We start from the raw sequence: 229639 nt of genomic DNA, 5'->3' as shown, positions 1-229639 counted from the left end.
GGCACTCCGGCCTCACCGGCGACCGCGCGGGCCAGCAAGGTCTTACCCGTACCGGGCGGTCCATAGAGCAGCACACCGCGCGGGATCTTCGCGCCGAGCGCCTGATACCGGGACGGGTTCTGCAGGAAATCCTTGATTTCGTAGAGCTCTTCGACGGCCTCGTCCACACCTGCAACATCCGCGAAGGTGGTCTTGGGCATGTCCTTGGTGAGCTGCTTGGCGCGCGATTTACCGAAGCCGAAGCCCATGCCCCGGCCACCGGACTGCATGCGGCTGAACGCGAAGAACAGCACCACCAGCAGGAGGACAGGCAACAGGTACAGCAGTAGCGAGCCCAGGATGCTGCCCTGGTTCACCGTGGTGTTGACGGTCGCACCCTTGCCGTTCAGCTTCTCCAGCAGCGGCACTCCGTACCCGGTGGGGTACTTAGTGATGACCTTGTCTTTACCTTCGGTATCGCCGTTCGCAGACTTGAGGTCCAGCCGCAGCTGCTGCTCGCGGTCGTCGATGCGGGCGCTCTTGACGTTGTCGGTGTCGATCTGCTTGATCGCGACCGTGGTGTCCACGGGCTTGTAACCGCGGGTGTCGTCGCCGAAGTAGAAGAACGACCACCCCAACAGCAGCACCACAACGATGACGCCCAGGGTGCGAAACACGTTTGTCCGGTTCATACAGCGTCGGCCGCTGTCAGCGGCCCGTTCCTTCCGTAGTCATGGGGGAAGTTATAGAGGTACACGATGAACCCTCAGGCTACCTCACCTGCGTTTTCACTTGCCCAGCCCGCATTGCGCGCTCGGCGAAACCGCGGGTGTCGCCGGCGCTAGGTGTTGAAAAGAACAATATGCAGGTAGACCTCGTCGGGTGACCTGAATGTCCTGGGTGATCGCGACGTTATTGCACCGGGCATCGGCGGTCCGGCGATGAATGCCATCGCCGACGGATCCCTCACCTTCTGGAAGCGCGCCGTGAACCTCGAATTCCGCAGAATCGTCTCGACGTCTCTCTCGGTTCAATTCGAAGGACCGAAAGCTAGGGAACACCCAGCTAACAACCCACACAGCACCAACCCCACCAGCGATCGCATAATCCCCTCGATGACCGTCAATTGCCTGGTCAGGCATGCAAGTCGTGATCTTGTTCACGGTACTATCGCCCGAGCCTCACGAACGCGGGCACCAGGTCTGCGTGCGGCCCAGAACGAAGAGGTCCAGTCATGTCTGGTCGCCACAGTGAACGCAATCGCAAGAGACAACGCTCGGGTAGATCGAGTCTGCCGAAGTGGATTGCGCTGGCGGTGATCGCCATCCTGCTGAGCGGGCTCGGGGTATTCGCCTATAAGACGCTGTCCGACCGGTGCGGCGATATCAATACCTTCACCGTCACCGCTGACCCTGCCATCGCACCCGTCATATCGACAGTGGTTGACGACGCGAGCGCGAAGGAACTCGGCTGCGCAAAACTCATCGTGGACGCGAAGGCCTCAGCAGCGACGGCCGCGACGATCGGCAAGCCCAGCGGTGCGCCGGCATTGTGGCTCCCCGATTCGTCGATCTGGCTCGTGAAGCAGCTGCGGACCACCGGGTCCCCACTGGATTCGGCAAGCCAATCAGTGGCCAGAACCCCTGTCGTGGTGGCGGCCAAGCAAGGAGAGGCCCCGACGTTTGATTCGTGGCTGAGCGTGCTGAAACAGCCCGGCCTCCGGGTCGGCAATCCGCTCGATGACACCGTCGCGGCCGGTCCCGTGCTGGGCGCCCTCGCCGAGGCCGAACAGGGAAAGAGCGATCCCAACGCGATCACCGCGGCGCTCGTTCCCATCGCGCAGGCGCAGCTGACCAACACCAGACAGAGCAGCGCCGAGGAACGTCTGGGAGAGGTCGCCAAGGCCGGCGGCCTGGCGGTGTCGACCGAGCAACAGCTGGTCGACTACAACGCCAAACACCCGGACGCGAAACTCGTCGCCGTCGTACCCGCGACCGGCACCCCAACCCTGAACTATCCAATTGCGGTCACCGAATCCGCTAACGATCAACACGCCAAGGCCAAGCACTCCGGGGAGGCCCTCGCAGAGCGTCTCTCCGGCAGCAACGGTTCAAATGCCTTGGCGGGCGCCGGATTCCGGGGGCCCGACTTCACGCCGCTAGACGGCAAGGGCGTGGGCGCGGTGGAGACGCTCACCGTCAACGACCTGACGGCATTCGACACGGCAATGCGCCGATATGCGGTGCTGGCCTTACCTTCCCGGATGCTTGCCGTACTCGACGTGTCAGGCTCGATGCGGGCGCCCGCAGGGCCGGTGACGCGTGTCGCGCTGTTGAGCCAGGCGATCGACAACGGACTTCCGCTATTCCCCGAGAACGCGCAGATCGGGTTGTGGGTGTTCTCGATCGACAAGGGTGGGCCGGGCCAGGACTGGCGAGAGCTGCAGCCCATCCGACCTCTCAGCGAGAAGGTGGGCGACAGGCCCCAACGCCAGCTCCTCCTCGATGACGGCCGGGGTCTGGATTCCCTCGTGGGTGGTGGAACCGGTTTGTATGACACCACTCTCGCGGCATTCCGGAAGGTCCAGTCCACGTACAACCCCCACGCCATCAACAGCGTCGTGATCATCACCGACGGCACGAATGAGGATCCGAACGGTATCTCGCTGGATCGGCTGCTCGCCACATTGAAGAAGGAACAGGACCCGGCACGGCCCGTCGTGCTCATCACGCTCGGTATCACCGAGGACGCGGATGCCGATGTCCTCAAACAGATTTCGGAAGCCACCCCCGGTGGTGCCAGCCGAGTGGCACGCAGCGCCGACGAGATCCCCAATATCGTTACCGACCTCATCAGGGCTCGGACCGCCGCACGCTAAACGAAGACGGCCTCGGGCTCAGGCGGGTTCGCGAGCAGGGTTGGCAGCACGAAAACCCTGACATAGCGCCGAACCTGCTCGGGGTTATCGGTACCCGGGATCAATCCAAGTAACAACGACAGCGCGACGGACAGCACATAGCGCGCCGCGTCCTCGGGTCGCACGCCCTGACGCACCTCCGACATGCGAGTGCTGAAAACCCCCGCATACATCGACGTCAACAGGTCAATGAGGTTCGGGGCGTTGACAATCAGCGATGCGACAGTGCCGCGATCGTCGCGGTCCGCGAGCACCCGCAGCAGAGGGTTGGCGCCAACTTCTACCGAAACGATCACCATTGACTCGGGGATGATCTCGGCGAGGTCATTCAAGACGATGAGCCGGCCGATCATCTTGGCGATCTCATTCATGGTCGCTCGCACCACAAGCGCATCCATGAGTTCGTCACGATTTCGGAAGTGTCGGTAGATGACAGCCCGGCTATATCCCGCGTCCCGCGCGATGGCGTCCATCGTGGATGCGCCGTACCCACGCTCGATGAACAGCCGCTCTGCGGCATCAAGAAGCTGAGCTTGCGCCTGCTGTGCGGTGTTTCCGCCACCTGGAGGCCTACCGCGGCCCCGGGGAGCCTTGCTCTCGCCTGCACTCGTGCGAGCCATCGACCGCAGCCTCCTGACACCATATATTGACACTTCTCGCTAGATGCCTATTATCAAGACTGCGACGATCTCGACCCGGCATCAACCGGAAAGGCCCGAGTCTATATGCCCAACAACCCCGCAGACCTCGATGAATACTCAAATCCGAGTGGATCCGTACCGGATCAAGTGACGTGGACGCCCTGGCTCAAAGCCTGGCGCATGCTGTTCAGCTCGAAGTACCACGGCGATATCTACGAGGCATTTCTCGGGATGGAAGCCCCGGTCCTCGCGCGTGCGTACTACCAGGTACGGTCGCACCCGAACGGCCGCGCGTTGTTCCAGAAGAAGCCCGATCTACTTGCGGTGCTTGGCGACGAGAAATACCTCGCCTCGCTACCGTTCGGCAGTCTCGGGCACGCCTACCTGTCGTTTTTGCATACCAACAAGCTCGACGCAGGAGTGTTCGGTGAGGCCGACATCATCAGACCGATCGCCGAGAAGAACAACTGGGACGACGACTTTTACTACATGATCATTCGGGGCACAGCCCTGCACGACCTGTTTCACACCATCGGCGGCTACGGTCCCGATATCGCAGGCGAGATGGCCAACATCGGATTCCATTGCGGACAAATGGAACCCGCTGGCCCGCTGGAGAAGCTAGGGATGTTCGGAGCACTCACCCTGCCCGGCGGATCGGTGTCATTCAAGCTTCGCTACTACCGCCAAGCGGTGGAACGCGGCCGTCGCGCCGACCTGCTGATGGCAGCCCCCTGGGAAGCGCTACTCGACAAGCCGTACCGCGAAGTCCAGGAGATACTCGGCGTGAGCTCGGTCGAGGTGGCTCATCCACAAGGCAGATGGACCACCGAGTGGACACCACCGAGCATCACACCGCCGACTCCGTGGAACTACGAGCAGATTCTGGCCGCCGGGCCCGTGGCTGCCTGAACATTCATCGACTCAACACAATTCGACCGCGAAGGCCGGCGACGGAACCGACGGTGTCCCTGTGTCCAGCAGACCCTCACCACCTGGCCGCGCGACGGTGAACTCCATCGATCCAGTGTGACCGACGATCCTGGTCCCTGGTCGGCGATTGCGCGTTGTGGTTTAGTGGCCCAGAAGCAACAACGCTGTTGGCCACCCCAGAAGGTGAGATGCACCCATGACCGACACCGCCGTCGACATCCGGGAACGTGACATCGCAACGAACGGGGTGCGCCTGCGCACTCTTGAGGCAGGTGAACCCGGGCAGCCGGTAGTCGTTCTGGCCCATGGCTTCCCCGAGCTGGCATACTCCTGGCGTCACCAGATTCCAACGCTCGCCGCCGCCGGATATCACGTCATCGCTCCCGATCAGCGGGGTTACGGCGGGTCGAGTGCGCCCGAGCACATCGATGACTACAACATCGAGGCGCTATCCGATGATCTGCTCGGAATCCTCGATGATGTGGGTGCCAGCAAGGCGACGCTCGTCGGACACGATTGGGGTGCCGTCGTCACCTGGCATACCGCGCTCGCGGTCCCCGAACGCGTCGAGGGTGTCGCGGGTCTGTCGGTCCCCTTCACCCGACGCAGCCAGGTCGCGCCCACCCAGGCATGGAAAAAGCTGTTCGGCGACAACTTCTTCTACATCCTGTACTTCCAGGAACCCGGCGTCGCCGACGCCGAGCTGAATCGTGATCCGGCAGCGACGATGCGATGCATGTTGGCGGGCATGGCCCATATCGACGGCGCCACGATGATTGCCCCCGGCCCGGCCGGATTCATCGAGCGCATGACAGCACCAGAGCAGCTTCCCGGATGGCTCAGCGAAGCTGAATTAGACCACTACACAGCAGAATTCGCCAGCACAGGCTTTACCGGCGGGCTGAACTGGTACCGGAATTTCGATCGCAACTGGGCACTCACCCAGCATCTGGTGGGCGCGGATGTCGTTGTGCCGTCGTTATTCATCGCGGGTACCGCCGATCCCGTACTCGGCTTCACCGACCACGCCGGGAGCCTGAAACACCGCATCGATAACCGGGGCGACATCATGATCGAGGGCGCGGGGCACTGGATTCAGCAGGAGCGGCCGCAGGAAGTCAATGCCGCACTGCTGGAGTTCCTGCGGCAGGTGGCGCAATGACCCCCCTTCGTTTTGGCGCCTTCATCACACCGTTTCACCCTGTGGGCCAGAATCCCACCACCGCATTGGAATACGACCTGGACCGGGTGGTAGCGCTGGACCGGCTCGGTTACCACGAAGCCTGGTTCGGTGAACACCACTCCGGCGGATACGAATTGATCTCCTGTCCCGAGGTTTTCATCGCCACCGCCGCCGAGCGCACCAAGCACATCAGGCTGGGCACCGGGGTGGTATCGCTGCCGTACCACCACCCGCTCATGGTGGTGGACCGCTGGATACTGCTCGATCACATCACCAGGGGCCGGGTTATCTTCGGCACCGGGCCGGGGGCATTGCCCACCGACGCCTACATGATGGGTATCGATCCGGTGGATCAGCGACAGATGCAGGAGGAGTCGCTCGAAGCGATCCTGGCATTGTTGCGCGCGTCCCCGGATGAACGCATCAACCGCGAAACCTCGTGGTTCACACTGCGCGACGCGCAACTTCAGCTGCGTCCCTATACCTATCCCCATCCGGAAATCCTTACTGCCGCCATGTTTTCGCCCTCGGGTCCCCGTCTTGCCGGAAAACTGGGCGCTGGCCTGCTATCTCTGTCGGCGTCGATCCCGGGCGGGTTCGCGGCGCTCGAGAATGCCTGGGAGGTGGTGCGTGAGCAGGCCGCAGGCCATGGGCATCCCGAGCCCGATCGGTCCAGCTGGCGGGTGCTCGGCATCATGCATCTCGCCGAGACGCGCGAGCAGGCGATCGAGGACTGCACCTACGGGTTGCCCGATTACGCCCATTATTTCGGCGCTGTCGGTGTGCTCCCCCTCGCGAACGAGGTCGACGGCGCACCACTCGATCCGCGGGAATTCGTCAAGTCCTATGTAGAACAAGGGAACTGTTGCATCGGGACGCCCGATGACGCGATCGAGTACATCCAGGATCTGCTCGACAAATCGGGCGGCTTCGGCACCTTCCTGATGCTCGGCCACGATTGGGCATGCCCGGAGGCGACGTTCAAGTCCTATGAACTGTTTGCCCGCAAGGTAATTCCACATTTCACCGGCCAGCTGACCGCGGCCAAGGTCTCGCACGACTGGGCGCAGGCCAAGCGCGAGAAGCTGCTGGGGCGGGCCAGCGAGGCAGTCGCGAAAGCCATCGGCCAACACATGGCGGAAAGGTCATGATGCGAGCATCGGTACTGCGCAACGGCGCAATGGTCTATCGCGACGATGTCCCCGAACCGGTACCGGGTGAAGGCCAGGTGCTCGTGAAGGTCTCCGCGTGCGGAATCTGCGGATCCGACCTGCATTTCGCCAGACACGGCGCACTGGCCCTCGAACTGTCCAAACAGATGTCGGGCGTGCCCAGCCTGACGGACGGCGTCGACCTGGCGACCGACGTGTTCATGGGGCACGAGTTCGCCGCAGAGGTGATCGAAGCCGGACCGGGGACGGTGGCTCCCGCCCCCGGCACCGCGGTGACCTCGATTCCGATCCTGCTATCCGCCAAGGGTATCGAGCCGATCGTGTACAGCAACAGCACTCTTGGCGGCTACTCCGAGCAGATGCTGCTGAGTGCACCCCTGCTGCTGCCCATCCCCAACGGGCTCGATCCCAGGCACGCGGCCTTGACCGAACCGATGGCGGTCGGTCTGCACGCCGTCAACAAATCGGGTATCCAGCCGGGTACCGGAGCGATCGTCATCGGATGCGGCCCCATCGGAGCGGCGGTGATAGCCGCCCTCAACAACCTCGGTATCGAGCCGATCGTCGCCGCCGACTTCTCCCCTGCCCGACGCGATCTGGCACGGCTCATGGGGGCACACGAGGTCGTCGACCCCGCCGCCGAACCCACCTTCGAGGCCTGGTCCCGGGTTAGCAAGGGCTGGATGTCGCCGACATCGCGGCTCCAGGGCGCACCGGTGATCTTCGAAGCCGTCGGGGTGCCGGGCATCCTCAACGACGTGTTGCGCGACGCACCGCATAGCTCCCGGGTGGTGGTCGTGGGCGTCTGCATGGAGGCCGATGCCATCACCCCCTACTTCGGGATCGCGAAGGAAGTTGCAATCCAATTCGTACTCGCCTACGACCCCTCGGAGTTCTCCGAGACGCTGCGGCGAATCGCTCACGGCGAGATCGATGTTGCGCCACTCGTCACCGGTGAGGTAGGTCTGGAAGATGTCGGATCGGCATTTGCCGATCTCGGCGATCCGGAGCGCCACTGCAAGATTCTGGTGGTGCCCTAAAAGGTCGGGGAGGACAGGAAGTGACATGCAGGTACTGAGACGGAAAGCACTAACTCGAGCGACCGCGGTCGCGGTAACGGCGGCAATGGCCGTGCTGCTCGCAGGCTGCGGCGACGACTCCGACGCAAGCCCAGAGTCCACCCGGAATGTCACCGTCATCGGCAAGGGCGAGGTCAAGGGTGCACCCGATGTGCTGCGCGCCGACGTGGGCGTATCGGTGACCGCCAAGGACGTGTCCGGCGCGCTGTCGCAGGCCAGTGAGAAGGCCCAGGCCGTCATCGACGCCGTCGTAGGGGCCGGAGTGGCCCGCGAGGACGTACAGACCAACGAGCTGTCCATCCAACCCGAACAGACCTATCCGCAAGGCGGTGCACCACGTATCACCGGCTACAACGCCACCAATTCGGTGCGCATAAGCGTCCGCGACCTCAAGAAGGCCTCGGAGGTACTGGACAAGGCGGTGCAGGCCGGTGGTGACTCCGCGCGGCTGTCCGGCGTCACCTTCGATCTTGATAACGATGCCGACCTGGTGAAGGGTGCGCGGGAGCGTGCCTTCAACGATGCCAAGGCCCGCGCCGAGCAGTACGCCGGCCTGTCGGGATCCAAGCTGGGCAAGGTGCTGCGGATCGATGAATCACACGGGTCGGTGCCGCCCCCGGCACCGATGATGGGCAAGCGGGCACCCATGCAGGCGGACGCCTCATTCGCCCCTCCACTGGAACCGGGCCAGCAGACCGTGACGTTTGAAGTAAGCGTCATCTGGGAGCTGAACTAGACCATGGGCGACATCACGGTTGTCGGCCGGGGCGAGGCCAGCGGTAGTCCCGACGTGTTCATGGCCACCGTCGGGGTGTCGGTGCGATCGCGCCGCATCTCGGGGGTGATGGCCGATGTAAAGGCCAAGGCCCGCGCGGTGATCGATGCGGTGCTCGATTCAGGGGTGGCCGCAGAGGATGTCCGAACCGCCTGGATGTCGGTGCACCCGCAGTTCGACGGCAACCGGATAACCGGTTACGCCGCGGACAATTCGGTGCGGATCACCGTCCGTGACCTCTCCAAGGTGTCCGATGTGCTGGACAAGGCCGTCACCGCCGGAGGCGAGGCCGCGCAGCTATCCGGGGTGAGCTTCGACCTGCAGGACAGCACCGATCTCTCCACACAGGCACGGATGCGCGCATTCGCCGATGCTAGGGCGCGGGCCCAGCAGTACGCCACTCTCTCCGGCGGCTCCCTTGGGAAGGTGCTGCGCATCGATGAGACCGGCGGACACTCGGCGTCGCATCCCAGACCTGAATTCATGGCTCTGCGGGCGGGCGGCGGCCCCCCGGTGGAGGCGGGTCAGCAGACCGTCACCGCCGAAATCACCGTGGTGTGGGAGCTGCAATGAGCACCCACGGAAGGGCGTCAGACGCAGTTAGTCCATGTAGACGCGCGGGTGCAGGGTGCCGATGAAGGGCAGGTCGCGGTAACGCTCGCCGTAATCCAGCCCGTAACCGACCACAAACTCGTTAGGGATCTCGAATCCGACGAGGGCAACGTCGACGTCGACCTTCTTGGCCTCGGGCTTCCGCAGCAGCGAGCACACGTTGAGCGAACGCGGGCCGCGTGAGGCCAGGTTGCGCATGAGCCAGCTCAGGGTGAGGCCGGAGTCGATGATGTCCTCGACGATCAGCACGTCCAAATCCTGGATGTCCCGGTCCAGGTCCTTGAGAATGCGCACCACCCCGGAGGACGATGTTGCCGAGCCATAGGAACTGACGGCCATGAACTCCATCTGGGTGGGGATCGAGATAGCCCTGGCCAAATCCGAGACGAACATGACGGCACCCTTGAGCACGGTCACCAGCAGTAGGTCACCCTCGATATCGCGGTACTTCTCGCCAATCGCGGCGCCGAGCTCCTGGGTCCGCGCACGAATCTGCTCCTCGGTGAGGAGCACCGATTTCACATCACCGCTGTATTGCTCGCCGCATGCCTGTTGCTGTTCGCAGCTCACGACCGACAGCGTGCCATGGAGGACGTTGCCTATCCAAGCCGGAGGAGTTGGCTAGTGACTTTGTTTACGAAATAGGCCAATATGGAAACGTGAGCAATGACGCTTACGGGGTAGGCGAAAAGACAGAGTCCCGCGATATCCGCGTGGTCGTAATCGGGGCGGGCATGTCCGGGCTGTGCATGGCCTCCACGCTCCGGCACCGGGGTATCACCAACTTCACCGTGTACGAGAAGGCCGACGAGGTCGGCGGGACCTGGCGGGACAACACGTACCCGGGCCTGCAGTGCGATGTGCCCTCGCGCTACTACTCGTACTCCTTCGCCCCGAACCCCGGTTGGAGTAAAGGATTCTCGCCCGGGTCGGAGATCCATCAGTATTTCGTCAGGTTCGCCGACGAACAGGATGTGCGCAGGAACATTCGTTTCGGCGCCGCCGTCACCCGCGCCGAATGGGTGGATGGGCCCGGCCATCCCCACTGGGAGCTGGAACTTTCCGACGGCGGCCGCGATACCGCCGACGTCGTGGTGAGTGCCACCGGGGTGCTGCATCTGCCGCGCCTGCCGGATATCGAAGGATTGCAGAGCTTTACCGGGCCGTGTTTCCACTCGGCACGCTGGGACCACTCGGTGTCCTACGCCGGAAAACGGGTCGGCCTGATCGGAACGGGATCCTCGGGGGTCCAGATCATCAGCGCGCTCGCCGACGACGTGCAGAGCCTTTCGGTCTTCCAGCGCTCGGCGCAGTGGGTCGCACCCGTACCCAACTTCACGTACTCGACCATGTCGAAGTCCATCTGGTCGCGCGTTCGCATCCTGAACAGACTCTCGTATCGGATGTGGCGCTTCTACTTTGAACGCGGCGTGGGCGGATCAGTGGTGAATCCGGGAGCGCGGCGGCGGCTAATTCAGGGATTTGTGCGGGCCTCACATCGACTGCTCATCCGCGACCCAGAACTGCGCGCGAAGCTACATCCCGATTACGAGCCGCTGTGCCGTCGATTGGTGATGTCGGTGCCGTTCTTCAAGGCGGTCCAGCGGCCGAATGTCTCGGTGCTCACCGACGGTATCGACCGGATCGTTCCGCAGGGTGTGATCACCACGGACGGAGTTCTGCACGAACTCGATATCCTAGTGTGTGCCACTGGTTTTGACGCGCACTCGTACTTGCGCCCCATGGAGATGATCGGGCGCGACGGGCTCAAGCTGAGCGATGTGTGGAGTGACGGACCGCGCGCCTACCGTGCCGTCGGGCTTGCCGGATTTCCGAACTTCTTCCTCTTGATCGGGCCGAACAGCCCGATCGGGAACAACTCACTCATCTCGATCGCCGAAACCCAGGTGAAGTTCGCGATGCACTGGATCGACGAGATCCGTTCCGGCCGAGTTCAATCGGTGGCGCCGACGGCAAAGGCGGCCGAGACCTTCAACGCCGAGGTACGCCGGGCGATGCCCAACACCGTGTGGTCCACCGGATGCGATAGCTGGTACCTCGGCGCCGACGGAGTGCCGGAGCTGTGGCCATGGCCGCCCGTTGAGTACCGCCGTACGCTCGCGTCACCGATACGCGAGGACTTCGCGATCACCTAGCTTCCGATTTCGCGAGCAGACACCTATTGCACAGAAACGTCAGGTGACGCGTGCACTATGCGTCTGCTCGCGGAAGAACGGGGTGGACGGATAGAACCAGTTCGTCGCCTAACCTGGATGCCACCAGTCGCTGGTAGGGCAGGTCGGCACCCACCGCGACTCCACCTTGGCCGCGCCACTGCACCACGAGGGCGTCGACCGCGCGAATCTGGATGTCATTCAGGTCCTGCGCACCACCGGTCAGCAGCCAGAGTCTGATTACCCGTCGACGCACAGCGGGCGCCAGGCTCAGGAGGGCTGAAATCGCCAGAGACTCCGAGCCGGGGAACGCAGCCCGCGCCTGTGCGTCGAGTACATCCCCGTCTTCTTGTAGCGATGCCGCGGTCCGGGAGAGCGCCTCAGCGACACCGCCACCAAGCACCTGCTCCAACAGCGGCAGCACCTCGTGCCGCAGGCGCACCCTGACGAACCGCGCGTCCACGTTGTGTGGGTCTTCCCATGGGGTGAGCCCCAATTCATCACACGCGGCGCGCGTCTCGGTTCGCCGAATGTCGAGAAGGGGACGGCCCCATGGATCGTCCCAGGGACGCATCCCGGCGATCGAACGCCCACCGGATCCTCGTCCGAGTCCCAGCAGCACTGTTTCGGCTTGATCATCGAGAGTATGGGCAAGAAGTACCGGTAGCACACCCCGTGCCTGATCGAGTGCCGTATACCGGGCGGTGCGGGCGGCCGCTTCGAGCCCGCCCGCACCATCGACGGTCACCGAAAGTACCGACGCCTCAAAACATCCCAGAGCCAGCGCCCGGTTCCGCGCTTGGGCTGCCACCTCAGCCGACTCCTGCTGCAGCCCATGGTCGACGATGAGCGCGGTCACCACCCAGCCCTGCGCAACGGCCGCGGCCGCGAGTGCCAACGAATCCGCGCCACCCGAAAGCGCGACAGCCACCTCCGTCACACCCGGAAGATGCTGGGCTCCAAATGCTTTAACCGCTCTGCGGAGCGCTAAAGAACTCGGGTTATCCATTGGTCCGGGTTCTCGATCTCGGCGGGCCTGGGCAAAGTCTCGGAATCTCGCCAGACGGTGTTGAAGCGCTCCATGCCCACCTTCCCCACCACATGGTCGACGAATCTCTTGCCGCGGGTGTACTGGCGCATCTTGGCATCCATGCCGATGAGCGCACGGATGATCCGCTGCAGCGGTGGCTGTTTCCGCGAACGCCGCGCCTCGAAACGGGACCTGATGGATGACACCGAAGGGACGACCGCCGGGCCTACCGCGTCCATGACGTGGTCGGCATGCCCTTCGAGCAGTGTTCCCAAAACCAGCAGACGATCGAGGGCGTCCCTGCCACGTTCGGATTGCATGGCGCGCAACAGATCGACGATCCCGTTCTCGCCCTGACTCTTTGGAGAACGTACAAACCCGGCCAGCCTGCCAAGCATGCCGGCCACATCTTCCTCTTGCTCGTTTGCCAATGTCGCCAAGGTGCCCGACATATAGCCGGCAAGCCACGGGTTAGCCGAGAACTGCACACGGTGCGTCACCTCGTGCAGGCATACCCACATGCGGAAATCGCTTGGCAGCACTCGAAGTTGACGTTCCACTGCGATGATATTCGGGTAGACCAGCAGTAACGCACCTGCCCCATCGGTGGTGAACGGGTCGTACTGCCCGAGAATGCCCGACGAAACGAATGCCAGCACTGCACCGGTCTGCGCGCCGGCGATACGTCCCGACAAAAACCCTGTGTCTCCGCCTTCACCGCCGGCCATTAGGCGCATTGACTCCGCAGCGGCCGCAATCCACCGAGGCCGGTCAATAATCCGCGCTTCGGGCACCGCCAACCCGTCCGCCAGACCGGTGAGCTCACGCACCGGAGTCTCCGCGCGCCGTGCCGCGTCCGACAACTCGGCGATGGCCTGCTCGCGGGTGTACTCGGTGGTGGGTGGTGCGGGTCGCGCCAACTTGGCGCCCACGGTGGCGGCGAACTCCCAGTTGACCATGCGGCCAACCGTCAACTCAGGACGCCCGGTTTCAACTCCGCCCTGCGCGACCTGGCCCGACTCGGCCATCAGCTACATCCGCATGATCGCAGCACCGCCGCGGTGCTATCCACCGCATTGCGTGCCGTCGGGGCAGTGGCTTGGTTCTGCATCAACGCGAAGGTCAACACCCGGCCGCTCTCATCGGTGACCACACCGGCCAACGTGTGCACCCCGGTAAGCGAGCCGGTCTTGGCACGTAGCCACCCGGCCGCATCTTGGTTCTGGATAACAAATCTTTCCGAGAGCGTGCCGCTGCCACCGGCGATAGGCAGCACATCCAACAACGGCCGAAGCTTGGGGTGGTCGGGGCCGGCCGCCGCATTGATGACATCGTCGAGGGTGCGCGCGGTCACCCGATCCTCCGCCGAGAGCCCGCTCGAATCGCGAAGCGTCAAACCAGTGAGATCGATTCCCGCGCTACGTAGTTGGGTCGTGACCGCATCGACGGTGCCGGTGAAGGATTGTGGACGGCGGGACGCCAGCGCCACCTCGCGGCCGATGGTCTCCGCCATGACGTTGTCGGATGCGTTCATCATCTCGCGTAGCCGCTCCATAAGCGGCGCCGACTGAACCGACGCAATGGTTTTCGCCGCCGGCGGGGCCGCATCCAACCGCACCAGGTCGGGGTCCACGCCAAGCGCCGTTGCAAGCGCACGGCCCGCATCAAGTGCCGGTGTGGTGGAACGACGAGAGTCGTAGTCGGTCGGCTGCGTACGTCCGGCATCGACCATCACGGCCTGGATGGGCGCCACATCGCCGCCGTCGATATCGGCCGGATCCCACCCCTGCGCCATCGCGGGGCCACCGAACCGACTGATATCCACCGTGATCGACGTGACGGTGACCCCCGACTTACGCACCTGGTCGGCCAGATCGCTGATGCGCGCGGCGTCCCGGTACCAGGTGTCAGTACCCGGCGGCGCCGCACTGAGGATCGGATCTCCGCCGCCGACCAGAGTCACCAGTCCCCGCTGTCCCGCGGTATCGGCAACCACCGAGGTAGTGAGCTTGGCATCCCGATCAAGGGTGAGCAGTGACGCCGCCGCGGTCAATACCTTGTTCGTGGACGCCGGCACCATCGGCACCGTGGAACCCTGCTGCCACAGTTCCCGGCCGGTCAAGGCGTCGGTGACCCGGCCGGTGAACATGGCCAGGGCCGGATCAGCCAGTGCCTTATCCAGGGCCTGCACCAGTCCCTCCGCCGTCGGAATGGGAGCACTGTCGGAAACCGGCACCACGACGGGTTTGGGGGTGACCAGCGCCGGCTGCGATTCGGCCAACTGCGATTGCCGAGAAGATGAGGCCCCCGTGGTCAGCGACGCCAGGAGAACCAACGCGGCAACCGCCAGCACGACCGCGATGGCAAGCAGGATGTGGGTAGAGCGGCGCCAACGACGCGGATCCCAGGCCGCGCCCCTTCGCGCACGCTGGGGGTCCCTCCCACTTGTGGGGGCCTCATCAGAAGCCCTGGGCGTGACCATGCTGTGCAGGGTATCGCTATCCTGGTGCCCGCCTACTGGCACAGGCGTATCGGCGATGAGCCGCGTGCGCGAAGAGCATCAGATAAGGAGCGGGTGTGGAGTTCGACGTCACCATCGAGATCCCCAAGGGCCAGCGCAACAAGTACGAGGTCGATCACGAGACCGGCCGAGTGCGCCTGGACCGCTACCTCTACACGCCGATGGCCTACCCCGCCGACTACGGGTTCATCGAGAACACACTCGGCGAGGACGGCGATCCGCTGGACGCCTTGGTGCTGTTACCCGAGCCCCTCTTCCCGGGTGTGATCGTCGAGGCGCGCCCCGTCGCCATGTTCAAGATGGTCGACGACGGCGGCGGTGACGACAAGGTGCTGTGTGTACCCGCCGGAGACCCGCGCTGGGACCACATCCAGGACCTCGGCGACGTGTCGAGCTTCGAGCTGGATTCCATTAAGCACTTCTTCGTGCACTACAAGGATCTCGAGCCCGGCAAGTTCGTCGAGGCCGCCGACTGGGTGGGCCGCGCCGAGGCCGAGGCCGAGGTGCTGGCATCGTTCGAGCGCCTCAAGACTCAGGGGCACTGACCACGGTCAGGGCGCAATACATACGGCGCCCATCGGCCCGCTGTTGCTGGCCACCACCACACCGTCGATGGTGATCGAGCAACTGGCCTCACCATTGTTCACGTACATCCGCGGCGAAGCCGCGAAGTTGGTGATGGTCAACGAGACTCCCCACGGGAGTGTGGCGCCGTCCATGACGACCGTCTCGGCGCCGGTCCAATAGCTGACCCTCAAGGGAAAATGTACGGGACCGGGATCGATGCCCGAGCCCCACGCGCTATAGGTGACGCTCTTGCCTCCGGTGCCCGACCCGCCGGGGCCTTGGCCGGTGGTGGGCACCGGCTTCGGCGCCTCGGTGGTGGTGGGAACGGGGGGTGCCTCGGTGGTTGTCGGGGTGGTCTCGACACCGGTGCTGGGGTTTGGCGGGGGTGGCGAGGGCGGGGGTGGCTCCGTCGTCGTTATCGACGGCATCGGGAAGTCATTGGGCCCGGTCCACGTCGTCGACGGAGTGACCGTGACCGTCGTCGGGGCAGCCATCTCGGTTCGGCGGGTGATGACCAAGATCGAGGTAAGGGCTATCGCCAGCACCGCCAGCACACTGACGCCGGCGACTATCCACGGCCATTTCGGGGGCTTCGGATCCTCGGGATAGGGAACCGGCTCGGAGCCGGGCCATGGCTCCTGCGGATACTGCTGCCAGTACGGATCCGTCACTGTCCCCCCACTCCTTCCCCGCCGGGCCAACCCTTCAGGCCCGGCGGCAATGTTACGTCGCGTTAAGCTCCTGCAAAATTGGCGGTCCCCCTCTAGCGAACAGCGGCGACGGCCCGAATCATGGTCCTATGTTGATGCATCAGGGCATCGGCCGCGAGATCTTCAACCAGATGCCCGAGACAAAGGCGGTTCACGCGCTGTACGAGTGTGGTGGCAGCGTGACTTGGGCACGGAAAATCGCCGCGGCACGGCCGTTCGCCGATCACGACCTCTTGTTCCGGTGCGCCGATAACGAGCTGTTCGCGTTGTCGGAGGAGTCGCTGGACGAGGTGCTGATCGCCTATCCCCCACTGGGCAAACGCCCAGGAAGTGCGCGCTCGCATGCGGAGCAGTGCGCGATCCGCGACGAAACTCCGGGGATGATGGCCGCGCTGCGGGCCGCCGCCCATCGATACGAGCACCACTTCGGCCATCGCTTCGTCATGCACTTGTGCGGACAGAACGGCGCCTCGGTGCTGCGAGCCATCTCCGACCGGATGCACCACGACGTGGACACCGAACGCAAGGTGACCCGCAACGAGCTCGCAAAGATCAATCGCACCCGACTGGAGCGCATGCTTGGCCCCGAGGGTGGCTACGACAACTGGTGATCACAGGGCCCACGGTCAGGCCGCCAGCGGCACCCGCTGCGGCAGCAATGCCAGCACCCGGTGTGCCGCGCAACTGATATCCGTCGTCGGCGACGCGGGAATCAGCGTCACCCCGTCGGCCACGCCAGCCAGGTAGATATCGGCGATCAAACCGGCCAGCCCTTCAGGGGTCCCTGCATAGGAGACCGCGGTCGGAACCCTCAGGCCCGCGAAATGCTTACGCGCCGATCGTGAGTCGGACTCGATATGCACGTAGACATCCAGGATGGCTGCGGGTGAGTCCTGCCGCGAGGTACGCAATGAACGCCTGGTCCGCTGCGCATGCTTGAGGTCGGGCGCGTTGACACGCTCGGTGCTGCCGACACCACCGGTCAGCTCATGCCATCCGGCAGCATCCTCGGTGAACACACGAAACGCTTGAGCCTGTGCCGCCACAGATCCGACTGTACCGGCGACCGGCCCATTCACCAGGGTTCAATTCCCGGTGAATGGATCGGACTAAGGCTTCACCTGCTCAACGGGCTGCTGACGAGTGGGCGCCGGAGCGCGCTCGGTCAGATTGTCGACGAGGCGTTGCACCCTGGGCATGAGCGTGTCGATATCCAAGCCAAGCCAGTACGGAATCGGATACATGAAATGCCGATTGAGGCCGGGGAGGAGCCTACTGAGGAAGTAGCCCAACCAAGCTTCCGGGCGGACCGGGGCCACCGCGAAGTTGTAGCGGGCGGCTCGGACTGTCGCTCGGGCCACTTGTGGTGGGCCGATCAGGTTGTCCAGCACGCGCATCGGGGCAGAGGACTGGACGGTCCGCATGATGTTGTTGGCGCGCTCGCGCATGTCGTCACTGACATCCAAACCGGCAACGGTTGCGTTCACGCCGATGTTGGTATTGATGAACCCCGGACATACCGCCGATACACCGATTCCCTTGGGCCCTAATTCCATCCGCATACACTCGCTCAGCATCTTCACCGCAGCCTTGGAGGCCGAGTACGCCGGGAACACCGGCGTCGGGGTGATGGCTCCGGCCGATGCGATATTGACGATCTGCCCGCCGCGCCCACGCTCTGCCATCTGCTTGCCAAAGACCTTGCCGCCGTATGCGACGCCAAACACGTTGACCTTGAACTGCTTTTCCCAGTGTTCCTGCTCGAGGTCGAAGAAGCGCCCACCGACCAAGATGCCCGCGTTGTTCACCAGCACGTCGGCGACACCGTATTCCGCCCGGACCTGATCGGCGAAGCGTTCCCAGGCTGCCGGATCAGTGACATCGAGCTGGAAGCCGACGGCCCGATACCCCTTCTTGTGGATGATCTCCGCAGTCTCCTGAGCGGTGGACAGATCCAGATCGGAGGCGACCACCTCCGCACCACCCTTGGCGAATTGGATCGCGATGGCCCGCCCGATACCGCTGCCGGCACCGGTCACCACGACGAGTTCAGGCTTACGGCCGGGAATCAGCCTCATCCCACTACCTCCTTGTTGCGCTTCCGCGTCGACCTGGACTTCGTTGCCGGAGCGGCAGTCTCGGCGCTGTATCGGTAGTTGTCGAGAGGGAAATACTTGTTGTGGTAGTACATTTCGCCAAAGCCACCGGGACGGAACGGTGAGTCGCCGTGATCGTCGATGTAGTAGGTGTTCGACGTCGCGCAGGCCGGTGACAGCCACAGGTGATTCTTGTTGCGCTCGTGCATCTTGTGGAAGTAGGCGTCGTGCACGTCCTGCTTCACCTCGGCAGTGGTCGTCCCACGCTTCTTGGTCTCGGCGATCACACGCGCCGCGTGCGCGGTGGTTGACTCGATCAGCATGTGGTACGGACCGAACACATATCCGTACGGTCCCGTCACTATGTAGAGGTTGGGATAGTCGGGGATGGAAACGCCCTGGTACGCCTGGTACCGATTCACTTGGAAGAATCCCTGAAGATCCTTCCCGCCACGCCCCGAGACGGGGAAGGCCGGCGTGTGTTCCCAGAGGTGAAATCCCGTGGCGCAGATCAGCACATCGACTTCGTGCTCTACACCATCCGCGGTGAGCAGCCCCTTCTCGGTGATTCGCTGAATCGGCTCGGTGGCCAGGGCGACGTTGGGGCGGTTGAACGTCTTGAGATACGTGTTGGAGAAGGAAGGCCGTTTGCAGCCGAATCCGTAGTACGGCAGTAACTTTTCCCGAGTGACCGGATCATCGACCTGGCTACGCATCCATGCACGAATCCTGTTGGCCACGAACATCGATGCGGATTCGACATACTTGGAGTCGAGGCGCCACAGCGCATCCGGCGTGTATGCGGTACTCAGATTGATGGCGTGACGGATGCCCTTGGCCAGACCGGGGAATCCAAAGAGGGCACGCCAAAAACGGTTGTACTTCAGATCGGGCTTGGGTCCGACGTAAATCGGGGTGCGTTGGAAGACCGTGAGATGGCTGACCTCCTCGGCGATCTCCGGAACCAACTGCAACGAGGTCGCACCGGTTCCGATAACGGCGACCCGCTTGCCTGCGAGCTGAACATCCTTGTCCCACAACGCGGTGTGCATCAGCACACCTTGGTAGGTGTCGAGGCCGTCGATCTCGGGAAGTTTGGGCTGCTCAAGCCCACCGGTCGCAGCGATCACGTGTCGGGCAGTGATCTCACTATCGCCCTCCAGGCTGATGCGCCACATATTGCATGTCTCGTCGAATGCCTGGCGCACAACCCTGGTGTTGAATCGAATCTTGTCTCGCAATCCGTGCTTGTCGACAAGCTCCTGCGCATACTCTTCCAGCTCGTCGCCGGGAGTGAAGAACTTCGACCAGGTGGTCTTCTGGTCATAGGAGAAGCTGTAGATGAAGGTCGGGATGTCGACTGCGACGCCCGGGTACTTGTTGGCGTGCCAGGTGCCACCGGCCGCATCCCACTTCTCCAGGATGACGTAGTCGTCGATGCCCTTTTTGTTCAGCTCGACGCCCGCACCGATACCGCCGAAGCCGGCCCCGATGATGACTACCTCGTGGTCGGGAACGACCTGTTCCCGACCATTGACCTCGCTACTTCCCATACGTGCACTAGTCATATACGACTTCCTTGTCCGTCCGACTGGTTAAGCGTCGAACAGAAAGTACCACGTATTACTAGTTACATATATTTATTGGCTCAGGTGACCTAAGAAATCCGGCCATGGGCGCGGATCGTCGACAGGACCTACCTGCCCATCGTGTTCGATATAGGTCAGGGCGGGACCGTTGCGCACCAGCTGGTCGATGGCTTCGAGAAGCCGGGTGATATCGCTTGCGGTGGTTCCCAATCCGATGCTGGCACGCACCGCTCCCCCCGGCGCGCCCAGCCTGGCCAACAGTGGGTGGGCGCAGAACCTGCCGTCACGCAGGCCTATACCGTGCTCGGCCGAGAGGTAGGCAGCGACGACCGAGGGCGTGTATCCGACGACGGTGAACGACACGATACCCAGGGCCTCACGACCTTCGGCCCAAATACGCAGGGTGTCAACGCCTTCGATCGCGTCCAGGCCGTCGCGTAATTGGGCAGTGAGCACATCCTCGACATCGCTTAGCTCACCAAGAGCGCCCAGCGCCTCGCAGGCCGCGGCCACCGCGGCGACACCAACCACATTGGGGGTGCCCGCCTCATGCCGTTGCGGCCCGGTGAGCCAGTCGGCTCCGTCAATGCCCACATTGCGGACGGCTCCGCCCCCGGCGAGATAGGGCTGCGCGGCGTCGAGCCAGTCACCTTGCCCGACAAGGACTCCGGCACCGAATGGTGCGTACAGTTTATGCCCGGAGAAGGCCAGATAGTCGATTCCAGTCGCCGCCAGATCGATTCGACGGTGCGGCACCAACTGTGCTCCGTCCACCGCTATCCGAGCCCCATGTCGGTGGGCGACGGCCGCAAGTTCGGCCAGCGGCAATACCTCACCTGTGACATTGGAGGCGCCGGTGACAGCCAGCAATGCGGCGGGCCGTCGCGCCAGTTCCTCGTCCAGCGCGGCAATGGTGTCCGCGACGGTGGCACGATGCCGCACCACCCGTGCGCCATATCGCTGCCAGGTCAACAGGTTTGCGTGGTGCTCGATATCCAGCACCACCACCTTTGGATGTCGCCGGCTTTCGGGCTCCGTCCCTGAATGTCGCCGGCTTTCGGGCTCCGCCGCACCCGGCACCGCCGAAGCCAGCAGATTGAGCGAGTCGGTGGTGTTGCGGGTGAAGATCACATGGTGACCGGCTGCGGCTCCAACGAAGCGCGCGACCGTTTCCCGAGCTCCCTCGTAAAGGGTCGTGCACACCCGCGAGGCGTACCCGGCCCCGCGGTGCACGCTGGCGTAATACGGCAGCAGCTCGGTGATGCGGTCCGCGACATCACAAAGCGCGGGCGCACTCGCCGCATAGTCGAAATTGGCGTACCTGATCCAGCCACCTTGGGCCAGAGGAACTTTGGTATCGGCCCCAACAACACGTGCGACCGCTTGTTCGGATACTGACATGTGACATCCTGTCTCACCGGACCCGCCCGGCGAGTCCACGCTTGCCGAGCCCGATTGGACACGACCAGGTCGTCACCTGGAGCACCCCACCGTGGAGGAGGGTTGCCGACCAGCTAGCCAGGGCTTGTCGCTGGTTCTCATGACCTGTCCGCAGTGTGCCCGCCTGCCGCGACCACCGTCAAGCGCATTGCGCACTGTGATTCCAACCCCGTGATTTCAGATCCCCGCATCTTTGAGGCACACTGGCTGGCGGAGGGGAGTATTCCTTCGCTGCGGTGTCGTCATCACGTCGGCCATCATTGGTCCGATCGGTGCCGCGGGCCGGTCATCTGGTCGGCGGAAGAGACCTCCGGCGTTTTTTGGCGACCGGAGGTAATCGTGCAGGTAACTCAGCTCGAATGGATCATCACGCTGGCCGTCACGGTCGCGATCCTGGTATTCGACATCGTCGTGATCGGTCGACGGCCCCACGAACCGACAACCCGAGAAACCGCGACCGCACTGACCATCTACGTCGGACTGGCGGTGGCCTTCGGTCTCTGGGTGTGGTTCTTCCACGGCAGCCAGTTCGGGCTGGAATTCTTCGCGGGCTGGCTCACCGAGTACAGCCTGTCCGTGGACAACCTGTTCATCTTCTTGATCATCATGGCCAGCTTCAAGGTGCCCCGGGTCTATCAGCAAGAGGCGCTGTTGGTCGGCATCATCTTGGCGCTGATCTTCCGTGGCATCTTCATCGCACTGGGCGCGGTGGCCATCAACGAGTTCTCGTGGATCTTCTACCTTTTCGGCGCATTCCTGGTCTACACCGCGATCAATCTTGCGCGCGACACCGAGCATGACGATGACGGTGACAACCCCGTGGTCAAGTTCGCCCGCAAGCACCTACGGACCACCGACAAGTGGGACGGGCTACGGCTGTGGGTCAAGGAGAACGGCACTCGGCTGATGACGCCGATGTTCCTGGTGATCGTCGCGCTGGGCACCACCGACCTGCTGTTCGCGCTCGACTCCATCCCGGCGATCTATGGGCTCACCAAAGAGCCGTACCTGGTGTTCACAGCGAACGTGTTCGCGCTGATGGGTCTGCGGCAGCTGTACTTCCTGCTCGGCGACATGCTCAAGCGGCTGGTGTACCTGTCTCAGGGGCTGGCGTTCATCCTGTTCTTCATCGGCGTCAAGCTGATCCTGCATGCGTTGCATGAGAATGAGCTGCCGTTCATCAACGGCGGCGAGTCGGTTCATGTGCCCGAGATCCCCACGTTGGCAAGCCTTGCGGTGATCGTCGTGACGCTGCTCATCACCACCGTTGCCAGCCTGTACAAGACCAGGCGTACCGCCAAAGAGGCCTAGGGCTGCACGCCGAAGGTCATCGAGACCACCGCGGTGATGTCCTTGTCGACGGTGGACGTGTCGTAGCTGCCGCCGTCCCGCATCTCAGTGGAGTTGGGCTTGGTGATGGTCCCGATCCGCAGGTCTGACGGCTGGGCGTACAGGTATTGCGGCGCGTCGGATCGGATGGCGATTGCCCCGTCTGGGGTACCTGTTTCTCGTCCTTGAGGTACTTCATGACGTGGATGTCCAGCACCCATCGCAGCAAACTCTGCCGGTATGATTTCACCCTTACTGCGCGGCTACTTCCGCGCGGCGGCGAGCCCAGCCGGATCCAGACCGATAGGCTCGCTGCGGTACCCCTCCAGGGCCCATAAAACCGACGCGGAAATTACGAGGAGCAGCGTGACCGGCCCCGACGAGTCACCCACCACCCGCGCGCGCGAAGAGGCACCGGATCCCGTGCCTCAACCCGAGCCTCCCGCTGGCGCGAAGAACCCGATCCCCCCGCAGTACCTCCTCGGTGGGTCCGCGCCTCCGGCGCGCACCCTGATCGACATTCTCTACGCGACGGCCGCGGAGAACCCCGACGCTCCCGCCATCGACGACGGCACGGTGCAACTCACCTACTCCGAACTCATCGTCGACGTCGAGTCGAGCGTCGAATGGCTTGGCGCCAGGGGGATCGGGCGCGGTGATCGGGTCGGCATCCGTATGCCGTCCGGCAGCTACTCGCTCTACGTGGCGATCCTGGCGACTCTGGCCGCCGGAGCCGCATACGTTCCCGTCGACGCCGATGATCCCGAGGAGCGTGCGGCACTGGTGTTCGGTGAGGCGCAGGTGGCAGCCGTCATCACCCCCGACGGGCTCGTTCGCGGCCCCGGGTCGTCGCGGGGCTGGCGCGCCACCAAGCCGACACCACGCGACGACGCGTGGATCATCTTCACGTCGGGTTCCACCGGCACCCCCAAGGGGGTAGCGGTAACGCATCGCAATGCCGCCGCCTTCGTCGACGCCGAAGCACAGATGTTCTTGCAAGACAACCCGATCGGACCGGACGACCGGGTGCTGGCCGGTCTGTCCGTGGCCTTTGACGCCTCCTGCGAAGAGATGTGGCTCGCGTGGCGTTACGGCGCCTGCCTGGTCCCCGCCCCTCGATCCCTGGTGCGCAGTGGCATGGACCTGGGCCCATGGCTGGTATCTCGCGATGTCACCGTGGTGTCCACGGTGCCCACCCTGGCAGCGTTGTGGCCGGCAGAAGCTCTGGAGGCCGTCCGCCTGCTGATCTTCGGCGGCGAGGCCTGCCCGCCGGATCTGGCGGAGCGGCTGGCCTTGGGCGACGGAGGTGAGGACTCGTTCAAGCGCGAGGTGTGGAACACCTATGGCCCCACCGAGGCGACCGTGGTGGCATGCGCGGCGCAGCTCGACGGCGTGAGCCCCGTCAGCATCGGATTGCCGCTACCCGGTTGGGATCTGGCAGTCGTGGATGCTCAGGGCAATCAGGTCGGCTACGGCGCAATCGGTGAGCTGGTGATCGGCGGTATCGGCCTGGCCAAATACCTCGACCCGGAGAAGGACGCCGAAAAGTACGCACCCCTAGACACTTTGGGGTGGTCGCGGGCCTACCGCAGCGGAGACCTGGTACGCCTGGAACCCGACGGGCTGTACTTCCAGGGCCGCGCCGATGACCAGGTGAAGGTCGGCGGCCGCCGCATCGAACTCGGCGAGGTGGATGCGGCGCTGGTCAACCTGCCCGGCGTGAGTGGCGGCGCCGCCGCGGTGCGCAAGACCGCCAGCGGCACCCCGCTGCTGGTCGGCTACATCGCCAGCGCCGACCCCAACTTCGATATCGCAGCGGCCCGCGCAAGCCTGGCCGAATCACTCCCCGCGGCGTTGGTGCCACGCCTGGTCAAGTTGGACGAACTACCCACGCGCACATCGGGGAAGGTCGACCGCAACGCGCTGCCGTGGCCGCCGCCGGGGGCGGGTCCCGATGACGACGCAACCGAGCTCGGCGGCACCATGGGCTGGCTCGCCAGCTTGTGGCGCGACGTCCTGGCGGCACCCATCGACGGGCCCGGGGCCGACTTCTTCGCTCTTGGCGGCGGCTCGCTCTCCGCGGCACAGTTGGTGGCGGCATTGCGGCAGCGCTACCCGCAGGTGACAGTCGCGAACCTGTACGACCAACCACGACTCGGATCGCTGGCCACCTTCCTGGACGAGCTGTCGCCTCCCATCGCGGTCGAACCACGAATCGTCGAGCCGGTGCCGCGCCTGGCAGAGCTGGCGCAGGTTATCGCGACCGTTCCGCTGACCACGCTCACAGGTCTGCAGTGGGCGACGTGGCTTGCCCTGGCCAACAACGTATTTGCGACGTTCAGCGCGGTCCCGTGGTTGGTCACGGTCAACTGGTGGTTGGTGCTGGCGGCCTTCGTGCTGTTCATCACTCCCCTGGGCCGCATGAGTATTACCGTCATCGGGGCACGGCTGCTGTTATCCGGCGTCCAGCCCGGCACGTACCCCCGTGGCGGGAGCGTGCATCTACGTGTGTGGATCGCCGACCGGCTGGCCACCGCCAGTGGCGCCGAGAACCTTTCCGGCGCACCGTGGATGGTGTACTACGCCAGAGCCTTGGGTGCGCGTGTCGGCAACGGCGTTGACCTCCATTCCTCGCCGCCGGTAACCGGATGGCTGACCCTTGGTCACCGCAGTTCCGTCGAGCCCGAAGTCGATCTGTCCGGGCATTGGGTGGATGGCGACAAGTTCCACCTCGGCCCGATCATCATCGGCGATGACGCCACCGTAGGGGCACGCACCACCCTGCTGCCGGGAGCGGTTATCGGTAAGAACGCCGACGTGGCACCGGGTTCCGGTGTCATAGGGCGGGTGAAGAACGGTCAGTACTGGAAGGGTTCGCCGGCCGTCAAATCCGGTAAGGCGCGTCATCCGTGGCCCGATTATCGTCCACCCCGTGCCGCGCAGTGGATTGCGATCTACGGAATAACCTCCATCCTGATCGGTGGACTGCCGCTGTTGGCGTTGGCGGCCGGTTTGGCCGTGGTGGCATTCGGCATCAAGGATGCCGCCACGATTTGTGAAGCCGTTGTGCCCGCACTCATCTGGACTCCCGGCGCGGCGTTGGTCAGTGTGATCGTTTACGCCGGCATCACCGTGGTGCTGGTGCGGTTACTGTCGATCGGCGTGCACGAGGGGTACCACCCGGTCCGCGGGCGACAGGGGTGGCAGCTGTGGGGCACCGAACGCCTGATGGACGCCGCGCGTAACTATCTATTCCCCATCTACGCAAGCCTGCTGACTCCGTGGTGGCTGCGCATACTGGGCGCGAAAATCGGTAAGAACACCGAGATTTCGACGGCACTGCTGATGCCAAAGTTCACCGAAGTGGACGACGGCGCCTTTCTGGCCGATGACACCATGGTCGCCTCCTATGAGTTGGGGGGTGGCTGGATCCACATCGCCAAGGCCCGGATCGGGAAGCGCGCGTTCCTGGGTAACTCGGGGATCACCCAACCCGGCCGCAAGGTTCCCAACGATGCGCTGGTGGCCGTGCTGTCCGCGACCCCCCATAAGGCGAAATCGGGTTCATCGTGGATCGGTAGCCCGCCGAAACGGCTGCGCCGCAAGGCCGATGACGCGGACTCCGCGCGCACATTCGAGCCGCCGTTCCGACTCAAGGTCATGCGCTCGATCGTCGAAACCTGCCGCATCATTCCGATCATCGTCACGTTCGGGATCGGTGTCGGGGTGCTGTTGACCCTGCAGACGATTGCCATCCGGTTCAACTTCTGGGTGGCTGCCGCATTGAGCGGGGTGGTGCTGCTGGCTGCCGGACTGGTGGCGGGCGTGATCAGCGTGGTGGCCAAATGGGTGGTGGTGGGCCGCACAAAGTCCGTCGAGAAGCCGCTGTGGTCGTCGTTTGTCTGGCGCAACGAGGTCGCCGATACATTTGTGGAAACGGTTGCCGCCGTGTGGTTTGCACGCGCCGCATCGGGAACGGTGATGCAGAACTGGTGGCTTCGCGGGCTGGGCGCGAAGATCGGCCGCGGTGTGTGGTGCGAGACCTACTGGCTACCCGAGGCCGATCTGGTGACCCTGGGCAAGGGCGCGACCGTGAACCGCGGCTGTGTGGTGCAGACACACCTGTTCCACGACCGGATCATGCGAATGGACACCGTGACTCTCGGCGAGGGCGCCACCCTGGGACCGCATTGTGTGGCGCTGCCCGCCGCAGAGCTCGGCGCGGGTGCCACCGTTGGTCCCGCCTCCCTCGTGGTCCGCGGTGATGTGGTCCCTCCGTCTACCCGATGGCAGGGAAACCCGATTTCGCCATGGAGCAAACTGGACCCACTGGCACCAAAGAAGCCCAAGGCCGGCAGGGGTCCAAAGGACAAGGACCCAGATGACCAGGGTCCAGCGGCCGCATGACCAAACCAGGCAAGAAGGCGGCCAAAAGACTTCCCCCGAGGCCGCCCGTCATAGACCCCTATCTGCCGCAGAACGGTAACTACGGATACCGGGTGTCACGCTATGAACTGGACCTGGAGTACAAGGTGGCCATCAACCGGCTGACCGGTACCGCGACAATCACCGCCGTCACCCTCGCCACACTCAAGGAGTTCACCCTCGATCTCGCCGATACCCTCAGCGTCTCCAAGGTGACCGTGAACGGCAGACGTCCAACGCATTTCGGACATCGCGCCGGAAAGATCTCCGTCAAGCTGGTCACCGCCATCCCGGCCGGCGCAGCGATGACCGTCGTGATTCGGTACGGCGGATCACCGCGCCCCGTCAACAGCATGTGGGGAGATGTCGGGTTCGAGGAGCTGACCAACGGCGTGCTGGTGGCCGGACAGCCCAACGGTGCGGCGTCCTGGTTCCCCTGTGACGACCACCCCAGCTCCAAGGCAAGCTACCGGTTTGTCATCAGCAGCGACAGCCCATACTGCGTTATCTCCAATGGGGAGCTGGTATCCCGGCGCGTACGGGCGGCGCATACCACCTGGACCTACGAGCAGCCAGAGCCGATGGCCCCATACCTGGCGACATTGCAGATCGGCGATTATCAGACCGTCAAGCTCGCCAAGAATCCGGTACCGATGAGCGCCGCGCTGCCATCGCGTCTACGTGACCGGTTCGCATACGACTTCGGTAGGCAGCCGCAGATGATGAAGCTGTTCATCAAACAGTTCGGTCCTTACCCCTTCGCCGCCGGATACACCGTCGTGGTCGCCGATGACGATCTCGATATTCCTCTTGAAGCACAAGGCATTTCGGTGTTCGGCGCCAACCATTGCGATGGGGAGCGGCACTCCGAGCGGCTCGTCGCGCACGAGCTGGCGCACCAGTGGTTCGGCAATAGCGTCACCGCACGCCGTTGGCGTGACATCTGGCTGCATGAAGGATTCGCCTGTTACGCCGAATGGCTGTGGTCCGAGGAGTCCGGCGGACCGTCGGCCGATGCCCGCGCCCGGCACTATCACCAGAAGCTCAAGGACCTCCCGCAAGACTTACTACTGGCCGACCCGGGCCCGCAACTGATGTTCGACGATCGCGTGTACAAACGTGGGGCGTTGACGCTGCACGCATTGCGGTTGCGGCTGGGCGACGTGAAGTTCTTTGAGCTACTGCAGGACTGGACCACTCGATACCGGCACAGCACCGTCATTACCGATGACTTCACGGGCCTGGCCGCCGGGTACTCCGACGAATCGTTGCGGCCATTGTGGTCCGCGTGGCTATACGAGAAACGCCTCCCACCCTTGGACCGGAAGTGACCGACGCCGGCCCCAGCGCCCGCTCCAGTGTCGCGCGGATCGGTGCCGCCACGGCGATCAGCGCGATCTGTGGCTACATCGTGCTGTATCTCGCGGCCCGGGAGCTGGGTCCCGCGTTGTTCTCTGTGTTCGGAGTCTTCTGGGGCGCTTTCGGTTTGGTCACCGGCGCGGCCAACGGGCTGCTGCAGGAGACCACTCGAGAAGTGCGGCTATCACTGGCGCAGCGGGAGCGGTCACCGCTGGCCACCACACTGCCGATCAGGATCGCCTTCGGATTCGCGATCGCCTCTGCCGTCGGGATCGTCGGCACCGCACCACTGTGGGCATCGCACGTATTCACCGAGTTCCGTTGGCTCAGCGTGGCATTGCTGGCCGGCGGGCTCGCCGGGTTTTGTATGCACGCGACCACGCTGGGCGCGCTGGCCGGCTCGAGTCGCTGGACCCAATACGGCGTTCTCATGGTCACCGATGCGGGAATCCGTTTGGTGGTTGCCGTCGTCACCTTCGTGGCCACCATAGGGCTTGTCGGCTATCTCTGGGCGACGGTGGCGGGATCGATGTCCTGGCTGCTGCTCACGCTCGTGTCCAAACCCACTCGCGAGGCGCTGACGGTGCCCGCACTGGTCGACGTCATGGAATTCCTGCGCGGCGCCCGACATTCGATCGCCGCGGCTGCGGCCAGCGCGGTCCTAGTTATGGGTTTCCCGGTGCTGTTGCAGTCGACGGCGGGTGATCTCGGCACCACCGGCGGTGTGGTGATCCTGGCCGTCACGCTGACCCGCGCGCCCCTGTTGGTGCCGCTAACGGCACTGCAGGGCAACCTCATCGCCCATTTCGTGGATGAACGGGACCGGCGTCTGCACGCGCTGCTGACCCCTGCCGCCATCATCATCGGGGTCGGAGCGGTGGGTATCGCACTCGCGGCGTCCATCGGCCCCTGGCTGCTGCGGACGGCGTTCGATCCCGCGTATCAGGCGGGTGGACCGCTCCTGGGCTGGCTGACGGCGGGAGCGGTGATGATCGCGCTCCTCACCCTGACCGGGGCTGCCACGGTGGCGCATGCCCGTCACCTCGCGTACTCGGCGGGATGGGTTGGTGCCACGGTGGTCTCGGCGCTCTTGCTGCTGTTGCCTCTCGGCCTCGAGGAACGGACGGTGATCGCATTGATCGGCGGGCCCGTCGTCGGGATCGTGGCACATCTTGCTGCGCTTGCGTTCTGGAGCGATGAGCCGGGAACGCTTGATCCCGTCATCGACTGAGCCGGCTGCGGGTAGGCCGTTCAGATCCCCGCGGCGTGCTCCAACTCCACGAGCGCGGCCTCAAGCCCGTCGGCCATCTCGTCGATATCGGCGGCAACCTCGGGCGTGGTGACGAACCCGAAGTCCATGTGCTCCATGTACGAGAAGCAGGTGATATTGAGGGCGACATCCAAGACCGGTGGGCCGAGCGGGATCATCGACTCCAGCTGTGCGCCGGCCATGTAGAGCGGGAACGCCGGCCCCGGGACGTTCGACAGCACCAGGTTGATCGGCGCCAGATTGCGGGACAACCCGCTGGCGGTGTAGGCCCGCGCCGCCAATTGCAGCAGCCCGGGTGGCGTCGTATCGGTCAGCCCCATGATCTGATGTGCCGACATGGCCCGCGCCATTTCCTTGGCGCCCTGCGTTCCCTGGTAGATCGCCTTGATCCGCTCGGCCGGGTCCTCGATATCCGTCGCCAGCGAGACGGTCATCGAGCTGATCTGATTCCCGACCTCACCACCGGTTTCCTCGGTGCGCACCGAGACCGGTATCTGCACGATCAGCGGTTTGTCGGGCAGTTCGTCCCTTTTAGCCAGATAGTCGCGGACGGCGCCGGAGACGATGGCCAACACCACATCGTTGACCTTGACGCCATACGCATCCTTCAACGCCTTCACCCGCGCAAGCTCGAGGCGCGCACCGGAGATCCGTCGGTGTGGTGACACGGACGCATTGAACCGAGTGTGCGGGGCCTCGAAGTATCCGGGTGATTTCCGTTCCATGCCGAAAACCGCCAGCTGCTGCCGCACCGTCTGCTCAACCAGCCTGGCGACCCGGTAGGGCGTCTTCACACCGATATTGACCAGTGCACTCAACAACATTCGTTCCCTGCTGGGAAGCCCCAGCGCGACCAGCGACCCGACGGTATCGGCCGGTGCTGGTCGAGGTTCCGGGGCGATATCGAACAGAATCTCGCCCAGACCCGCTCCCGAGACGCCATCGACGATTGCATGGTGCATCTTGGTCAGCGTGGCGACGCGTCCACCCTCGACCCCCTCGATGACCCACAGCTCCCACAGCGGCCGCGAGCGGTCGAGCTTGTACGACATCAACCGGCCGGCCAGCTCCTCCAGCTCCTTGCGACCGCCGGGCGCGGGAACACCGATACGACGTATATGAAAGTCGGGATCGAGTTCCTCGTCTTCGACGAACCACGGCCGGTCCAACCCCAACGGGACATCGGTGACCCGCCAGCGCAGCTGCGGCATCGACGGAAGCCGCTCGACAATGAGGCTGCGTACCCGCTCGAAGCTATAGTCCGGCGAAGTGGCGGGGTCGTAGATGGACAGTCCCCCGATGTGCATATGCCAACCCGCCGTTTCGGCATGCCAGAACGCCGCATCTACTCCAGACAACCGCCTCATCCCGCCAACTTAACCGCGCCGGGCGGGTGATCCGGTGGAATCGGCCGGATGGGTGTGATGCTCTGTTTCGGTCAGCGCCAACCGATGCCCTCAAACAGATTCCACGACTGGCTGCCCTTCACATAGTGGAGGTAGTAGGCGTAGTTGGCGATGCTCATCTGCAGGACGCCCACACCTACGCCGACACCCGTGACGGCAGCATCCGGGAGAGGCAGGATCGCAAAGATGACCATCAGAACCGCGTTCAGACCCAGCAGCGTGAGCCCCTTCTGCCACATCCCCTTGACGCAGAAGTAGATCGGGCCGAAGAAGAACGCACAGAAGTTCGCCGTCAACCGAAAACGCGCACCGAAGGGCAGCGCCTTGAAGGCCGCCTTCGATTCCGGGGTCGACCCGGGGGTGCCGTACCGGTCGAAGAAGTCGAAACGCATCTGCCAGATCTCCGCCAGATTCTGGCGATCATGTATGTCGGTCACAGCGGGGCAATCTACCGCCGTCACCGGTGCTACGTTGATCCCAGTGAGCATTCCAGGGAGCAACAGCGCCAATGCTGATACCTGGCTGGTCATCCCCGCCTACAACGAGGGACCAGTCATCGCCGACGTCATCGCCGCGGCGCTCGGCACCTTCCCCAATATCGTCTGCGTGGACGACGGCAGTGCCGACCACACCGCTGCCCTTGCGCACGGCGCCGGATCGCATGTGGTCCGGCACCCCGTCAACCTGGGACAGGGCGCAGCCATTCAGACGGGTGTCGAATACGCACGCGCACAGCCCGGCGCCCAGATCTTCGTGACATTCGACGCCGATGGCCAACACCAGGTCAAGGACGTGGTGGCCATGGTGGACAGATTGCGCCTGGAACCTCTCGACATCATCGTCGGCACCCGGTTCGGTGCCGGGGCCGCGCCAAGCCATGTGCCCCTCATCAAGCGCATCGTGCTGAAAACCGTTGTGCTGCTGAGTCCCCGCACCCGCCGCCTCAACCTCACCGATGCCCACAACGGCCTACGCGTATTCAACCGGACCGTTGCCAATGGTCTCAGCATCACCATGAACGGTATGGGCCACGCCAGTGAGTTCATCGCGATGATCGCCGAAAACCACTGGCGGGTGGCAGAACAGCCGGTCGATATCCTGTACACCGAGTATTCGATGGCCAAGGGCCAGTCGCTTATCAACGGGGTCAACATCATGTTCGACACCGCGTTCCGCCGGAGGTTGCCGTGATCACCTGGATACAGCCGCTGCTGATCGTCGCGGTCTTGCTGCTGCTGGTGTACCTGCTACGTTCGCGCAGCACCGCACAGGCGAAGGCATGGGTGAAGCTCGGGTTCGTGGTCTTCGTGATGGCAGGTATCTACGCCATCCTGCGCCCCAATGACACCACCACACTGGCACATTGGCTCGGCCTGGGCCGCGGCACCGACCTGATGCTGTATGCGCTCATCATCGCGTTTGCGTTCACGACGCTCAGCACCTACCTGCGTTTCAAGGATTTGGAGCTGCGCTACTCGCGGCTGGCGCGCGCAGTCGCGCTACGCGGTGCCGAGTCCCCGCAGGGCTCAACCGATCCGGGGCTAGCCCCGGAAGTACTCGACGGTCCGGCCGATTCCCTCCGTTAGCGCCACCTTCGGCTCCCAGCCCAGCACCTTCCGGGCCAGACCTACGTCCAAGCAGGACTGACGCAAATCGCCCAGCCGGGGCGGATGGAACTCCGGATCGTCGGATGCGCCCGCAGCGGCCGCCACCAGCGAATGCAGTTGCCGGTCACTGGTTTCCACACCGGTGCCGATGTTGAAACGCTGCCCGCCGCCATCCGGGCCGGAGGCGCGCACAAAGGCCTCCACCACATCATCGACGAACACATAGTCACGGGTGTTTCCACCGTCACCGAATACCTTGGTGAGGCGTCCCGCCAGCAGCGCCTGCGCGAAGATTGCGACTACGCCCGCCTCTCCGTGCGGATCCTGGCGTGGCCCATACACGTTGGCCGGTGCGATATGCGAGCATTCCAGCCCGTACAGATGACGGAAGGTGTTGAGGTAGATCTCGCCGGCCACCTTGCCCGCGGCGTACGGCGAATGCGGATCTGTGGGGACCGCCTCACTGGTGGGGATCTGCTCCGGGGTCCCGTAGATCGATCCGCCCGAGGAGGTGTGCACGATCTTGCGCACACCTGCCTTGCGCGCCGCCTCGGCCAGCCGGATCGTGCCGACGACATTGACAGAGGAATCGAACTGCGGGTCGGCCACCGAGTGGCGCACATCGATCTGCGCGGCCAGGTGGAAGATCACCTCGGGCGCGTACTCAGCCACGACGGCTTCCAGATCCGCCTCGACGATGTCGTCCTTGACGAAGGTGAAGGCGGAATGCGCCTCAGCAGCATCCAGATTCGCCACCTTGCCGGTAGCCAGGTTATCCAGTCCCGTTACCTCGTGCCCGTCCGCCAGCAGCCGGTCGACCAGTGTTGATCCGATAAATCCTGCGGCTCCGGTAACCATTGCGCGCACGTGGCGACTCCTCTATGCCGTAGCAAGCTCGTGATTTCGGCCCCCACCCTACCGATAGGGTCTGGCACTGATGCTCGTCCGACTTCCTGCCCAGCTGAACCGAGTTGCCGTCGCAGCGATGGCACTCATCCTGACGCACCTCGTGGTTCGCGGTGTGTTGGCGTTCGGGGGCAATTTCTACTGGGACGACCTGATCCTGGTCGGCCGTGCCGGCACGCAGGGCCTGTTCTCGCCGTCGTACCTGTTCGACGACCATGACGGCCACGTCATGCCCGCAGCCTTCCTGCTGGCGGGCATCATCACCAAGCTCGCACCACTGAACTGGTTCTGGCCCGCGTTGAGCCTGGTGATCCTGCAGGCATTGGCGTCCCTGGCGCTACTGCGGGCGCTGTGGGTGATCCTGGGATGGCGGCCGGTGCTGCTTGTTCCCCTCACCTTCTCGCTGTTCACACCGTTGGCGATACCAGGATTCACCTGGTGGGCCGCCGCACTGAACTCCTTGCCGATGCTGACCGCGATGTGCTGGTTCGTGGGCGATGCGGTACTGCTGGATCGCACCGGAAACCGCCGGTACGCGGCGACGGCGATGAGCGCGTTCCTGGGCGGCCTGCTGTTCTTCGAGAAGTCGGTGGTCATTCCATTCGTGGCGTTCGCGGTGCTGGCGCTACTGGCCTATCTGCGCGGGCACGGGTGGCTCGCACTGACACGGACCTGGCGGCGGGGCGTCTGGCTGTGGATTCCCGCGGGCGCACTGACCGCGGGATGGATCGCGCTGTATCTGGTGGTAGTCGACCAGAAACGGTGGAGCACCGACCTGTCGATGACATGGGCCCTGCTGCAACGGTCGTTCACGCACGGCATGCTGCCCGGCTTGGTGGGCGGGCCGTGGCGCTGGGACCGATGGGTGCCGAGCTCCCCCTGGGCTGAGCCGTCACTGTTCATGATCTGCCTTGGGGCACTCGCGCTGGGGGCGACGATCGCGCTGACCTGTCTCCGCAAGCGGCGGCTAGGGCTCGTGTGGCTGACGCTGTTGGGTTACCTGGTGGCCAGTCAGGTGCCGATCTATCTCATGCGCTCGTCCGCGTTCACGGCGCTGCTGCTCGCGCAGACCTTGCGGTATCTCCCGGACCTGGTGGTGGTCGCGACGCTATTGGCCGCGGTCGGGCTCACCGCCCCCAATCGTCCGGGCAGCGGGTACTTGGACAACTCTGCACGACGCACCACGGCGGTTGCGTTGGCATTGACCATGTTCGTGGGGAGCAGCCTGGTCTCGACGGTCAGTTATCTGCGTAGCTGGCAAAACAATCCCGCCTCGCCCTACATCGCCAACGTCAAGGAATCATTGGCCGCGGTCGCGGGTGGGCCCGCGGTGCTCGACCAGGAGGTAGACCCACTGGTGCTGCAGAACGTGGTGCGACCGGAGAACCTGCTGAGCCACATGTTCGCCCTGGTGCGCCCCCGACCAGAGATCGGTTCCACCACCACCCAGTTACGGATGCTGGACCGCAATGGCCACCTGCTGGACGCCCAGGTGACCTGGACGCGCGCCATCACCGAGGGGCCGGTCCCCGACTGCGGCTATCTGGTGCAGTCCACAGCGACCATGCCGCTGACGGGACCGCTACTCCCTGCGGACTGGGTCGTCGAACTGAATTACTTGGGCAACACCGAGGGCGCGGTGTGGGCCTCGCTCACCGACGGACCCAGGGTTAAGGTTCCGGTACGCGGCGGGCTTAACCGGGTGTTCATCAGACTGCCAGGTTCGGGGAATTCACTTACTCTGCAACCGATTACACAGTCGCTGTCGTTATGCGTAGCCGTCGGGCCGGTGGGAGCGCTCGCTCCCCGGTAGATTGGGCGCCATGCTCGGAGAACTGGCTTTGACCTGGACCGGACGACTGTCCGCTCCTGTCCTTGAAAAGCTACTCGACCTGCCCGAACCCCTCACCACCGAAGTGCAGACGCGGCGGGACATCAAGGTGACGATGCCCGACGGCGTCCAGCTCGCGACCGACCACTTCCGTCCACCCGGGCAGGATCCGATGCCCGTCGTCATCTTTCGCACTCCGTACGACAAACAGGGCCTGATCGGCCAACTGTGGTCAACATTGTTGGCTCGTCAGGGATTTCAGGTAGTGCTGCAGGACACTCGGGGTCAATTCGGCTCCCAGGGCAGGTTCGACGCGTTTCGGCAGGAACGCGAGGACGGCCTGGCCACCGCGGCCTGGATTCGGAAACAGCCGTGGTGCGACGGCACGCTGGCGACCGCCGGGCCGTCGTATCTCGGGCACACCCAGTGGGCGGTGGCGCCCTATGTCGAGCCACCGTTGGCGGCCATGTGCCCGGCGATCACCACCAGCAATTTCACAGAACTCTTCTACCCGGGCGGGGCATTCAATCTGCACAACCTGCTGAGCTGGTCGGCGGCGATCGGTTCACCGGAGGGCTCGCAGCTGACTCGCCTGCTGCGTGTGGGCGCCCACGAGAAGCGGGTGCGCCGCGCCATGGACCATCTCCCCCTGGGCCAGGCCGACAACGCCGCGATAGGGAAGCCAGAACCGTTCTGGCGCACCGTAACCGACCACACCGACGACGATTACTGGGACGAGATCAACCATACCCCGAGGCTCGCGACGCTCAGCACACCCGTGAGCATGGTGACCGGGTGGTGGGATCTGCTCCTAGTGGGCCAGCTGCGCGATTACACCGAGCTGCAGCAGGCCGACTGCCCGCGACGTATCACCATCGGCCCGTGGGACCACACCAAGTCAATCAAGACGGCGATTACCGACAGCTTTTCGTGGCTGGCAGCGCATCTACACAGCGATACCTCGTCGACCCACCGCGCACCGGTGCGAATCTACCTGCAGAAGGCCGGGCAATGGCTGGACTTCGAGCAGTGGCCACCTAAAGAGTCGACGCCCACTCCACTGTATCTGCAGGCCGATCGCGGTCTTGATTGGCAAGCACCGCAAGGTGATAACTCCATCGATACCTTTTCGTACGACCCGGCAGACCCCACGCCGGTGGTGGGTGGGCCATTGCTGGACGCCAGGGCTTCCGGCCAACGAGACAACTCCTCGACCGAGAAACGTTCCGATGTACTGGTTTTCACCACCGAGCCGCTCACGAGCGACCTGGATCTAATCGGCCCCGTCTCGGCATCCGTATACGCGACAACCGATAGCGGTCAGGGCGACCTCTTCGTCAGACTCTGCGATGTCGATCGAAAAGGTTTGTCCCACAATGTCACCGACGGAATCGTCAGGCTGAACGGCACGACGGGTTCACCGGTGGAGGTGACCATGCATCCAACCGGGTACCGCTTTGCGCGGGGACACCGCCTGCGGATACAGGTCAGCGGGGGCGCCTTTCCCAATCACGCCCGCAATACCGGCACCGGCGAGCCACTCGCGACCGCTAGCCGCATCCTCCCGATACGCTTCGAGATACGCCATGACGAGACAAACCCGTCGGCTATTACGCTGCCGTTGATGCGCACAACGTGATCATGAAATACCTTCCCGCCCTGGGAATTATCGGGATCCTTGTTGCCGCGTGCGGAGGTGGCGGCGCGTCCGAAAGCCGTCCCACCCTTATCCAGGTCGGCGGTACCGGTGGCGGCGCTGAGACCAAGGTGGTGACAGCGGAAGTAGGCAGGCCCGGCGTCCTTGGACAGCAGGTGCAAGATGGCGATCTTGCCTTCGTGATCACTCGGGTGAGCAATGCCGGTACCGTCGGCGACCCGGCCAATCCGGCCTTACAGGCGAATGCAACCGGCACCTTTGTCGTCGTACACGTCGAAGTTCTGAGCCTCGGTAAGGTGACGCATTCCTTCCTCGGAGACACACAGAAGCTTCGGGATGCGGCGGGCAAGGAGTATGTGCCCGACAGTATGGCAAACATCTTGGCGCGCAACGCCGAACAACTCGAACCCGGTGCGGAGCTCAGACCCGGCGCACAGAAACGTTCCGTACTCGTTTACGACGTGCCCGCCGGCACTGTGCCCAAGGAGATCGTCCTGCACACCGAGAGCGGATCCAAGGGCGCCGCGGTAATGCTCGGCTAGTCGGCCGACGGGAATAGCGCGTAGGCGATCTGCGAGGCAAGTTCCCTCGGATCAGCATCGTTGCGTGAATCGGCAAGCGCCCCACTGGACCACAGTGAGACGAATCCGTGCACCAAGGACCATGCCGCACGGGCCGCGGTGGCGCTGTCCGCCGATGTATGCCCCGGCGTCAACGTCGCGATCCCGGCATTCAAGGCGGCACCGGCACGGTCTCGCGCGGCATTCAGCGGCCCATCGATGGAATCAAGGAGCGCGGGCTCGAACATCACGGCGTAGTGGCCCGGATTGGCCAGGGCGAAGTCCACATAGGCGAGCGCGGCGGCATGGAAGTCGGGGTGTGCACCGTCGAGCGCCTCGGCGAGCTTGGTGAATCCGTCGGCGGCCAACGCGGTGAACAGACCGCGGCGGTCTCGGAAGTGGTGGGCGGGCGCGGCATGCGAGACGCCCGCTTCACGAGCCAGTTCGCGCAGCGATAGGTCTGCGGTGCCGCGGCGGGCCACCATATCGGCGGCGCTGGCCAGTATTGCCGTCCTGAGATCGCCGTGGTGATACGACATCACACCAGCATAGCCCGAGATCTTGACAGTGACTAGTTCTTGAGTATCGTAGAACTAGTCACTGTCAAGATTGGAGAACGGTCATGGCTCCACTGATCGCGTTAGTACTAGGGACCGTGCTGGCACGTCTGGCCGGTGCCCAGGGATTCACTCCCGTCGATTCCTGGCCGGCAGCCGTCGCAGTCGGTCTCGCCGCGATGTTCGCGCTGACCGGGATCGCGCATTTCGTACCGAAGATGCGTGACGCGATGATCGCCATCGTGCCGCACTGGCTTCCGGCGCCCGGATTCCTGGTGGCGCTCACCGGGGTACTCGAACTACTCGGCGCGATCGGCGTGGTGGTTCCCCCGACGAGGGTGCTGGCGGCCGCCTGCCTGGGCCTGCTGCTGGTGGTGATGTTTCCGGCCAATGTGTATGCCGCGAACCAGCGGACCAACCCGCTCTCCACGCCATTGGGGTGGCGCACCGTCGAACAGCTGCTGTTCCTCGCGGCGACGGCGATCGTCGTCTGGGGCTAGACCATGTTCCAGACGAGGACCGCGGCCAGGACTCCCATCCCGTTGAGCGACCAATGCAGTGCAATGGGCGCCAACAGGCTGCCACTGCGGCGGCGCAACCAGGTGAAGACGAATCCGGCGATCGCGGTGGCGACCACCGCGCCGGCGACACCGGCGACCTGCGCCCACGGGCCGACCCCAAGCAGCTTGGTGAGCCCTACGTTTCCAGTCGTGAGGCCCAGCGAGGTCGCGATATGCCAGAGGCCGAACAGCAGCGACCCCGCGGCCGCGACCCCGCGGAAACCCCAAGCCCTGGCCATCGTCCCGTGCAGTACGCCGCGAAACGCGAGCTCCTCGGGGATCACTGTCTGCAGCGGAATCAGGACGAAGGAGGCGAGCAATGCGCCCGACACCGTCGTCGCATAGTGGCTGTTGAGGAACATCGGTCGGGTCATCGGCAGCAGAAGTCCGATTCCGATCACAGCGCCGACGATGACGACCGCGACGGCCGCGTACTTGGCGCCCGAACGCCAATGGTCACGGCCCAAGCCCAACTCGGCCCAGGAGTGACCGCGGTAGCGGATCAAGGCGAGCAGGCCGAAGGCGGCCACCGGGATCACAATGATGTTCGCCCACGGGGTGGTGAAGTGGGCAATCAGATTGGTGGCGACAAGAACAGCGACCACAACGGCGATATCGATATAGGTGCGCACATCCCGCAATCCGTGCAGGGGCGCGGCAGCCGCCGAGGTCTGAGTAGGCATCCGGTCCAGGGTACCGGCCCTCCCGTTGCCCCAGGTCAGAGTGTGATCCAGTCGTGAGTACGACGTGACGGTGCCATCCTGCGTCAAAGTCAGCCGGATTTCGGCGCCCGCTGCGCCGCAGTAGGGGGCGGCGATGCGGCCGGGTGCTCAGACCGCTGTGGCGGTGCACACAACACCGCCGCGCTAGCCGGGAACATAATGCGCCTTCCCGTAAGTTCTGGAATCGTGCTCACCCTGTTGCTGGCGTTCGCAGGATTCGCCTGCCTGGATGCACTCAACGTGCTCAATATCGGCGTCGCGACGGCGATTGTGTACGCCAGCCGGCTGGAGCGCAGATCCGCACTTCCCGGCGGACTCAGCTTCATCACCGGGCTATTCGTGGCGCTGTTCACATTCGGGGTGGCGACGGTGCTCGGTGTGCGCTCGTTGACCGACGTATCCGCGGGTTCCGACATCACCCCGTCGACTCGGTACTGGGCGCAGCTGATCATCGGAATCCTGCTCATCGCGTTTGCATCATTGACGTGGTTCTCCGAGCCGGTGACGCCGCCGTGGATCCGCAGTATTGCGCGACGCCATCCGTGGCTTCTTGCGCTTGTGGGGCTCGCGCTGGGATTCGCGGAGGCTCCTACATCGGTGCCGTACCTGAGCGCGCTGGCGATGCTGGCCTCGCGTCACCCGCTGCCGGGGATGTGGCTGCTGCTAGTGGTCGGCTACGGCGTGATCGCCACGCTGCCGAGTCTGCTGATTCTGGTGCTCTCCACGCGACGGTCTCCTGACGCGCGACGGGTGCAGCGCGCGTTGGTACGCACGGTGACACGACACGGACCCATCGCGATCCGCATCATCTTTCTGTGCCTGGGGGCCGTCCTTATTGCCAATGCGCTGGTACATCACAACGCAATGTGGAGTCACTAGCCAGCGGTGGCGTTCGACGGCCGCACCAACAAACTCGGCCGACCACCCGCTGTGCTCAACCCCACGATGAGCACAGCGATTGATCAGCCGACGCATTCGATCTTGATTAGCCGAACGAATACTCCGGACATTACTGTCAGTAAATAGTGCTTGTCAATCACTTACCCTTCCGATAGGTTGCATATCGCTCGGACACCCGCACACCTACGATGAACAGCACAGCATCGACGTGTATCGTTGGGCAGCGGAGCGACAGCATGTAAGGGGGTACGGTGCCTGACTTTTCGCGGCGATTGAGCCATCTGTTTGCCACCGTGCACCCGGCCGGGCGCGGCCCCTATTCCCTCAACGAGGTGGTCGCCGCACTTGCCGAGCACGGTGTCGAGCTGTCGTCGCCCTATCTGTCCCTCCTACGCAAGGGCGAACGATCGAACCCGGCTCCGGAGATCGTCACGGCGCTGGCGGCGTTCTTTCAAGTGAGCCCCGCCTACTTCTATGACACCGATTACGCCGAATCAGTGAATCGCGATCTGGATTGGCTTGTGCAGCTGCGCGACTCGAAAGTGCGTGAAATCGCGCAACGCAGCTACGCGTTATCCGAGCACAGTCGGCAAGCCATTGCCGATATGGTCGATCACCTTCGCAAGGTGGAAGGCATACCCGACAAGGAAGCCAAGGCCTCCAAGCCTTCCTGACGCTCCCGATAAGCCTCGGCGATCGCGAGCACCCAAGCCTCATCGCTCACACCATCTGGAGCTCGGAGCCATTCGGAGCTGAATCCCGGAACAGTTTGGCCGACCAGCCAATTCGCTACAGCCAAGGCACGTTCCAACTTACCGCTCAGGACTGGAGTGTCGGTTTCCAGCGGGACTTGGCGGCTCTGCGCCAACAGTGTGAGGCCGTCCTGGATATGAGTACTCCACTCGAATACTTTGTCCAACAATCGGATCCACGACTCCGCCGGCGGAACAAGCCCCGGAAAAATATCGGTAAGTGCATCGTGCAGCGGTCGGAGCCGACGCATCTCCCGCCGTGCCTGAACACGCAACATCACCGGCGCCCAGAGAAAGCCCAAGACCATCAAGATCGCAGCGATACCGCCAGGCCCGGTCTGAAGCCACAGCCCATACGCGCTCCCCATGAACCCCTCGCCGCGTGTCAGGGGGCCCCAGATCCCTCCGCAAATACTCTCAACGATCTGGGCTATCGACGCGGCCGTCAACAACCCAAGGCCGATCCCGACGGGTGTGCGGTCAGCGTGCCTGAACCCGACCCACGCGAGCTGTACGACCACGAAGATCACATACACATTGCTTATTACAAATGCAGCGACAGCTGCGGGATCACCATCAGTCCGGAGGATTTCGGCTGCGGCGTTTATATCGTCCATGCCGCCGATCACCCGGCTATGGCTCGCCAACACCGTGATAACGATGAGTACAAGGACGGCCACCACAGAGGTGTTTCGCAGCCCACGGCGAATACGTGCCGGCGAAGCATCGCCGGCAATGCCGACGACGAAGACCTGTAAACAGGCAACGATCGTGATAGCCGGCCAACCACCCATGCTGATGGTGCGCACACTCGGCGGCAGCAACGACCACACCCAGTCGTCGAATATCAGCAGCCAAATCCACGCCCACACTCCGAAAGCCAACGCCGCGTATGCCGGAACTGATGTCGGATGTCGCGTTATCCGCCAGATTCGGTAGAGCAAGATCGGCAGGAAGCATCCCAGCACCACGAACCGGACAGCCCGCAGGCTCTCCCAGGCCGCCGCGTTGGCACTCACGTTCTCGCCGGCAGACTCTCGCGTTTCGCTTCCTGGCCCACCCAATCCTCCTCATGGTTGCGATACGCATCGGCGATCGCCAGCACCCAGGTCTCATCGCTCACACCTGTTGGAGGGCGGAGCCATTCACAGCTGAAACCCGAAACCAATTGGCCAGAGATCCAATTCATCACGCCCCGCACGTGGTCGGCTTGATCCGCGGGAATCGGCACACCTGTTTCCACCGGAATCCCGCGGCGCTGCGCCAAGAGAGTGAGGCCGTCTTGTATATGTGTCGTCCATTCAAATACTAAATCCGACAACCTAATACGAGATTCCATCGGTGGAAACAGCCCCGGAAAAAGATTGGCAAGCGCGTCGTGAAGCGGTCGGAGCCGACGCTTGTCCCGCCGCGCCTGAGTACGCAACATCACTGGTGCCCAGAATAGGCCCATGATCATCAAACCCGCACCGAGACATCCGAACAGGCTCTGCAGCCACATACCGGAGTAGCTGGAGATGACGTCGTGTCCGTGGCTCAGCATCCGCCAAATCCCTCCGGAGACCACGGACAGAATCTCGAATGCCGCGGCAGCTCCCAACAAACCCAGGCCGGTACCGACCGGTGTTGCGTCTGCATTCCGCAACCCAAGCCAAACGAGTTGAACCAGCACCACTATCAGGTAGGTGTTGCTTACCACTAAGGCAGTGTTTGATCCACGATCGCCACGACCGTTCATCAGCACATTGGCGAGCGTGTACAGATCATCCGTGGCCGTCAGTGCGTGGCTGTTACTCATGCACACGGCCACCGCTGTAAGAACAAGCGCCGCTACGGTGAAGACGATTCGTAGATCACGACGTATCCGCGCCGGCGAGACGTCTGCACTGATGCCTACGGCGAAGACCTGCAAGCAGGCGGCGATAGTTACCGTCGCTCCACCGCCGATGCTGGTAGCCCGAACCACCGGCGGCAGGACCGCCCACACCCAGTCGGTGAATGCGAGAAGCCAGACCCATACGGTCACTGCGCAGCTCGTGACCGCAACCGCCGGAAGAGATGTCGGATACCGCACTAACCGCCAGGCCCGATACAACAGAACCGGCAGAAAGCAGATCAGGATTGCGATACGCGCAATCTGCATGAACTCCCACTCGGAGTGGGTAATGGTCACCCCAGTGCGTCATCCACGTAACGGCTCCACCGCGGAGAGACACCTCGCCCCGCCCGCAAGCGACGTACCAGCAGCGCCGCGAACCGCTCAGCGGCCAACTCGTCTTCCGGCCAGCGGTTATCGCCATGAGCCGCGTCGTCACTGCCGCAACTGCGTTGCAGCATGCGGGCAACCAGCTCTGGTGGCACCGCCCGGACGTGTTCGGCCGCAAACTCCGCAACCGGCAATCCGCGGTGCCCCAACACCATGTGCCCTAATTCGTGTGCGATCGTGCGGTCGCGGCCGACGACTCCCCGACCGACCTGCACGAGATCTCGATCGGGGAAGGAGATCCACTGGCCGAAGACGCCGGCCGACAGTGGTGCATCCTCGATATCGACTACGCGACCGTTGGCTTCCGCCCAGCTGCGGGTGACATCGACAATCGACTCCGGCACACCGGCGGCAGCGGCCAGTACCTCATCCACCGCAGCAACGATCGAACCCTGACCGCGCCGCGCGAACCACATGGTCATTAATCTAGCGACCCGCAGCGATAGATACAGCAGAAGGCGTGTCAACAGCCCCCAACCAGACGGGATCTACGTCACATCCAGCTCCAGAGTGGAGCTGCCCGGGGGAATCGAACCCCCGACCTATTCATTACGAGTGAATTGCTCTACCGACTGAGCTAGGGCAGCGTGCCGGGCGAACCCGGCGCCCGAGAGTCTACGGCACCCGAATCCCGACGCCCAACCTCATTCAGACGGGCGCAACGCCTGTCCCGCGGTCGCGACTAGCGCGTCGATTGCGAACTTGGGCTTCACGTTGATCGCCAGCGCTTCCCGGCACTCCAGCACCGCCTCGATGCACTGCAGCAGCTGTTCAGGCGGGACCCTGTCCACCATCGGCCCGAGCCTGTCGGCCATATCGGGATGATGCAACGCGACCCGCCCCTCCTGGGCGGCACCGAACGACAGCACCAAGGCATCTCGGAAATAAGTGGCCAAATCGATCAGCGTGCGGTCCAAGGCGTCACGCGACGCCCGTGTCTGACGCGATTTTTGTTTGCGTTCGAGGTCTTTCAAGACACCTGCGGATCCGCGCAGCGCCGTCCCCGCCCCCTTGCCGGTGCCCCCGGCCCCGAGGGCCGTCTTTAGTTCTTCCTCTTCGGCCTCGTTGCGTGCGGCCGTCAGCTCCTTGGCCTCGGTATCGGCACTCGTCACCAGCTCCTCGGCCGCGGCATACGCCCGCGACGGGGTGGCGGCCTCCCGCGCCAGCCCCAATGCCCGAAGTCGGCGCGCCCGGGCCTGCTCATCGGTGGCCAGCCTCCGGGCCCGGCCCACATGGCCGCCACTCACCGAGGCCGCCCATTGCGCCTGCTCGACATCGATCCCATCGCGGTCCATCAACACCTCAGCGATGGCCGCCACCGATGGAGTGACGAGCGCCACATGCCGACAGCGCGACCGCAGCGTGATGGAGATGTCCTCTGGGTCCACCGACGGCGCGCACAGCAGGAACACCGTCCGCGCCGGCGGCTCCTCGACGACCTTCAGCAGCACGTTGCCCGCGCCCTCCGTCAACCGGTCGGCGTCCTCGATGAGCACCACCAGCCAACGACCGGTGCTCGGCCGGCGCCACGCGGTCTGCACGATGGCGCGCATCTCGTCGACGCCGATCGATAACCCCTCGGGCACGACTCTGCGCACGTCAGCGTGGGTTCCGGCCATAGTCGTCGTACAGGCGCGGCATTCTCCGCAGCCCACCTGTCCCTCGGCCTCACATTGCAACGCCGCGGCAAAGCACAAAGCCGCCACCGACCTGCCCGACCCCGGCGGCCCGGTAAACAACCACGCGTGGGTCATGCGACCCGCCTCACCACCGCGTGAACCCAATGCCGCGGACGAGAGCGTGGAAACCACCGCTCCCTGATCCACCAGGCGCCCGAAAACCCCGCTCATTACCCCCAACCCTAGTCGCCAAGACCGACGCCCCGGGCATGCGCATTAGGCGTGTGAAACCTCTCCGTCACCGCCTACAGCTACGGTTAACGGGTGACTGGCGCGGAGGGAACGGCTGACCAGCGCCCGCTTGCACGCGCAGCCCGGTACTCCAGATGGGTCTTACGTACCCCATGGCCGCTCTTCATCATGGGTATCGCCCAGTCAAACCTGGTCGGCGCGTTGTTCGTGCTGGGCTTCCTGCGGTTCGGTCTACCGCCGAGCGACCGCGTCGAACTGACTGAGCTCGGCACGGAACGGCTCGTCATCCTCGGTGTCTCGCTGTTCATCCTGTTTGTGGCCGGCGCCATCGTCAGCACCTACCTGCTGTTACCGGTTCTGCGCTGGCAGTACAGCTCCCCCGACTTCGAATCCGAGGGTTCTGAGGCGGTCCGCGTCCGCGCCTTACAGATGCCCTTCTACCGGACCGTTATCAGCGTGGCGACGTGGCTCGTCGGTGGCGCGATCTTCGTCGCTGTCACCTGGTCGTCCACACATAGCTCGATCCTGGTCGCCATGTTCGCCACCGTGCTCGGCGCCACCACGACCAGCATCATCGGCTACTTGCAGTCCGAACGCGTCCTCCGTCCGGTCGCCATCCAGGCACTACGGCGCGGCGTCCCCGAAAATGTCACCGCTCCAGGCGTTATCGTCCGCCAGATCCTCACCTGGGCGCTGAGCTCCGGCGTGCCGATCCTGGCGATCGTGCTCACCGTCGTGGGACAGCGAGCGGGGTATCTCAAGTCTGGCGCCGAAAATCTCACCGGCTCCATCCTGATCCTGGCGATCATCGCGCTGGCCATCGGACTAATGGGGACCCTGCTGGTCGCCACCTCGATCGCCGACCCGCTGCGCCAACTACGTTGGGCGCTTAGCGAAGTGCAGCGCGGCAACTACAACGCCCACGTGCCCATCTACGACGCCAGCGAGCTGGGACTGTTGCAGGCGGGGTTCAACGACATGGTGCGCGATCTGGGCGAACGGCAGCGCCTGCGTGACCTATTCGGCCGCTACGTGGGCGAGGACGTCGCCCGCCGGGCACTTGAATACGGCACTGAACTCGGTGGCCAGGAACGCAGCGTCGCAGTGCTTTTCGTCGACCTGGTGGGTTCCACGCAGTTGGCGTCCACCCGCGGTCCGGCGGTCGTCGTGCAAGTGCTCAACGAGTTCTTCCGGGTCATCGTCGACACCGTCAACACGCACGGCGGCTTCGTCAACAAGTTCCAGGGTGACGCCGCCCTGGCCATCTTCGGTGCACCCATCGACCACCCCGACGGCGCCGCCGCCGCACTGGCCGCCGCCCGTGAGCTGGCCGACGGGCTCACCAATGTGTTGGGCTCCAACGACTTCGGCATCGGAGTCTCCGCGGGACGGGCCATCGCCGGCCATATCGGAGCGCAGGCGCGTTTCGAGTACACCGTCATCGGCGACCCCGTGAACGAGGCCGCCCGCCTGACCGAGCTGGCCAAGAACGAGCCGGGAAATGTGCTGGCCTCGGCGTCCGCCGTCATGGAAGCCCGAGACGAAGAAGCCCTGCGCTGGGACGTCGGTGAGACCGTCGAGCTTCGTGGCCGCACGGTGTCAACGCAGGTGGCGCGTCCGCGTCACAGTTAGATCCCCCGGTCGCTGCGCTCTCCCCCGCAAGCGGGAGGTACCCCCGACCCGCTGTACTAGGTCGCCTTCTTGGCTGCGGCCTTCTTCGCGGGCGCCTTCTTGGCTGGAGCTTTCTTGGCCGCCTTCGCCGGTGCCTTCTTGGCCCGCTTGACCGGGCCACGCGCACGGCGCTCCGCGAGCAGCTCGGAGGCGCGCTCATCGGTGATCGACAGCACGTCATCGCCCTTGCGCAGGCTGGCGTTGGTCTCGCCATCGGTGACATAGGGGCCGAAGCGGCCGTCCTTGATGACCATTGGCTTGCTGGTCACCGTATCCGCACCCAGTTCACGCAGCGGCGCCGCCGAGGCTGCCTGCCCGCCACGGCGTTTCGGCTCGGCGTAGATCTTGAGCGCCTCATCGAGGGTGATGGTGAACATCTGATCTTCGGTGGCCAGCGAGCGAGAATCGGTGCCGCGCTTAAGATATGGGCCGTAGCGGCCGTTCTGCGCGGTGATCTCCTCATTGTTGGCCGGGTCCACACCGACCACCCGAGGCAGTGACAGCAGCCTCAGCGCGTCCTCGAGTGTGACGGTCTCAAGTGTCATGGTCTTGAGCAGCGATCCGGTGCGCGGCTTCGGCCCTTCGACCTTCTTGGCGCCGCGCTTCGGCTTTTCCTCTACCTCCGGCTCCGGCGGCGCAGGTAACACCTCGGTGACGTAGGGGCCGAAACGCCCGTCCTTGGCGACGATGTCGTGCCCGGTGACCGGGTCAACGCCCAGCACACGCCCCTCCTGCGGGATCGAGAACAGCTCCTCGGCCATCTCGACGGTCAGCTCGTCGGGGGTGACGCCGTCCTTGACATTGGCGCGCTGCGGGGTGGGTTCGCCGTCCTCACCGATGATCATCCGCTCCAGGTACGGCCCGTTCTTGCCGACGCGCACATTGATGGCGCGGCCCTGGTCGTCGTCGAACAGCTTGATCGAGTTCACCTCGCGAGCGTCGATCTCCTCCAGGTTCACACCCACCAGGCGCTTAAGGCCGCCGGCGCGTGCCACCGAGCCCTCGGCGCCGTGATCTCCACCGAAGTAGAAGGCGTTCAACCAGTTTGTGCGACGTTCATTACCGGAAGCGATCTCGTCGAGATCGTCCTCCATGGCGGCGGTGAAGTCGTAGTCGACCAGCCGGCCGAAGTGTTGCTCAAGCAGTCCGATCACCGCGAAGGCGGTCCATGACGGGACCAGCGCACTGCCGCGCTTATGGACATATCCGCGGTCCTGGATGGTCCGGATGATCGACGAATAGGTCGACGGACGCCCAATTCCCAGCTCTTCCAACGACTTAATGAGCGAGGCTTCGGTGTAGCGGGCCGGCGGGTTGGTGGTGTGTCCGTCTGCGGACAGCTGGGCAACGGTGACGGTCTGGCCCTGTTTGAGGTGGGGCAGACGGCGTTCCTCATCGTCTGCCTCGCCGCCGGCCAGCTCGTCCACGGTCTCGACGTATGCCGACAGGAAGCCGGAGAACGTGATGGTGCGGCCGCTGGCGGTGAACACCACCTGCTCGCCGGAGGTGGCGGTACCCGCCAGCCGCAGGCTCAGCGTGGTGCCGCGCGCATCGGCCATCTGCGAGGCAACAGTGCGCTGCCAAATCAGCTCGTACAAACGGAATTCGTCATTGTCGACCAACGAATGCAATTGGCCGGGAGTTTTGAAAGTCTCACCCGCCGGGCGAATGGCCTCGTGCGCCTCCTGCGCATTTTTCACCTTGCGGGTGTATTGCCGGGGCGAAGGATGCACATATTCGTTTCCGTACAACTCCGCGGCCTGGCTGCGTGCGGCCGTCAATGCCGATTCCGACAGCGTCGTGGAGTCGGTACGCATATACGTGATGTAGCCGTTTTCGTACAACCGCTGCGCAATGCTCATGGTGCGCTCGGAGGAGAACCGCAGCTTGCGCCCAGCCTCCTGCTGCAGCGTCGACGTCATAAACGGCGGGTACGGCTTGCGGGTGTAGGGCTTCTCCTCGGCGGATGCGACCGTCAGGGTGGCTTGCGCAAGCCCGGCGACCAGGGCGTTGGCGCGGACCTCGTCGAGGACCAATACCTCGTCGAGTTTTTTCACCTGGCCCAGAGAGTCGAAATCTCGGCCCGAGGCCACGCGCTGCGCGTCCACGCTGACCAAGCGGGCGTTGAACTTAGGAGGCTTCGCCTCGCTGCCGCCATCCAGCTCGGCGCCCAGGTCCCAGTACCCGGCGCTGCGGAACGCCATGCGGTCACGTTCACGCTGGACGATGATCCTGGTCGCCACCGACTGCACGCGCCCGGCGGACAGGTTCCGTCCGACCTTCTTCCACAGCACGGGGCTGACCTCGTAGCCGTACAGCCGGTCGAGGATGCGGCGGGTCTCCTGCGCATCGACGAGGTTGATGTCCAGATCGCGCGGGTCGTTGGCGGCGGCCCTGATGGCCTGCTCGGTGATCTCGTGGAACACCATGCGCCTGACCGGCACCGTGGGCTTGAGCGTCTCCAGGAGGTGCCAGGCAATGGCCTCACCCTCGCGGTCACCGTCTGTCGCCAGGTAGAGCTCGTCGACGTCCTTAAGGAGGCTCTTGAGCTCGGTGACGGTCCCCTTCTTTTCGGGGCTGACGATGTAGAGGGGCTCAAAGTCCGCGTCGACGTTCACCCCGAGGCGGGCCCAGGGTTCCGATTTGTACTTGGCCGGAACGTCGGCAGCAGCACGGGGCAGGTCCCTGATGTGGCCTCGCGAGGACTCGACGACGTATCCGTCGCCGAGATAGCCAGCGATCTTGCGGGCCTTCGTCGGTGATTCGACGATGACGAGCCGTCGCACTGCTTCGTCTCCTTACCTGCGCATTCAGCCGCGTATGTACGGTGTACCGGCGGTCCACCGTGGTCACAAGATGACACCCCCACGCCAATTGCGCAAACCTAGCCTTGCATATGGGCTCCGGTATTCCCGATTTCAGGGTCACTAAAAGCGTGTCCCAAGCCGTACTAAGCCCCTGCTAGACCCTGGGCCAGGCGCGAAATGCCTCGGTGTCTCCGGGGGGCTCTCCGATATTCTCCAGGAGCCGCGCCAGCCGGCGCCGCCCACTGATCCGCAGCGCGGGATTGGCACCGCGTGTTCCGATCAAAGTCGGGGCAATGCCTACCCGCATCAGCGCAGCCGCCAATGGCGAGTGAGTGTCGGGAGCGTGCGGATCCAGGCCCAGCAGGTAACGGTCGGCCTCCGGCGAACCCGCGGCGAGCACCCAGGCGCGCAGCTCGCGCGCTCCCGGGAGCCACTGTGCAGGCACGGTTTTCACCGCCCCACGGGTCCACTCGTGGGCAATCGGCAGCACCGTTGGGTCTATGGCCGTACGCACCAGCGGGTGGTTCTCGTCGGTGTGGCTCATTTCGGCCTGGAGACCGGTCTCGGTGATCATCTCCGCCAGGGCCAGCGCACGCCAGGGCTGATCGACGACCACCGATATCCGGGCGCCGGGGCCGCTGACCATCACCTGACCGGGACCGGCCAACAGCCCTGCCAGATCGGTGACCTCGGGAGGCACCGATTCGGCGGAGAAGAAGGACAGCTGGCTCACAGTGACAGACAGTACTTTCTCCGCGAGCAGACGCTCCGCGCACGCGTATCCCGCGTTTTGTGTGCGCTACGCGTCTGCTCACCGATGGCGGGACGAGAAACGCCCCCGGCGGGTGGCCAGGGGCGTTTCTATATAACGGACTTGGGTCAGACGGCGCGGACGCCGGTAGCCTGCGGGCCCTTGGGGCTCTGGCCTACCTCGAACTCGACCTTCTGGTTCTCTTCGAGGGTACGGAATCCGTTGCCCGTGATCTCGGTGTAATGGACGAAGACGTCAGCGGAGCCGTCTTCGGGCGCAATGAATCCGAAGCCTTTTTCTGCGTTGAACCACTTCACAGTTCCCTGTGGCATTTCTTTGATCTTTCTTTCACTTGGGTGCGACATACCCGTTCGGCACGTCGGGCCCCGTTCCGACCGCCATACCCCGTGAAGAAGACCCTCGCAGGAACCGCGATCACAACGTCGATCCTGCGAGTGCAAAACACGAACACAGAAGCTGCGACCCCCATAAGTAGAGCATGTTTAGGGCGCTGGCGATAGCCGTGTGCCAGATAATCGACGGGAACTTCGGTGAACAATGGTGAAACTTTGACTCCCTTCGGCCTGCCTTACCCTGGTGTTATGGCCATATGCGGTAGCGAACTTGGCGCCGTTTTGGCACAATTATGCAGGTCACAAGGGGTTTTTTGGTGACGGTCAGCTACGGCCGCGAACTGCTGGATCTGATCGTGGCCGGGACTCCCACCGGTGAGACCCCGGTGCGACATATTTGCGATATTCCCGCCCGGGACGCGCAGCTGGATGCCTGGCCACAATGGGCCCATCCCGATGCGGTAGCCGCCTTTGCGGGCCACGGGGTCACTGTTCCGTGGTCGCACCAGGTCGCGGCCGCCTCCCTCGCGTTCTCAGGCCGCCATGTGGTGGTAGCCACCGGAACCGCTTCCGGGAAGTCGGTGGGGTACCAATTGCCAATCCTGACCGCCCTGGCCTCTGAGCCGCGGGCCCGGGCGCTCTATCTGGCGCCGACGAAGGCTCTCGGACACGACCAGCTGCGCTCGATACGCGAATTAATTGCCGGGATAAGCACTTTCGACCGGGTGTTGCCGTGCGCATATGACGGCGACAGCTCCAACGAATTGCGACGGTTCGCACGCGAAAGCTCGCGGTGGATCTTTACCAATCCCGACATGATGCATATATCGCTATTGCACAACCACACGCGCTGGTCGGCATTCCTGCGCGGATTGCGGTACCTAGTGGTCGATGAATGCCATTACTACCGTGGTGTTTTCGGATCGAATGTAGCCCTTGTGCTGCGGCGGCTGCTGCGCTTGTGCGCGCGGTACGGTTCGCATCCCACGGTGGTCTTCGCCAGCGCGACGACCTCAAATCCCGGCGCGGCAGCACAGGCGCTGATCGGGCAGCCCGTCAACGAGGTGATAGCGGACGGGTCGCCGCACGGGATGCGCACGGTGGCGCTGTGGGAACCGCCGCTGCTGCCGATCACCGGCGAGAACGGGGCACCCGTAAGACGCCCGGTGAGTACCGAGGCCTCCCGGCTGCTGGCAGATCTGGTCCAGGAGGGAGCGCGGACACTGGCCTTCGTCAGATCGCGGCGCGGCGCCGAGATGACGGCGCTTGGCGCCGCACATCGATTGGCGGAGGTCGATCCGGCGTTGGCATCCCAGGTGTCGGCATATCGGGCCGGGTATCTGCCGGAGGATCGCCGGGCACTGGAGCAGGCCCTGTCGACGGGCGCGTTGACCGGTGCGGCAACAACGAACGCCCTTGAACTGGGCGTGGATATCGCCGGACTGGATGCCGTCGTGGTGGCGGGCTTCCCGGGTACCGTGGCCTCCTTTTGGCAGCAGGCGGGCCGCTCCGGCCGACGTGGCCAGGGCTCCTTAGTGGTGCTGATCGCGCGCGATGATCCACTGGACACCTACCTGGTTCACCATCCCGGCGCACTTCTGGATAAGCCGATCGAGGCGGTGGTGATCGATCCCACCAATCCACACGTCTTACGGCCTCACTTGCTCTGCGCGGCAACGGAGCTCCCGTTGACAGCGGATGATGTGCGCTCCCTCGAGGCGACCGATGTGGTCTCGGAGCTCGTCGACGACGGCCTACTACGCAAGCGCCCCGGTGGATACTTCGCGGCCCCGGGCCTTAATCCGTATGCAGCGGTGGATATCCGGGGGTCGATCGGTGGCCAGGTGATGATCCTGGAAGCCGACACCGGGCGGGTGCTGGGAACCGTGGATACCGGGCGCGCCCCGGCGACGGTGCATCCGGGGGCGGTCTATCTACATTCGGGGGAAACATACCTGGTCGACTCGCTCGATTTCGGTGACGGAATCGCACTGGTACACAACGCGAGTCCCGACTACTCGACATTCGCCCGCTCCACCATCGATATCGCGATCACAGGCGAGGGTGAACGGATCGATCTGGGCGATGTGCAGATCGGGCTGGTCCCGGTGGACGTCACCCATCAGGTGATCGGGTATCTACGCAAGCTGTCCACCGGCGAGATCCTCGACTTCGTCGAGCTCGATATGCCCTCGTCGACATTGAGCACCAAGGCGGCGATGTACACCGTGACCCCGGAAGCGTTGGCCGGCATCGATATCGACACGCTCTCAACCCCCGGCGCCCTGCACGCCGCCGAGCATGCCGCCATCGGACTGCTGCCGCTGGTGGCCAGCTGCGACCGCGGCGATATCGGCGGGGTGTCCACCGCCCTGCAATCCGAGACCGATCTACCGACGGTATTCGTCTACGACGGACACCCTGGTGGTGCGGGTTTCGCGGCCCGGGGTTACGAACAGCTTGGTACCTGGCTGGGCGCCACCGCCGACGCCATCGACGCCTGCGAGTGTGAGGCGGGGTGCCCGTCGTGTGTGCAATCGCCTAAGTGCGGCAACGGAAATTCCCCATTGGACAAGGCTGCCGCCATCAAGGTGCTGCGACTCGTGCTGTCCCGGCTGCCAAACACGGGCTAGAACGCCCGCGCGTACTGCTTGGGCACTGTGGGGTTCGGCTCGGCACCCAGCTCGCGCGCGGCCCGGCGCGGCCAGTAAGGGTCGCGCAGCAGCTCGCGGGCCAGTAGGACCGCGGAGGCATCCCCGGCGGCGAGGATCGATTCGGCCTGGTGCGGCTCGGTGATCATCCCGACTGTCGCTGCGGGGAGAGGTGTTTCGGCCTGGATGCGCCGGGCGAACCGCACCTGGTATCCCGGCCCCGTCGGGATGCGGACATGCGGCACATTACCGCCCGTCGACACGTCGATGAGGTCCACACCGCGTGTCTGGAGCAGCCTGGCCAGCTCGACCGTCTGGTCGGGAGTCCAGCTGGCGGCCTCGAGCCCCGGCTCATCGGATACCCAGTCCGTCGCCGAGACCCTGACGAACAGCGGCAGGTGCTCGGGCCAGACGGAGCGCACCGCCGAGACCGTTTCCAGGGTGAGCCTGGCCCGGCCGGAGAAGGAGCCGCCGTACTCGTCGGTGCGGGTATTGCTTGCCGGGGAGAGGAACTGGTGCTGGATGTAGCCGTGGGCGGCGTGGATCTCAAGTACCTGGAAACCCGCCCGCAGCGCGCGCTGGGCGGCTTTCACATAGTCCTCGATGATCTTCGTGAGATCGGCGCTGGTGGCTTCCGCAGGCGGGGCGAAGTCTCCGTACGGCGCATCGGTGGGACCAATTGTCGGCCAGCTCAACGGGTCAGATGGTTCCAATGAGCGGTGCCCGTCCCACGGCGCAACGGTCGATGCCTTGCGCCCGGCGTGCCCGAGCTGCACCGCGGGAACGGCGCCATGGACTTTGATGCTCTCCACGATGCCGGTCCAGGCCTGCTCCTGGGTGTCGTTCCACAACCCGGTGTCGTAGGGAGAGAGCCGACCTTGCGGATTCACGGCGGTGGCCTCGGTGAAGATGAGACCGGCACCGCCGATGGCGCGGCTGATCAGATGGGTGCGGTGCCAGTCGTTCGGGCTACCCGCCAGGGGGCCCGTGGGCTCGGCCGAGTACTGGCACATCGGCGACATCCAAATTCGGTTGGGAATGGTGATGTCGCGCAGCCGGTAGGGCTCGAACAACAGGCTCATGTTCCGGGGGCTCCTCGCGTCTGGTGACTGGTCCGGCACAAACCAACACCGAGATGCGCGAGATGCTTCCCTGTGCCGCTACCCCGCCTGCTCGGTCGCCGACCCCTGCTCGGCGACCGATAGCGCCTCCCGCACGAAATCGGCGGACAGCACGACGACCTCGGCCGTATCGCGTGAGACGGCGATAGCCGGGAAGGCGTGCAACTGCCACGCATAGCTGTGCACCTGGGCCACCACACCCGCGGCAGAGAGCTTCTCGGCGAGTTCGATGGCATCGGGCTCGAGGAATTCGTTCTGCGCGGTGATGAGCAGGGTGGGCGGGTATGCCTCGACGGGCACGGAGAAGATCCGACGTTCTCCGGTGAATTCCACTGGACCCCTGTCAAATTTCGGCGCCAGCCTCACCAGCTTGCCCTTGGGCAGGTACGCGTCGTGACGGCTCGTGCTCGTCGGATTTGCACCCAGGTCGAGATCAAGCAGCGGTGAATATCCCACATAAGCAACCGGTTTCGGCAGACCGTTGGTGTGCGCGTACTCGATGACCTTGCCGCACAGGTACCCGCCGGCCGAGTCACCCGCGACGATCACCCGCTTGTAGTCCTGCAGCAGCTCACGGTATGCCTGTACCGCGTCCGCTACCGAGGTGCCTACCCCGGCGACGGGGAGCTGGCGGTAGTCGAGCACGTAGACCGGCAGTCGTAGTTGGCGCGCCAGCAGGCCCGTGATCTTGCGGTGCGTGGCCGGCCCACAGGCGATGAACGCCCCGCCATGCAGGTAGAGCACGGCGGTATCTGCGTCCGAGGCCGACGTGCCCTGCGGAACCATCAGGTCCGTCGGCCGGTCGGCAAGGGCAATTCTTGTCCGTTCAATACCTGGTGCGTCGGGTCCACGCTGCGCGCCATTGTCCAGCCATTTGAGCCGACCCAGACCGCCCTCGCTGATCGGAAAGAGGATCAGCAGCGGCTTGATGAACAGCAGCACGAAAAGGAACGACAAGCGGGCCTTGATACCCGCCTTGGGGTGCAGAGTGACGACCATGAGCCAAGACGCTACCGCCAGTTATCCGGCCGGCGACAGGCGAGCCGCTGACCGTCAAGCCGGGCCGTCAGATCGCGCCCGATGGCAAGCCCTCACCGTACAGATTGGGCATCCAGATGTTGCGGAGCTTTCGTGGCCCTGATCGTGTACGTCAAGGGCATGACTCCCGATCGCTCGGTCAGCGCCCATTCGCCTCCGAGCCGCTGCGTCATCTGACCGGGCAGCGCCTCCCACGGCACGCTGTCGTGCTCGACGAGAAGATCGATGCGCAGCCCGCTGGTGATCAGTGCGGTCACGATCTCGCCAAGCGAGTGGTTCCATTCATAAGTCTTCGATGCCTGGATGATCTTGTCCGTCGGGACATACGTCTGGCCGTCGTCCCACTCCAGCGGTTCGTCGTGTTCGAAATACGGGTAGCGCAGGTGTAACCCGCCGCCGAAGGATTCGTCCACCGACCACAGGATCGGGTGCCCTTCGCGGATGACGAGAGACCCGCCGGGAGCAAGCAGCTCAGCGACCACCTCAGCCCAAGCAGCGGCGCGGGGCAACCAGCACAGCGCCCCTATTCCGGTGTAGACAAGGTCGAAACTGTTGCTTGGGAGTACCTTTCCCGCATCATGGACGTCCGCCTGCACGAAGGTGACGGCGTCACCCGTCTCGGCGGCTAGCGTCCGCGCCTCGCGTATCGCACCTTCCGAGAAGTCGAGCCCCGTCACGGTGGCACCAAGGCGAGCCAACGAAATCGTGTCGGTACCGATATGGCATTGCAGATGCACGGCGCGCTTGTCTGCGATGTCTCCAAGCACCGGCAAGTCGAAACGGACGACATCCGATAGCAGCGACCGGTCATCGACGAACTTCTGTACCTGATATCCCGATCCGTTGCGTGCTGCGTGAATCACGGCCCGCTCGTTCCAGTTGGCACGATTTGCGCCCGACCAATGAGTCTCCACCAGACCCTCAACTTCCACTGTCAAACTTTCTGGCGTACAACAACCATCCTATTTGGCCCATGAGAGCTATCCGGTCACCGGCCCGGCACGGGCCGCGGCTCGAGCGGGCCCGATACCGAACCGACCCAGTGCCACCGGAAAATCCACGGTGACAACAATATCGAGATCCTCGACCACACACCGCGACACCGCAGCGCCCATCCGTCGGGCAGTCGCCGTCACCTCGGCGCAGGCGGGTGCGGCGCCGTACAACGCGCGCTGAGCTCCGGCGAGCGCCGACAGATCGGCGGCGGCCTGGGCGCGATGCCGCGCCACGACAGCCGATCCGACAGCCACGCCACCGGCCGTTACTACCAGCAGCGTCGCCATCAACGCCACCGCGACGATAGTCGCCGAGCCGTTGTCAGCCTGCAGGTTCCATTGCCGAAACCGATTCGGCAGCAATCGTAATGGCAGGCAACAACCGGCTCTTGGCGGCAACCCGCGCCACCACCTGGTCGCCGTCGCGCCGAACCTCGACGGCCGCGCCATGTGGCGCGATCCGTTGCGCGACCGATCGCGCGGCCATCTCGTCACCACGGGCCACCAACCGCGCCGCCTCGCGTGAGGCGTCCACACAGCGCACCTGCATCGACACCGCCTGAATTCCGGCGGCACACAACACGAGCACCGACACCAACGCCGCAATGCCGAATGCGGCCTCGACGGTGACGGCTCCGGTGTCATCGCCTAGACGCTGGTGTTGAGTGCGCGCGTGATGATATTGGTGAGCGCACTGACGATCGAGTCTCCGGTGACTACCGTGTAGAGAATCGCCCCGAACGCTGCCGCGGCAATCGTTCCGATCGCGTATTCGATTGTCTAGTTTTACATGCATCAATTTTTACAGGTCAGCCGTGACAATCGGCCCCCAGCAGTAGGTTCCGATCTATGACATATCCAGACGATTGGCCTCAAGATTGCAAGTGGTGCGAGGGGCCTATTAGTTGGGTTCATGCCAGTCGAAGGGAAGCGTACGGCGGCGGCGCGGGATGGGATACGTACGAGGCGCAGTGTGAGAACGAATGCCCTACTTACCGGAAAATCCGAGACACCGGACGGCACAACCGGACGATTCAGACTGAGTAGTACGTCGCCCCGAAATGCCCAAGACGAACTAGCACGGCCTCTGTGTGTTCGAAGCTGCAAGTTCGTAGAGGAACGCTCTCACGAGCTCAACCGGCATTTGGAATGAAGTCGTTCAACGATCAGACGGAGGCACCCCCGGTCTGGCGACCGAGGGTGTTCCGTTGTCAGCGCCGGTTAGGCGTACCGAATCAACTTCCAATTGACTGCGACATAGTTGTGCGGCGGCATGATGTTTCCCTCCGCAATAGGCGCAGTGGTGCTCGGACGGTCCTGGGACTCCCAGACACCACTTTCCGGGCACCGTGAACCGGTGCGAGCGATTGATCCCAGGGGAACGCGGGTGCTTCTTGTCATTACGGTTTTCCTCTCCGTTAGAGCCACGCCGGGGCGTGATTCATCGACGCAGCAAGGTGAAAACCGGGTAACAATGCGGCCGAGGGCATAACCCCACCACCGCATGTCTGATAGCTTGGGCAATCTACCGTCCAAGTAGAAGCACAAGCCTCAGGTTCCAGGCCCCCCCAGGCTCTGACCTGGGGCTTGCTGCGTTAGTTCAACGGTATCCCAATATGGGGACAACAGCGGAGTCTGCTGAAACTCGTGTTGACTAACACCGGGTTAATGCCGGTTACGGCGTCGTCATGAGCATGTGGCGGTACCACTCAGACACTGGTGCGCCGATGGCGGTCATCACTTCGTGGGTCGGCGGATCCTCATGTGGTCCTAGCCGCAGTTCACGGTGTAGGTACTTCGCCAGGTCCTGCCAGTAGGCCACCATCTGTTCCCTGGGGTCTTCGTCGGCTCGTAGGTTGATCTTCGTGAATCGTTCGGGCAACTGAGCTATAATCGTGTCAATAGTGTTGTGACGCTTTGAATTTCTGCGAACTACCATCACTGCCCCGTCTCGAACTTCGCACGCGCAGCAGTGCGCCTGACGATGGTTAGGTGTTCGGCTTTAGCGCCAGCCAGCTCATCGGTATCCGGTAGCGCCAAGTCCTTGAGTAACCGGGCCTTAAGTGCCCGGTACTGCCGCAACTCGGGAAGCTCAGGCATAGCGACAGGTTGGCTCTGAGACCCCTTGACCCGTAGATCATCTGCCTTATCAACGACCTTCTGCATACGGTCGATGGCATCGGCAGTTCGACAGATGTCCTCCACCAACGTCGACCGGTGCGGGTCCTGGCTGAAGTCGAACTGTTCGTGCAGAGACCGCCATAGCGCAGCCCCCTTCGTCTTGAGCCCGTTGGGAGCTCGGGGAACTTCATGTCGTTCAGACACGACTTCTCCTTGAGTTCTAGATATGTTATTTACCCCTGACCTGCGGGTCTATTGGAAAACACAGAAACGATTTGCTCACGGGATACGGGTTCCGGATTACGTCCCGATCGTGAAGGCCGGGGGCAGGGGTCGCCCCGGTGGGGTGCCGAGTCCTGTTGCGGTCCAGCTGCTCTCACGCACGCCGACCCGACGCCCCACCTCACGGTTGCCCTAGTTGCGGACCTCTACCGATGCAGCCGCGTAGTTGGAGAAGTTCTGCCCACCTGTCTGTGAGACAGACCCATCCGAGGTAGACGAGTCCTTCGTGTTGAGGACTAGCCCCGGCCCGAACGCCGCACCCGATGCAGCCCGGCGTGTGTAACCCGCTGGGGCTGAATCCCATCCGGTGCTAGCCAAGTTGGAATGACCGTGGAACTCCAGTACCACTGACGACCCGTCCGTACGCTCCAGCGTGATAGCCGGGGCCGGTGATGGTCCGCTTGAGCTACCACCCTGAGACGCGTGACCACCGATCGGATCAGCCGGGTTGTGAGCACGTAGAACAACCGCGATCATGTGTCCTGCGTTCGACCAGGTACCCGAGGTGGTGTTGGTAGCAATTGCAGTGAAACACGCTGAGCTGATGCCTGATCCGCTGGCGCTGTTGGCGTTGTCGATGTAGTCCCAGTTCGGTACCGGGGCAGCCGCAGACGGTTTGGTCGGTGCAGTATTCGAGTAGGGGTTCAAGCCGCACAACACGATCAAGTCCCCGACCTGGTGGGTGGGGATCGTGACCGAGCTACTTGCGTTGGCGTTGGCTGCGATGAATTGGACTGGGCTGGATGACAGTACGGGTATCGTCATCATCACGTTCAGCGCGGCGTGCACTAGGGGGTGAAACCTTGGATAGCTGATCCATACCAGTTGGTTCCGTCCGCGAAGAAGCTCAACACATCCATCTTGCTAGCTGTGACGGTGATCGTGGGTGCACCTCGCCTAATCATCAGGCGTACGAGGCCGTCTGCTCAGCCGTTACGTAGTAGCCGCTACCCTCGCGTTGCTTCGGTTGGATTGCGGCACGGCGCTGGTCTGCACCGCGCGGCGTGGTGAAGTTCAACTCTGCGCCAATCAGAGCCGGGAAGATGAACGGAGACAACGGTGCGTACTCATGGCTGGCGTCGCTCCCGAAGGCTGCCGATGCCATCAACTGAGCGATTGCCTCTGCCTGCCCAAAGGATGACAGCGGCGACAACACACACCCAGTCCAGTAATTAGTCGACCCTTCATCAACATCGGCTGGCCCAAACTCTCGGTCGTTGTCGAGCGTGCCCATCGTCTTGTAAACAGACCACAATGGGCGCAGTGCATCTGCGCCTGCCCGCCACAACTCGACAGCTTTGCCCTGATCCTGCGTGAGTGCGAGGACCGAGACCTTCTGGTTGAATGCCGGGAGGTCTCGGGCGACCTCGTTTAGCCGGTAGTCGCTCACAAGCTCGTTCATCTTGACGACCACTTCGTCAGTCCAGTATGGGATAGCCTGCAGCACCGCAAAACTCAGCCGGCTACTGGCCGTACCAATGAGGGGGGCGTTCAACCCCTCCTCAAGTGCCCATTGGCGATTGATCGCCTTTGCCAACTGGTGTACTGCGTCATCCCACTTGTCAGTGGCACAGGTACTAAGTTCACTTTTGGCGTTCTGCACGGCGCTCTGAGAGTCCAGCGTGGACCGCTGAACTGAGTGGTATAGGTCTAGCTCGGCTAGTACGCTAGCCGGTACTTCAAATCCGAGCTGTCGAATGGCCGCGATGAGGCTGCGGTTCCGAGTTCCGGCGCGAGTCAGCGGAGTGTTGGAGCGGATCAATTCCATTGTGTTTGTCTTTCTTGTTGGTTTCCAACGACGTTGGTGCCGTTGATAGAAGTACGAGACCCCCGTGGCGGGTCGGGGGTCTCGCGGGTTACTAGCCGCTCTTCCCGACGACACCAAGTGCCTTTTTGTTAAGCTGGTTGTTCTTCACGGCGATCGTGTCGTCCACGTTGGACGTGTGGAAGATCTGCGTAAGCCCCTGGCCTGCAAACTGTGTGCCGAATCCGACACCCTGCTCGACTAGTTGCGAGAGCACGCCCTTACCGCCGATTCCGAAGTCGGACATAAACGCGTCGGCGTTCGCACCAGCGAAGCTGATACCCGCGTCGATACCGCGCTGGGCGTAGTCGCCCCAATCCAACGCGTCCTTGACGGTCTGGCCCATATCCTTGGCAACGTTTGCGAGTTCGCCTTGCTTGGACTTCAAGCCGTTGATAAGGCCGTCCCCGATAAAACCACCTATATCAGCCATAACCGTTGATGGCGAGTGGATTCCGAGGAACCCGGTAACGGCGTTCTTGACCGAGCTCGCTAGTTCCTTGGCTTTGGCTACTGCCGTCGTGATCATGCCGGAGATACCGTTGATGAACCCTTGGACTAGCTGGGTACCCGCAGCAAGACCGGCTTGGTACAGACCCGCGAGTGCGGAAGCGATCTTCCCTGGCCACGATCCGACCTCCGTGACAACCTGGCCTCCAGCCGACACAACGGTTGAAACAACCTGGGCCAATACCGAAGAGACGGTGGATACCACGGTGCCCCAGGCCGCTGCCGCGATACCAGACAGGCTGGACCAGGCAGAGGACAACTGACCGGGTACTTGGGCAGCCAGACCGATTACTTCAGTCAGAACCGTTTGGGCCACCGTCTTTATGTCGGCCCAATAAGCACGCCAGGGAGCATCTTTGGAAGTGAACGGCTCGAAGATGTTGTCGGTATCCGCCATGGACCCGTCGTTGTTCTTGGGCCTGTCGTTGAAGTCCGGGAGAACGGCTTTGGCCTTCTCGATGGAAGCGGTGATACCGGCTACTGCGTCTGCGATGTCTTCGAAGAACGTTTTCAGTTGGGGGAGTAGTTCGTTGATGAGCGTTCGTACGTCAGCTACGAACGTTTTCATCTTCTCGCCGAACTTCGGGTCCGACAGGAAGTCGAAGCCTTGCTTCGCGAGATCGCCTACCAGTCCAAGGATTTCCTTGACGGTGGCACCAAAGTTGGTGATCGCGGTATCGAGTTGCCCGGTAGCGGAAACCTTCTCAACCCACGCGGAGAACGAAGCACCAACCTCGTTGAACCAGTCTGCTACGGCGGGGAACTTACGGGCCACACCCTCGGCTAGTCCCAGGATTCCGTCGGTGAACGACGCGATACCTGGGGCCGACCGACTCAGTGATTCACCGATCGAGCTGATCGTGTTCTGAATCTTGGTCAGTCCTGGGCCTGACGTTACCGTGTTCACGAACGCCTGAGCCATATCGCTCAGGCCGTTTGCCACCCGGGGGAGGAAGCTACCGAGCGACTGGATAGGACCTACCAGCTTCTCGAACACCGGGGTTAGCCGTGTTTGGAACGTGTCGCTCATAGTCTTCTTGAGGACACCGAGCGGGGCACCCAGTGACTTGGCTGCGTTCTTAATTCCGTCTAGCCCCAAGGCGATTGCCGCGATAGGGACCACTACACCCGCTGCGATAGCGGGAAGGCTGACTAGCGCCCCGGAGACCAGCGCCAACGCGGGGGCTGCCACCGCAGCCACAACCGCAACCAACGCGAGGGAGTCCGCGAAAGAACCTAGACCGCGTAAACCCTTACCCTCTCCTAAGAATCCACCGAGTGCGGAGTCCATATTCCCGCGCAACCCACGGAGCAGTGAGGACATCCTGGTTCGGAACGTCTTAACGTCCGGTTCGACCGGGACCTTTATCGCGCCCATCTTTTGGAGGCTCTGCCGGAGTCGGTAGTCGAACGCAGGGTCGCGCTTGAGGTTGATTGCGTCTTTTACTTGCTTGTTGATGCCCGCTGTATCTATATCGGCCCCAACGCGGACGTTTTCACGTATCCCAGCCAGTTGTGTCTTCAGTTTGGTGCGTACGCTAGCGGTGTCTAGGTCCGGGTCAACTTCGATCTTTACCCGTTCGGAATTTTCAATCCGATCCAGCTGCTTCTTTAGATCACGCCGGAAATTATCGGTGTCCGGCACAACGCGGACACTGATGCGGCCCACCTCTCGTCCCCCGGCACTAGCCATAAGTGAACTCCTTTGGGTTTTGGCGGGCCTTTGGGAGCTGGCTGTTCATCTCAGACGCCAACGCGGTCGTTCGTTCTGATGTAGCGGCGGTAGAACACCGCTCGGCGAGATTCGATGTCGCCGTGGTGCCACGGGATATGTCCTGCTGCGTCAACAACATCGAAGTATGGTGTGGACGCTTTGAGATACGCCTGGAACGCGGCTTCGCGTTCTTCTTCGATAGACCCGCTCGGTCTACGCCAGAGCGGTACGTACGGCGTTGTCTCGTCTTCTAGGTCGATTTCGTGCATGAGATCCCTTCTGCGGGCATGAAAAAGCCCGCTCAGCGCGACGCTGGCGGGCGAATGGGTGTAAAGCGGGAACTTCCCCCTCGGACTACAGGGGTTCCCGCATATGGGGGCACTCAGCTGGCGGCTTGCCAATGTGCCGGGAGTGGAGCCAAAGCTCGTGGATTGCGTTCACAGGCTCCAGACCTTGTCCGTAGACATCGATTACATCAGCGGAGTAGTCGATGATCGGTTCATAGACCGGGAGCCGGGCGACGAGCTGTAATCCGGACTTGACGATGAACTCCGATTGGATTTCCTCGTAGAGGACAGAGTTCTCGATCTTGAACTCTGGGTGGTACACGATGTCCAATCGGTCATCGTCCCCTAGTGCGAAGAACCAACCCCGCTCCTCAAGCTGCACCCAAGTGTCTGGGAAATTCGGGTTGTGCTCAAACAGGCAACTCATGGTTCGAACAGCTCCCGTAGTTGTCGGCGTGCGTCCCGGCAGAATCGCCGGTATCGCTGGTCGGCTTCGCGTGAGCAGTACAGGCACCGACCGTTGGGCCGGAAGTCTTGCGGGCCACGGTGTTCGTGGCGTGTGCATCTAGCGGGCATGCGGATACTCCTTTCGTATAGGCCTGGACAGACTGCGGAAATGAGAAATGCCCCAACCGATCTGCTCGGCGGGGCATAGAGGGAGCACGTCTCCTACCTCTTTATTCTCTACCTATATGTATAAAGTTAGGAACGTCACCGGAGGTCAGTCGTCCTCTTCGGCGTGCTCCATCGCTTTCTTGCGCTCGCGGTAATACCTGGTGTCCGAGCCCGGCGTACACCCCATTGCCGACCGTTTTGCACGGAGCGTCCGCACACGGCGTCTGGCGCCGTCATCGTGAGCTTGTCTGCGAGCCTCCCTGCACCGGAGGCAGTACTTCGGCCACCTACCGTCACCGCGCAGGGATCGGCATATCCCCTTCTTGCGGGAGGTGACGAGTCCACCACAGTCAGGACAGGTTCCGTAGTAGACCCTGAATCCACCCCACGCCGCGACGGTGCCAAACTTTGTGGGCCACCGCTCGATTGAATCCGGGTTGTAGTCCAGCCATGCCTGTGTCTTCTCGCGGGCGAGGGCTGTCCTACGCTCCTGGAATACCTCCACGGCAGCGTGTCTCGTCCTGGACAGTACGTCCTTACCTTCGGTGACTTTGGGGTATTCCACATGTCCGCGCTGCTCGTACACGGGCGGGTTGCCGTAGGCCTTCATCTCCGTGCCCTACCCGTCAATCCCGCAGTCGTAACGTCGGAATTGACTCATCGAACGGATCATCGTCGTCCGGGGCGCGTACTAGTTCCCATGTGCGTCGCACAGCGCCGTTGATATCCGACTCCGACAACCCGGTCACGTCCATCAGTTCGCTAACCGTCTTCGGTCCCGTGGCGAGTGTCTCCATCAGCTGCGTTGCATGGAAATCCGTCCAAATGTCAACCTCGTCAGGAGTACTCCGGACAACGCTGACCGGAGTTGCATGCTGGGTCGTTGGATTCGAAGGCGAACCAATACCCGGACCCCCGAACGGGTCCGGGGTTGTATTACTACTGGATAGATCATGAGTATTTATATGAGTAGTTAGGAGGGCATTGCTGTCCGGAGTACCCCGGTCATCCTTGTCCGGAGTACCGGTCAAGGATGTCCCTAGTTGGTTCGTAACTCCGGTCATCGCTGTCCGGAGTTGATGGGGGGCCGTCAGTCGGTACCGGGTGGATCTCTTAAAGGAGTTTCCGGGTTCAACCACAGCCAGCCATCCTCGTTCGATGTTTCTTTGGATGTGCCGTCTCACGGTTCGGACACCTAGTCCGGTCACCTTCGCTAGCTTCGCCTGCGAGGGGTAGCACTCAAGAGTCGTGAAGTCTGCGTACGAGAACAACGCAGCCATAGTCGACTTGGTCGACGTCAACTCGCGGTCCTCGTTCTGGAAGTACAGCCTCGACCACTCGAAAGCATTTCTCATTGGCCGCGTTCACTCAGCCGGTAGATCGCGATCTCCGACGGTTGCACCATGTCAGCGTCGTCACCCGCATCCTGGGGGCCGACTATGGCCTCGTGCGGGCAGCGGGTCAGGAACTCGCGGACCGGCCGGTACATCGCACTGGATTCACTGACAGCCAGACTGCGGTGGACCACCAGGACGGGTTGGCCCTTCATGTTGATGGTTCTGGCGACAAGGTGCGGGGCTTGCTCGATGCGGACCTGCTCGTTAGCGAGGTCAGCAAGTAGGTTTCTCATTGGTCGGCCCTTCTTTAGCTCAGTCGGTCTTTCAATGACATATGGATCGATTCGACATCGCTGGCGATGATCGTGACCTCACACGTAGCCACTCCGGACTCGACCTTGAACGAGCCCTTCTTGACCACCAGGGCATTGAGCCCCGGTTTCAACACAACGCCGGAAATCTTCGAGTAGTTGCCTTCTGGATCTAGTTCCACGCCTTGTCCTTCCTGTTGACAGCTGCCTGCTGTCGGGGTTGCCCTCTTGAGCGTTCGTCTCGATGACTAGGGCTGTACGTCGCACTTCCATCCCGAGCGTCTCCGCTCCGGCTGTGTCCGCCCGGCCCGTGGGGGCTTGCCTTCGTGGTCCGGCCTAGTGAGTTGTCCCGCTGGTTCCTCGCCTACGCGTCATCGCTGACAGATTCAGTAAAGCTTTAGCCAACACGTTTGTCAAGCCCCACATGTATTGCTGGCTGTTACACTGCCCCAGTGAGCGATGAGCGGGTGATATTCCAAGACCTTGGCCTCGACTGGGTGGCCGAGATGCAGTGGCTGGGTGGTGATGAATCGCAAGGCCCAGCAGCGCTGCTTATCCGCCCCGCCGACCCCGACTCGATTCCTCCGGGGGGCTTATCAAGCACGGTGTTGAGGCAAGTCAACTTCCGCGAAGCGTCGGCGGATCTCCAGCGGCAGAGGGCGGCAGACAAGCGATACAAGGACGGAGAAGATCGCTACCAAGCCGAACGAATCCAGCGGATTAGAGACCAGCTGTCGAAAGGTGTGAGCCCGGAGTATCTGGCGTTGCTCGCATCGCTGTACATCTACCGAGTCAAGCAAGGTCAGCCGAAGCCGGTAGAGGGCATCGCCGAAGACTTAGGCAGGGGACTTCAGACCATCCGTGGACATCTCTGGCAGGCGAGAACCCAAGGACTCCTCGAAGGCTCGGCAGGCCGAAAGGGCGGACGACTCACGCCCACTGCGAAGAAGATCCTGGAGCAGATTGTCCCGAACGCCCCAAAGAGACTGGGCACTTAAGCGATTTCAGTACGCGTTCTGGGGGCACAAGACCCCGTTGCATGCGGGGCACACAGTCGGCTTAGGTCCCCACGCCATGGTCCAGTCCCTGTATCTCAACAACATAGGGTCGTTTCGAGCAGCAGAGCGACGGTTGATCCTGTCAAAGGTCTCGTGCCAATCATGCACGCGTGCGGCGTATGCCTCTGCGTCCGTTAGCTTTTGCTCGACGTCGTAGTATGAGACTTCGTAGATCGTAAGATATTCGGAGGGCTTTACATCGCCCTCGCTGACGCGGACCCGGAGCGATCGAACCGGCGAATCAGCTCCACGCCTGCGCATTTCATCGGTCTGTTCGATCGCAGACTGCATCGCTTCCACCTCGGTGGGATGGCCCCGTATTGAGGTCAGGCACGTCCGATTCTCGCTCCAGCCGAGGGACTGGTCAACCCAGACTTGATAGTCGATCTTCGGCTTCCACCTGCCGCCCATGACGAGAACGTACAGCGGGCCACTCCGCTAGTCAACCACTTGACATACCACTGATACCGTTGCAGCACAAAGGATTCAACGAACTGAGTAGTCAGTGTGCGGTAGCTTGAACTGGTGTCGTTGTAGCCAGAGCTGCATCGTCAAGTTGTTCAATCCATCGGCAGTCGCAACCTCCACGACGACCAGTGCTAGCCACTCTCCGGTGCTCCTCCGCACCCATGCGAGTTGACGCCCCGCGTGGAGGGATTCGATGACTAGGCCGTGTTTCTGCGCAGACGGTGGACCAAGGTTCATCTGGTGGCTACCCACATCCCCCAGGAACACCTGGTGCGTGTGCACGACCACGGGTCGATCCACCGGGCGGTAAATCTCGATCTCCGAGGGGTTCTCCCAGTGATCGAACATATATTCGAGTATATGCCCGGCTGCAACCAGGTGGCCAGCAAGCTAGTTTTGCCGAAAGATTGGACACATCTGAGCTCGCCGTGGAAAGCTTCAGGTAGTTTGCGTGTGTTACGAGGATGAAGTTATCGGAGGGGTCATCTCGTGGTCATGAAGGATCGGTGGCGGTTTCCCGCGCATTTGCGCGGAGTGCTTGCAGTCACTGCCGTGGGGGCGCTGCTCGTGGGCGGATTGAAGGTGACCAGCGACTACACCACCCCCGGCAGCGGGTTCTCTACTATCGCCACGGGTGCGGCTGATCCGACCGGCCCGACCGGAGGTCCCGGCGATGGCGGTATGAATGGCAGCCAGTTCCAGCCTCCTGGTCTACCTCCGCAGATGCCGGATTACCAGGGCGGCATCAACCAGCCGCCGTTGAATCAGGACAACGGGATCTCCATCTACAACACGGGCGCTCCGCAGCAGGGTGGCCAACAGGCACCTGGTCAGCAGGGTGGCCAACAACCGGAGGGGCAGCAGCCTCTACACGGCACGCAGATTCCCGACTATCAGACGGCCACGCCGTACACGCAGGGGCCAGGTAAGGCCAACCCGGATTACCAAGCACCCCAACAGGCTAACCAGCCGCAACAGCCGCAGCAGAGCAACCAGCAGCCTCAGCAGCCGTCACAGGCTCCAACTCAGCAGCCCCAGAACGACCAGGGCAACGAAACCAAACCTGACAACACAGATGAGAAAGAGCTCCACGACAACGATCCGGGGCAAGACAAGAGTAAGTATTGCCCAGGGAATGTTAGTACCGGCCCGAATGGCGACGTACAAATCAAAGACCCCGAACCGTTTCGTCTCCACGGCTCGCACAATGACAGCGTCTCGGACCGGAAGCTTCTTTATGAGGTTCATACAAAATTCGGTAACGAATTCAGGAAAGCCATTGACAACTGGAAGGCGGCAGTTGGCAACACGAAAGTTGAGTTCAAAGAGGTTGGCGAAGGCGAAGGCGCGAACCTTGCTATTGTCGATGAGCCTTCGAAGGTAACGGACGGATGGAAAACTGGCGACGGGTGGATTCTAGCCCAGTGGAAACAGTTCCCCCTTTTCCAGGATGAAATACAAGTAAACGTGGACAAGCTGACTGGGCGCATAGAAAATGTGATAGTTTCGACCCTTGCCCATGAGCTAGGTCATGCGTTAGGTATGGATCATAGCTGCGAGAACGCCCTCATGTATTACCAGACCACATTGTTCGCGCCAACCGGGCCGACTCCGATAGACAAAAAAATGTTCGAAATTATCTGGCCGTGAATCACGTGCGGAAGGACGATATTTACATGTCGCGCAAGTTGATGTCCGTCGTCGCGACCATAGTGTTCGCCGCAGCCACCGTGTCGTGTACGAATGAGAAGGAACCGGCGACTCCATCCGCTGATAGTGATGGCGTATGCCGCCTTGAAGCGTTATACCCTGTGGAGATCCGGGATAAGGCGCTGTTTGTGCAGGACGCAGAAAATGTGTTTGTGGGGCAGGTCTTGAGTTCCAAGGGGCAACATGTCGAAGAAGATCACACCCCGCACTCGCAATTCAGTGTGAAGGTAATTGACAACATAAAGGGCACCCTCCCTCAAAATGTCTCTGTCAGTCAGACTGGTGGAGTGGTTAATAACGCCCTTTGTCTTAGGAACGGGGATCCACTGTTGACGGATGGCTCCGTTTATATCTTTACGACTAGATATTCAAAAGAGCTCGATTTGCATTTCATAACAGCCTCACACTACGGCGATATCAAGCTCTCACCTGCCGATTCCGCAACTGTTCTAAACGGCACCGGAGTACCACCTGCGGTGGCCGAGATGCGTCGTGCAGCCGAGAACCCCCCTCAGCCAAAATAGCGGTGGAGCAAGACTAGCGAGATACGTCGTCTGTCCATTGCTCGGCCATCCGCTCTAGATGAAGCATTTCGACGTGCGGGCCTTGTTGATCCCAAGTCATACGCACTTCCATACTGCGTAACCAGACGTTGCGCTGTTCTATCGTCTGCGATTCCCACCAATCAGAGAACAGTTCTGCCGTAGGAACCCACGTCCAGCCAGCGGGCTTTGTGGCTATCGCCGTAAGCTCTGCCTGTCTCTTAGCGAGATCCGCGATACGGGCGTCTAGACGATCACGCTGTGGCGTCCCTCTTCGGAACGCTCCGTTGCCTAGTTGGTCCGTGAGATCACTCAGCGTGTCCTCTAGCTCGGCTAGCTCGGCTGAGTGATCACTACCCGAGTCCCACACTCGCTCCATCCGATACTTGTCTCCTAGTTCCGACATGACAGCACCCGTCAGAACCTCTTCAGCATCAGCGATCGGAACGGTTCTGTTGCCGCAGGTGGACTTGTATTGCGCTGAGGCGCAGCGGTACCGGTCTTGCCGACCTTTGCCGCCTTTGAGCTTGTAGGCCGGTTTACCGCAGACGCCACAGAAGATCACCCTAAGGAGTAGTGCGGAACTTCGTTTGGTGGGTTCCTTGCGGTTCTCGCGTCCGACTAGTTCGACCTGTACTTGCTCGAATACCTCGCGCTCAAGTATCGGGGTAGCGCGGATCACCGGGGAGCCGTCGTTGTTGCGGATAGAACCACCGGCCGTGACGGCGTGGCCCAATAGCGATTTCGAAGTCAGCATCTCTCTAAGCTTGGTTGAATGCCAGCTGTACCCCTGAATCTCCCTGCCCTTCAGCTGGTTAACCCGATCTCGGGGTGTTAGGACTGCACGGTCGGATAGGTCGGCTGCTACCTGCCGTAGCGGGTCGCCTTCGAGAACTCGCCGGACCACTTCGTTGATCACCCTGACTTGTTCGTCGTCCTGGACGAATCGCCAATCCCCGTCAATCTTCTCGGTCTTATACCCCCATGGTGGCGGGCCACCTCGGTACTTGCCTTGTCGCATGTTGTGTTGTGCCGCAGACCTGTTGCGTTCGGAGATGGCTGTCAGCTCCATCTCGGCCACCTTGGCGACGAGCAGCGCGACCACGTCACCGAATTGCGATGTGAGGTCTAAGAATGCTTCGGAGGCGCTGACGAGCGCTACGGAATTCGTTTGGCACCAACGGATTAGGTCCGCGAGGTCCAATAGTCGGCGGACGATTCTGTCCATACGGAACACGACTAGAACGTCGAATTCGTTACGCCGGTTAGTGAGCCAGTCTCCGAGCTGTGGGCGGTCGAACGGCGTTGTCTTACCCGCCGACACGTCCAGGTCTTCGGCGGTCCCGACTACCTCATATCCGCGCTGTTCACACAGTTCTAGACACGCCTCACGCTGGCGCAGCGGAGAGGTAGATTCTTCCGTGACGCGGCTGAGTCGTACAACGACTAAAGCCCGCTTGGCCTGCTGTTTCATGGTTGTAAATGATACTCATGGAGTACTCCACGGTCGACATGCCGTCCTCGGACTCGACGACCACCACCATTCGTCGACGCAGTTGCGCCAATATGTTGTGTATCAATGGATTCCCTCCCTCTTTGCCCCGCGGCGCTTCCACGGGTCACAGCACACCACTGCTGAACACATCGCGCGATAGCCCCATGACAACCGGCGCGATGCCCAGACAGACGAACGACGGCAGGAAGCACAGGCCCAGTGGCGCCCCTATGAGCACACCGGCCCGTTCGGCAGTGGCTACCGCTGAATCCACCGCATCACGACGGCACTGCACGGCCAGCGAGGCAATACCGTCGGCCATCACTGCTCCGGAATCGGCCGATCGCCGTGCCAATCTGGTAAGTGCCCTGCGCTGCTCATATCCCAGATCCGCCGGTGATCCGGTATCGGTCCAGGCAGCCGATGCCGGTGCACCCAGGGCGAGCATCTCCCCTGCGCGGCTCAGGATCCGGGCCAGCTCGGATGGTGCGGAGGCCGTCACCACCAACGCGGCAGTCGCGACCGGCATCCCCGACCGGAGGCATACGCCAAGTACGTCAAGGCTGAATGCCATTCCCAATAAGCCCTTTTCGGCGGCATCCCGGTCGACGATGGATGAATCACCCCGCGACAGCCTGCCACAGGCGCGCATAGCCCCAGGCGCAGCCAACATCGCCGCGGCAAGCAACAACAGGGCCGCGGTCATCGCAACGCCTTCCCAATGATTCGGTCAGACCACAGCAGACCGATACATGCCAACACGATCCCGACAACGAGCAGCGCCCCACCCATACCGCCCGAGCACAGCACCGCAAGAGGTCTTGCTCCGATCATCTGACCCAGTCCGATTCCCACCACCGGCAGACCGCTCAGCACCGCGGCAGTGGCACGCGGCCCGGCAAGTCCGGCGTTCACGCGCGCCGTGAATCGTTGCCGCTCCCGAAGATCTGTCCGGCACGCGTCGAGGAGCTCGGCAACAGCCAGGCCGTGGCGGTGGGCCAACGTCCAACCACGGCTTATCCGATCCCATTGCGATGCAACCGGTCCCACTCCGGGTATCGCCGGATCCGGATTCACTCCCAATCGTGCGCGCGCGGCTATAGCCGCGAACGTCTCCCCCGCCGTTCCTCCGAGCTCTGCGGCAGTGACCTCGAATGCGCGCACAGGATGCGCGCCAACCCTCAGTTCACCGACAACAACATCGAGACCGGACTCCAGGGCGGTCAATTCCTCCAACTGCACGATAAATCGGCGACGACGGTGCCACCGCACCCCCAAGGTCGCGCCGGCGATGCCCACCGCGGACACCACCGACAACGGCAACAGCCACACCACCACGAGCACAAGACCACTCAGGGGCACCGCCGCCAGTCTCCAGTTCCAGCGCATGTCACACCCCATGCCCCGCCGTAGGCACGAGCGCCGTTGCGGCACAATGAGTAACGCAGCCGAAAGCAGCAGCAGGGCGTGCGGAGTCACGGCATGCTCCGTGCGATCAACGCCTCCAATTGCTCCGCACCGGAACACAGCTGGCCATCGATGTTCCATGCGGGTACTACCCGTACGATCCCGTCATCACCCTTGGATACCACCCCAATTTCGGTCAGTCGACGCATATTGCCGAATCTTCTTATATGACATACACATTGAATGGCTGCACCGAGCTGCGAGTGGAGTGCGGCGCGGTCGAGGCCACCCAGGGCTCCGAGCGCTTCCAACCTTGCCGGGACCTCAGCCGGGGCATTCGCGTGGACCGTACCCGCGCCGCCGTCATGACCGGTGTTGAGGGCGGTCAGCAGGTCGACCACCTCAGCACCGCGCACCTCTCCCACCACGATCCGATCGGGCCGCATCCGCAATGCCTGACGCACCAACTGGCGCAGGGTCACCTCCCCCGCACCCTCGACGTTGACGGCGCGCGCCGCCAGCGTGACCACATGCGGGTGACGCGGCGCCAGCTCGGCGGCATCCTCGGCGCAGATGATGCGTTCCGAAGGGTGGATCGCCCCCAGCAGCGCAGACAGCAAGGTGGTCTTACCCGCCCCGGTGCCTCCGGTGACCAGGAAGGCCAGCCGTGCCGCCAGCACCCCACGAAGCAACCTGGCGGCATCCTCATCGACAGTGCCATCAGCGATGAGCTGATCCAAACCCTTAGCGGTGGGCCGTAATACGCGCAGCGATACACACGTCCCGCCGACCGCTATCGGCGCCAGCACCGCATGCAGACGTACCACCGAGTGCGGCGGACCGACACCAGTCAGCTGCCCGTCGACGAACGGCTGCGCGTCGTCGAGTCGTCGCCCGACCGCTAGAGCCAAACGTTGGGCAAGACGGCGCACAGCAGCATCGTCGGCGAATCGCACTGTGGTGAGTCGCAGCCCTTCACCATCGTCTACCCAGACGCGATCGGGTGCGGTCACCAAGACATCGGTCGTACCGTCCGCACACAACAGCGGTTCGAGAATTCCGGCACCCGCCAGCTCACTCTGCAGTTCCTTGATGCTATGCAACACATCGCTATCACCAAGCACACCACCGGATTCAGCACGTATCACGGCTGCCACCGCCGTCGGCCGAAGCGCCACATTCTCGGTCGCGAGCCGCTCACGAACGCGGTCGATCAACGAGCCGGTCATGCCGCCGTACCCTTGCCGTCATGCGAGACCAACGCCAGCACTGACTGCGCGGCGCGCGCCAGAGGTGAGCGTCGCAGCAGTCGCAGGCCGCCGTTGTCGAGGCGATTGCCGAGATTGGGTTCCGGACGCATGGCAGCGATCAGTGGGGCCCCAACGATTTCGGCCACCTCGGCCGGGCGCAGTCCGCTCGGCGCCGGACCGCGCACGACTACACCGATATTCGGGTTGGCGGCCTGTATCGCAGTGACCATGAGCGCGGCCGCTGCGCACGCCCGCACCTCGGCGGGTGTCACCACTACCACCAGGTCAGCGCGGTCCAGTGCCGCCACACTTGTTGCGCCGAGCCGCCTCGGGAGATCAACGACCACCGGCACTCCTACCTCCCGCGCGCTGTCGATCACTCCGCCGATCGCCTCTGCATTGCCTCCACCGCCTGTCCTGTCTCCCGATACCAGGACAAGTCCGCGCCGATGTGGCAGCGCACGGCGAAGGGCATCGAAGCTCACCCGACCGCTGCGCATATCGATATCCGGCCACCGGAGACCGTCGACGTCCTCCCAACCGAGCAGTAGATCGATACCACCGCCGTATGGATCGGCATCGACGATCAGCGCTCCACCCGGCGCGCACAGACCAATCGCGCCGCACAGAACGGATGCGCCGGCACCACCGCGTCCACCCACCACCGCAATCACCGCAGCGCGTCCTGTCGTGGAGGTGGAGGGGATTGCCGAACAGGCTTCGACGAGCCGGGATTCGTCCTCGGGCAAAGCGAGTACCTGCTCGGCACCCACCGCCACCGCTCTGCGCCACACCTCGCTCGTCGGCTCGTCCCGACAGACGAGTAACACTCGCGCTCGGCGCGGCAGTCGAGTCACCGCTTCGAGCGACGGGTCCGCGCCATCGAGCAGTACCGCCCCCGCACGGGCCCAAGCTTGTCGGCCGATCGAACAGGCATCGGTAGCGAGGATCAGCGGCTTGCCAGTCGCAGCGACGATCCGTTCGATCTCGTTGCCGAGCCATCGATCACCGATGGCAACGACGATCGGCTCCCCTCCATGTCCCTCCACGTACTCCACCATCGAGGTTGCGTAAATGGAGCGCCAGGGGCCTCATCGAGTTTGGGGATGGGCGCGAATCTGTGGATAGATCAACGTGAACCGCAAAAACCGGTGATAAACGTCCCCAGAAAAGAGGACGACCCTCGCCAGGGGGGGAGGAGGCGAGGGTCGTCGTGCTTCAGCCCCGGGGGGTCGGGCTGAGACACACTCGGCATAGCCGAGTAACCCCACTATACACACGTACCCAGTGAGGGTGGCAAGACCAATCAGCCGAAAAAAGGGAAAGAAAGGCAACCCTTCTTCTGGCACCACCCCGTTACCAGACCACCCCGGCTGAGCTGGGACTTTCCGGATGGACACAACGGCACAGTCGGTGAGATCTATCCTCGAACTGTGACCGACGATGCAACGGCACCCGGACCCTTTCCCTCTTCCGAGGACCGGGATGCCGCGGCCGTCACCCAACCCAGCGGCACCACGCTGGCCCCCCGGACTGCAGCCTTCTTCGATCTAGACAAAACGGTGATCGCGAAGTCGAGCACGCTCGCCTTCAGCAAGCCCTTCTTCGACCAAGGCCTGATTAATAGACGCGCCGTCTTAAAATCGAGCTACGCGCAATTCTTCTTCTTGCTATCCGGCGCCGATCACGACCAGATGGATCGCATGCGTACGCACATCACCAATATGTGCATGGGCTGGGATGTCGAACAGGTGAAGGCGATCGTGGCCGAGACGCTGCACGACATCGTCGATCCCTTGGTGTTCGCCGAAGCCGCCGATCTAATCGCCGACCACAAGCTCTGCGGCCGCGATGTCGTGGTGGTCTCAGCATCCGGCGAAGAGATCGTGGCACCCATCGCACGCGCCCTCGGCGCAACCCATGCCATGGCGACGCGCATGGTCGTCGAGAATGGCAAGTACACCGGTGATGTCGCCTTCTACTGCTACGGAGAAGGCAAGGTGGCGGCGATCCAGGAACTCGCCAAGCGCGAGGGCTACCCACTGGAGCACTGCTACGCCTATTCCGACTCGATCACCGATCTACCGATGCTGGAGAGCGTCGGTCACCCGACAGCCGTCAACCCGGACAGGGCGCTGCGCAAGGAATCGATGGCGCGGGGGTGGCCAGTGCTGACATTCTCGCGGCCCGTCTCACTGGGTGATCGGATACCCGTTCCCTCCGGCGCCGCGGCCGCCACCACGGCCGCCGTTGGCTTGAGCGCCATCGCCGCTGGGGCACTTACCTATTCGCTGATTCGCAGGCTGCGGCCGTAGCTCAGCCGCTCGCGCGAAGACCGTCAGGCGCAGAACTAGACACACGTCACTTTAGGCGCGCGCGTAACAATGCGATGACCGTATGAATTGCCCCTTGATGTGACCGGCGTCTCAGTGTAGAAAGTAGGTACGGAGCCCGGCAAGGCCAAGGTCGATCCAGAGGATAAGGATCGATTTCCCGACCTGGGATTCCCAGCACGGACCACGGCACCCACGCGGAGCACGCCGCGACAAGGGCAGAAGCGTTGTGGGCCTGCGCAATCGCGGACAGTGAAAGCTCATCAGGCTTCTTGGGTGAAGCCCGAGTTAGAAGCGTCGCGAAAGCGCCGAGGCCACCCACACAACCCACCTAGCACGCTTGGTAACCGGAGGTTCCGTGCTAGCGGGCGACGGGCCGATTCATTCGGATCGTCGCCCGCTTTTATGTTCCGCCGCAGTATGTTTCGGTCAGCTCACCGCAGTATCCGCGATCGACGTCGCTTCTGCCGCTCCGGCCGTTAATGCCTCACAACAGAACACGATCCACGCGGCAACGGCTTCGGGCGTACCTTCCGCGAAAGCCGAGGACAGCTCCCGGTATCTCCCGGACTGACGCATCCACATCACCTCGGGAACACCGAGCGCGTGTGGATCGAGACCGCGTGACACCGTCACCAACCGGGACGCGGCGCGTGCGACGACGCCGTCCGCGGATCCAAATGGACTCAGCACCAACAATTCCCCGTGCGTGATCGCGGCAAGAACCGGCGCGGATACCGTCGTTCCTCCCGAAATCAGCTGCGCCAACAGTTCCAGCCGATCGGTGTCGATACCGGCGCGGGGCCGCCCAAGGGTCCGCTCGTCTGCCATGCCGGTAGCGGCCAAGACATGCAGGCGCGCCAGCGCCTGCAGCGGTGCGCGCGACCACACCGACGTCAGCTGTGTCAGCGCATCACCATCGAGCGCCTGCCCGACGCGCAGCGCACCGGCCAGTATCGGATCCTCCACCACTCCATCGGCACTCAGCTTCATCGTGCCGCCGTCCAGCGCCGACGAGGACCTGGCTGCCCGCACCGCCGCCTCGGCCGCCGTCACCGGCCAGCCCCGCAGATTGGCGCGATGGCGGTGGACCTTGCTCACTGCGTCGCGCGCGGCTTCGGCGGCATCGGATACTCCCGGCAGGGTGGCCAACGGTGCAAGTGGGTCAGTCATGGTCCGCTAATAGTGCCCTACGCTCCTCGCGACGGATCCGCTGCAGCTCCGGGTCTGGAACCGGTACCGCCGCCAGCAGTCGCTTAGTGTATTCGTCCGTCGGTGCCGTTAATACCTGTGTATCCGAGCCGAATTCAGCAAGGCGGCCATGATTGAGCACCGCGATACGGCTTGCCACCAGTTCGACCACCGCCAAATCGTGGCTGATGAACAGGCATGCGAACCCGTGCTCGCGTTGCAGCTCGGCGAAGAGTTCGAGCACCCGTGCCTGTACCGAGACATCCAGCGCGGAGGTCGGTTCGTCGGCGATCAACAGCGTCGGCTCCAGCGCCAGCGCCCGCGCAATACCAACACGTTGCCGCTGACCACCGGACAGCTGGTGCGGGAAGCGGTTTCGCATGGCGGCAGGCATCTGTACCTGCTCCAACAGGGTCTTGACCCGGTTCTCCCGCTGGGTGCGGTCCATATCGGTGTGCAAGGTCAATGGCTCGGCGATCGACTGGCCGATCGGCCATCGCGGATTGAGCGAAGACCCCGGATCCTGGAACACCACCCCCACCTTGCTCCGAATATCCCGCAGCCGCTTGCGGTTGGCAACCGAAATATCCTGGCCGGCAACACAGATGGTCCCCGAAGCTATCTTCAGCAGACCGACCGCAGCACGCCCGATGGTGGATTTTCCGGACCCCGATTCGCCGACGAGCCCCACCACCTCACCCCTGCCGACGGTGAACGACACATCGTCGATGGCCCGAAAGCTGCCGCCCTTACCCCGATACTCGATGATGACGTGTTCCAGGCTCAGCGCCAGATCGGTCGGTGGCACCGAAGATTCGTCGCTATCTCCCAGCGTCGCGCCCAGATGAGGTACCGCCGCCAGGAGCTGCTGCGTATACGGCTGCGTCGCCCGGTGGAAGATGCTGCCAGCATCTCCCTCTTCCACGACCTCGCCATCCTTCATCACCATGATGCGATCGGCCATATCCGCCACCACGCCCATATCGTGCGTGATCAGGATGATGCCGGCTTCGATGCGGTGCCGTAGATCGCGCATGAGATCAAGGATCTCGGCTTGTACCGTCACATCGAGCGCGGTGGTGGGTTCATCCGCGATGAGCAGACCGGGATCCAGGGCAAGTGCCTGGGCGATCATCGCGCGCTGACGCTGCCCACCGGAGAGCTGGTGCGGGTAATGCTTGACCCGCTTCTCAGGCTCGGGCATGTCTACCAGCTCAAGCAACTCGATGGCACGATCGCGCGCCTGCCTGCGCGTCATCGTCTTATGCGCCCGAACAGCTTCAGCGATCTGCCAGCCAATGGTGTAGACGGGGTTCAATGCCGTCATCGGCTCCTGGAAGATGACGGCAACATCCTTGCCTCGCACCTCACGCAGCTCATCGTTAGTGGCACCGAGGAGCTCTGCACCGTTGAGTCGGATACTGCCGCGAACCCGCGCGCTGGGCGGCAGCAGCGCCGGGATCGCCATCGCGGTGGTGGATTTCCCCGACCCGGACTCCCCGACGATGGCGAGCACCTCGCCCTTGGCGACGCTCAGCGAGACTCCCCTGACGGCGGGCACCCACTGCTTGTCAACCTCGAAATCGACCGAGAGGTCCTTTATCTCGATGAGAGAAGAACTTGAGGTCACCTCCACCTCACCTCCTCCGCGGATCGAGGGCGTCGCGGAGGGCGTCACCAACCATGATGAAGCCCAGCACCGCAGCCGAGAGGAACAGCGCGGGAACGAGGACCAGTCTGGGTGTGGATGCGAAACGGGACTGGCCATCGTTGATCTGGAGCCCCCACGAAATCTCGGGTAATTCAAGCCCGATACCCATATAGGTCAGGGTGGCCTCCGCGGCGATGAAACCGCCCACGGCGATGGTTGCATACACGAGTACCGGCGCCAAGGCATTAGGCAGTATGTGTCGCACCAGGATTCGCCAGGTTGGCGCACCCAATGCGATGGCGGCCTGGACGTAGTCGCTCTGCTTGATGGTCATCACGCTGGAACGCACCAGTCGCATCGAGGTCATCCAGCCGAAGACGATGAGCGCGCCGGCGACGCTCCAGATCGTGCGATGACCGACCACCGAGAGCAGGATCATTCCGCCCAAAATCGTGGGAATGCCGTAGAAGACATCGGTCAACCTGGACAGCGCCGAGTCGGCGATCCCCCCGAAGTACCCCGACAACGCGCCCACGGCCACCCCGATGACGAGCACTCCCAACATCGAGATCAGCCCGATCGACAACGACACTCGCGCCCCGTAAACCACGTTGGCGTAGTAGTCACAACCTTGTAGATCGGTGCCCAGCCAATGCGCCGCACTGATTCCCTTGCGGGCCTGATAGAGGTCACAGTCACGCGGGTTCTTCCCGAAGGTGAACAGCTGCGGGGCCAGCGCCATCAGCACCAGAATCGTCAACAGAATCGACCCGGTGATGAAAAATCCGCTACGGCGCAAGTACTTCCATGCGTTGCCCCACAGGTCGGCCTGCTCTACCAGCGACTCGGCGGCGGCTCCAGGACCCGACACCGGGCCGGGTGCATGGACGGCGTCACTCATAACGAATCCTTGGATCCAGCATCGCATACAGGACGTCCACGACGAGATTGAAGAAGATGTAGAAGAACACGATGAGCGTCAGGATGCTCACCACCACGGCACCCTCCTGGTTTCGCACGGCGTCGAATGTCGCCCGTCCCAGCCCGGGAATATTGAATACGGACTCGGTAACGACGGCGCCCGCCAGCAGTGCCCCCACGTCGGCGCCGATGAACGTAACCACGGGAATCAGGCTGTTACGCAGGGTATGCCGCATCAGAATGCGCGATTCGGAGATGCCCTTGGCGCGGGCGGTGCGGACAAAGTCGGCATCCATCGTCTCCAGCATCGAGGTCCGGGTCAGACGGGCGACATAGGCCATAGACAACGAGGCCAGCACCAGTCCCGGTAGCAGAAAGCTGTACCAGCCATCACGGATTCCGGCGATGGGAAACCAGCCGAGCTTGAAACCGAAGAGATACTGCGCCAAGAACCCGAGCACGAACACTGGCATCGAGACCAGCAGGGTCGTCGTGACGAGAACCAGGTTGTCGTAGAACGATCCCCGGCGCACCGCACACAGCACCCCGGCCATGATTCCGATGATCGTCTCGAATGCTACAGCCACCACCGTAAGCCTTAAAGTCACCGGCAGGCGTTGCGAAACAGTCAGCGCGACAGGGCGTTCCTGAAAATCAGTACCGAAATCGCCGTGCAGGAAGCCCACTATGTACTTGCCGTACCGCACCAAGAACGGATCATTGAGGTGGAACCGTTCACGCAGCTGAGCCATCACCTCGGGGGTGAACGGCCGGTCACCGGCCAATGCCCGGATGGGGTCGCCCGGTAGCGCGTACACCATGCCGTAGATGAGCAGCGAGGTTCCGATCAGCACCGGGATGGCCAGCAGCAGCCGCTTCACGATGTACCGAAACATGCCGGCGTTCTGCCACCCCTGCTTCAGTAGCACCAATAGGTCAAAAGGCCACGGGCGCACGGCTTGCCATACACCGCTGGTGTCGACCTTCTCGTTGATCAGCCAGCTCGGCCATTTCCGCCCGGTCATTGCGTGACCTCTACATCGGCGTACTCGATGCAGTCTTGGATACCGATCTTGACGTTGCTCACTCGTTTGGAATGCACCGCCTGGTTGACCTCATAGAACAGCGGTGTGGCCGGAAGATCCTTGAACAACAAGTCTTCTGCCTTCTGATACGCCCTGGTCGCAAGTTCCACGGTCGGTTCGTTATTGCCCTGCCGCAGCAGCTGATCGAATGCCGGGTTGCTGTAGAACACATAGTTCGATCCGGCAGGGGGAAGCGCCACCGTCCCGTATAGCGATTCCAGGAAGTTGTAGATCGATGGGTAGTCCATCACCCAGCCAGACCGGAACGGCCCCGTCATCCCCTTGCTGTCCTGCTTCGGCAGGAACTGCGACCACGGCAGACTCTTGAGGGCGTAGGGCACTTTCAGGTTGGACTGTAACTGATTTCCGATGGCCTGTACCCACCCCAGTGCTCCGGTACTCGACGAGCTGTACCACAGCTCGATCGGCTTGCTGCGATCGAAATGGGCCTCATCGAGCAGCTTGTTGGCCTCGTCGACGTGCAGCTCGCACAACTTTCCGCACGCGCCCTTGCGGTACCCGTAGACCACTGCCGAACCGTATGAGGTGGCGGGAGTACGGGTGCCGGAGAAGATCACCTGCGTGATCGCCTCGCGGTCGATGGCCATGGAAATCGCCTGGCGGACACGCACATCGGTGTACCGGGGGTCATACATCGGGAAACCCAACGAGGTGATATCCGGGCGAGGCCGCTCCAGAAAGGCCGATCCGAATTCGGCCCTGGCGTTCTCATAGGCGGCGTCGGGCAGATCCAGCTGGATGTCGAGGGCACCGGCCTGCATATCGGTATACGCCGTCAGGCCCTCGGTGTACACCCGCCAGATCAGGCCCTTGGCCTTGGCCTTCTTAGTGCCGGCGTACTGGTCATAACGGCTCAGCGTGAACCCGACACCGCGCACCCAATCGCCGTCTGCCTTGAATGCGCCGTTGCCTATTGGATGTACACCGAATTTGGCCGGGTCCTGGTAGAAGACCTTGGGCAATGGCAGAAATGCGGTGTACCCCAATGTCATCGGGTAAATCGCAAAAGGGGTGTTAAGCCGCACCGTGAAGGTTCGCTCATCCAGGACATGCAGTCCGCGCAGCTGGGTAGCGCGCGGTGGGATCTTGTTCTTAGGATCTCCCTGTAGTTCGTCGAACCCGTCGACGTTCGCAAGAAAACTCGACGATCCCTGGGCATTGGTGCTCAAGGCGGTGTAGTTCCACGCGTCCACGTAGGACTGGGCGGTCACCGGTTCCCCATTATGGAATGTCCATCCGGGCTTGAGTTTTATCGTCCAATTGACGTTGTCGTGGCTGGTGATCGACTCGGCGACACCCGTGTACTCCACCTCCGCGGTGTCGTTGTTGAACTCGACCAGCGCGGTGAACAGCGAGCGCAGGATTCGACCACCCTGATTCTCGGTCGTATTGCCCGGGACCAACGTGTGCTCGGGTTCGGTGATGTACATGCTGAAATAGCCCGGGGGCGCCGGAGTCACGAGGTCCCCGCAGCCGGCGGGTAGCAACGCGGCAATGCCAACAAGCATCACAAGGGCCAGTCGGCGGAACCTCATCCTCACCCTTCCCTCGGTAGCTGAATTAGGTAGGACGACCATAGGCGGGTGACGCGCCGATGTCTCTCCATCGACACACCCACCGCGCCGGATCTGGACGGCCGCACCAATTACTTCTCGGTAACCAGGCCCGCCCACTAGGCTTTGTCCCGGACCTGTATAGGGCAGAAAGGCCAGATCAGATGACCGAAATCAGCACCGAGCCGAATAGCTATCCGCCGTCGCCGGAGTTCGTGGCGACAGCGAACGCAACCTCAGACCTGTACCAGGCAGCTGAGGAGGACAGGCTCGGGTTTTGGGCACAGCAGGCGGGCCGCCTGCACTGGGATGAGCCCTTCAACGAGGTCCTCGACTGGTCCGATGCACCGTTCGCCAGGTGGTTCGTCGACGGCAAGCTCAACGTCTCGTACAACTGCGTGGACCGCCACGTGGAAGCCGGCAACGGCGACCGCGTCGCCATCCACTGGGAAGGCGAACCTGGCGATACCCGCACCATCACCTACGCCGACCTGTTGGCAGAGGTCAGCCAGACCGCCAACTACCTGACCGAGCTCGGCCTGGTTTCCGGTGACCGCGTGGCCATCTACATGCCAATGCTGCCCGAGGCCATCGTGGCGATGCTGGCCTGTGCGCGACTTGGTCTGATGCATTCGGTGGTGTTCGCCGGCTTCTCCGCCGCGGCGCTGCGCGCGCGCATCGACGACGCCCAGGCCAAGCTCGTCATCACCTCCGACGGCCAGTGGCGCCGCGGTGCCGCGGCGCCACTCAAGGCGGCGGTGGACGAGGCACTGGCGGGCGAGGCGAGTTCCGTCGAACATGTGCTGGTGGTGCGCCGCACCGAGATACCCGTCGAATGGACCGAGGGGCGTGACCTCTGGTGGCACGAGACGGTTTCACGGGCCGACACCACACATACTCCGCAGGCCTTTGATTCCGAGCATCCGTTGTTCCTGCTGTACACCTCGGGAACCACCGGCAAGCCCAAGGGCATCATGCACACCTCGGGCGGTTTCCTGACCCAGACCTCATACACGCATTTCAACATCTTCGACCTCAAGCCCGAGACCGACGTGTATTGGTGCACAGCCGATATCGGCTGGGTCACCGGCCACACCTACATCGTGTACGGGCCGCTGTCCAACGGCGCCACCCAGGTGGTGTACGAGGGCACGCCCACCTCCCCGAACGAGCACCGGCACTTCGAGATCATCGAAAAGTACGGTGTCACAATCTATTACATCGCGCCCACCCTGGTGCGGACATTCATGAAGTGGGGCCGCGAGATCCCGTTCGCACACGACCTGTCCAGCCTGCGGCTGCTCGGCAGCGTCGGTGAGCCCATCAACCCCGAGGCGTGGCGCTGGTACCGCGAGGTCATCGGCGGCAACCGCACACCCATCGTCGACACCTGGTGGCAGACCGAAACCGGCTCGGCGATGATCTCCCCGCTGCCCGGCATCACCGACGCCAAACCGGGTTCGGCGATGCGGGCGCTACCCGGTATCTCGGCGAAAATCGTTGATGACGACGGGAATCGGCTCGAGCCCGCGCACAACGACGAACCCGTCACCGGATACCTGGTCCTCGATCAACCGTGGCCGTCGATGCTGCGCGGCATCTGGGGCGACCCTGAGCGGTTCAAGGAGACCTACTGGTCCCGCTACGCCGACAAGGGCTGGTATTTCGCCGGCGACGGCGCACGCTACGACAGCGATGGCGCCATCTGGGTGCTGGGCCGCATCGACGACGTCATGAACATCTCCGGCCACCGGATCTCAACCGCCGAGGTGGAATCCGCGCTTGTCGGGTACGACGGAGTTGCCGAGGCCGCCGTGGTCGGCGCCTCCGACGACACCACGGGGCAGGCCATCGTGGCGTTCGTGATCCTGAAGGCCAGCCATACCGTCGAAGGCGATGAGCTCGTCTCACATCTGAAAGCCCAGGTGTCCAAGGAGATTTCGCCCATCGCCAAACCACGCGAGATTCACGTGGTGCCCGAGCTGCCCAAGACCCGCAGCGGCAAGATCATGCGACGACTACTCCGGGACGTGGCCGAGGGCCGCGAACTCGGCGATACCTCGACGTTGGTCGACCCCAGCGTCTTCGAGGCGATCAGGGCCAGCAAGTAGCCGCGATACGCACGCCTACCCGACCGGGGTGTAACCCACTCCGGCGGTGCGGTTCTTGGCATTGATATCGGCCAGCACGGTGTTGATCGAGTACGTGGTGGTCGGCGTGTGCAACGGGATGTACTTGACGATGCACACCGGAAGTTTGGTGGCGGCGCCATGGATCATTCCCACCAGCTGTCCGTTGACGGTGACCGGCGCACCCGAGTCGCCCGGCTGTCCGCAGACCTGGTTGATGAACGTGCCGGGTTCAGCCCCCGCCCCGAATGTCACCCCGCATGAGTTCCCGGTGGTGCGACCCAGCTTGCACGCGATATCACCCGGCTGGGGATCCGGTCCGATACCGGTGATGGCGAACCCCTTGTAGGTGGAAACCGGCTCCACCTTCGCGGGATCGAACTGGATGGTCGCGTAGTCGTACTGCTCGTTGCCGTTGACGAACTTTCCGAGCACACCCTTCTTGGGAAAGTCCTCCGAGACCACCTGTGAGCCCGCACCACCGCAGTGGGCCGAGGTGAAGCCCACCAGATTGCCCTTGTTGTCATGGCCGATCGTCGTCAGTGTGCACAGGGTGTCGCCGTTGATGATCAGCCCGGCGCCACCGCCCATCGGCACCTTGTCATCGGCACCGGCAGCGGGCGCCGCAACGGCCGGGATCGCGCCCGTGACGAGGCCAAACAGCGCCATCAGGACCGGCAATCCGTAACCCGTACGCCGCCCGAGTGACCTCATTGGCCGGCGCCCATGCTCTTCACGCATGCGGCTCATCGCCCTTTCTCATAACGGCCGCATCTCTCCCCCTGTCGGCCACGTCTGCCGTCATTGTAATCAATATTCACACTGGTCACTTCTGTCACAGACCTATCGATTGGGTAACGACACCCTCAGCACAGACGCGGCGCAGCCCCGGTACCGCCGACGTGGCAACATAGGCCGCACTAGATTCACCGGAATCACACCCGACCCGCAAGGGACACGGAGGGAGCACAGTGAGCAGCCCTGGAAGCCGCAACTACCGCACAGACAACAATGGTGTTCCGATCACCGTCGCCGCCATCCCCCTGTCTGATCCGCATGCCACCGGCACCGGCGAGCCCACCATCGGCAATCTGGTCCGCGATGCCACCAGCCAGGTTTCCGCCCTGGTGCGTGCCGAGGTGGAACTGGCCCGCGCCGAGGTCGTGCGTGATGTCAAGAAGGGCCTGGCGGGCAGCATCTTCTTCATCGCGGCTCTCGTCGTCCTGTTCTACTCGACGTTCTTCTTCTTCTTTTTCGCCGCCGAGGTACTCAAGGTCTGGCTGCCGGCTTGGGCTGCCTACCTGATCATCTTCGCCGCCATGGTGTTCGTCGCGATCCTCGCGGTGCTGATTGGCTATCTCCAGGTCAGGCGAATCCGGGGCCCACGCGACACCATCGCGACGGTCAAGGAAGCACGAACCGTCTTCACACGAGACGACGAGACGCCCGCGCTGACCAAGTCGGCCAAACCCTCAGACCCGTCGGGCTGGTAGCTGCTTCCGTCGGCTCGATACCGACACACACATGCTGTTCGACCAGACGGCCCGTCACCCCGACCCCTCCGTGGTCCGCATTGTCGGGCCATGGCGACATTTTGATGTGCACGCCAACGGAATTCGGTTTCATGCGGTGGAGGCCGAAAACAGTAGAGATGCCCGTCCATCAAACGTAGCCGTCACCAGCAGACCACTCGTGTTGCTGCTGCACGGATTTGGTTCCTTCTGGTGGTCGTGGCGTCATCAACTCCGTGAGCTGACGGATGCCCGCGTGGTGGCCGTCGATCTCCGCGGCTACGGGGGCAGTGACAAGCCCCCGCGCGGATACGACGGATGGACGCTGGCCGGAGATACCGCCGGCCTGATCCGCGCACTGGGCCACACCTCCGCCACGCTCGTCGGGCATGCCGAGGGTGGGCTGGTGTGCTGGGCCACCGCCAATCTGCATCCACGCCTCGTCGACGCCATCGCCGTGGTGAGCTCGCCGCATCCGACCGCCTTGCGCACCTCCACATTCCGTGGAACCGGACAGGGCGGCGCACTCCTCCCATCCCTGTTGCGCTATCAGGTGCCGATCCTCCCCGAACGCACCCTGACGCGTCATCGCGGTGCCGAACTGGAACGCTTGGTGCGCTCGCGGGCGGGGTCGCAGTGGACCACCACCGACGATTTCGCCGAGACCATCAAACAGCTGCGCACCGCGATCGCCATCCCGGGTGTGGCCCATTGTGCGCTGGAGTACCAGCGATGGGCAGTACGCAGCCAATTACGCAGTGAGGGTTGGCGGTTCATGCGATCGATGAATCGCGAGCTGACCGTCCCCGTGCTCCACATGCGCGGTGACGCCGACCCTTACGTGCTCGCAGACTCGGTGCACCGGTCATTACCGTTCGCACCCAACGGGCAGTTCGTATCGCTACGCGACGTCGGCCACTACGGCCACGAGGAAGACCCCGCCACTGTCACCGAACAGTTACGGAACTTTATGGGGCGCCGGTGATTGCGGCCCGTTGACGGACCGCTCCGGCGACTTGTTGGCCTCTGGAGCGGAAATGCAACTGCCGGTGCCGACGGGCTCGGCAAGCCCGGCCTTGGTGAGCTGATCCTGGACCTGTTTGGCGGTGAGCGCGAAGCCGGTGTCGTCATCGTCGATCGCGGCCCCGAAGACCACGCCGAGCACGCGGCCTTCCGTGTCGATCAACGGACCACCGGAATTGCCCTGCAGCACCGAACCCCGGACGGTGTACACCTCGCGGGTGACCGTGGTGGACCGGTAAATATCCGGGCCGTTCAGTTCGATGATCTCCCGGACCCGCGCCGGTGTCGCCCGATAGTCTCCACCGCCCGGGTAACCCAGCACGATCGCGTCGTCACCTGTCTTGGCGGCCTTCGGCGCGAAAACCAGGGGCGCCGCGGGCATCTCGGGAACCGCGAGGATCGAGATGTCCGCATTCGGGTCGTAGGACACCACGGTGGCGTCGAAGTTCTGCCCCTCCGACTCGACGGTGATGCTGTTCGTCCCGGCCACCACATGGGCGTTCGACATCACCCGGTGCGGGGCGATCACGAATCCAGTTCCCTCAAGCGACTTTTGGCAGCTACGGGCGATGCCCTTGATCTTGACGACGCTCGGCTGCGCTCCGCGCACCACCAGCCCGTCGGCCAGCGCCGGGTCGGGAGCGTCGACGGCCGCAATGGGGGTCTTGCCGAACGGCTGCAACACACTGGGCAGCCCGGAAGTATCCAGCAACTTCGACAGGTCGTTGGGGACCTTACGGAGTTCGTCGGGGGCGTACTTGTCGACCTGGCTGAGCACCTTTGATTCGCGTGCTGCCGCAGAGATATTCGGCTGGTTGGAGCTCTGCATCGGGATGGACAGCAGCCACGCGGCGACCAGCACGGCGGCCACCTGCAACGCGACCCCCACCACCGAATCCCCGGTACGGACCACCCGATTTTTGATGGCGCCACGCATAGCCCGGCCCAGCACCACGCCCGCCACCTCGCCGATGACCACCAGCACGAGGATGAGGATGAGAGAGGCGAACAGCTTGGTACGAGCCCCTTCAAGGTTGCTCACCACATGCGGGGCCAGCATGATTCCCGCCACTGCGCCCAGGATTACACCGACGAAGGACATGAGGGAACCCAGTGCGCCGGAACGCCATCCGGATACGGCAGCAATGAACGCGACGGCGACGACGCCGATATCGAGCCACTGCGACGGATTCAGATTCATACCGCTCCTCCCAGGTGCTCGGCCAGCAGTTCATCAAGATCACGAAGGTTACGAGTGTCCCATGGCCGCGCCCAACCGGACACCTCCAGCATCGCCGAGATGATCTGCCCGGTGAAGCCCCACACCAGCATCCCCGGCAAGAGGAAGGCCGGTCCGCTGTAGCGGATACCAAACGTCTTCTTGGTCACCATGATCCGATTGGCCGGGTCAACGAGGTCACCGATCTTCACACGTGATACCTCGGCGGTTTCGCCCGGGTCCACGGCGAGAACCGGCCCTGGATCGGGTGAGTACGCCAGCACCGGGGAGACGTGGAAGCCCGATGGCGGGATGAACAGCGAGTCCATCACCGTCAGCGGTTGCACGCGATCGGGGTCCAGCCCCGTCTCCTCCTGGGCTTCGCGCAATGCCGTTCCCACCGGTCCCCCGTCGCCCGGATCGGTGGCACCGCCGGGGAACGACACCTGGCCGCTGTGCTGACGCAAGGTCGATGCGCGCACCGTCAGCAGCAGATCGGCCTCGGTTGGGTCGGTCACGGTGCGGTCGGCGGACACCAGCACCAGTACGGCCGCCGGTCGGCCGGAGGAGGGCCGCGTGCGCGCTCGCAGCACCGCTTTGATCGCGGGGTGCACACCGCGGCCATAGATGTCCTTGACGCTGCCGGCGTTGTCCACCAGCGGACGCATCCAGTCGGGCGCCGCGCCGGGCGCCAAAGGAGCGATGGTCACTGTCTAGAACCTCACTCCCAATGCCTGTTCGACCTCGGCACCGATCTCATCCGCCGAAGTGAACGAACGCGGTAACACTCGGGCAACGCTACCGTCCGCGCGGATCAAAATGGTCGTGGGCACGACATTCGGCGTCCTCAGGGCCGCGGCGATCCGTCGGGCTCCGTCCTGCAGCATCGGCAGCCTGACGTGAAGCTCGGCCAGTCTGGCAATCCCGGCGGCCTCGTTCTCGTCCTGGTGCACGGTGACAACGGTGAGTTTGTCGCCCGCACGGCGCTGCAACTCGGCCATTGCAGGTAACTCATCGGCGCAGGGGCCACACCAGTAGGCCCACAGGTTCAGCACGACATTTCGGCCCGCAAGCGCGGGTCCCACCTGCACCGTCGATCCATCCGCGGCGCATTCGAGCGAAATCGTGGCCAGCGCCGATGGACCAGGCGTGCTGCCTGATTGCGGACAGGGTGGAAGTTGCGCTTGACGACGTAGCTCCGCGAGAGCTTCTGGGGTGTCGGCGTCTCGGCGTTCCCGGGCGGCGACGAGCCCCTGATCGTTGGGGTCTGCCCCAGGTCGCCGGGGTTGCTCCCGCTGTTGCAGCAGCATGACCGCGATCAGCGCCGCGACCAGCACCACCCCGACGATCGTCCACCGGGCCCCGGTCGTGAGCCGAACCACGTCACAACCCGGCCAGAGCCAGCAGATGCTCGGTTTCCGGGCCCTTCACCAATGGCGCAGCAAGCTCCGGATCTGTCGGACCCAGCCCGTAAGACGGGCAGTCCTTGGCCAGCACGCAGATACCGCAAGCGGGCTTGCGGGCATGACACACCCGTCGACCGTGGAAGATCACCCGGTGACTAAGCAGGGTCCATTCCTTGCGTTCGATGAGCTCCCCGACGATGTGCTCGACCTTGACCGGATCTTCTTCCTCGGTCCACCGCCAGCGACGTACCAGCCGCCCGAAATGCGTGTCGACGGTAATGCCTGGAATGTCAAAGGCGTTTCCCAGGACCACGTTTGCAGTCTTGCGGCCGATGCCGGGCAGGGTGACCAAGTCCTTCAGCCGCGGCGGCACCTCACCGCCGTATCGCTCCACCAGCTGAGTACCCAGGCCGATGATCGAGTTCGTCTTGTTCCGGTAGAAGCCGGTGGTGCGGACCATCTCTTCGAGCTCGGCCCGGTTGGCGCCGGCGTAGTCCTCCGCGGTGCGGTATTTGGCGAACAACGCGGGCGTCACCATGTTGACGCGAACGTCGGTGCATTGTGCCGACAAGATGGTGGCAACAGCCAACTCCAGCGGCGTGGTGAAATCGAGCTCGCAGTAGACATGTGGAAATGCCTGCGCCAGAGTGCGATTCATCCGTCGCGCACGGCGGACCAGTCCCGTGTGCGTCTCGGTTTTCCAGGTTCGCGTCGGCGTTCCCGACTCCGGAACCGCCTTCACCGCCGACTTCGCCCTGGGCTTGGAGGCTGATCCGGTCGCTGCCACAAGGCCAGGGTAGCGGTCCATCCAGACAAGCACCCACACCATTTCGCCCGCTGCGCAGGGCAAACCGGTTGTTTTTCGTGACCTCGCCGAGATCTTGGACGTGTTTACTTCAACCCGTGTCGGGCCTATTCGGGTTGTTGGTACCCGGACTTCTCATGCTTGCCAGCCTTGGGCTGGGGAAGCTGGAAGCCGGGTTGATGCGGCATACCTTGCAACCGAGCGAGGTCGCCGATTTTCTGGACCAAGCCAGTCCATCAGATATGAATCGGCTCGCGCGCGATGGCATGCCGTCGGCCATCGAGGATTTGCACCGTCGTCAATTGCAACGCATCGAGCCCTCGTTGGAGGCGATCTACGAGGCCACTGCAAACGGCCACAACCAGCCACGAGTCAACGGTTTGTCCATGAATCGCCTGCGTGAAGAGGGTGTACCTACCTTGCGCTCCCGGCATTCAGTGGTCGATTCACTGCGTGCCGGTGGCGCAGCGGTGTAGCTTGGATCACGTTCTTCAGCGACCTGGCCTCTAGACTCATGTCGAGGTAGCAGGCCAGCGCAAGCATGACCAACGAATTTGGGTAAGGGGCAAACGTGGACGAGATCCTGGCAAGGGCCGGAATCTTCCAGGGTGTCGAACCGAGTGCCATCTCGGCGCTGACGAAGCAGCTGCAGCCAGTTGACTTTCCGCGCGGGCATACGGTGTTCGCCGAGGGCGAGCCTGGCGACCGTCTGTACATCATCATCACGGGCAAGGTGAAGATCGGGCGCCGGTCTCCCGACGGCCGTGAGAACTTGCTGACGATCATGGGCCCGTCGGACATGTTCGGTGAGCTGTCGATCTTCGACCCCGGGCCCCGGACCTCGAGCGCCACCACCATCACCGAGGTGCGCGCCGTATCGATGGACCGGGACGCGCTGCGCGCCTGGATCGGCGACCGCCCGGAAATCGCCGAGCAGCTGCTGCGCGTGTTGGCCCGCCGCCTGCGCCGCACCAACAACAATCTCGCTGACTTGATCTTCACCGATGTGCCCGGTCGTGTCGCCAAGCAGCTGCTGCAGCTGGCTCAGCGGTTCGGCACCCAGGAGGGCGGCTCACTGCGCGTGACGCACGACCTGACGCAGGAAGAGATCGCTCAGCTGGTGGGCGCGTCCCGCGAGACCGTGAACAAGGCACTGGCCGATTTCGCGCACCGTGGCTGGATCCGGCTGGAGGGCAAGAGCGTCTTGATCTCTGACTCCGAACGCCTGGCCCGCCGAGCGCGATAGCTCCCACGCACCACCCACGGAAGGTGCCTTCTCAGGGTGATGCGCTGATGGCCACCAGCGCCACGCACACGAGTGTCACTACGGCACCGGCTTGTTGAATCCGGCTGAGCCGCTCGTGCAGCACCACGCGGGCGATGAGGACCGTCACCACCGGGTACAGCGAGGACAGCACCGCGGCCACACCGAGGCTTCCATGCGCTGAGGCGTAGGTGAACAACAGGATCGCCGAGGTGTCGAGTACACCCGCGAAAGGCACCACTCCGTATGGCGGGTGCATGTTCGCCCGCAGGCTCTTCCAGCTGAACGCGCCGAGCACGAGGATCAGCATCACCTCGGTAGCGCGGGAGATCACCACCGCCTCAACGGGGTGATATCTGCCGGCCTCGGCCAGCAGGATCATGCAGACGCCGAACATCACCATGCAGAAGAACGACCACACGAGCACCTGCCGCCCCGGACGCTGCCCGTCCAGTCCCTCCGAAGCCGAGGCCAACACGACGCCGACAAGGGTGCCGGCCAACCCCAGGTAGGTCAGCCCCGAGAGCGACTGCCCGATCATCGCGCCCCAGATGACCGGTACCACCGCCCCCACCGCGGCGATCGGGGACACCACCCCCATAGGCCCAATGGCAAGCGCGCGATACAACGCGTAAAGCGCCGTGAAAGCTGCTGGCCCGGAAAGCATTCCCAGCAGTGTGCGGCCATCGAAATGCGACGAAGAGGTGACCAGTGCGACGAGTCCCACCACCGCCAGCCCTACGGGTCGGCTCAGCGCCAGCACCGCGAGCGTCGACCGCCGCTTGCTGGCGTGCCCGCCGATGAAGTCGCTGATACCCCAGCTGAACGAGCCCGCGAGGGCAAGGGGAATCGAGTTCACTTACGGGCGCAGGTAGTCCAGCTGTGCCTGCACCGACCACTCAGCGGCACCCCACAGTGACGGGTCCACATCGGTGTAGACGTGTTCGACCACCTGCCGCGCCGAGGCGTCCTCACCCAGTGCGGCCAACGCTCCACGCACCTGGTCGAGACGCTGCTCGCGGTGGGCCAGGTATTCGGCCGATACCACCGACAGGTCACCCAGCTCCGGACCATGGCCGGGCAGCACCGTCCGCTTGCCCAGACCCTGTAATCGTTTCAGTGACTCCAGGTAGTCGCCGAGACCACCGCCGTCCTGCGCGATGACCGTGGTTCCCCGGCCGAGGATGGTGTCGGCGGTCAGTACCGCGTCATCGAGAACGAAGGACACCGAGTCATCGCTATGCCCTGGGGTGGCCAGCACCGAGATCGACAACCCCGCGACATCGATGCGCTCGCCGTCGGCCAGCGCCACCGAATCCCCACGCAACCATGCCGGGTCGGCGGCGCGCACCGGAGCACCGGTCAGCTCGACGAGACGGTCGACGCCGCCGGTGTGGTCGAAATGGCGATGGCTGACCAGGATCAAGGCCACCTTGCCGATTTTCGCGAGCGCCTCGACGTGTACGTCGGGGTCACCAGCCGCAACGGCCGGGCCGGGGTCGACGATGACGATCTCGTCGCTGCCGGGTGCGCGCAGCACCCAGGTGTTGGTGCCTTCCAGCGTCATCATCCCCGGGTTGTTGGCCAGCAGCACCGAGGCGGTCTCGGTCACCGGCCGCAGCTGGCCATACGCGGGGTGGGTCACGCCGTGTTCACTCCTGGACCTCGACGATCAGCTCCACCTCGACGGGTGCGTTGATCGGCAGCTCCGCAACGCCCACGGCTGAGCGGGCATGCACCCCTGCCTCGCCGAACACCTCGCCCAGGAGCTCTGATGCCCCGTTGACGACACCGGGCTGGCCGGTGAATCCCGGTGCCGATGCGACGAATCCGACGACCTTGACCACCTTCACGACGTTGTCGATCCCAACCAGGGAGTCCACGGCGGCCAGCGCATTGAGGGCGCAGGTGCGGGCCAATGCCTTGGCGTCCTCGGGGGTCACCTCGGCGCCGACCTTGCCCGCGGTGGTCAGGCTGCCGTCCACGATGGGCAGCTGCCCGGAGGTGTAGACGTGGTTGCCGCTGCGCACCGCGGGCTGATACGCCGCCAAGGGCGCTGCGACGGCGGGCAGTTCGATGCCGAGCTCAGCCAACCGAGCACTATGCGTACTCATTTCGCCCGCTTCAGGTAGGCGACGTGCTGTTCACCGGTGGGCCCGGGCAGCACGCTCACCAGCTCCCAGCCATCGCTTCCCCACTGGTCCAGTATCTGCTTGGTGGCGTGAGTGAGCAGCGGGACGGTGGCGTACTCCCATACGGTGCGTTCGGTCATACAGGCAACCCTAGGACAAGCACAGACGTTCCGACATCGGCTCGACTGCGGACGGCTAGCATGCGTGCGTGGTGAACACTTCCTCTGACAACGATGCAGGGACTCCAACCAATGCCTGGCCCGCACGGGTCGCAAATGCGCGACTGCACTTTGTGACGGGCAAGGGTGGGACCGGAAAGTCCACCATCGCCGCGGCGCTGGCCCTTGCGCTGGCCGCGGGCGGCCGGAAAGTGCTGCTGATCGAGGTCGAAAATCGCCAGGGCATCGCCCAGCTTTTCGACGTACCTCCGCTAGCACCGAAGGAACTCAAGATCGCCACCGCCGAGGGCGGCGGAGCAGTGAACGCGCTCGCCATCGAGATCGAGACGGCGTTCATGGAGTACCTCGAGATGTTCTACAACCTCGGGTTGGCCGGGCGTGCGATGAAGCGCATCGGCGCCATCGAGTTCGCCACCACCATCGCGCCGGGTCTACGTGATGTCATCCTCACCGGAAAGATCAAGGAGTGCATCGTCCGCGTCGACAAATCCGGACGGCATGTGTACGACGCCGTCGTGGTCGATGCCCCGCCCACCGGCCGGATCGCGCGCTTCCTCGATGTGACGTCGGCGTTGTCCGATATCGCCAAGGGCGGCCCGATCCACTCGCAGTCCGAGGGTGTGCGCAAGCTGCTGCACTCGGATCAGACGGCCATCCACCTGGTGACGCTGCTGGAAGCGCTGCCCATGCAAGAGACTGCCGAGGCCATCGCCGAACTCACCGCGATGGACATGCCGGTGGGCAGCGTAATCGTCAACCGAACGGTGGTACCGCATTTGTCCCCCACGGATCTCGACAAGGCGGCCGAGGGCGTCATCGACGCCGACGCTGTGCGTAAAGCGTTGAGCGACAACAATGTCACCCTTTCCGATGCAGACTTCGCAGGTCTACTCACCGAGACCATCGAGCATGCGACACGGATGCGGGCGCGCGCCGAGAGCGAGGAGCTGCTCGGCGAGCTGCAGATACCGCGACTGGAATTGCCTACCTTGGCCGACGGTGTCGATCTGGGCAGCCTCTACGAACTGGCCGAGAGCCTGGCCGAACAGGGAGTCCGATGAGCAACACACCTGCCGTCTTGGACATGGCGGCCATCCTCGAAGACCGCAAGAACCGCGTCTTAGTCTGCTGCGGTGCAGGCGGTGTCGGCAAGACCACGACCGCCGCGTCGGTTGCAGTGCGCGCCGCGGAGTACGGCCGCACCGTGGTGGTGCTGACCATCGACCCGGCGCGCCGGCTGGCGCAGTCACTCGGTATCGAGGAGCTCGGCAACACCCCGCAACAGGTGCAGATCGACGGACTCAAGGGCGAGCTGTTCGCAATGATGCTGGACATGCGACGCACCTTCGACGAGTTGGTGGTCCAGCACGCGGGATCCGGCCGCGCACAAGCGATTCTGGACAACAAGTTTTATCAGACAGTCGCCACCTCCATGTCGGGCACACAGGAATACATGGCTATGGAGAAGCTCGGACAGCTTCTCCATGAAGACAAATGGGACCTGATCGTGGTTGACACTCCGCCGTCCCGCAATGCGCTGGACTTCCTGGATGCGCCAAAGCGGTTGGGCAGCTTCATGGATGGACGCCTCTGGAAGATGCTGCTGGGCTCCAGCCGAGGCCTGGGTCGCATCGTCACCGGTGCCGTCGGACTGGCGATGAAGGCGTTGTCCACGGTGCTCGGATCGCAATTGCTTTCCGATGCTTCGATGTTCGTGCAATCACTGGACTCGACGTTCGGCGGATTCCGCGAAAAGGCGGACCGCACCTATGAACTGCTGCGCCGACGCAGCACCCAGTTCATCGTGGTGTCGGCCGCCGAGCCCGACGCACTGCGCGAGGCGACATTCTTCGTCGAGCGGCTGACACAGGAGGGCATGCCGCTGGCCGGACTCATCCTCAACCGCACCCATCCCACGCTGTCCAGCCTGACCGTCGAGCGTGCCGTCGACGTCGCCGAAAACCTCGAAGAATCGGGCGAATACAGCCTCCCGGGGGCCGTGCTACAGATTCACGCCGAGCGCGCGGCGACCGCCAAGCGTGAGATCCGGCTGCTGTCGCGGTTCACTAGCGCCAATCCGACGGTACCGATCGTCGGGGTGCCCTCACTGCCGTTCGATGTCTCCGATCTGGAGGCGCTGCGCGCCATCGCCGATCAGATCACCGGGGTCGCTCCCTAAAACGCAACGAGCGCGCATCCAGGTATTCGGGTCTATCAGAACCCGGCACCTGAGTGCGCGCTCGACGCTACGTCTTAGACCGCGCTCTTGTGCTTACGCTGCGCGGCGAAGAAGTCGGCCCAGGAATCCACATCGGGATGAGCCTTGAGCATCGCGCGACGCTGCCGTTCGGTCAGTCCGCCCCACACGCCGAATTCCACCCGGTTATCCAGCGCATCGGCGCCGCATTCCATCATCACCGGGCAGTGCCTGCAGATGACTGCGGCCTTACGCTGTGCCGCTCCGCGGACGAACAATTCGTCGGGGTCGGCTTGTCTGCATCTGGCCTGGGCCACCCATGCAATGCGCGCTTCTCCAACGTCAATCGATACCGCCACATTCAATGCACTCGTATTCCGGGTGGCTGGCCGTGTAGCTGACACTGGCGATCCCTTCTGTCACTAGTGGCCCTCGAGAGGCGTGGGCCACAGTCCGCGTGGTGTGTAACTTGAATCACACCGTGAGATCAAGCTAGTGGTCAGGGATCTCCAACGCAACACCTGACCCGAATTTTTTGGGACGGTTGTGCCGACAACGTCTTTTCATCGCCCTCCGAGGGCCCGGCGTTACCAATCAGCCAGCCCGCAGACGCGTCCGGGGACGACAGATATCCTGTGCCAATGCCAGAACGTCCGCCTGAGGCCGAGACTCTTGCGAAGCTCGCGGGCTGCGGGCTTGTCGCTGCGGTGATCTTGGCCGGACTGATGTTCCCCTTCGCAGGTGGATTCGGGCTGGCATCCAATCGCGCATCCGATGTAGTGGCCAACGGCTCCACGCAGCTTCTTGAGGGCGAAGTGCCCGCGGTCACCACGGTGGAAGACGCGAAGGGCAACAAGATCGCCTACCTCTACACGCAGCGACGTTTCGAGGTGCCCTCCGACCAGATCGCCGACGGCATGAAGCTGGCGCTCCTGTCCATTGAGGACAAGCGCTTCACCTCGCACAACGGTGTCGACTGGAAGGGCACGCTGGGTGGTCTGGCCGGATACGCCTCCGGCGACGAGGACACCCGCGGTGGCTCAACGATCGAGCAGCAGTATGTGAAGAACTATCAACTGCTGGTGGTGGCCAAGACCGACGCCGAGCGCAAGGCCGCCATCGAGACCACTCCCGCCCGCAAGCTGCGGGAAATCCGGATGGCCCTGCGACTGGACCGCACCTTCACCAAACAGGACATCCTGACCAGGTACCTGAACCTGGTGTCGTTCGGTAACAACTCCTTCGGCGTGCAGGACGCCGCGCAGACCTACTTCGGTGTCGACGCCAAGGACCTGAACTGGCAGCAGGCCGCACTGCTGGCGGGCATGGTGCAGTCCACCAGTGGCCTGAACCCGTACGTGAACCCCGAACGCGCGCTGGCGCGGCGGAACCTGGTGCTCGACACGATGATCACGAACGCCCCGGAGAAGCGGGCCGAACTGGTGGCGGCCAAGGCGCAGCCGCTCGGGGTGCTGCCCCAGCCCAACGAACTGCCGCGCGGGTGTATTGCCGCGGGAGACCGTGCGTTCTTCTGCGATTACGTGCTCGACTACCTGGCCAAGTCCGGTATCTCCAAGGACCAGGTGATGAAGGGTGGGTACCTCATCCGCACCACCCTGGACCCCGAGGTTCAGAACTCGGTGAAACAGGCGGTCTCCCACGTCGCCGATCCGGGTATCAACGGCGTCGCCGACGTCATGAGCGTCATCAAACCCGGGCAAACCAGCCACCCCATTCTGGCGATGGCCTCCAGCCGAACCTACGGATTGAATGGCGCCACCGGCGAGACCATGCAGCCGCAGCCCTTCTCTCTCGTCGGCGACGGCGCCGGATCGATCTTCAAAATCTTCACGGTCGCGGCGGCCATGGATATGGGTATGGGTATCAACACCGTGCTCGACGTGCCACCGACGTTCGCGGCCAAGGGCCTGGGCAGTAGCGACGGCTCCAAGGGTTGCCCCAAGGACAACTGGTGCGTCAAGAACGTCGGCAATTACCGTTCCCCGATGAGCGTCACCGACGCCCTGGCGACCTCGCCGAACACCGCGTTCGCCAAGCTGATTCAGTCGATTGGCGTGTCCAAGGCGGTGGATATGGCCGTCAAGTTGGGCATGCGCTCCTACGCGGAGGCGGGCACCGCCAAGCCATATGACCCCGAGGGCGACGAGAGCCTGGCCGACTACATCAAGAAGTACAACCTAGGCTCGTTCACGCTGGGCCCCATCCAGGTGAACGCTCTCGAATTGTCCAATGTGGCAGCCACTTTGGCCTCGGGCGGCAAATGGTGCCCGCCAAACCCGATCGACAAGGTCTTCGACCGCCACGGCAAGGAGGTGCCGACGACCATCGAGTCCTGCGAGCAGGTGGTACCCACGGGGCTGGCGAACACTCTCGCCAACGCGCTGAGCAAGGACGATCAGCCCGGCGGCACCGCTGCGGGTTCGGCAGGATCGGTCGGCTGGAACCTGCCGCTGTCCAGCAAGACCGGAACCACTGAAGCGCACCGGTCCTCGGCCTTCCTGGGATTTACCAACAACCTGGCCGGCTCGAGCTACATCTTTGACGATTCGACGACTCCGGGCGATCTGTGTTCGTTCCCGCTCCGTAAGTGTGGTGACGGAAACCTGTACGGCGGCAACGAGCCCGCTCGCGCCTGGTTTGAGGCGATGAAACCCATCGCCGAAAGTTACGGTCCTACCGCCCTGCCGCCGACCGAGCCGCGGTATGTCGAAGGAGGCCCCGGTTCCAAGGTGCCCAGCATCAACGGGCTCCGCGAGCCCGAGGCGCGTGAGGCCATCAAGAAGGCCGGGTTCAGGGTCGCCGACCAGGCCAGCACCGTGAACAGCACCGCACCGTTCAACGAGGTGGTGGGCACCAGTCCTAGCGGAACCACCATCCCCGGATCCGTCATCACCATCCTGATGAGCAATGGGATTCCGCCCGCGCCGCCACCTCTGGTTATCCCGGGCATCCCGGGTATGCCTGGCGGTGGCGAGATGACCACCACGATCGTGAATATCCCCGGCCTGCCGCCGATCACCGTGCCGGTGCTGGCACCGCCCCCGTAGATCGATCGCGCCGGGCCGTTATCGGGGACGAGAAATTCGCCACGTTTTGCCCAGGTGATCAGGGGTCACGCAGCTTTCGGCGCTACTCTCGGGTGATGGGCACGTCTTCCGCCGCACTGAACACGGTTATCAAACGAGCTGCCGCGTATTCGGCGGGGTCGGCGGCGCTTGGCATCGGGTACGCGTCGATCATCGAACGCAACGCGTTCACGGTCCGCGAGACGACGATGGATGTTCTCGATCCCGGCGCTTCGCCACTGCGAGTGCTGCACATCAGCGATATCCACATGCGGCCGGGCCAACATCTCAAACAGGCCTGGCTACGTGAGCTGGCGCAATGGCAGCCGGATCTGGTGATCAACACCGGCGACAACCTGGCACACCCCAAGGCAGTGTCCTCGGTGGTGCAGGCGCTCGGCGATCTACTTTCGGTACCAGGGCTTTTCGTCTTCGGAAGCAACGACTACTTCGGTCCGCGGCTGAAGAACCCCGCCAAGTACCTGTACAAGAGCGATGAGCGCACCCACGGTGAGCCGCTGCCGTGGCAGGACCTACGCGCCGCATTCACCGAGCGCGGCTGGCAGGACATGACCCACACCCGTCACGAGCTGGAGGTCGCCGGGGTCCGGATCGCGGCCGCCGGAGTGGACGACCCGCATCTGCACCGGGATCGGTACGACACCATCGCCGGGATGCCGAATCCGCTCGCGACACTGCGGCTGGGGCTCACTCATTCGCCCGAGCCTCGGGTGTTGGATCGCTTCGCCGAGGACGGCTACCAGCTGGTGATGGCCGGGCACACCCACGGCGGACAGTTGTGCCTGCCGTTCTACGGGGCCATCGTCACCAACTGCGAGCTGGACCGTTCCCGGGTGAAGGGCCCGTCACGGTGGGGTTCGCATATGCAGCTGCACGTATCCGCGGGGATCGGAACGTCACCGTTCGCACCGATGCGGTTCTTCTGCCGTCCGGAGGCAACCCTGCTGACCCTGGTTCCGGCGCGCATCAGCGGTCAAGGGGCCGACGCCGAGTCCGGGGATCGGCGGCCCAGCGCGACCGCGCGCTGACATGAACCGCGAATGGGCCGATAACGCGGTCCGGTTGATTGAGGCCGATGCCCGTCGTAGTGCGGACACTCATCTCCTGCGGTATCCCCTGCCCGCGGCCTGGGCCGGCACCGTGGATGTCCAGCTGTACCTCAAGGACGAGTCCACCCACATCACCGGCAGCCTCAAACATCGTTTGGCGCGTTCCCTTTTCCTGTACGCACTGTGCAACGGGTTCATCGAGGAGAACACCACGGTCGTGGAGGCGTCCTCCGGTTCGACCGCGGTCTCCGAGGCCTACTTCGCACAGCTGCTGGGGCTGCCGTTCATAGCGGTGATGACGACTTCGACGAGTCACAGCAAGATCGCCTTGATCGAATCACAGGGTGGCCGTTGCCATTTCGTCGACGAGGCGCAACAGGTGTATGCCGAGGCGCAGCGGCTTGCCGACGAGGCCGGCGGGCACTACCTGGACCAGTTCACCAATGCCGAGCGGGCGACCGACTGGCGCGGTAACAACAACATCGCCGAATCGATCTTCACGCAGATGCATTATGAAAAGCACCCGCTGCCAACGTGGATCGTGGTCGGCGCGGGTACCGGCGGTACCAGCGCGACCATCGGCCGCTACATCCGGTATCGGCGCTACCCCACCCAGCTCTGTGTTGTGGATCCCGACAACTCGGCCTTCTATCCCTCATACGTCGCGGGACATGATGTGGTGACTGGGGTTTCATCGCGCATCGAGGGCATCGGACGTCCCCGCGTGGAGCAGTCGTTCCTACCGACGGTGGTGGACCGCATGGAGCAGATACCCGATGCGGAGTCGGTCGCGGCAACACAACATGCCAGCGCGGTGCTGGGGCGTCGAGTGGGGGCCTCGACGGGGACCAACCTGTGCGGCGCGTTCCGGCTCATTTCCGAGATGTCCGCTGCGGGTACCGGCGGGTCGGTGGTGACGCTGCTGGCCGATACCGGCGACCGGTATGCCGACACCTACTTCGACAACACCTGGGTCGCCGAGCAAGGATTCGACCTGTCGGAACCGTCGGAGCGGCTGCGAGAGTTCGAGCGCACCGGCCGCTGGGGATAGTCCCCGGGACGTAATTGTCGCTACGTCAGGAAGCGGACGCCGGTCGCGGCTCCGCACGGCTACGTTCGGTATATGGATGCGATGCACCGGCCGCGTACCTGGCTGGTGCCGCTCGTCGTCGCCGCGATCCAGGTGGTCGGCAGCGCCGGCTCTCGGCATCAACATCCGGATATGGGGTGGCGGGAGCTGGATTGGTTCGCCTACCTGCTGCTGGTGTCCGGCCCGATCGCGCTACTGGCACGCCGGCGGTATCCGTACGCCGTGCTGCTCGTCGTCATCGCGGTGACAGTCGCGTACCCGCTAGCGGGATTCGGTTTCGGGCCCATCTTCATTTCCTTGGTGGTGGCGTTTCTCGCGGCGGCGACACAAGGCCCGCGCTGGCTGACCTACCCCGTCCCGTTCCTGGGCTGGGCGGCCGTGATGTGGGGTGTGCCGTGGATCCGCGGCGACAATCCGCCGCCATCGATCGCGCTGACGGCGACCGCGGCCTGGCTGTTGGTGCTCGTCGGTGTCGCCGAAGCGATCCGCCAGCGGCGGGTGGCCGTGGAGGCTCGCCGTCAGCGCCGGGCCTCGATCGCGCGCGAGGCGCAGACCGACCGGGAACGTCGGGAGACCGACGCGCGATTGGCGTTGGCGCGCGAGCTGCATGACGTGCTGGCGCACAGCCTGTCGATGATCAACGTGCAGTCCTCGGTGGCGTTAGAGCTCATCGACGAGCAGCCCGAGCGCGCGGGGTCCGCGCTCGGGGCGATCAAAGATGCCAGCCGACAGGCGATTTCGGATGTGCATTCCTTGGTGGCGGCGCTGCGGACGGAGGCGGGTGTTCCCGTTGCGCCAACATCGGGGGTGACGGATCTGGACGCCCTGGTGTCCACCGCGCGCGCCGCCGGACTCGTGGTGACCACCCACGTCACGGGTGCGTGTCCGCTGCCCGCGGTGATCGATGTGGCCGCAGGCCGGATCGTGCAGGAGGCCCTGACCAACGTGGTGCGGCATTCGTCGGCAACCGAGGCCGTCGTGGCGATCACGTATCAAGCCGCTGAGATCGATGTCGCCGTGGAAGATCCCGGACCTGCCCGGCTAGGCGCGACAACGTCGGGGGGCACCGGGATCGCGGGGATGCGAGAACGGGCTCGGGCACTGAGCGGTTCGTTAACGGCACAACCCCTGCCGGACGGAGGTTTCGTGGTGCGGGCACGGCTGCCGATAGGAGCGCAATCGTGAGCATTCGGGTGATCGTCGCCGACGACCAGGCCCTGGTGCGGGCGGGATTCGTCGTGCTGCTCGACGCGCAGGACGGTATCGAGGTGGTTGCCGAGGCCGCCAACGGCGTCCAGGCGCTGGCGGCGGCACAGGAGCATCGTCCCGATGTGGTGCTGATGGACATCCGCATGCCAGAGCTGGATGGGTTGGCCGCGACGCGACAGATCGCCGCGGACCCGGATCTGGTCGATGTTCGGGTGGTGGTGCTGACGACCTTCGAGCTCGACGAGTACGTCTTCGAGGCGATGCGTGCCGGAGCCAGCGGGTTCCTCGTGAAACATTCCGAGCCATCGGAACTGGTCAGGGCGGTGCGCGTGGTCGCGGAGGGAGACGCGCTGCTGTCGCCTTCGGTGACCCGACGGCTGCTGGCGGAGTTCTCCACCCACGCCAAGCAACCCAACGAGTCCGGGCTCGAGGAGCTCACCGACCGCGAGCGTGAGGTGATGACGCTGGTCGCGGAGGGCCTGACCAATGCCGAGATCGGGGCGCGCCTGTTCATGAGCCCGGCGACGGCTCGCACTCATGTGAGCCGCATCCTCACCAAGCTGAGTGCCCGTGATCGCACCCAGCTGGTGGTGATCGCCTACGAGTCGGGGCTGGTGCGCCCGCGCTGGCAGGACTGAAGCTACGCCGCGACGCGTAGTGCATGTGCCGCCTCAGGGCCGATGTCTAGCGCTCTACGTGAGCGCAGCCTTGACGTCATGGACATCAACGAAATAGCTCCCACTGCAACACAATTCCTGGCCGACCAGGCCGACCGTTGGGGCGACCATCCCTGGCATCCCTGGTTCCTGGTGTTCCCGATCCTCTTCTGGACCCTGGTGATCGTCGCGATCGTCTCTGCCCGACGCCGTTGGGCCGGACGCCAAGGCGAAGGCACCTTGCGTGACGTGTACGCGCGAGGCGAGATCACCGAGGCTGAGTATCGGGACCGCCTGACGATGCTGCGCGGCACCCGCCGATAACGGCACGTCACATCCGCTTGGAGCCCGCGGATCAACGCATTCGCGACCTATGGCCTGGATGCGATACCCTTGCGGGGCTTCAAAGCGGGGTGTGGCGCAGCTTGGTAGCGCGCTTCGTTCGGGACGAAGAGGTCGTGGGTTCGAATCCCGCCACCCCGACGCTTGAAGTAAGGCCCTGACCAAAGATCCCCGGTCGGGGTCTTTTTCATGGGCATGGCGGATCAGTGCGTTGCACCGGGGCCATGTCATGGTGGACGGCGTGACTCTCTCTGCACTCGCATCACATCCTGTCGCCCTTGCGGCGATCGCGGTCGCTCTGCTTCTCGTGTGGAAGCTACGCAAGGCCGTGATGCTGATCGGTGTACTGGCAGCGCTGGTGCTCCTGGTCGCCATGTACCGGTAACAGCTAAGCAGGAGCACGCGACATTTCATTCGGTAAGGTTTGTCAAAACCCGACGATGGGAGTCTCCAGATGAAGAAACGCCTTGTGAGTGCCTGTGCAATCGCGCTGGCCGCCGCACTCAGCGGACCCGCCTTGGCTGCCGCGGCACCCGCAGACGACCAGCAGATCAGGGACATAATCGCCGGTGAGGCAACGGCGATTAAGTCACTCGACAACGCCAAGCTGTCCACCTTCTTCTGCGACAAGTTCCGCGGAACCATTGCCTCCAAGAGCGCTGACGACCAGATCCCCCCGATGTCTGAAATCTCCGGCTATGGCCCGGGGATGATCAGTGCCGTCGCGTCAGCTGCGGGAGTCTCCGGTCCGACCACCCAGGCACTGACCACCGCGATCCAGAACAACGACGACAAGGCCTACCGGTCCTCGTTCCGCAATGCGGCTCGCGAGGTGCTGTCCGGCGTCACCTACAACGTCTCGGATATCAATGTCACCGCGCCGACGGCGACTGCGGCGGTCACCGCGCAGGGTCATGACGTCACCGCCAACCAGCAGCGCGAGTTCGTTCAGGAAAGCGGGAAGTGGAAGGACTGCACCGACCCGGAGAAGCGGGCCGAGACCTCGGGCAATCCGCTACTGACAGGGTTGCTGCACTGACGCTCTAAAACTTCAGAACTAGATCAGGCCGCCCGCGTCCCCAGGGACGTAGGCGGCCTGATCTGTGATGGCTCGCCGCAATATTCGGTAGTGCTACTCCGGCCCGATCTCTAGGCTGGATTCGTTTGTGCCATAACCGATTACCTTAAACAAGATAGAGCCGATGTCTGACTTCTCCCCGATCATCACCGATTTCTGGCGCAGCTACATCGGTCGGGGCACCGTCCTACACCGCGGTGACACCTTCCAACTGGCCGTCTACCCCGCCCTCGACGAGGACCGTCAGCTGATGGTGCTTCAGACGGCCGATGGGAAGACCAGCGTCACCCTTGTCCCTGAGCTTGCCGAACGCGCCGGAATCAATGGTGCCCAGGATATTTCGGAATCCGATTTCTGGACCGGTCTCGATAAGGCCGGTATCGCGATGCACGGTGCGGACAACCTGTTTTATTTCACCGATTCCGCGCGGAAAGCCTTGGTCACCGAGGCCTCCACCGGAGACATCCGTCAGCTGACGGCAGATGACAAGGCCATCTTCACGGCCTTCGGATCGGCTGCGTCAGCACAGGATTTGGATAATGCCCAGGTGGAACTGGACCACTGGGCGGTGTTCGGCTCCTTCGACAATGGCCGTCTGGTCGCGGTCTCCAGCATCTATCAATGGGAGGACGCGGCGATCATGGATCTCGGGGTGCTGACGCTGCCGATCTTCCGCGGCAAGGGGCACGCACGAGGACTGGTGCGTGCCGCGTTCCGATACGCGTGCGCACAGGGTTACGAGCCGCAGTATCGGTGCCAGGTGACCAACGCGGCGTCCAGCGCACTGGCTCCCGCCGCCGGACTCACCCTGTTCGGCACCCTGGATGTGATCGCTGACTAGAGCCGACGGGTCAACCGGGTAGCGATGAGCGGGGCGATCTTGTCGGCCAGGTAGGCGTGTCCGGCATCGTTGGGATGTACACCGTCGTAGCCGATCAGCTCGGGTCGCCCGACGAACCATCGTTCGGCCAGCGGATCCACCCAGGCTGCGCCGATCGCATGGGCCTCGGCATACAGGATGTCCCGCAGCTGGATCACGACATCGGGGACATCTGCCGTCGGCCACGGCGGGCCGATGACGAGCAGCTTGGCCGCCGGTGCCATGCGGCGCGCCGACTCCAGCGTGCTTCGGGTGACCGCGGCGTACACGTCCGGGTCGACGCCTTGGTCATTGCGCGATCCGAAGAACACCACCAGCTCATCCTCGGGGTGTACCACCCGGCCGGTGAGATCGGAGAAGACACTGCCGTGGTCGCCACGCACGCCGTATCCGGCCCGGCCCTCGGCGGCGACGTCGGCGCTGACGCGGACCCCTTCACGGCTCAGCGTCCGCCATACCAATGACGTCCATGACTTTGCGCCCAGGCCGCCTTCCTTGGTGCCGGTCGTATACGAATCGCTGACGACGGCGACATGGTTCAGACCTGAACCGGAGTTGAGCAGGCGGTAGGGGCGCTCGGGCGCGGGCTGCTGGGCAGCCACACCAAAGAGAAACGCGAATGCGATGACGAACGCGGCCAGACGGACCACTGCTACCTCCCACTGTCCCCAGCATTTTACGGGCTCAAACCCGGCTGTGGCACAGCGTTATTCGTTTGAAACTAACGGCGCGTTACGGCGGTCGATACCGGCTCGTGGTCGGCGCTCGCGAGGTGTTGGTGACCATTGTGAGAGGAGTGGTCGGTGACCGCGGGCTTGGTAACGCCGATCATGCTGCGCATCCAGCGGCGCCCCGGTTCCTCCACCCAGTGGTAGAGCGCCATGGCGAGCACGACGGCCAGCGCCAGCAGACCCAGCATGATCCAGCCGCCACCCGGGTCCCGGAGCGCGAGCTCGAATTGCTTGGCGGCCCAGATCCACGCGGTGTGTACGAGTTCATGCACCATGTACAGCCCGAAGGAGATCTGCCCGCCGTAGACCATGACACGTGTCGAGAGCAGGACCGGCAACGAGCCGACTCCCACCGCCAACGCCATGACCAGCGGCACGAACAGAATGTCGACCAACCCGCTGCTATCGGTGACATGCGAGATCGGGTTGGCGTCCAGGTAATAGAGAGCGCCGACGATCACGATGATCATCAGCAGCGCGAGGTAACCGGCCGCCTGGCGCGCGCGGTGAGTCAGCCGCAGTCGGCTCACCGCAGCGCAAGCGAGTGCGCCCGCGGTGAACTGCATGACGATGCGCGGGAGCCAGCTCCACGGTGTGTAGAACTGGCCCGTCAGCAGCAGCATGATCACCGGCGGCATCGAGGCGACCACGGCCAAGATCATGAGGCTGCGGGCACGTGTGGCGTGGGCCATCCGGAAGACGACCAGGATCAGGGCGCCGAAAAGTAGGTACGCCAGCCATTCCGCGCTGATCGACCATGCCGGACCGTCCCAGCTGGAGCCGTCGAAGAATGGCTGGAACCACAGCTGCACCAGGAAGAGTTGGCGCACATAGCTGACCGCGTTGAAGCCGCTGGTGACAGCGGGCTCCGGCGGGATGTGCCCGACATGCATGGTGAAGATCAGCCACAGGGCGGCCAGATGCAGGGTGACCAGGTAGACCGGCCACACCCGGGCCAGGCGCAGCCACAGGAAGTGCAGTGTTTCGCGGGTGGACCAGCGGTCGCCCATGCGGTCGAGGTAGTTCCAGGTCAGGACGAAGCCGCTGAGAATGAAGAAGAGGTCGACGCCCTGAGCGCCGCAATTGAGGACAGGTGCCAGCGCGGACCGGAATCCTGGGACGGATTCCTCCAGCAGCGGGCGGAAGTGAAAGAGCACAACCCAGAGCGCGGCGATGATGCGAAGTCCCGTTAAGGCCTTGATCTCTCCGCCGCGCACAACTCTCTCCGTCAGGCTCGCTACCAGCTCTTTCGCGCTTCCTTGCGATCAACCGGTCGAGCACGCCTCCCCGCGGCCCAATTCCGGCGTTCTTCGGAGACTAACAGCGCAACCTGCCAAAGCCTGAATCTCGGAACTGCCGCCATGCCGCGTGTGCGGACATATCCACCCCTCGGTAAACGCCCGGGCAGCATGGCCCCACTCTCGCCTCTCCATCCGGCACACTGGCATAGAACGCCATGACCGCAGCCGCGCTAGGACAGACACACAGATGACGCAACCGCAGTACCCCCAGGGCCAATACCAGCCCCAGCAGTTCCCCGGATACCCACAGCCCGGCCAGTACGGCCCACCACCCGGCTACACGCCGAAACCACCCCGGCCCCCCATGTCTCCGCAGCAGAAGGCGCTGGCCCTCGTCGGCGGGTCGCTCGGCGTCTTCCTGGTTGCACTGCTGGTCCTCGGCCTCGTGACGACCAACTCCAGCGCCGAGCGGACAACGGCGGCATCCGACCAGGTCGTCGACGCGCCCCGCTCCTCCGGCGGCGGCAACGAGCAGGACATCAAGGCAATCAAGCAGACCATCGCCGGTATGGCGGAAGCCTCCAAGGCCAATGACTTCAAGAAGTTGCTCACCTTCTTCTGCGCCAAGTACCGCGAAGCGTTCAAAGACATCGCCGGCAGCGGCAAGGCACCCGACCTCAGCTCGTTGACCAAGTCGGATAACGGCCCCTCGAAAATCACCGGCCTCGATATCGACGGCGATACCGCCGTCATTCACATCACCGATGCCAAGGGCAAGCACGACATCGAATTCAAGAAGGAGACCGGCGGCTGGAAGTTCTGCCCGGGGGCGTAGCAGCACCACTTATCCGCGAGTGGATTCCACCGTGGCCGTTGGATATTCGGCGAACCCTCGGCATCCACCGCCGCGGATCGAGTGATCCTGCCTACCGGGTGTCACCGGGCGGAGCCATTACCCGCGGCTCGCATACCCCGGATGGCCCTGGGGTGCTGACGATTTCACGCATCAACAAGACCGTTCAGGCCAAGGCCTGGGGCGATGGCGCCGAATGGCTGCTCGATCACCTTCCGCGCCTGCTCGGCGCCGACGACGAACCCGAAGCACTCGCCCCCAAACACGATGCCGTCACGAGACTTATCCAAGGCGCCTCAGGCGTACGACTGGGCGCCACCGATCGCGTCTGGGAAGCCCTCGTCCCGGCCATGCTGGAACAAAAGGTGCCCGGCGCCGAGGCCTGGCGCGCCTGGCGGTATCTCCTCAACCATTTCGGCACCGACCTCAACGAAACCAAGATTCCACCGGCCCAACGGGAATGGCTCGACATCCCCTCCTGGGAGTGGCACAAATCCGGCGCCGAACCCGTCCGCATACGCACCATCCGCACCGCTGCCCATGCCGACATAGAAACCAAACCAGAGCACCTGACCGTAATCCCTGGCATCGGACCGTGGACCGAGGCGGAGGTGCGAATACGCGCCCTCGGCGATCCTGATGCCGTCCCCGTTGGCGACTATCACATTGCCGGCCACGTGGGGATCGCGTTGACGGGCCAGAAGGTCGACGATGCCGGGATGCTGGAACTTCTGGAACCCTATGCCGGGCAACGCTATCGCGTCATTCGGCTCATCGAGCTCGTGGCCCCGAAACCAGTGCGGCGCGGGTCCCGGATGCCGGTACGCGACTACCGCAGTTTCTGAAATCTGACAAGCAGTTTCGCTGCGATTGTGGATAACCATCGGGTTGTGGATAACCCCTGATGATTGTCGGTTGTCGTCAATAGCCTTTGGCCATGAGTTCGATCGACGATCTGACAAGTGCCACCGCAGCCGTGGCAGGGTCGTCATTCGATGAGCTCAACAATCCCGAGTTACTCACGGCACTGAGACGATTGGAGGCTGCGCAACGTCAGATCACCGCGGCCTCACACACGCTGCTGGCCCGGCTCGTCGCACGCGGGTCGCCGGTCGAGCTGGGCGGCACATCATTCGCCGACGTAGTGGCGCGGCGCCTGTCGATTAGCACCGCTGCCGCCCGCCGCCGCCTGGCCGACGCCGCGCATCTCGGCCCGCGGCGCGCAATCACCGGCGAGCCGCTGGAGCCCCAACTTCCGCACACCGCGCTCGCCTTGCGAGAAGGCCGTCTCGGCGACGAGCACGTGCGGATCATCCGCAGGTTCTTCGACGTGTTGCCCGACGCTGTCGACGCCGATACCCGCGCAGTCGCGGAGGAGCGCCTGGCATCGATGGGAACCGAGTTTGGCCCCGAACAACTCCGGGGCGGCGCCGATCGGATCGCGGCTCTGATCAATCCCGACGGCCGATTCTCCGACGTGGACCGTGCCCGCAGGCGCGGGGTATCGATCGGACGCCAAGGAGCCGACGGCATGAGCCCCGTCAGCGGCCTGCTGGATCCGGAAACCCGGGCCTACCTCGATGCGGTACTCAGCAAGTTGGCGGCACCGGGCATGTGTAACCCCGCCGACGAATCTCCCGGCACAGGGGATGCGCCCGACCCGGCTGCTGCGGAGCGCGACACCCGAACCACTCCCCAGCGCAACCACGATGCACTGCGAGCCTGCCTGCGTAGCACCCTGGCTTCGGGTGGACTGGGCTCCCACCATGGACTGCCTGTCACCGTGGTGGTCTCGACGACGTTGAAGGAACTGCAGAGCGCCTCCGGCCGTGCGGTTTTGGGTGGCGGCAACCTGCTGCCCATCCCCGACCTAATCCGCATGGCTGCACATGCGCACCACTATCTCGCGGTGTTCGATGACGCTGGCGCACGCCCGCTGTACCTGGGGCGTTCCAAACGGATCGCCACCCCCGATCAGCGAATCGTCTTGCACGCCAAGGATCGCGGTTGCTCGGCGCCGGGCTGCACGGTGCCCGGGTATCTCTGCCAGGTGCATCACGTCGACGAATGGTGCGGCGACGGACCCACCGACATCGACAACCTCACCTTCGCGTGCGGCCCGCACCATCGGCTGCTTCAACAGGGCTGGATCACCCGAAAACGTCGCAGCAATGGATTCACCGAGTGGATTCCGCCGCCGCACCTGGACACGGGCCAGTCCCGCACCAATGACTATCACCACCCCGAGCGGTTCGTCCGGGACAGGGGATGGTGACGAGCGCCCAAGGTCTACCCCAGGTGCGCCGAAAGCAACCACGCCGCAACCGATGACCGGCCGTCGGGCTCGACCTGATGCTTGGCGAAGCCCTGCGCCACGCCCGGTTCGAATCCGCGGAAGTTCCCGTAGATCTTCGCCGGGCGGATCTCATCAATGGCCCAGTATTTCGAAACCACGTCCCGCAGTTCGTTTTCGGTCACGGCGTTGACGGGCGATTCCGCCGGGAACGCGGCGCGATCGAAGACCAGGACGTAGTACCGCGCCCCTGGCGCGGCGGCCCGGACGATCGAACGCTGGTAGCCCTCGCGCAGTTCGGCGGGCATCGAGTGGAAAAGCGTTGAATCGATAATGGTGTCAAAGCGCCCGTCATACCCGGTGAACGCCGAGATATCGGCAACCGCGAAACTGGCATTCGTCAGGCCGCGTTCGGCCGCATAGCCTTTCGCCAACTCGATGGCCTTGGGTGCGGAGTCGAGCCCGACGGTGGTGTGCCCCACCTCCGCGAGATACAGCGAGGTCGCCGCCTCGCCACAACCGGCGTCGAGCACCTCACCGCGCACCTTGCCCTCCGCAATCAGCGTCGCGATTTCGGGCTGCGGTTCACCGATGCTCCACGGCGGCCGGACACCCAACCCGTCGGGACGCTCGCCGCGATACGCGGCCTCAAACGCGAGATCGAATTCCTCTGTAGCGATGTTCTCAGTCATACCTTCAGAATGTCAACCCGCTTGACATATGTCAAGGACACTGACATGCAAATCGGAAGGCAATTGCCAGAAACCTCCCCAACCGCCAAAATGGAGAAATGAGCAACGACGAGGGGGGCGTCAGCCCGTTTCCGCTACCCCCGGGACCCCCGCCGGCCTACCCTCCCCCCGGCTATGGCTATCCCTCTCCACCGGCGTACGGCTACCCACCGCCGGGAGGTGGCTACCCATCCCCGCCTCCCGGTTACCCGAGTCCGGCCCCCGTGCCTTACTGGGTGCGGCCCGAACCCCCCGCGTTGAAGCCGGGTGTCATCCCGTTGCGGCCCCTGGACCTGTCCGCCCTGTACAACGGAGCGGTCGCCGCCATCCGGGCCAACCCCAAGGCAACCATCGGCCTCACAGCATTCGTCGTCGTCCTCAGCCAGCTGTTGACCTTCGCGTTGCAGGCAGGCCCCATCGTCGGGCTGCTCGGCGGTGCCGCCGGCTTCGACGCGAACCGTGACGACGCATTTGCCGCCGCATTCGGGATCGGATACTTCGGCGGGGCATTCATCGGCTACGTGATCACCATGCTGGTCACCATCGTTCTCAGCGGCATGCTGACGGTCACCGTCGGGCGCTCGGTTTTCGGCGAACACACCACCCCCGCGGCAGCATGGCAGCGTGCCAAACCACGCATATGGGCCCTCATCGGGCTGGCATTCGTCTCGGGCCTACTACTGGCCCTGCCCCTCGCGGTCGGCATCGCCGGCGTCGTCGGGCTTGCACTCACCGTCGGCCCACTAGGCGCGGTACCGGCCGGCTTCGCACTCGGGTTCGGCTTCCTGGCGCTGTACTTCTATCTGATCCCCGTGTTCGCCCTCGCCTCACCGGTGCTGATCCTGGAGCGCCAGAACGTCTTCGGCGCACTGAGCCGGTCGATGTCGTTGGTGCGCAAGGGCTACTGGCGCCTACTGGGCATCCTGTTGCTCACATCAATCATCGTCGGCATCGTGGCAGGCATCCTGGGAATGCCCTTCAGCATTGCCGGACAGGTCGCCATGGGCATGGGCACCTCGCACACCAGCAGTACGACGATGATCATGGGCCTGGCGCTAACAACTGTCGGCGTCATCATCGCTCAGATCATCACGCTCCCGTTCAACGCCGCAGTGAACGTGCTGCTCTATACCGATCAGCGGATGCGCACCGAGGCATTCGATCTGGTCCTGCAGACCGAGACCAGAACACGGGAACGCCTCGGACAGCCGGGCATCGATCCCGATGCCTTGTGGCTGCCCGCATATCCCCCGGTCCAGGTGTAATGGCGGCCGTCGACATCGACCGTGAAGCGGCGGCCGAGGCGGCCCAACGTGAACTCGCCAAACCGATCTACGAACATCCCTCGCCGCCCGACCGTCTGATCAATTGGATCATCGAGCACCTGGACTACTTGGAGTTCCGGGCCAGCGAGCTTCCCGGCGGCTGGTTCACCATCCTGATGACCACACTCATCGTGATCGCCGCCGTCGTGCTGCTGGTCCGCATCGCCCGCAGGTCGGTCCGGACCAATGGTGCCGATTTCGGCCTCTTCGAATCTGGCGAGCTCACCGCGGCGGAGCACCGCGCAGCCGCGGAACTTGCTGCATCCCAGGGGGATTGGTCCTCAGCCATTCGGCACCGGTTGCGTGCCGTGGCACGTCAGCTCGAAGAACGCACGATTCTTACTCCGGTGCCGGGGCGGACCGCCAATGAGCTCGCCGCCGCTGCGGGGCGTGAACTACCTTCGCTTACACAGGAATTCCGGTCGAGTGCGGAAGTCTTCAACGACGTGAGCTACGGCGATCGACCGGGTACCGAGCAGTCGTACCGCAAGATCGCCGACCTGGACGACCACATCCGCGACGCTCCGATCCTCGAGACATCCGCGGAACCCGGCGTGAGGACGACAGGTTGGGAGACGGTGCGGTGACCACCAGCACCGCGACATCACCGCGCCTCCGAGACCGCTGGCGGACCTGGGCGTGGATATTGGCCGCGTTGGCCGGCATCGTCGTCACCGCCCTACTCGTCACCAAATCGCCTCGGCCCGAGGGTTATCTCGACCCGGAGGCCGTCACACAGCGCGGCGGGCACGCGCTTGCCCAACTGCTTCACGACCGCGGAGTCACCGTCACACGCGCCACCACCATTGACGAGCTCCGCGCGGCCACGCGCCCCGCCAGCCAACTTATGGTGCTGGACAACGGGAACATCTCCGACGAGATACTGGATGCCCTCGCCGAGCTTCCGGGAGATCGCCTGCTGCTGACGCCCTATTCCGACACCCGAGAGCGGCTGGCCTCGCAGGTACGCATCACCTCGTATCAAGGCGACGAGATCGTCGAACCGAACTGTGATCTACGGGAAGCCCGGCAAGCCGGTGCGATTCAGACATTCATCGGCCCCACCTACACCTTCACCAACCCCGGCCCGGGCCAAACCAGCTGCTACGGGGGCACGCTGGTGCGATATCAAGATGGCAACCGGACCATCACTGTGCTGAGCGATGAGACCCCGCTGACCAACCTGCAACTGGCCAAACAGGGCAATGCGGCTCTGGCCATGAATCTGGCAGGGCGATCCACCCACCTGGTCTGGTATGTACCCGAAAAACCCAAGGTGGGAACTAGCGCCCAACCGAAATCCATGGGGGACTTGATTCCCGACCAAGTCAGTATGGCTGTCTGGCAGTTGTGCATCGTCGTGTTACTGCTGGCCATATGGCGAGGCCGTCGTCTGGGCCCGATTGTCGCCGAGAAGCTTCCGGTCGTCGTGCGCGCGTCCGAAACCACGGAGGGACGCGGACGGCTGTATCGGTCACGCCGCGCCCGAGACCTCGCCTCCGAATCGCTGCGCGAAGCGGCGCGGTACCGAGTCGTGCACCGCCTAGGTCTCCCGGTCGACGAGTCACCGCAGGTCGTCACCAACACCATTTCGCAACGAATCGGCCGCAATCCCACGGAGATTCACCATGTGCTGTTCGGTCCCGTCCCGTCGGACGACCAACAGCTCACCGCACTCGTCCAGCAGCTCGACATTATCGAAAGGCAGGTCCGCGACTCGTGACACACGCAACTTCCACCGGAGATTCCGAGGACACCGCGCGCAACGCCCTCGCCGCATTGCGTCAACAGATCGCCACCGTGGTCGTCGGACAGGACTCGGTGGTCAGCGGTCTGGTCGTCGCGCTGTTGTGCCGCGGACACGTGCTCCTGGAAGGCGTGCCCGGTGTTGCGAAAACCCTTTTGGTTCGCACACTCTCGGCAGCGCTGTCCCTCGATTTCAAACGTGTGCAGTTCACCCCCGACCTCATGCCCGGCGATGTGACTGGGTCGCTGGTCTACGACGCGCGCACCGCGGCATTCGAGTTCCGCGCCGGTCCCGTGTTCACGAATCTGCTTCTGGCCGATGAGATCAACCGCACGCCGCCGAAAACCCAGGCGGCACTGCTGGAGGCCATGGAGGAACGTCAGGTGACCGTCGACGGCACTGCGCGCCCACTGCCGGATCCGTTCATCGTGGCCGCGACCCAGAACCCTATCGAGTATGAGGGCACCTACCAGCTGCCCGAGGCGCAGCTCGACCGATTCCTGATGAAGCTCAATGTGTCCCTGCCGGAAAGGGATCAAGAGATCGCCATCCTGGAGCGGCACGCACAAGGCTTCGATCCACGGAACCTGTCGCATGTGAGGCCGGTGGCCTCGGCCGCAGATCTGGAGGCGGGCCGTGCCGCGGTGGGCCAAGTGCTGATAGCCCCCGAGGTACTCGCCTATGTGGTCGACGTCATCCGTGCCACCCGCCAGTCGCCGTCGTTGCAGCTCGGTGCATCGCCCCGCGCGACGACGGCACTGCTGGCGACGTCACGCGCATGGGCGTGGCTTTCCGGCCGCAACTACGTCACCCCTGACGACGTCAAGGCAATGGCCCGACCGACCCTGCGGCATCGCATCGGATTGCGCCCGGAGGCAGAGCTGGAAGGCGCTACCGCCGACCGTGTTCTAGACGGCATCCTCGTCACGGTTCCGGTGCCGCGGTAGTGATTCTCACCGGACGCTCGGGATTGGTGGCGCTGCTGGGTGCGCTGCTGATTCTGGTGTCGCCGTGGCCGGTTCGATTGTTCTGGTTCTTACTGCTGGCGCTGGTGGCGTTGGTTGTCATCGATATCCTCGCCGCTGCCAGTCCACGCCGGCTCACCTTCACTCGGTCGGGGCCTGACTCCATCCGGCTCGGCGAATCCGCGGATATCGCGCTGAAGATCCAGAATCCTGGCCGCCGGGTCCGCGGTTGGGTCCGCGACAGTTGGGCACCGAGCATGCGTGCCACGCCGCGCGCACACCCGTTGAATCTGCGTACCGGCGAACGTGCCCGGGTCGTCACCGCGCTGCGGCCGCTACGACGTGGCGACCACAGACCCGCGACGGTCACGGTACGCACGGTCGGACCACTGGGGATGGCCGGACGACAGGGACGCCATGACGTGTCATGGCAGCTACGGGTGCTGCCCCCCTTCCTGAGCCGCAAGCATCTGCCATCCAGACTGGCCAAGCTGCGCGAGCTCGAGGGCGCCATCCCGGTTCTGATCCGCGGCCAAGGTACCGAATTCGACTCTCTGCGTGAATATGTCGTCGGCGACGATGTTCGGTCCATCGACTGGCGCGCGTCGGCGCGGCGCAACGATGTGGTGGTTCGCACCTGGCGCCCCGAACGTGACCGCCGGATTCTCGTCGTCCTGGACACCGGCCGCACGTCGGCGGGGCGTATCGGGGTCGATCCCACATCGGGCGATCCGTCCGGCTGGCCGCGGCTGGACTGGTCGATGGACGCCGCATTGCTGTTGATGGCATTGGCATCTCGCGCCGGTGACCGCGTGGATTTCCTGGCCCACGACCGCACCGTGCGCTCCCAGGTATCGGGCGCATCGCGCAACGAGCTACTTCAGCTAGTGGTCAATGCGATGGCGCCCCTGGAGCCCTCACTCATCGAGTCCGATGCACGCGATCTCGTAGCGACCATCCGCCGCAGGTCCCGTCATCGTTCCCTGATCGTGCTCCTCACCGATCTGAACCCGACGGCACTGGAGGAGGGCCTGCTGCCGCTGCTTCCTCAGCTGACCAGTCATCACCATCTGCTGGTGGCCGCCGTCAGCGATCCCCGCGTCGAGGACATGGTGAGACCCGGGAGCAGCACCGGACCGGGGGAAATACGGTCATTCGACGTCGAGCAGGTTTACGACGCTGCAGCCGCGGAACGAACCCGAGGGGAACGCCGCCGTATCGTCACGCTGTTACGCCGCCAGGGGGTCGAGGTTGTCGATGCTCCGCCCGACGAGATCGCCCCGGCGCTTGCCGACCGGTATCTGGCATTGAAGGCGTCCGGCCGCCTGTAGGGCTCAGGAGGCCTGTGGCACTAGGAAGCCGGCGCGTAGTCCGGAGCGTTCTCGATATCGCCGGTTTCGTTGGCGGCCACTCCCCGTCGCCCGAGGATCACGATATACGCCAAGAACAGTGCCTCCGTGGTTACGCCGATTCCGATGCGCGCGAACGTCGGTAACGACGACGGGGTGACCAACGCCTCGATGAGACCGCTCACCAGTAGCACCGCGACCAGCCCTCCCGCCACGGACATGACGGCACGACCCTGTTCGGCAAGCACCTGTCCGCGTGGCCGGTCGCCGGGATCAATCACCGTCCACCCCAAGCGCATTCCGGCCGCCGCAGCAAGGAAGACGGCGGTGAGTTCCAGCAGGCCGTGCGGCAGGATCAGGCCGAAGAACACGTCTCCGCGGCCCGCGGCCACCATCAACCCACCGGCCAGGCCCACATTCGCCGCGTTCATGAACAATACGTACGGGATCGGGATACCCAGCAGCACCGCGAAGATGACGCATTGCGCCGCCACCCATGAGTTGTTGAGCCACACCTGTAGCGCAAACGAGGCCGCCGGGTGCTCGCTGTAGTAATTCTCGAAGTCCTCGTTGACGAGCTGCTTGATCTCGTCAGGAGTCCCGATGACCGACTGCAGCTCGGGTGAATGCACCACCCAGATACCGACGGCTACCGCCACCACCATCGACCCGACCGCCGCGCCGAGCCACCAACGCCAGCTGCGGTAAGCGACCACCGGAAAGGACACCGTCCAGAAACGGATGAAGTGGCGCCACAGCGGAGCACTCTCACCAGTCACCGCGGATCGCGCCCGGGCAACCACGGTCGACAGCCGCCCAACCAGAGCCGGATCCCCCGACGCCGATCGCACGGTGGACAGATGTGTCGACACCTTCTGATACAGCTCGACCAGCTCATCGATCTCTGACCCGTTCAGGCGCCGCCTGCGCTTGAGCAGCTCGTCCAGCCGGTCCCACGTCCCCCGGTGGGTGGCGACGAATGCGTCCACGTCCATCTGGCAAATACTAGATGGATGAGCCGCTTGCGCGAAGACCGAAGGTAGGGTTCGAGCCATGTCGGAGTTGGTGACAGGTGACGCGGTCGTCCTGGACGTCAAGGTGGCTCAGCTGCCGGTACGGGTCGTGTCCGCGTTCATCGACATCTTCGTCCAGATGATCGTGCTGTACGCGGGCATCTTCGTTGTGGCACTCTCACTGTCGCAGTTTGACGAGGCACTGGCGGCGGCGCTAAGCATCGCCTACGGGGTACTGGCATTGGTTGGCTATCCCGTCATCTTCGAGATGTCCACCCGGGGAAGATCCCTCGGCAAGATGGCCATGGGATTGCGTGTGGTATCCGAGGATGGTGGCCCAGAATGCCTGCGGCAGGCCATCATCCGCGCGCTGTCGGCAGTCGTGGAGATCTACATGTTCATGGGGGCGCCCGCCGTGATCAGCAGTCTGGTGTCAGCCAAGGGAAAACGCCTCGGCGACATCTTCGCGGGCACCATGGTGATCAGCGAGCGGGGTCCCAAACTCCCTCCGCCACCGGTGATGCCACCGCAGCTGGCCTCCTGGGCACAGACACTGCAACTGTCCGGGCTCACCACCGATCAGGCCAATCTGGCTCGCCAGTTCCTCAATCGTGCACAGCAGTTGTCACCACACACCCGCGATCAGATGCTCTATCAGATCTCCACCGATGTACTCGCCAGCATCGCGCCGCCACCACCGCCGGGCACTCCCCCGCAGTTCATGCTCGCCGCGGTGCTGGCGGAACGCCACCGCCGCGCATTGGAACAGATGCGGCCGGCTTATCCGCCGACGCCGTTCCCCGCACCCTCGCCCGGTTGGGTGCCTGCGCCGCCGACCGTCCCTGAACCTTCTGAGTCTCCCCGGGATACTTCGGGTTTCGCTACACCTGGCTGACCCCCAGCGGATTTCTTCGCATAGAGCGAACCACCTATGGTCGCCGCGACGATGGTGACCAGGGCGCCGAGGATAAGTGCCGAGGCCTCGCCGTGGATGAGTGACTGCTGCTGCTCGCCGATCGCCGCCGCCGCGATGGGCACCCCGAGCTGAGCCGCTGCCAGCGCACCGAGCGACAGCGGTTGACCGAAGAAGCGACTGACCATATGAGCGAGGACGGCCGCGGCACCCAGGCCCACACCGAGCAGGATGAGCTTGGGGTTCTCACCGAGCTCGCGCACATGCAGCGACGCCCCCAACCACACGAAGAACAGTGGGGAAAAGAACCCCTCGGTAAATCCGAAAAGCTGCTTGGCCAGCCGACGCGGCTCCCCGACACCTGCGACGACAAGCCCCAATGCGAACCCGGCCAGCATGATCGACACGTGGGTCTCCACGGCCAGCGCTGCGAGCCCGAAGACGATGGCCAGGCTGATCCGTAACTCCATTGCCACGCGGCGCTGTTTCGAATAACGGTGGAACCGGTCGAGTTGTCCGGCCTGATCGAGTGCCCGCAGGATCACGAAGAGAATGCCCGCGCATGCCGCCACGGCGATCGCACCCACCGCCGCGCGGGGTGCGTGCTTGAGGTCGATAACCAGGGGTAGCAAGACAATCGATGCGGTATCGGCGATGGCCACCTGAGCGGTGGCACTCAGCACCTTGGGGCCTTCGAGACCCAGCGAGTCGATGACCGGCAGCACCAACGCCGCCGACGAGGAAGCGATGAGCACCGCGTATAGCGGGGCATGCCCGGTGTGGAAGGCGTTGGCCAGCAGCACACCCAGCACCGCGGCAACCACACCGACCGCGATGGCGCGCAGCGCCGCCCTGGGCAGCGCGGCCACCATCGTCTTATCGCGTACCGGTACATGCGTGCCTGCGACGAACATGACCAGAGCGAACCCGACGTCGGCGAACATCTTGAATGTCGGATCGAAGGCGTCGATCCAGCCGAATCCGGTGCGGCCAATGACGATTCCGGCGATCAATTCGCCGATGACCACGGGAATCCGCAGCCGCGTATTGAGCGCCAGCAGCGGTCCGACCAGTCCGACCAGGACGATGATTGCCAGGGTCGGGAAACCGAAGCCACTCATGGAGTTACTGCCAAGAGACCAGATGGCAGGGAATATCGGTGTTTTCGTCGGATATATAGCTAGCGCAGACCCGGTGGTAACCGTCCGCGATTTCCAGCCGCGCCCCGGAACGCGCGTCCCCACGCACCAGCAAGATCGGGGACAGCGCCTTGTCCTTGGCGATCTTCGCAAGGTCGCGGGCCACATGGGCATTGGTCTTGGGCAGCATGTCCAAGTGAGCCGCCCGCAGGATGTCCTTGGCCTTGCGGCACTCCAGCGTCGCATTGCGCAGCGCCTTCACGGTCCGCTTCACCACATCGGTCTCACCGACGAGCGTCAGGTAGTCAGCCGCCGCTGCGTAGTCATGGTCCTCGGGTTCATCCAGCCACTTCACCGTCATGGCGGCCACCCTACGGCGCCTGCCTGGACGGTTCCTCTCAATGGCTCCGAATCGTCACCGAAAGTTTTCGTTGCATCTCGATCGGTTCCGATATATCGTTATCTATCGAGAGGCGCTACCGCCTCCCCCAAGCACAAGGAGATACGCATGACTTCCCACGAGGAAAGGGCCGAACAGTTCCGGCCCGACACACCATTTGGATTTGGATTCGGATTCGACCCCACACGTCGCGGACCAGGCTCACGAGGCCGTCGCCACGGTGGCCGTCAACATGAATGCGATCCGCACGGCGAATCCCACGAGCGGGCCTGGGCCGGCCACGGCGGACCGGGCGCGTTCATGCGCGGCGGATTCGGTCCCGGTTTCGGGCCCTTCGGTCGGGGCCTCGGTCCCGGATTCGGTCCCGGGTTTGGCTTCGGTGACCAGCCGCGGGGACGCGGACGAGGACGTGGCCAGCGCGGCGACGTCCGGGCCGCCATCTTGGCGCTGCTAATCGAGCGTCCGATGCACGGCTACGAGATGATCCGTGAGATCGCGGAGCGCAGTAACAACATCTGGCGTCCGAGCCCTGGTTCGGTCTATCCGACATTGCAACTGCTCGTCGACGAGGGCCTCATCACCGAGACCGAGGGCAGCGGCAGCCGCAAGCAGTTCGAGCTCACCGAGGAAGGTAAATCGACCGCCGAGAAGGTCGATACCCCGCCCTGGGACAAGATCAACGAAGACGCCGACCCGTCGGTACTCGACCTGCGTTCGGCACTCGGCCAGCTGATGGGCGCAGTCGCGCAATCGGCACACGCCGCCTCACCCGAACAACAGCAGCGGATCATCGAGATCGTGAACTCTGCCCGCAAGCAGGTCTACGGCATCCTCGGCGAAACCGAGTGAGACCTTCCTAAGGTCCCACCACGCGGCCCGTCACGGCACCCCGTACATCGGGTGCGCCGAGGCGGGCTGCGTCGGCCGTTCTATCATCGGGCGCGCGTTGCGATTCACGCTCGGCGGCAACGCGTTTCTGATAATGCTCGACCTCGCGATCGATATCGGCAGCGTCCCAGCCGAGCACCGGAGCCACCAATTCGGCGGCTTCCCGGGCCGCAGCATCGCCACGATCCCAGGTCTCGATCGCGATCCGTGTCCGCCGGGCGAGTAGATCGTCGAGATGCAGAGCACCCTCATGGCTGGCGGCGTAGACGATTTCCGCCTTCAGGTATGACGGCGCGCCATCCATCGGCATGCCCAGCTTCGGGTCATCGTCGATAAGTCCCAGCACCTCGTCGATCATCGACCCGTATCGGCCGAGCAGATGCTCGACGGTGTTCACCCGCAGACCGGTACGGGCGGCCACCCGCTCACGCGCATTCCACAGCGCGCCATAACCTTCAGCCCCCACCAATGGCACCCGTTCGGTGATGGACGCCGGCACCAACCGCTCCAGACCATGCACGGCATGGTCGACCGCATCCTTGGCCATGACACGGTAGGTGGTGTACTTACCACCCGCGATCATGGTGAGTCCCTTCACCGGGCTGGCCACCGCGTGTTCCCGCGAGAGCTTGCTTGTGGAGTCCGACTCACCCGAAAGTAGTGGCCGCAGACCGGCATACACACCTACTACGTCATCGCGATCCAGCGGATCGGCCAACAGCGCATTCGCCTGCTCCAGTAGATAGTCGATATCGGACTGACTGGCCGCCGGGTGTGCCAGGTCCAGATCCCAGTCGGTGTCGGTGGTTCCGATGATCCAGTGACTGCCCCACGGGATGACGAACAGCAGACTCTTCTCGGTACGGGTGATGATGCCCGCCGAGGAGTTGATCCGCGCCCTGGGCACCAGGATGTGCACACCTTTGGAGGCACGCACATTGAATTGCCCTCGACCACCGACCATTTGCTGAATCTCGTCGGTCCATACGCCGGCCGCGTTGATGGTCTGCCGGGCACGGACCTCGAACTCACGACCGCTCTCCAGGTCGCGTACCCGAACACCGACAACCTCATCGCGCTCGCGCAGAAATCCGATCACGCGGGTACTCGTCGCACACAGCGCCCCGTATCGGGCAGCTGTCCGCGCCAGCGTCATGGTGTGACGTGCATCGTCCACCTGTCCCTCGTAAAACTTGATCGCACCCCGGACATTCGTGCGGTTGACCGACGGAAATGCCTCAATCATCTTGTGCCGCCCCAGGTGCCGCATGTGTGACGGCACGCCGCGGCCGGCACCCATGATGTCGTACACCCCAATGCCCAACCCGGCATACACCCTGTCGATCACCGGCGCCGAGAGCGGATACAGGAACGGAACCGGCCGAGCCAAATGCGGTGCCAGCGTCTTGAGCACCAGCTGGCGCTCGCGCAGCGCCTCGAACACCAGCGAGAAGTTGAACTGTTCGAGATACCGCAGTCCACCGTGGAACAGCTTCGAGGAGCGGCTCGAGGTACCGGCCGCATAGTCCCGTGCTTCTACCAAACCGGTTGTCAATCCGCGTGTTACCGCGTCAAGTGCAATTCCTGAACCAGTGACTCCGCCGCCGATGACGAGAATATCCAGCTCGTCGGCCTCCAACCGGGCCAATGCTGCCGCTCGACCCGTCGGGCTCAACGGTTCCGTTTTCGAACTCATGAGACGTCAACCCAATCCAGTGTGCGCTGTACGGCCTTTTTCCAGCCCGTGAACCCCTCGGCACGCTGCTGTTCCGTGATCGATGAGCTCCATCGCTTATCTTCCTGCCAGTTCTGTCGCAGGTCGTCGGCGTCCTTCCAAAAACCGACGGCCAGCCCTGCCGCATATGCCGCACCCAGCGCAGTTGTCTCGGCAACAACGGGTTTGACGACGTCGACGCCGAGCGTGTCGGCCTGGATTTGCATACAGAGTTCGTTGGCGGTGATACCGCCGTCCACCTTGAGCACCTCAAGGTGCACACCCGAGTCGGCCTCCATCGCCTCGACAACCTCACGGCTCTGATAGCAGATCGCCTCAAGCGTCGCGCGCGCCAGATGCGCGTTGGTGTTGAACCGCGACATCCCCACAATGGCTCCGCGTGCATCCGAACGCCAATACGGTGCAAACAGACCCGAGAATGCGGGCACGAAGTACATACCGCCACTGTCCGGTACCTGCCGGGCCAAATCCTCGCTCTCGGCGGCGCCGCTGATGATTCCCAGCTGATCTCGCAGCCATTGCACGGCTGATCCGGTCACCGCGATCGAACCCTCCAGTGCGTATACGGGTTTGTTGTTGGCGAACTGGTAGCAGACTGTGGTCAGCAGCCCGTTCTTGGAACGCACCAGGTCTTCGCCGGTGTTGAGCAGCAGGAAATTGCCGGTGCCATAGGTGTTTTTCGCCTCGCCGGCCTCCAGACATACCTGACCGACCATGGCCGCCTGCTGGTCCCCGAGATCGCCGGTGAGCGGCACCTCACCCCGCGCGGGGCCCGAAAGCTGGGTCAAGCCATACGGTTCCGGTGATGATGAAGGCCGGATATCGGGCAGCATCTGCCGCGGCACACCGAAGAAGCCAAGAAGTTCCTCATCCCAGTCGAGGGTCTCCAGATTCATCAACATGGTGCGGCTGGCGTTGGTGACGTCCGTGACATGCACCCCGCCATCGACTCCCCCGGTCAAATTCCACAACAGCCAGCTGTCGGTGGTTCCAAAGATCGCCTCGCCGTTCTCCGCGTCACGGCGCACCCCGTCGATGTTCTCGAGGATCCATTGGATCTTGCCGCCGGAGAAGTACGTGGCCGGCGGCAACCCCGCCTTGCGTCGAATCACATCTCCCCGGCCGTCCCGGTCCAATGCGGAGGCGATGCGGTCGGTACGGGTGTCCTGCCACACGATGGCGTTGTAGTACGGGCGGCCGGTGCGCTTGTTCCACACCAGCGTTGTCTCGCGCTGGTTGGTAATACCCAGTGCCGCAAGGTCGATGGCACCGAGCCCCGTGGAGTTCAGTGCGGTAGTCAACACGGACGCGGTGCGCTCCCAGATCTCCACCGGGTTGTGTTCCACCCAGCCTGCCCGCGGCAGGATCTGCTGATGTTCGAGTTGATGGCGGCCCATCACCTCTCCGGCGTGGTTGAAGATCATGGCACGCGTGCTCGTCGTGCCCTGATCGATCGATGCCACGAAATCAGCCATTGGCGAACTCCTCGGTGTGCGAAGGGGGTTGGGTTACGAAATCGTCGTCTACAGGCAGGAAAGGTTCCACCAGGTACCGGTATAGCGCGGCGCCCAGAAGGCCACCGATAAGTGGACCGACGATCGGCACCCACCAGTACTGTGCGCCGTGCTGGTCCAGGAACGCCGTATCGAAGCCGGTGAGATACGACGCGAGCCGGGGACCGAAATCGCGTGCCGGGTTGATGGCATACCCGGCGATCGACCCCCACGCCATACCCAATCCGACGACAACCGCGCCAATCGCGAACGGCGTGGCGCTCTCGGACATGCGGATATTGCGCCGGTCCGTGATGGCGAAGATCAGGAACAGCAAGATGGCCGTGCCGATGATCTGGTCGCGCAGGCCGCCCCACAGGCTGACATCGAGCGCACCGTTACCCGGAAGCGTGGAGAAGACACCCTGTGTCGCAATGGTATGTCCGGGATCCACGGCCGCCAGCACGCTGCCGTAGTTCCACCGAACCAGCAGTGCCGCCACGAACGCCCCGGTGGTCTGGGCGGCGATGAACGGGAGCACCTGCTTCCATGGGAACCCACGGAAGGCCGCCAACGCCACGGTGACCGCCGGGTTGAGGTGCGCACCAGAAACACGAGCCGCGGCGAAGATGCCCAATGTGACGCCGATGCCCCAGGCCCAGACGATGGAGTTGTGGTTGCCGTAGTCCTGGTCCCCCGCCGTGACCACCTGCGCGACGACACCCACGCCGAACAGGATCAGGATCAGCGTGCCGACGAACTCCGCAGCCAGCTGACCCATGTGCCTCATCTCACCGAATCTAGGGGTGGGTGTCGCGGGTCACAAGGGACAGCATTCGGCATTGTCGAACGATCTTGATCGTTCCTGGCTAGCCTGGGTTCCGATGCCCGGTTCTGTGCAGGCGGTCGAACGAGCGGCTGCGATCCTGCGAGTCCTGGCCGACAGCCCCGAGCCGCTGGGGATCGGTCAGGTGGCGCGCGCGCTGGGTCTGCCCAAGCCCACCGCCCATGGACTGATCCGCACGCTGTACGAGGTCGGGTTCGTCGGCCAAGATCCGAGCACCAGCCGGTACTTCCAGTCCGGCGTGATCGCCACGCCTCCCGTGGCCCACAGCGCCAATTCGATACGTGCGCAATCGCTCAACTATGCGGACTCTCTCGCGGTTCGTTCCTTCGAAACCGTGCACGTCGCCGTGCTGGACGGTGCCGAAGCTGTCATCGCTCATCATGTCTTCGGGCCTAACGCATCCCGCGACACCGTGGACGTTGGCGCCCGGTGGCCCGCATATGCATGCGCACTCGGCAAGGTGCTCTTGGCCTTTCGCCCCGCCGCAGCCGACGCGGTGTTCGCCGAGCCACTGGAGCCCATGACCCATCGCACCGTCCGCACCCCACCACAGTTGAGACGTCAGCTGGCGGCGGTGCGAACCTCCGGGTGGGCGTGCGATGTCGGTGAGCTGTGGATCGACAATGCGGGTATCGCGGCACCGATCCGCGCTCGCGGCGGTCTGGTCATCGCGGCGATCGGCGTCAGCGGCCCCACCGACCGGCTATGCGATACCCGGCTCTTACCGCGGCCCCGCTTGGTGAATGAGGTGAGCCGTGTGGCTCGGGTGATCTCGGCCAATTTCGGATATCGGCTGCCCCGATGACGCGCTACGTAGCGGCGATCGACCAGGGCACCACCTCGACCCGGTGCATCCTGTTCGACCACGACGGACAGCTGGTTTCGGTCTCGCAATACGAGCATCGCCAGCACCATCCTCGCCCCGGCTGGGTCGAGCACGATGCGATGGAGATCTGGCGGACCACTAAACGCGTTGCAGAGGAGGCAATCTCCGCAGCGGATGCCACACCTGCGGATATCGCCGCGTTGGGCATCACCAATCAGCGTGAATCCACCGTGCTGTGGGATCGGACCACCGGACAGCCCGTGGCACGCTCGATAGTCTGGACCGACACCCGCACCGACACCCTGGTGCAGCAGCTCGCCGCCGACCATGGCGACCGGGTTCGTGAGCTGTCGGGACTCTCCTTCGAGACATACTTCGCCGGCCCGAAAATCCGGTGGCTCTTGGACTCCGACCCCAGCCTCAGAGCCAGAGCGCGAGCCGGCGAATTGATGTTCGGAACCATGGATACCTGGGTCCTATGGAACCTGACCGGCGGAGTCGATGGCGGCCTGCACGCCACCGATGTCACCAATGCCAGCCGCACCATGCTGATGGATCTACACACTCTGCAGTGGAGCGAGGAACTGTTATCCATCATGGACGTTCCCCGGTCCCTTTTGCCCGAAATACGTTCCTGCGTCGGCGATTTTGGCCACACGACCACAGCGGTGCCGGGCATTCGGATTGGCGCCATGATCGGCGACCAACAGGCGGCCTTGTTCGGACATACGTGCTTCCTTCCCGGGGAGGGCAAATGCACCCTGGGCACCGGCGGCTTCGTGCTGCTCAATACCGGTGCGACACGGGTTCATTCGGGCAATGGGATGGTCACCACGGTGGGCTATCAAATCCGCGATGAACCTCCGGTCTACGCGCTGGAGGGATCCATCGCCACCACCGGCTCACTGGTGCAGTGGCTCCGCGACGGGCTCGGGTTGATCAATGTTCCCTCCGAGGTGGAAACGCTGGCGCTCAGCGTTCCCGACAATGGGGGCTGCTACATCGTGCCCGCGTTCTACGGCATGTTCGCCCCGTATTGGGAACCGGCCGCCCGCGGTGTCATTGCCGGACTGACGGCGTACGTCACCAAGGGCCATCTCGCGCGCGCCGTGCTGGAGGCGACCGCGTGGCAGGTGCACGATGTCGTCGACGTCATGCAGGTCGATGCCGGGGTCTCACTGGCCAGCCTGCAGGTCGACGGCGGCATGACGGCCAACAACCTGCTCATGCAAACCCTTGCGGACGCAGTCGATGTTCCTATCCTGCGGACCACCGTCGCCGAGACGGTGTCCCTGGGCGCCGCCTATGCCGCGGGGCTTTCGGTCGGTTTCTGGAAGGACAAGGAAGAGCTGCGCCGCCACGGACATCGTGCGGGGCAATGGACGCCGCGAATGCCGACAGATCAGCGCGCCGCAGAGCTCGCGAACTGGCGCCTGGCCGTTACCAACACGTTGAATTGGAACACCGCATAGGAACAAGCGGCGTAAGGATCTTGTAAATCGCGGATGAGGCGGTTCGCCGAAAACCCTTACCATTCAGCGATTTCAGCTACTTCACAGCAATTACGCAGCACGGTGACAGCTGCGCTTATCAACTGACAGTTGTACTGTTTCAACTGTCACAAGGCTGTGGCGTACCGGCAATTCCGCTGCTCCATGAATCGCAGAGCGATTGGAGTCCCTCGTGCCACCATGCACTGTTCCGCAAGTTCGCTTCCACAACGGTGTCGACATTCCCCAACTCGGCCTCGGCGTCGCCGCCATTCCCGATGATGAGGCGGAAACTGTTGTCCGACAGGCTATTGAAGCCGGATACCGACATATCGACACCGCCACCAAGTACGGCAATGAACGCGGCGTCGGTCTCGGCATCTCCCGTTCCGACGTACCCAGGGAAGACATTTTCATCACCACGAAGCTATGGGTAGACGATTTCCGCGATGTCGCGGATGCTTTCGCCCGGAGCCTCGATGCCCTCGGCACCGGTTACGTGGACCTATTTCTAATCCATTGGCCCGCACCAGATAACGGGCAATATGTGGCCGCTTGGCGGCAGATCGTGCAGCTTTATCTCTCCGGCGCGATCCGTGCCATCGGTGTGTCCAACTTCGAACCCGAGCATGTGCACGCCATCGTCGACGAGACCGGTGTGCTACCCGTGGTCAACCAGGTAGAGCTGCACCCGTACTTCCAGCAGCGAGAATTACGGCAGTTCAACACCGAGCGCGAGATTGTGACCGAGGCATGGAGTCCGCTGGCTCAGGGCATCGGGACCGCGGGAGACTCTCTGCTGACCACGCTAGCAGCCAAGCACAATAAGACGACCGCGCAGCTGATCTTGCGATGGCACATTGAGCTCGGTCATGTGGTGATCCCCAAAACTTGCTCTCCTCACAGACTGGCCGAGAATCTACAGATATTCGACTTCAGTTTGTCTCCAGAGGATTTCGAGGTCTTCACCCAGCTCGATAACCCCGAAGGCCGATTAGGAACGCACCCCAACGAAGGATTCTCGGCGCATCATTCTCCGCGGAGCAGGTGGCACCGGGACAAGCCGGTGCGGCGGGCCGCCTGATCGGCGACCCGCCTCCGCGCGCGTCATCACTTCCAGGGTTCGACGCTCTCGCGCACCAGATCAATGCTCCACGGGCCGTCGGTCTCGGCGGTCTCGGTCACCGACCATCCCTTGAGACGTTGGATAGAGCCGCCCGTCACCTTGAAGACCTGCCCGGTCCACGGGTTCTTCTCGGTGCTCAAGTACGCAACAAGCGGAGAGATGTTGGCGGGACTGAACATATCGAACTGTCCCTCATCGACCGGGGCCGCGAAGATCGCACCCATACCGGGGGTGGCGAGGGTGAGCCGGGTACGGGCAACGGGCGCAATAGCATTCACCTTGACCCCGTACCGCTCCAGCTCGGCGGCCGCGACACAGGACAGCGCCGCGATTGCCGCCTTGGCGGCACCGTAGTTGCCCTGCCCCGGGTTCGGCAGTGTCACACCGGAATCCGATGCGGTGTTGACGACGGTGGCCTTGACATCGGCGCCCGCCTTCGCCTGGGCCTTCCAATACGCTGCTGCGTGGCGCAGCACCGAGAAGTGGCCCTTGAGGTGCACCTGGATGACCGAATCCCACTGGTCTTCCTCGAGCCCGGCGACAAAACCATCGCGCAGAATCCCCGCGTTGTTCACGACGGCATCCAGCGTGCCGAACGTCTCGACGGCCTGGCTGACTAGGTTGGACGCACCCGCCCAAGTCGAGATGTTATCGGTGTTGGCAACGGCTTTGCCGCCGGCCGCAGTGATCTCGTCAACCACTTCCTGCGCCGGTCCCGCGTCCGACCCGCTGCCGTCATTGGCACCGCCGAGGTCGTTGACGACCACCGACGCGCCCTCCTTGGCGAAAAGCAGCGCGTGCTCACGACCGATGCCACGTCCGGCACCGGTGATGACCGCTACCCGTCCGTCAAGTTGTCCCATGTTTCTTCCCTTCGAGCTAGGAGACGGCCGCGTGGCCGTTTTTGATGACAAGGTCCTCGCCGACATTTGTTTCGTACGAGAAGGTGCCTGCGGCACCGTTGGTCCAGAAATTCGTGGTGATGTCCTGACCGGGCAGCACCGGCTTGGCGAACCGAACTGCCAGCTCCTTGAGCCGCTCGGTGCGCGAATCGGCCAGCTCGGTCAGGGCCGCCCATGAGGTAAAGGCCATGGTGCACAAGCCATGCGCGATGATGCCGGGTAGCCCAGCTGCCACCGCGGCATCGTTATCGAGGTGGATCGGCATCGGGTCACCGGCCGCAGGTGCGTACCGGAATGTCTGATCGTCGTCGACATGCTGCGTGAGCGTCGCGGCGGGCGCGTTGGCCTTAACCGCCTCGTCCAGCACGGCGCTTGGACCCAACTCTCCACGGGTCTCGCCGACGTCGTACTTCCTGAAGAAGAACGTCACCCACTGCTCGTTCACCAGATCGCCTGCAGCATCTCGTGTTTCGGCAAAGACCGTCCCACGGGTGCCGTTCTCCATGCCCTCGTAACCGATCATCTTCGATCGCGCCTTGAGGATGTCACCGGGTTTGATCGGCCGTGTGAAGCGAAAGAACTGCTCGCCATGCACCACTCGCGGGATCAATTGGTAGGGAACGACGCTCATCGTCGTGCCCACCAATGCCTGGAAGATCGGCACCACCGCGAAAACCGGGGGCGCCACCTCACCCTTCCGATGCTCCTCGATCGGGTCGTTGGTGGCCTCGGCGTAGGCGATCAACTTTTCCTTGTCGACCTCGATGGTCTCCTCGGCACCCCACTGGTCGAGGCCCTCGTTGTTGAACGGGTACTTGGTGTCAGCCATTATTTGCCAACCCCTTTCAGCGGTTTGCCGGCTTATAAGCGGTGATGACGCAGGCGCCACCGAGGCCGAGGTTGTGCTGCAGCGCCACACCGGTCTTCTCGGCCGCGCTCGCCACCTGACGCTTATCGGCATCGCCGCGCAGCTGCCAGGTCAGCTCGGCGCACTGCGCCAAACCGGTGGCCCCCAACGGGTGCCCCTTGGAGATCAGGCCTCCCGACGGGTTGACGACCCAGCGGCCACCGTAGGTGGTGTCGCCGTTGTCGATCAGCTTGCCGCCCTCACCCTCGGCACACAGTCCGAGTGCCTCGTAGGTGATCAGCTCGTTGGCAGAGAAGCAGTCGTGCAGCTCGATGACATCGACGTCGTCGGGCGAAATGCCGGCCTGCTCATAGACTTTCTGCGCCGCAAGCTTGGCCATATCGAACCCGACCAGGGTGATCGCCGACTTGGATTCCAGGGTTCCCGGGGTGTCGGTGGTCATTGCCTGGCCGACGATCTCCACTGCCCGGTCGCCGAGCCCGTTCGCCTCGACGAACCTCTCCGAGGCCAGGATGGCGGCACCCGAGCCGTCCGAGGTCGGCGAGCACTGCAGCTTGGTCAACGGCTCATAGATCATCTTGGCGTTCAGAATGTCCTCCAGGGTGTACTCCTCCTGGAACTGCGCGTACGGGTTGTTCACCGAGTGCTTGTGGTTCTTGTAACCGATCTTGGCGAAGTGCTCGGCGGTGGTGCCGTACTTCTGCATGTGCTCGCGCCCGGCCGCACCAAACATCCAGGGTGCAGGTGGGAAGGCGAAATCAAACAACCCGGCGAGCGCCTCTATGTGGCGCTGCATCGGCTGCTCGCGATCGGTGAAGGTCGCGCCCAGTGAGCCTGGCTGCATCTTCTCGAACCCAAGCGCCAGAGTGACATCGGCGAGCCCACCGCGGATCGCCTGCGCCGCATTGAACAACGCGGTCGAACCCGTCGAACAGTTGTTGTTGACGTTTGTGACCGGGATGCCGGTCATACCGAGCTCGTAGACGGCGCGCTGACCCGAGGTGGATTCACCCGCGCAGTACCCGACATAGGCCGCCTCCACCTTGTCGTAGTCGATACCGGCGTCGGTCAGCGCGTTGGTGCCCGACTCCTTGGCCATGACCGGGTAGTCCCAACCTTCACGTCGTCCGGGTTTCTCGAACTTCGTCATCCCGACGCCGATGACATAAACCTTCTCGGGGGCCTTAGGTGGCATCTTCCAAGCTCCTTTTGCACACACTTCAATGGGGGCATCGCCAACGTAACATACGTTCCATCCTGAATGTAAGAGCGAAAAGTGGGCACCTAACCGTTGCAATCACCGCATATAGAGACCAGCAATAGCCACGGTGAACGCGCGTCAAACCGTCATCCAACGGTTGAGGCGTTTACCTACAGCACAGTTTGTTTCTGCGGATTGGGCAGGGGCGCACGAAGTCGCAGCTCCAGCATCTGCTTTGCCCGGGACCAGCGACGGTCGCGGGTTTCCTGGGAGGAGGTCAAGCTGCTGAGGAGGACGCCGCGGATGATGTCCATGGCGAGCAGACCGAAATCGCGGCGGTCCTTGGGTGAGCTCGGGTGATCATCGTCAAGCACGTTGAGCGCCGACAGATTGTGCAGCACCATCTTCTCGAACTGGTCCAGGTGTACTCGCAGATCGGGCTCGGTCCGCGCTGCGATGAGCAGTTCCACCACCGCGATGAACATTGGCCCCTGGTGGATCCGCCACAGCACATCGAGGTACCGGTCGATCGGGTCGGCGGACTGGTCCATTGCCATCAGTTCTTCGAGCACCGCCTGCGTGCGCTTGAACGCGAGGTGGCGGACCGATTCCGCCATCAGCTCCGACTTGGACGGGAAGTGATGGATCAGCGCACCGCGGGTGACACCTGCACGATTCGCGATGCGGGCCGTGGTGGTGCCGGAGTAGCCGAACTCGATGAGGCAGTCGATGGTCGCCTCAAGCAGCCGAGCCCGCATTGCCGCCGAGCGTTCCTCCTGGGTGCGCCGTGGCGTGGGCATGCCCACATTGCACCACAGTCAGTCGAACGCAAATACGGCTATCGGCCGGAGACTTGATGGAAAATCTGCGACGCCTGCGCCTCGTACTTCGCGTAGGCGTCCGGGAACGCGGAACGCTGAACCGACTGCGCGGCTTGAGCAACGCTCATATCCTGCCAGCCGGACACCTTCACCAACTGGTCGTAGAACTTACCGGCCGACCTCGTCGGATCCATCAAATCAGCTGTGGCACCCCAGCTTTGGCGTTGCTGGAACGGCCCAACCGAGTCGTGGTCCTGTCCCACACCGTCATTGGGGAACATCATCGAGTCGGGCACCGAGGAATTCGCCAGACTCCGCAGGCCAGACTCCGTCAGCGCGGTCGCCAGCGCGATCTGGATGGCTTCAGGAGACAGCCCGCGACGCAGGCCCTCCTCGACGATCTTCCGGGCGACTTCCATCTGCCCGGCGTCCAAGTTCATGAATACGGACGGTCCGGAGGGCCGCAGCGCCGGAGCACCGGTATTGGAGTAGGTGCCGTCAGGTGTGCCGCCTCCGGAGCCGTGGCCGCCACCACTGCCACCGCTGCTGCCAAAACCACCTCCGTGGCCGCCTCCACTGCCGCCCCCGCTGCCACCGCCAAAACCGCCGTTCATGGCGCCACTCGCCGCGCCCGCGCCGGCACTCGACGGGACGAACGCCGCGGGCTGGGTATTGGCAGCCTGGTGTTCCTCATCGACATTCGCCGATGCCTTACGCAGATCGTTCGATGAGGTGCGATCGGCCTCTTCGAGCGACTTGAGCGCCTGACGAATCGCGTCGGTCAGCCGCCTGGCCTCTGCTTGTAGATCTTTGTTGCCCTCCGGCGCGGTGACGGTGCCGTCGTCGGCAACCTGCAGGCCCTTGGAGGTGGCCTCGTCCGCCAACGCCATCACCCGGTCACGCGCCGAGGTCAGAGAAGAGTGCCCGCCACGGACCGCGTCGGCAACGCTGGTGATCGCGAACGAGAGCCGGTTGGTCGAGGACTGCTCACTCGATGCCTGGTTGTATGCGGATTTGAACGAGCTGCCCTTCCAGTACGACTCCGCCGAATCGAGATCGCGGACCACACCATCGATGGACAGGTCCAGATTCTTGCTGGCGTCTTCGATGGCCTTTGCGGCCGCGTCGAGGTTGCCCATATCCCAACCACGTAGCTGCGAAATCGTCGGCCTCACAGCCTGACCTCCCCGGCCCTGGACACCTGCTTGCCGTTGACAGCGTCCTGACCCGTCAACGAACCCGAGCTGCGCTGAACAAAGTTCGAGATGACCTCGATGCGTTCCGATGCACCGCCTCCGGCGCGCTTGAGCGCCGCACTGACCGCCCGCAGCACCTCGGCGAACTCGGTGCCGGCGACCGCGTTGGCCGCTGCCTCGAAATCAACATCGGGGAGCGCATCTTTTGCGCGCCCTGCCACCCGAGTCGCCAGACGTGACATCTCGGCACCATTAGCCTTCATGATGTCGCTCATAGATACCTCCCCAAGGAACCAGTCCTGCGCGCACGTGACGGTAATGCAAGCCGCGGGGTCCGGAGAACACAGTTACCACTCAACCCTGTTCACCTCGCGGTTCATCGTCAGAATGCGCTTCTGAACAGATACGACGGCACTAGTCCGGATTTGGTTCCATCTTTTTCAGCCTTTTTTCAGGGTTCTTCCTGCTGAAATCGTCCAGCACGCCGCGCAGGCAAATCGCCAGGTCCAAGGCGTTGGTTGGGGAACAATATGTCGCATGGGCGACGAAGTCGCGCGGACGCAGTTCACCGGTGAGCACCGCCGGGCCTACCGCACCAAGGTGCAGAACTGTCTGGACGTGTTCGAGACCATGCTGTCGGAGTCCCGATTCGACTTCGAGCGCCCGCTGACCGGCATGGAGATCGAATTCAACCTGGTCGACGGCGACTACCAGCCCGCGATGACGAACACCGAGGTACTCGCCTCGATCGCCGATCCGGCGTTTCAGACCGAACTGGGCGCCTACAACATCGAATTGAATGTGCCGCCCCGAGCACTTCCGGGCTCGGCGGCGCTCGAACTCGAGAACGACGTGCGCGCCAGCCTCAACGCCGCGGAGGAGCGTGCCGGCGAGCGGGGTGCGCACATCGTGATGATTGGCATCCTGCCGACGGTGATGCCCAAGCATCTCGACGGCGCCTGGATGAGCCCGTCCTCCCGGTATCGGGCACTGAACGACGCCGTGTTCACCGCGCGCGGTGAGGACATGCAGATCGATATCGTCGGCGCGGAACGGCTCAGTGTCAGGTCGCCGTCGATCGCCCCGGAATCGGCGTGTACGAGTATTCAGCTGCATCTACAGGTGGCACCCGACGATTTCGCCGCCAACTGGAACGCGGCCCAGGTGCTGGCGGGTCCGCAACTGGCGCTGGCCGCCAACTCACCGTTCTTCTTCGGCAAGTCATTGTGGGCGGAGACGCGGGTGGAGCTCTTCACACAGTCCACCGACACCCGTCCGCAAGAGCTCAAGGTGCAGGGCGTGCGCCCCAGGGTGTGGTTTGGCGAGCGCTGGATCACCTCGATCTTCGACCTGTTCGAAGAGAATGTCCTCTACTTCCCGTCGCTGCTACCGGAGATTTCCGATGAGGACCCCGTGGCCGAGCTCGCAGCCGGAAGGGCGCCGAGACTTCAGGAACTGCGGTTGCACAACGGAACCGTCTACCGCTGGAACCGGCCGATCTATGACGTCGTCAATGGCACCCCGCATCTGCGGGTGGAGAACCGAGTATTGCCAGCCGGGCCGACGGTCATCGACGTGATGGCGAATGCCGCGTTCTATTACGGAGCGCTGCGCGCCCTCTCCGAGGATGACCGGCCGGTGTGGACCAAGATGACTTTCGCTGCGGCACATGACAATTTCCTCGAAGGTGCACGGCATGGCGCGGAGGCCAGGTTGTACTGGCCGGGAGTCGGAGAGATCACCGCCGACGAATTGACGCTGCGCCACCTGCTGCCGATGGCACACGAAGGGTTGCGACGCTGGGGGGTAGCCACCGAGGTGCGCGACCGCTATCTCGGCGTCATCGAGGCGCGCGCGAAGTCGGGTATCAACGGCGCGGTCTGGCAGAGGCGCACGGTGGGCGCGCTGGAGGACCGCGGGTTGAATCGCAATGCGGCGCTCACCGAAATGCTCCGGATGTATTGCGAACAAATGCATTCCAACGAGCCCGTGCATACCTGGGAGCAGATCTAGGCAAGCTCGGGAAGCGCATCCCGCGCATGCGCCTAGCTGCCATCCTTCGACGGTGGTGCGCCTAAGTAGCTGTTGTCGGGGCCGACGATGAACTGGAGTTGATCGGATGAGTTCCCGTATCGCGCATTCCAACCGCAATACACACTGTCGTTTTCGGTCACGGCGCAGACTGTCTTCCCCAGTTCGACGTACCTGTTGCGCGGTAGCAGTCGCTGCGGCAGCCCCCCGGGATTGACAAACCTAACTGTCGAGGTGTTATCAAAGTGCGGCTGGTTGTCACCGAGGAACCAGCCAATCTGATTGGTACCGACCGGAGAACCTGGCATCACCCCATTGCAACCGAAGCTGCCGTCGGCCCAAATCCCACAGTTCAGGCCGCGCGGAGTGCTGAACCACAGATTGTCGTTATCGGATCCGACCCGGAAGCCTTCGAAATCAAGCTTCGCGTATCGGTTGATATCCGGATATGGATTCGCCTTCGGGTCGGCGGACGCAGTGGCCGTGACACCTGCCCCTGCGATGACGGCGGATAGCCCAAGAATCGCTGCCCATTTCCTCATGTACCCCTCCTTAATTCCCTTGCTGCTCTTAGCTGGTGGGCGCCTCACCGATATGAGTCACCGGCGGACTCACAATGAATCGCGTGGCCGAGTAGGCGCCGCCAGCGCCCTTCCAGGTACCCGATTTGAAGCAGTACACACCGTTGGTATCGGTCACAGCGCATGTCGTCGTATCGCCGTTGCCCGTTCCCTGGTTCACCGCGATGTAGCTGTTGCGCGGAATAACTCGCTGCACGAGCCCGCCGGGGTTGGTGAATCTCGGCTGCTGCGTTTCGTCAAAGTGCGGCTGTCCATCTCCCCGGAACCAGCCGATCTGATTGGCTCCGGCCGGAGCCCCCGGTATCGCACCGGTGCAACCAAAACTGCCATCGGCCCAGATTCCGCAGTTAAGCCCGCCCGGCGTGCTGAACCAGAAGCCGTCGTCATTCGGCGGCAGCCGGTAACTCTCGAAGTCGACCTTGGCGTAGCGGCTGATATCCGGGTAAGGACTGGGCGGCTCGGCATTCGCTGCCGCCAGCATGGCAAGCACTCCCCCCACTGCGACCGCGACACCTGCCACCACAATCCGTCTCCGCATTTCAACCCCCATTTTTGATGTTGCTACATGCGCTTTACATGCAGCATACATAGGTATTTTTGATTGCGAGACGCCCACTCCTGCGCTCGGCCGGGTTAGTCAAGAACGTCCCACTACCGCTATGCGACAGCGTAAAGCGGTGGACAACATTCTGCCGTGATGTGGTAGCGGAGCCGGCTCAACCCCGCAATGCTTCTGCCAGCTGTTCCAGCTCTTCGTCGGTGCCATCGACGTGCGCGCTGATCCGCAGCACCGGTTTGGTCATCTCGAACGGTGCACGCACGATCTCGGCGGCTGTCGTCACGATCGAATGTTCCTCTATCAGGCGCGCCCGGACCTCGACTACATCGGCATCGCCCACGGGTTCCAATGTCGTGATAGCACTCGGCTCCTCGACCGATTCCACGACGCGCCAATCCTTGAGGTCTCCCAGGATCTTGCGGGCCGCCCGCCCACGTTCGGCCAATGCTGACTGAACGTCCGCGGCACCGGCGGCGAGATGCTGGCCCACCGCGACCGACAGACCCACCCAACCGGCGACGTGTGCCTCGACATGCCCCGCCCACTGCGGAACAAGATGCGCGAGAGACGGATTGACCGTGAGGACACCCACGCCGCGCGGCCCCGCCAACCACTTGCGTGACGGCGCGTACATGGCGTCCGCGCCATAAGTGCAATCGATATGCCCCAAAGCTTGGGCGGCATCGACCACAACGGGGACCGCCGCCGCTCGCGCCAGCGCGACCACCTCGGCGGCGGGCTGCACGGTGCCACGGTGGCTGCCAACCGCGGTGAAATGCACCAAGTCGACCTTTTCGCGGCCCAGGAAAGCCTCGATCCCATCAAGATCGGCACGACCGGCCCCATCGACCGGGAGCCACACCGGAGTGAATCCGAAATGGTTCATGATCATCAGGTTCGGACCGAATTCACCTGGCAGACAAGCAATCACTCGGCCAGCATCGGCGGGCCACGATTGCAGGAGCGTACGCAGCGCGTCGGCCGCGCCAGTGGTGAAATGCACCTCGGCCTCGGGCATACCCGTCAGTTGACGCACCGCGGTACGTCCGGCATCGAGGACCGGTGCCGCGGCCTCCTGCGCCACGTACCCGCCGATCTGCGCCTCATGTTCGGCGTGCTGAGCTACCGCACGTATGGTCTCGACGCTCTGCCGTGAGCAGGCAGCCGAGTCCAGGTGCGCTCCGAGAACCGGTGGCCGCGCCTGCCGCCACCGCTCGCCCAGGCTCATCCCTTCACTGCCAACGACAGCCCGAAATCATTGGAATCATCAGTCCACCAATGAATCTGACGTAGTCCAGCGGCAGCAAGCTCGCGCACCACACCCTCCTGGCGGAACTTGCACGACACCTCGGTCAGCATCATCTCCCCATCCCCGAAATCGACGGAAAGGTTCAGCGCTCCAACCGTCACCCGTTGGTCGCGTACCGAACGCAGCCACATCTCCATGCGCTCCTCATCGTCGTTCCACAGCGCGACATGCTCGAAGGCCTCCAGATCGAAATCCGCATCGAGCTCACGGTTGATCACCGCCAAGACGTTGCGGTTGAAGGCAGCGGTGACCCCCGCACTGTCGTCGTAGGCCCGCACCAGGCGCTCCGTCTCTTTTACCAAATCGGTTCCCAGTAAAAGCATTTCACCGCTTTCCAGCGTCGCCGCAACATCGGCCAGGAACCGCGCCCGTGGTTCGGCGGTCAGGTTTCCGATCGTCGATCCGAGGAAGGCCACCAGCCGGCGCCCTTCACGTGGAATCTGTCTAAGGTCCTTCTCGAAGTCTCCACACACCGCCCGCACTCGCATCCCCGGATACTCGTCGACGAGCGCGTCGCCCGCCGCACGCAGCACCCCGGAATCCACATCGAAGGGAATGAACGTATTAGGGCCCAACGCATCTAGCAGCATCCGGGTCTTCTCCGACGTGCCGCTGCCCAGCTCGACCAGCGTGTCGGCACCCGAGGCCGCCGCGATATCGGCCGCGTGGACGCGGAGCAGCCCAGCCTCGGTACGCGTCGGATAGTACTCCGGAAGCCGAGTGATCTCGTCGAACAGGTCGCTGCCCACCTCATCGTAAAACCATTTCGGGGGGAGCGATTTCGGCGTCGAGGCCAAACCCAGTCGCACGTCGCGACGCAGGGCCTGAGCCGCTGCGCCGGAGGCCAGGTGATTTTCCAACGTCAGGCTCATAACGGCGTCATAGTCCTTCTACCTGTACCTTCCCATCGCGTACCCGCACCAATCGCCGGTCCGGGATATCGACCCAGGATGGGTCGTCGTCATACGGTTCACTCGCCACCACCACGCCGTCGGCGGCCTGCAGAATCGACAGGGTGTCACCCCATGTGGTGGCGATCAACTCATTTCCATTGGCCACCAGGATGTTCAGTCGAGCCTGCGGATCTGCCGCCCCGACCCGCCGAACTGTCTCCCCCAGACTATCTACGCCCGCATCGAATACACGTGCCGCCAGAACCGCACTATCCACCACCGACTCAGCACCCGATACTTGCCCTACCGTGCCGCGATCGACGATCCCGTTATGCGATAACAACCAGGTTCCGTCGGTGAACGGCGCGGCCGCGGACTCGTCGATGGGCATCCCTACGCTGGCCGACCGGACTGCCGCCACCACACACCCGCTGCGCAGCACCGGAGCCACCGACGCGAAGGAGGCATCGCCCCAGAGGGGCCGTGCGCTACGCCATCGGTGTGGCTCGCCATCAGTGAAGAAGCCCGCACCCCATCCGTCGGCGTTAACCAAGCCGTGTTGTTGGCGCCGTGGGGCATACGACTGGACCAGGAGGCCATGCGACGGTTCCAGGATCAGCGACGACAGGCTCCGCGGCTCACCTAACCAGCCCAGATGACGGCACACGCTAAACGTCCCACGCCAGACGAACGCCACTGAAGATCTGCCGCCGGATCGGGTGATCCCAGTTCCGGAAGCTGGGCCGCATAATCGAAGGAGCCACCGCCCAAGACCCCCCGCGCAGCACGCGATAGTCACCATCGAAAAACGGCTCGCTGTACTGCTGGTAGATCATCGGCATGAAACCCGGCCACGGACGCAACGGGGACGTCGTCCATTCCCATACGTCGCCGAGCATCTGCTCGACACCGTAGGCGGATGCCGACGCCGGGTAGGCCCCGACGGGGGCGGGTCCCAACGCACCTCCACCGAGATTGGCACGGTCACTACTTGGAACATCCATACCCCACGGAAAACGGCGTCGTGCAACGGCTTTCGGGTCCCACGTGCACGCCTTCTCCCATTCGGCCTCGGTCGGTAATCGCGCACCCGCCCACGCCGCGTAGGCCTGCGCCTCGTGGAAGCTGACATGCTGCACCGGCTCATCGGACACGATCTCCAACTCGCGTCCGAACCGTATGAGCGTCCCACCTTGATTCCAGAACTGGGGTGCTGTCAGGTCTTCCGCGCACCGGTGTGCCCACCCGATCTCGGTCCAGAATTCCTCGCGCAGATATCCGCCGTCGGCGATGAACGCCGACCACTCGGCATTGGTCACCGGAACCCTGCCGATCCGAAAGCTCTTGAGGTGCACGGTATGCGCGGGGCGCTCGTTGTCCAGAGAGAACGGCTCGTCGACCGCAGCGACGCCCAGAACGAAGGGCCCCTCCGAGACCAGCACCGAGCTTCCCGCCATACCGGGGCGACCCGGCGGCAGTGGCACAGTGCGCTCCAGCAGCGCAGCCCCGCGACGAATCGACAAGGCCTGCAACATGGTTTCATCGTGTTGGTGTTCGTGGCTGAGCACCATCGCGTACACAAACTCGTCCGAACGTGCGGACCCGTCGAAGGGCAGCGCCTCCAGCCGGTCCAAGACCCGGCCCCGCACCTCATGGCAGAAGGACCGCGCTTCTGCCGGGGAGAGTAACGGCAGCTGAACCCTGCTTGCTCGGGTGTGGCGGAACGCGTCGTACAGAGACTCGATGTCTCCGGGCAGCATCCCAGGCTTTCGCGGATCGCCATCGCGCAGCAGCCACAGCTCTTCCTGCTGCCCGATATGCGCGAGGTCCCACACCAATGGGCTCATCAACGGGTCGTACTGGCGATGTAGCTCGACGTCATCGTGGTCGGTGATCGTCAGCGTGCGGATACGGGCCGCTTCGAGATCGCGCGCCAGCGCTTCCCTGATCATCGAGTAAACCCCGAAAAAGCCTGCGCAACACCATATTCAGCGACATTCTCGGTGAAATCATCTGCCGGACATCGACCTTGCTCAGCGCGGCCCAGGAGATCGAGTAAATCGGGCAGCAGTTCATCGGGTGCCACCGCACACGCGGCCGCGACCAGCCTGCAGGCAGCGGTGCGCAGGTCACCATCGTCCAGACCGACCCGCGCCGCGGTCTCCCAGGCTTCGTCGACAGGCTCCACCGCCTCCGCGGCGACATCCGCGGCCGCCGGGTGGTCGAGCACCGCGGTGGCGGTAAACGCCAACGCCGGCCACCAGAAATCGGGTGCCGCATCCAAATACCGCAGCTCGAACCAACCCCGCGGCCGTACCGGCGGAAACAACGTAGTGAGGTGGTAATCAAGATCCTCGGTGGTTGGTCGGCGATCGCCCACCATCACCTGTCCATCGACCCACGCGGAGAACGGCACATCGGTGACAACCGCTTCAGCCGTGACTTGTTCCCCGGAGCCTTCCTTGGAGTCTCTGTTGCCTCTCACCAGCATCACCGGCGCCCGCAGGGCATACCGGGCCCACGACTCGGCCGGATCATCGCCGATCGGCACGACGCCGCAACGACGGGGGTCCAAAAGCTCCCAAATCCGTTGCCGGGTATTACGCCATCCCGTGGGTTGCCCGGCGAGCATCGGGGAGGACGCCGACAGCGCCACCAATGTCGGACCGATGCGTTGCGCAAGTGCGAACCGGTCCCGCCACTGGCTTCGACGTCCGGACTGCAGATTGACTTGTAGCGATGCCGTAGACGTCATCATCTGGGCACCAGGTCCGCCGACCCCCGCTGCATCAAAATGCTTGGCCATCGCGCCGTACCTGGCACTCGGATTAATCCGCTCCGGCGCACGCAGTGGGTCGGTGCCGAGCGCCGCCAGCGCCACCCCCGCGTCGCCGAATGCGGCGGCCAGGATCTGGCGATCCGCACGCATCGCAGTGATCGCCGCGGACACATCGGGATGCGGTGGTCCGGAAAGTTCCACCGCGCCGCCCGGCTCGAAGGTGATGGTGCTGGCGCCGGGCAGTGGTCCGATTGAAGCGGCAATCTCCTGCAAACGCCGCCATTGCACCCGTCGCTCCGGGTGAGCGAGGTCGACACTGTGGGACTCAAGTTCGAGCCCTACAGCTCCCACCTCGTCATCGCAGAACGCCTGTCGCGCGATGTACGCGGCGGCCTCATCCGCCCCCGCGAGGGTGGCGGCCGAAACTGGCGTTGATGCCGTGGCCATGTGTCCATCTTCCACAGACCACCGACAAGTGGCATTAATTCAGATAAAGCCCCTGCGTACAGCCCCTGACGACAAGAAGGTGGTCCGGCAGCTAGTGGAAAAGCCCTGCCGGACCACCTTCAGACCTGGAATCGATCCAGGAAGTTCAGTACGAGCCCAAGTGGGCCACGAACCCGACTACTTCGGCTGCAACCTTGCTCCGCCGTCGATGCGGATGGTTTCGGCGTTCATGTAGCTGTTGGTCACCAGCTCCAACGCCAGCGACGCGAACTCCGATGAGTTACCGAGGCGCTGCGGGTACAGCACGTTCGGCGCCAGGCGGTCCTTGAACTGCTGAGCCGAATCGCCCTCACCGTAGATCGGGGTGTCGATCAGCCCGGGAGCGATGGTGTTGACGCGGATGCCGACGACCGACAGATCGCGTGCGATCGGCAGGGTCATGCCGACGATGCCGCCCTTGGACGCCGAGTAAGCGGCCTGGCCGATCTGGCCGTCGAATGCCGCGACGGATGCGGTGTTGACGATGGCGCCACGCTCACCGAACTCGTCGACGGGCTCTTCCTGGCTGATCGCGGTGGCCGCGAGACGGATCAGGTTGAACGAGCCGATCAGGTTGATATTGATGACGCGCGAGAAGATGTCGAGCGAGTGCGCGGAGGCGTACTGGCCGTCCTTGCCGATGGTGCGGCCGGGCCAGCCCACACCGGCGCAGTTGATGAGGACGCGTACCGGGCCGAGCTCCTTGGCGGCGTCGACGGCGGCGATACCGTCGGCCTCGCTGGTGACATCGGTGTGCACGAAGGCGCCACCCAGTTCCTTGGCCAGAGCCTCGCCCTTTTCGTCCTGAACGTCGGCGATGACGACCTTGGCGCCCTGCTCAGAGAGCAGACGAGCAGTTGCGGCGCCCAGACCCGAAGCACCACCCGTGACGATTGCAGACACACCATTGATATCCATGAGCCGCACCCTAACCGATCAGTTGGTTGGGTGATCGAGGCCCCATAGTCTTTGTACCCATGACTGACGACCGACGTGCGCTACAGGATCTCGTGGCCCGGTATGCCGTCGCGGCCGACCGGCGTGATCGAGAAGAACTGGTCAGCCTGTTCTCCGAGAACGCCGAACTGGTGCGCCCAGCTGCCCTGCTGCGCAAGGGTGAGGACGCAGCCCTCACGGGCCGTGAGGCCATTGCGGATTCAATTGTGGCGGCACTTAAACCGCTGCACGCGACGTATCACCTCATCGGGCAGCAGACGGTGAATATCACCGGCGGCACCGCATCGGGCGAGGTCTACTGCATGGCGCACCACATCTACCTCCGCGGGGAGGAATACCGGGACAACGTGATGGCGGTCCGATACCTCGACGACTACGAGCGCGGACCCGCAGATTGGGTCTTCACCCGCCGCGAGCCGGTCGTGGTGTTCAGCGAGGACCGACCAGTCCGAGTCGGGTAGCGCACTCGGCCATTTCGTCGAGCACGGCCTCAAGCGTGGTGGCGCGCCGCGAGGCCGAGAGCAGCATCCGCCCCGCACCGGACTGTGCGGCCTGATCCAGCGCGGCCTGGTCCACACGATGCAGGCCATACCCAAGAACCAGATCGACACCCGCGGGATCACGCCCGGCGTCCGCCGCGGCGGCGCGCATAACGTTCACCGCGGCCGCCAGGTCCTCGCCGACCAGGCCCAGCGGCTGAAACCCATTCCCCAATCGGCCTGCTCGACGTGCCGCGGCCTTGCTGTGCCCACCGACGTACAGCGGAACACCCTGCGGTTGCACCGGTTTGGGGTACGAGTAGGCGTTCTGGAATCGATAGAACTCCCCCTGGTATGCCGCCGGGCCGTCCGCGGACCACAGCGCGCGCATCACCTCGATGCTTTCATCCGTGGCCCTGCCCCTGCGATCGAAGTCGCCGCCGCACGCCTCGATCTCCTCGCGCATCCATCCGACGCCGAGACAGATCCGCAGCCGCCCCCGACTCAGCCGGTCCAGGGTGGCCAGGCGTTTGGCCAGCACGACGGGGTGATGATCGGGTAGCACCAACACGCCGGTAGACAGCCCGAGTGTCGTGGTCGCGCCCGCGACGAAGGACAGCAGCTCCAGCGGGTCGGGGATATCGATGTCATCGGGTAGGTGCGATTGTCCGGTCGGCGAATACGGATAGATGCTCTGCGTGCTTCCGATGACGACCGCATGCTCCACCACGGAGATCTCGCTGAATCCCAGCCGCTCTGCGGCGCGCGCGAATTCGAGGATCTTGTCTGGTTCCGCGGTAATCCCGAGCTCCACCGGAGCAACAACACCGATCTTCACAGCCATCCAATCCTCTGCGCGCACGTGCTCATCAGTGTCTAATCCTCTTCGCGCAAGCCCTCATCAGTGTCCGATCTTCTTCGCGCAAGCCCCCATCAGTGTCTAATACGGAGGATGAGCCTGATCACCGACCTCCGCTCGACGTCGCGTCTGGGTCTGATGGTGGCTGTAACCGCCGCCGCGGTAGGGGTCATCTACGGCTATGACTCCTCCAATATCGCGGGGGCACTCCTGTTCCTCACGCAGGATCTGCACCTGTCCACCCACGACCAGCAGGTGGCCGCCACCGCAGTGGTGATCGGTGAGATCTTTGGTGCACTCGTCGGTGGACCACTGTCCAATCGAATTGGCCGAAAACGGTCAATGGTATTGGTGGCAGCAACATTTGGATTGTTCTCGCTGTTGTCCGCGCTGGCCGTCGACTTGAACACACTGGTCGGGGCCCGGGCGCTGCTCGGGGTGACGGTGGGAATCTCAGTGGTGGTGGTTCCAGTGTTCGTCGCCGAGTCCTCCCCCGCCAAGATCCGCGGCTCGATGCTGGTGCTCTACCAGCTGGCGTGCGTGACGGGGATTATCGCCGGGTACCTGATCGCCTGGGCACTCGCGTCCACCGGCAGCTGGCGGCTGATGTTGGGACTGGCCGCCATCCCTGCCGCGTTGGTACTGCTCGCCCTCCGCAAGCTCCCCGATACCGCTCGCTGGTACATGATGCGTGGTGACCGTGCACGTGCCCGGGAGATCCTCAGCACGCTGGATCCCGATATCGATATCGACCACGAGCTCGACGAGATCGCCGATGCGCTGCATTCCGAGGGCGGTGGCTCGGTGCTGGCACGGCTGAGGGAAATGGTTACCCCGCCCTACAACAGAGCCACCTTTTTCGTTGTCGGGCTTGGCTTTTTCATCCAGATCACCGGTATCAACGCGATCGTCTACTACGGCCCCCGCATCTTCGAGGCGATGGGCATGTCGGGATACTTCGCCAAGCTCGGGCTCCCCGCGCTCGTTCAAGTGGCGGCCCTGTTCGCAGTGTTCGTGTCGATGTCCACGATCGACCGGATAGGCAGGCGGCCGATCCTCATGATCGGTATCTCCATCATGATCGTCGCCGACGCGCTGCTGGTGGGTGTCTTCGCGATAGGTGGATCGTCGTTCGGTGGCGTGCTCACCGTCCTCGGATTCCTGGGGATCGTGCTCATCGCGGTGGGCTTCACGTTCGGATTCGGTTCGCTGGTGTGGGTGTACGCGGGCGAAAGCTTCCCGGCGCGGCTACGTTCGTATGGGGCCAGCGCGATGCTGACGTCCGACCTGGTGGCGAATGCTGTTGTCTCCATGTATTTCCTGACGTTGTTGACGGCGCTCGGCGGAGTCGTCGCCTTTGGCGTCTTTGGCGCCCTCTCGCTGGCAGCCCTCGTCTTCGTCTATCTACTGGCACCGGAAACCAAGGGACGCAACCTTGAGGAGATCCGGCACTTTTGGGAAAGCGGGGGCAAGTGGCCCGAGACGTAGTAGCCGGCGTGCTAGTTGGGATCGACATCGGCGGGTCCAAGACCCGCGCGCTGGCTGTCGCGGATGGCAAGATCATCGGCGAGGCATTGGCCAGCAGCGCCAATCTGCAGTCGGTCACCGAAGAGCAGGCGAAAACCGTTTTCGCGGATATCTTTTCCGAGCTCAACCTGCACAACATCACCCGTGTCAGCGCTGGATCGGCCGGGGTGGACACCGAACAAGGCGCGCAGGCACTGATCCGGTTGTTGCGTCCGCATGCACCCGATGCCGTCATCACCGCCGTGCACGACACCCAGCTGATCCTCGCCGCCGGTGGCCTGTCGGCAGGTATCGCGGTGATATCCGGAACAGGCTCGGTGGCATGGGGCAAGCGCTCCGATGGCATGACCGCTCGCGTCGGCGGCTGGGGATACCTCCTCGGGGACGATGGAAGCGGTTACGGGGTATCAAGATCAGCTGTGCGTCACGCGCTCTCACTGTCCGACCGCGGAGAACCACCCGACGCGCTATCGCAACGATTCGCCACCGAATGCGGTGTCACCAATCCCGCGCAGCTACTCGACCACTTCTATGCCCAGCCCGAAAGGCGGTACTGGGCCAAGATGGCGGGCATCGTGTTCGAGCTGGCCAAGGCCGGAAACAAGGCCGCTCAGGTGATCACCAAACAAACATCGATCGACCTGGCGGCGTTGATCGAGGGTGTGTGCATACGATTGGGGCCGGGCCTGCCGGTGGTGCTCGGCGGCGGGTTACTGGCCAACCAGCCGGGCCTGGTCGCCGATATCGTCGAACGTACCCGGGCCACAGGTGTTTCGGGTATTGATGTGCTGCAACGCGAACCGGTGTTCGGAGCCTTGGCCCTGGCTGGGGTTGACGTCGAGGGATTGGAGAACCGATGACCGCGGGGACACATATGGCTGACGAGATCCGCCAGCAGCCCACCGTATGGGGACGACTGCTTACCGAAGGCCGTCCCGCCATCGCGGAGGTGGCGGCGAAGATCATCGAGTACCAGCCTCGCTTCGTTCTCTTCGTCGCTCGCGGTACCAGCGACCACGCCGCGCTCTATGGCAAATACCTCACCGAGATCATCTGGCAGGTTCCGGCCGGGCTGGCCTCACCGTCGACCATGACGACCTACGGTGCGCGGCCTGACCTTTCGGGTGTACTGGTGATCGGGGTCAGCCAATCAGGCGGCTCCCCGGACTTGGTGCAGACATTGTCGACGGCCCGCCAGCAGGGCGCGCTGACGGTGGCGGTGACCAACGCATCGCAGTCGCCGCTGGCGACCGCCGCCGAACACCATATCGACATACTGGCAGGGCCCGAACTCGCCGTCGCCGCCACCAAGTCCTACACGGCGCAGTTACTGGCGCTGTACCTACTGCTCACCGATGTGGCGGGGCGTGACAACTCTGCGGCGGATCTGCTCCCGACACGGGGCGAGGAAGTACTGCACAGCGCCGTAGTGCAGCAGCTCGCCACCCGGTACCGATTCGCCTCACGTCTGGTCACCACGGGACGCGGCTACTCCTACCCGACCGCGCGCGAGGCCGCTCTCAAGCTGATGGAAACGAGTTACCTTTCTGCACAGGCTTTCTCCGGTGCCGATCTGCTACACGGCCCACTGGCGATGATAGATCCGCAGGTACCGGTGATTGCGATCGTGCCCGACGGAGTCGGTGGCCGGGCCATGGATGATGTGCTGCATCGACTAGCCGGACGCGGGGCGGATGTGTGTTGTGTGGGGTCGGCCGACGCGGTGGCCGCCACCGGGCTGGGCGTCACCTTGGAGCCGACCGCCGAGGAGCTCTCACCCATGTTGGCCATCCTTCCGCTACAAATGCTGGCCCTGCAGTTGGCGATTGGCCGTGGCGAAAATCCCGATGTGCCGCGAGGTTTGTCCAAGGTGACCGAGACCTTGTGAGGTCATGACGTGACTTCTGCCGGGTTTTTTGACATGCACGTGCACGGCGGTGGCGGCGCGTCATTCGGAGAGGATCCCGAGGGTAATCGCGTTGCGGCCGAATGGCATCGGGCGCACGGAACCGAAGGCATGCTGGCCAGTCTGGTGACTCTCGCACCCGATGACATGCTCCGCGCCGTGAGTGTGCTCGCCGAGGCTCCGGGTACCGAGGGCATCGCCGGCATACACCTCGAGGGGCCGTGGCTCTCACCGCACTATGCCGGTGCACATGATCCACGACTGCTACGCGAGCCCGACCTTGACGAGCTGGAACGGCTATTGGACGCCGGAGGCGGACACATCCGGATGGTCACCATTGCGCCCGAACTTCCGGGCGCAATACCGGCGATCGAACTGCTCGTCGCACGGGGCGTGGTGGCCGCCGTGGGCCACACCGATGCCACATATGAACAGACGCTGCAGGCGATCTCTGCCGGTGCGACCGTCGCCACACACCTTTTCAACGCCATGCGGCCCATCCACCATCGCGAGCCCGGCCCCATCCCCGCACTCCTGGAGAATCCGACGGTGACCATTGAACTGATCGCGGACGGTGTGCATGTTCATCCCGCGATCTACCGGATGGTGCTGGCCGCAGTGGGTCCCGACCGGATTGCGCTCGTCACCGACGCGATGTGTGCGGCCGGAATGCCGGACGGTCCTTATCAATTGGGCCAGCTGCCCGTTACCGTCATCTCCGGTGAGGCACGGCTGACAGACGGCACGATCGCCGGGAGTACCGCGAGCATGGCGGACCTGTACCGATTCGCGGTCACGCAGGCCGGGCCTGAGGTTGCGACACTTCAGACATCCATCAATCCCCTTCGCGCGGTGGGTATTTAAGCCGCTAGGCCTCCCAGATACGCGGCCCTACGATCTTCATCAATTCAAAAGCGCGCTCGCCATTGCTCTGGGAAACCGTCGAGCACGTTCGAATGTCGATGGCAACATTGCGCTCTCCGAGAAGCACATGCTGGCACGACGCATACGCGGAATCGTTGCGGCTGTATCCGACGGCAAGCACACTGTCGACCTGCGTAACGCCGCGGACCTCCACGGTGGACTCAAGCGTCGTGCCGTCGATCGCCAGCTCAGAGACATTGATCGTCTGACGCTCGCACTTGCGCCAGCGGTCAGCCTCACTATGCGTGAAGTTGCGGGCCTCCTCGGCAGTGCTGAAGACCGCCACGCTTTGATCCACCAGGGTGAACCAGCCGGAGTGATCCCACAGCGCCTGGGAATGCGCGGCCGTGTACGAGGACTGGTCGTAGCTCGACACGGAGGCCAACACGATGCTTCCGCAATCCGGACGATCGGTATCCAATGCGAAAGTCGCGCTCTGCCGATACACATTGGGCAGACCCACGCCCACCGCCCGTTCGGCCTCCTGCTGCGTGAGCATGAGGCTGTCGATCGCCGAGGGAGGCACGGTGGACGACGGCTCCGCCGACGCGACGGGACACGGGCTGACCAGTGCCACTAACCCGGCCACCATCAGCCAGGCCCCCGCCAACGATCGCATGCGTCCCCTCATTTCGCCCTTGATTGTTCTGTATTGAACTCTAGGACGCCACGCGCCGCAGTTCTTCGACAAGCTCGTTCGCGGTGGGCGGTTGCGCCCCCGGTCGGGTGCAGGTAAGCGCCGATGCCACCGCCGCTCGACGCAACGACTCGGGCAGATCGAGCTGCTGCCGATAGAACCCGTCCAGAAAGGCGCCGGTGTAGGTGTCTCCGGCGCCAACGGTGTCGACGACGGTAACCGGATGAGCCGGAGTGCGCAGCGGCGCGTACTCGCCCCGCCGGAAGGCCATCGATCCCGCTGACCCGCAGGTGACCAGGGCGATCTCGATGCGTGGGTACTCATCGAACCAGCGACCGACCACGCACTCGAGCGCCTCCCCCGGGTAGAGAAATTCCAGATCCTCGGTGCTGGCGCGCGCGACGTCGGTGATGGAGAGCCAAGGCGCGATGCGCTCGGCATAGGTCTCTCGGTCGCCGATGAGCGTCGGACGCACGTTCACGTCGAAGGTGAGCGGAGTGTCCGAATAATTCTCGACGATCCAGGCGCGCAGCGCCTCGCGTCCCGGCCAGAGCACACTGGCGATCGAGCCCGCCCAGATTGCCAGTGGCGCAAACGTAGGAGCGGGAAGCGATAGTGGTGCAACGTCATTGGTGGTGCCCTGCCAATAGAACCGGTACTGCGCGACGCCGAGTTCATCGACTTCCGCGATGGCGAGTGTCGTGGGAACGTCGTGCCGCATCACCAACGACTCCTCGACACCCGCACGGACGAGGTTTTCGACGCACTGACGTCCGAGCGCATCGGGGGATACATGCGTGAGAAGCGCGGTCCGCGTGCCCAGCCTGGCAGCGGTGATTGCCGTGTTGTACGGAGCACCTCCGGGCACTGATCGCCACAGCCCATCGACAGCCGGGACCATGTCGACCAACGTCTCACCGCAGACTACGAGGCCGTCCTTGTCGGGCATGCGTATGAGGCTAGCGGCGCCGACACGTCCTCTTATGGCGAACATGTGCGATACGAACCAGCCACGACGCGGCGTGTCGGCCTCGATGCCTAGATCACTGCGAACATCCGGGCGGGGTTGACTCTCGTCGTCAAATATTGTTCTATGCGAATGTATGCATTAATAGGAGGAAACCTGATGGCCATGGCAGCGCTCGTCCTCTACCTGGTGTTTATCGCTGCCGGGCTCGGTTGGAAGAGCTACCGGCAGTGGCGCGCGACCGGGTCCACGGGGTTCCGCGGATTCCACGGACGCCCCGGTTCGCGCGAATGGCTAGCCGGTGTGGGATTCATTGCCGCGATAGCCGTGGCGCTGCTCGCACCCATACTGCAGCTGACCGAGAACGTCACTCCCCTTGCAGCGCTGGATAACCGCTCGCTTCAGCTCGCGGGGATCGCGCTCGCGGTGTTGGGCATCCTCGCGACGATCGGGGCGCAACAGACCATGGGCGAATCCTGGCGCGTGGGCGTCGACACCCGGGAGACCACCACGCTGGTGAGCACCGGCGTCTTCGGCTGGGTGCGCAATCCGATCTTCACCGCAATGCTGATGTTCGCGGCCGGTGCTGCTCTCATGACACCGAACCCATTGGCTCTCATCGGCTTCGCTCTGCTCGCCGCATCCATTGAGCTGCAGGTACGCGTGGTCGAGGAGCCCTACCTACTCGCGGCACACGGCAAGACGTACCGCCACTACGCACTCCGAGTCGGACGTTTCCTACCCGGAGTCGGCAGGTTCAGCGCCCAGGATTGATCAACCCACCACCGCGCGTAGTGGCCAGCTCGTAGGCCGACTCGGCATGCTCCGCATCGTCCAGGCCATCGGACTCGTGTTGCGCGTGCGACCGGATGCCCATCGAATGCCGCAGGCCCAGCCCGATAAGCCCGGTCACCGTCACCGAGTAGGCCAGCACCGCGACGACCGCCACCAGTTGCAGCCAGAACTGATGCAGCCCACCGCCGTACAGCAGCCCGTTGACACCCGCAGGCGCCACCGCACTGCCGACGATGCCAATCATCAATGTGCCGACGATGCCACCAACCAAGTGCACGCCCACCACGTCGAGCGAGTCGTCATATCCCCAACGGTATTTCAGCTCGATGGCCAGCGAGCTGAAAGCGCCCGCCACCGCACCGATGACCAGGGCGCCGATCGGGGTCACCGCCGAACAGGAGGGTGTGATGGCCACCAGCCCCGCGACGACACCCGAGGCGGCACCGAAGGAGGTCGGCTTGCCGTGCCGGATCTTCTCGACCGCCAGCCAGGCCGCCATCGACATTGCCCCCGCGCCGAGGGTGTTGGCGATGACGATCGCGGCAGTGCCGTCCGCGGCCAATGCCGATCCGGCGTTGAAACCGAACCAGCCGAACCACAGCAGTCCGGCGCCCAGCATGACGGCAGGCAGGTTATGTGGTCGCATTGCCTCGCGCGGCCATCCGTGCCGCTTGCCGAGGATTACGGCCAGCGCTAAACCGGCCGCACCGGAATTGATCTCCACGGCAGTGCCGCCGGCGAAGTCGATGACGCCGAGGTTTGCAAGCCACCCGCTCTTATCGGCGGTCGTGCCCTCGACCGCGAATACCCAGTGCGCGACCGGGAAGTACACCAGGGTCGCCCACAATGCCGTGAAGGCGATCCAGGGAAGGAAGCGCATGCGGTCGGCCACCGCTCCCGCGATGAGGGCCACCGTCACCATCGCGAACCCGGCCTGGAACATGACGAACACCAATGCCGGGATCTTGGTCGGCCCCCACAGCGGTACCGAGGACGCCTTGTAATCGCCTTCGAACAGGTGCTGCAATCCGGCGAATTGGAACGGATCGCCAAGCAACCCGCCACCGATGTCGGTACCGAACGCCATCGAGTACCCGAAGGCCACCCAGAGCACCCACACCACGGCGACGGCCGAGAAGCACATCATCATCATGTTGAGGACGCTCTTGGCGCGCACCATGCCGCCGTAGAAGAAGGCCAATGCCGGGGTCATCAGGAGCACCAGTGCGGCGCTCGTCAGCACCCAGGCGGTATTGGCCGCGTCGGGCACTCCCATATGCGGAAACATGTGCTGGCTACTCCCGGATCGTGCGATTAGGTCAGCGTGAGTGTAGGGAAGCCCTCGCCCGCGCGCGCAAGACCTGATCTAAACTAGAACACGTTCCAGTTTTCTGGCGTACGATTTCCTTCTCATACCCGCCCGACCGATCGATTCCCACCACCCACCCAAGGAATGGCCATGCATACCCCCATCTGCGACGAGCTCGGCATCGAGTTCCCGATTTTCGCCTTCACGCACTGTCGCGACGTCGTCGTCGCGGTGAGCAAGGCCGGTGGCTTCGGCGTGCTGGGCGCCGTCGGATTCACCCCCGAGCAGCTCGAGATCGAGCTCAATTGGATCGACGAGCACATCGGTGACCACTCCTATGGCGTCGACATCGTCATCCCCAACAAATACGAGGGCATGGACGCGAACATGCCGGCCGAGGAGCTCACCAAGATGCTCCAGTCGATGGTGCCGCAGGAGCACCTGGACTTCGGCCGCAAGCTCCTCGCCGACCACGGCGTTCCGATGGAGGAGGGCAATGACAACGCCCTGCAGCTGCTGGGCTGGACCGAGGCCACCGCCACCCCGCAGGTGGAGATCGCGCTCAAGCACCCCAAGATGACGCTCATCGCCAATGCACTCGGCACGCCTCCGGCCGACATGATCCAGCAGATCCACGATGCAGGTCGCAAGGTCGCCGCATTGTGCGGCTCGGCCAAGCAGGCCCGCAAGCATGCCGACGCCGGAGTGGACATCATCATCGCCCAGGGCGGCGAGGCCGGCGGCCACTGCGGTGATGTGGGCTCTATCGTGCTGTGGCCGGAGGTCGTCAAGGCCGTCGCCCCTGTACCCGTGCTGGCCGCAGGCGGAATCGGCAGTGGCGCCCAGGTCGCGGCGGCGCTCGCGTTAGGCGCGCAGGGAGCCTGGACCGGTTCGCAGTGGCTGATGGTCGAGGAGGCGCACACCACGTCGGTCCAGCAGGAGACTTACGCCAAGGCGGGCAGCCGCGACACCGTACGCAGCCGCTCGTTCACGGGTAAACCCGCACGCATGCTGCGCAACGACTGGACCGTGGCGTGGGAGACCGAAGGCAACCCGGAACCGCTTGGAATGCCGTTGCAGTACATGGTTTCCGGGATGGCCGTCGCGGCGACTAACAAGTACCCGGATCAGAGCATCGATGTCGCCTTCAATCCGATCGGCCAGGTTGTCGGCCAGTTCACCAAGGTCGAGAAGTCGTCCGCCGTTATCGGGCGCTGGGTGCAGGAGTACCTGGAGGCCACCAATACGCTCAACGAGCTCAATGAGGCTGCCTCGGTGTAACAGCTAGCGGCCTGGGCCAATCTCCTACTGGCCCAGGCCGTTTTGCATCGTATTCGCCAACACGTTCACCGCGAGACTCCCGTTCCCGGGCTGGCAGACCTTGGCCTGCAGCAGCACGTTCTCGCGCCTACGCGTCTGATTGAAGCAGCGACGATCCACACCCGCTTCTTCCTTGACCCATGCGGCGTCAGCAGCGCCAATCGCACCACCGTTGAACGTCCACACTTCGCGTCGTCCGTCGTTCAGGATCATCGTCGCCGTCTGCCCGGAACATCCCTGCGTGCGGTCCACCACCCGGTGGAACGCGCGGTCCGCCGCATCATTGTTGGCGAACACACCGATCGATTGCCTCACCAAGTGCGTTGCGTCCGAGGCTGAATCTTGCGTCGCCGCACCCCGGAAGGCCGCCAGATCCGGATCGGCGTACACCTCGTCTAGCCCGATATCAGACCAGTTGTTGCATTCCGGAACATCAACCGAGAATGCCTGGAACGGGGCCGTGAATTCACTATGCGAACCCAGCTGCGCGCCAATGATATTGCTGACTGACCCGCGCGCGAGGACGGCGTAGTTCACCACACCCGGATCGGAGGGACGGGCGTCCGCCGCGGGGGCGAGCGCGAGACCCAGCACCACCGCCGATACGGCCGAAACGGGAATCAGCGCCCGCATCAGACGCGCGCCTTAACCGCCACCTCGATGTTGCCGCGGGTGGCGTTCGAGTATGGACACACCTCGTGGGCCTGCTCCAGCAAGTCGTCGGCCACCTCCTGGGACAACCCCGGCAGGTACCCGTCCAGCTCCGCAGACAGATCGAAGCCACCCTCCGGTGTCTTGGAGATGCTCACCTTGGCGGTGATCGATGTCGCGGGGTCCAGCGCTACCTTCGCCATCCGGGCGACAAGATTGAGCGCGCTCAGGAAGCACGCTGAATATCCGGCCGCGAACAACTGCTCGGGATTGGTGCCTTCCCCATTGCCACCCATCGACTTTGGGATTCGGGTGTCGAGATCGATACGGTCGTCGGACGATCGGACGTGCCCGTCACGGCCTCCACCGGTCGACGTCGCTTCTGCTGTGTAGAGGGCCTCATTCGACATAGGACGAGCATACGGAAGGCGCTGGTCCCCGAATGAGGTTCTTACCTCAACGGCCCGTTGATCACGAAGTAGGCGCCGACGGCAATCAGTGCGAACCCGACGAAGTGGTTGAGCGTGAGCTTCTCGCCCAAGTACCAGACCGCGAAACCGAGGAACACCGTCAAGGTGATGACCTCTTGCATCGCCTTGAGCTCGGTCCCCGAGTACACGTCGCTGCCAAGGCGATTAGCCGGGACCGCAAGGCAGTACTCGAAGAACGCGATACCCCAGCTGACAAGTACCACCACCCAGAGCGGGTGATCCTTGAACTTGAGATGCCCATACCAGGCGAAGGTCATGAAGATGTTCGAGCAGATGAGCAGCACTGGCGGCAACACCCGGGCGGTGATCATGTCCACATTCTGTAGATCTTCCCTGTCAACCGCTCACAACCACTAACCTGCTGCGCATGGGCAGCGCCGCACTGCAGGACCGATACATCCAAAGCTGTCTCGGTGGACTGCACCTGCAGATCGGCGGTGAGGGGCCGCCCATCGTCTTCTGGCCCAGCCTGCTGATGTCGGGTTCCATGTGGGCCGACCAGGCACGGTACTTCGCCTCCCACCACACCGTGATCCTCGTCGACCCGCCCGGCCACGGTGACAGCCAGGCACTCAGCCGGATGTTCCGTTTCGAGGATTGCGCGCACAGCGTCGAGCAGATACTCGACTGCCTCGATATCGAGCGGGCACACGTGGTCGGCAATTCCTGGGGCGGAATGATCGGAGGAACCTTCGCGGCGCTGTATCCGCACCGAGCGGGAGCCTCCGTACTGATGAACGCCACGGCCTCGCGTGCGGGCAAGCGGCAGATGATCGAGTTCCGGCTGCTGGCCGAAATCGTCAGACTCCTCGGACGGTTTCGTGAACCGCTCACCAGCCGCGCCGTCCAGGCCTTCATCGGGCCGAGTACCGCACGTGAACGTCCGGAGGTTGAGCACACCATCCGGGAGGCGATAGGCCGACTCAACGTCGATTCGGTGTATTGGGCGGTCAACAGCGTGGTTCCGGCGCGGCCCGACCAACGCGAGCTGTTCGGACGCATCACCGCACCAACCCTGGTTGTCGCGGGCCGCGAGGATCCGACCTTCCCCGTCGCGGAGACGCAGCTCATGGCGGACGCGATTCCCGGCGCCGAGTTCGTGGTCATGGAGAACACCGGACATCTGGCCGGGTTGGAGCGGCCCGACGAGGTCAATGCCCTGATCGACGAGTTCCTGAAACGGCACCCGCTGGACGGCTAACCGGAAGCGCTCGCGACCAGTCGAAGCGCGAAGACGATCATCACGGGCAGCGCGACGAACGATAATGCCGATTCAGCGATCGCAACGGATCCGACCAGCACGACGACCATCAGACACAACGCGCTTGCCCCACTGAGCACCACACAAAAACCGATCAGCTTCGATCGCCGCAAGCTCGCCGAAAGCGCCCTACCGGAGCGTCGAGGGACGGTGAGCACCAGCCAGACCGGCAGCGCGATCACCGCAGCTGCCAACAGCCCCCCAATCACCCGCGCAGGAATGGGCAGCTGCTGGTTCCCGTACCGCGTGGCGACTGCGGCGGACGCGCCGAGGACCACCAGAGCCAGAAAATTCAGCGGGTTCATCACGCTGACAAGCCGGTTGAACACCTCGGAGACCCCGGCACGCACATCATCGGCCCGCCGGATATCCATGCCGGCCAAATCCAGGTAGGCCCGCAGCGAACTCGACAGCCGCCACCGACGCGACTGCGCCATGCCCACGTTCTCCATCGCATGGGCGTTATCGGGGTCGGCGCGTAGTGCCAAGCGGAATTCCTTTAATGCCTTGCCTTTCCAACTTCGCATACCGATAATCTGGCCGCGCAGATTCCGATAGGAAGAATCGTCTGGAGCAATGCGCAGTGCCTCGTCGATGGCACCCAGCGCCGCGTTCTTGCGTCGCGCGGCGTACAGCGCGACCGCCAGCATGTAGTGACTGGACGCTTGATTCGGGTGCGTCTGCACCAAGCGCCAGGCCGCCTCGATGGCCGGCGTCTTGTTCCAGCCGCGGACCAGCACCGAAATGCGGATCCGCTGCGCCTGGCCGTTACCAGGATCGGTACGTAATGCGTTGTCCGCGTACCACATTGCTCCGGGGTAGTGCCCGACCTTCAGATCTAGGTACGCGCCGGTGGCCAAAAGGTCGGAATCATCGGGCCATATCGTCAGGGCCTCAGCAAGAAGCCTGCGAGCGGTGTCGTACTTGCGCACCCCGATCAACTCCTCGATCATCAACGCGCGGGCCAGCGGTGTATCGCCGGCCGATGTCATCGAGATCGCTTACGACGCAGATACTTTGCCAGCTCGTCGTAGGCCCCGTCCGAGTTGGAGAACTCGACGACATTGCGCGCGGTATCGAACCAGCCGCCGGCGCTGGGGCCCACTTGTGCGATCGCAGTGTCCACATCCGCCATCCGCACAGGCCGCACCTGACCGCTGCTGATCGAGTCGGACATGGCGAATTGTGTTGCGGTGTGGCAGATATGTGCGAGATCGGCCCCGGATCGACCGTCCGTGCGCTTGGCGATCGCATTGAGGTTGATGCCCTCCAAGGGCCGATCCCGCAGGTGATACTTGACGATGGCGATACGCGCCTCCTCGTCGGGCAACGTCACAAGGATCATGCGGTCGAACCGACCCGGCCGGCGGAGCGCAGCATCCACATCCCAGGGATGGTTGGTGGCACCCAGGACATACAGTCCCTCATTGCTCTCCGTCGCCGGATCCAGCTCGGCCAACAGCTGATTCACCAACGGCCGCAGACCCGATCCTCCCGAGAGCTGCGAACGGCGATGTCCCAGTGCGTCGAGCTCGTCGAAGAACAGCACGCATGGCGTGTTCCGGCGTGCGGTGTCGAAGATCTCGTGCAGTCGCTGCTCACTCTGCCCGAACAGCGGGTGCATCACATCGGAGATACCGACGGGATAGAAGTTGGCACCCAACTCTCCGGCGACGGCTCGCGCCAGGAACGTCTTACCGCACCCCGGCGGGCCGTAGAGCAGCAGACCGCCCCGTGCCGAGATACCGAATGCCTTGACCAGCTCGGGGTTACGCAGCGGCCCGAACAGAGAGAGATCCAGCTGTCGTTTCACATCAGCCATCCCGCCGACGTCGGCGAGACGGGTATCGGACTTCTCCAGTGCGCCCACGTCGTCGGGTCCCAGCGGCTCGGGCTCGTCCTCCACGAATGCGGGCCGGACGATATCGGACACCTGCTCCTCGGCGGCCGACCAATCGAAATTCCCGGCGGGAGCAGCCGGTTCGGTGTGCGGGGTATTCAGGCCGGCTGAGCACTCGGCGAGTAGCTGCAGCGCCTTGGTATCTCCGGGTGCCTGCTGCAACGCGACGGTGCAGTGGTTGAGTGCCTCGGCAAAGCGTCGGCTCTGCACCAACAGCTCGATGACCCGCAGCCGCAGCGCGAGAACGTCAGGACTCGCCTCCACGGCAGAAAGCATCTCGGCGAGCACGGCATCGTCAGCCACGTGGTCCCTCCCAGTGATGATTGGTGCTCAGTAGCGATGACCGTCGAAGCTTTTCGCCTTGCGCATGTCCGCGATGGACCCTTCATGATCTCCGAGCTCGCGGCGAAGGACGGCGCGCATCGACAGCGCGTCGGGAAAGTCCGGGTTGATGTCGAGCGCTTCATCGATGGCAGTCAGCGCCTCGTTGGGCTTCTGCGCGCCACGCAGCGCCCACGCGTGGGTGTAGTGATTGATCGCGTCATGGCTGCCGTATCGCACCGCGGAGAGCGCACAGTCAATCGCATCGAAATGCCGTCCCATGCTGCCTAGGCAGTACGCCAGGATTCGCCAGGACAGCGAACTTTTGTGCTCCAGCTCCAACGCATCGTTTGCCAGACGTAATGCCTCGCTATCGTCTCCGGACGCTAAAGCCTCGCTCGCGCGGGTTGCCAACTCCTCAGCGTCCACAGAAACGAAGGTACGCGAAACCTCATCACCGGCTACCCACTCACCGGCAGCCATATCGATCAAGGTTCCGCTAGCAATCATCGTTGGCCATCCTAACCAGCCGCCACTCGCACATCGACAACTCTGGTAACAACGGTACGTTAGTTAGCCCACATCGGCGCGCAACGGATTCACCGCGAACTCGATCACACGATAGGGAGCGCGGTCACGCGAGTCGGTGTTCCACTGGCTGACGTAAATACTGAGCCGATCCAGCGTGGAGTCCGGTCCGATGTACCCGCCATATGGCTGCGCCAACGTGTTATCCCAGGACTCGGGTAGCTCGTCGGCGATCGCCGGCCAGGCCCCCGCAGCCACCACAGTGGTCGGGGGCACCGCACCGAGCCGAGTCGGATTGTCGGCAACCCGCACCTCGACATTGCCCGTGGTCTGGTTGAAGTAGGACAGCACGGCCTGCCCGTCGACCATCTTCATGCTCATCTCGCCGAGATGGTCGTTGAACAACGGCGTCACGGCACCACCCCAAGCCCACTTACCCTTCGCATCCGCGCCCCATCCCTGCCACGTCGCGCGGTCGGTAAAGGTGTCTGGCTTGGCCCGGTACAGCACCGCGGGCAGGGAGCGATCGAATGCATCGCTGACGATGTAGACCCAGCCCTTTGGCGAATCGGGAGTCCACAGTGGGTCGTAGTAGCCGCTGATCTGTGTCTGCTGGCCACCCACATAATCGCCTGGGCGTATCGATCCCGGCACGGTCGGCCATCCGGCACGGAAGGCATCGGGTTTCACGAGCCGCGTCGACTGCGGGATCAGGTTCTTGGTGACGGCGACGAACAGCCAGTTGGTCCCGTTGATATCGACGACGCCGGCCGGCAGTTGCGAGCATCCTGGCGGCGTCGGGTCTTCCAGCAGCGGACGGTCGGTACCCAGGACACCGGTGTGACGCACCCCGGATGTTTCGTCGACCGTTTCGGTGTCGACGCGCAGCGCCACCGGGGAGTACCAGCCGCCGTATCCCACCCCCTGGCCCGCGAAGCTGTCACCGCAGACCTGCAGCATGCCGCCGGTGAAGACCATGAACTCGCACAGGTCGGTCGCGCCCAGGTTGTATTCGGAGGTGGCGGTGCCAGTCCCCGCGACGGGACCCACACGCACCACCTCCCCGGGATCCAGCGGCGGTGAAGCGGGTCGCAATGGGTCGGCCAATGCCACCGGGGTGTAAGCCAATTCGAAGATCACCAGCGCAATCGCAGTCAGCCGGGCCGTGCTGCCCCTGACACGCCGCACGCCACTTCTCCCATCCGACGCCGCGGCGCCACCGACTATCCCTGCACAGGGTAGCCAGTGGCGCCGGAGGCTTGGATCGCTACGGACTCAGATCAGGGCCGCGGCACTGTCGTCGCGGATGGTGCGGGCGGTTGCGGCTGGCCGGGCCGATCCTGGCGCGCTGGGGAGTCCGGCGGCCCGAAGGGCTGGCCGCGCTCGATGATGACCGGCCCGCCGGGCGGAAACATCGGCGACTGCCCGCCGCGGTCGAACATCATGTGCCGCCCACCGTGCTCGCCGGGCCCGCCCGGGCCACCATGATGGCCGCACTGAGATCCTGCGAGCACCCCAAGGCCGAAGGTCACACCGAGGATCACGAATGCGCCCGCCACGATGCCGACAACGGCGGCAATCTTCACCAGCAGGGTGTTACTCGCCGAACGCGGCGCAGGTGCCTGCGGTACAGACACCGGACTAGTGGGTGTATCGGGTTTGTCTGGAGTTGTCATGCCCCGAGCATGGCCGAATCACCCTGGCTTCGCCCGTGGAAAACCCGTGAAGTTCCTGTGCATTGCCCACAGCTCTTCACGCGAGCGCTCATCGTTAGCCCGCGACGAGCAGTTCGGCGATCTGAATCGTATTGAGTGCGGCACCCTTCCGAAGATTATCTCCGGAGATGAACAGCGCCAGACCGCGATTGCCCGGGACGCCCGGGTCCTGGCGGATCCGGCCCACCAGCGAGTCATTGGCACCTGCGGCCGCCAACGGCGTCGGCACGTCTGCCAGCGTGACTCCAGCCGCCCCGGCGAGCAATTCCTTGGCCCGCGCCGCGGTCAGTTCACGCTCGAATTCGGCGTTGATCGAGAGCGAGTGCCCGGTGAACACCGGCACCCGCACACACGTCCCGCTCACCAAAAGCTCTGGGATGCCGAGGATCTTGCGACTCTCGTGGCGTAGCTTCTGATCCTCATCGGTCTCACCGGAGCCGTCGTCGACCAACGAGCCGGCCAGCGGGATCACGTTGAAGGCAATGGGTGCAACGTATTTGACGGGATCTGGGAATTTGACCGCGGAGCCGTCGTGCACCAGCTGCTCGGCATCGCCGATACCGGCACGCACCTGAGTGGCCAACTCTTCGACGCCGGCCAGCCCGCTGCCCGACACCGCCTGATAGGTCGACACGATCAGCCGCTGCAGCCCGGCATCGTCATGAAGCACCTTGAGCACCGGCATCGCGGCCATGGTGGTGCAATTCGGGTTGGCGATAATGCCTTTGGGGAGTTTCACCCCGCGGACCTCGCGGTCGAAGTTGACCTCCGAAACCACCAGCGGCACATCCGGATCCTTGCGCCAGGCCGAGGAATTGTCGATGACGGTAACTCCCGCTGCGGCGAAACGCGGAGCCTGCACCCGAGACATGGTGGCGCCGGCGGAGAACAGTGCAATATCGAGCCCGGACGGGTCGGCGGTCTCGGTGTTCTCGACCTCGATCTCCTGGCCACGGAACGTCAGCTTCTTACCCTCGGAGCGGGCCGAGGCGAAGAATCGCACCGAGGATGCGGGAAAGTTGCGCTCTTCCAATAGCTTCCGCATGACGGCACCGACCTGGCCGGTGGCGCCGACAACACCAATCGACGTCATCGGCCAGTACCCCCGTAAACAGTCGCCGCTTCGTCGCTTCCAAGTTCGAAGGCCTCGTGGATGGCCTGCACTGCGACATCGAGTTCAGTGTCCTTGACCAGCACCGAAATCCGGATCTCCGAGGTCGAGATGAGCTCGATATTCACGCCGGCCTTGGCCAGCGCCTCACAGAAGGTGGCGGTGACCCCCGGGTGGCTGCGCATACCCGCACCCACCAACGACACCTTGCCGATGTGATCGTCGTAGAGCACCTGCGAGAACCCGATTTCGTTCTTCAAGGAATCCAGCTTCTCCACCGCGGTGGGGCCGCTCTCCTTGGGGCAGGTGAAGGTTATGTCGGTCTTGCCGTCCTCCACCTTGGAGATGTTCTGCAGCACCATGTCGATGTTGATCTCGGCGTCGGCGACAGCACGGAAAACCTTGGCGGCGTATCCCGGAACGTCGGGGATGCCGACGACGGTGACCTTCGCCTCACCACGGTCGTGTGCGACGCCGGTGAGAATCGCTTCTTCCACAGGAATGTCCTCCATTGATCCGCTGACGATCGTGCCCGGTTTGTCGGTGTACGACGAGCGCACGTGAACCGGGACGTTGTACCGCCGGGCGTACTCCACGCAGCGCAGCATGAGCACCTTCGCCCCGGCCGCCGCCATCTCCAGCATTTCCTCGAAACTGACCGTGTCCAGCCGGGCGGCATTTGGCACGATCCGCGGGTCGGCGGTGAAAACCCCGTCCACGTCGGTGTAGATCTCGCAGACATCCGCCTTGAGCGCGGCCGCCAGGGCCACCGCCGTGGTGTCGGACCCGCCGCGGCCGAGGGTGGTGACGTCCTTGCTGTCCTGGCTCACACCTTGGAACCCGGCGACCAACACCACCTGGCCCTCGTCGAGGGCTGCGCGCACCCGTCCCGGGGTGACATCGATGATCTTGGCGCTGCCGTGCCTGCCGGTGGTAATAACGCCGGCCTGGGAACCGGTGAACGAGCGAGCCGATGCTCCGAGGGAGTGAATGGCCATCGCGACCAGGGCATTGGACATCCGCTCACCCGCGGTGAGCAGCATGTCCAGCTCACGTGGCGGAGGTGCCGGGCAGACCTGTTGGGCCAGGTCAAGCAGCTCGTCGGTGGTGTCACCCATGGCCGAGACGACAACGACGACGTCGTTGCCGTTCTTTTTCGTCTCGACGATGCGTTCGGCCACCCTGCGGATGCGTTCGGCCGTTGCGACCGACGATCCGCCGTACTTTTGGACGACGAGCGCCACGGCATACCTTCCTGCTGTTCGGCCAGGGTCGGGGAGATCCAGTCATCAGGATAAGGGGTTACGGCAACTCGATAACCTGGCCCGTATGGGCAACTCGATCGAACGTACCGCCATCACCTCGGTTCCGATCCAGCCGCTGATCGCCTCGCGCTGGAGTCCGCGGCATTTCGATCCCGGTGCAAGCCTGGCTCCCGAGATCCTGACGGCCCTGCTCGAAGCGGGTCGCTGGGCCGCTAGTTGGGGTAAGCGCTTCCCCGTCAGATACATCGTGGGTCTGCGCGGTGACGCCACCTACGAAGCGCTGACTGAGCTGCTCAATCGAGGAAACTCTTACGCAAAAGTTGCGGCAGCACTCGTCCTGGTGAGCACCGACCTGGGTGATGACGACAACACCGCTGTGTATGCGGCAGTTGATGCCGGGCTGGCGATCGCCCAGCTGGGTGTGGAGGCGCGCTCCCACGGTCTGCATACCCACCCGATGGCGGGTTTCCGTGTGGACGATGCACCCGGCGTGTTCAATATCCCCGAGAGCGTGCGGCCCATCGCCGTCGTCGCGATCGGCCCGGTCCTCGATGATTACGCCGATGCCGACGAGTCGACCGTCGAACGCGATCACGCTCCCCGGCAGCGCCCCGCCCTGAGCGATATCGCCTTCATCGAACGTTGGGGCAATAGCTTCGTCGGCTAGTTCGGGAGCGCGGACACACCTTCACCGGTGAGCCGATCCCGGACCACTGCACCGCGGCCTGACATCAGGAGCAGCAGAGCCGAGACCGGTCCCTCGACAACAGCGCCGGATCCCTCGGCCCAATCGGTATCGGTCGCGACAAGCCGGTGTTTCGCGAACCGCTTTTTCGCTCCGAACAGCTGGTCTCGATCCCACACCCGAGCGGCCGCCGCCCGGGCCGCGGGAACAGGAATATCCCGCTGCCACCCAAGCGGTATCGCGATGTCCTGACCGTGCACCAGGTGATCCATGAGCCGGTCGACCGGCCGCACCCCAGGGGGCTTTCGCCTGGAGCCCGCGCTGGCCCGTAGCGATGCCAGCAGTTCAGTCGGCGAGGCCGATCCGGCTCGTACCCCGGTCGTGGCGATGAAGCGATTCAGGTCGCCGCGCGCTCTGATCACATCGACGAGTGTGCGCGGCAGCGAGAACTCGCTCGCGAACAACAGGTGTCCCACCACGTCGCGGACACGCCACTCGCCGCATAACGATTGCCGGTCCCAATCCTGCACGGGCATCGCCGCCAACTGATCGGCAAGGTTCACGCGTTCGTCGTCGATGGCCTGCCAGATCTCGTCGGTGTCCACCTCGTCATTGTGTCGCGGCTCAGAGTCAATCGAACGAACCGCGGAAGATCTGTACCGCCTTGTCGATCATCGCGCGGGTAGGTCCGCAGTCGCGGTCCTTCATCGCGAAGCCGAGCACCTCGATGAAGACCCGCTCCGGGGTGCCGTCCTCCTGCACGGCTCCCCCGGGGACGTCCCGGGCGTACAGCGGTTTACCTAAACGCACCATGCTGGTGCACGCTGTGATGGAGCCATTGTGGTCCTCGCCGTGGAAGTACTCGATGCCGTCACGGACATCTTCACGCAGCCTCGATGGCGGGTCGACTCCCGCCCTGAAAGTCAGCTCATACTGTGTTTTGCTGTCTTGCAACGAAAACCGGCACGAGAACGGCTCCCCCAAGAACGGGGCCTTCAGCTCGCGCATCCGGCCCCGATACTCATCGAGAATCTCGCACGGATCACGCTCGGCCATCTTGATCGGGTAGGCACCCAGTGCGTCTCGCATGGGCATGTCAGCCGGGTTCATCTTGACCAGCACGTCGATAACCGGTTTCGCCATATTGCAGTTCCTACTCAAGGCACTCCGCGCACCGTCGACGACCACGACGCGGAGCACGGGCACGCGCGGCCCCGTCAACTTCGGCGCATTCGGGAGCTTGGCCAAGGCGATCGGAAACTCGAACGCGCACGTGTTCGGCGTGTGGTAAACCGGCGTTTCCCCCACCATGAATTCGGGCTTCTCCAACGACAAGTCACCCAACACCAAGGACAATCCGACGCTCGAGGGGTTGGCCGTGCCCGCTACCTTGATGGAGCCAAAGCAACCGCCCACATCGCCCGAAATGTATGTCGGTGCTCCAATCTCCTTCAACGCCAGCACAAGTCCACACGGATCGATCCGCCGCAGCGCCCGCATGTACGCCAGCATGGTGACCTCACCCTCGGTGAGGGTTTGGCCGTACGTGGGCACATCACCGGCGAACAACGCCTGGCCGGTGGGCGCAGGCAGGCGTCCTGTCGCGGAGCCGGAAACAACTTGCGCGCACCCCGCAATCGCCAGCAAGGTAACGAGACACAGTGCTATCGAGCGGAGTTCGCGAATAGCTGCACCGCCTTGTCCAGAAGCTCACGCATCTGCCCACAATCCGACCGCTCCTCGCCGCTGAAGGCTCCGACCGTGACCGCGGGATAGTACGGATCTTCGTCTTCCTGTCTCGCACCACCACCGATATCCTTTGGGTACAACGGATTTCCGATCAGCGCCACCGCGTGGCATCCCACATCGCTGTTCGGATCGTCATTGTGGAAGTACCTGACACCGTTGTGCTCGGTCTCTTCGTAATACTCCTCAGGCAGGTTGCCGCCGCTACTCAGCAGGTTCAGCGAGTAATCGATACCGGCGTCATGGAGCGAGAAGTCGCAGCCGAACGGATCCCCCAGCAGGTCCACCGAGACCTTGTGCGCCTGCCCGGGATATTCGCGCAGGATCTCGCACGGATCGCGCTCGGCGAGCTTGATCGGATAGGCACTCAACGCCGAACGGGGCTGCAGACCCGAGGGGAGCCGCTTGGCGATTCCGGTGACGACTTGCCTACTAAGACCACATTCCGGGTCGGGTGCGTTCTCCGAAGTCTCGTCGTACAGGCTCACCGAAAGCATGGGCTGCAATTCGGGGTCCTTGGGCGCACCGGGCAAGCGTTCCAACATCAGAGGCAGCTGGTACTCGCACTCGTCCTCGAGGTCGTACACGGGGATGTCACCGACACGGAACGACTCGTCGTATCCGCTCATGTCCTGCAGGAAGTATCGGTAATCCACTGCCGTCAGTCCCGGTGCGCCTGCGACCTTGATGGTGGCCGTACACGCCTGGAAGTCTCCGAGGAGCTGAGCCGGGTCACCGAACTCCTTGAGACCGGCGACGAATCCGCACGGATCGACGCGCCGCAGCGCCCGCGCATAGGTCAGCGTTCTCTTCTCGCGCTCATTGATTTTCTGGCCGTAGTCCGACAGGTCACCCTCGAAGAGGGAGTCCGCCCCGGGCGCCGGCTCACCGCCCCGAGCCTGCCCGGTGACAGTGCGCGCGCAGCCGGTGGAGACCAGCAGAATCGCCAGCGCTGCCGCCCCCCGCCGTACCCACATGCTCTGCGAGCTTGCCAGATGATCGGGCTTCCCGCGGCTGGTAGAGTCCCGTCTATGCAGCGGACGCTCCTCCTCCGACGCCGCGACAGGGTCTGATCCAGACCGGCCTCCTGTCGCGGGTTGTTGGTATGCCGGTCGAGATATCCCTCAAACTCCCGGAGCCATCCCATGACCAGCTTTTCCGCAGCGCCCTCCTTCGACGAGGGCGAGTCGCCCAACTTCTCTGATCTGTCCAAAGACGCGTACGCCTACTCGCCTCGCACCATCGTCACCCCCAATGGCCGCACGCCGGCAGATCAGCCGGTGTGGAACACCCAGAAGAACAGTTCGATGCCGGTGCACCGGTACCGCTCCTTCACCGACGAGGTGGAAAGGATCGACCTGCCGGATCGCACCTGGCCCGACAAGGTGATCACCCGGGCGCCGCTGTGGGGCGCCGTCGACCTGCGCGACGGCAACCAGGCGCTGATCGATCCGATGAGCCCCGCCCGCAAGCGGAGGATGTTCGATCTACAGATCCGCATGGGCTTCAAGGAGATCGAGGTCGGGTTCCCCTCGGCAAGCCAGACCGATTTCGACTTCGTCCGCGAGCTGATCGCCGAGAACGCAATCCCGGAGGACGTCACCATCCAGGTGCTGACCCAGTGCCGTCCCGAGCTGATCGAGCGGACGTTCCTGGCCTGCGAAGGCGCGGCGCGGGTGATCGTGCACTTCTACAACTCGACGTCAATCCTGCAGCGGCGCGTGGTTTTTCGGGGCGACCGGGAGACGATCAAGAAGATCGCCACTGACGGTGCACGCAAGTCCGTCGAGGAGGCGGCCAAATACCCGGACACGCATTGGCGTTTCCAGTACTCCCCCGAGTCATACACCGGAACAGAGCTGGCATACGCGGTGGAGGTATGCAACGCCGTGGGCGACATCATCGCACCGACTCCGGAGAACCCGATCATCTTCAATCTGCCGGCCACCGTCGAGATGACCACCCCGAATGTGTACGCCGACTCCATCGAGTGGATGAGCCGCAACTTGGCGCGTCGCGACTCGGTGATCCTGAGCCTGCACCCGCATAACGACCGCGGAACAGCTGTCGCGGCAGCGGAATTGGGCTTCCAGGCCGGCGCCGACCGCATCGAAGGCTGCCTGTTTGGCAACGGCGAACGCACCGGAAACGTATGCCTGGTGACCCTGGGCCTGAACCTGTTCAGCCGGGGCGTCGACCCGCAGATCGACTTCTCGAATATCGACGAGATCCGCCACACCGTCGAATACTGCAACCAGCTGAAGGTCCCCGAGCGGCATCCGTATGGCGGCGATCTGGTCTACACAGCGTTCTCCGGCAGCCATCAGGACGCCATCAACAAGGGCCTGGACCAGATGAAGGTGGATGCGGACGCCGCGGACTCCGATGTCGACGACATCCTGTGGCAGGTGCCGTACCTGCCGATCGACCCCAAGGACGTCGGCCGCAACTACGAGGCCGTGATCCGGGTCAACTCGCAATCCGGCAAGGGCGGCGTCGCCTACATCATGAAGTCCGATCACGGGTTGGTGCTGCCACGCCGTCTGCAGATCGAGTTCGCGCAGTCGATCCAGAAGATCACCGACGGCGAGGGCGGCGAGGTGAACCCCAAGGACATCTGGGATGTCTTCGCCGAGGAGTACCTGGCGCCGATCACTCCGCTGGAGCGGATACGCCAGAAGGTAACCGCCTCCGAAGAGGACGGTGGTACGGATTCCATTGCGGCCGTGGTGAAGATCAGCGGCAAGGAAACCGAGATCACCGGGGCCGGCAACGGCCCACTCGCCGCGTTCGTCGATGCGCTGTCCGCTGTGGGCTACACCGTCAACGTGCTGGACTACTCCGAGCACGCCATGAGCGCCGGCGACGACGCACAGGCCGCCGCCTATGTGGAGGCCATGGTAGTTGGGCCCGACGGCGGTGAGGCACAGACATTTTGGGGTGTCGGTATCGCGCCGTCGATCACCACCGCCTCCTTGCGGGCAGTGGTGTCGGCGGTCAACCGCGCCGCGCGCGGCTAGCGCGTCCCGTACCTCCGGCGGAACTTCTCGACCTGACCGGCGGTGTCGACGATCCGGCGGTCTCCCGTCCAGAACGGATGGGAGTCCGCCGTCACCTCAGCGGTGATCAGCGGATACTCCTGACCCTCGAACTCGACGGTGCGGGTGCTCGTTGCCGTCGAGCGGGTCAGGAACATCTTTCCGGTGGTGGTGTCCTGGAAGACGACGGGGTGATAGTCGGGGTGTATTCCTGTTTTCATCGCTGACTCCTATTCGCAGTTGAATTCGCCGTTGTAGAGGAATGCCTCGACGCTCAGCTCGGACATGTGCTCGCACGGGTCCTCATGCCAGTCGCCGAATGGGTCATAGAACTCGTCCCACCTTGCGGGGTTTGCCATTTCGTCATTGGTGAGCAGCGCGCCGCGTAGCGCATCCAGCACCTCGGCGCGGTCGGCACCGCATACCAGCACCGTCATCGCGGTATGCCGGTCCCCGAACCGGTAGTCCCACATGAGGTCGGCGAATGCCCGTCGTTCGGGATCGGCCTGCCCCACCTCGACTGAATCCATTGCCGCAAGCCATTTTCCGGCAGCCGAGACTCTGAGCCCACCACCCGCCGATTCCAGCCACATCGCTTGCTCGGCCTGGGTTGCCAGCCACAGCCGACCCCGGGTGCGGATCACACCGTCGAGCAGTAAGTCGATCGCGGCATGCAACCGTTCCGGGTGGAAGGGCCTGCGCGCGTTGAATTCCACCAGCCCGACGCGACCATCGACCACCAGAGAGGGCTGGCCCGCGAGCAGCGCACCATGCGGGTCGTCTGCCTGGCCACATCGCGCATCGTCCTCCAGATGGTCAAGGGCTTGTTCGACACGACCGATGCGCGCGGTGATGCGTGCCCGCGGCACCAAACGTCGCAGCACCGAGAGCACCTCGGGTTCTGGGTTGCGTGCCACCAGGACATCGGCGAACTCGGCCTGGCCGATCACCACCTGCGCCAATGTCCGGCCGTCGTCGAGCTCGTCATCGCCGATCGCCTGTTCCAGCCAGTTCTCGGTGTCGATACACGAGACCAATGCGGCGATCTCCACATCGCGCGCCGCAGGCCCGTCGACAAATCCCGGCCCCACCCGAACGGGCACGCTGTTGATCGCCCAACAGATCGGATCGGCTTCCAGCCATGGCTCCAGGTGCAAAACGATCCGCCCGACGTCCTCCCGCCGATGCAGCTTCCTCAGCAGAATAAGTAGATCGTCGCGGACCGTGCACGAGACACAGCCATGGGCCAGCTCTAGAACGGTCACTTGTGGGTCCCGAGCACCTGCGCCACCCGTGACGGACCGCTTCACGATGTGCCCGTCGAACCGGTGCGTCACGACAACCGTCCCTGGGTCGCCGGACAAGACCTTGACGACCGCATCGGTATCGACCTGTCCTGCCACGAGTACCACCGGCGTGCGATGACGCACGTGTGGGAAGAGCGGCAAGTCCCGCATGTCATCTCCCTTTTGTGACCTTATTGCAAACGATTTTCATTACTGCGAGGTTCACGGTACAGTCCCAAACAGCACTTGTCGAAAACGATTCCCATTATCAATATGGGTACGAATGGAGGTCCGTTGTCCGCGCATTGCGAGGTGACCGGACGGTCACCGGGCTTCGGTAACGCGGTATCGCATTCGCACCGCCGCACCCGTCGCCGCTGGACGCCCAATATCCAGCTCAAGACCTATTACCTGCCCTCGGAGGACCGGCGCATCAAGCTCCGGGTGAGCACCAAGGGCATCAAGGTGATCGACCGCGACGGTATCGAGGCCGTGGTGGCACGGCTACGAGCACAAGGTCGGAAATTCTGATGGCGAGCAATGAGATCCGCCCCATCGTGAAACTGCGATCCACCGCGGGCACCGGATACACGTACGTCACCCGCAAGAACCGGCGCAATGATCCGGACCGGATGGTGCTTCGCAAGTACGACCCCGTGGTGCGCAAGCACGTGGATTTCCGAGAGGAGCGCTGAGATGGCCAAGAAGTCCAAGATCGCCAAGAACGAGCAGCGACGCGTCATCGTCGAGCGCTATGCCGAGCGACGCGCAGAACTCAAGGAGATCATCCGCCAACCGTCGAGCAGTCAGGAGCAACGCGTAGCCGCACAGGCCGAGCTGGCCCGCCAGCCGCGCGACGCCAGCGCGGTACGACTGCGCAATCGCGACGCGGTGGACGGCCGACCACGCGGCTACCTGCGCAAGTTTGGACTGTCCCGAGTGCGAGTTCGCGAGCTCGTGCACGATGGATCGCTACCCGGCGTCCGGAAAGCGAGCTGGTGATGGCTGCCAAGACCACACGCAATCGTCGCGCCAAGCTCGACGACACCAAGCCTGCCAAGCCGAATCTCTTTGCCAAGCTGGGTCTTTCGGCGGTCGACTACAAAGACACCAACACCCTGCGACTGTTCGTGTCCGAGCGCGGCAAGATCCGGTCGCGGCGGGTGACGGGTCTGACGGTGCAACAGCAGCGCCAGGTCGCCATTGCGATCAAGAACGCACGCGAGATGGCACTGCTGCCCTACGCCTAATCTCCCATCACTGCGTCAGCGCGGCTGTGGAATCGCGTTCTCCAACAGGAAGACGTGGTCGGGGCTGATCACCTTGGTGATCGCGGTACCGAACAAGGTGCTGGGCTGCGCGGGTTGCTTGGCCACATCGGTATTGAGCAGTGCCACCACCGTGGTCTGCTCGGCGGGTGAGTAGATGGCGAGTGTCTGGTAACCGGGGATGCTGCCATTGTGACCGATCCACCCTCGAGCATCGAAAATCCCTAAGCCATAACGGATATCGTCGGGCACCGGGGGCATAGCCGCGGTCTGCAACCGCTGCTCCTGGGTAGCGGGCTTGAGAAGCTGCCCAGTCGCCAACGCAGGCACCCAGATCCGTAGATCTTCAAGCGTGGAGACCATCGCGCCCGCCCACGACGCCCACGACGGGCTCCAGTCTGTGGAGTCGATGAGCGGTCCGGTCGGCGTCAGCTGCGTGTAACCCTGTGCATGCGGATCGGGAATGGTGTTGGTTTCCGGAAAGCTGGTGTGGCTCAAGCCGAGTGGAACGGCAATGTGCTCGCGTACGTATGCGGGCAGCGTCTTTCCGCTGACCTTCTCCACGACCTGTCCCAGCAGCACGGCATTGGTATTGCTGTACTCATAGCCCTGCCCTGGCGGGAAATTGGACGGCTGAGCGAAGGCGTAGTCGAGCAGCTGCTGGGGGCTGTAGTGGCGCCGAGGGTCAGCCTCCAGGTCGCGGTTGAACGCCAGAGACATCGAATAGTTGAACAGGCCGCTCTGCATCCGGGCGAGCTCACGCAGGGTGATCTTGTTTCCGCCCGGAACCCCGGCCACATATTTGGCAATCGGCTCATCGAGCCCGAGCTTGCCCTCGTCGACGAGTTGCAACACCGCGGTCACAGTGAATGTCTTTGTCACACTGCCGATTCGGTGGTAGAAGTCGGGGTGCATCGGCTCGCGGGTCGTCGTGTTCGCGACGCCGAAGGTGCGTACGTACGTGCCCTTGGGCCCCCACACACCAACGATCGCACCCGGGACCGCGGCGCTCGCCAGCACCTCATTGATGGCGGTGTCGAGCTTGGCCGATGTGGCGGCGTCCAGATCTGCGGTACGGATGCCCGAACGCGTTCCACAACCGCCGACGAACATCGCAATGACGAGAACTACACAGAAGATTCGGCGCATCAGAACAGTGAGTACTGCGCTCCGGCGCGGTTTCGAACCGTGAACTGCTCGATATCGGTGCCTCCGGCAACACGCCCGACCAACGTCATGAACGTCGCGTCGTCCAGCAACGGAACACCGAGCGAGCGAGCATGAAACCCCTTACCCTGCTCAGGGTTTGGATGATTGCAAATCACCATCGAAGTGTCCTCATCGACCGCGTCGGCATACGCAAGGCCGGCATGCATGATCTGTTCGATCAGCTCCTCATGCGTGCGGGCAACCTCGGCGCTCAGAGCAACGCGCATGCCCTGCACCAAGGGCTGCCCCGCCGTGTACGGGCCGGGATTGAGCCAGTCACACGGCTGACGGGATGCCAGCGTCTTAAGTGGGCGCAGCTCGTCGTGCGTGACACGACCGTTGGGCCAGCGCTTGCGGCCGGTCTCGCGGATCGGCAGCCAGGTACCGCGTTCCCGAGCCCTGTCGAGCACCTGCGGCAGCACCTCGGCGAGCACCCGGGCATCGTCGTAGGCGTCATGTGCCTTGAGCTGCTCGACCCCCCAATGCGCAGCGAGAGTTTCCAGGCGCAGGTTCGGTGTGTCCAGGTCGAGGCGCCGGGTCAGCTCGACCGTGCACATCACTGCCTCGGTAGGCAGCTCGGCGCCGGCCAATTCCGCCTCAGCCGTCAGGAAGGAGTAGTCGAACCCGACGTTATGGGCAACCAGCGTCCGACCCCGCAGCAGCGCAAGCAGATCGGGGACGATATCGGCGAACTCCGGCTGTCCCTCCAGCATCTCCGGGGTGAGTCCATGAACATGCGTCGGGCCCGGATCAACACCCGGGTTGAGCAGACTCACCACACTGTCGGTGATGGTCCCGTCGGCATCCACCGCCAACGCCGCGAGACTGATGACGCGCGCACGACCCGGCTGAAAGCCGGAAGTCTCCAGATCGACCACGACCCACTTGGGGCTGTGGTCGGGCGTCTGCCCCCAGATCGGCATGACTCAGGATGGCATGGGGTGCCGACAACCGGGTCTAGGCGCGCGGGGTCCTGAGCACCTGCCGACCGATGGCGTACTTGTGCACCTCGGTGGGGCCGTCGTACAGCCGGAACGCGCGCATATCGCGGAAGATCATTTCCACGGGTGTCTCATCGCTGATACCGATTCCACCGAGCACCTGGACGCACCGGTCGGTGACCTTGAACAGCTCTTCGGAGACAAACGACTTCGCCATCGAGCTCTCGTGGCGGCCCTTGGCACCGTTGTCCATCATCCAACAGGCATGCCAGATGGTGAGGCGACACTGGTGCAGCGCGATCTCGTTATCCGCGAGCATGAAGGAAACCCCCTGGTGCTCGCCGATGGTCTTGCCGAACGAGGTCCGGGTACGCGCGTAGTCAACCGCGATATCCTGAGCGCGGGCGGCAGCGCCGAGCCACCGCATACAGTGCGTCAGCCGGGCCGGAGCCAAACGCAGCTGCGCGTACCGGAAGGCCTGTCCGGTCTCGCCGAGCAGCGCCTCACGCGGCAGGGTCAAATTGTCGAACCGCACGACCGCATGCCCCTCGGCGTAGTTGCGGTCCATCGTGTTCATGATGCGTTCGATCACAATGCCTTCGGTATCCCCGTCACAGAGGAACAGCGTGGGCCCCTCGGGCAGGTGATCATTGGCCTCCAGGTTGGCCATGATGATCCACGTCTTGGCGCCGCGCGCTCCGGTGATGAGCCACTTGCGCCCGTTGATGACGAAGTTCTGGCCATCGAAGGTGGCCGAGGTCTTGAGCTGCGACGGGTCCGATCCGGCTCCGTCGGGTTCGGTCATCGCGAACGCCGAGCGCTGGTGTCCCTCGATGACGGGGCGCAGGAACTTCTCGGACTGTTCCTCATTGGTGATCTTGCCGAGCAGGAACATGTTGCCCTCGTCGGGTGCGGCACAGTTCATGGCGATGGGGCCGAGGGTTGACCAGCCCGCAGCCTCGAAGATCACCGCCTGGCCGATATGCGAGAGGCCCCAACCACCATAGGATTCCGGCGCCTGTACGGTCAGCAGACCGGCATCCCGGGCCTTACCGACAAGCTCGTTACGCAGGTCGTCGGTGGGGCCGTGCGCGGTGAGCCGAGGGTCGCGCTCGTACGGAATCACGGTCTCGGTGACGAACTCGCGCACCCGCTGCGCCTTCGCGGTCAGCTCATCCGGAACGCTGAAGTCGATCATATTTCTCCCTCGGTGAATTGTGTTGCCGCCCAATCAAGTACGGCCATGGCAATGTTTTCGAAATCTGCGTACTCGGTACCGATGAGGTCGCCGGCCTGCCATTTGCGATACAACTGCATCCACGCAACGGCCAGGCGTAGCCGTGCACAGGCGGCATGCCAGTGCAATGGCTGCGCTTCGGCTCCGGCCGCCGCGAAGTAGGAGGCGATGACCTCCGCCCGGCCTCCAAAACCTGCTGTGGTGGTGGGCATTTGATTGACGGCACGCACCGACTCCGGGTCACCGGGCTCCATCCAGTACGACACCAGAATCGCCAAGTCGAAAAGGGGGCAGCCCCGGGTGGTCATATCCCAATCGATGATGGCGTTGGGGGACAACGTTTCCCGATCGACGAGCATATTGTCCAACTTCAGATCCATGTGCAGCAGCGAAACTCCCGAGGGCTCGGGGATCTGCCGTTCCAGCCGCGAGGTCAGATTCGTGACGACACCCGGCAGTCCGTCGGGCCAGACGGCGTGGGCCCGGCGTGTCCAGCCGGTGAGCTGACGCTGTAGGAAGCCCTCGGGCTTGCCGAGGTCACCGAGGCCCACGTCCTCGGGCGCCACCCGGTGCAGGGAAGTCATGGCCTCGATCAGGGTGGCGGTGATAAGGGTCGGGGCATCACCGGGAAGGCCGTCGGGCAGCTCGCCGCCGATCACCAGCCCATCGCGGTATTCGACGAACTGGAAGGGAGTACCCAGGACATCGAGGTCGTCGCAGTACAGCAGGCCCTGCGGGGCCAGTGGGAATCCTCCATTGAGCCGCGAGAGCACCCGCCATTCGCGGGCCATATCGTTGGCGCCCTCGGCAATCGGGCCTGTCGGCGGACGCCGGAAGACGGCCGGTTTGCCGTCGAGAGACACCCGATAGTTGAGATTGGCCTTGCCTCCGGAGAACTGTCGCGCCGCTTCGACATCGAGGGCGTGCCCCTGTCTCGTGACCCATGCCGATAGCGCAGCCCAGTCCTGTGACGTGGTCTCAGCTGTGGCCCGGAACACAGGCGTAACCCTAGCCGCCCACCCAACCGGCTGGTTGGTTGGGGAGACGCTCACCCGTTTTCGCTGGCAGCGTCGATCAGCCGTCCAAGTATCCGCCTGAGTTCACGTTGATCGTCGGCACCTAGTCGGCCGAACATCTCGTCCTCTGCGGCCCAGATGGCCGACTCCACGCGATTGAGTAACGCCTTGCCCTTGACGGTGACCCGGGCCGGTAACGCTCGCCCCGAGGCTGGCACCGTTGGCCGGGACACCAATGCGACGTTCTGCAACCCATTAAGAACCTGATTCATCGCCTGCGCCGAGACATTGTTCTCGCGCGCCAGCTCAGCACTGGTACGCCCAGGGTTTTCGTTGAGCATCCGCAAGCACATGAACTCCGGCATCCCGAGCCCGAGTGGCCGCAGCACAGCAAGGACCTGCGGACGCATCACGGCACCGGCCCGAAACATCAGGTAACCCAGTGGCTCGACCTCATCGGATTCACTCATCGGAAGCATCCTGGCATGAACCTTCCAGGACGCACGCAGACTCATGCCCTTTGGCTCGGCATAACTCAGGCAATAGGACCGACCGACTCGCGCCTGCTGTCGGATTCACGCGGGGGCTCAACATCGGCCAAACAGGCGAGCCATTGCAGTGCAATGGATTACCACTCCTATGCAAAATTCTCAGGAGACTCATATCAAGAACATTGACATGTCTGATTCGACGCCTGTATCAAGGAGGTTGATACAGGTTCAGTCGACGACAGGTCAGCTGCCTGATCATCAGAAAAGGAGAATTAGATGTCTGATTCATTTACGAGCTCCGAAGGTCCCGGCTCCGGTTTCGGCGGATTCGACGGACCCGGGTTTGGCGGACCCGGATTCGGCGGCCCGGGTTTCGGTCCCGGCGGTTTCGGTCCCGGTGCTTTCGGTCTTCGAATCAAGCGCGCGGTCACCGCCTCATTGCTGCTTGACGGGCCGGCTAGTGCCGCAGAGATCGTGCAGCGTGTCTCGGATACCACCGAGGGTGAGATCACCCTTCCCGAGCCTGTGGTCGCGCGAGTTCTCGAACGGCTAGCTCACCGCGGCGTCGTTAAGACCGATGACGGCGTGGCCACCCTGACCGAGTTCGGCCTGAAGCTGCTCGCGAAGCGGGGCATCACCAGCCAGACCGCGCAGGCACTGCGAGCCAAGCTCTTCCCGAAACTCGTCAACGTTCTCAAGCTCCGCTCGGGGCTGGCCGAGATCGCCGGCCTGGCGCGCGTTATCGCCGTGACCGGCACCGACGAGCAGAAGGAGAAGCTGGCCGAGGCCGGCGCCACCCTCCTGACCACGGTCAACGACGTCAAGCGATCGCTACAGAGCGCTGTCGCCTAGGAGTAGTTCAGCACTGCCCGTGCGGCTGTCCCCTCCGGCCGTACGGGCAGTGAACGCTTGCTCGATGGCGGTGACATCGTCCCCTCTCGACCGCCTCCAATAAACTGCGCGAATGCCCATCGACCACCTCTCGGTGCGCGGCCGGATCGCGCTGGCCGCCGGACGTTCGGCACGCTGGGCGTCCCGGATCAGCGGTCGCGGCGCGGGCTCCATGATCGGCGGGCTCATCGCGCTCAAGTTGGACAGCTCCGTGCTGGCACAGTTGGGCCGCGGACGTCGCACGGTCGTGATCACCGGCACCAACGGCAAGTCCACCACCACCCGGATGACCGCTGCCGCGCTCGCCACCGTGGGACCGGTTGCCACCAACACCGAGGGCTCCAACATGGACGCGGGTCTGGTGGCGGCGCTGGCCGGCACCCGCGAGGCCGAGCTCGCGGTGCTCGAAGTCGACGAGATGCATGTGCCGCATGTCGCGGATGCGGTCAGCCCCGCGGTCATCGTGCTACTCAATCTCAGCCGCGATCAACTGGACCGCGTCGGCGAGATCAACAACATCGAACGCACCCTGCGCAAGGGACTGGCCCGGCACCGCGATGCGGTGATTGTGACGAACTGCGATGACGTTCTCATGACATCGGCCGCGTACGACAATCCTAATGTCGTCTGGGTAGCCGCCGGCGGCGGCTGGGCTGGAGATTCGGTGAGCTGCCCGCGCAGCGGAGAACTCATCATGCGTGACGGAAACCATTGGTACAGCACGGGAACCGACTTCTCGCGGCCCGATCCCAACTGGTGGTTCGACGACGACCGCATCTACGGCCCCAGCGGAATCAGCCTGCCGATGTCACTGACGTTGCCCGGCACCGCGAACCGCGGGAACGCCACGCTTGCGGTGGCGGCGTCCGTCGAGCTCGGCGCCCGCCCCGGTCCCGCCGTCGACGCCGTATCGGCCGTCGATCAGGTGGCCGGCCGATACCGGAGCATTGACCTCGGCGACCACACGGTGCGGCTACTGCTGGCCAAGAATCCGGCCGGATGGCAAGAGGCGCTGTCGATGGTGGACACCGACGCGGACGGGCTCGTCATCGCGGTCAACGGGCAGGTTCCCGACGGGGAGGATCTGTCCTGGCTGTGGGATGTCAACTTCGAACATTTCGCGTGCGATAACGGTCCAAATGACGCGCCTACCAGCGTGCCCCCTGTCGTCGCTTCCGGAGAACGCGGCACCGACTTGGCGGTCCGGCTGACCTACGCGAGCGTCACACACACCCTGCATCACGACCCGGTGCAGGCCATCCGAGCGTGCCCGCCCGGCAAAGTCGATGTGATCGCCAACTACACCGCGTTCCTCAACCTGAACCGCGCTCTGGCCAAAGATGGTGCGATATGAGCCAATCCACCGTCCGTATAGGCCTGGTACTCCCCGACGTCATGGGCACCTACGGCGATTCCGGCAATGCCGTGGTGTTGCGGCAACGGCTGCGGATGCGCGGCATCGACGCCGAAATCGTCGAGATCACCCTGGCGGACCCTGTCCCCGATTCCCTCGACGTATACACCCTCGGCGGTGCCGAGGACTACGCGCAGCGGCTCGCCACCCGTCATCTCATCGCACACCCGGGACTACAACGCGCGGCCGAACGCGGCGCACCGGTGCTGGCGATCTGCGCGGCCATCCAGGTTCTCGGACATTGGTACGAAACATCATCGGGTGAACGGGTTGAGGGCGTCGGAATGCTCGATGTCACCACCAGCCCGCAGGCCAAACGCACCATCGGCGAACTGTCCGGTGTCCCCATCATGGCCGAGCTCGAGGCCACCCTCACCGGATTCGAGAACCACCGCGGCGGAACGGTTCTGGGGCCGGCAGCGGCACCGTTGTCCAAGGTGACCCGCGGAGCGGGAAATCGCGCCGGAGACAACATCGATGGCGTGGTGCAGGGCAGCGTGATCGCCACCTACATGCACGGCCCATGCCTGGCGCGCAATCCCGAGCTGGCCGACCTCTTACTCGCTCGCGCCATGGATGTGCACGGGCTGACTCCGTTGGATCTGGACGAGGTTGAGCGGCTACGCCGGGAGCGCTTGTCCGCCCGGTAGTTCGGGGTGCAAGGAACGATTCGGGTCTTGAGCGGCGAGCACACTCGCATGTGCGGTTTTACGGCCGGCTCGGCCTCCTAGTGCGCTCCGTGCCGGGGCTTGAATTCGAGTAGTCGATTACTCACGTATGCCCGGCCGTACGCGCAATACGTTCCGTGGGCAATTCAAGGTCCATGCCAAACCCCAAGGAGCGATTGTGACGAGTGAATCTATTGCTCGGTTCTTAAAGGCCGAGCGGCGCAGTCTGACTGTGCCAGACGAGAAGTCGGTGATCGTCGATCCCGGCGACCGTGAATGGGCGGATGTGACTCATCGCCTGGAAATCGCCGGGTTCGACGACCTTCAGGCGCTGCGCCTAGTCCCGGAGCGTTTGGACGAGCAAGTCGCACGCCAAGCCATCGCGGCCGACGACATTGATGCACGCGAGATCGCCCGCCGGATGGCCGAAACTGTCGCCGAACACGCTGACACCCAAGATTCGTGCTGCACACCGTGTGCAAGCAAGAGTGACGGGAGAGTGAGCTACCCCGCACGACTCGGTCAGCTCTACCGGGAAATCCGCCCGGCAATGCATACGCATCTGTCACGCGCAGTTGGCGACGCACTCGGGGTCCCTCTTGAGGCCGACAGCCAGCAGGCGAAGATCACCCATGCATTAGCCCAGCGGTACGCCGCACACGTCACCCGAATCCCGCTGGTAGTCGTGCTGTTGAAAGACATCGAGATTGGCAAGAACGCCACGCTGACATTGGGGTCGAAGGCGAAGAGCCTGTGGGCCAACGACATCCGCATTCATTCTGGGGGGCGACTCGTTGTCACCTCCAGCTACATCAAGATCCGCGCGACATCCGTCCGCGGCAACCTGGCATAAGCAGAAGGAGTAATAACCATGCCGAACATCATCAGCAATGGTCCAAACGGCGATGCCGGAGTGACAGGGGCGCAGGGTCCACAAGGGCCCACTGGCGCGACAGGGACCATGGCGAACTGCAATTGGATCGACGACGACTGCGCCACCCGAGGCGGGACCGGCGGGACTGGCGGCAACGGTGGAGCTGGCGGTCCAGGTGGCCACGGTGGCCACGGCGGTGTGATCGACTTTGAGGTAGAGAACTTCATGGACGGCGTATCGCTTCAAGCCAAGGGCGGCCACGGCGGGCCTGGTGGGCACGGTGGAGTCGGCGGAACCGGTGGCACCGGAGGCAAAGGCGGCGACGGAGACGACTGCGAATTCGGTAGAACCGGCGGCAATGGCGGCACCGGGGGTCGCGGCGGAGATGGAAACTTCGCCGGCATCGGCGGCAATGGCGGTGTCATCCTCGTCAAATGCCAACACGACCTGTCCCTAGGCACTCATCCGATGGACGTGTCGGCGGGCACTGGTGGCAATGGCGGGATCGGTGGCGGTAGCGGTCCTGGCGGATCGGTGGGCGCTAACGGTGCGACAACCGGCGTGTTTTCGTCCTCGTCAGACTGCAGCGGACCGGGACCTCAACCTAATCCGGGCTCACCTGGCGGTCCGGGGACTTCGGTGACGGTGTCGGGAGCGCAAGGCAACCCTGGTCAAGCGCAGTTCCTCATCGTCCCCTGAGCGTAAGCATGCTCAAATGTGCGGTTTCGCAGCCAGATTCCGTACATTTGGGCATGCTCGCGGGGGAAGTTAGAGGGGCCGACGGCCGGAGAGGGCGCGGCCCAAAGTCAGCTCGTCGGCGAATTCCAGGTCCCCGCCCATCGGTAGACCCGAGGCCAGCCGGGTGACGGACAGCCCGGGAAAATCGCGCAGCATCCGCACCAGATAGGTGGCCGTCGCCTCACCCTCGGTGTTCGGATCGGTGGCGATGATGACCTCCGAGATGGAGACCCCGTCTTCGTCAGTTCCTATGCGCGTCAACAGTTCCCGGATCCGCAGCTGATCGGGTCCAACGCCTGAGAGCGGGTCAAGCGCTCCACCGAGCACGTGATAGCGACCGCGAAACTCGCGCGTGCGCTCGACCGCCTGTACATCCTTGGGTTCCTCGACGACGCATACCAAGGAAAGATCGCGTCGCGAGTCCGAGCAGATACGGCAGCGTTCCTTATCGGAGACGTTCCCGCAGACCTCGCAGAACTGGACACCATCGCGCACCCGCGCCAATGCGGCGGCCAGTCGGTCGATATCGGGGGCCTCGACACCCAGTAGGTGAAAGGCGATGCGCTGTGCGCTCTTGGGTCCTACCCCGGGCAGCTTGCCCAGCTCGTCGATGAGGTCCTGGACCGGGCCCTCAAACACCGGGCAATCCCAGCCCTCCACCAAGATCGCCGAAACCGCCCGCGAGCGGACCCAGCCGCTGGCTTGCGAGTTCCTGCGTCTTCGACGTCAGGTCGGCTAACGCGCCGATGATCAGGTCCTGCAGCGTTTCGATATCCGCGGGGTCGACGACCTTCGGGTCGATCTGGACACCAGTCACTTCGCCGCTGCCCTTAGCGGTGATCCGCACCAGGCCGCCCCCGGACTCCCCGGTGACCTCGGCGGCCGCGATCTGCGCCTGAGCAGCCATCAGCTGCTGCTGCATCTGCTGTGCCTGCGCGAGCAGGGCTGACATATCCGGGGCGCCTCCGGGTTGCATGGGTCTCCTTAACGGGCCGGTATCAAGTTGGTCACGCTCGCCGGGCCTCGGCGGGTCGCCACCAAGGGTAGCCGTCGACCGGGCTACCGTGGCCAGGTGCGAGTGAGTTTCTGGCGCGCCGCGGGTCTGGCCGGGACGGCGCTACTGACGGCGGCATCGGTCACGGTGCTGCCCATCGTTACGCCGTCCCCCGTCACCGCCGGCGCAGCACCCGGTATCGCCGGACGGATCGTCGTGCTGGATCCCGGACATAACGGAGCCAACGACGGCTCGATCAACAATCAAGTGCCCGACGGTCGCGGGGGCACCAAGAGCTGCCAGACCAGCGGCACCGTCACCGATGGCGGGTACCCCGAACACACCTTCGCGTGGAACACCGTGCTGCTCATTCGTCAGCAGTTGACCCAGCTCGGCGTGCGCACGGCCATGACCCGCGGGGACGACGACAAGCTCGGACCGTGCATCGACAAGCGCGCGGAAATCGAGAATGGCTTCAACCCGGACGCCGTGGTGAGCATCCACGCCGATGGTGGCCCGGCCGGCGGCCACGGCTTCCACGTCAACTACTCAAGCCCTCCGGTCAACGCCGTACAGGGCGAGCCGACGCTGCGCTTCGCCAAGACCATGCGCGACAGCCTGCAGGCGGCCGGACTGACACCGGCGACCTATATCGGCACCGGCGGCCTGTACGGACGCTCAGATCTTGCCGGCCTCAACCTGGCTCAGCACCCCAAGGTGCTCGTTGAACTCGGCAACATGAAGAACCCGCAGGACTCCGCGATGATGACGAGCCCCGAGGGCCGCGCCAAGTACGCGCAGGCCGTGGTTCAGGGCATCGTCGCCTATCTCAGCGGTACGGCGCCGGCGCCGGAGGTAGACCCCGCGGCGGCACCGGCGCCCGGCGGTTAGCCCGCTCGGTCTTCTTTACGGCGCCTCTACCGTCTTCTTCAGGTTGGCCAACACCTCTGCCTGAATCTTCTTGAGCCCCAACGGTGCGAAGGTCTTCTCGAAGAATCCCTTGACACCGCCGCCGCCCGTCCATGCGGTCTTGGTGGTGACGGACGAGCCGGCCCCGGCAGGTGCGACGGTCCAGCTGGTCACCAGGGTGGAGTTGGCGTCCTTCTCGATGACGGTGTGCCCGGCCACGCTGACGCTGGACTTGATGTCCCGCACACGCGACTCGGTGGCCTGCAGCTTCCAGGACGCGACAGTGCCCTCACCTTGGCCGCCCTCGAGTACCTGGTAATCGCGGTAGTGGCCGGACAAGATCTTCGGGCGCACGTTCTGGTAGTCGGCAACCGCGGCGAGCACTGCCTCGGGCGCCGCATCGATCAACACCGAACTGGACGCGCTTACCTGACCCATCGGTTCTCCTTCTGGACGTCTACGACTGTGTGTAGTCGAAGTCTAGACGCGTCGATCGGGCCCCTAGTCGCCCACCAGATCCCCCAGGCGCCGCTCCCCATCCACCGTCTGGCCGCCGCGTGCGAGGAATCCGGCGATCCTGTGCACACTGTGCTCGTTGGTGAATGCGGCAACGATGGCCGCCCGTTCCGCGGCCAATCCCGGCTCCAGATCGATGGCCAGCGCATCGACGGTGCTCTTGGCGCCGGCGATCAGTGCCAGCGGATTGGCAGCGATACGCCGGGCGAGCCGGTCCACGAACCGCCACCCCTCAGCGGGGTCCAGGGCACGGTTCACCCAGCCGTATCGCTCCGCCAGGTCGGCGTCGAAATCGTCATGACCCAAAATCACCTCGAGTGCTCGCGCCCGACCCATGCCTTGGACCAGATGTTGCGGGCCCGACCCGGCCGGGACGATGCCCAGACCCGTCTCCACCTGATTGAAGGTGGCCTTGCCGCGGACCGCGAAACGCATATCGAGATTGAGGAGAAACTCGCTGCCCCCGCCGGCAACGCGGCCCTCGACGAGGGCGATGGTGGCCTGACGCAGCGCACGAAACCTCCCGACCAGCCGTTGGAAGGATTCGACCGACTCTGCCGTACGCGCCGACTCCGTTTGCAGGATTTCGACGTTCAGGTGGGCGATGAAGAAGTCGGGGTTGGCGCTGCCGAACACCACCACCGTCACGTCCTCACGGTCGGCGAGCCAACGGGCCAGCCGGGACAGACTGGACATGAGTGGCCCGTCAAGGAGATTGAGCGGCCCATGGTCGATCCGGACCGTCAGCACACGATCGTCGAGCTCACAATGCAACCCGGTGAGCTCGGGTACATCGGGGCAGGCCATCAGAACGCGACGGATCCCGGTGGCAGCCCGAGTTGCACCCGCCCGAACAACTCATAGGCCGAATCGGTGTCGTACACAACGTGTGTGGACAACGTATTGACATCACGTAGATGGCGTTGCAACGGCGAATCCTCGTATTGAGCGGAGGCCCCGCATGCCTCGACTGCCTCGCTGATGGCTTGTTTACACAGCTCGACAACGTAGGCGCAGTTGCGGCGAACGGCCACCCGGTCTTCAACCGTCAGCCCCTCGTTGGAACGCAGCTTGTCCTCCACGTCCCGCACCGTCGCTAACAGCAGGGTGCGAGCTGACTCTGCCTGCGCGGCAACATGTCCCATTCTACGGTGCGCAGTGGCCAGCTTGGACTGCTGCTCCATCGAATAACGCAGCACCCGGGTCTTGATCTTTTCGGTGAAGAGCTCGACCGTGCCCAGTGCCATCCCCACCGCAGGCGCGGCCGCGACATTGGATAGTGCGCAGAACAGCGGTATCCGGTAGATCGACGACCCGTGCAAGTCCGCTGACGGCGACTGTCCTCGCGCCAAGGGCCCGAACTCCTGCACCCGATGGTCGGGAACGAAGACATCGTTGACCGCGATATCCATGCTTCCGGTGCCCCGCAGGCCCGATGTGTACCAGGTGTCGATGACCTCGATATCGCCCCTGGGGATCATGAAGGTGCGTAGGTCGGGGTATTTCGGCGGCTCGTCATGCTGAACCACCGCCGCCACCGAGGCCCACGACGCATGCCAGACGCCACTGCCGAATTGCCAACGTCCACTTATCTTGTAGCCGCCCTCGACCGGAGTGGCGACGCCCGATGGCGACCAGCTGCCCGGGAACAGCAGCGGAGATGCCGATCCGAACATCTCATCCTGCAGCTTCTCGGGGAACAATCCGGCTAGCCAGTTGTGAATTCCATAGATGCACAGAGTCCATGCGGTGGATCCACATACCTTGCCCACTTCGATGACCGCGCCGACCAAGGTTTCCAGGCTGGCCTCGTCGCCTCCGTAACGGCGCGGCGCCATCAGACTGAACAGACCCGACTGGGACAGCTCGGCGATGGTCTCGTCAGGCATCCGGCGCAGCCGCTCTGCCTCCAGCGCCCGTGCGGCGATGGCGGGCGCGAGTGCACGAGCGCGCGCAGCGGCATCGGTCTGTAGTGCTGTCGAACTTGTCATCAAAACCTCACAACCTGCGCAATCATTGGGGAATGACACGCGATCAGATTAAACCTGAATCTGGATTCAGGTTTAATGTAACCTTGGCAGGTGTCGATGTCTAGCGATTCAGCGATCGGGCCCGTGACCGCCGAGCAACCCTCGACGCAACGCGGTCGCAGCACCCGCCGCGCCTTGATGGATGCTGCACGCGAGGTCATCGCCAGAGTTGGGTACGCCGACGCACGGGTTGTCGATATCACCACAGAGGCCGGCAAGTCCGTCGGTGTCTTCTACAACTACTTCACCGACAAGGCCGAACTCCTTCGCTCCATGGTGGATGAGTTCCGCGACCAGGCCTATACCCGCGGTGACACCGTCATGACCGGCGATCGCGAACCGTACGAAGTGATCCGGGACATCGTCACCGTGTACTGGACCACTTACCGCGAGCACGCGCCGGTTCTTTCAGGGGTATTCCAGGCTGCACAGATCGACTCGGCATTCGTCGACTACTGGCGCGACCTGCGAGCCCCGGCGCGCACGTTGATCGCCAACAACATTCGGCGCCTACAAGCACACGACTACTGCCCCGGTATGGATCCCGACATCACCGCATCGGCGATCGGGGCAATGCTGGACTACTTCTGTTACGTCTGGTTGGTCGAGGGGGGCGAGGCCAGACGCAGCTCGGTCACCGACGAGGAGGCCATCGACACGTTATCCCGTATCTGGTTCAACGCATTGTGGTGGAAGACGGAAGGCGCGCATGGCACCACCTGAGTGGGTGGTGGCGCTTCTTTCCCGCGCCGAGCTCATGCCGCTGGATGCGCAACCGCTGACCGGAGGGGTGTCCTCCGATGTGTGGCGCGTGCGGCTGAGTTCAGGGGAATCCGTGGTGGTCAAGCGGGCCGTCGAACGGCTTCGCGTACAAGCGCATTGGGTCGCCCCCCTCGAGCGCAACACCTTTGAGGCGCGCTACCTCGCGCGCGCTGCGGGGATCGTGCCCTCCTTCACTCCACGCGTTGTGGTGGCCGACGAGGATCTGCACGCGTTCGCGATGACCGATCTGGGGCCGCTCCCGTCCTGGCGGGACGATCTGGCAAGTGGACGAATCGATCCGTCTGTCGGTTCCGCACTTGGTGGACGCCTCGCCACAGTTCACGCCCGCACAGCCGGTGATGCCACGGCAGCAAGCGAATTCGCATCCGACGACCTGTTCGAGACGTTACGAATCGAGCCATACCTGCGCTACACCGCGCAGCGCCTCCCCGAACACGCGGCGGTCCTGTCGCAACTGGCCGACGATCTCGCGGCCACGCATATCGCGCTGGTACACGGCGACGTGAGCCCCAAGAACGTCATCGTCACCCAGGATGGGCCGGTACTGACCGACGCCGAATGCGCGTGGTATGGCGACCCTGCCTTCGATCTGGCGTTCTGCCTTAATCACCTGCTACTCAAACGAATATGGAAGCCGACGCACCGCGATCTGTTGCGGGAGACGAGTGCGAACCTCCTCGCCACGTACCTGCAAGGCGTCTCCTGGGAACCACCTGATGCTGTGGCAGCCCGCGCCGCGCGGCTCCTTCCCGCACTGGTGCTCGCCCGCATCGACGGACGGTCACCGGTGGACTATCTGTCTGCTGCTCAACGCGATTCACTACGTACGTCGGCAGGGCAAGCCCTGGACGAATCGGCCACGGATCCGTTGGCCATCACACATCACATAGAGGAGCTCGCAGTCAGATGACCGGGACACAGATCAGCGGGGTACACGCTCGGCGGGTGTGGGATTCGCGGGGACGCCCGACTGTGGAGGCGGAGCTGCTACTACGCGACGGCAGCAGCGGGCGGGCGATCGCCCCTGCCGGCGCCTCCCGCGGCAGCGGTGAAGCGACCGATTTGCGAGACGGTGGGGCATCTTTCGCCGGGTACGACGTGACCGCGGCAATAGCGGCCGCCCACGGGCTGGCGGAACACCTCGTCGGAGTCGACGCCACCGACCAGACCGCGGTCGACGCGGCGCTCGCGGTGGCGGACGGCTCGGCTCAGTTCACTGCCATCGGCGGAAATACCGCGGTAGCGATGTCGATGGCTGCCGCACACGCCGCAGCCGCCTCACACGGTATCCCATTGTGGCGGTACCTGATCGGTGATGCGAAGGCCGCAATGCCACTGCCGGAGATTCAGGTTATCGGCGGGGGCGCCCATGCCGCACGGCGCACCGACGTCCAGGATTTCATGGTGGTGCCCGCCGCCGCTGACAGCATCGAACAGGGACTTAACTGGGTGGCCGAGATCCACCGTGCCTGCGGCACAATACTTTCCGAGCGCGGCCGGCTCGCCGGAGTTGCCGATGAAGGCGGATGGTGGCCGATGGTGGATTCCAATGAGGACGCGTTGGAGCTGCTGGTCACCGCCATCGAGCGCGCCGGGTTGCAGCCGGGTCAGCAGGTAACGATCGCGTTGGATATCGCGTCGAGCGAGTTCGGCAGCGGTGGTCGCTACCGTCTGGGACTCGATGGCACCGAGCTGGACTCCGACGCGTGGTCGGAGGTTCTGATCGGCTGGATCGATAAGTATCCAATCGCCTCCATCGAGGATCCGTTGGCCGAGGACGATCCCGCGGGTCTGACCGCGTTCACCCAGGCGGTTGGCCATCGCGTGCTCGTCGTCGGAGACGATTTCACGGTGACCAATGCCGACCGCGTGCGCGGAGCAACCGAGATCGGCGCGTGTAACGGCTTGCTGGTAAAGCCGAATCAGGCCGGAACGCTCAGTGCCGCCAGGTCTGCACACAACACCGCTCACGACTGCGGATGGGACACCATCGTGTCCGCGCGATCCGGTGAGAGCGAGGATGTCACCATCGCACACCTGGCAGTCGGCTGGGGCGCCGAGCAACTCAAGGTCGGTTCCATCACCAGATCCGAACGCACCGCGAAATGGAATGAGCTGCTCCGCATCGACGAACAGCTGGGCGGAGCACCGATTCGGTTGGGAAGATTGACCCTTGGTTAGTCTCCGATAGGCCCGGTTGGTAACACGTCCCTTAATCCCGGTCGCGCCTCACCCGGAACCGGACTAGCGTGGGCATTGTGCCCATCACATCGGGATCGGCGCACGCCGACGGAGTGAACCGGCTACTGCAGAGTTACCGGGCCATACCCACGACGGCGACTGTCCGTTTGGCTAAGCCCACGTCAAATCTGTTCCGCGCAAGGGCAAAGTCGACCGCACCGGGCCTGGACACCTCGGGCCTCACCGGTGTCATCGGTGTGGACACCACGAACAGAACGGCCGATGTGGCCGGCATGTGCACCTACGAGGACCTGGTCGCAGCCACACTTCCACATGGCCTATCACCATTGGTGGTGCCGCAGCTCAAGACGATCACGCTGGGTGGCGCGGTGACCGGACTCGGGATCGAATCCGCATCCTTCCGCAACGGGCTTCCCCACGAATCCGTCCTCGAAATGGATATCCTCACCGGCTCGGGCGAGGTCATCACCGCATCGCCGCACCAGCACGTAGATCTGTATCGGGGATTTCCCAACTCGTACGGCACGTTGGGGTATTCGGTGCGGCTACGCATCGAGCTCGAACCCGTCAAACCATTCGTTACCCTGCGGCACATCCGATTCCACGGCCTCGACGAGCTGGTGACCGTCATGGAGTCCATCGTCGACTCGGCGACCTTCCAGGGTGAACGAGTGGACTATCTGGATGGGGTGGTGTTCAGCGCCGAGGAGTCCTACCTTTGCCTGGGCACCCAGACGGCTTCTCCAAGCCCCGTGAGTGACTACACCGGCCAGCAGATCTACTATCGCTCGATACAGCATGCCGATGGAACCAGCCACGACCGCCTCACAATTCACGATTACCTATGGCGTTGGGATACCGACTGGTTCTGGTGCTCCCGCGCCTTCGGCGCGCAGAATCCGCGCATCCGCAGGGTTTGGCCCCGAAAGTACCGGCGCAGCAGCGTTTACTGGAAGATGATCGGTCTCGACCAACGCTACGACATCGCCGATCGCATCGAACGCTTCAACGGCCGACCCACTCGCGAGCGTGTGGTGCAGGATGTCGAGGTACCGATCGATCACACCGCCGAATTCCTCCGGTGGTTCCTCGACGAGGTGCCGATTGAGCCGGTATGGCTGTGCCCGTTGCGATTACGCGAATCGGAGGAGGCCTGCGGATGGCCGCTCTACCCGATCCGGCCCGGGCGGACCTACGTCAACATTGGTTTCTGGTCTTCGGTGCCCGCCGGCCCCACCGAAGGAGCCACCAACCGCCTCATCGAGCACACCGTCAGCGAGCTGGGCGGGCACAAATCGCTGTACTCCGAATCCTTCTACCCGCGCGAAGAGTTCGAGACTCTGTACGGCGGGGAGCACTACCGGACCTTGAAGAAGACGTACGACCCCGATGGCCGATTCCTGGATCTCTATACGAAGGCGGTGCGGCGACAATGACATCGACCCAGTCCAAGAATTCCGAACGGAGCGAGAACGGCAGGCTCTCACTGGCCGAGATTCTGGAGATCGTGGCGGCCGGCGAGCTGCCGCTACGCTTTCGCGCGTACGACGGCAGTAAGGCCGGCCCCGAGAATGCCCAACTAGGACTCGATCTACTGACACCCCGCGGTACAACGTATTTGGCGACCGCACCGGGTGACCTGGGGCTGGCACGCGCGTATGTTTCCGGCGATATCGAAATGCAAGGGGTGCACCCGGGTGACCCCTACGACCTACTGATGGCGTTATCCGACAGGCTGGACTTCAAGCGCCCACCCGCTCGGGTGCTGGCCAATATCGTCAGGTCGATTGGCTTCGAGCATCTGCGGCCGATCGCGCCGCCGCCGCAAGAGGCGCTGCCCCGCTGGCGTCGGGTGGTCGAGGGATTCCGGCACAGCAAGACGCGCGACTCCGAGGCCATCCACCATCACTATGACGTATCGAATACGTTCTACGAGTGGGTGCTTGGCCCGTCCATGACATACACGTGCGCCTGCTATCCGAATGCCGACGCCACCCTTGAGGAGGCGCAGGAGAACAAGTACCGGCTGGTGTTCGAGAAGCTGGCACTCAAGCGCGGGGACCGGCTGCTCGATGTGGGCTGCGGCTGGGGGTCGATGGTCAGGTATGCAGCACGGCGCGGCGTGCGGGCCACCGGCGTCACGTTGTCGGCCGAGCAGGCCGCCTGGGCGCAGAAAGCCATTGCCGATGAGGGACTCTCGGACCTGGCCGAGGTACGCCACGCCGACTACCGCGACACCGCGGAAAGAGAATTCGATGCGGTGTCGTCGATCGGGCTCACCGAGCACATTGGCATTGCCAACTATTCGTCGTACTTCCGGTTCCTACAGTCGAGGCTGAAGACCGGCGGTCTGCTGCTCAACCACTGCATCACCCGGCCCGATAATCGAACCTCAGCCGTCGCAGGGTATTTCATCGACCGCTACGTGTTTCCCGATGGCGAGCTGACCGGGTCGGGCAAGATCATCACCGAAATGCAGAACGTCGGCCTTGAGGTGCTACACGAGGAGAATCTGCGCCACCACTACGCGCTGACACTGAAAGAGTGGTGCGCCAACCTCGTCGAGCACTGGGACGAGGCGGTCGCCGAGGTAGGCGAGGCCACCGCGAAGGTGTGGGGTCTGTACATGGCCGGTTCCCGGCTGGGCTTCGAGCGCAATGTCGTTCAGCTACACCAGGTACTGGCCACGAAGTTGGATGAGCGCGGCGGGTCCTCGCTACCGCTGCGCCCGTGGTGGCAGGCCTAGCTCGGGTCGATCTTGCGGGCACCCAGCTCGTTCTGAAGTAGTTCCAGCGCAACCTCTTCGGGGTCCCGTCGCGGCCCCGCCTCGCCCTGCCCGGCCTCGGCGAGCATCTGCTCCTCCTCGTCAACCGGATTCGACGGTTCCGGCTCTGGCTCGGAAACCGGCTCCGGGTCGGGTGTCGGACGACTGGGCCGCGTCACTACCCGCGGGGCGGGCTTGTTCGCACGCGCCGCGGGCGCGGATGCGGCAGCCTCTCCGCTGCCGACCTCGCAGCGGATCTCCCAGTCGACTCCGAGCGCATCCTTCAGCGCATCCCGGATGACCTCGGCGTTCCGCGACTCGGTGATGCGCTTAGCCAAGGGCGGCGAATCATGGGACAGCACCAGGGTCTTACCCTCGATGGCTCGCACGGTGGCACCGGAGAGCATCACCTCGGTGGTACGGCTGCGGTCCCGGACCTTGGACCGAATCTCTACCCAGGCATTGCGCACGGCGGTGGTGTCGAGTGCGCCCGGCTGACGTGGCTCGGGTGCCGGAGCCGCAGCGAGCTCAGGCTCAGGCTCGGTCGCGGGTTCAGGTTCGGGCGGTGCCGCGGAGGTCTCGGGTTCCGATTCGGGCGTCGGTTCCGGTTCGGGTTCGGGCTGCGGTTCCGGTATCGGTATCGGTTCAGGTTCGGGTTCGGGTTCCGCGGCCGGCGTTGGTGCGGGCGGCGCGGGGGCTGGAGCTGGGGGCTCCGGCGTGGGTGCTGGAGCTGGGGGCTCCGGCTCTGAGGCGGGTGCCACCTCGGCCGGAGCAGCGGGTGCCTGCGACTTGCGAACAAAACGCGCCGCGTCACCGCCGCCGGCCTCCGGCACGGACATGTCGAGACGTTTCTCGATGCGCTCAACCCGCTGCAGCACAGCCGATTCGGCATCAGTGGCCGAGGGCAGCAGCAACCTGGCGCACACCACCTCCAGCAGTAATCGCGGGGCCGTCGCCCCACGCATCTCCCCCAGCCCGGCATGCAGCACCTCGGCGTAGCGGGTCAACGTCGCTGGACCGATCCGTTCGGCTTGTTCGCGCATCCGGTCGAGCACATCCTGCGGAGCATCGACCACGCCACGCTCGGCAGCATCCGGAACAGCTTGCAGGACAATCAGATCGCGGAAGCGCTCCAGCAGATCGGTGCCGAACCGCCGCGGATCGTGCCCCGCATCCATCACGCCTTCAATCGCTCCGAACACGGCGGCGCCGTCACCGGCGGCAAGGGCGTCAACCGCATCATCGATCAACGCGATATCGGTGACACCCAGCAGCGAAAGGGCGCGCTGATAGGTGACTCGTTCTTCGTCGGCCCCGGCCAGCAGCTGATCGAGCACCGACAGCGAGTCGCGAGGGGAACCGGCGCCGGCGCGGATGACGAGCGGATACACCGGGTCGTCCACCGCGACGCTCTCCTGCGCACAGATGCCCTCGATGAGAGTCCGCATCGTCTTCGGCGCGAGCAAGCGGAACGGATAGTGATGGGTGCGCGACCGGATGGTGGGCAGCACCTTCTCCGGTTCGGTGGTGGCGAAGACGAAGATCAGGTGCTCGGGTGGCTCCTCGACGATCTTGAGCAGCGCATTGAACCCCGCTGTGGTGACCATGTGCGCTTCGTCGATGATGAAGATGCGGTAGCGCGACTGTGCGGGTGCGTAGAAGGCTCGGTCACGCAGCTCGCGGGTGTCGTCGACCCCGCCGTGACTGGCGGCGTCCAGCTCGATGACATCCACGTTCCCCGAACCGTTGGGGGCCAGCGCGACACATGAGTCGCAGATTCCGCAGGGCGTCGAGGTGGGTCCCTGCGCACAGTTCAGCGAGCGGGCCAGGATGCGTGCGGAGGATGTCTTGCCGCAGCCGCGGGGCCCCGAGAACAGATAAGCGTGGTTGATCCGGCCGGCGTCCAGTGCGGTACTCAGCGGTCCGGTGACATGCTCCTGGCCGACAACTTCCGCGAAGGTCGCCGGGCGATACTTGCGGTACAGGGCCACGGAGAGCAAGGGTACCGGCGACCCCGGACGGTCCTACCCGGCCGGTCTCATCGGGCCGCATTGCGCACAACGGCCACATCACGTGATCTTGTTCGCTAAAGTCCGCTCATGACGACACATCGCGTTGATATGAGCACTGTGTTGGCGGTTGGCGTGAGTGTCATCGCACTCGCATTCACCTCCGCTTGTTCCAAGGAATCGCCGAACGATCCGAGGGCTGTTCAGGCGAGTACACAAAAGTCGGATGAGCCGAGCCAGAAGTTGCCCGCAGGCCCGGCGACTGGGCTGTTGCTGACGCGCGAAGACTTCCCTGCCGGCAATGGGACGTTTTCCGTCGCGGACAAGGCCAAGCTCGACAAGGACAAGGCGGAGAAATCCAAGCCGCAGACGGTCATCCCGCCCGGATGCTACGAGTTCATATCTGAGAGCGACGGCGACTACGACAGGGCGCGAGCCAAGTACGACTCGGACACCGTGATGGCGGAGAGCAGCGTCGGGCTCGGCGTCAAGCAATCGTTCGACGACCTTCAGAAGAGGGCCAAGGAATGCGCCTCGGTTCAAATGGCGGGTGACGGGGTGGAGATGAAGGCGAATGTCACCGTCGCCGATCTTCCCGGTGCCTCCGTGGAGGCCAAGTTGGTGAAGATCGACGGCACGCTCGGACCCGAGGGGGATCAGATTACGGTCGTGTCGCACTTCGCCGTCGCGCATCCGCGGGGTACCACTGTGCGGGTTGAGGTCGATCAGTTCATGAACCCATGGACCGCCAGCGATGATGCCCTGGTGCTGGATCTACTCAACAAGCAGATCGCCAAGGTGCAGAAGGCACCGTAGGCGAGGCGGCACATGACGGATGGGGGAAGTCCCATGGCTCGCATGCTGTCGATCGGCCGGTCGATCGGCACAGTATTGCTTTCGTTACTGCTCACCACGGCGTGCACCAATGTCATCGCGGGTGAACCGACAACGGACGGCTTGCCGCGACCGCCCAAGGGTGATCCCGCCAATCTCTTGCTGCCGCGTGAAGATTTCCCGGATTCCGGCACATTCACGGAGCGTGAGCAGCCGGACGATGACGGTCCGACGGTGTCCCCGACCGAGTGCAACAGGTTCGTCAACCACGACACGGTCCCCTTTAACCAAGCGTCCGCACAGTACGAAGACGGGCCGCTGAGGGTGGACGTGGTAGTCGGCCTGGGTATCACCGAGTCTTTCCAGTCGATCGAAGACAAGGCCGGGCGATGCGGGTCCGTCACCCTGGATCTCGACGGGATCGACGGGACCGGCAGCGTCAAGATGGAGAAGGTCACTGGTGCAACCGTCGACGCGGCAGCGACGGTCTTCACCGGCAACCTCGGCATGGACGGCGAGCAGTCTGTCGAAATCACCATCAAAACGCTGACGGCTTACCCTCACGGGGCCACGGTGACCGTCAAGGTCCTGCATGCCATGGAGCCCTGGACTGCCGAGAACGACACGCTGGCACTGACGCTGCTCAACAAACAGGTCGCCAAGGTACAGAAGGCGCCCTAGTCGTTACGCTCCAACAGCTTCTCGGTTGCCGCCAGCAGCGCGCACGTCGCAAGGCCGTCGACGGCGGCGCCGATGGTTTCCAGCGGCGGGAACGACGGTGCCAGTCGAATATTCTTGTCGTTCGGGTCATTTCGGTACGGGAACGTCGCGCCCGCCTCAGTGAGCGCGATCCCCGCCTCCTTCGCCAGTGCGATCGTGCGCTTGGCGGTACCGTCGAGAACGTCGAGGCTGATGAAGTATCCGCCCTTGGGCTCACTCCACGAGGCGATCTTACTCTCGCCCAAACGCTCATCCAGGATCTCAAGCGCCAGTTGGAATTTGGGCGCCAGGATCTGCTGATGTTTCTGCATGTGCAGCTTGACACCCTCGGCATCGCCGAAGAACCGCAAGTGCCGCAGCTGATTCACCTTGTCGGGTCCGATGCTGCGCTTGCCGGCATGCTGGAGATACCACGCGATATTAGCGAGCGATCCGCCCATGAAGCTCACACCCGCGCCCGCGAAGGTGATCTTCGAGGTGGAGGCAAAGATCAACGGACGGTTGGGGTGCCCGGCGGTTTCGGCGATCCCCAGCAGATCCACGTTCCGGACGAAGTCGTGCGTGAGTGTATGTACGGCGTAGGCGTTGTCCCAGAACAAGCGGAAATCCGGTGCGGCCGTGTTCATCTGGGCCAGCCGACGGACGACTTCCCAGGAGTAGACGGTTCCGGTCGGGTTGGAGAAGACGGGAACACTCCACATGCCCTTGATGGTCGGGTCGGAGGCGACGAGTTCTTCGATGAGGTCGACGTCGGGCCCGTCCTCGCGCAGCGGTACCGGAATCATCTCGATGCCGAAGGATTCGGTGATCGCGAAATGCCGGTCATATCCGGGTGCCGGGCACAGGAATTTCAGTGAGGGCTCGTCAGTCCAAGGGCGGGGTGAGTCGACGTTTCCGTGGAGCAGTGAGTACACGATGACGTCGTGCATGAGCGACAGGCTGGCGTTGTTGGCGGCGATCAGGTTGGGTGCCGGGACGCCGAGCAGCTCACCGAAAATGGCGCGCAGTTCTGGCAGTCCGTTACCGCCGCCGTAGTTGCGCGTGTCGGTGCCATTGCCGTCGCGATAGTCGCCGTCGCCGGGCAGGGCGAGGAGGCCGTTGGACAGGTCGAGCTGCTCGGGCGCAGGCTTGCCGCGGGTGAGGTCCAAGGACAGGCCCTTAGCCTTGAGCTGGCTGTAGTTCTCCTGCTGCAACCGATGCTGAGCTGCGAGTTCGTCGGGTCCGAGCGACAGGAATGACACGGCTTTCCCCTATTCGCCCCTGCGGGGCATCTGGAGGGCGCGATATTCGTTAGGGGACCCCGCGCACCCGACAGAGCCCGTTGACCCTTGCTGCCTTCCAGCCCTGGGGGAGTTCACAGGATAGACGCCGCGCGGGGTCCGGCGACCAGTCTAGTAGGCGGGCGTCAGTGAGCCTGGGTGGTGGTGGGTGTTGGTGGTTGGCTCTCCGAATTGGAGGTGTGGTGGTGGTGTCCATTTGGTGGTGCCGTCGCGTTGTTTTTGGGTGGTCCAGCCGTTGTTGAGGAGTCGGTGGTGTGGTGCGCAGGCGAAGGTGAGGTTGCTTATTTTTTGTTAAACTGACCTTATGGTGAAGAAGGTTTCGGCGGTGCGGTCGGCGGCAGTGTATGCCCGGATCTCTGCTGACGTGGAGGGGAAATCTCTTGGAGTGCAACGACAGTTGGAGGACTGCCGCAAGCTCGCCGCCGAGCGCGGCTGGGTGATCGGGCGCGAGTATGTCGACAACGACGTGTCGGCGTACTCCGGCAAGGCGCGCCGGGGCTATGAGGAGATGTGCAGCGACCTGGCGGCTGGGGGCGTGATGCGGTGATCGTCTACAACCTAGACCGCCTGCACCGCCGCCCCGCCGAGCTGGAGGATTTCGTGGCTCTGTGCGAAGCCGCAGGGGTGAGCCAGGTGGCGACGGTGACGGCAGACATCGACCTCGGTAACGATGACGGGCTGTTTATGGCCCGGATCTTCGCGGCCTTTGCCGCCAAGGAGTCAGGACGCAAGTCGGCGCGCATGCGCCGTAAGTATGAGCAGAAAGCGGCCCAAGGCTTGCCGCACGGCCCGAACCGCCCCTTCGGCTACGAACCCGACAAAATCACCATCCGCGAGAGCGAAGCAACAGTGATCCGCGAGCTAGTGGCTCGGGTGATTGCGGGCGAGTCGGTGAACTCACTGACCACATGGCTCAACGAATCCAAGATTGCTCCGGTGCGCGGCGCCCGCTGGGCATCCACTGCGGTGCGCAACATTGTGTCTTCACCCCGGATTGCAGGGTTGCGCGCCTATAAGGGTGACGTGGTGGGTGAGGGCGTTTGGGAGCCGATCGTCAGCACAGCGGAGCGGGAGAAGGTGTTGGCTGCGTTGGCGGCGCGGTCGTGGAACCGCAAACGCTCACCCCGCAAGTATTTGTTGTCGGGGTTGTGCCGGTGCGGGCGCTGCCAGGCTCGCATGTTCTCGGCGGCGCGTCTGGAGGCCGGGGCATCCAAACGCCGGTATGTGTGTTCATCGAGCCCTGATCATGGCGGGTGCGGGCGCATGACCATCGTCGCCGAGCCGTTGGAAGAGTTGATCACTAACGCAGTGTTGGCGCGGCTGGATTCGCCTGTCTTAGCCGATATTGTCGCCGGGAAAGTGGCTGCGAATCCCGATGCCACCGCTTTGAGCGCTCAAATGCAGGCCGCGCAAGCACGCCTAGACGAGTTGGCGGGGCTGTACTCATCGGGAGCAATCACGGCACGGGAATGGATTTTGGCCCGCGACCCGATTACCGATGCGATTGCGGGATTGCGCCGCGATATCGTCCGGGCCACCGACACCGGCCCGTTGGCTGAACTAGTGGGTCAGGGCAATGCGCTTCGCCTGCAATGGGATTCACTGTCGCTGGACCGCCAGCACGCCATCATCCGCACTGTGATTGATCACGTCACTATTGGCCCCGGCACACCCGGAAGCCGGGGCGTGGACATCAACCGGGTGCTACCGCAATGGCGGACTTGAGGCTCATTGTGTCTACGGCGTGGTGGGCCAGCGTAAGTCCAGGTCGCGGATCAGGTTGGCGTTCGTATCCTTGGTTCCGCCGAAGTGGTGCCAGTTGATCTGCGAGCCGGTGGGGTGGAACCAATCGAGCTTGAGCCCCTTGGTGGCGAGTTCTTCAAGGTTGGCGGTCACGACTGTGCCATCGGCCTCAACTACCTTGTCGCCCAGTAGTTTCCAATTGTGATCCTTGGCGATTAGGCGCGCTAGTTCGGTGTGGCTGCGTCCCACGAACGTGGTGTTACAGGTCTGCATCTCTTGCGGTTCCCATGGCCGGTCCATACTTTGCTCTCCTATTTCTTGCTTAGTCTGCGGATCGTTGTTCGAGTAGCCGTTTGATGTCGGCCACGCCGGTTTTGATGGTGCTGATGTCGTCCTGTAGCGCGGTCAGCGCCGCGTTGACGGCGACGCTGTCGAATTTTTGTTGGTCGCGGCGCTTTTGGGCATTTTCGTTGTTTTTCATTCGGTCCCGTTCTCTTGCGGCGGCTGCGGCGGCGTCCGCGCGGTCGTCGGGGCGTGCGCCCCAGTTCTCTTTGATCTTCCAACGGCTCACCATGTGCTCGTAGATCAGGTCTTCGACAGGCTTGTCTTGGTCATCGAGGCTGAATGCCCAGGGGTCAGCGCTATCGCTGACATGTTCGGGGTCACGGTGTAGTCGTTCACGCAGGACAGGGATCGCCGGTAGGAGCAGGTACCGGATTGCGGCGGGGTGGTCCCACAGATCCAGGGACGAGGCTGCACCGGTCACTTGCAGCAGCAATTTGCAGTCGGACTGGCTGAGCCCGAGGTCCGCGACAGTTTGGATCGCTCCAGCCAGTGCGTTGGCCGCGATATTGACCGCCTCCGCAATTTTCATGTATTCGATAGGGTTGCCTGTGGCCCTCGGGTAGCTTCTTGTGGCGAATACTTCGTCGCTGTTGGCTGCGGCGGCGATGTGGGTAGCGAGTTGCTCGCGGGCTATGCCTCGGGGCGTGCCGGTCTGGGCAGCTTCGAGTTCGGGATCCGGGGCTGGTGCGGGCCATGCGAGCGCGTAGGCGTCGTTCAGGGCGTGCGGGTCAGCGTCCATGACGTGGCAGAGTGCGGCGATGACAGATGCCCACAGGTACCCGGATCGGGCTATCTTTTTTTCGTCTTTGTTCCGCTCGCCCAACGTGCGGCCCGCATTATTCGGGTCATCCAGGCTTTCGAGACTGGCCGCGAACCTATTCCATTGCTCTCGTGTGGTCTTGAGTGTCAACGCTTTCACAGCTCCGTGCCAGTGCGGTTTCACGCTGACCGGCAACAGAAACATTTTCAGCAGCACATCACGCAACGTGACATCTACGATACGTTTTTCGATCGCGGTATCGCTCGGTTCAATCCCAGCCTTGGTCGGCCAGCCCCTGCCGGAGCGAACGTTCTCGCCGGGGGTGGTGTAGCCGCCCAGTGTTTTGTACGCAGGCCCGAAAACCTTGGCCAGTTGCTTTTCGTACTCCGCGGTTTCCCACTCGTCGTCATCGGGTGGGTCGTTGTCGATGTTCTTCCTGACGGCGGCAACCCGCACCAGCCAGGACCGATGCAGTGCGCCTGCGCAGGCGCACACACATTTGGTTCCCCCTGCTTCTTCGCAGCTAGACGTATGATCTGCTGTGCTCATTGTTCTTCCCCCTCTTGCTTATTTTCCTATTGTTTGTCTGCCGGTGTTGACATAGAAGCCAGCGTAAGTGCCAACACCGACAATCCGGTGTCAACCCATTGACCGGAACGCCTATATTCATCGGGAATCCCTCAGCAGAACGGCTACTTGTCCGAGTACGCCGGGGTCAGTGACGGTGACTGGCACTCCTTGGCGTTCGCAGGACGCGGTTAAGCCAGGCGGCGAATTCGGCCCGGCCTGTAAGCCGCAGAGCGACGGGCAGTTGCCGGGGAGCTCATTTCAGCCATCGCCGGTCTCCCACGGTGGCGATGCGGCAAGGGTGCCGCGATGGCGGATTTCGGCCAGTCCAGTGCGGCGAGTGTGGATGTGCCGCAGCGCGGCCGAGACTGCCAGTGTTACCTCACCAATGATGAAATGCCACATCTGTGAGGTAACACTCATGCGTGCCCGTCGATAGGGTGGAGCCGACGTGTCGGAGGGCCCGAATTGCTGACTGGGCCTACTGTCGACCAGATCCGCTACACCGGTAGTGATTTCGAGATCAGCTGTAGGTTCTCATTATCGGTGTCATTTTCTCAGATGCGATGTCATCGCCGTGTCATGAATGACGTGGACATGAGGATTTCCGGATCGATGATGTCTGGGCTGACTAAATCATTGAACGGGGTCCGGGGGCCGCTGGTGGAGTCTGGCTAACGAGCCTTCCAAACCCAGCCTTTGACCTTCGTCAACTGGCGCTCTCGTTCTGGCTGCAAAGTCCCCGCCGCGTGGTTTCGGCGCTGCACAGCCACCCACCTCCCGAGAGAGAACCCGTCGACAGCATATGCCTGCGGGACCACGGCATCGCCGTGCGTCCTGACGTACTTGATCAGCAGCTCGTAGGCGCGGGTCCAGGTATCGGCCTTCGGTGTCCATGTCCAACCGGCAAGTTGTTCCAGTTGTCTCACGTTTTCAGGGCTTAACGAACCCCGCTTCTTCCGGGAGCGGACAGTGTTGACCCACTGTCCCAGCTTAAAACCATCTTTGGTCTCGTACGCGGTCGGTACCTGAGAGTTCCCGTTTCTGCTCGTATAAGTGGTTAGTCTGCTGAATCCGCGCCCCCAGCGTTCCGCGTAGGCATCCCAAACCCAGCCGGGAAGGGCCTCCAACAGCGCCTTCCGGTCCGCACTCAACTTATCTCGATTCATGCGTTGGGTCAGCACCCAGCTTCCGATGTTCACGCCGTCCTCGACATGCCCGTCGGGCACCTGAGTGTGATTTTCGCGATTACCGAACTGCTGCACTAACTTGTAGGTCCGATGCCACCGGTCCTCGTGGGGATTCCAAGACCAGTCGGGCAAGTACTCCAATAGAGCGCAACGCTCTTTGGACAACGTGTTGCGAATTCCCCGCTGAACCGCGACCCAGGAGCCCAGTGCTACGCCGTCCTCCATGTGCGGCTGTGGAACTTGGGAGTGGCCCTCGCGCTCGGCGAATTTCTTGGCGAGCTGATATTTTTCAAACCAGGCGTCATCGGATACTCCCCAGCTCCATCTGGACAATGACTCCAGTCTTGCTATCCGCTCATGGGACAAGTTGTCTTTCTCGGCTCGCTGCTCTCGGACCCAGCTTCCGAGTTTGACCCCGTCGTCGACATATCCGCCGGGCACTAGGGAATGCCCATGGCGTTCAACGAACCTACTCAGCATCTCGAACTTCTGATCCCACACATAATCGGCCTTCCGCCCCCAGAACCAGCCAGGAATCGACTCCAGAAGAGTCTGCCTCTCTGTGCTGAGGTTCATGTGTTCGCGTCGTCGAAGTCGGGTCCATTGGCCGAGTCTTAGACCGTCCTCCAGGTGGTCAACTGGAACATTGGTGTGTCCTTCACGGCTGGCATATGTACGCAGCGCCTCGAGGTGCTGCATCCAGGAGTCCTCGACAGCGTTCCAGCTCCATCCAGCGACTGCCTCAAGGCGCAGCCGCCGTTCGTCTGTCATCTTTGAGCGAGCGCCACGTTGTTCTGCAACCCAGTTCCCCAGATTGATCCCGCCATCGAGAAAGTTTCGGGGGACTCTTGCGTGCCCTTGCTGCTCGGCGAACGCCGCGAGCGTCGCATATCCACGTTCCCATGAGTCGGTGTATGGATCCCACGACCAGCCCGGAACGGACTCGAGAAGCCGCTGGCGTTCGTCGCCCATGTTGGCACGGCTGACTCGTTGCTGCTGCACCCAACCCCCAAGATTCACCCCGTCTTGTTTGCATCCCTGCGGTACCAAAGCATGGCCTTCACGCTCCTGGAACTGTCTAAGAAGTAAGAACTTTCGCTGCCACCAATCGGCGCGGGCATCCCAGACCCAGCCAGGTAGAGACTCAAGTCGTTCACGTTGATCCTCGGACAGCTTGCTTCGCCTGATTCGCTGATCCGTTACCCATTGACCTAACCGGAAACCGGCTTCCCTGTGCTCCTTGGGAACGCGTGCGTGACTTTCCCGTTCGACAAAGGCCCTCAAGAATCCGTGGGCGCGTTCCCAGTCGTCGGTTGTTGGATTCCACGACCAATCTGGAAGAGCCTCCAGTAGCGCCTTCCGCTGTGTGGATATCTCGTCACGGCAGTTTCGCTGCACCGCCACCCATTGCCCGAGTCTTAGCCCCTCCTCGACATATCGTTGTGGCGCCCTTGCGTGTCCCTCTCGTTCCGCGAATTTCTTCAGCCCCGAGTAGTGTCGAGTCCACCTGTCTTCCAGCGCATCCCACACCCAGCCCGGCAGCGTCTCCAGCTCCCTGACCCGGTCTTCGGGCACCTCTCCGCGCTTGTACAAACCCCGCTGCGTAGCGACCCAACTCCGGAGGTTGTATTCGCCGACCATGTAGGGAACAGGCACATTCGCATGACCGAATTCGGTGACGAACTGGTGCATGAATCCCATCCACATACTCCACCGATCTGCGAGAAGGTCCCAGGTCCATCCGGCCAGACGCTCCAACTGAACGCTCCGGTCCTCGCTTAAGGCGTTGTTGGCATGCAGACTGCGCTGTACGCTCGCCCAGCTGCCCAGTGCGTAACCTTCGATGACGTAGCCGACAGGAACTTGCGCCGTACCGTTGTCGTCGGCGTATCGCTCCAGTAAGCCGTACCAGAATTCCCAACGGGCACTAGTTTTTTCGACTAGACGAATGTTGAAGGCATCGGAGAATTCCTTACCGATGGAGCGGGCCACGTCCAGACGGATCTTATCGGGAATCCGAGCACGTCCACCGTTACGGCCGAGTTCTCGTCGAAAAGCATCAATCTGCTCTGCTAGTTCCACATCGTGAGCACGGAGGGCATTGATGACACGCCAAACCGATTTGAAGGACGAATCATTGAGGGCAGTGTTGGGATCAGTCTCGGTGTCGACGAACACCGGAATGACTATCGTTCCGACAGTCTTGTCACGGGCGAGCCGGATCGCTCGACCGACAGCCTGAACGATATCCACTTCAGAGCCGCGAGGGTCGATAAAGGCCACACCGTCAAGGGTCGGAACATCGACTCCCTCACCGAGACAACGCGCGTTGGCCAACAGACCTCGTTCACCAACATTGAGCTGGCGCAGCCGTTGGAGCCGGACATGGCGCTGCCCAGCACTCATTTCCCCGGAGGCGAACTCGGACCACAGCGGGCCTGACGGCCGCTGCCGCGTCGGCATCCACTCGAACACCTCAGGCATCTCAGCCGCGAACTTCTTAGCCCGTAGGACGCGGGAATGGAAGCTGATGACCCGACGAAGGTCATACTTGCGCATCGCCTTGGCCAGTCCGATCTGACTGGCCAGAGTTCTTGCATCAGTGATCTTTCCGTCGCGCCGCACAAGGACACCCCTTTGTGCCCATTCCTGGTAGGTCGCGTCGTCAACACCAACGACGGCGACCCGGTAATCAGTCAGCAACCCCCGGCGGATGGCCTCACTAAAACTCAACCGGTGGAATACTTCTCCAAACTTCGTGGGGTCGTTCATGGATGCGATTTCCATGTCTGATTCCTGGCCCGCACCAAGAACTCGACCGGTGTAGTAGCGCGGCGTCGCCGTCATAAACAGCCGCTTACGTGCCCTGATGGATTGGTTGTCAAGAATGGTCGCAAAGACAGCCGCTTCGTCGCCGGCTACCCGATGGCTCTCGTCAGCGATTGCTAGATCGAACTGCGGGACACGCTCCAGTGCAAGAGCTGCCGCGATTTGAGGAGAAGACTGGTAGGTGGAGAACACCACGCGAGGTCCGTGCCGTCGCAGAAAATCAGCTATCCTCGCGGGCTCCGTTTCGACAGGAACGCATAACTCACTGACGTGAGATATCGCGGTATCATCCAGGGCCACAGTCTGATCAGAGCAGACCGGCAATGCGTCGAACGACTCTGTGGCGTGCGCCCTCCAAGCCGCCAGTGTCTGCTTTAGCAGCGACAGCGACGGCAAAAGGACCAAAGTACGCTTAACAGCAAGCGCCTCCTTGATGAAAAGTGATGTAAGGGTCTTTCCCGTACCACAGGCCATGATGAGTTGACCGCGATCCGCGTTCTGGAACCCCTTGCAGACGTTGCGGATTGCTTCTTTCTGATAGTTACGGGGCTGAAGCGGCTTCAGAGGTTTGATCGGTTGTAAGCGGTCTGGGAACTCTGGCCAATCAACCTCTGCAGTAAGTAGATCAGCCAGACCGACGAACCCGACCCGTTTTTCTTGGGCATCGATCGTCCGGCGGGCGATGCTATGCAGGCGGTCGGTCGTGGCGATGAGAAGGCGATAGCAGAACCACTTTCGCGATGATTCCGAGAGGAACTTGTCGACGTCCTTCTTAGTGATCGCGCTATCGGGGACATACGCCTTGGCTTGCACCGCCCAGAGCTGGCGGTCGCGGTCTTCGACAACGAGATCGATGCCGGCGTCGGCACCCCATCTGTGCTCCCAGTCATCCCAAAACCAGACCTTACGTACAGTCTCCCGGTAGTACGGGTCGTTCTCCAGATACCACTTGCAGACGCGTTCAAACTGCTTGCCCCGCAAGTGGTTGTCCGTTGACAAGTTGCCGTAGAGAGTGGTGAATTTTCCCATTCCTAAAGATGGTAGCCAGCGCAGTTACCTTCCGGCCCCACAATCGGCATTCTGGTGATGGGGGCCGACGATGGCGCAGGATGAGTTGCGGAGGCGTGTCGTGCTGAACTCGCGCTGCCGGGTGGTAATACGCATTCGAACTGGTCCTGGACGGGTCTCTCGACGGTCGGCTTCAGTGAACAGTGCCAGATATACGGGTGCATCGGCCGATATCGCATCGAGTCTGTCAGTAAGTTCTCCGTCTAGGGGCCGCCAGAAGCTACAAGTACCCAACATTCATGTACTCGGGCTCCTGATTATAGATGCCTTCGCCGGGTGCGACTGTCATGCAGATATCCACGAACCAGCGCATCACGGAGACGAATTCGTCGTTCGGGAAGCCTTGGTACTCAAGACGCGGGTACGCCAATGTCACGATTTCTGCACCGCAGACTGCAGCGGAAAGATCCGCGCGGAAACCGCGCTGAAAGCGTTCCGACTGGCTCAAGGATTCTGGATGGGTCACCGTAAATTGCGCCCCCGTACCTATAGGGATAGTTGGGTTGCATATTACGAGCACCGGCCCACTCCTGCTGCCCAATGGGCACTCCCAAGTCAGCAGGCCCGGGACCTACGCGTCGGCTGACACCCCAACAAGGTGGCGACCTGTGTGATGACGCCGGGGTCGGTGATGGTCACCGGTACACCTTGGCGTTCGCACGAGGCGGTGAGCCAGGCAGTGAAGTCGGCCCGATCGTAATCACCCATCGCCCGCCCCTGGTGGGTGGACAGTGCGTAGCGCCCGGATCTCGACAAGCGCGGTGCGGCGGGTGTGGATGTGCCGCAACGCGGCCGACACGACCAAGGTTCGGTCGCCGGGGGTGGCGTGCCCTGCCCGGTCGAACTCCCACCACACCTCGTCGCCGTCTACCAGAGCTTCGTGTTCAACACCGATTGGATCATGTTGTGAGGCTCCGCTGTTGGTAACTTGTTGGCGGGTCCAGGTGGCGCGGATGGCACGCAGTTTGCCCATGGTGGTGGAGTAGCGGCGTGATTTGGTGGTGATGTGGCCTCGGTAGCCGAGGGTGTGCAGCCAGCGCCCGATCCCAGTCAACGTGTCGATGCCCAGTTCGCGTGCACGGTGGGCGAGATCGCTGATGGTGGTTAGGATCGTGCGGACGTATTCAGTGACGGGCAGGTCGGTGACGGCCTCGGAGGAGAGACGTCGGGCGCTGATGCCGAAATCTGCCAACGATTTGGTGACGTATTTAGCGAGATATCCGGCGACGCGGCGCCGCGACAACCGTTCTGCTGATCCTGTGGCGTTGGGTTCTCCTTGCACACAAGGTGTTTCGTCTGCAATCGGCTGGGTGTCGATCTGGGTACCGAACCGCACCACCAGCGTGCCAGTCTCGTTGCGGTTGCGGTTGCGGTTGCGGTTGTGGTTGTGGGCGCTGGGATCGAGGACTTCAAAGCTGGCTGTGCGTGCGGCCTGCTGGGTAAGGGTGGCTAGCTCGGCGGCGCTGAGCGGCGACTCCCACACGGGTTGGGTTTCGTGACGGTGCTCCCCACCACCACGGGTGGCGGCGGGTCCGTAATCATCGTGGTCATCTGAGGTCGTGGCGGCAGGGTCGAGCCGGATGAGTGCGTGGATGTGAGGGACGGCGCGGGCCTGCATTTCCACCACTTTGACAAAACTCACCCGCACTGATTTCGGCTGTATTCCAGCGGCTTTCAGCCTCCTGCTGACGACGCGTCGAAGTGTGATGGTGAATCGGCGCCATAGTTCGGGTAGGTGCCAGGTGAATAACACTTGCCCGATGTAGTCGTAGCAGTCCTGGCAGAGCGGTTGCCCGACGCTCGGATCGTTGTGGCCATGAGTCCTACTGCACCACAGGGGTTGCTGGTGGGGGCAGCGCCGGAACTCCCCGATCCGGCGATGATCCCGGCACACACTGCCCGTTGCGCCGTGGACGGTTCCGAAGCTGGGGGCGGTCAAGGTGGCAAACACTTGCGGATGAGTGGAGACGGTGGCGGGAATGTGGTGGCGCCCACCGCTGGTCCCAGCAGCCACCAGTTGCCAGGTATCACGGGCATAGAGATCTGAGCAGGACGGGCACACCGAGGCCCGCCGGTTGTTGCAGCGCACCCACACCACCGTTTCGCGCCCGAACTCATTGGTGCCGACCAGCTGAATGGGATGGGCACAGAATCCGACCGATTGGGCGCGCTGCCACCACGCATCAAAACCGATGGAGGAGGCGCGGCGCACCATCTGCGTGACGACGCGCGAGGGGGCGAGAGTGGCGGGGATACCCGGCAAGTTGATTGCCGGGCTCCCTGCACCATAGGTGGAACTCATTTCTGTTCTCCGGCAGTGTTTTCAGAACCGTTCTGCCCGCCCGGCTTCTTGCGAGGGGCCGGGAAGATCCGCACGAGATAGGAGATGTCGTCGTCGGTGACGTAGAAGGCACGTATCCGCACCGGCGTGGCGGTTCCGTCGATCATCACATACCCCACACCCGGTGTGGCATCAGCGATGAGGTCGCACTGCGCCCCGGCATCACGGGCACCCTGACCCAGCACCATCGCGGTTTGTGATGCCTCGGTCATGCGCAAACCGATACGCACACCGAACAACTGACGCAACGGCAACGCATCTTTGGACGGGTCCTGAATCGCCCCTACCACCGAGATACCCACCGCACGCCCTTGTGAGAGCAGCAGCCCGAGGAGTTGTTCGATCTCGGCTCGGATCTTGCGGTCAATCACATAGGAGGTTAAGGCCGCGATTTCGTCGATAATGATCACAAACAGCGGATCAGCTGTAGTGGGGGTGTGCAGGCGGGTGTGTCCGCGCAGCCGGTTGGCCCTCTCATTCATCACCTTGACCAAAGCACGCAGCAGCTCCAAGGTTCGGTCGGTGGCATCGTGAGAGAAGAACGAGAACATCGGAGCACCCGACCCGAGTTCCATACCGCCTTTGGGGTCGATCACGCACAACCGCACCCGCCCGGTTCTGATGTCCGGGGCTAAACCCGCTGTCAGCGACCACAACACCGAACCTTTACCGGCCCCCGGCGCCCCGGCAACCAAAAGGTTGTGACCTAGCACCGGCACCCGCCACAGGCCACCGTTCTCGGTGACCCCTACCGCAATCGCCGACAGATCCACGCCTGAGCCGACCACGGGCCTGGGCAACGCCACAGGTCGGGCCAACGCATCCCCGCGCATGACCCTGATGCGGATCTGACCGGGCTCGGTGGCGGCGATCGTAATGCGATCGGCCTTAAGGGCTGCCGCCAATGCTTCGGATTGGTTGCGCCAGTTGATGATCGACTGACCGGTCACCACCGACACATCCAGGATGTCGCAGTATTCGCCGATCCTGATGCCGTGCAGCAGCGGAACCAGCTGGCGCTCACCAACCGTAGCGGTCAGGCCGCATGCGGTGCACACCTTGTCCCACCGTGACAGATACCGTGACCAGCGCTGCCAATACCGGTACGGCGGACCGATCACCCACTGTTCGAACGAATCCTCATCGAGCACCATCCACAGCGTGTAGAGGGCAACAAACGCAAGTGCGGTCAGGAACCCGGCATTGATGCCCTGCCAGCACCCCATCGCGAACGCCACCGCTACAGGTGCGCCCAGTGACGGGAACCGCAACCCCCACCACAACAGCTTGCCGATCCCAGCTATGACGGCGATGAGGATTTCCCCGAGCCAATCATCGGACGATGATTCATTGCTGCCGGTAGTTTTCTTGTTGTTTGAACTGTTCGACATGAATTTTCCGCCTTCTGGAAAGTCTTTATGAGAGAATGAGAAGCCTCACCCCAGCCGCCACCTACCTACCCCCGATTGGTTCACAGCGGCTGGGGTGATCGAATTGCTACGGACGCGCGGGCGCCGACTTGCTGCTATCTGTCGACGTGATGGTGTCGGCGCGGAACGCCACTCCCGAGCGCCCCTCTTGAGACCACGGGGTGGCCACCAAATTCGTCACCGCGACCTGCTGTCCGACCGTGACCCTGGGCTCACCAGCGACCGTCACCGCCAACACATCGCCGCCATCGGCATCCAGAGCCATCAACTGCACCGCAAACAGCACCGCCCCCGTTGCCTTGTCCACCTTGGGCGCACCGGAACCGAAATCGGTACGCGGCTCAGGGGTTTTCGTGCACATGAACGACACCGACGAGGTATCAACCTTGAGTTTCATTGTCTTACTGCCCTTTTCGCTTTGTTCGGTTCACGCCCGGTCGGGCGCTGTCACCACTAAAGCTGGACATTTCGGACATATCGACAGACATTTCGGACAGTTCGGACATGACCGTGGACATTTGAGACATTCGGGCGGACATTTCGAACATTTCCCAGGTCAGCAGGCAAATCCGCGCAGGTGTGAGAAAATCCTGACAAGGCCCAGTCGTCGCGGCAGGCCGATGCTCAGGAAGGGGAACGAGGCAGTGGAGAGCACCGAGGGGGAGATCAAACCTGCCGCTGTGCCGAACGTGGCCCTCGATTTGATGATGAAGGCCAAATCGATGTCACCACGCAAGCTCGCCAGCCATGTCGGGCGCGATGAGAAAACAGTGAACAGGTGGCTTACCGGGGAAACGGTCCCGCAGAAAGCGAACGCCCGCAGCGCCGCCAACGCCTTGGGGGTGCGGCCCGAACAGCTCTGGCCCGAGATCATGATGCCCGCCGACCCACAAGAGGGCGCCGACGAGAGCACCAGCAGGACAGCGGACCTGACAGCAGTGTTCATGACCCGCAACGACTTCCTGCGCGCGGTCAGCCTCGATGACTTATTCGGCCCGGCCACCGACATAAGTCTCAGCGGGCTATCACTGAATCTGTTGTGCCAGCACTACCCGGACACCGAAATCATCCGCTTACTGGCGGGCGGCACCACAATTCGTGCACTGTTTCTTGACCCGGCAGGCCGCTACATCGCAGATCGGGAAACCGAAGAAGACCACAGCCCCGACGTGCTCTCCGGGCTGACCAAAACCAATATCGCCACCTTGCGCCGCATCCAGAACCGGCTACCGACCGAGACCGCCGCAAACCTGCACCTGCGCACCTACGATGAGCCACTGCGGTTCAACCTGATCCTCATCGACGCAGCGACATGCATCGTGCAGACCTACCTACCGCACGCACGGGGGATGGAATCGCCGACCCTTATGATCGAAAAGCAGAACCAATCCGAAGGGCTGCTGTCTGTGTTCACCTACGTATTCGAGCACTACTGGAACCGGGGCAAGCCCATCACATGAGCTACCGCGACTTTCTTGAAACCGCTTGGCACGCAACCGCCATGGGTGCGGGCATCTTGGCCTCCGCACATCCAGGGGTCGTGCACAAAAAAGGTGACCGCGATCTGGTCACCGACGCCGACCTTGAGATCCAACGCCAAATCATTGCCCACCTTTCCCGCGCCACCCCCGACATCGAGGTGCTAGCTGAGGAATCAGCTCACCAGCCTGACCCCGCTACCGCCGAACGACTATGGGTGCTCGACCCCATCGACGGAACCTCCAACTTCGTACACGGCCTACCCCTGTGCGCGGTATCTCTTGCCCTGCTGGACCACGGCCATCCCGTCGTCGCCGTCACCCGCGCGCCCCTGTTGCAACGCACCTACCACGCCACCAAAGACGGCGGCGCATACCTAAACGGCCACCCCATCGCCGCCAGCGGCACCAACCAATTGGACGAAGCGATTGTGTCCGTGGGCGACTACGCCACCGGCCAAGATGCCGACGACCGCAACCAACACCGACTCGCCCTCACCGGTGCACTTGCGGCCCGCGTCGAACGTATTCGCATGTTTGGAGCCGCCACACTCGATCTGGCATTCGTCGCCCAAGGAGCAATCGACGCCTGCGTCATCATGTCCAACAAACCCTGGGACACCGCAGCAGGAACACTCATCGCCGCCGAGGCCGGCGCACGTATCACCGACGCCCACGGCAACCCCCACACCCACCAATCAGCAGCAACCATCGCCGCCTCACCAGGCATCGCCGATCAACTTGCCGCCATCATCGAAACCAGCATCACCACCATCAGCTAGACACGACCAAACCGTTCATCGACTCCGCGTCCACCGATCGTCAACATTTCGGGGGCGGCTACCGTCCGCTGGCGCTCCCGTCCAACGCCCCCGAACAGACCACCGCAGCCACGGATAGAAAAACGACGAACCACCTCTGAACTGCTGTGTGAGAACTTTCTTTACTGGTATCAAGGGCGTCAGGCCCACACGAGACGCCAAATCAGCCCACATCCGCTCTTCATCAACCAATGTCTCACCAACCGTCAACACCACACACCGAATCTGCGACAGAAACTCTGGCCTCACAATCCAAGGCTTCCGCACCAACCAGCACGACAGCCCCCAACCGCGCGATCTCCCTAAGGCCCAATCGGCCAAACCCGCACCCAAAGATAGGAGCATCTGGTGTCAAGAAGTGGGTCGACTAGCTGTGGTTGTTCCGGTGGCTTGGTAGATGACTCTGTGGCCGATCTCGACGGCGTGATCGGCGAAGCGTTCGTAGTAACGGCCTAGCAGCGTCACATCCACGGCGGCGGCGGTCCCGTGCGTCCACTGTGGGTCGGACAGGGCCGTGAATAGGTTCTGATGTAGGTGGTTCATTGCCTCATCGTCGCGGCTTAGCTGTTCGGCTTTATCTGGATCACCGGATATCAGAACAGTTTTAGTGTTGTTGCCGATCGCCACCGCGATACCACCCATCTCAGAGAACACCGGGCGCACGTCCTCGGGTAGCGCACAGCTGGGATGACGGCGGCGCGCGGTCTTGGCCACGTGCAGCGCTAGTGAGGCCATCCGGTCCACATCTGCGACGTTCTTGAGAGCGGCCACCACGGCCCGCAGATCCCCGGCCACCGGCGCCTGACGAGCCAGCAACACGAACGCGTCCACCTCCGAATGCGAGGCCACGGACACGATGCGATCGTGCAGGGTGAACACCTTCTCGGCCAGCAGCAGATCGGCGTGCAGCAGGGCCTCGGTGGCACATTCCATCGCCTGCCCGGCTAGCCCACACGCATCGGCAATCCCTGCGTTCAAAGCGGCAAGCTGCTCATGAAAGACCGTGCGCATCCCTGCACCCTAAGCGTCCCTGGATCGCCGCCGACGGCCCTGCGTGAACACTCCGGTGAACCATTCCTCACCCAGGACCGCAGGGCTGCCCCTAACGGGCGGTATTGGTGTCCCCTGAGCAGCAGGTATGACCTGCCGACGCCCCTCTGCTGAACTGCGGCCCGCGTTGATCGTGAGGTGTTGAGACGACGTTGCCCGAAGTGTGGCCCGGATCGTGAAGTTCCTGCGCGCCGGGTATCCCAACGATGTTCCTGCCACCGACTACATACCGCTACTAGCACTTCTCACACGACGGCTCACCGACGATGAAATCATTACCGTCTTAGATACGGCGACGTAGCGGATCGGCGGCGGGATCCCAAAAAGATTCCTGTTCTGGTGCTTGTTGCCGCCGAAGCATTCTCCGCAATCCATCGCCGCCTGCATGTTCTTCTCTTAACCGCCTGATCCGACCCAGGAGAATAGGCTTACTTTGCAGATCCTTCTCCATTCGGTCGAATACCAGACCAACTTGCCGCAATGCTTCGCGATATGAATCGACGTATCCATGCTGAATCGTCTGGCTTAACCGATCAGGTGGCATAAGCAATGCGGCCTCAGTTAGCTCCAGCCTCACCAAGTCGCCGTGCACCGATACTGTTATCTTTCCGGCACTCTCTTGCCCCCCTGCTACAGGAAAAACAACCGTCCCAGAGATGTTGCCCACCCAGCTACCGAGCCAGCGAACCAGCTCGTCATCCCCCATCTCCTCGAAACCCATAACCACTTCCATCCACCTGGTAGTAGACCCCCCGTTGCGCCGTAATCAATTACAACTGTGAAGCTATCGACTCCGCCAGATCATTCAACACGAAGGGTCACCCCAGCACGTACCAATCGTTTCCGATGGCAGCGCGCAGAAACGCCATGTGGACATGGATCTGGAACAGGTGCGTGCTCTCCGCAATCGCAACGCCGCCAATTCGCAAGCCTGGCGCGAAACCGTAAACCTCATCGAACTGCAACGGCCCTATATGCTCGTAGACCCGGTCGAACATGCCCTCTTCGTTGTTATCGAAGAAATCAAAGCGCTCTTTCTTTCCTGTCGCGAAGAACGCTTTGATCGCCCCGCCAAGATCTTCGGTTGAGGAGCCTATCGCGGGAGACCCGAAGAAAACTGATCCCCTGGCGGGTTCGACTATGAGGGACACCCCGTAGCCAGGTGTCCAGAACCAGACTTTCCCGAACGCGTTGCGTGCAAAGGGGATGAAACGACCATCCGCTCCCAGGCGCGGGTGCTGGACGGCGTCAAGGAGAACTTCCTCCGCGGTGACCTTCCACTCGATGGGATCGACTAGCCAGATGAGCCCATTGCCGAATCCCGAGAAGCCGAACTCCTGCCAGTACGAGACCAGGCAGTCAGGGACAAGCCCAGTGTAGGCACGCACGTGCCCCTCAGTGCATGAGGGTCCCGGGGTGGACAGGGGCAACTTCGTGAGGAAGTACTCAAAATCTTCGTCGGCCATTAATTTCACTTCCCACCGAGTCTAACGTTCACGATTGCGTTTGGGTCTTGGGTTTGTAGCCATGCCTTGAAGGCGTCCCGCTCCTGTTTGGTCAAGTTACCAAGCGCGTTGTTGACTTGCCAGTCACCATAAGTAAGCCCGTCGGTATAGCCGCCGAACTTTATGTCTGGGTTGTGGATAACCGGCTGCGGGATAAGCCCAGAACCTGTGGGGAATTGCTTGTTCGCGTACTCCTCCGCCAGGCGTTCCGCTTCCGCCGGACCGTACCCTGCATTGCGAAGCTCTTGATATGAAAGCGATTCCAGCTCGCCACGAAGTGTACCCCGCAGATCTGTAACCGGTGGCCGCGTAGCTTCCATGTTGTCGAGGACTTGTTGGACACTTTGGGTGTTGAGGCCGTGTTCCCATAGCTGGGTGTGACGGTCGATTTCGGCGGCGTGGTCGGCGGCGTGCTTGTCCGTGTAGGAGGGAGAATCGACGTCGTATTGCGGTGTGCGTGGTAGTTCGTCAGCGGGCACTCCTCGCTGAGTGGCGATGTCCTGTAAGTTCTGTTCGCCTCTGTCCCAGTCCATCTGATCACGTTCGGCACGGTGCGCTGCCCGAGCGTCGTCAAGGATCTGTTCACCGTCGTGGCCCGCGGGAGGGTTTTCGTGAGTACCCGGCGTGTTCTGATCTCCTGGTGCAGCTGGGTGTTCATTAGGTGTGTTCGGGTGGTCGCCGGTTGCTGGTGGTGAGTTGTCGGTGCGGGGGGCTTCGGTGGGTTTGGTTTCGGCGTGGGGTGTGCCGGGGATTTCGGCGCCAGGTTTGGGGAGTTCGCTGGGTGTGGCGCCAGGTTTGGGAAGTTCGCCGGGTTTGGGGAGTTCGCCGGGGTTGATGTGGGGGAGTTGGCCGGGTTTGGGGAGTTCGCCGAGTTTGAGTTCACCGGGGTTGAGGCGGAATTCACCTGGTCTGAGTTTGGAGAGGTTCCCTAGTTTCTCGACGAGGGCTGCGGCTGTGTCTGCCCCTGTGGCACGTGCCAAAACGCTGCCGAAGCGGGCGGCACGGCTCCCGGCCTCGGCGGCGGAAATGGCCGGTCTTGCTTCCCCGACGCCGGGGATGAAGAACGTTGCGATCGTGGCTAGGTTGTATCCGACCCCGCGCATGGGGTGATCACCGCTGAGATCTTCCCAGTCGATCAGGGCTTTACCCATCTCCAAAGCGCCGTGCGGGTCCATCGCAATCTTGGTCACCAGGAATACGGGGTTCAGCATCAACAGCCCTTCAACGGTGCCTTTCCATGCCTGGAGAGCCCCCTGAGGGTTATAGGCAAACCGCACAGGATTCAACGCTGGAATTATCGAAGCCAATCCGACAATATTTTTGATTATCCCAAATTCAAGATCGATATACCCATTGACAATGGGGGCAACAGCCGGGAATTCCTTGCTCACCCATTTTTCCACTGAATTGACAAGGCCCTCAAGCATCGTCATCGCCAACTCGATGGCTTCGACCATGGCGTCAGCCTGGCGGCCCATATTCCTTAAGACCGCCATAATTTCACGGGCGATTTCCTTGATTTCCTTCAATGGATCATCGCCCGAGAAAAGGTCACCGATCGCATCACCGATAGTGTCCAGCATTCCCGATGGACTGACCCGTTTCAGCAGCTCGCGGACCTCGTTCTGGGTGTTCTCCACTTCGTCGGCGAATTTAGTGAGCTGCTCCGAGATGGCGGTGCACATCGGCCCCAAAGAAGTCAGTGACGTACCGATATCGTCCACCGCAGTGCTCATCTGCTGTTTCTCGGGAATATTCTGCGCGGTCACGCCAGGCTTGGCATCCGGTATCAGACCGGCGACCCGGTCCAATGCCTCCCCGAGTGTCTTCCATGGTGGCGCGGCCGCCCGTATATCGTCCGGGTCACCGTTGGGCCAAAATCCCTCGATAAAATGTTCGACAATCGACCACAGTATCGGTGCGGCAATACCGTCCCCCATGGCACTTGGGATGCTGACCGACAGCTCCTTCCCGGTCAGTTCCGCGGGCGCCGCAACCGAGGGCGAGGGGTGGCTCACCGTCGCAGCCGCCTCAGCCTGCGCATAACTGGCCGCCGACATCTGGATCCCGAACCCCACCTGCTGGCAGGCCTTCAGCGTCTCTAGCGCCGCTTTCGCCACCGCCGACGCATTCTGGGTATACGACGCTCCGAAGACCACTCCGGCGGTGTCCTGACCGGCGTTGAAACCTTTCAGCGAACCCGAGAACGCTGTCAGTGCCGCAGTGAGCTGGGCCGCGTCCCCACTCAGGGCAGACCCTGAAGCTGCCAATACCCCGGGATCCACCTCAATGGATGCCATCAATTATCCCCAACAAGTTTCACCCGCCCGAGCGCCCGTGCTGCTAGCTCGCGCCCCACATTTTCCTATTTGCCAAAATCGCGGCCGCATAGCCCTGGCGTGCGCCATCCAGAAATTCCTTCAACTGCGACAGAGCCTCACGTATCCGTTCAGCCCCGTCCTCTAGCTGGTGATACGCATCCTGCCCCGCCGACGCCGCCTCGCTATCCCACGAATCCGAGAGCCTGTGCATCGCCGACTCAGCCTGCCCCATCCAGCCCTTCAACGACCCATAAAAATCTTCCATCTCGGCCACCGGCCCATGCAGCGCCTCTGGATCCACCCGAAACGACCCCATCACGCATCCACCGAATCCACCCGCTGGTACTCGTTCGCCATATCCGCCATCCACCCCGATAACCCCGACAACCCCGACACCACCGATGTGGCCCCCTCATCCCACTGCCGCCACACCTTCTTGTATTCCTCCGACGCACCCCCAGCCCACGTAGCCCCCACCACGCCAGTCACATCACCATCAACCCGATCCAACCCCGACCGCAACCTCTCGGCCACCTTGGACAATTCATGAGCAGCCCGCCTCAACTCATCCAAAACAACCCGCAAATCCTTAGACACACGCCACCACCCCTCCTCAACAGCCAACACAAGTCCCAACTAGCAACGAACGCTAACACCCAGCCCGACAGCCCGCCACCACAACAGCAAAACAGAAAACCGCCATGCCTCAGAACGCGACCAAACAGATTAAGCAAACCCGAATACCCCAATCAGAGCACCGGACGAATCGGCACATCGCAAGAGCCCGAGCGGACCCGTGAGCAAGACGCACTGCGATTTCCACCGCATACACCAACGAACCTCCCCACCTAGGAGAGGTGCTGCGCCGCTGCGTATCTAGAAGCGCAGGGGGCGGAGCATGAGTTGGTCGAGTTCGGTGCCGAACTCTGAGATGTCGATATCGTTTTCGAAGAGCACCGCCACCTGGCCCACTTCTAGATCCGGTGAGGTACATAGGGCGCTGTCACCTCCGTTGCCGGTTAGCCACAGCATGTCGGTGGAGGCGATGACCTCGGGACGGTCCCAGTCCGGGATACCGGTGGCACAGCCCGCCCAGCCCGCCCAGCCCGCGAAACTGGACATGTACGAGGGTTGGGCCAGCCCAAACGATTCCCCATCCAGGATGGTGAACCCGGGATGCACATCACGGAGAAACTCACGGGCCGGCATCGGCAAGGTCTGCCACAACGGCGGCGTCGGCCCGGTGAAGGTTCGTGGATCCCAGCCAACCCAAACCACTATGTCACCGTCGGCGGCCTCGACGAAGTAGAGCAGTGCCGGGCCTTCCTCGTGCCAGTAGCACACCTGCACATCACGAAGCCGGGTACGTAGTACGTCGGCGAAACCCGGGATCATCTCCAGAAAATCTGGATTCCACCGTGCCAATGCCAGCTGTACACGCTCGGCCGGATCAGCCGATGCCGCCACCTCGCCGAACGGTCCAGCCATATCGGGAACCGGTGAATCCAGCACCGCGACAGGACCTCGCCCGCCGCCAAGCAGCTCATCGAGTTTGGCTAGGCCCGAATCCGGCGACGGCGCCCCAAACTTCAGTTCGTTAAGCAACCGATCGTCGCCAGCGGCAGCTGCAGCGATGACACGGCGCAACTCGGCGCGCACCTTGTCCTCTAGCTGCACCTGCTCGATCTGATACTCGCGACTGACCCCCCGTAGCGTTGCGGCGCTGCGGCCCCGCTGCATCCAATACACATGCCGAGACACCCACTGCAGATTCTTCGGCGTGAACGCCACCCGGGCGGTTTGCTCCATCTTGAGATCGGCGAACCCAGGCATCATCACAATCTCGGCCAACGAAATGATCCGCGCAGCCACCACAGCCGCCTCGAACTTGCCACGACCAATCGTTGCCGGAATCACGGGCTCATCACGCATCCAGACATTCTCCAATCCGGACGGCATGTCCGGGTACGCGCTCGATCTCGTGCAATGACGCAGAGCCGCTAACGATCTTCGCCAGAGTCTTGCAGGTATTTGAGTTCATGACTCAGCATCACTTCCAGCGCGGTGGGCCCAAGATCAGGTGCGCCGCGGCTAGCGAGCACCTCCCGCACCGTTCTCAACAGAGATAGCTCGGACTCAATGCCGGCCGCGGCGCTGTGGGCTGTTTGCACGTACCCCTCGTACGCGCAGCAGCCATCGCACTCATGCACCGCCAACCTCTCCCAACCCCGGGCAACCCACAACACGAATTGATCCGGATCTGGGTGGGGCTGCCCGTGCACACAAATACGGTCCAAAACACCGTTCGACCGCCACCGCTGCGGCCAGTCACCCATGTTGTGGCCACTGGGCTTATGGATGACGCAAACCATGTCGGCGCAATCATCGGGCGGATGCCCAGCAGCAAACCCATTCATGTCGCCATGATGAATGCTGCGACCTCGACGCAGCAAGTGTGCGCATACACGTGACTGAAATACACCACTACATTTGTCGTGGTCCAGCTCGCGGACCTGCGCGACAGTTGACAACAATCCTTGTTGCGTAGCTGTAGGGGTTGTACGCCGACGTCACGGTTGGGGGCAGCAACCAAGTAACCAGGGCACCAGGGGACCCAATGGCCGACACGCCAGTTGCGACCGGCTGCCAACTAAATGATCGTGAGAGCGACAAGACACCGCAGTCCACTACCCCGCGCGTCTCGCAGGTTGGAAGATCGCTGTCGGTGTTACCGCGGCGATCGCGATCATTTTGGCCCTTTGGGCTGTTACTGACGTAGAGCGCCCAGTGTGGGTATCCAATTCCAAGGCTGTCGTCACCGCATGGAACCCTGAACCGACAGCGATGAGCCCGACCGAATGCCACGCCCAACCAGTACCCCAAGTGCGACGGCAACTTCTGTGTCGGCGGCGAGCTAGCTGCGAGCCGATCGCGCACCAAAAGCTTGCCGACAGGGAATCCCCACGGCCACTCGTATCCGCCACCGATCAGGCACGGCAAGAGGTCATATTAATAACTTGTTAGGTTGTCGATGTTGGTGGGGCCGCCGGTGGCCCATTCGTTGATGTGGTGGACCTGGCACAGGTAGCCGGGGATAGTGCATTCGGGGTGGGTGCAGCCGCGGTCTTTGGCGTGCAGCACGATCCGCTGATCGGCCGATGCGATGCGTTTGGTGCGTCCGAGATACAACGGTCGTCCGTCGTCGTCGACGATGCTCAGGTAGTGGTGGGCGTGAGTAGCCATCCGGATCACATCGCGCATCGGTAGCAGGGTGCCGCCACCGGTGATCGCCACCCCTGACGCGTTCTCCAGCTCGGACAGCGTTGTCGACACCACGACGGTGACCGGTAAGCCGTGGTGGGAGCCGAGTGCTCCGGAGGCGAGGGTGGATCGCAGCACCGCGCGCAGGGCGTCGTGGCTGCGTTGGGCGTTGGTGCGGCGATCTTGTTCGGCAGCCTCGGGTGCGGGTTCCCCGTCCACGAGGGGTGATTGGTCGGTGGGGTTGCACATGCCGGGGGCGGCGAGCTTGGAGAACACGGCATCGAGGTAGGCGCGGGTTTCCGGATCCAACAGACCCGAGATCGCCGACATCCCATCGAAACCCTGTCGCCCGATCGTCACCCCGCGGCGCCGGGCGCGATCCACATCGGAGAACTCGCCGTCGGGATTCAACAACGCCATCATCCGCTCGGTCGCGATCCGCAACGATTCGGGACCGAACCGGGCCGCCAACACGGCCAGCTGCACCTCGGCGGCCTCCCGGGTCGCCATGTCGACCAGCACCGGCAGCCGATCAAAAAACGAGCGCACAATCCGGACGTGTTCCTCGCCGACCTCACCCCGACCCAGTGCGGCAGCCACATTCGGTAGCACCGGCGCCAGCCGCTCACCGGTCAACGCACGCCGCGGGGCCAGTTGCTGCGCGTCGGCGATCCGGCGCCGAGCCGCACCCCTGCCGATATGCAGCCGTCGCGCAATCACCTCCGAATACGACATACCACCCAATTCCACCGGCGAGCCGTACGTCACGATTCCCGCGGTCAGGATGTGCGAGGCAGACAGAAGTTGACGTTGAATCATCTCCAGGTCGGCCAAGGCCGTCAGCTTATCGGCGCAGCTGAGCTCATCGAAGGTCTCAGTGACCAGCCCTGCGGCCGCCCCCTTCAACACTGCAATCGAACTCATGTTCGAATGGTAACGGCGCCCACCGACAACCAAACACATCGCCGGCCCGAACAGCTAGCCGTTCAGCCCCAACAGCTCTGCCCCATTTCGATCCAGGATCAACGACGCATCCTCTGCCGACAGGCCCTCCTGGATGTACGTCGCGGAGCTGACGTACCGGGCACCGCCTTGGTACGGGAAGTCTGACCCGAACACCAACCGGTCCGCACCCAGTGAGGCAACAGCCGCCTGCAAGGCGGGCGTGTGGTCATGCCCCACTGTGTCGTACCAGATCCGGCGGGCAGCGTCCTTGGGTGCTTCCGGACAATGCGTCGCCTCCCACTCGGTGACCTGTCGGTTTGCACGCTCCAACACCATGGGTAACGCCCCGCCCAAATGGCACGTCACGATCTTCATATCCGGATACCGCGATGGGATCCCCGCGACGATTAGGTGCATGATCGCAATGGTGTCCTCGATCGGCGCCCCGATGGACCAGGTGAGCGAGTGGTCGGTGATCAGCGAGGACCCCGCACCGCACCCCGCCGGATGCACGAAAAGGATTGCTCCCCTGCGATTCAGCTCCTCATACAACGGATCAAAGACCGGGTCGGCGATGGACCGCCCGAGTACCGAGGTCGTGATCGCCGCACCGTACATGCCGAGATCGTCGATCGCACGGGCCAGCTCCTCCACCGCGGCCGGAACGTGGGGCAGGGGTAACGACGCAAACGCCCTGAACCGCCCCGGATACTCACTCGCGAGCTTCGCGTACTCGTCGTTGACAAACCGCGCGCTGTCCACAGCGACGGACTCGTCCTCGAAGTGCGGTGATGCCGGTGTCGCGGAAAGGATCTGCAGGTCGACACCTGCCTCATCCATCAACGCGAAACGGCCGTCAAGGTCAGCCATCGCTGCCCCAGCCCCAAGACCGCGATGGACATCGGTACCGGCCCGCCCGTACCCGTCGAGCAGCGAGAGGTAATCGTCCGACCACAGGTGAGCGTGAATGTCGATGCGCACACTCGTCATGCTAGTACCGGAACCCCCGTCGCCAACGGAGTCAGCAGTTCACTGAAGATCCCCACACCATCCCGAGTGAGGATGGACTCGGCGTGGAACTGAATGGATGCGAAACGCTTGGCCCGCAAGGCATGAACCTCACCCGTAAGCGGATCAGAGCTGATCTGCACCCGGCCCGCCGGGGTATCCGTCCACTCACCGCCCGTCACCGCCGCAAAGGTGTTGTAGAACCCGACATGCCGGTCGACTCCGAATAGGTTGATCTGCCGCTGCACTCCCTGATTCGGCTGCTGCCTGCGCTGGACGGGCAGGCCGAGCTGACGGCATAGCACCTGATGGCTCAGGCAGATCGACAGGAACGGAATGCGCCGCATGAGAGCTGTCTTCGTCAACGCGGTCAGGGTGGCAATCTTCGGAACATCGATCGCCGTCGGATCACCCGGACCGGGGCCGAGCACCAAGATGTCATGCGTCCCGGGATCGATGTCATCATCGAAACGACGGATTTCCACCTCTAATCCCAAGGCCCGCAGCTGCAATCCGATCATCGAGGTGAACGTGTCCTCCGCGTCGACGACCAGCGCGGTCCGCCCGACCAGACTGGTGGCAGTTTCGAGAGAGCCATGTCCCAGCCAGAACGCTCCGATCCCGGTATTGCGGCTGGCGAGAGCCTCCGTCACACGGGGATGGCTGCGGAGTTCACGCCGGGTCGTCAGCGCGGAGAGCAACCCCGCTGCCTTGCTGCGGGTTTCGGCGGCCTCACTTGCCGGATTGGAGTGCCGAACGATGGTGGCTCCGGTGCCGGCCGTGAGCGCTCCGTCCGGGGAAATCTCAGCGGTACGGATCAGGATCGCCGAATCCAATTGCCGCACACCGGCGTCGTCCGTACTGATCAGCGCGGCGACTCCGCTGTAGTATCGGCGGCCATTGGGTTCGTATCGTTGGATAACGCGGCAGGCATTCTCCAACGGGCTCCCGGTCACAGTAGGCGCGAACATCGTCTCAGCCAGGACCTCGCGCGGATCTCGATTCGTCACACCGGAAATCAGGTACTCGGTATGCGCGAGCCGCGCCATTTCCTTGAGATACGGTCCCTGCACCTGCCCGCCGTCCGGGCAGATACGAGCCATCATCTTCAGCTCTTCGTCGACCACCATGTACAGCTCATCGGATTCTTTGGTGTCGGCAAGAAACTCCATGACCGCATCCAGGTTCGGGCCGTTGGCGTCGTACCGATAGGTCCCGCTGATCGGGTTCATCACCGCCAACGAATCCTGCACGCTGATATGACGTTCGGGGGTCGCGCCGATGAATACCTGCTCCCCGGTGCTCACCAAAAACGTCCAGTACGCCCCCTTCTCCCGCTCCAACAACCGGCGAAACAGGGTCAGTGCGGTGTTGATCGAGTAGTCGTGCAGCTGGACGAGCAGGTTTCGCTTGAGCACGAAGTTGGCTCCGGCGCCCTGGCCGATCTCCTCGGTGATGATCCCCAATGCCAGGCGCGCGTACTCCTCGTCGTCGATATCGAAATCGCTGTGACCCACCACCACCGGGTGCTCAGGGATACGGTCCAGCACCTCGGACAGCGGAACGAGCTCCTGGTGCTCAATCGCAAGCGCCAACAGCGGAGCGCCGTCATCGGGTGCCACGAACCCCCGCTCGGCGATCTGCCGGTACGGCACCAACGCCAGCAGGTCGTGCCCAACCCGCGTGTCACGCAATGGCAGGTCGGCGATCCGTTCGACGGAACTCACCTCACCCGTGAATACGTCAACGGTATCGGGCGTGCCGGATTCCGGCCGGTGCAGCAATGCGAACGGTCCGGTCTCGCCGGTCAGCACGCGCCCGAGCAGATCACTCATGTCAGCACCTCGTCCGTGACAGTCAGCACGGCGCACCGACGTGCCGCATATTCCAGTGCCAGCCAATGTGATTCGTCGTCGAAGTCGGCGACCGCATCGGCGACCAGGAAGGTCTCGATGTCCTGGGTGAAGGCATCCACCGCAGTCATCAGCACGCCGACGTGCGCGTACACCCCGCAGATCACCAGCTGATCCCGCCCTGCCGCGTGCATCCGCTCAAGCAGCGCCGAACGATGGAAGGCGCTGTACCGCCATTTTGTGAAGACCCAGTCTCCCGGCTCGGGTGCGATCGGATCGACGATCTGGCGATGTTCCTCGTCTACACGCATCCCGGGGCCCCAGAAGTCCTTCAGCAGGCCGCGCTGCTCCTCCGTCATGCTGCCGGGCTGCGCGGTGTAGGCAATCGGGATATCTGCCGCCACGCAGCGGTCACGAATAGCCGCAACATTGCTGACCAGCTGCGCGCGCAACGAAACCGGCAGCGGGGCAAGGAAGTAACGCTGCATATCGTGAATGAGCAGCACAGCCCGTGCCGGGTCGATCTGCCATGTCGCCGTGTTGGCGGGCAGCAGGTCAGCGGTGGGTAGGTCATATTCGGCGATGATGGGGATACCGCGTTCAACAGTTGTCATTGATCAAACCCCTAGCGTCGCGCCGCCGTCGACCACCAGCGTGTGCATGGTGATGTGGGCGGCTTGGTCGGAAAGCAGGAAGGCCACGGCATCGGCAATGTGTTGCGGTTGGGCCACGCGCCCCAAAGGGATGCCGGGCTTGAAGTCACCAAGACTTCCGGCAACCAATCCGGAGTCGGAGGAATCCCCGAGCATGGCGCGCAGCATCGGCGTGTCGGTGGAGCCGGGGGCGACGACGTTACAACGAATTCCGTACTCGGCGAGCTCCAGCCCCAGGCTCTTGGTGAAGGCGTCGGCGGCTGCCTTGGACGCGGAATAGGCGGCCATACCCTTGCGCGCCACCAACGCCGCATTGGAAGCGACCGTCACGATTGACCCTGCACGTCGCGAAATCATGTGTCGCGCCACCTCGCGGCTCAGCACGAATGGCGCACGCACGTTGACGCCAAAGGTTAGTGCCCAGTCGGCATCGGAGAACTCCACCGCCGCACCGGTTCTCAACACACCCGCGCCGTTCACCAGAGACGTGATCGGTCCGATGCGGGACTCGATATCCGCGACCCCCACGACCACCGCGGTGTCATCGGTGATATCGAGAACTTGCCCGATGATATCCAGGCCCTCATCGGCGGCGTACTCGACGAGTTGTTTGATGGCGACCTCATCGACATCCACCGCGACTACTCGCTCGTCCCGTCGGGCCAGCGTGATCGCCACTCGCGAACCGACGCCCCCTCCCGCGCCGGTGACCACCGCTACCATGCCGACACCACTTCGGCGGCCTGCTCGGTGTTGAGTCGCGGATCGCACAGCGTGGAGTACCGCTGGCCCACTTCGTGGTTCAGCGAGTCATCGAAAACGCATTCGGTTACATCATCGGGGGTCGTCTCCAGGTGCAAGCCGCCGGCATGCACCCCAGCCTCGGCGAGCACCTCACGGAATCCGCGCACCTCGTCGATGGCCGTCTGGACGTGGCGCGTCTTGTACCCCGAGTCCGTGGACACGGTATTGGCGTGCAGCGGGTCGCACAGCCAGATCACCGGATGTCCGGAATCTCGCACTGCCGCCACCAATTCGGGCAGAGCCGAGCGCACCTTCGATGCGCCCTGCCGAGCGATCAGCGTCAGCCGGCCGCTCTCATGCTCGGGATCGAGCTTGTCGCAGAGGGCCAGCAGTTCATCACTGGTCATCGACGGGCCCACCTTGCAGGCAACCGGATTGGCGATACGAGAGAACAAATCGACATGCGGGCCGTCCAGCTGACGGGTGCGGTCTCCGATCCATGGCCAATGCGTGGAGGTCAACACCATGCGGCCCTCACCATCACGGCGCAGCTGTGGCACCTCGTAGTCGAGCAACAACGCCTCGTGCGATGTCCATACCGGTGGTTCGATCACCGACAGTGACGAGGGCACTCGCCAGCCGAGGTGTCCCATCACCCGGTTCGCCGCCCAGTAGCCGGCGAGCATCCGATCCGGGTTGGCGCGCCGGTGTACCGGATGCGGCTGTGGCCCGTTCACGAGATGGCCACGAAAAGAGGGTAATTCAACACCGTCGACCATCTCGGTGGGTTTGGACCTCGGCTTGGCGTACTGGCCGCCGATGCGTCCAACGCGAAGCACCGGTCGATGGGTCTTCATCCGCATGGTCCCGGCCAGCACGTTGAGCAACGCCACCTTGCGGGCGACGTGGACGTCCGTCGACTCCTGCGGATCCTCCGCGCAATCGCCCGCCTGGATGATGGTGGCCCGGGCCTGCGCGACCGTGCTCAACAGCGTGCGTAGTGTCCGAATCTCGTCGGCGCCGATGAGCGCCGGGAGCTCGCTGAGTTCGGAGCGCACGCGTTCCAAGTGGACGTCGTTCTCCCAATTCGGCTGTTGCACAGCATTTCTAGTGTCGAGCAGGAGAGTGGAAGCGGACGCTGTCATTTCGGTGAACTCCATTCGTTTGACATCTGATTCACTTGCCCCACTGGACTGCGTCGAAAACGTCCAGTTGTCTGGCCTTAGTAGGAGTGGTTATGGTTCCGGCGCCGTCACGCAAGACCAGCTGCCGCAGATCGGGCCCGACAGGATCCCACCGGGGTAGTCGCGGGCTGCCCGGTGCTCGGCCGTGGGCGAACTCGGCCACTAGGTCGATGAATGCCGCCGAGGTTTCGCGCTCCTTCGGCCCGTCGCCGAACTTGGCCACGTTGGTCGGATGCGCGTAGGTGCCGAAGAGGAAAGGTGACGTCGACTCATGTGGCACACCGAAGTACGGTGGCCGCACCGGGTGCGCGTACTCCATCAGGTAGAGCGGTGCACGCCGCTCAACTGCTGCGCGGCGCGTGAACGCGAGGACGTCGTAACGAATCAAAGCGTCGCCCCACAGTTCGGTCCATAGCGACAAGGGATCTGTCGACCTGCCGTCTTGTTTCGCCGAATCCGTATACGCGGCCACGGCATCAGTGACCGTTACCTCGGATAGGGATGACACCCCCTGTTCGAGGATGTCACGGAAGGATGCCCGGAGTGAGGCGGCATCCGTGGGCTGCGGTTGCGGGTCGGGCGCCTTGGGACCGGTGAAGAACGATCCCTCCGTGCTGGTGTAGATGGAGATGGCCGGGATGTCGGGCATCGGTTGATTGACGTCGAAGGCCGGAAGCAGCACCGGATCGAGAATCGGCCCGCGATACTGGCGTCCGCTTTTGACCACGCGCTGCGACCTCGGCAGGGCGAACTGTGCGACCCACCAGTCACGTATCCGGTCCGCCGGTACGTCTTTCAGATTCTTCACCGGCACCCCGTGGGCTACAGCCAGGGCATCGAATACATCGGTGGCGTCATCTGGCGTCAGGCTCAGATACGGGCTCCAGACATGTGCCGGGCTGATGCTGACTATCCGGCGCAACAGCGGCCGCGTCTGCGGATGCACGGACAACTGCCAGGTGCTGGCTCCACCGGCCGAGGTCCCGATGAGCGTGATGTTCCCCGGGTCGCCGCCAAACGCCTTGGCATTCTCGCTAACCCAGCGCAATAGGGCGATTTGGTCCTGCAGACCCCAGTTGGTGTGCAGACCGGTGTCGGGGTCTTCGAGAGCGGGATGACCACAGAAGCCAAAGGCGCCGAGCCGGTAGTTGAAGTTGACCACAACGGCACCGGCGCGCTCTGCGAGCGCGGCGCCGTCGTAGACGGGAAGACTGCCCGCTCCGCGAGCCCAGCCGCCGCCGTGGATATAGACGATCACGGGCAGCAACGCTGCGCCGTCGATCGACGGTGTCCACACGTTGGCATACAGCGCGTCCTCTTGGCGCACCGGGTCGCCACCGGCTGGCTGAATGAATTCAGATCCAAATTTGTTGGTGTTCAATGTGTCTCGCCACGGAGCCACCGGGCGCGGGGACCGGAATCGATTCTCCCCGGTCGGCGGCTGCGCATAAGGGATGCCGCGGAACACATGCACCTTTCCGGCGGCTTCCCCGCGGATCGCGCCCCCGGTGACGGTCACTTGCGGGTCAGCCGCGCGGGCCGGTGATCCGCAGCCGGCGAGTACCGCCGAGCCAGCCAATGCCACGGTTGTTCCTAGCAACACTCGCCGGGTGATCACCTCTCTATCTTCGGGATACGGCGTCGCGCGCCAAACAATCGCGAATTCAGTTCGTCAGTTCGGAGACAATCCGTCAAGTTGGCACCCTGGGCACCCCATTGCGCCACCTACACACTCAGGCTGCGTACAACGATGGGCAGGTCACAGCGTTGTTCACCCATCGGACATCTTGCATTGAGCCACCCCGATTGGTGTAGCGGGGCACACGCATAGTCCGTCACTTGTGTGGTGCCAATACCTAGCCCAATGCGCGAGTCTCGCCCATCCTTGGGGTCGACATCGAACATCCGCTAACTCATTGAGGTGCGAGAGACATGACATCTGCGACCAAGGCACAGGCCGCGACCGAACTGTTCGATACGCGTCCCCGCGTCAGTTCCGTAGACGCCATGGCCTCCGTGGCCGCGCAGGTGTGCCCCGACGTGCTGCGATCACTGCCGCGCTGCGATCAGCGTGCCAAGGGCGAGGACTACGTCACCGGCCTGCTGAACGTGCGCGGCCGAAAGTCCGCCCGGAATATGGCGGCTTCGATGGGTAAAGAAGTGAGTGAGCAGAACCTGCATCACTTCGTGAACAGCTCCACCTGGGACTGGTGGGCGGTGCGCCGGGACCTCACCGCCTACCTCACCAGCGCGTACCACGCAGCCGCGTGGGTGGTGACCCCGATGCTGATCCCCAAGGCAGGCGTGCACTCCGTGGGCGTGGACCGACGCTACTGCCCCCGCGCAGGGCGTGCGGTTAACGGACAACTGGCCCTCAGTGTCTGGCTCGCGGCAGACGGTTTCGCGGTGCCGGTGAGCTGGCGGTTGCACCTATCGCAGCCCTGGTTGGAATCCGCGGCGAAGAAGACCAAGACGTCCATCCCCGATGACTACCCGCTGGAGTCGGTGAGCGGATGCGCGCTCTCCTCGTTCCAGGAATTCGCCCGGGTGGCCCGTCCTTCGAAGGCACCGGTGATCTTCGACCTGCTCGGCGCCAATGGCGCTGACCTGGCACAGGTCTTCGGAACACTGGCTCATCAGGTCACCACCACACGTGTGCCCAGCGACCTGCAACTGCAGGTCGTCGACCCGGCATTCGCCGGCCACCTTGGGCGCGTCCTGCCTGCCGCACAGATTGTGCAGGCCACTAAGGGATCACGACGCACCGAGCAGTACGTCTACCAGGGGCGTCGTCATCTGATCAGCGTGGCCAAGGTTCAGCTGGCCGACCCCTCTGCGGCGCGCTCACGCACGCCGTTGACGCTCGTCGGCATGACTCCCCTGGACCATCCGCGTGCGCGCACCGAACTTTGGTTGACCAACGATCCCGAATTCTCTACCTCGTCTCAGGCGCACCAGGTGGCGCTGGCCGATCACGTGCAACAGGGATACCTGCACCTGGCAAACCGCATGGGTATGCAGGACTTCGCGGGACGCTCGTTCACCGGATGGCACCGACACGCCACCCTCGTGTCGATCGCCGCGACGGTGGGCTGCCTCGTGTCACCCGGTCTGGCGGGTGAGCAGCGAGCCGCGCACTTTCCACAGCTTGATGGCGAGCTGCGTGTCCAGGAGCCGCTCGGCATCCTGCCACCCACTACCAAGTAGTTCATTCACCCGATCGAGGCGACGCACCACGGTATTGGGGTGGGTGTGCAAGATCTTCGCGGCACGAGTGGGACTCGCGCCGACGGTGAAGTACACGTCGAGTGTCTGGAGCAGATCGGTATCTCGTTCCGCGTCATAGTCGATCACGGGTCCGACCATGGATCTGACGAAGCCCTCCACATCCTGATGGCGCGACAGCAGCACCCCCAGGAAGCCGAGTTCATTTGCGGCAGCTGCTGTTCCGAGGGCCCCCAGCGCACTCATCGCATCCAGGCAACGCATCGCATCCTGGTACGTCTCCTCGATGGACTCGACGCGATCCGACGGTCCAGCGGAGGACACCGTCACCGGCATGCGTAGGTGCGCGGTCGTTTCATCCCATACCGCCTGGGCGGCCTGCCCCGGATCCGATCCGGGAATGAGCAGCACCACCACTTCATCCTGCGTGGCTCGCAGCCCACCCACTCGCGAGGCGAATGAGGCAGACCACAACGACGCACGATCCAATCCACCGCGTTCTGGCCTGACGATGACGACGACATGTGGCTGGTTGAGGTCCAAAGCCAAACGGCGGGCGTAAATCTGGACCAGCCGACTGTCACGCTGACGGTAGTCCAGCACGTCGTGCAGCAAGTCGTTGCGCAGCTGGGCCACCGACAGCGACATCCGATTGTCACCGCACATCACCACCGCGGCGGTGGTGGCGAGATCCTGAATCTGCAGCGGGTACACAGAGACTGGTCCGTCGTCCAGGCTGGCGACGGACAGCTCACCGTGGAATTCGTCCCCGACCGTCAGTGCGGTGACTAGGACGTCACTCGGCTCTGGTTCCCATTTGTACGAAGCGATCTCCGCTCCGTCATGGCCCGTCACACGCATCGCAACACCCAGCTGCTCACCCGCCGTGAGGACGAAGCTGTCCATGCCACCGGGGCCGGCACCAGTATCGAGAAGGATGGTCCGCAGCTCTAGGCGTCGCTCCAGCTCCTTGATTCGTGCTGTATTGCTGGAGAATTCGCCGGCGCGCGCCAGGGCGATACCCGCGAACGAGCACAGGCTCGCGAACAGTGACCGCTCGGCGGCGGTAAAGCTACGGACCGTGCGCGAACCGACGTACAAGTTTCCGAAGTGCCGTCCCTCATGCTCCATCGGCATCGTCATCAGACTGTGCACACCCTCGGAACGCATAGCGGCATCGCCATCGCTCGCCCGCGTAAATCTGGTATCGGATGGGTAATCCGTGGTCCACACCGGGCCTTGCCCAGGGCGATACTGACTTACCAAGCCGATATCGTCGCCGATCGGGAAGTACAGACCGTGGTTGATCGCGGTGGTGGGTCCGTCGACATACCGAACGTGGTGCCGCACATCCGGCCCGTCACCATCGCGTACGGAGATGAACGAGAAGTCGGCG

Annotated in this window: 226 protein-coding genes, 2 tRNA genes, 1 other RNA gene, 4 pseudogenes and 1 riboswitch (2 of these 234 cut by a window edge); of the genes and pseudogenes, 91 read left to right on the top strand and 142 right to left on the bottom strand. The window is 63.4% G+C overall.

Annotation, left to right across the window (positions count from 1 at the left end; genetic code table 11):
- A protein-coding gene (gene ftsH, locus AB0H22_RS14160; RefSeq protein ID WP_358146986.1) for an ATP-dependent zinc metalloprotease FtsH crosses the window boundary here: on the bottom strand, positions 1-671 show its 5' end (the start). 1609 nt of this gene lie to the left of the window's left edge; the window shows 671 of its 2280 coding nt (coding positions 1-671); its start codon is at positions 669-671; its stop codon lies beyond the left edge, outside the window.
- Between the two features lie 617 nt (positions 672-1288).
- On the opposite strand from ftsH, the gene AB0H22_RS14155 reads away from it, so the two are divergent.
- On the top strand, positions 1289-2857 hold the full coding sequence (locus AB0H22_RS14155; RefSeq protein WP_358147054.1) for a substrate-binding domain-containing protein: 1569 nt from the start codon (positions 1289-1291) through the stop codon (positions 2855-2857).
- Here the strand turns inward: AB0H22_RS14155 and AB0H22_RS14150 are convergent.
- Positions 2854-3516, bottom strand: coding sequence for a helix-turn-helix domain-containing protein (locus AB0H22_RS14150; RefSeq protein WP_180750750.1), 663 nt, complete (start codon positions 3514-3516; stop codon positions 2854-2856). The two genes, AB0H22_RS14155 and AB0H22_RS14150, sit on opposite strands and share 4 nt — an antisense overlap.
- A 105-nt stretch (positions 3517-3621) precedes the next feature.
- Between AB0H22_RS14150 and AB0H22_RS14145 the strand changes: the two genes are divergently transcribed.
- The 6 genes from AB0H22_RS14145 (at position 3622) to AB0H22_RS14120 (ending at position 9252) form a co-directional block, all read left to right on the top strand.
- A complete protein-coding gene (locus AB0H22_RS14145; RefSeq protein WP_180750749.1) occupies positions 3622-4449 on the top strand; it encodes a Coq4 family protein in 828 nt (275 codons plus the stop codon).
- A gap of 217 nt (positions 4450-4666) precedes the next feature.
- Positions 4667-5632, top strand: coding sequence for an alpha/beta hydrolase (locus AB0H22_RS14140; protein WP_180750748.1), 966 nt, complete (start codon positions 4667-4669; stop codon positions 5630-5632).
- On the top strand, positions 5629-6804 hold the full coding sequence (locus tag AB0H22_RS14135; RefSeq protein WP_358146984.1) for an LLM class flavin-dependent oxidoreductase: 1176 nt from the start codon (positions 5629-5631) through the stop codon (positions 6802-6804). The genes AB0H22_RS14140 and AB0H22_RS14135 overlap by 4 nt, the downstream gene beginning before the upstream one ends.
- The gene (locus AB0H22_RS14130; protein ID WP_180750865.1) at positions 6804-7865 is read left to right on the top strand and encodes a zinc-binding dehydrogenase; all 1062 of its coding nucleotides are present in this window, start codon (positions 6804-6806) and stop codon (positions 7863-7865) included. Before AB0H22_RS14135 ends, AB0H22_RS14130 begins: the two co-directional genes overlap by 1 nt.
- 25 nt (positions 7866-7890) lie before the next feature.
- Entirely contained in the window at positions 7891-8640 is a 750-nt protein-coding gene (locus AB0H22_RS14125; RefSeq protein ID WP_180750746.1) for an SIMPL domain-containing protein, read from the top strand.
- 3 nt (positions 8641-8643) lie between these two features.
- Positions 8644-9252: an SIMPL domain-containing protein gene (locus tag AB0H22_RS14120; protein WP_180750745.1), complete on the top strand. Its 609-nt coding sequence runs from the start codon at positions 8644-8646 to the stop codon at positions 9250-9252.
- A gap of 27 nt (positions 9253-9279) precedes the next feature.
- On the opposite strand, the gene hpt is transcribed toward AB0H22_RS14120, so the two are convergent.
- Positions 9280-9861, bottom strand: coding sequence for a hypoxanthine phosphoribosyltransferase (hpt, locus tag AB0H22_RS14115; RefSeq protein ID WP_358146983.1), 582 nt, complete (start codon positions 9859-9861; stop codon positions 9280-9282).
- Positions 9862-9950: 89 nt separating this feature from the next.
- Between hpt and AB0H22_RS14110 the strand changes: the two genes are divergently transcribed.
- Positions 9951-11447: an NAD(P)/FAD-dependent oxidoreductase gene (locus AB0H22_RS14110; RefSeq protein WP_180750743.1), complete on the top strand. Its 1497-nt coding sequence runs from the start codon at positions 9951-9953 to the stop codon at positions 11445-11447.
- A 55-nt stretch (positions 11448-11502) separates the two neighbouring features.
- On the opposite strand, the gene tilS is transcribed toward AB0H22_RS14110, so the two are convergent.
- From tilS to dacB, 3 genes are read right to left on the bottom strand one after another with little or no spacing between them, the layout of a single operon-like run.
- On the bottom strand, positions 11503-12396 hold the full coding sequence (gene tilS, locus AB0H22_RS14105; protein WP_358147053.1) for a tRNA lysidine(34) synthetase TilS: 894 nt from the start codon (positions 12394-12396) through the stop codon (positions 11503-11505).
- Positions 12397-12452: 56 nt separating this feature from the next.
- On the bottom strand, positions 12453-13523 hold the full coding sequence (locus tag AB0H22_RS14100) for a zinc-dependent metalloprotease (protein ID WP_180750742.1): 1071 nt from the start codon (positions 13521-13523) through the stop codon (positions 12453-12455).
- Positions 13523-14977 carry a D-alanyl-D-alanine carboxypeptidase/D-alanyl-D-alanine-endopeptidase gene (gene dacB / locus AB0H22_RS14095; protein WP_358146980.1) on the bottom strand — a complete coding sequence of 485 codons (1455 nt, stop codon included), beginning with the start codon at positions 14975-14977 and terminating at the stop codon, positions 13523-13525. The genes AB0H22_RS14100 and dacB overlap by 1 nt, the downstream gene beginning before the upstream one ends.
- A gap of 95 nt (positions 14978-15072) precedes the next feature.
- Between dacB and AB0H22_RS14090 the strand changes: the two genes are divergently transcribed.
- A complete protein-coding gene (locus AB0H22_RS14090) occupies positions 15073-15561 on the top strand; it encodes an inorganic diphosphatase (protein ID WP_180750740.1) in 489 nt (162 codons plus the stop codon).
- A gap of 6 nt (positions 15562-15567) precedes the next feature.
- Here the strand turns inward: AB0H22_RS14090 and AB0H22_RS14085 are convergent, their stop codons facing one another.
- Positions 15568-16254 (bottom strand): hypothetical protein, encoded by a 687-nt coding sequence (locus AB0H22_RS14085; protein ID WP_180750739.1) that lies wholly within the window; start codon positions 16252-16254, stop codon positions 15568-15570.
- Positions 16255-16382: 128 nt separating this feature from the next.
- On the opposite strand from AB0H22_RS14085, the gene AB0H22_RS14080 reads away from it, so the two are divergent.
- Complete coding sequence (locus AB0H22_RS14080) at positions 16383-16904, top strand: 2-oxo-4-hydroxy-4-carboxy-5-ureidoimidazoline decarboxylase (protein ID WP_180750738.1); 522 nt, start codon at positions 16383-16385, stop codon at positions 16902-16904.
- 15 nt (positions 16905-16919) lie between these two features.
- Here the strand turns inward: AB0H22_RS14080 and AB0H22_RS14075 are convergent, their stop codons facing one another.
- From AB0H22_RS14075 to AB0H22_RS14060, 4 genes are all read right to left on the bottom strand, one after another.
- Positions 16920-17339 carry a hypothetical protein gene (locus tag AB0H22_RS14075; RefSeq protein ID WP_180750737.1) on the bottom strand — a complete coding sequence of 140 codons (420 nt, stop codon included), beginning with the start codon at positions 17337-17339 and terminating at the stop codon, positions 16920-16922.
- Positions 17340-17402: 63 nt separating this feature from the next.
- Complete coding sequence (locus tag AB0H22_RS14070; RefSeq protein ID WP_358146979.1) at positions 17403-18371, bottom strand: SDR family NAD(P)-dependent oxidoreductase; 969 nt, start codon at positions 18369-18371, stop codon at positions 17403-17405.
- Positions 18368-19957, bottom strand: a complete 1590-nt coding sequence (locus AB0H22_RS14065; RefSeq protein WP_358146977.1) for an NAD(P)/FAD-dependent oxidoreductase — start codon at positions 19955-19957, stop codon at positions 18368-18370. The genes AB0H22_RS14070 and AB0H22_RS14065 overlap by 4 nt, the downstream gene beginning before the upstream one ends.
- A gap of 72 nt (positions 19958-20029) precedes the next feature.
- The gene (locus tag AB0H22_RS14060) at positions 20030-21379 is read right to left on the bottom strand and encodes an aminotransferase class V-fold PLP-dependent enzyme (protein WP_358146976.1); all 1350 of its coding nucleotides are present in this window, start codon (positions 21377-21379) and stop codon (positions 20030-20032) included.
- 32 nt (positions 21380-21411) lie between these two features.
- Positions 21412-21524, bottom strand: a riboswitch (SAM riboswitch).
- Positions 21525-21757: 233 nt separating this feature from the next.
- On the opposite strand from AB0H22_RS14060, the gene AB0H22_RS14055 reads away from it, so the two are divergent.
- On the top strand, positions 21758-22729 hold the full coding sequence (locus AB0H22_RS14055; protein ID WP_180750733.1) for a TerC family protein: 972 nt from the start codon (positions 21758-21760) through the stop codon (positions 22727-22729).
- Here AB0H22_RS14055 and AB0H22_RS14050 read toward each other — a convergent pair.
- Complete coding sequence (locus AB0H22_RS14050; protein WP_219603127.1) at positions 22726-22968, bottom strand: hypothetical protein; 243 nt, start codon at positions 22966-22968, stop codon at positions 22726-22728. The two genes, AB0H22_RS14055 and AB0H22_RS14050, sit on opposite strands and share 4 nt — an antisense overlap.
- A gap of 145 nt (positions 22969-23113) precedes the next feature.
- On the opposite strand from AB0H22_RS14050, the gene AB0H22_RS14045 reads away from it, so the two are divergent.
- Genes AB0H22_RS14045 through AB0H22_RS14035 form a run of 3 tightly spaced genes read left to right on the top strand, consistent with a single transcriptional unit; the run spans position 23114 to position 29762 of the window.
- Positions 23114-27154 (top strand): Pls/PosA family non-ribosomal peptide synthetase, encoded by a 4041-nt coding sequence (locus tag AB0H22_RS14045; RefSeq protein WP_358146974.1) that lies wholly within the window; start codon positions 23114-23116, stop codon positions 27152-27154.
- Entirely contained in the window at positions 27151-28503 is a 1353-nt protein-coding gene (locus tag AB0H22_RS14040; RefSeq protein ID WP_180750731.1) for a M1 family metallopeptidase, read from the top strand. The genes AB0H22_RS14045 and AB0H22_RS14040 overlap by 4 nt, the downstream gene beginning before the upstream one ends.
- Complete coding sequence (locus AB0H22_RS14035) at positions 28500-29762, top strand: hypothetical protein (RefSeq protein ID WP_180750730.1); 1263 nt, start codon at positions 28500-28502, stop codon at positions 29760-29762. Before AB0H22_RS14040 ends, AB0H22_RS14035 begins: the two co-directional genes overlap by 4 nt.
- A gap of 20 nt (positions 29763-29782) precedes the next feature.
- On the opposite strand, the gene AB0H22_RS14030 is transcribed toward AB0H22_RS14035, so the two are convergent.
- Together AB0H22_RS14030 and AB0H22_RS14025 are read right to left on the bottom strand one after the other, a co-directional pair.
- Entirely contained in the window at positions 29783-31168 is a 1386-nt protein-coding gene (locus tag AB0H22_RS14030) for a wax ester/triacylglycerol synthase family O-acyltransferase (RefSeq protein ID WP_180750729.1), read from the bottom strand.
- 71 nt (positions 31169-31239) lie between these two features.
- Positions 31240-31644, bottom strand: coding sequence for a DUF2628 domain-containing protein (locus tag AB0H22_RS14025; protein WP_180750728.1), 405 nt, complete (start codon positions 31642-31644; stop codon positions 31240-31242).
- A gap of 43 nt (positions 31645-31687) precedes the next feature.
- On the opposite strand from AB0H22_RS14025, the gene AB0H22_RS14020 reads away from it, so the two are divergent.
- Both AB0H22_RS14020 and AB0H22_RS14015 read left to right on the top strand, forming a co-directional pair.
- Positions 31688-32398, top strand: coding sequence for a glycosyltransferase family 2 protein (locus AB0H22_RS14020; protein WP_358146972.1), 711 nt, complete (start codon positions 31688-31690; stop codon positions 32396-32398).
- Entirely contained in the window at positions 32398-32793 is a 396-nt protein-coding gene (locus tag AB0H22_RS14015; protein ID WP_358147051.1) for a DUF2304 domain-containing protein, read from the top strand. Before AB0H22_RS14020 ends, AB0H22_RS14015 begins: the two co-directional genes overlap by 1 nt.
- Here the strand turns inward: AB0H22_RS14015 and AB0H22_RS14010 are convergent.
- A complete protein-coding gene (locus AB0H22_RS14010; protein ID WP_358146970.1) occupies positions 32749-33681 on the bottom strand; it encodes a GDP-mannose 4,6-dehydratase in 933 nt (310 codons plus the stop codon). The genes AB0H22_RS14015 and AB0H22_RS14010 overlap by 45 nt on opposite strands.
- A 70-nt stretch (positions 33682-33751) precedes the next feature.
- Here AB0H22_RS14010 and AB0H22_RS14005 point away from each other — a divergent pair, with 70 nt between their 5' ends.
- The 3 genes from AB0H22_RS14005 to AB0H22_RS13995 are packed head-to-tail and all read left to right on the top strand — an operon-like array spanning position 33752 to position 37750.
- The gene (locus AB0H22_RS14005; protein WP_358146969.1) at positions 33752-35533 is read left to right on the top strand and encodes a hypothetical protein; all 1782 of its coding nucleotides are present in this window, start codon (positions 33752-33754) and stop codon (positions 35531-35533) included.
- 10 nt (positions 35534-35543) lie between these two features.
- Positions 35544-37190 (top strand): CocE/NonD family hydrolase, encoded by a 1647-nt coding sequence (locus tag AB0H22_RS14000; protein ID WP_358146968.1) that lies wholly within the window; start codon positions 35544-35546, stop codon positions 37188-37190.
- A complete protein-coding gene (locus tag AB0H22_RS13995; protein WP_358146967.1) occupies positions 37187-37750 on the top strand; it encodes a DUF4352 domain-containing protein in 564 nt (187 codons plus the stop codon). Before AB0H22_RS14000 ends, AB0H22_RS13995 begins: the two co-directional genes overlap by 4 nt.
- Here the strand turns inward: AB0H22_RS13995 and AB0H22_RS13990 are convergent.
- Positions 37747-38307, bottom strand: a complete 561-nt coding sequence (locus AB0H22_RS13990; RefSeq protein WP_358146965.1) for a TetR/AcrR family transcriptional regulator — start codon at positions 38305-38307, stop codon at positions 37747-37749. The two genes, AB0H22_RS13995 and AB0H22_RS13990, sit on opposite strands and share 4 nt — an antisense overlap.
- Positions 38308-38390: 83 nt before the next feature.
- On the opposite strand from AB0H22_RS13990, the gene AB0H22_RS13985 reads away from it, so the two are divergent.
- Positions 38391-38825 carry a hypothetical protein gene (locus AB0H22_RS13985; protein WP_358146964.1) on the top strand — a complete coding sequence of 145 codons (435 nt, stop codon included), beginning with the start codon at positions 38391-38393 and terminating at the stop codon, positions 38823-38825.
- Here AB0H22_RS13985 and AB0H22_RS13980 read toward each other — a convergent pair.
- Positions 38822-39517, bottom strand: coding sequence for a CPBP family intramembrane glutamic endopeptidase (locus AB0H22_RS13980; RefSeq protein WP_180750863.1), 696 nt, complete (start codon positions 39515-39517; stop codon positions 38822-38824). The genes AB0H22_RS13985 and AB0H22_RS13980 overlap by 4 nt on opposite strands.
- A 276-nt stretch (positions 39518-39793) precedes the next feature.
- Between AB0H22_RS13980 and AB0H22_RS13975 the strand changes: the two genes are divergently transcribed.
- Together AB0H22_RS13975 and AB0H22_RS13970 are read left to right on the top strand one after the other, a co-directional pair.
- Positions 39794-40486 carry a GAP family protein gene (locus AB0H22_RS13975; RefSeq protein WP_358147050.1) on the top strand — a complete coding sequence of 231 codons (693 nt, stop codon included), beginning with the start codon at positions 39794-39796 and terminating at the stop codon, positions 40484-40486.
- A 272-nt stretch (positions 40487-40758) separates the two neighbouring features.
- Positions 40759-41181, top strand: a complete 423-nt coding sequence (locus AB0H22_RS13970; RefSeq protein ID WP_358146963.1) for a transcriptional regulator — start codon at positions 40759-40761, stop codon at positions 41179-41181.
- Here the strand turns inward: AB0H22_RS13970 and AB0H22_RS13965 are convergent.
- The 5 genes from AB0H22_RS13965 to AB0H22_RS13945 all read right to left on the bottom strand — a co-directional run bounded on the left by AB0H22_RS13965 (position 41121) and on the right by AB0H22_RS13945 (position 45375).
- The gene (locus AB0H22_RS13965; protein ID WP_180750718.1) at positions 41121-42278 is read right to left on the bottom strand and encodes a hypothetical protein; all 1158 of its coding nucleotides are present in this window, start codon (positions 42276-42278) and stop codon (positions 41121-41123) included. The genes AB0H22_RS13970 and AB0H22_RS13965 overlap by 61 nt on opposite strands.
- On the bottom strand, positions 42275-43171 hold the full coding sequence (locus AB0H22_RS13960) for a hypothetical protein (protein WP_358146961.1): 897 nt from the start codon (positions 43169-43171) through the stop codon (positions 42275-42277). The genes AB0H22_RS13965 and AB0H22_RS13960 overlap by 4 nt, the downstream gene beginning before the upstream one ends.
- Positions 43172-43428: 257 nt before the next feature.
- Positions 43429-43941: a hypothetical protein gene (locus tag AB0H22_RS13955; protein ID WP_358146960.1), complete on the bottom strand. Its 513-nt coding sequence runs from the start codon at positions 43939-43941 to the stop codon at positions 43429-43431.
- A 95-nt stretch (positions 43942-44036) separates the two neighbouring features.
- A tRNA-Thr gene (locus tag AB0H22_RS13950) sits at positions 44037-44112 on the bottom strand.
- A gap of 57 nt (positions 44113-44169) precedes the next feature.
- Positions 44170-45375, bottom strand: coding sequence for a DNA polymerase III subunit delta' (locus tag AB0H22_RS13945; protein WP_180750701.1), 1206 nt, complete (start codon positions 45373-45375; stop codon positions 44170-44172).
- 93 nt (positions 45376-45468) lie between these two features.
- On the opposite strand from AB0H22_RS13945, the gene AB0H22_RS13940 reads away from it, so the two are divergent.
- A complete protein-coding gene (locus AB0H22_RS13940; protein ID WP_180750700.1) occupies positions 45469-47028 on the top strand; it encodes an adenylate/guanylate cyclase domain-containing protein in 1560 nt (519 codons plus the stop codon).
- A gap of 56 nt (positions 47029-47084) precedes the next feature.
- On the opposite strand, the gene topA is transcribed toward AB0H22_RS13940, so the two are convergent.
- From topA to AB0H22_RS13925, 3 genes are all read right to left on the bottom strand, one after another.
- Positions 47085-49853: a type I DNA topoisomerase gene (topA, locus tag AB0H22_RS13935; RefSeq protein WP_358146959.1), complete on the bottom strand. Its 2769-nt coding sequence runs from the start codon at positions 49851-49853 to the stop codon at positions 47085-47087.
- A gap of 175 nt (positions 49854-50028) precedes the next feature.
- Complete coding sequence (locus AB0H22_RS13930) at positions 50029-50607, bottom strand: hypothetical protein (protein ID WP_358146957.1); 579 nt, start codon at positions 50605-50607, stop codon at positions 50029-50031.
- A gap of 146 nt (positions 50608-50753) precedes the next feature.
- Complete coding sequence (locus tag AB0H22_RS13925) at positions 50754-50957, bottom strand: cold-shock protein (RefSeq protein WP_155941032.1); 204 nt, start codon at positions 50955-50957, stop codon at positions 50754-50756.
- A gap of 314 nt (positions 50958-51271) precedes the next feature.
- Here AB0H22_RS13925 and AB0H22_RS13920 point away from each other — a divergent pair, with 314 nt between their 5' ends.
- Positions 51272-53611, top strand: coding sequence for a DEAD/DEAH box helicase (locus AB0H22_RS13920; RefSeq protein WP_358146956.1), 2340 nt, complete (start codon positions 51272-51274; stop codon positions 53609-53611).
- Here AB0H22_RS13920 and AB0H22_RS13915 read toward each other — a convergent pair.
- The 17 genes and pseudogenes from AB0H22_RS13915 to AB0H22_RS13835 all read right to left on the bottom strand — a co-directional run bounded on the left by AB0H22_RS13915 (position 53608) and on the right by AB0H22_RS13835 (position 65946).
- Positions 53608-54711, bottom strand: coding sequence for an NADH:flavin oxidoreductase/NADH oxidase (locus AB0H22_RS13915; protein ID WP_180750696.1), 1104 nt, complete (start codon positions 54709-54711; stop codon positions 53608-53610). The two genes, AB0H22_RS13920 and AB0H22_RS13915, sit on opposite strands and share 4 nt — an antisense overlap.
- Positions 54712-54789: 78 nt before the next feature.
- On the bottom strand, positions 54790-55749 hold the full coding sequence (locus AB0H22_RS13910; RefSeq protein ID WP_358146954.1) for an alpha/beta hydrolase: 960 nt from the start codon (positions 55747-55749) through the stop codon (positions 54790-54792).
- 92 nt (positions 55750-55841) lie between these two features.
- Positions 55842-56720, bottom strand: coding sequence for a class I SAM-dependent methyltransferase (locus AB0H22_RS13905; RefSeq protein WP_358146953.1), 879 nt, complete (start codon positions 56718-56720; stop codon positions 55842-55844).
- A 48-nt stretch (positions 56721-56768) separates the two neighbouring features.
- The gene (locus tag AB0H22_RS13900; protein WP_358146951.1) at positions 56769-57146 is read right to left on the bottom strand and encodes an Rv3654c family TadE-like protein; all 378 of its coding nucleotides are present in this window, start codon (positions 57144-57146) and stop codon (positions 56769-56771) included.
- Complete coding sequence (locus tag AB0H22_RS13895; RefSeq protein ID WP_358146950.1) at positions 57106-57378, bottom strand: TadE family type IV pilus minor pilin; 273 nt, start codon at positions 57376-57378, stop codon at positions 57106-57108. Before AB0H22_RS13895 ends, AB0H22_RS13900 begins: the two co-directional genes overlap by 41 nt.
- Positions 57379-57431: 53 nt before the next feature.
- Positions 57432-57560, bottom strand: coding sequence for a DUF4244 domain-containing protein (locus AB0H22_RS13890; RefSeq protein ID WP_100443053.1), 129 nt, complete (start codon positions 57558-57560; stop codon positions 57432-57434).
- 898 nt (positions 57561-58458) lie between these two features.
- Complete coding sequence (locus AB0H22_RS13885) at positions 58459-58665, bottom strand: hypothetical protein (RefSeq protein ID WP_358146949.1); 207 nt, start codon at positions 58663-58665, stop codon at positions 58459-58461.
- Positions 58666-58721: 56 nt separating this feature from the next.
- Positions 58722-59108, bottom strand: coding sequence for a hypothetical protein (locus tag AB0H22_RS13880; RefSeq protein WP_358146948.1), 387 nt, complete (start codon positions 59106-59108; stop codon positions 58722-58724).
- A gap of 982 nt (positions 59109-60090) precedes the next feature.
- Positions 60091-60789, bottom strand: a complete 699-nt coding sequence (locus AB0H22_RS13875; RefSeq protein WP_358146946.1) for a hypothetical protein — start codon at positions 60787-60789, stop codon at positions 60091-60093.
- Between the two features lie 256 nt (positions 60790-61045).
- A complete protein-coding gene (locus AB0H22_RS13870; protein WP_358146945.1) occupies positions 61046-63193 on the bottom strand; it encodes a cation transporter in 2148 nt (715 codons plus the stop codon).
- Between the two features lie 50 nt (positions 63194-63243).
- Positions 63244-63483: a hypothetical protein gene (locus AB0H22_RS13865; protein WP_358146944.1), complete on the bottom strand. Its 240-nt coding sequence runs from the start codon at positions 63481-63483 to the stop codon at positions 63244-63246.
- Between the two features lie 85 nt (positions 63484-63568).
- The gene (locus AB0H22_RS13860) at positions 63569-63928 is read right to left on the bottom strand and encodes a hypothetical protein (protein ID WP_358146943.1); all 360 of its coding nucleotides are present in this window, start codon (positions 63926-63928) and stop codon (positions 63569-63571) included.
- 294 nt (positions 63929-64222) lie between these two features.
- Positions 64223-64726, bottom strand: a complete 504-nt coding sequence (locus tag AB0H22_RS13855; protein ID WP_358146942.1) for a hypothetical protein — start codon at positions 64724-64726, stop codon at positions 64223-64225.
- Between the two features lie 16 nt (positions 64727-64742).
- On the bottom strand, positions 64743-64913 hold the full coding sequence (locus tag AB0H22_RS13850) for a hypothetical protein (protein ID WP_358147060.1): 171 nt from the start codon (positions 64911-64913) through the stop codon (positions 64743-64745).
- Between the two features lie 357 nt (positions 64914-65270).
- Positions 65271-65396, bottom strand: a pseudogene (locus AB0H22_RS13845) (helix-turn-helix domain-containing protein); the annotation flags it as partial.
- A 71-nt stretch (positions 65397-65467) separates the two neighbouring features.
- The gene (locus tag AB0H22_RS13840) at positions 65468-65746 is read right to left on the bottom strand and encodes a hypothetical protein (RefSeq protein ID WP_358146941.1); all 279 of its coding nucleotides are present in this window, start codon (positions 65744-65746) and stop codon (positions 65468-65470) included.
- A gap of 14 nt (positions 65747-65760) precedes the next feature.
- Entirely contained in the window at positions 65761-65946 is a 186-nt protein-coding gene (locus AB0H22_RS13835; RefSeq protein WP_358146940.1) for a hypothetical protein, read from the bottom strand.
- A gap of 270 nt (positions 65947-66216) precedes the next feature.
- On the opposite strand from AB0H22_RS13835, the gene AB0H22_RS13830 reads away from it, so the two are divergent.
- Positions 66217-66762: a hypothetical protein gene (locus AB0H22_RS13830; RefSeq protein WP_358146939.1), complete on the top strand. Its 546-nt coding sequence runs from the start codon at positions 66217-66219 to the stop codon at positions 66760-66762.
- Between the two features lie 546 nt (positions 66763-67308).
- Here the strand turns inward: AB0H22_RS13830 and AB0H22_RS13825 are convergent.
- Positions 67309-67638, bottom strand: a complete 330-nt coding sequence (locus tag AB0H22_RS13825) for a hypothetical protein (protein ID WP_358146938.1) — start codon at positions 67636-67638, stop codon at positions 67309-67311.
- Between the two features lie 147 nt (positions 67639-67785).
- On the opposite strand from AB0H22_RS13825, the gene AB0H22_RS13820 reads away from it, so the two are divergent.
- Positions 67786-68940: a matrixin family metalloprotease gene (locus AB0H22_RS13820; RefSeq protein ID WP_358147049.1), complete on the top strand. Its 1155-nt coding sequence runs from the start codon at positions 67786-67788 to the stop codon at positions 68938-68940.
- Positions 68941-68966: 26 nt separating this feature from the next.
- The gene (locus tag AB0H22_RS13815; RefSeq protein ID WP_358146936.1) at positions 68967-69524 is read left to right on the top strand and encodes a hypothetical protein; all 558 of its coding nucleotides are present in this window, start codon (positions 68967-68969) and stop codon (positions 69522-69524) included.
- Between the two features lie 13 nt (positions 69525-69537).
- On the opposite strand, the gene AB0H22_RS13810 is transcribed toward AB0H22_RS13815, so the two are convergent.
- From AB0H22_RS13810 to ssd, 5 genes are all read right to left on the bottom strand, one after another.
- Positions 69538-71016, bottom strand: a complete 1479-nt coding sequence (locus AB0H22_RS13810) for a recombinase family protein (protein WP_358146935.1) — start codon at positions 71014-71016, stop codon at positions 69538-69540.
- 145 nt (positions 71017-71161) lie between these two features.
- Positions 71162-71743: a type II secretion system F family protein gene (locus tag AB0H22_RS13805; RefSeq protein WP_358146934.1), complete on the bottom strand. Its 582-nt coding sequence runs from the start codon at positions 71741-71743 to the stop codon at positions 71162-71164.
- Positions 71740-72516, bottom strand: a complete 777-nt coding sequence (locus AB0H22_RS13800) for a type II secretion system F family protein (protein ID WP_358146933.1) — start codon at positions 72514-72516, stop codon at positions 71740-71742. The genes AB0H22_RS13805 and AB0H22_RS13800 overlap by 4 nt, the downstream gene beginning before the upstream one ends.
- Positions 72513-73673 (bottom strand): TadA family conjugal transfer-associated ATPase, encoded by a 1161-nt coding sequence (locus AB0H22_RS13795; protein WP_358146932.1) that lies wholly within the window; start codon positions 73671-73673, stop codon positions 72513-72515. The genes AB0H22_RS13800 and AB0H22_RS13795 overlap by 4 nt, the downstream gene beginning before the upstream one ends.
- Positions 73670-74743, bottom strand: a complete 1074-nt coding sequence (gene ssd / locus AB0H22_RS13790) for a septum site-determining protein Ssd (protein WP_180750857.1) — start codon at positions 74741-74743, stop codon at positions 73670-73672. The genes AB0H22_RS13795 and ssd overlap by 4 nt, the downstream gene beginning before the upstream one ends.
- Positions 74744-75214: 471 nt before the next feature.
- Between ssd and AB0H22_RS13785 the strand changes: the two genes are divergently transcribed.
- Positions 75215-76009 carry an HAD-IB family hydrolase gene (locus tag AB0H22_RS13785; RefSeq protein WP_255485983.1) on the top strand — a complete coding sequence of 265 codons (795 nt, stop codon included), beginning with the start codon at positions 75215-75217 and terminating at the stop codon, positions 76007-76009.
- Positions 76010-76456: 447 nt separating this feature from the next.
- Here AB0H22_RS13785 and AB0H22_RS13780 read toward each other — a convergent pair whose 3' ends face one another.
- The 5 genes from AB0H22_RS13780 to AB0H22_RS13760 form a co-directional block, all read right to left on the bottom strand.
- Positions 76457-77200, bottom strand: a complete 744-nt coding sequence (locus tag AB0H22_RS13780) for an oxidoreductase (protein WP_358146931.1) — start codon at positions 77198-77200, stop codon at positions 76457-76459.
- The gene (locus AB0H22_RS13775; RefSeq protein ID WP_358146930.1) at positions 77193-78854 is read right to left on the bottom strand and encodes an ABC transporter ATP-binding protein; all 1662 of its coding nucleotides are present in this window, start codon (positions 78852-78854) and stop codon (positions 77193-77195) included. The genes AB0H22_RS13780 and AB0H22_RS13775 overlap by 8 nt, the downstream gene beginning before the upstream one ends.
- 1 nt (position 78855) lies before the next feature.
- Complete coding sequence (locus AB0H22_RS13770) at positions 78856-79770, bottom strand: ABC transporter permease (protein ID WP_180750686.1); 915 nt, start codon at positions 79768-79770, stop codon at positions 78856-78858.
- Complete coding sequence (locus tag AB0H22_RS13765; RefSeq protein ID WP_180750855.1) at positions 79763-80686, bottom strand: ABC transporter permease; 924 nt, start codon at positions 80684-80686, stop codon at positions 79763-79765. Before AB0H22_RS13765 ends, AB0H22_RS13770 begins: the two co-directional genes overlap by 8 nt.
- 125 nt (positions 80687-80811) lie before the next feature.
- Positions 80812-82431, bottom strand: a complete 1620-nt coding sequence (locus tag AB0H22_RS13760; protein ID WP_358146929.1) for an ABC transporter substrate-binding protein — start codon at positions 82429-82431, stop codon at positions 80812-80814.
- A gap of 182 nt (positions 82432-82613) precedes the next feature.
- On the opposite strand from AB0H22_RS13760, the gene acs reads away from it, so the two are divergent.
- Positions 82614-84560, top strand: coding sequence for an acetate--CoA ligase (gene acs / locus AB0H22_RS13755; protein ID WP_180750684.1), 1947 nt, complete (start codon positions 82614-82616; stop codon positions 84558-84560).
- 15 nt (positions 84561-84575) lie between these two features.
- Here acs and AB0H22_RS13750 read toward each other — a convergent pair whose 3' ends face one another.
- Entirely contained in the window at positions 84576-85292 is a 717-nt protein-coding gene (locus AB0H22_RS13750) for a serine protease (RefSeq protein WP_180750683.1), read from the bottom strand.
- Positions 85293-85549: 257 nt separating this feature from the next.
- On the opposite strand from AB0H22_RS13750, the gene AB0H22_RS13745 reads away from it, so the two are divergent.
- Positions 85550-86071, top strand: a complete 522-nt coding sequence (locus tag AB0H22_RS13745) for a phage holin family protein (RefSeq protein WP_180750682.1) — start codon at positions 85550-85552, stop codon at positions 86069-86071.
- 31 nt (positions 86072-86102) lie between these two features.
- Positions 86103-87074 (top strand): alpha/beta hydrolase, encoded by a 972-nt coding sequence (locus AB0H22_RS13740; protein WP_358146927.1) that lies wholly within the window; start codon positions 86103-86105, stop codon positions 87072-87074.
- On the opposite strand, the gene marP is transcribed toward AB0H22_RS13740, so the two are convergent.
- Genes marP through nth form a run of 4 tightly spaced genes read right to left on the bottom strand, consistent with a single transcriptional unit; the run spans position 87048 to position 90395 of the window.
- Positions 87048-88313: an acid resistance serine protease MarP gene (marP, locus tag AB0H22_RS13735; protein ID WP_358146926.1), complete on the bottom strand. Its 1266-nt coding sequence runs from the start codon at positions 88311-88313 to the stop codon at positions 87048-87050. The two genes, AB0H22_RS13740 and marP, sit on opposite strands and share 27 nt — an antisense overlap.
- On the bottom strand, positions 88310-88999 hold the full coding sequence (locus AB0H22_RS13730; protein ID WP_358147047.1) for a CoA pyrophosphatase: 690 nt from the start codon (positions 88997-88999) through the stop codon (positions 88310-88312). The genes marP and AB0H22_RS13730 overlap by 4 nt, the downstream gene beginning before the upstream one ends.
- A gap of 45 nt (positions 89000-89044) precedes the next feature.
- The gene (locus AB0H22_RS13725; RefSeq protein WP_358146925.1) at positions 89045-89713 is read right to left on the bottom strand and encodes a redoxin family protein; all 669 of its coding nucleotides are present in this window, start codon (positions 89711-89713) and stop codon (positions 89045-89047) included.
- A gap of 1 nt (position 89714) precedes the next feature.
- Positions 89715-90395, bottom strand: coding sequence for an endonuclease III (gene nth, locus AB0H22_RS13720; RefSeq protein ID WP_358147046.1), 681 nt, complete (start codon positions 90393-90395; stop codon positions 89715-89717).
- A gap of 284 nt (positions 90396-90679) precedes the next feature.
- On the opposite strand from nth, the gene AB0H22_RS13715 reads away from it, so the two are divergent.
- Together AB0H22_RS13715 and crp are read left to right on the top strand one after the other, a co-directional pair.
- A complete protein-coding gene (locus AB0H22_RS13715) occupies positions 90680-91018 on the top strand; it encodes a hypothetical protein (RefSeq protein WP_180750854.1) in 339 nt (112 codons plus the stop codon).
- A gap of 95 nt (positions 91019-91113) precedes the next feature.
- Positions 91114-91788, top strand: a complete 675-nt coding sequence (crp, locus tag AB0H22_RS13710) for a cAMP-activated global transcriptional regulator CRP (protein WP_078311583.1) — start codon at positions 91114-91116, stop codon at positions 91786-91788.
- A 31-nt stretch (positions 91789-91819) separates the two neighbouring features.
- On the opposite strand, the gene AB0H22_RS13705 is transcribed toward crp, so the two are convergent.
- From AB0H22_RS13705 to AB0H22_RS13690, 4 genes are read right to left on the bottom strand one after another with little or no spacing between them, the layout of a single operon-like run.
- Positions 91820-92665 (bottom strand): DMT family transporter, encoded by an 846-nt coding sequence (locus tag AB0H22_RS13705; protein WP_180750676.1) that lies wholly within the window; start codon positions 92663-92665, stop codon positions 91820-91822.
- Positions 92666-93451 carry an MBL fold metallo-hydrolase gene (locus AB0H22_RS13700; protein WP_358146924.1) on the bottom strand — a complete coding sequence of 262 codons (786 nt, stop codon included), beginning with the start codon at positions 93449-93451 and terminating at the stop codon, positions 92666-92668.
- A gap of 7 nt (positions 93452-93458) precedes the next feature.
- A complete protein-coding gene (locus AB0H22_RS13695; protein ID WP_358146923.1) occupies positions 93459-93920 on the bottom strand; it encodes a RidA family protein in 462 nt (153 codons plus the stop codon).
- Entirely contained in the window at positions 93917-94078 is a 162-nt protein-coding gene (locus AB0H22_RS13690; protein ID WP_180750673.1) for a DUF4177 domain-containing protein, read from the bottom strand. The genes AB0H22_RS13695 and AB0H22_RS13690 overlap by 4 nt, the downstream gene beginning before the upstream one ends.
- 71 nt (positions 94079-94149) lie before the next feature.
- Between AB0H22_RS13690 and AB0H22_RS13685 the strand changes: the two genes are divergently transcribed.
- Positions 94150-95178: an ArsA-related P-loop ATPase gene (locus AB0H22_RS13685; RefSeq protein WP_358147045.1), complete on the top strand. Its 1029-nt coding sequence runs from the start codon at positions 94150-94152 to the stop codon at positions 95176-95178.
- Entirely contained in the window at positions 95175-96296 is a 1122-nt protein-coding gene (locus tag AB0H22_RS13680; RefSeq protein WP_180750672.1) for an ArsA family ATPase, read from the top strand. Before AB0H22_RS13685 ends, AB0H22_RS13680 begins: the two co-directional genes overlap by 4 nt.
- A 74-nt stretch (positions 96297-96370) precedes the next feature.
- On the opposite strand, the gene AB0H22_RS13675 is transcribed toward AB0H22_RS13680, so the two are convergent.
- Positions 96371-96679 carry a WhiB family transcriptional regulator gene (locus AB0H22_RS13675; RefSeq protein ID WP_219603187.1) on the bottom strand — a complete coding sequence of 103 codons (309 nt, stop codon included), beginning with the start codon at positions 96677-96679 and terminating at the stop codon, positions 96371-96373.
- 276 nt (positions 96680-96955) lie between these two features.
- Here AB0H22_RS13675 and ponA2 point away from each other — a divergent pair, with 276 nt between their 5' ends.
- From ponA2 to AB0H22_RS13625, 10 genes are all read left to right on the top strand, one after another.
- On the top strand, positions 96956-99382 hold the full coding sequence (gene ponA2, locus AB0H22_RS13670; RefSeq protein WP_358146921.1) for a transglycosylase/D,D-transpeptidase PonA2: 2427 nt from the start codon (positions 96956-96958) through the stop codon (positions 99380-99382).
- Positions 99383-99477: 95 nt separating this feature from the next.
- Positions 99478-100449, top strand: a complete 972-nt coding sequence (locus tag AB0H22_RS13665) for a metallophosphoesterase (protein ID WP_180750669.1) — start codon at positions 99478-99480, stop codon at positions 100447-100449.
- Position 100450: 1 nt separating this feature from the next.
- Positions 100451-101521 (top strand): PLP-dependent cysteine synthase family protein, encoded by a 1071-nt coding sequence (locus tag AB0H22_RS13660; protein WP_358146920.1) that lies wholly within the window; start codon positions 100451-100453, stop codon positions 101519-101521.
- Positions 101522-101593: 72 nt separating this feature from the next.
- Positions 101594-102745, top strand: coding sequence for a sensor histidine kinase (locus AB0H22_RS13655; protein ID WP_358146918.1), 1152 nt, complete (start codon positions 101594-101596; stop codon positions 102743-102745).
- Positions 102742-103407, top strand: a complete 666-nt coding sequence (locus tag AB0H22_RS13650; RefSeq protein WP_358146917.1) for a response regulator transcription factor — start codon at positions 102742-102744, stop codon at positions 103405-103407. The genes AB0H22_RS13655 and AB0H22_RS13650 overlap by 4 nt, the downstream gene beginning before the upstream one ends.
- A 78-nt stretch (positions 103408-103485) precedes the next feature.
- Entirely contained in the window at positions 103486-103749 is a 264-nt protein-coding gene (locus AB0H22_RS13645) for an SHOCT domain-containing protein (RefSeq protein ID WP_358146916.1), read from the top strand.
- An 85-nt stretch (positions 103750-103834) separates the two neighbouring features.
- Positions 103835-103908: transfer RNA gene (locus tag AB0H22_RS13640), tRNA-Pro, on the top strand.
- A 100-nt stretch (positions 103909-104008) separates the two neighbouring features.
- Entirely contained in the window at positions 104009-104152 is a 144-nt protein-coding gene (locus tag AB0H22_RS13635; RefSeq protein WP_180750665.1) for a hypothetical protein, read from the top strand.
- A gap of 69 nt (positions 104153-104221) precedes the next feature.
- A complete protein-coding gene (locus AB0H22_RS13630) occupies positions 104222-104806 on the top strand; it encodes a hypothetical protein (protein WP_180750664.1) in 585 nt (194 codons plus the stop codon).
- A 163-nt stretch (positions 104807-104969) separates the two neighbouring features.
- On the top strand, positions 104970-105686 hold the full coding sequence (locus tag AB0H22_RS13625; protein ID WP_358146914.1) for a GNAT family N-acetyltransferase: 717 nt from the start codon (positions 104970-104972) through the stop codon (positions 105684-105686).
- Here the strand turns inward: AB0H22_RS13625 and AB0H22_RS13620 are convergent.
- A complete protein-coding gene (locus tag AB0H22_RS13620; RefSeq protein WP_180750662.1) occupies positions 105683-106375 on the bottom strand; it encodes a GDSL lipase in 693 nt (230 codons plus the stop codon). The two genes, AB0H22_RS13625 and AB0H22_RS13620, sit on opposite strands and share 4 nt — an antisense overlap.
- A 71-nt stretch (positions 106376-106446) precedes the next feature.
- Positions 106447-107673: an acyltransferase gene (locus tag AB0H22_RS13615; RefSeq protein ID WP_180750661.1), complete on the bottom strand. Its 1227-nt coding sequence runs from the start codon at positions 107671-107673 to the stop codon at positions 106447-106449.
- A 271-nt stretch (positions 107674-107944) separates the two neighbouring features.
- Between AB0H22_RS13615 and AB0H22_RS13610 the strand changes: the two genes are divergently transcribed.
- From AB0H22_RS13610 to AB0H22_RS13600, 3 genes are all read left to right on the top strand, one after another.
- On the top strand, positions 107945-108532 hold the full coding sequence (locus AB0H22_RS13610) for a hypothetical protein (RefSeq protein ID WP_358146912.1): 588 nt from the start codon (positions 107945-107947) through the stop codon (positions 108530-108532).
- Positions 108533-108570: 38 nt separating this feature from the next.
- The gene (locus AB0H22_RS13605; RefSeq protein ID WP_358146911.1) at positions 108571-109395 is read left to right on the top strand and encodes a 3-methyladenine DNA glycosylase; all 825 of its coding nucleotides are present in this window, start codon (positions 108571-108573) and stop codon (positions 109393-109395) included.
- A gap of 92 nt (positions 109396-109487) precedes the next feature.
- Positions 109488-110825, top strand: coding sequence for an HNH endonuclease signature motif containing protein (locus tag AB0H22_RS13600; RefSeq protein WP_358146910.1), 1338 nt, complete (start codon positions 109488-109490; stop codon positions 110823-110825).
- Positions 110826-110839: 14 nt separating this feature from the next.
- Here the strand turns inward: AB0H22_RS13600 and AB0H22_RS13595 are convergent, their stop codons facing one another.
- Positions 110840-111535 (bottom strand): class I SAM-dependent methyltransferase, encoded by a 696-nt coding sequence (locus tag AB0H22_RS13595; protein ID WP_180750657.1) that lies wholly within the window; start codon positions 111533-111535, stop codon positions 110840-110842.
- 263 nt (positions 111536-111798) lie between these two features.
- On the opposite strand from AB0H22_RS13595, the gene AB0H22_RS13590 reads away from it, so the two are divergent.
- The 5 genes from AB0H22_RS13590 to AB0H22_RS13570 are packed head-to-tail and all read left to right on the top strand — an operon-like array spanning position 111799 to position 116942.
- Positions 111799-112839 (top strand): glycerophosphoryl diester phosphodiesterase membrane domain-containing protein, encoded by a 1041-nt coding sequence (locus AB0H22_RS13590; RefSeq protein WP_358147043.1) that lies wholly within the window; start codon positions 111799-111801, stop codon positions 112837-112839.
- On the top strand, positions 112839-113486 hold the full coding sequence (locus AB0H22_RS13585; RefSeq protein WP_358146908.1) for a DUF4129 domain-containing protein: 648 nt from the start codon (positions 112839-112841) through the stop codon (positions 113484-113486). Before AB0H22_RS13590 ends, AB0H22_RS13585 begins: the two co-directional genes overlap by 1 nt.
- Positions 113483-114622 (top strand): DUF4350 domain-containing protein, encoded by a 1140-nt coding sequence (locus tag AB0H22_RS13580; RefSeq protein WP_358146907.1) that lies wholly within the window; start codon positions 113483-113485, stop codon positions 114620-114622. The genes AB0H22_RS13585 and AB0H22_RS13580 overlap by 4 nt, the downstream gene beginning before the upstream one ends.
- Entirely contained in the window at positions 114619-115593 is a 975-nt protein-coding gene (locus tag AB0H22_RS13575) for a MoxR family ATPase (RefSeq protein ID WP_358146906.1), read from the top strand. Before AB0H22_RS13580 ends, AB0H22_RS13575 begins: the two co-directional genes overlap by 4 nt.
- Positions 115593-116942, top strand: a complete 1350-nt coding sequence (locus tag AB0H22_RS13570) for a DUF58 domain-containing protein (RefSeq protein ID WP_358146905.1) — start codon at positions 115593-115595, stop codon at positions 116940-116942. The genes AB0H22_RS13575 and AB0H22_RS13570 overlap by 1 nt, the downstream gene beginning before the upstream one ends.
- Positions 116943-116962: 20 nt before the next feature.
- Here the strand turns inward: AB0H22_RS13570 and AB0H22_RS13565 are convergent, their stop codons facing one another.
- Positions 116963-117955 carry a stage II sporulation protein M gene (locus AB0H22_RS13565; RefSeq protein ID WP_358146904.1) on the bottom strand — a complete coding sequence of 331 codons (993 nt, stop codon included), beginning with the start codon at positions 117953-117955 and terminating at the stop codon, positions 116963-116965.
- Positions 117956-118013: 58 nt separating this feature from the next.
- Between AB0H22_RS13565 and AB0H22_RS13560 the strand changes: the two genes are divergently transcribed.
- Complete coding sequence (locus AB0H22_RS13560; protein WP_358146903.1) at positions 118014-118868, top strand: RDD family protein; 855 nt, start codon at positions 118014-118016, stop codon at positions 118866-118868.
- Here AB0H22_RS13560 and AB0H22_RS13555 read toward each other — a convergent pair.
- Both AB0H22_RS13555 and AB0H22_RS13550 read right to left on the bottom strand, forming a co-directional pair.
- Positions 118754-120007, bottom strand: a complete 1254-nt coding sequence (locus AB0H22_RS13555; protein WP_358146901.1) for a cation:proton antiporter — start codon at positions 120005-120007, stop codon at positions 118754-118756. The two genes, AB0H22_RS13560 and AB0H22_RS13555, sit on opposite strands and share 115 nt — an antisense overlap.
- Positions 120008-120011: 4 nt before the next feature.
- Positions 120012-120386 carry a hypothetical protein gene (locus AB0H22_RS13550; RefSeq protein WP_180750649.1) on the bottom strand — a complete coding sequence of 125 codons (375 nt, stop codon included), beginning with the start codon at positions 120384-120386 and terminating at the stop codon, positions 120012-120014.
- A gap of 147 nt (positions 120387-120533) precedes the next feature.
- On the opposite strand from AB0H22_RS13550, the gene AB0H22_RS13545 reads away from it, so the two are divergent.
- The gene (locus AB0H22_RS13545) at positions 120534-121274 is read left to right on the top strand and encodes a PadR family transcriptional regulator (RefSeq protein WP_358146900.1); all 741 of its coding nucleotides are present in this window, start codon (positions 120534-120536) and stop codon (positions 121272-121274) included.
- Positions 121275-121281: 7 nt separating this feature from the next.
- On the opposite strand, the gene AB0H22_RS13540 is transcribed toward AB0H22_RS13545, so the two are convergent.
- Genes AB0H22_RS13540 through AB0H22_RS13530 form a run of 3 tightly spaced genes read right to left on the bottom strand, consistent with a single transcriptional unit; the run spans position 121282 to position 125322 of the window.
- Positions 121282-123009, bottom strand: a complete 1728-nt coding sequence (locus AB0H22_RS13540; RefSeq protein ID WP_358146899.1) for a glycerol-3-phosphate dehydrogenase/oxidase — start codon at positions 123007-123009, stop codon at positions 121282-121284.
- The gene (gene glpK, locus AB0H22_RS13535) at positions 123006-124523 is read right to left on the bottom strand and encodes a glycerol kinase GlpK (RefSeq protein WP_180750646.1); all 1518 of its coding nucleotides are present in this window, start codon (positions 124521-124523) and stop codon (positions 123006-123008) included. Before glpK (AB0H22_RS13535) ends, AB0H22_RS13540 begins: the two co-directional genes overlap by 4 nt.
- Positions 124516-125322: an MIP/aquaporin family protein gene (locus AB0H22_RS13530; protein WP_358147042.1), complete on the bottom strand. Its 807-nt coding sequence runs from the start codon at positions 125320-125322 to the stop codon at positions 124516-124518. Before AB0H22_RS13530 ends, glpK (AB0H22_RS13535) begins: the two co-directional genes overlap by 8 nt.
- Positions 125323-125425: 103 nt before the next feature.
- Here AB0H22_RS13530 and AB0H22_RS13525 point away from each other — a divergent pair, with 103 nt between their 5' ends.
- The 3 genes from AB0H22_RS13525 (at position 125426) to AB0H22_RS13515 (ending at position 128788) form a co-directional block, all read left to right on the top strand.
- Positions 125426-126193 carry an IclR family transcriptional regulator gene (locus AB0H22_RS13525; RefSeq protein WP_358146898.1) on the top strand — a complete coding sequence of 256 codons (768 nt, stop codon included), beginning with the start codon at positions 125426-125428 and terminating at the stop codon, positions 126191-126193.
- A complete protein-coding gene (gene glpK, locus AB0H22_RS13520; RefSeq protein ID WP_358146897.1) occupies positions 126190-127686 on the top strand; it encodes a glycerol kinase GlpK in 1497 nt (498 codons plus the stop codon). The genes AB0H22_RS13525 and glpK (AB0H22_RS13520) overlap by 4 nt, the downstream gene beginning before the upstream one ends.
- 211 nt (positions 127687-127897) lie before the next feature.
- The gene (locus tag AB0H22_RS13515) at positions 127898-128788 is read left to right on the top strand and encodes an aldo/keto reductase (RefSeq protein ID WP_180750643.1); all 891 of its coding nucleotides are present in this window, start codon (positions 127898-127900) and stop codon (positions 128786-128788) included.
- A 26-nt stretch (positions 128789-128814) separates the two neighbouring features.
- Here AB0H22_RS13515 and AB0H22_RS13510 read toward each other — a convergent pair whose 3' ends face one another.
- From AB0H22_RS13510 to AB0H22_RS13485, 6 genes are all read right to left on the bottom strand, one after another.
- Positions 128815-129693 (bottom strand): SDR family oxidoreductase, encoded by an 879-nt coding sequence (locus tag AB0H22_RS13510; protein WP_180750642.1) that lies wholly within the window; start codon positions 129691-129693, stop codon positions 128815-128817.
- 16 nt (positions 129694-129709) lie between these two features.
- On the bottom strand, positions 129710-130561 hold the full coding sequence (locus AB0H22_RS13505) for a MaoC/PaaZ C-terminal domain-containing protein (protein WP_180750641.1): 852 nt from the start codon (positions 130559-130561) through the stop codon (positions 129710-129712).
- Between the two features lie 16 nt (positions 130562-130577).
- Positions 130578-131795 (bottom strand): lipid-transfer protein, encoded by a 1218-nt coding sequence (locus tag AB0H22_RS13500; RefSeq protein WP_358146895.1) that lies wholly within the window; start codon positions 131793-131795, stop codon positions 130578-130580.
- A gap of 176 nt (positions 131796-131971) precedes the next feature.
- Entirely contained in the window at positions 131972-132601 is a 630-nt protein-coding gene (locus tag AB0H22_RS13495) for a TetR/AcrR family transcriptional regulator (RefSeq protein WP_180750639.1), read from the bottom strand.
- 38 nt (positions 132602-132639) lie between these two features.
- Entirely contained in the window at positions 132640-133797 is a 1158-nt protein-coding gene (locus tag AB0H22_RS13490; protein ID WP_180750638.1) for a hypothetical protein, read from the bottom strand.
- The gene (locus AB0H22_RS13485) at positions 133794-134093 is read right to left on the bottom strand and encodes a hypothetical protein (protein ID WP_180750637.1); all 300 of its coding nucleotides are present in this window, start codon (positions 134091-134093) and stop codon (positions 133794-133796) included. The genes AB0H22_RS13490 and AB0H22_RS13485 overlap by 4 nt, the downstream gene beginning before the upstream one ends.
- A gap of 262 nt (positions 134094-134355) precedes the next feature.
- Between AB0H22_RS13485 and AB0H22_RS13480 the strand changes: the two genes are divergently transcribed.
- A complete protein-coding gene (locus tag AB0H22_RS13480) occupies positions 134356-135831 on the top strand; it encodes a glutamate-cysteine ligase family protein (RefSeq protein ID WP_358146894.1) in 1476 nt (491 codons plus the stop codon).
- Between the two features lie 32 nt (positions 135832-135863).
- On the opposite strand, the gene AB0H22_RS13475 is transcribed toward AB0H22_RS13480, so the two are convergent.
- The 8 genes from AB0H22_RS13475 to AB0H22_RS13440 form a co-directional block, all read right to left on the bottom strand.
- On the bottom strand, positions 135864-136391 hold the full coding sequence (locus AB0H22_RS13475; RefSeq protein ID WP_358146893.1) for a hypothetical protein: 528 nt from the start codon (positions 136389-136391) through the stop codon (positions 135864-135866).
- A 28-nt stretch (positions 136392-136419) separates the two neighbouring features.
- Positions 136420-136911, bottom strand: coding sequence for a hypothetical protein (locus AB0H22_RS13470; RefSeq protein WP_358147041.1), 492 nt, complete (start codon positions 136909-136911; stop codon positions 136420-136422).
- A 235-nt stretch (positions 136912-137146) separates the two neighbouring features.
- Positions 137147-138217, bottom strand: coding sequence for an ergothioneine biosynthesis PLP-dependent enzyme EgtE (gene egtE, locus AB0H22_RS13465; protein ID WP_358146892.1), 1071 nt, complete (start codon positions 138215-138217; stop codon positions 137147-137149).
- Positions 138214-139164, bottom strand: coding sequence for an L-histidine N(alpha)-methyltransferase (gene egtD, locus AB0H22_RS13460; protein ID WP_180750849.1), 951 nt, complete (start codon positions 139162-139164; stop codon positions 138214-138216). Before egtD ends, egtE begins: the two co-directional genes overlap by 4 nt.
- A gap of 13 nt (positions 139165-139177) precedes the next feature.
- A complete protein-coding gene (gene egtC / locus AB0H22_RS13455; RefSeq protein WP_180750634.1) occupies positions 139178-139858 on the bottom strand; it encodes an ergothioneine biosynthesis protein EgtC in 681 nt (226 codons plus the stop codon).
- A 1-nt stretch (position 139859) separates the two neighbouring features.
- Positions 139860-141143, bottom strand: coding sequence for an ergothioneine biosynthesis protein EgtB (gene egtB / locus AB0H22_RS13450; RefSeq protein ID WP_358146891.1), 1284 nt, complete (start codon positions 141141-141143; stop codon positions 139860-139862).
- Positions 141140-142417, bottom strand: coding sequence for an ergothioneine biosynthesis glutamate--cysteine ligase EgtA (egtA, locus tag AB0H22_RS13445; RefSeq protein ID WP_358146890.1), 1278 nt, complete (start codon positions 142415-142417; stop codon positions 141140-141142). Before egtA ends, egtB begins: the two co-directional genes overlap by 4 nt.
- Positions 142418-142594: 177 nt before the next feature.
- A complete protein-coding gene (locus AB0H22_RS13440; protein ID WP_180750631.1) occupies positions 142595-143374 on the bottom strand; it encodes an SDR family NAD(P)-dependent oxidoreductase in 780 nt (259 codons plus the stop codon).
- A gap of 59 nt (positions 143375-143433) precedes the next feature.
- Here AB0H22_RS13440 and AB0H22_RS13435 point away from each other — a divergent pair, with 59 nt between their 5' ends.
- A complete protein-coding gene (locus AB0H22_RS13435; RefSeq protein WP_180750630.1) occupies positions 143434-143874 on the top strand; it encodes a nuclear transport factor 2 family protein in 441 nt (146 codons plus the stop codon).
- Here AB0H22_RS13435 and AB0H22_RS13430 read toward each other — a convergent pair.
- Positions 143843-144730: an LLM class F420-dependent oxidoreductase gene (locus tag AB0H22_RS13430; protein WP_358147040.1), complete on the bottom strand. Its 888-nt coding sequence runs from the start codon at positions 144728-144730 to the stop codon at positions 143843-143845. The two genes, AB0H22_RS13435 and AB0H22_RS13430, sit on opposite strands and share 32 nt — an antisense overlap.
- Positions 144731-144844: 114 nt before the next feature.
- Between AB0H22_RS13430 and AB0H22_RS13425 the strand changes: the two genes are divergently transcribed.
- The 4 genes from AB0H22_RS13425 to AB0H22_RS13410 are packed head-to-tail and all read left to right on the top strand — an operon-like array spanning position 144845 to position 149048.
- On the top strand, positions 144845-146239 hold the full coding sequence (locus AB0H22_RS13425; protein ID WP_358146889.1) for a sugar porter family MFS transporter: 1395 nt from the start codon (positions 144845-144847) through the stop codon (positions 146237-146239).
- Positions 146224-147138, top strand: coding sequence for a BadF/BadG/BcrA/BcrD ATPase family protein (locus tag AB0H22_RS13420; protein WP_358146888.1), 915 nt, complete (start codon positions 146224-146226; stop codon positions 147136-147138). Before AB0H22_RS13425 ends, AB0H22_RS13420 begins: the two co-directional genes overlap by 16 nt.
- A gap of 14 nt (positions 147139-147152) precedes the next feature.
- Positions 147153-148166: an SIS domain-containing protein gene (locus tag AB0H22_RS13415; RefSeq protein ID WP_358147039.1), complete on the top strand. Its 1014-nt coding sequence runs from the start codon at positions 147153-147155 to the stop codon at positions 148164-148166.
- Positions 148167-148175: 9 nt separating this feature from the next.
- On the top strand, positions 148176-149048 hold the full coding sequence (locus AB0H22_RS13410) for an N-acetylglucosamine-6-phosphate deacetylase (protein ID WP_358146887.1): 873 nt from the start codon (positions 148176-148178) through the stop codon (positions 149046-149048).
- Positions 149049-149052: 4 nt separating this feature from the next.
- On the opposite strand, the gene AB0H22_RS13405 is transcribed toward AB0H22_RS13410, so the two are convergent.
- The gene (locus tag AB0H22_RS13405; protein ID WP_180750626.1) at positions 149053-149727 is read right to left on the bottom strand and encodes a sensor domain-containing protein; all 675 of its coding nucleotides are present in this window, start codon (positions 149725-149727) and stop codon (positions 149053-149055) included.
- 40 nt (positions 149728-149767) lie between these two features.
- Positions 149768-150694 carry a carbohydrate kinase gene (locus tag AB0H22_RS13400; RefSeq protein WP_358146886.1) on the bottom strand — a complete coding sequence of 309 codons (927 nt, stop codon included), beginning with the start codon at positions 150692-150694 and terminating at the stop codon, positions 149768-149770.
- Positions 150695-150871: 177 nt separating this feature from the next.
- On the opposite strand from AB0H22_RS13400, the gene AB0H22_RS13395 reads away from it, so the two are divergent.
- Complete coding sequence (locus AB0H22_RS13395; RefSeq protein WP_358146885.1) at positions 150872-151486, top strand: isoprenylcysteine carboxylmethyltransferase family protein; 615 nt, start codon at positions 150872-150874, stop codon at positions 151484-151486.
- Here AB0H22_RS13395 and AB0H22_RS13390 read toward each other — a convergent pair.
- Positions 151470-152795 (bottom strand): ammonium transporter, encoded by a 1326-nt coding sequence (locus AB0H22_RS13390; protein ID WP_180750623.1) that lies wholly within the window; start codon positions 152793-152795, stop codon positions 151470-151472. The two genes, AB0H22_RS13395 and AB0H22_RS13390, sit on opposite strands and share 17 nt — an antisense overlap.
- Positions 152796-152966: 171 nt before the next feature.
- On the opposite strand from AB0H22_RS13390, the gene AB0H22_RS13385 reads away from it, so the two are divergent.
- Positions 152967-154097, top strand: coding sequence for a nitronate monooxygenase family protein (locus AB0H22_RS13385; protein ID WP_358146884.1), 1131 nt, complete (start codon positions 152967-152969; stop codon positions 154095-154097).
- Between the two features lie 24 nt (positions 154098-154121).
- Here the strand turns inward: AB0H22_RS13385 and AB0H22_RS13380 are convergent, their stop codons facing one another.
- The 3 genes from AB0H22_RS13380 to AB0H22_RS13370 are packed head-to-tail and all read right to left on the bottom strand — an operon-like array spanning position 154122 to position 155589.
- Positions 154122-154769, bottom strand: a complete 648-nt coding sequence (locus tag AB0H22_RS13380) for a sensor domain-containing protein (protein ID WP_358146883.1) — start codon at positions 154767-154769, stop codon at positions 154122-154124.
- Complete coding sequence (locus AB0H22_RS13375; RefSeq protein WP_358146882.1) at positions 154769-155197, bottom strand: organic hydroperoxide resistance protein; 429 nt, start codon at positions 155195-155197, stop codon at positions 154769-154771. The genes AB0H22_RS13380 and AB0H22_RS13375 overlap by 1 nt, the downstream gene beginning before the upstream one ends.
- A gap of 41 nt (positions 155198-155238) precedes the next feature.
- Positions 155239-155589 (bottom strand): DMT family protein, encoded by a 351-nt coding sequence (locus tag AB0H22_RS13370; protein ID WP_180750619.1) that lies wholly within the window; start codon positions 155587-155589, stop codon positions 155239-155241.
- Positions 155590-155645: 56 nt separating this feature from the next.
- Here AB0H22_RS13370 and AB0H22_RS13365 point away from each other — a divergent pair, with 56 nt between their 5' ends.
- The gene (locus AB0H22_RS13365) at positions 155646-156479 is read left to right on the top strand and encodes an alpha/beta fold hydrolase (protein ID WP_358146881.1); all 834 of its coding nucleotides are present in this window, start codon (positions 155646-155648) and stop codon (positions 156477-156479) included.
- Here the strand turns inward: AB0H22_RS13365 and AB0H22_RS13360 are convergent.
- The 7 genes from AB0H22_RS13360 to AB0H22_RS13330 form a co-directional block, all read right to left on the bottom strand.
- Positions 156476-157531: a tetratricopeptide repeat protein gene (locus AB0H22_RS13360; protein WP_358146880.1), complete on the bottom strand. Its 1056-nt coding sequence runs from the start codon at positions 157529-157531 to the stop codon at positions 156476-156478. The two genes, AB0H22_RS13365 and AB0H22_RS13360, sit on opposite strands and share 4 nt — an antisense overlap.
- Entirely contained in the window at positions 157528-158742 is a 1215-nt protein-coding gene (locus tag AB0H22_RS13355; protein WP_358146879.1) for an ATP-binding protein, read from the bottom strand. The genes AB0H22_RS13360 and AB0H22_RS13355 overlap by 4 nt, the downstream gene beginning before the upstream one ends.
- A gap of 27 nt (positions 158743-158769) precedes the next feature.
- The gene (locus AB0H22_RS13350) at positions 158770-159270 is read right to left on the bottom strand and encodes a tetratricopeptide repeat protein (protein WP_358146878.1); all 501 of its coding nucleotides are present in this window, start codon (positions 159268-159270) and stop codon (positions 158770-158772) included.
- Between the two features lie 63 nt (positions 159271-159333).
- Positions 159334-160425, bottom strand: coding sequence for a DUF4185 domain-containing protein (locus AB0H22_RS13345; protein ID WP_358147038.1), 1092 nt, complete (start codon positions 160423-160425; stop codon positions 159334-159336).
- 143 nt (positions 160426-160568) lie between these two features.
- A complete protein-coding gene (locus tag AB0H22_RS13340) occupies positions 160569-160964 on the bottom strand; it encodes a hypothetical protein (protein ID WP_180750614.1) in 396 nt (131 codons plus the stop codon).
- A gap of 94 nt (positions 160965-161058) precedes the next feature.
- Positions 161059-162096 (bottom strand): aspartate-semialdehyde dehydrogenase, encoded by a 1038-nt coding sequence (locus AB0H22_RS13335; protein ID WP_180750613.1) that lies wholly within the window; start codon positions 162094-162096, stop codon positions 161059-161061.
- Complete coding sequence (locus tag AB0H22_RS13330) at positions 162093-163358, bottom strand: aspartate kinase (protein WP_180750612.1); 1266 nt, start codon at positions 163356-163358, stop codon at positions 162093-162095. Before AB0H22_RS13330 ends, AB0H22_RS13335 begins: the two co-directional genes overlap by 4 nt.
- 85 nt (positions 163359-163443) lie before the next feature.
- Between AB0H22_RS13330 and AB0H22_RS13325 the strand changes: the two genes are divergently transcribed.
- A complete protein-coding gene (locus tag AB0H22_RS13325; protein ID WP_180750611.1) occupies positions 163444-164046 on the top strand; it encodes a nitroreductase family protein in 603 nt (200 codons plus the stop codon).
- On the opposite strand, the gene AB0H22_RS13320 is transcribed toward AB0H22_RS13325, so the two are convergent.
- From AB0H22_RS13320 to AB0H22_RS13310, 3 genes are all read right to left on the bottom strand, one after another.
- Positions 164043-164669 (bottom strand): maleylpyruvate isomerase family mycothiol-dependent enzyme, encoded by a 627-nt coding sequence (locus AB0H22_RS13320; RefSeq protein ID WP_358146877.1) that lies wholly within the window; start codon positions 164667-164669, stop codon positions 164043-164045. The two genes, AB0H22_RS13325 and AB0H22_RS13320, sit on opposite strands and share 4 nt — an antisense overlap.
- Before the next feature lie 25 nt (positions 164670-164694).
- Positions 164695-165576, bottom strand: coding sequence for a hypothetical protein (locus AB0H22_RS13315; RefSeq protein WP_180750844.1), 882 nt, complete (start codon positions 165574-165576; stop codon positions 164695-164697).
- A gap of 152 nt (positions 165577-165728) precedes the next feature.
- Positions 165729-166787 carry a hypothetical protein gene (locus tag AB0H22_RS13310; RefSeq protein WP_358146876.1) on the bottom strand — a complete coding sequence of 353 codons (1059 nt, stop codon included), beginning with the start codon at positions 166785-166787 and terminating at the stop codon, positions 165729-165731.
- Positions 166788-166955: 168 nt separating this feature from the next.
- Here AB0H22_RS13310 and leuA point away from each other — a divergent pair, with 168 nt between their 5' ends.
- Complete coding sequence (gene leuA / locus AB0H22_RS13305) at positions 166956-168830, top strand: 2-isopropylmalate synthase (protein ID WP_255485956.1); 1875 nt, start codon at positions 166956-166958, stop codon at positions 168828-168830.
- Here leuA and AB0H22_RS13300 read toward each other — a convergent pair.
- Positions 168827-169069, bottom strand: a complete 243-nt coding sequence (locus tag AB0H22_RS13300; RefSeq protein ID WP_180750609.1) for a type B 50S ribosomal protein L31 — start codon at positions 169067-169069, stop codon at positions 168827-168829. The two genes, leuA and AB0H22_RS13300, sit on opposite strands and share 4 nt — an antisense overlap.
- A gap of 9 nt (positions 169070-169078) precedes the next feature.
- Entirely contained in the window at positions 169079-170305 is a 1227-nt protein-coding gene (locus tag AB0H22_RS13295) for a GTP-binding protein (protein ID WP_358146875.1), read from the bottom strand.
- 123 nt (positions 170306-170428) lie between these two features.
- Here AB0H22_RS13295 and rpmB point away from each other — a divergent pair, with 123 nt between their 5' ends.
- Genes rpmB through rpsR form a run of 4 tightly spaced genes read left to right on the top strand, consistent with a single transcriptional unit; the run spans position 170429 to position 171384 of the window.
- Positions 170429-170665 carry a 50S ribosomal protein L28 gene (rpmB, locus tag AB0H22_RS13290; protein WP_180750842.1) on the top strand — a complete coding sequence of 79 codons (237 nt, stop codon included), beginning with the start codon at positions 170429-170431 and terminating at the stop codon, positions 170663-170665.
- Positions 170665-170829 carry a 50S ribosomal protein L33 gene (gene rpmG / locus AB0H22_RS13285; protein ID WP_155941137.1) on the top strand — a complete coding sequence of 55 codons (165 nt, stop codon included), beginning with the start codon at positions 170665-170667 and terminating at the stop codon, positions 170827-170829. The genes rpmB and rpmG overlap by 1 nt, the downstream gene beginning before the upstream one ends.
- Position 170830: 1 nt before the next feature.
- Entirely contained in the window at positions 170831-171136 is a 306-nt protein-coding gene (gene rpsN, locus AB0H22_RS13280; protein WP_180750607.1) for a 30S ribosomal protein S14, read from the top strand.
- Entirely contained in the window at positions 171136-171384 is a 249-nt protein-coding gene (rpsR, locus tag AB0H22_RS13275; protein ID WP_180750606.1) for a 30S ribosomal protein S18, read from the top strand. Before rpsN ends, rpsR begins: the two co-directional genes overlap by 1 nt.
- Before the next feature lie 15 nt (positions 171385-171399).
- On the opposite strand, the gene AB0H22_RS13270 is transcribed toward rpsR, so the two are convergent.
- From AB0H22_RS13270 to AB0H22_RS13250, 5 genes are read right to left on the bottom strand one after another with little or no spacing between them, the layout of a single operon-like run.
- The gene (locus tag AB0H22_RS13270) at positions 171400-172551 is read right to left on the bottom strand and encodes a serine hydrolase domain-containing protein (protein ID WP_358146874.1); all 1152 of its coding nucleotides are present in this window, start codon (positions 172549-172551) and stop codon (positions 171400-171402) included.
- Positions 172551-173534: a DEDDh family exonuclease gene (locus tag AB0H22_RS13265; protein WP_180750604.1), complete on the bottom strand. Its 984-nt coding sequence runs from the start codon at positions 173532-173534 to the stop codon at positions 172551-172553. Before AB0H22_RS13265 ends, AB0H22_RS13270 begins: the two co-directional genes overlap by 1 nt.
- A gap of 34 nt (positions 173535-173568) precedes the next feature.
- The gene (locus AB0H22_RS13260; RefSeq protein WP_180750603.1) at positions 173569-174750 is read right to left on the bottom strand and encodes an acyl-CoA dehydrogenase family protein; all 1182 of its coding nucleotides are present in this window, start codon (positions 174748-174750) and stop codon (positions 173569-173571) included.
- Positions 174747-175841 (bottom strand): phosphotransferase family protein, encoded by a 1095-nt coding sequence (locus tag AB0H22_RS13255; protein ID WP_358146873.1) that lies wholly within the window; start codon positions 175839-175841, stop codon positions 174747-174749. The genes AB0H22_RS13260 and AB0H22_RS13255 overlap by 4 nt, the downstream gene beginning before the upstream one ends.
- The gene (locus AB0H22_RS13250; protein ID WP_180750841.1) at positions 175838-176284 is read right to left on the bottom strand and encodes a MarR family transcriptional regulator; all 447 of its coding nucleotides are present in this window, start codon (positions 176282-176284) and stop codon (positions 175838-175840) included. Before AB0H22_RS13250 ends, AB0H22_RS13255 begins: the two co-directional genes overlap by 4 nt.
- 288 nt (positions 176285-176572) lie before the next feature.
- Here AB0H22_RS13250 and AB0H22_RS13245 point away from each other — a divergent pair, with 288 nt between their 5' ends.
- The 5 genes from AB0H22_RS13245 (at position 176573) to AB0H22_RS13225 (ending at position 180842) form a co-directional block, all read left to right on the top strand.
- Positions 176573-177148, top strand: coding sequence for a hypothetical protein (locus AB0H22_RS13245; protein WP_358146872.1), 576 nt, complete (start codon positions 176573-176575; stop codon positions 177146-177148).
- A gap of 112 nt (positions 177149-177260) precedes the next feature.
- A complete protein-coding gene (locus AB0H22_RS13240; protein ID WP_358146871.1) occupies positions 177261-178541 on the top strand; it encodes a Mur ligase family protein in 1281 nt (426 codons plus the stop codon).
- On the top strand, positions 178538-179251 hold the full coding sequence (locus AB0H22_RS13235) for a type 1 glutamine amidotransferase (protein WP_180750599.1): 714 nt from the start codon (positions 178538-178540) through the stop codon (positions 179249-179251). Before AB0H22_RS13240 ends, AB0H22_RS13235 begins: the two co-directional genes overlap by 4 nt.
- A 196-nt stretch (positions 179252-179447) precedes the next feature.
- Entirely contained in the window at positions 179448-180122 is a 675-nt protein-coding gene (locus AB0H22_RS13230; protein ID WP_358146870.1) for a hypothetical protein, read from the top strand.
- Positions 180123-180140: 18 nt separating this feature from the next.
- The gene (locus AB0H22_RS13225) at positions 180141-180842 is read left to right on the top strand and encodes a hypothetical protein (RefSeq protein WP_180750598.1); all 702 of its coding nucleotides are present in this window, start codon (positions 180141-180143) and stop codon (positions 180840-180842) included.
- Between the two features lie 69 nt (positions 180843-180911).
- On the opposite strand, the gene recR is transcribed toward AB0H22_RS13225, so the two are convergent.
- Both recR and AB0H22_RS13215 read right to left on the bottom strand, forming a co-directional pair.
- Entirely contained in the window at positions 180912-181520 is a 609-nt protein-coding gene (gene recR, locus AB0H22_RS13220; protein ID WP_180750597.1) for a recombination mediator RecR, read from the bottom strand.
- Positions 181513-181857: a YbaB/EbfC family nucleoid-associated protein gene (locus AB0H22_RS13215; protein WP_180750596.1), complete on the bottom strand. Its 345-nt coding sequence runs from the start codon at positions 181855-181857 to the stop codon at positions 181513-181515. The genes recR and AB0H22_RS13215 overlap by 8 nt, the downstream gene beginning before the upstream one ends.
- 165 nt (positions 181858-182022) lie before the next feature.
- On the opposite strand from AB0H22_RS13215, the gene AB0H22_RS13210 reads away from it, so the two are divergent.
- The gene (locus tag AB0H22_RS13210) at positions 182023-182766 is read left to right on the top strand and encodes an Rv3717 family N-acetylmuramoyl-L-alanine amidase (RefSeq protein ID WP_180750839.1); all 744 of its coding nucleotides are present in this window, start codon (positions 182023-182025) and stop codon (positions 182764-182766) included.
- Positions 182767-182781: 15 nt separating this feature from the next.
- On the opposite strand, the gene AB0H22_RS13205 is transcribed toward AB0H22_RS13210, so the two are convergent.
- The 3 genes from AB0H22_RS13205 to AB0H22_RS13195 form a co-directional block, all read right to left on the bottom strand.
- A complete protein-coding gene (locus AB0H22_RS13205; protein ID WP_180750595.1) occupies positions 182782-183222 on the bottom strand; it encodes an SRPBCC family protein in 441 nt (146 codons plus the stop codon).
- Positions 183223-183285: 63 nt separating this feature from the next.
- Positions 183286-184107: an enoyl-CoA hydratase/isomerase family protein gene (locus AB0H22_RS13200; protein WP_358146869.1), complete on the bottom strand. Its 822-nt coding sequence runs from the start codon at positions 184105-184107 to the stop codon at positions 183286-183288.
- Positions 184107-185291, bottom strand: coding sequence for an acyl-CoA dehydrogenase family protein (locus AB0H22_RS13195; RefSeq protein WP_358146868.1), 1185 nt, complete (start codon positions 185289-185291; stop codon positions 184107-184109). The genes AB0H22_RS13200 and AB0H22_RS13195 overlap by 1 nt, the downstream gene beginning before the upstream one ends.
- Before the next feature lie 90 nt (positions 185292-185381).
- Between AB0H22_RS13195 and AB0H22_RS13190 the strand changes: the two genes are divergently transcribed.
- The 5 genes from AB0H22_RS13190 to AB0H22_RS13170 all read left to right on the top strand — a co-directional run bounded on the left by AB0H22_RS13190 (position 185382) and on the right by AB0H22_RS13170 (position 191061).
- Positions 185382-186053, top strand: coding sequence for a TetR/AcrR family transcriptional regulator (locus AB0H22_RS13190; RefSeq protein ID WP_358146867.1), 672 nt, complete (start codon positions 185382-185384; stop codon positions 186051-186053).
- Positions 186040-187023: a phosphotransferase gene (locus tag AB0H22_RS13185; protein ID WP_180750591.1), complete on the top strand. Its 984-nt coding sequence runs from the start codon at positions 186040-186042 to the stop codon at positions 187021-187023. The genes AB0H22_RS13190 and AB0H22_RS13185 overlap by 14 nt, the downstream gene beginning before the upstream one ends.
- Positions 187020-188294 carry a phosphopyruvate hydratase gene (locus AB0H22_RS13180; protein ID WP_180750590.1) on the top strand — a complete coding sequence of 425 codons (1275 nt, stop codon included), beginning with the start codon at positions 187020-187022 and terminating at the stop codon, positions 188292-188294. Before AB0H22_RS13185 ends, AB0H22_RS13180 begins: the two co-directional genes overlap by 4 nt.
- Positions 188295-188371: 77 nt before the next feature.
- Positions 188372-189751 (top strand): FAD-binding oxidoreductase, encoded by a 1380-nt coding sequence (locus AB0H22_RS13175; protein WP_358146866.1) that lies wholly within the window; start codon positions 188372-188374, stop codon positions 189749-189751.
- Complete coding sequence (locus tag AB0H22_RS13170; protein WP_358146865.1) at positions 189748-191061, top strand: class I SAM-dependent methyltransferase; 1314 nt, start codon at positions 189748-189750, stop codon at positions 191059-191061. Before AB0H22_RS13175 ends, AB0H22_RS13170 begins: the two co-directional genes overlap by 4 nt.
- Here the strand turns inward: AB0H22_RS13170 and AB0H22_RS13165 are convergent.
- Positions 191058-193070, bottom strand: a complete 2013-nt coding sequence (locus AB0H22_RS13165; RefSeq protein WP_358146864.1) for a DNA polymerase III subunits gamma/tau — start codon at positions 193068-193070, stop codon at positions 191058-191060. The genes AB0H22_RS13170 and AB0H22_RS13165 overlap by 4 nt on opposite strands.
- 108 nt (positions 193071-193178) lie before the next feature.
- Between AB0H22_RS13165 and AB0H22_RS13160 the strand changes: the two genes are divergently transcribed.
- Together AB0H22_RS13160 and AB0H22_RS13155 are read left to right on the top strand one after the other, a co-directional pair.
- The gene (locus tag AB0H22_RS13160; protein WP_358146863.1) at positions 193179-193904 is read left to right on the top strand and encodes a hypothetical protein; all 726 of its coding nucleotides are present in this window, start codon (positions 193179-193181) and stop codon (positions 193902-193904) included.
- A 33-nt stretch (positions 193905-193937) separates the two neighbouring features.
- Positions 193938-194603 carry a hypothetical protein gene (locus tag AB0H22_RS13155; RefSeq protein WP_358146862.1) on the top strand — a complete coding sequence of 222 codons (666 nt, stop codon included), beginning with the start codon at positions 193938-193940 and terminating at the stop codon, positions 194601-194603.
- On the opposite strand, the gene AB0H22_RS13150 is transcribed toward AB0H22_RS13155, so the two are convergent.
- A complete protein-coding gene (locus AB0H22_RS13150) occupies positions 194600-195883 on the bottom strand; it encodes an aminotransferase class I/II-fold pyridoxal phosphate-dependent enzyme (protein ID WP_358146861.1) in 1284 nt (427 codons plus the stop codon). The genes AB0H22_RS13155 and AB0H22_RS13150 overlap by 4 nt on opposite strands.
- Positions 195884-195931: 48 nt before the next feature.
- An RNA gene (gene ffs / locus AB0H22_RS13145) (signal recognition particle sRNA small type) lies at positions 195932-196026 on the bottom strand.
- A gap of 200 nt (positions 196027-196226) precedes the next feature.
- Here ffs and AB0H22_RS13140 point away from each other — a divergent pair.
- Positions 196227-197647: pseudogene (locus tag AB0H22_RS13140) on the top strand (recombinase family protein).
- Positions 197648-197659: 12 nt separating this feature from the next.
- Here AB0H22_RS13140 and AB0H22_RS13135 read toward each other — a convergent pair.
- From AB0H22_RS13135 to AB0H22_RS13095, 9 genes are all read right to left on the bottom strand, one after another.
- Entirely contained in the window at positions 197660-197965 is a 306-nt protein-coding gene (locus tag AB0H22_RS13135; RefSeq protein WP_358146860.1) for a hypothetical protein, read from the bottom strand.
- A gap of 22 nt (positions 197966-197987) precedes the next feature.
- Positions 197988-199319, bottom strand: coding sequence for a hypothetical protein (locus AB0H22_RS13130; RefSeq protein WP_358146859.1), 1332 nt, complete (start codon positions 199317-199319; stop codon positions 197988-197990).
- A gap of 279 nt (positions 199320-199598) precedes the next feature.
- Positions 199599-199760 carry a hypothetical protein gene (locus AB0H22_RS13125; RefSeq protein WP_358146858.1) on the bottom strand — a complete coding sequence of 54 codons (162 nt, stop codon included), beginning with the start codon at positions 199758-199760 and terminating at the stop codon, positions 199599-199601.
- 251 nt (positions 199761-200011) lie between these two features.
- On the bottom strand, positions 200012-204385 hold the full coding sequence (locus AB0H22_RS13120; RefSeq protein WP_358146856.1) for a Helicase associated domain protein: 4374 nt from the start codon (positions 204383-204385) through the stop codon (positions 200012-200014).
- 259 nt (positions 204386-204644) lie between these two features.
- The gene (locus tag AB0H22_RS13115; protein WP_358146855.1) at positions 204645-204890 is read right to left on the bottom strand and encodes a hypothetical protein; all 246 of its coding nucleotides are present in this window, start codon (positions 204888-204890) and stop codon (positions 204645-204647) included.
- Positions 204891-204979: 89 nt separating this feature from the next.
- Positions 204980-205132 carry a hypothetical protein gene (locus tag AB0H22_RS13110; protein ID WP_358146854.1) on the bottom strand — a complete coding sequence of 51 codons (153 nt, stop codon included), beginning with the start codon at positions 205130-205132 and terminating at the stop codon, positions 204980-204982.
- Positions 205125-206726: a replication initiator gene (locus AB0H22_RS13105; protein WP_358146853.1), complete on the bottom strand. Its 1602-nt coding sequence runs from the start codon at positions 206724-206726 to the stop codon at positions 205125-205127. The genes AB0H22_RS13110 and AB0H22_RS13105 overlap by 8 nt, the downstream gene beginning before the upstream one ends.
- Positions 206723-208156 (bottom strand): FtsK/SpoIIIE domain-containing protein, encoded by a 1434-nt coding sequence (locus tag AB0H22_RS13100; RefSeq protein WP_358146852.1) that lies wholly within the window; start codon positions 208154-208156, stop codon positions 206723-206725. The genes AB0H22_RS13105 and AB0H22_RS13100 overlap by 4 nt, the downstream gene beginning before the upstream one ends.
- Before the next feature lie 106 nt (positions 208157-208262).
- Positions 208263-208592, bottom strand: a complete 330-nt coding sequence (locus AB0H22_RS13095; protein WP_358146851.1) for a hypothetical protein — start codon at positions 208590-208592, stop codon at positions 208263-208265.
- Positions 208593-208839: 247 nt separating this feature from the next.
- Between AB0H22_RS13095 and AB0H22_RS13090 the strand changes: the two genes are divergently transcribed.
- Positions 208840-209655: a DUF5919 domain-containing protein gene (locus AB0H22_RS13090; protein WP_358146850.1), complete on the top strand. Its 816-nt coding sequence runs from the start codon at positions 208840-208842 to the stop codon at positions 209653-209655.
- The gene (locus tag AB0H22_RS13085; protein WP_358146849.1) at positions 209652-210455 is read left to right on the top strand and encodes an inositol monophosphatase family protein; all 804 of its coding nucleotides are present in this window, start codon (positions 209652-209654) and stop codon (positions 210453-210455) included. Before AB0H22_RS13090 ends, AB0H22_RS13085 begins: the two co-directional genes overlap by 4 nt.
- Positions 210456-210845: 390 nt before the next feature.
- Here the strand turns inward: AB0H22_RS13085 and phoU are convergent, their stop codons facing one another.
- Positions 210846-211505 (bottom strand): phosphate signaling complex protein PhoU, encoded by a 660-nt coding sequence (phoU, locus tag AB0H22_RS13080; protein ID WP_358146848.1) that lies wholly within the window; start codon positions 211503-211505, stop codon positions 210846-210848.
- Positions 211506-211707: 202 nt separating this feature from the next.
- On the opposite strand from phoU, the pseudogene AB0H22_RS13075 reads away from it, so the two are divergent.
- Positions 211708-211818, top strand: a pseudogene (locus AB0H22_RS13075) (DUF3349 domain-containing protein); the annotation flags it as partial.
- 9 nt (positions 211819-211827) lie between these two features.
- Here the strand turns inward: AB0H22_RS13075 and AB0H22_RS13070 are convergent.
- The 13 genes and pseudogenes from AB0H22_RS13070 to AB0H22_RS13010 form a co-directional block, all read right to left on the bottom strand.
- Complete coding sequence (locus AB0H22_RS13070) at positions 211828-212265, bottom strand: hypothetical protein (RefSeq protein WP_358146847.1); 438 nt, start codon at positions 212263-212265, stop codon at positions 211828-211830.
- A 97-nt stretch (positions 212266-212362) separates the two neighbouring features.
- Positions 212363-213010, bottom strand: a complete 648-nt coding sequence (locus AB0H22_RS13065) for a GAD-like domain-containing protein (RefSeq protein WP_358146846.1) — start codon at positions 213008-213010, stop codon at positions 212363-212365.
- 5 nt (positions 213011-213015) lie between these two features.
- Positions 213016-215349: a hypothetical protein gene (locus AB0H22_RS13060; protein ID WP_358146845.1), complete on the bottom strand. Its 2334-nt coding sequence runs from the start codon at positions 215347-215349 to the stop codon at positions 213016-213018.
- Positions 215350-215392: 43 nt separating this feature from the next.
- Positions 215393-215686, bottom strand: a complete 294-nt coding sequence (locus AB0H22_RS13055) for a WXG100 family type VII secretion target (protein ID WP_358146844.1) — start codon at positions 215684-215686, stop codon at positions 215393-215395.
- Entirely contained in the window at positions 215686-215967 is a 282-nt protein-coding gene (locus tag AB0H22_RS13050) for a WXG100 family type VII secretion target (protein ID WP_358146843.1), read from the bottom strand. Before AB0H22_RS13050 ends, AB0H22_RS13055 begins: the two co-directional genes overlap by 1 nt.
- 279 nt (positions 215968-216246) lie before the next feature.
- Positions 216247-217302 carry a hypothetical protein gene (locus tag AB0H22_RS13045; protein ID WP_358146842.1) on the bottom strand — a complete coding sequence of 352 codons (1056 nt, stop codon included), beginning with the start codon at positions 217300-217302 and terminating at the stop codon, positions 216247-216249.
- 1086 nt (positions 217303-218388) lie between these two features.
- Positions 218389-219555 (bottom strand): annotated as a pseudogene (locus AB0H22_RS13040) (HNH endonuclease signature motif containing protein); the annotation flags it as partial.
- Between the two features lie 54 nt (positions 219556-219609).
- Positions 219610-220557, bottom strand: a complete 948-nt coding sequence (locus AB0H22_RS13035) for an amidohydrolase family protein (protein ID WP_358147036.1) — start codon at positions 220555-220557, stop codon at positions 219610-219612.
- Positions 220558-220562: 5 nt separating this feature from the next.
- Complete coding sequence (locus tag AB0H22_RS13030; protein ID WP_180750582.1) at positions 220563-222419, bottom strand: anthranilate synthase family protein; 1857 nt, start codon at positions 222417-222419, stop codon at positions 220563-220565.
- Entirely contained in the window at positions 222416-223051 is a 636-nt protein-coding gene (locus tag AB0H22_RS13025) for an isochorismatase family protein (RefSeq protein WP_180750581.1), read from the bottom strand. The genes AB0H22_RS13030 and AB0H22_RS13025 overlap by 4 nt, the downstream gene beginning before the upstream one ends.
- 3 nt (positions 223052-223054) lie before the next feature.
- Entirely contained in the window at positions 223055-223813 is a 759-nt protein-coding gene (locus AB0H22_RS13020; RefSeq protein ID WP_358146841.1) for an SDR family NAD(P)-dependent oxidoreductase, read from the bottom strand.
- Positions 223807-224994: a 3-deoxy-7-phosphoheptulonate synthase gene (locus tag AB0H22_RS13015; protein ID WP_180750579.1), complete on the bottom strand. Its 1188-nt coding sequence runs from the start codon at positions 224992-224994 to the stop codon at positions 223807-223809. The genes AB0H22_RS13020 and AB0H22_RS13015 overlap by 7 nt, the downstream gene beginning before the upstream one ends.
- 16 nt (positions 224995-225010) lie before the next feature.
- Positions 225011-226636: a carboxylesterase family protein gene (locus AB0H22_RS13010; protein WP_358146840.1), complete on the bottom strand. Its 1626-nt coding sequence runs from the start codon at positions 226634-226636 to the stop codon at positions 225011-225013.
- A gap of 314 nt (positions 226637-226950) precedes the next feature.
- Between AB0H22_RS13010 and AB0H22_RS13005 the strand changes: the two genes are divergently transcribed.
- Positions 226951-228225 (top strand): transposase, encoded by a 1275-nt coding sequence (locus AB0H22_RS13005; RefSeq protein ID WP_180750577.1) that lies wholly within the window; start codon positions 226951-226953, stop codon positions 228223-228225.
- Here the strand turns inward: AB0H22_RS13005 and AB0H22_RS13000 are convergent.
- On the bottom strand, positions 228121-229639 hold the 3' portion of the coding sequence (locus AB0H22_RS13000) for a helix-turn-helix domain-containing protein (RefSeq protein WP_180750837.1). It continues 209 nt past the right edge of the window; only the last 1519 of its 1728 coding nucleotides appear in the window; its start codon lies off the right edge, out of view; it ends in the stop codon at positions 228121-228123. The two genes, AB0H22_RS13005 and AB0H22_RS13000, sit on opposite strands and share 105 nt — an antisense overlap.

The sequence above is a fragment of the Mycobacterium sp. NPDC050853 genome (assembly GCF_040653875.1).
GTDB lineage: Bacteria > Actinomycetota > Actinomycetes > Mycobacteriales > Mycobacteriaceae > Mycobacterium.
The sequence above is the reverse complement of the archived record's forward strand: the minus strand, read 5'-3'. Positions and strand labels throughout refer to the sequence as shown.

Excerpts from the sequence above, each read along its gene's own strand:
- AB0H22_RS14150 (WP_180750750.1), bottom strand. The coding sequence starts at position 3,516 with ATGGCTCGCACGAGTGCAGGCGAGAGCAAGGCTCCCCGGGGCCGCGGT.
- AB0H22_RS14145 (WP_180750749.1), top strand. The coding sequence starts at position 3,622 with ATGCCCAACAACCCCGCAGACCTCGATGAATACTCAAATCCGAGTGGA.
- AB0H22_RS14140 (WP_180750748.1), top strand. The coding sequence starts at position 4,667 with ATGACCGACACCGCCGTCGACATCCGGGAACGTGACATCGCAACGAAC.
- AB0H22_RS14135 (WP_358146984.1), top strand. The coding sequence starts at position 5,629 with ATGACCCCCCTTCGTTTTGGCGCCTTCATCACACCGTTTCACCCTGTG.
- AB0H22_RS14130 (WP_180750865.1), top strand. The coding sequence starts at position 6,804 with ATGCGAGCATCGGTACTGCGCAACGGCGCAATGGTCTATCGCGACGAT.
- AB0H22_RS14125 (WP_180750746.1), top strand. The coding sequence starts at position 7,891 with ATGCAGGTACTGAGACGGAAAGCACTAACTCGAGCGACCGCGGTCGCG.
- AB0H22_RS14120 (WP_180750745.1), top strand. The coding sequence starts at position 8,644 with ATGGGCGACATCACGGTTGTCGGCCGGGGCGAGGCCAGCGGTAGTCCC.
- AB0H22_RS14100 (WP_180750742.1), bottom strand. The coding sequence starts at position 13,523 with ATGGCCGAGTCGGGCCAGGTCGCGCAGGGCGGAGTTGAAACCGGGCGT.
- dacB (WP_358146980.1), bottom strand. The coding sequence starts at position 14,977 with ATGGTCACGCCCAGGGCTTCTGATGAGGCCCCCACAAGTGGGAGGGAC.
- AB0H22_RS14080 (WP_180750738.1), top strand. The coding sequence starts at position 16,383 with ATGTTGATGCATCAGGGCATCGGCCGCGAGATCTTCAACCAGATGCCC.
- AB0H22_RS14070 (WP_358146979.1), bottom strand. The coding sequence starts at position 18,371 with ATGAGGCTGATTCCCGGCCGTAAGCCTGAACTCGTCGTGGTGACCGGT.
- AB0H22_RS14065 (WP_358146977.1), bottom strand. The coding sequence starts at position 19,957 with ATGACTAGTGCACGTATGGGAAGTAGCGAGGTCAATGGTCGGGAACAG.
- AB0H22_RS14060 (WP_358146976.1), bottom strand. The coding sequence starts at position 21,379 with ATGTCAGTATCCGAACAAGCGGTCGCACGTGTTGTTGGGGCCGATACC.
- AB0H22_RS14050 (WP_219603127.1), bottom strand. The coding sequence starts at position 22,968 with ATGGGTGCTGGACATCCACGTCATGAAGTACCTCAAGGACGAGAAACA.
- AB0H22_RS14040 (WP_180750731.1), top strand. The coding sequence starts at position 27,151 with ATGACCAAACCAGGCAAGAAGGCGGCCAAAAGACTTCCCCCGAGGCCG.
- AB0H22_RS14030 (WP_180750729.1), bottom strand. The coding sequence starts at position 31,168 with ATGAGGCGGTTGTCTGGAGTAGATGCGGCGTTCTGGCATGCCGAAACG.
- AB0H22_RS14005 (WP_358146969.1), top strand. The coding sequence starts at position 33,752 with ATGCTCGTCCGACTTCCTGCCCAGCTGAACCGAGTTGCCGTCGCAGCG.
- AB0H22_RS14000 (WP_358146968.1), top strand. The coding sequence starts at position 35,544 with ATGCTCGGAGAACTGGCTTTGACCTGGACCGGACGACTGTCCGCTCCT.
- AB0H22_RS13990 (WP_358146965.1), bottom strand. The coding sequence starts at position 38,307 with ATGTCGTATCACCACGGCGATCTCAGGACGGCAATACTGGCCAGCGCC.
- AB0H22_RS13985 (WP_358146964.1), top strand. The coding sequence starts at position 38,391 with ATGGCTCCACTGATCGCGTTAGTACTAGGGACCGTGCTGGCACGTCTG.
- AB0H22_RS13955 (WP_358146960.1), bottom strand. The coding sequence starts at position 43,941 with ATGTGGTTCGCGCGGCGCGGTCAGGGTTCGATCGTTGCTGCGGTGGAT.
- AB0H22_RS13945 (WP_180750701.1), bottom strand. The coding sequence starts at position 45,375 with ATGAGCGGGGTTTTCGGGCGCCTGGTGGATCAGGGAGCGGTGGTTTCC.
- AB0H22_RS13925 (WP_155941032.1), bottom strand. The coding sequence starts at position 50,957 with ATGCCACAGGGAACTGTGAAGTGGTTCAACGCAGAAAAAGGCTTCGGA.
- AB0H22_RS13920 (WP_358146956.1), top strand. The coding sequence starts at position 51,272 with ATGCAGGTCACAAGGGGTTTTTTGGTGACGGTCAGCTACGGCCGCGAA.
- AB0H22_RS13915 (WP_180750696.1), bottom strand. The coding sequence starts at position 54,711 with ATGAGCCTGTTGTTCGAGCCCTACCGGCTGCGCGACATCACCATTCCC.
- AB0H22_RS13910 (WP_358146954.1), bottom strand. The coding sequence starts at position 55,749 with ATGGTCGTCACTCTGCACCCCAAGGCGGGTATCAAGGCCCGCTTGTCG.
- AB0H22_RS13870 (WP_358146945.1), bottom strand. The coding sequence starts at position 63,193 with ATGGCTAGTGCCGGGGGACGAGAGGTGGGCCGCATCAGTGTCCGCGTT.
- AB0H22_RS13865 (WP_358146944.1), bottom strand. The coding sequence starts at position 63,483 with ATGCACGAAATCGACCTAGAAGACGAGACAACGCCGTACGTACCGCTC.
- AB0H22_RS13860 (WP_358146943.1), bottom strand. The coding sequence starts at position 63,928 with ATGAGTTGCCTGTTTGAGCACAACCCGAATTTCCCAGACACTTGGGTG.
- AB0H22_RS13855 (WP_358146942.1), bottom strand. The coding sequence starts at position 64,726 with ATGAAGGCCTACGGCAACCCGCCCGTGTACGAGCAGCGCGGACATGTG.
- AB0H22_RS13850 (WP_358147060.1), bottom strand. The coding sequence starts at position 64,913 with ATGGAGACACTCGCCACGGGACCGAAGACGGTTAGCGAACTGATGGAC.
- AB0H22_RS13840 (WP_358146941.1), bottom strand. The coding sequence starts at position 65,746 with ATGAGAAACCTACTTGCTGACCTCGCTAACGAGCAGGTCCGCATCGAG.
- AB0H22_RS13825 (WP_358146938.1), bottom strand. The coding sequence starts at position 67,638 with ATGTTCGATCACTGGGAGAACCCCTCGGAGATCGAGATTTACCGCCCG.
- AB0H22_RS13820 (WP_358147049.1), top strand. The coding sequence starts at position 67,786 with ATGAAGGATCGGTGGCGGTTTCCCGCGCATTTGCGCGGAGTGCTTGCA.
- AB0H22_RS13815 (WP_358146936.1), top strand. The coding sequence starts at position 68,967 with ATGTCGCGCAAGTTGATGTCCGTCGTCGCGACCATAGTGTTCGCCGCA.
- AB0H22_RS13810 (WP_358146935.1), bottom strand. The coding sequence starts at position 71,016 with ATGAAACAGCAGGCCAAGCGGGCTTTAGTCGTTGTACGACTCAGCCGC.
- AB0H22_RS13805 (WP_358146934.1), bottom strand. The coding sequence starts at position 71,743 with ATGACCGCGGCCCTGTTGTTGCTTGCCGCGGCGATGTTGGCTGCGCCT.
- AB0H22_RS13795 (WP_358146932.1), bottom strand. The coding sequence starts at position 73,673 with ATGACCGGCTCGTTGATCGACCGCGTTCGTGAGCGGCTCGCGACCGAG.
- AB0H22_RS13780 (WP_358146931.1), bottom strand. The coding sequence starts at position 77,200 with ATGACTGACCCACTTGCACCGTTGGCCACCCTGCCGGGAGTATCCGAT.
- AB0H22_RS13770 (WP_180750686.1), bottom strand. The coding sequence starts at position 79,770 with ATGAGTGACGCCGTCCATGCACCCGGCCCGGTGTCGGGTCCTGGAGCC.
- AB0H22_RS13765 (WP_180750855.1), bottom strand. The coding sequence starts at position 80,686 with ATGTTTCGGTACATCGTGAAGCGGCTGCTGCTGGCCATCCCGGTGCTG.
- AB0H22_RS13760 (WP_358146929.1), bottom strand. The coding sequence starts at position 82,431 with ATGAGGTTCCGCCGACTGGCCCTTGTGATGCTTGTTGGCATTGCCGCG.
- acs (WP_180750684.1), top strand. The coding sequence starts at position 82,614 with ATGACCGAAATCAGCACCGAGCCGAATAGCTATCCGCCGTCGCCGGAG.
- AB0H22_RS13750 (WP_180750683.1), bottom strand. The coding sequence starts at position 85,292 with ATGAGGTCACTCGGGCGGCGTACGGGTTACGGATTGCCGGTCCTGATG.
- AB0H22_RS13740 (WP_358146927.1), top strand. The coding sequence starts at position 86,103 with ATGCTGTTCGACCAGACGGCCCGTCACCCCGACCCCTCCGTGGTCCGC.
- marP (WP_358146926.1), bottom strand. The coding sequence starts at position 88,313 with ATGAATCTGAATCCGTCGCAGTGGCTCGATATCGGCGTCGTCGCCGTC.
- AB0H22_RS13730 (WP_358147047.1), bottom strand. The coding sequence starts at position 88,999 with ATGCGTCCGCTGGTGGACAACGCCGGCAGCGTCAAGGACATCTATGGC.
- nth (WP_358147046.1), bottom strand. The coding sequence starts at position 90,395 with ATGAATCGCACTCTGGCGCAGGCATTTCCACATGTCTACTGCGAGCTC.
- AB0H22_RS13715 (WP_180750854.1), top strand. The coding sequence starts at position 90,680 with ATGCTTGCCAGCCTTGGGCTGGGGAAGCTGGAAGCCGGGTTGATGCGG.
- AB0H22_RS13695 (WP_358146923.1), bottom strand. The coding sequence starts at position 93,920 with ATGAGTACGCATAGTGCTCGGTTGGCTGAGCTCGGCATCGAACTGCCC.
- AB0H22_RS13690 (WP_180750673.1), bottom strand. The coding sequence starts at position 94,078 with ATGACCGAACGCACCGTATGGGAGTACGCCACCGTCCCGCTGCTCACT.
- AB0H22_RS13680 (WP_180750672.1), top strand. The coding sequence starts at position 95,175 with ATGAGCAACACACCTGCCGTCTTGGACATGGCGGCCATCCTCGAAGAC.
- ponA2 (WP_358146921.1), top strand. The coding sequence starts at position 96,956 with ATGCCAGAACGTCCGCCTGAGGCCGAGACTCTTGCGAAGCTCGCGGGC.
- AB0H22_RS13665 (WP_180750669.1), top strand. The coding sequence starts at position 99,478 with ATGGGCACGTCTTCCGCCGCACTGAACACGGTTATCAAACGAGCTGCC.
- AB0H22_RS13660 (WP_358146920.1), top strand. The coding sequence starts at position 100,451 with ATGAACCGCGAATGGGCCGATAACGCGGTCCGGTTGATTGAGGCCGAT.
- AB0H22_RS13655 (WP_358146918.1), top strand. The coding sequence starts at position 101,594 with ATGGATGCGATGCACCGGCCGCGTACCTGGCTGGTGCCGCTCGTCGTC.
- AB0H22_RS13645 (WP_358146916.1), top strand. The coding sequence starts at position 103,486 with ATGGACATCAACGAAATAGCTCCCACTGCAACACAATTCCTGGCCGAC.
- AB0H22_RS13630 (WP_180750664.1), top strand. The coding sequence starts at position 104,222 with ATGAAGAAACGCCTTGTGAGTGCCTGTGCAATCGCGCTGGCCGCCGCA.
- AB0H22_RS13625 (WP_358146914.1), top strand. The coding sequence starts at position 104,970 with ATGTCTGACTTCTCCCCGATCATCACCGATTTCTGGCGCAGCTACATC.
- AB0H22_RS13610 (WP_358146912.1), top strand. The coding sequence starts at position 107,945 with ATGACGCAACCGCAGTACCCCCAGGGCCAATACCAGCCCCAGCAGTTC.
- AB0H22_RS13600 (WP_358146910.1), top strand. The coding sequence starts at position 109,488 with ATGAGTTCGATCGACGATCTGACAAGTGCCACCGCAGCCGTGGCAGGG.
- AB0H22_RS13595 (WP_180750657.1), bottom strand. The coding sequence starts at position 111,535 with ATGACTGAGAACATCGCTACAGAGGAATTCGATCTCGCGTTTGAGGCC.
- AB0H22_RS13585 (WP_358146908.1), top strand. The coding sequence starts at position 112,839 with ATGGCGGCCGTCGACATCGACCGTGAAGCGGCGGCCGAGGCGGCCCAA.
- AB0H22_RS13565 (WP_358146904.1), bottom strand. The coding sequence starts at position 117,955 with ATGGACGTGGACGCATTCGTCGCCACCCACCGGGGGACGTGGGACCGG.
- AB0H22_RS13560 (WP_358146903.1), top strand. The coding sequence starts at position 118,014 with ATGTCGGAGTTGGTGACAGGTGACGCGGTCGTCCTGGACGTCAAGGTG.
- AB0H22_RS13555 (WP_358146901.1), bottom strand. The coding sequence starts at position 120,007 with ATGAGTGGCTTCGGTTTCCCGACCCTGGCAATCATCGTCCTGGTCGGA.
- AB0H22_RS13550 (WP_180750649.1), bottom strand. The coding sequence starts at position 120,386 with ATGACGGTGAAGTGGCTGGATGAACCCGAGGACCATGACTACGCAGCG.
- AB0H22_RS13545 (WP_358146900.1), top strand. The coding sequence starts at position 120,534 with ATGACTTCCCACGAGGAAAGGGCCGAACAGTTCCGGCCCGACACACCA.
- AB0H22_RS13540 (WP_358146899.1), bottom strand. The coding sequence starts at position 123,009 with ATGAGTTCGAAAACGGAACCGTTGAGCCCGACGGGTCGAGCGGCAGCA.
- glpK (WP_180750646.1), bottom strand. The coding sequence starts at position 124,523 with ATGGCTGATTTCGTGGCATCGATCGATCAGGGCACGACGAGCACGCGT.
- AB0H22_RS13530 (WP_358147042.1), bottom strand. The coding sequence starts at position 125,322 with ATGGGTCAGCTGGCTGCGGAGTTCGTCGGCACGCTGATCCTGATCCTG.
- AB0H22_RS13525 (WP_358146898.1), top strand. The coding sequence starts at position 125,426 with ATGCCCGGTTCTGTGCAGGCGGTCGAACGAGCGGCTGCGATCCTGCGA.
- glpK (WP_358146897.1), top strand. The coding sequence starts at position 126,190 with ATGACGCGCTACGTAGCGGCGATCGACCAGGGCACCACCTCGACCCGG.
- AB0H22_RS13510 (WP_180750642.1), bottom strand. The coding sequence starts at position 129,693 with ATGGGACAACTTGACGGACGGGTAGCGGTCATCACCGGTGCCGGACGT.
- AB0H22_RS13505 (WP_180750641.1), bottom strand. The coding sequence starts at position 130,561 with ATGGCTGACACCAAGTACCCGTTCAACAACGAGGGCCTCGACCAGTGG.
- AB0H22_RS13500 (WP_358146895.1), bottom strand. The coding sequence starts at position 131,795 with ATGCCACCTAAGGCCCCCGAGAAGGTTTATGTCATCGGCGTCGGGATG.
- AB0H22_RS13495 (WP_180750639.1), bottom strand. The coding sequence starts at position 132,601 with ATGCCCACGCCACGGCGCACCCAGGAGGAACGCTCGGCGGCAATGCGG.
- AB0H22_RS13485 (WP_180750637.1), bottom strand. The coding sequence starts at position 134,093 with ATGAGCGACATCATGAAGGCTAATGGTGCCGAGATGTCACGTCTGGCG.
- AB0H22_RS13480 (WP_358146894.1), top strand. The coding sequence starts at position 134,356 with ATGGGCGACGAAGTCGCGCGGACGCAGTTCACCGGTGAGCACCGCCGG.
- AB0H22_RS13475 (WP_358146893.1), bottom strand. The coding sequence starts at position 136,391 with ATGAGGAAATGGGCAGCGATTCTTGGGCTATCCGCCGTCATCGCAGGG.
- AB0H22_RS13470 (WP_358147041.1), bottom strand. The coding sequence starts at position 136,911 with ATGCTGGCGGCAGCGAATGCCGAGCCGCCCAGTCCTTACCCGGATATC.
- egtE (WP_358146892.1), bottom strand. The coding sequence starts at position 138,217 with ATGAGCCTGGGCGAGCGGTGGCGGCAGGCGCGGCCACCGGTTCTCGGA.
- egtB (WP_358146891.1), bottom strand. The coding sequence starts at position 141,143 with ATGATCAGGGAAGCGCTGGCGCGCGATCTCGAAGCGGCCCGTATCCGC.
- egtA (WP_358146890.1), bottom strand. The coding sequence starts at position 142,417 with ATGGCCACGGCATCAACGCCAGTTTCGGCCGCCACCCTCGCGGGGGCG.
- AB0H22_RS13440 (WP_180750631.1), bottom strand. The coding sequence starts at position 143,374 with ATGGATATCAATGGTGTGTCTGCAATCGTCACGGGTGGTGCTTCGGGT.
- AB0H22_RS13435 (WP_180750630.1), top strand. The coding sequence starts at position 143,434 with ATGACTGACGACCGACGTGCGCTACAGGATCTCGTGGCCCGGTATGCC.
- AB0H22_RS13425 (WP_358146889.1), top strand. The coding sequence starts at position 144,845 with ATGAGCCTGATCACCGACCTCCGCTCGACGTCGCGTCTGGGTCTGATG.
- AB0H22_RS13415 (WP_358147039.1), top strand. The coding sequence starts at position 147,153 with ATGGCTGACGAGATCCGCCAGCAGCCCACCGTATGGGGACGACTGCTT.
- AB0H22_RS13405 (WP_180750626.1), bottom strand. The coding sequence starts at position 149,727 with ATGCGATCGTTGGCGGGGGCCTGGCTGATGGTGGCCGGGTTAGTGGCA.
- AB0H22_RS13400 (WP_358146886.1), bottom strand. The coding sequence starts at position 150,694 with ATGCCCGACAAGGACGGCCTCGTAGTCTGCGGTGAGACGTTGGTCGAC.
- AB0H22_RS13395 (WP_358146885.1), top strand. The coding sequence starts at position 150,872 with ATGGCCATGGCAGCGCTCGTCCTCTACCTGGTGTTTATCGCTGCCGGG.
- AB0H22_RS13390 (WP_180750623.1), bottom strand. The coding sequence starts at position 152,795 with ATGTTTCCGCATATGGGAGTGCCCGACGCGGCCAATACCGCCTGGGTG.
- AB0H22_RS13385 (WP_358146884.1), top strand. The coding sequence starts at position 152,967 with ATGCATACCCCCATCTGCGACGAGCTCGGCATCGAGTTCCCGATTTTC.
- AB0H22_RS13380 (WP_358146883.1), bottom strand. The coding sequence starts at position 154,769 with ATGCGGGCGCTGATTCCCGTTTCGGCCGTATCGGCGGTGGTGCTGGGT.
- AB0H22_RS13375 (WP_358146882.1), bottom strand. The coding sequence starts at position 155,197 with ATGTCGAATGAGGCCCTCTACACAGCAGAAGCGACGTCGACCGGTGGA.
- AB0H22_RS13370 (WP_180750619.1), bottom strand. The coding sequence starts at position 155,589 with ATGATCACCGCCCGGGTGTTGCCGCCAGTGCTGCTCATCTGCTCGAAC.
- AB0H22_RS13365 (WP_358146881.1), top strand. The coding sequence starts at position 155,646 with ATGGGCAGCGCCGCACTGCAGGACCGATACATCCAAAGCTGTCTCGGT.
- AB0H22_RS13360 (WP_358146880.1), bottom strand. The coding sequence starts at position 157,531 with ATGACATCGGCCGGCGATACACCGCTGGCCCGCGCGTTGATGATCGAG.
- AB0H22_RS13350 (WP_358146878.1), bottom strand. The coding sequence starts at position 159,270 with ATGATTGCTAGCGGAACCTTGATCGATATGGCTGCCGGTGAGTGGGTA.
- AB0H22_RS13340 (WP_180750614.1), bottom strand. The coding sequence starts at position 160,964 with ATGACAACTCCAGACAAACCCGATACACCCACTAGTCCGGTGTCTGTA.
- AB0H22_RS13335 (WP_180750613.1), bottom strand. The coding sequence starts at position 162,096 with ATGACGTCGATTGGTGTTGTCGGCGCCACCGGCCAGGTCGGTGCCGTC.
- AB0H22_RS13325 (WP_180750611.1), top strand. The coding sequence starts at position 163,444 with ATGGGCAACTCGATCGAACGTACCGCCATCACCTCGGTTCCGATCCAG.
- AB0H22_RS13315 (WP_180750844.1), bottom strand. The coding sequence starts at position 165,576 with ATGCTGGCGTACATGCGGGCGCTGCGGCGGATCGATCCGTGTGGACTT.
- AB0H22_RS13310 (WP_358146876.1), bottom strand. The coding sequence starts at position 166,787 with ATGTGGGTACGGCGGGGGGCGGCAGCGCTGGCGATTCTGCTGGTCTCC.
- leuA (WP_255485956.1), top strand. The coding sequence starts at position 166,956 with ATGACCAGCTTTTCCGCAGCGCCCTCCTTCGACGAGGGCGAGTCGCCC.
- AB0H22_RS13300 (WP_180750609.1), bottom strand. The coding sequence starts at position 169,069 with ATGAAAACAGGAATACACCCCGACTATCACCCCGTCGTCTTCCAGGAC.
- AB0H22_RS13295 (WP_358146875.1), bottom strand. The coding sequence starts at position 170,305 with ATGCGGGACTTGCCGCTCTTCCCACACGTGCGTCATCGCACGCCGGTG.
- rpmG (WP_155941137.1), top strand. The coding sequence starts at position 170,665 with ATGGCGAGCAATGAGATCCGCCCCATCGTGAAACTGCGATCCACCGCG.
- rpsN (WP_180750607.1), top strand. The coding sequence starts at position 170,831 with ATGGCCAAGAAGTCCAAGATCGCCAAGAACGAGCAGCGACGCGTCATC.
- rpsR (WP_180750606.1), top strand. The coding sequence starts at position 171,136 with ATGGCTGCCAAGACCACACGCAATCGTCGCGCCAAGCTCGACGACACC.
- AB0H22_RS13270 (WP_358146874.1), bottom strand. The coding sequence starts at position 172,551 with ATGCGCCGAATCTTCTGTGTAGTTCTCGTCATTGCGATGTTCGTCGGC.
- AB0H22_RS13265 (WP_180750604.1), bottom strand. The coding sequence starts at position 173,534 with ATGCCGATCTGGGGGCAGACGCCCGACCACAGCCCCAAGTGGGTCGTG.
- AB0H22_RS13260 (WP_180750603.1), bottom strand. The coding sequence starts at position 174,750 with ATGATCGACTTCAGCGTTCCGGATGAGCTGACCGCGAAGGCGCAGCGG.
- AB0H22_RS13250 (WP_180750841.1), bottom strand. The coding sequence starts at position 176,284 with ATGCTTCCGATGAGTGAATCCGATGAGGTCGAGCCACTGGGTTACCTG.
- AB0H22_RS13245 (WP_358146872.1), top strand. The coding sequence starts at position 176,573 with ATGTCTGATTCATTTACGAGCTCCGAAGGTCCCGGCTCCGGTTTCGGC.
- AB0H22_RS13240 (WP_358146871.1), top strand. The coding sequence starts at position 177,261 with ATGCCCATCGACCACCTCTCGGTGCGCGGCCGGATCGCGCTGGCCGCC.
- AB0H22_RS13235 (WP_180750599.1), top strand. The coding sequence starts at position 178,538 with ATGAGCCAATCCACCGTCCGTATAGGCCTGGTACTCCCCGACGTCATG.
- AB0H22_RS13225 (WP_180750598.1), top strand. The coding sequence starts at position 180,141 with ATGCCGAACATCATCAGCAATGGTCCAAACGGCGATGCCGGAGTGACA.
- AB0H22_RS13215 (WP_180750596.1), bottom strand. The coding sequence starts at position 181,857 with ATGCAACCCGGAGGCGCCCCGGATATGTCAGCCCTGCTCGCGCAGGCA.
- AB0H22_RS13205 (WP_180750595.1), bottom strand. The coding sequence starts at position 183,222 with ATGGGTCAGGTAAGCGCGTCCAGTTCGGTGTTGATCGATGCGGCGCCC.
- AB0H22_RS13200 (WP_358146869.1), bottom strand. The coding sequence starts at position 184,107 with ATGGCCTGCCCCGATGTACCCGAGCTCACCGGGTTGCATTGTGAGCTC.
- AB0H22_RS13195 (WP_358146868.1), bottom strand. The coding sequence starts at position 185,291 with ATGACAAGTTCGACAGCACTACAGACCGATGCCGCTGCGCGCGCTCGT.
- AB0H22_RS13185 (WP_180750591.1), top strand. The coding sequence starts at position 186,040 with ATGGCACCACCTGAGTGGGTGGTGGCGCTTCTTTCCCGCGCCGAGCTC.
- AB0H22_RS13180 (WP_180750590.1), top strand. The coding sequence starts at position 187,020 with ATGACCGGGACACAGATCAGCGGGGTACACGCTCGGCGGGTGTGGGAT.
- AB0H22_RS13170 (WP_358146865.1), top strand. The coding sequence starts at position 189,748 with ATGACATCGACCCAGTCCAAGAATTCCGAACGGAGCGAGAACGGCAGG.
- AB0H22_RS13160 (WP_358146863.1), top strand. The coding sequence starts at position 193,179 with ATGACGACACATCGCGTTGATATGAGCACTGTGTTGGCGGTTGGCGTG.
- AB0H22_RS13155 (WP_358146862.1), top strand. The coding sequence starts at position 193,938 with ATGGCTCGCATGCTGTCGATCGGCCGGTCGATCGGCACAGTATTGCTT.
- AB0H22_RS13135 (WP_358146860.1), bottom strand. The coding sequence starts at position 197,965 with ATGGACCGGCCATGGGAACCGCAAGAGATGCAGACCTGTAACACCACG.
- AB0H22_RS13130 (WP_358146859.1), bottom strand. The coding sequence starts at position 199,319 with ATGAGCACAGCAGATCATACGTCTAGCTGCGAAGAAGCAGGGGGAACC.
- AB0H22_RS13125 (WP_358146858.1), bottom strand. The coding sequence starts at position 199,760 with ATGAGTGTTACCTCACAGATGTGGCATTTCATCATTGGTGAGGTAACA.
- AB0H22_RS13120 (WP_358146856.1), bottom strand. The coding sequence starts at position 204,385 with ATGGGAAAATTCACCACTCTCTACGGCAACTTGTCAACGGACAACCAC.
- AB0H22_RS13110 (WP_358146854.1), bottom strand. The coding sequence starts at position 205,132 with ATGGGTGATTACGATCGGGCCGACTTCACTGCCTGGCTCACCGCCTCG.
- AB0H22_RS13105 (WP_358146853.1), bottom strand. The coding sequence starts at position 206,726 with ATGAGTTCCACCTATGGTGCAGGGAGCCCGGCAATCAACTTGCCGGGT.
- AB0H22_RS13100 (WP_358146852.1), bottom strand. The coding sequence starts at position 208,156 with ATGTCGAACAGTTCAAACAACAAGAAAACTACCGGCAGCAATGAATCA.
- AB0H22_RS13095 (WP_358146851.1), bottom strand. The coding sequence starts at position 208,592 with ATGAAACTCAAGGTTGATACCTCGTCGGTGTCGTTCATGTGCACGAAA.
- AB0H22_RS13085 (WP_358146849.1), top strand. The coding sequence starts at position 209,652 with ATGAGCTACCGCGACTTTCTTGAAACCGCTTGGCACGCAACCGCCATG.
- phoU (WP_358146848.1), bottom strand. The coding sequence starts at position 211,505 with ATGCGCACGGTCTTTCATGAGCAGCTTGCCGCTTTGAACGCAGGGATT.
- AB0H22_RS13070 (WP_358146847.1), bottom strand. The coding sequence starts at position 212,265 with ATGGGTTTCGAGGAGATGGGGGATGACGAGCTGGTTCGCTGGCTCGGT.
- AB0H22_RS13065 (WP_358146846.1), bottom strand. The coding sequence starts at position 213,010 with ATGGCCGACGAAGATTTTGAGTACTTCCTCACGAAGTTGCCCCTGTCC.
- AB0H22_RS13060 (WP_358146845.1), bottom strand. The coding sequence starts at position 215,349 with ATGGCATCCATTGAGGTGGATCCCGGGGTATTGGCAGCTTCAGGGTCT.
- AB0H22_RS13055 (WP_358146844.1), bottom strand. The coding sequence starts at position 215,686 with ATGGGGTCGTTTCGGGTGGATCCAGAGGCGCTGCATGGGCCGGTGGCC.
- AB0H22_RS13045 (WP_358146842.1), bottom strand. The coding sequence starts at position 217,302 with ATGCGTGATGAGCCCGTGATTCCGGCAACGATTGGTCGTGGCAAGTTC.
- AB0H22_RS13030 (WP_180750582.1), bottom strand. The coding sequence starts at position 222,419 with ATGAGTGATCTGCTCGGGCGCGTGCTGACCGGCGAGACCGGACCGTTC.
- AB0H22_RS13025 (WP_180750581.1), bottom strand. The coding sequence starts at position 223,051 with ATGACAACTGTTGAACGCGGTATCCCCATCATCGCCGAATATGACCTA.
- AB0H22_RS13020 (WP_358146841.1), bottom strand. The coding sequence starts at position 223,813 with ATGGTAGCGGTGGTCACCGGCGCGGGAGGGGGCGTCGGTTCGCGAGTG.
- AB0H22_RS13015 (WP_180750579.1), bottom strand. The coding sequence starts at position 224,994 with ATGGAGTTCACCGAAATGACAGCGTCCGCTTCCACTCTCCTGCTCGAC.
- AB0H22_RS13005 (WP_180750577.1), top strand. The coding sequence starts at position 226,951 with ATGACATCTGCGACCAAGGCACAGGCCGCGACCGAACTGTTCGATACG.